The sequence below is a fragment of the Shinella sp. 838 genome (genome assembly GCF_029623935.1).
Taxonomy (GTDB): domain Bacteria; phylum Pseudomonadota; class Alphaproteobacteria; order Rhizobiales; family Rhizobiaceae; genus Shinella.
Genome location: NZ_JARSBQ010000013.1, coordinates 1 through 221,581, shown reverse-complemented (window position 1 = coordinate 221,581; position 221,581 = coordinate 1). Strand labels below are relative to the sequence as shown.

The 221,581-nt window shown below is 63.4% G+C and carries 206 protein-coding genes and 7 pseudogenes; 117 read left to right on the top strand and 96 right to left on the bottom strand.

Annotated elements, in window-relative coordinates:
* Positions 1–92 precede the first annotated feature (92 nt).
* The 4 genes from P9A16_RS28965 to P9A16_RS28950 form a co-directional block, all read right to left on the bottom strand.
* Entirely contained in the window at positions 93–539 is a 447-nt protein-coding gene (locus tag P9A16_RS28965; RefSeq protein WP_278026268.1) for a hypothetical protein, read from the bottom strand.
* Positions 540–730: 191 nt separating this feature from the next.
* Positions 731–1,384 (bottom strand): PIG-L deacetylase family protein, encoded by a 654-nt coding sequence (locus P9A16_RS28960; RefSeq protein ID WP_023516403.1) that lies wholly within the window; start codon positions 1,382–1,384, stop codon positions 731–733.
* A complete protein-coding gene (locus tag P9A16_RS28955) occupies positions 1,381–2,193 on the bottom strand; it encodes a glucose-1-phosphate cytidylyltransferase (RefSeq protein WP_023516402.1) in 813 nt (270 codons plus the stop codon). The genes P9A16_RS28960 and P9A16_RS28955 overlap by 4 nt, the downstream gene beginning before the upstream one ends.
* On the bottom strand, positions 2,190–3,485 hold the full coding sequence (locus P9A16_RS28950) for a class I SAM-dependent methyltransferase (protein ID WP_024271361.1): 1,296 nt from the start codon (positions 3,483–3,485) through the stop codon (positions 2,190–2,192). Before P9A16_RS28950 ends, P9A16_RS28955 begins: the two co-directional genes overlap by 4 nt.
* Positions 3,486–3,771: 286 nt before the next feature.
* Between P9A16_RS28950 and rfbC the strand changes: the two genes are divergently transcribed.
* The gene (gene rfbC / locus P9A16_RS28945) at positions 3,772–4,302 is read left to right on the top strand and encodes a dTDP-4-dehydrorhamnose 3,5-epimerase (protein WP_023513138.1); all 531 of its coding nucleotides are present in this window, start codon (positions 3,772–3,774) and stop codon (positions 4,300–4,302) included.
* Here the strand turns inward: rfbC and P9A16_RS28940 are convergent.
* The 6 genes from P9A16_RS28940 to gmd form a co-directional block, all read right to left on the bottom strand.
* On the bottom strand, positions 4,294–5,625 hold the full coding sequence (locus tag P9A16_RS28940) for a DUF4910 domain-containing protein (protein WP_023513137.1): 1,332 nt from the start codon (positions 5,623–5,625) through the stop codon (positions 4,294–4,296). The genes rfbC and P9A16_RS28940 overlap by 9 nt on opposite strands.
* A 9-nt stretch (positions 5,626–5,634) precedes the next feature.
* The gene (locus tag P9A16_RS28935; RefSeq protein ID WP_023513136.1) at positions 5,635–6,705 is read right to left on the bottom strand and encodes an NAD-dependent epimerase/dehydratase family protein; all 1,071 of its coding nucleotides are present in this window, start codon (positions 6,703–6,705) and stop codon (positions 5,635–5,637) included.
* A gap of 126 nt (positions 6,706–6,831) precedes the next feature.
* Positions 6,832–8,175, bottom strand: coding sequence for a glutamate-1-semialdehyde 2,1-aminomutase (locus P9A16_RS28930; protein ID WP_023513135.1), 1,344 nt, complete (start codon positions 8,173–8,175; stop codon positions 6,832–6,834).
* A gap of 96 nt (positions 8,176–8,271) precedes the next feature.
* Positions 8,272–8,931, bottom strand: coding sequence for a LuxR family transcriptional regulator (locus P9A16_RS28925; RefSeq protein WP_037409046.1), 660 nt, complete (start codon positions 8,929–8,931; stop codon positions 8,272–8,274).
* 369 nt (positions 8,932–9,300) lie between these two features.
* A complete protein-coding gene (locus P9A16_RS28920; RefSeq protein WP_130518917.1) occupies positions 9,301–10,272 on the bottom strand; it encodes a GDP-L-fucose synthase family protein in 972 nt (323 codons plus the stop codon).
* Positions 10,265–11,335: a GDP-mannose 4,6-dehydratase gene (gmd, locus tag P9A16_RS28915; protein ID WP_023514181.1), complete on the bottom strand. Its 1,071-nt coding sequence runs from the start codon at positions 11,333–11,335 to the stop codon at positions 10,265–10,267. Before gmd ends, P9A16_RS28920 begins: the two co-directional genes overlap by 8 nt.
* Before the next feature lie 257 nt (positions 11,336–11,592).
* Between gmd and P9A16_RS28910 the strand changes: the two genes are divergently transcribed.
* Genes P9A16_RS28910 through P9A16_RS28900 form a run of 3 tightly spaced genes read left to right on the top strand, consistent with a single transcriptional unit; the run spans position 11,593 to position 15,271 of the window.
* Positions 11,593–12,855 carry a glycosyltransferase family 4 protein gene (locus P9A16_RS28910; protein ID WP_023514182.1) on the top strand — a complete coding sequence of 421 codons (1,263 nt, stop codon included), beginning with the start codon at positions 11,593–11,595 and terminating at the stop codon, positions 12,853–12,855.
* On the top strand, positions 12,852–14,093 hold the full coding sequence (locus P9A16_RS28905; RefSeq protein ID WP_023514183.1) for a glycosyltransferase family 4 protein: 1,242 nt from the start codon (positions 12,852–12,854) through the stop codon (positions 14,091–14,093). Before P9A16_RS28910 ends, P9A16_RS28905 begins: the two co-directional genes overlap by 4 nt.
* On the top strand, positions 14,090–15,271 hold the full coding sequence (locus P9A16_RS28900; protein WP_023514184.1) for a glycosyltransferase: 1,182 nt from the start codon (positions 14,090–14,092) through the stop codon (positions 15,269–15,271). The genes P9A16_RS28905 and P9A16_RS28900 overlap by 4 nt, the downstream gene beginning before the upstream one ends.
* Here the strand turns inward: P9A16_RS28900 and P9A16_RS28895 are convergent, their stop codons facing one another.
* The 3 genes from P9A16_RS28895 to P9A16_RS28885 all read right to left on the bottom strand — a co-directional run bounded on the left by P9A16_RS28895 (position 15,272) and on the right by P9A16_RS28885 (position 17,966).
* Positions 15,272–15,865 (bottom strand): putative colanic acid biosynthesis acetyltransferase, encoded by a 594-nt coding sequence (locus P9A16_RS28895; RefSeq protein ID WP_023514185.1) that lies wholly within the window; start codon positions 15,863–15,865, stop codon positions 15,272–15,274.
* Positions 15,866–16,002: 137 nt separating this feature from the next.
* Positions 16,003–16,836 carry a glycosyltransferase family 2 protein gene (locus P9A16_RS28890; RefSeq protein WP_023514186.1) on the bottom strand — a complete coding sequence of 278 codons (834 nt, stop codon included), beginning with the start codon at positions 16,834–16,836 and terminating at the stop codon, positions 16,003–16,005.
* A 17-nt stretch (positions 16,837–16,853) separates the two neighbouring features.
* Complete coding sequence (locus P9A16_RS28885; RefSeq protein ID WP_197032958.1) at positions 16,854–17,966, bottom strand: MraY family glycosyltransferase; 1,113 nt, start codon at positions 17,964–17,966, stop codon at positions 16,854–16,856.
* Between the two features lie 309 nt (positions 17,967–18,275).
* On the opposite strand from P9A16_RS28885, the gene P9A16_RS28880 reads away from it, so the two are divergent.
* Both P9A16_RS28880 and P9A16_RS28875 read left to right on the top strand, forming a co-directional pair.
* A complete protein-coding gene (locus tag P9A16_RS28880) occupies positions 18,276–18,989 on the top strand; it encodes a class I SAM-dependent methyltransferase (protein ID WP_023514188.1) in 714 nt (237 codons plus the stop codon).
* 215 nt (positions 18,990–19,204) lie between these two features.
* Positions 19,205–19,633, top strand: coding sequence for a LuxR C-terminal-related transcriptional regulator (locus P9A16_RS28875; protein ID WP_051758783.1), 429 nt, complete (start codon positions 19,205–19,207; stop codon positions 19,631–19,633).
* A 93-nt stretch (positions 19,634–19,726) separates the two neighbouring features.
* Here P9A16_RS28875 and P9A16_RS28870 read toward each other — a convergent pair whose 3' ends face one another.
* Positions 19,727–21,022 carry a hypothetical protein gene (locus P9A16_RS28870; RefSeq protein WP_024271363.1) on the bottom strand — a complete coding sequence of 432 codons (1,296 nt, stop codon included), beginning with the start codon at positions 21,020–21,022 and terminating at the stop codon, positions 19,727–19,729.
* A 376-nt stretch (positions 21,023–21,398) separates the two neighbouring features.
* Here P9A16_RS28870 and P9A16_RS28865 point away from each other — a divergent pair, with 376 nt between their 5' ends.
* From P9A16_RS28865 to P9A16_RS28830, 8 genes are all read left to right on the top strand, one after another.
* On the top strand, positions 21,399–22,727 hold the full coding sequence (locus P9A16_RS28865; RefSeq protein ID WP_023513349.1) for a hypothetical protein: 1,329 nt from the start codon (positions 21,399–21,401) through the stop codon (positions 22,725–22,727).
* Between the two features lie 28 nt (positions 22,728–22,755).
* The gene (locus tag P9A16_RS28860; RefSeq protein ID WP_023513350.1) at positions 22,756–23,238 is read left to right on the top strand and encodes a hypothetical protein; all 483 of its coding nucleotides are present in this window, start codon (positions 22,756–22,758) and stop codon (positions 23,236–23,238) included.
* Positions 23,239–23,298: 60 nt separating this feature from the next.
* Positions 23,299–24,927 (top strand): thiamine pyrophosphate-binding protein, encoded by a 1,629-nt coding sequence (locus P9A16_RS28855; RefSeq protein WP_023513351.1) that lies wholly within the window; start codon positions 23,299–23,301, stop codon positions 24,925–24,927.
* Positions 24,848–26,053 carry an OpgC family protein gene (locus P9A16_RS28850; protein ID WP_439603970.1) on the top strand — a complete coding sequence of 402 codons (1,206 nt, stop codon included), beginning with the start codon at positions 24,848–24,850 and terminating at the stop codon, positions 26,051–26,053. Before P9A16_RS28855 ends, P9A16_RS28850 begins: the two co-directional genes overlap by 80 nt.
* 5 nt (positions 26,054–26,058) lie before the next feature.
* Positions 26,059–27,276, top strand: a complete 1,218-nt coding sequence (locus tag P9A16_RS28845; protein WP_278026267.1) for a CaiB/BaiF CoA transferase family protein — start codon at positions 26,059–26,061, stop codon at positions 27,274–27,276.
* A gap of 2 nt (positions 27,277–27,278) precedes the next feature.
* Positions 27,279–28,085 carry an alpha/beta hydrolase family esterase gene (locus tag P9A16_RS28840; RefSeq protein ID WP_023513354.1) on the top strand — a complete coding sequence of 269 codons (807 nt, stop codon included), beginning with the start codon at positions 27,279–27,281 and terminating at the stop codon, positions 28,083–28,085.
* Positions 28,086–28,205: 120 nt separating this feature from the next.
* The gene (locus P9A16_RS28835; protein WP_023513355.1) at positions 28,206–28,730 is read left to right on the top strand and encodes a hypothetical protein; all 525 of its coding nucleotides are present in this window, start codon (positions 28,206–28,208) and stop codon (positions 28,728–28,730) included.
* A gap of 70 nt (positions 28,731–28,800) precedes the next feature.
* A complete protein-coding gene (locus tag P9A16_RS28830; RefSeq protein ID WP_023513356.1) occupies positions 28,801–29,259 on the top strand; it encodes a YHS domain-containing (seleno)protein in 459 nt (152 codons plus the stop codon).
* Between the two features lie 49 nt (positions 29,260–29,308).
* Here the strand turns inward: P9A16_RS28830 and P9A16_RS28825 are convergent, their stop codons facing one another.
* Positions 29,309–30,211 carry a LysR family transcriptional regulator gene (locus tag P9A16_RS28825; protein ID WP_023513357.1) on the bottom strand — a complete coding sequence of 301 codons (903 nt, stop codon included), beginning with the start codon at positions 30,209–30,211 and terminating at the stop codon, positions 29,309–29,311.
* A 255-nt stretch (positions 30,212–30,466) separates the two neighbouring features.
* On the opposite strand from P9A16_RS28825, the gene P9A16_RS28820 reads away from it, so the two are divergent.
* From P9A16_RS28820 to P9A16_RS28800, 5 genes are all read left to right on the top strand, one after another.
* Complete coding sequence (locus P9A16_RS28820; protein WP_023513358.1) at positions 30,467–31,240, top strand: 5-oxoprolinase subunit PxpA; 774 nt, start codon at positions 30,467–30,469, stop codon at positions 31,238–31,240.
* Between the two features lie 79 nt (positions 31,241–31,319).
* Positions 31,320–31,562, top strand: coding sequence for an acetyl-CoA carboxylase (locus tag P9A16_RS28815; RefSeq protein WP_023513359.1), 243 nt, complete (start codon positions 31,320–31,322; stop codon positions 31,560–31,562).
* Positions 31,559–32,944 (top strand): acetyl-CoA carboxylase biotin carboxylase subunit, encoded by a 1,386-nt coding sequence (locus P9A16_RS28810; protein WP_023513360.1) that lies wholly within the window; start codon positions 31,559–31,561, stop codon positions 32,942–32,944. The genes P9A16_RS28815 and P9A16_RS28810 overlap by 4 nt, the downstream gene beginning before the upstream one ends.
* The gene (locus tag P9A16_RS28805; RefSeq protein WP_278026266.1) at positions 32,944–33,819 is read left to right on the top strand and encodes a 5-oxoprolinase subunit B family protein; all 876 of its coding nucleotides are present in this window, start codon (positions 32,944–32,946) and stop codon (positions 33,817–33,819) included. Before P9A16_RS28810 ends, P9A16_RS28805 begins: the two co-directional genes overlap by 1 nt.
* The gene (locus P9A16_RS28800) at positions 33,809–34,780 is read left to right on the top strand and encodes a biotin-dependent carboxyltransferase family protein (RefSeq protein ID WP_024271364.1); all 972 of its coding nucleotides are present in this window, start codon (positions 33,809–33,811) and stop codon (positions 34,778–34,780) included. The genes P9A16_RS28805 and P9A16_RS28800 overlap by 11 nt, the downstream gene beginning before the upstream one ends.
* Before the next feature lie 296 nt (positions 34,781–35,076).
* Here the strand turns inward: P9A16_RS28800 and P9A16_RS28795 are convergent, their stop codons facing one another.
* On the bottom strand, positions 35,077–36,087 hold the full coding sequence (locus tag P9A16_RS28795) for a GntR family transcriptional regulator (RefSeq protein ID WP_023515846.1): 1,011 nt from the start codon (positions 36,085–36,087) through the stop codon (positions 35,077–35,079).
* A gap of 198 nt (positions 36,088–36,285) precedes the next feature.
* Between P9A16_RS28795 and P9A16_RS28790 the strand changes: the two genes are divergently transcribed.
* The 13 genes from P9A16_RS28790 to P9A16_RS28730 all read left to right on the top strand — a co-directional run bounded on the left by P9A16_RS28790 (position 36,286) and on the right by P9A16_RS28730 (position 48,600).
* Positions 36,286–36,663, top strand: a complete 378-nt coding sequence (locus P9A16_RS28790) for a hypothetical protein (RefSeq protein ID WP_156032088.1) — start codon at positions 36,286–36,288, stop codon at positions 36,661–36,663.
* Positions 36,642–37,715, top strand: a complete 1,074-nt coding sequence (locus tag P9A16_RS28785) for an ABC transporter ATP-binding protein (protein WP_037409049.1) — start codon at positions 36,642–36,644, stop codon at positions 37,713–37,715. Before P9A16_RS28790 ends, P9A16_RS28785 begins: the two co-directional genes overlap by 22 nt.
* Before the next feature lie 27 nt (positions 37,716–37,742).
* Positions 37,743–38,648, top strand: coding sequence for an ABC transporter permease (locus P9A16_RS28780; RefSeq protein WP_023516943.1), 906 nt, complete (start codon positions 37,743–37,745; stop codon positions 38,646–38,648).
* Between the two features lie 3 nt (positions 38,649–38,651).
* Positions 38,652–39,497, top strand: coding sequence for an ABC transporter permease (locus P9A16_RS28775; RefSeq protein WP_023516944.1), 846 nt, complete (start codon positions 38,652–38,654; stop codon positions 39,495–39,497).
* Positions 39,497–40,231, top strand: a complete 735-nt coding sequence (locus P9A16_RS28770) for an SDR family NAD(P)-dependent oxidoreductase (RefSeq protein WP_024271366.1) — start codon at positions 39,497–39,499, stop codon at positions 40,229–40,231. The genes P9A16_RS28775 and P9A16_RS28770 overlap by 1 nt, the downstream gene beginning before the upstream one ends.
* A gap of 14 nt (positions 40,232–40,245) precedes the next feature.
* Positions 40,246–41,013: an SDR family NAD(P)-dependent oxidoreductase gene (locus tag P9A16_RS28765; protein ID WP_023516195.1), complete on the top strand. Its 768-nt coding sequence runs from the start codon at positions 40,246–40,248 to the stop codon at positions 41,011–41,013.
* A gap of 100 nt (positions 41,014–41,113) precedes the next feature.
* A complete protein-coding gene (locus P9A16_RS28760) occupies positions 41,114–42,346 on the top strand; it encodes an ABC transporter substrate-binding protein (protein ID WP_023516196.1) in 1,233 nt (410 codons plus the stop codon).
* 57 nt (positions 42,347–42,403) lie between these two features.
* Entirely contained in the window at positions 42,404–43,498 is a 1,095-nt protein-coding gene (locus tag P9A16_RS28755) for an ABC transporter ATP-binding protein (RefSeq protein ID WP_024271367.1), read from the top strand.
* Between the two features lie 30 nt (positions 43,499–43,528).
* Positions 43,529–44,410: a polysaccharide deacetylase family protein gene (locus P9A16_RS28750; protein WP_023517322.1), complete on the top strand. Its 882-nt coding sequence runs from the start codon at positions 43,529–43,531 to the stop codon at positions 44,408–44,410.
* A gap of 195 nt (positions 44,411–44,605) precedes the next feature.
* The gene (locus tag P9A16_RS28745) at positions 44,606–44,935 is read left to right on the top strand and encodes a hypothetical protein (RefSeq protein WP_023512948.1); all 330 of its coding nucleotides are present in this window, start codon (positions 44,606–44,608) and stop codon (positions 44,933–44,935) included.
* Positions 44,928–46,004 (top strand): CobW family GTP-binding protein, encoded by a 1,077-nt coding sequence (locus P9A16_RS28740; RefSeq protein WP_023512947.1) that lies wholly within the window; start codon positions 44,928–44,930, stop codon positions 46,002–46,004. Before P9A16_RS28745 ends, P9A16_RS28740 begins: the two co-directional genes overlap by 8 nt.
* Positions 46,004–47,236 (top strand): ABC transporter substrate-binding protein, encoded by a 1,233-nt coding sequence (locus P9A16_RS28735; RefSeq protein WP_023512946.1) that lies wholly within the window; start codon positions 46,004–46,006, stop codon positions 47,234–47,236. Before P9A16_RS28740 ends, P9A16_RS28735 begins: the two co-directional genes overlap by 1 nt.
* A 2-nt stretch (positions 47,237–47,238) precedes the next feature.
* Positions 47,239–48,600, top strand: a complete 1,362-nt coding sequence (locus P9A16_RS28730; protein ID WP_023512945.1) for an amidase — start codon at positions 47,239–47,241, stop codon at positions 48,598–48,600.
* Between the two features lie 54 nt (positions 48,601–48,654).
* Here P9A16_RS28730 and P9A16_RS28725 read toward each other — a convergent pair.
* Positions 48,655–48,924: pseudogene (locus P9A16_RS28725) on the bottom strand (DAK2 domain-containing protein); the annotation flags it as partial.
* 74 nt (positions 48,925–48,998) lie between these two features.
* Here P9A16_RS28725 and P9A16_RS28720 point away from each other — a divergent pair.
* Positions 48,999–49,547 (top strand): annotated as a pseudogene (locus P9A16_RS28720) (carbohydrate kinase family protein); the annotation flags it as partial.
* Positions 49,548–49,637: 90 nt separating this feature from the next.
* On the opposite strand, the gene P9A16_RS28715 reads toward P9A16_RS28720, so the two are convergent.
* Positions 49,638–50,435 (bottom strand): class I SAM-dependent methyltransferase, encoded by a 798-nt coding sequence (locus tag P9A16_RS28715; protein ID WP_023512943.1) that lies wholly within the window; start codon positions 50,433–50,435, stop codon positions 49,638–49,640.
* 105 nt (positions 50,436–50,540) lie between these two features.
* Between P9A16_RS28715 and P9A16_RS28710 the strand changes: the two genes are divergently transcribed.
* The 3 genes from P9A16_RS28710 to P9A16_RS28700 are packed head-to-tail and all read left to right on the top strand — an operon-like array spanning position 50,541 to position 53,485.
* Positions 50,541–51,671: an ABC transporter substrate-binding protein gene (locus tag P9A16_RS28710; RefSeq protein ID WP_023512942.1), complete on the top strand. Its 1,131-nt coding sequence runs from the start codon at positions 50,541–50,543 to the stop codon at positions 51,669–51,671.
* Between the two features lie 3 nt (positions 51,672–51,674).
* Entirely contained in the window at positions 51,675–52,739 is a 1,065-nt protein-coding gene (locus P9A16_RS28705; protein ID WP_023512941.1) for a FecCD family ABC transporter permease, read from the top strand.
* Positions 52,733–53,485 (top strand): ABC transporter ATP-binding protein, encoded by a 753-nt coding sequence (locus P9A16_RS28700; protein WP_023512940.1) that lies wholly within the window; start codon positions 52,733–52,735, stop codon positions 53,483–53,485. The genes P9A16_RS28705 and P9A16_RS28700 overlap by 7 nt, the downstream gene beginning before the upstream one ends.
* A 27-nt stretch (positions 53,486–53,512) precedes the next feature.
* Here the strand turns inward: P9A16_RS28700 and P9A16_RS28695 are convergent, their stop codons facing one another.
* Together P9A16_RS28695 and P9A16_RS28690 are read right to left on the bottom strand one after the other, a co-directional pair.
* Positions 53,513–54,403: a LysR substrate-binding domain-containing protein gene (locus P9A16_RS28695; protein ID WP_023512939.1), complete on the bottom strand. Its 891-nt coding sequence runs from the start codon at positions 54,401–54,403 to the stop codon at positions 53,513–53,515.
* A gap of 30 nt (positions 54,404–54,433) precedes the next feature.
* Positions 54,434–55,342: a LysR substrate-binding domain-containing protein gene (locus P9A16_RS28690; protein WP_023512938.1), complete on the bottom strand. Its 909-nt coding sequence runs from the start codon at positions 55,340–55,342 to the stop codon at positions 54,434–54,436.
* 108 nt (positions 55,343–55,450) lie between these two features.
* On the opposite strand from P9A16_RS28690, the gene P9A16_RS28685 reads away from it, so the two are divergent.
* The 6 genes from P9A16_RS28685 (at position 55,451) to P9A16_RS28660 (ending at position 59,600) form a co-directional block, all read left to right on the top strand.
* Positions 55,451–56,125: a cysteine hydrolase family protein gene (locus P9A16_RS28685; RefSeq protein ID WP_023512937.1), complete on the top strand. Its 675-nt coding sequence runs from the start codon at positions 55,451–55,453 to the stop codon at positions 56,123–56,125.
* Positions 56,122–56,433: a GYD domain-containing protein gene (locus tag P9A16_RS28680; protein WP_023512936.1), complete on the top strand. Its 312-nt coding sequence runs from the start codon at positions 56,122–56,124 to the stop codon at positions 56,431–56,433. The genes P9A16_RS28685 and P9A16_RS28680 overlap by 4 nt, the downstream gene beginning before the upstream one ends.
* A gap of 128 nt (positions 56,434–56,561) precedes the next feature.
* Positions 56,562–57,380, top strand: a complete 819-nt coding sequence (locus P9A16_RS28675) for a transporter substrate-binding domain-containing protein (protein ID WP_156031967.1) — start codon at positions 56,562–56,564, stop codon at positions 57,378–57,380.
* An 18-nt stretch (positions 57,381–57,398) separates the two neighbouring features.
* The gene (locus tag P9A16_RS28670) at positions 57,399–58,076 is read left to right on the top strand and encodes an amino acid ABC transporter permease (RefSeq protein WP_023512934.1); all 678 of its coding nucleotides are present in this window, start codon (positions 57,399–57,401) and stop codon (positions 58,074–58,076) included.
* A gap of 25 nt (positions 58,077–58,101) precedes the next feature.
* Positions 58,102–58,866, top strand: a complete 765-nt coding sequence (locus tag P9A16_RS28665; RefSeq protein WP_023512933.1) for an amino acid ABC transporter ATP-binding protein — start codon at positions 58,102–58,104, stop codon at positions 58,864–58,866.
* An 11-nt stretch (positions 58,867–58,877) separates the two neighbouring features.
* Entirely contained in the window at positions 58,878–59,600 is a 723-nt protein-coding gene (locus tag P9A16_RS28660; protein ID WP_023512932.1) for an MBL fold metallo-hydrolase, read from the top strand.
* A 34-nt stretch (positions 59,601–59,634) separates the two neighbouring features.
* Here P9A16_RS28660 and P9A16_RS28655 read toward each other — a convergent pair whose 3' ends face one another.
* Complete coding sequence (locus tag P9A16_RS28655; protein ID WP_023512931.1) at positions 59,635–59,913, bottom strand: GNAT family N-acetyltransferase; 279 nt, start codon at positions 59,911–59,913, stop codon at positions 59,635–59,637.
* Positions 59,914–59,951: 38 nt separating this feature from the next.
* A complete protein-coding gene (locus P9A16_RS28650) occupies positions 59,952–60,089 on the bottom strand; it encodes a hypothetical protein (protein WP_023512930.1) in 138 nt (45 codons plus the stop codon).
* Positions 60,090–60,183: 94 nt separating this feature from the next.
* Here P9A16_RS28650 and P9A16_RS28645 point away from each other — a divergent pair, with 94 nt between their 5' ends.
* From P9A16_RS28645 to P9A16_RS28625, 5 genes are all read left to right on the top strand, one after another.
* The gene (locus tag P9A16_RS28645; protein ID WP_023512929.1) at positions 60,184–61,164 is read left to right on the top strand and encodes a LysR family transcriptional regulator; all 981 of its coding nucleotides are present in this window, start codon (positions 60,184–60,186) and stop codon (positions 61,162–61,164) included.
* 125 nt (positions 61,165–61,289) lie between these two features.
* A complete protein-coding gene (locus P9A16_RS28640; RefSeq protein WP_023512928.1) occupies positions 61,290–62,480 on the top strand; it encodes an HlyD family secretion protein in 1,191 nt (396 codons plus the stop codon).
* Between the two features lie 16 nt (positions 62,481–62,496).
* Positions 62,497–64,065 carry a DHA2 family efflux MFS transporter permease subunit gene (locus P9A16_RS28635; RefSeq protein WP_023512927.1) on the top strand — a complete coding sequence of 523 codons (1,569 nt, stop codon included), beginning with the start codon at positions 62,497–62,499 and terminating at the stop codon, positions 64,063–64,065.
* Positions 64,066–64,120: 55 nt separating this feature from the next.
* Positions 64,121–65,035, top strand: a complete 915-nt coding sequence (locus P9A16_RS28630; RefSeq protein WP_023512926.1) for a LysR family transcriptional regulator — start codon at positions 64,121–64,123, stop codon at positions 65,033–65,035.
* A 315-nt stretch (positions 65,036–65,350) separates the two neighbouring features.
* Positions 65,351–66,004 carry a hydrolase gene (locus tag P9A16_RS28625; RefSeq protein ID WP_023512925.1) on the top strand — a complete coding sequence of 218 codons (654 nt, stop codon included), beginning with the start codon at positions 65,351–65,353 and terminating at the stop codon, positions 66,002–66,004.
* 67 nt (positions 66,005–66,071) lie between these two features.
* Here P9A16_RS28625 and P9A16_RS28620 read toward each other — a convergent pair whose 3' ends face one another.
* Positions 66,072–67,172: a hypothetical protein gene (locus P9A16_RS28620; RefSeq protein ID WP_023512924.1), complete on the bottom strand. Its 1,101-nt coding sequence runs from the start codon at positions 67,170–67,172 to the stop codon at positions 66,072–66,074.
* A gap of 222 nt (positions 67,173–67,394) precedes the next feature.
* On the opposite strand from P9A16_RS28620, the gene P9A16_RS28615 reads away from it, so the two are divergent.
* The gene (locus tag P9A16_RS28615; protein WP_023512923.1) at positions 67,395–68,015 is read left to right on the top strand and encodes a pentapeptide repeat-containing protein; all 621 of its coding nucleotides are present in this window, start codon (positions 67,395–67,397) and stop codon (positions 68,013–68,015) included.
* Positions 68,016–68,048: 33 nt separating this feature from the next.
* Here P9A16_RS28615 and P9A16_RS28610 read toward each other — a convergent pair whose 3' ends face one another.
* Entirely contained in the window at positions 68,049–69,524 is a 1,476-nt protein-coding gene (locus P9A16_RS28610) for a DUF1963 domain-containing protein (RefSeq protein WP_278026265.1), read from the bottom strand.
* A gap of 427 nt (positions 69,525–69,951) precedes the next feature.
* Between P9A16_RS28610 and P9A16_RS28605 the strand changes: the two genes are divergently transcribed.
* From P9A16_RS28605 to P9A16_RS28595, 3 genes are all read left to right on the top strand, one after another.
* Complete coding sequence (locus P9A16_RS28605; protein ID WP_023512921.1) at positions 69,952–71,157, top strand: multidrug effflux MFS transporter; 1,206 nt, start codon at positions 69,952–69,954, stop codon at positions 71,155–71,157.
* A 102-nt stretch (positions 71,158–71,259) separates the two neighbouring features.
* Complete coding sequence (locus tag P9A16_RS28600; RefSeq protein WP_023512920.1) at positions 71,260–71,802, top strand: Chromate resistance protein ChrB; 543 nt, start codon at positions 71,260–71,262, stop codon at positions 71,800–71,802.
* On the top strand, positions 71,802–73,043 hold the full coding sequence (locus P9A16_RS28595) for an MFS transporter (protein WP_023512919.1): 1,242 nt from the start codon (positions 71,802–71,804) through the stop codon (positions 73,041–73,043). The genes P9A16_RS28600 and P9A16_RS28595 overlap by 1 nt, the downstream gene beginning before the upstream one ends.
* A gap of 110 nt (positions 73,044–73,153) precedes the next feature.
* Here the strand turns inward: P9A16_RS28595 and ocd are convergent, their stop codons facing one another.
* Complete coding sequence (gene ocd, locus P9A16_RS28590) at positions 73,154–74,215, bottom strand: ornithine cyclodeaminase (RefSeq protein WP_023512918.1); 1,062 nt, start codon at positions 74,213–74,215, stop codon at positions 73,154–73,156.
* A 25-nt stretch (positions 74,216–74,240) separates the two neighbouring features.
* Positions 74,241–75,161: an arginase gene (rocF, locus tag P9A16_RS28585; RefSeq protein ID WP_024270482.1), complete on the bottom strand. Its 921-nt coding sequence runs from the start codon at positions 75,159–75,161 to the stop codon at positions 74,241–74,243.
* Positions 75,162–75,280: 119 nt separating this feature from the next.
* Here rocF and P9A16_RS28580 point away from each other — a divergent pair, with 119 nt between their 5' ends.
* Positions 75,281–75,718: an Lrp/AsnC family transcriptional regulator gene (locus P9A16_RS28580; protein WP_023517321.1), complete on the top strand. Its 438-nt coding sequence runs from the start codon at positions 75,281–75,283 to the stop codon at positions 75,716–75,718.
* A gap of 39 nt (positions 75,719–75,757) precedes the next feature.
* Here P9A16_RS28580 and P9A16_RS28575 read toward each other — a convergent pair whose 3' ends face one another.
* The 6 genes from P9A16_RS28575 to ehuR all read right to left on the bottom strand — a co-directional run bounded on the left by P9A16_RS28575 (position 75,758) and on the right by ehuR (position 81,845).
* The gene (locus tag P9A16_RS28575) at positions 75,758–76,294 is read right to left on the bottom strand and encodes a GNAT family N-acetyltransferase (protein ID WP_023517320.1); all 537 of its coding nucleotides are present in this window, start codon (positions 76,292–76,294) and stop codon (positions 75,758–75,760) included.
* Positions 76,291–76,938: a glutathione S-transferase family protein gene (locus P9A16_RS28570; protein WP_278026264.1), complete on the bottom strand. Its 648-nt coding sequence runs from the start codon at positions 76,936–76,938 to the stop codon at positions 76,291–76,293. Before P9A16_RS28570 ends, P9A16_RS28575 begins: the two co-directional genes overlap by 4 nt.
* A gap of 239 nt (positions 76,939–77,177) precedes the next feature.
* Positions 77,178–78,374: a M20 metallopeptidase family protein gene (locus P9A16_RS28565; protein ID WP_023516775.1), complete on the bottom strand. Its 1,197-nt coding sequence runs from the start codon at positions 78,372–78,374 to the stop codon at positions 77,178–77,180.
* Entirely contained in the window at positions 78,361–79,539 is a 1,179-nt protein-coding gene (locus tag P9A16_RS28560) for a M24 family metallopeptidase (RefSeq protein WP_023516774.1), read from the bottom strand. Before P9A16_RS28560 ends, P9A16_RS28565 begins: the two co-directional genes overlap by 14 nt.
* Positions 79,540–79,571: 32 nt before the next feature.
* The gene (locus P9A16_RS28555; RefSeq protein WP_023516773.1) at positions 79,572–80,324 is read right to left on the bottom strand and encodes an aspartate/glutamate racemase family protein; all 753 of its coding nucleotides are present in this window, start codon (positions 80,322–80,324) and stop codon (positions 79,572–79,574) included.
* 138 nt (positions 80,325–80,462) lie between these two features.
* Entirely contained in the window at positions 80,463–81,845 is a 1,383-nt protein-coding gene (gene ehuR / locus P9A16_RS28550; RefSeq protein WP_278026263.1) for a MocR-like ectoine utilization transcription factor EhuR, read from the bottom strand.
* Positions 81,846–82,005: 160 nt separating this feature from the next.
* On the opposite strand from ehuR, the gene P9A16_RS28545 reads away from it, so the two are divergent.
* Complete coding sequence (locus tag P9A16_RS28545) at positions 82,006–82,155, top strand: hypothetical protein (RefSeq protein WP_023517406.1); 150 nt, start codon at positions 82,006–82,008, stop codon at positions 82,153–82,155.
* 169 nt (positions 82,156–82,324) lie between these two features.
* On the opposite strand, the gene P9A16_RS28540 is transcribed toward P9A16_RS28545, so the two are convergent.
* Positions 82,325–84,424 carry a methyl-accepting chemotaxis protein gene (locus tag P9A16_RS28540; protein WP_037406889.1) on the bottom strand — a complete coding sequence of 700 codons (2,100 nt, stop codon included), beginning with the start codon at positions 84,422–84,424 and terminating at the stop codon, positions 82,325–82,327.
* 227 nt (positions 84,425–84,651) lie between these two features.
* Positions 84,652–85,281 carry a TetR/AcrR family transcriptional regulator gene (locus P9A16_RS28535; RefSeq protein ID WP_037406887.1) on the bottom strand — a complete coding sequence of 210 codons (630 nt, stop codon included), beginning with the start codon at positions 85,279–85,281 and terminating at the stop codon, positions 84,652–84,654.
* Positions 85,282–85,425: 144 nt separating this feature from the next.
* Here P9A16_RS28535 and P9A16_RS28530 point away from each other — a divergent pair, with 144 nt between their 5' ends.
* The 3 genes from P9A16_RS28530 to P9A16_RS28520 all read left to right on the top strand — a co-directional run bounded on the left by P9A16_RS28530 (position 85,426) and on the right by P9A16_RS28520 (position 89,196).
* Positions 85,426–87,462: an NADH:flavin oxidoreductase gene (locus tag P9A16_RS28530; protein WP_023516624.1), complete on the top strand. Its 2,037-nt coding sequence runs from the start codon at positions 85,426–85,428 to the stop codon at positions 87,460–87,462.
* A 484-nt stretch (positions 87,463–87,946) separates the two neighbouring features.
* Positions 87,947–88,114, top strand: a complete 168-nt coding sequence (locus P9A16_RS28525; protein WP_023516623.1) for a hypothetical protein — start codon at positions 87,947–87,949, stop codon at positions 88,112–88,114.
* Positions 88,115–88,299: 185 nt separating this feature from the next.
* Positions 88,300–89,196, top strand: a complete 897-nt coding sequence (locus tag P9A16_RS28520) for an alpha/beta hydrolase (RefSeq protein ID WP_023516622.1) — start codon at positions 88,300–88,302, stop codon at positions 89,194–89,196.
* Positions 89,197–89,284: 88 nt separating this feature from the next.
* Here the strand turns inward: P9A16_RS28520 and P9A16_RS28515 are convergent, their stop codons facing one another.
* From P9A16_RS28515 to phnD, 4 genes are read right to left on the bottom strand one after another with little or no spacing between them, the layout of a single operon-like run.
* Positions 89,285–90,424 carry an ABC transporter substrate-binding protein gene (locus tag P9A16_RS28515; RefSeq protein WP_023517124.1) on the bottom strand — a complete coding sequence of 380 codons (1,140 nt, stop codon included), beginning with the start codon at positions 90,422–90,424 and terminating at the stop codon, positions 89,285–89,287.
* 34 nt (positions 90,425–90,458) lie between these two features.
* A complete protein-coding gene (locus tag P9A16_RS28510; RefSeq protein ID WP_023517123.1) occupies positions 90,459–91,559 on the bottom strand; it encodes an ABC transporter ATP-binding protein in 1,101 nt (366 codons plus the stop codon).
* A complete protein-coding gene (locus tag P9A16_RS28505; RefSeq protein ID WP_023517122.1) occupies positions 91,559–93,403 on the bottom strand; it encodes an ABC transporter permease in 1,845 nt (614 codons plus the stop codon). The genes P9A16_RS28510 and P9A16_RS28505 overlap by 1 nt, the downstream gene beginning before the upstream one ends.
* Before the next feature lie 42 nt (positions 93,404–93,445).
* Positions 93,446–94,408, bottom strand: coding sequence for a phosphate/phosphite/phosphonate ABC transporter substrate-binding protein (gene phnD, locus P9A16_RS28500; protein WP_023517121.1), 963 nt, complete (start codon positions 94,406–94,408; stop codon positions 93,446–93,448).
* 99 nt (positions 94,409–94,507) lie between these two features.
* On the opposite strand from phnD, the gene P9A16_RS28495 reads away from it, so the two are divergent.
* The 4 genes from P9A16_RS28495 to P9A16_RS28480 all read left to right on the top strand — a co-directional run bounded on the left by P9A16_RS28495 (position 94,508) and on the right by P9A16_RS28480 (position 98,162).
* Complete coding sequence (locus P9A16_RS28495; RefSeq protein ID WP_023517120.1) at positions 94,508–95,188, top strand: response regulator transcription factor; 681 nt, start codon at positions 94,508–94,510, stop codon at positions 95,186–95,188.
* Positions 95,188–96,576, top strand: a complete 1,389-nt coding sequence (locus P9A16_RS28490) for a sensor histidine kinase (protein WP_024270642.1) — start codon at positions 95,188–95,190, stop codon at positions 96,574–96,576. Before P9A16_RS28495 ends, P9A16_RS28490 begins: the two co-directional genes overlap by 1 nt.
* Positions 96,573–97,577 carry an ABC transporter substrate-binding protein gene (locus P9A16_RS28485; protein WP_278026262.1) on the top strand — a complete coding sequence of 335 codons (1,005 nt, stop codon included), beginning with the start codon at positions 96,573–96,575 and terminating at the stop codon, positions 97,575–97,577. The genes P9A16_RS28490 and P9A16_RS28485 overlap by 4 nt, the downstream gene beginning before the upstream one ends.
* Positions 97,578–97,652: 75 nt before the next feature.
* On the top strand, positions 97,653–98,162 hold the full coding sequence (locus P9A16_RS28480; protein WP_037407534.1) for an NUDIX hydrolase: 510 nt from the start codon (positions 97,653–97,655) through the stop codon (positions 98,160–98,162).
* A gap of 24 nt (positions 98,163–98,186) precedes the next feature.
* Here the strand turns inward: P9A16_RS28480 and P9A16_RS28475 are convergent, their stop codons facing one another.
* On the bottom strand, positions 98,187–99,062 hold the full coding sequence (locus tag P9A16_RS28475; RefSeq protein WP_023513912.1) for a LysR substrate-binding domain-containing protein: 876 nt from the start codon (positions 99,060–99,062) through the stop codon (positions 98,187–98,189).
* Between the two features lie 114 nt (positions 99,063–99,176).
* Here P9A16_RS28475 and P9A16_RS28470 point away from each other — a divergent pair, with 114 nt between their 5' ends.
* The 7 genes from P9A16_RS28470 (at position 99,177) to P9A16_RS28440 (ending at position 109,461) form a co-directional block, all read left to right on the top strand.
* Positions 99,177–100,829: a Na/Pi cotransporter family protein gene (locus tag P9A16_RS28470; protein ID WP_023513911.1), complete on the top strand. Its 1,653-nt coding sequence runs from the start codon at positions 99,177–99,179 to the stop codon at positions 100,827–100,829.
* Between the two features lie 103 nt (positions 100,830–100,932).
* Positions 100,933–102,135, top strand: a complete 1,203-nt coding sequence (locus tag P9A16_RS28465; RefSeq protein ID WP_023513910.1) for a 2-aminoethylphosphonate--pyruvate transaminase — start codon at positions 100,933–100,935, stop codon at positions 102,133–102,135.
* Positions 102,136–102,152: 17 nt separating this feature from the next.
* Positions 102,153–103,415 carry a phosphonoacetate hydrolase gene (gene phnA / locus P9A16_RS28460; RefSeq protein ID WP_023513909.1) on the top strand — a complete coding sequence of 421 codons (1,263 nt, stop codon included), beginning with the start codon at positions 102,153–102,155 and terminating at the stop codon, positions 103,413–103,415.
* Between the two features lie 10 nt (positions 103,416–103,425).
* Positions 103,426–104,880 (top strand): phosphonoacetaldehyde dehydrogenase, encoded by a 1,455-nt coding sequence (gene phnY / locus P9A16_RS28455; protein WP_023513908.1) that lies wholly within the window; start codon positions 103,426–103,428, stop codon positions 104,878–104,880.
* A 297-nt stretch (positions 104,881–105,177) separates the two neighbouring features.
* On the top strand, positions 105,178–106,200 hold the full coding sequence (locus P9A16_RS28450; RefSeq protein WP_023513907.1) for a putative 2-aminoethylphosphonate ABC transporter substrate-binding protein: 1,023 nt from the start codon (positions 105,178–105,180) through the stop codon (positions 106,198–106,200).
* 79 nt (positions 106,201–106,279) lie between these two features.
* On the top strand, positions 106,280–107,443 hold the full coding sequence (locus tag P9A16_RS28445; protein WP_024270641.1) for a putative 2-aminoethylphosphonate ABC transporter ATP-binding protein: 1,164 nt from the start codon (positions 106,280–106,282) through the stop codon (positions 107,441–107,443).
* 2 nt (positions 107,444–107,445) lie between these two features.
* Positions 107,446–109,461, top strand: a complete 2,016-nt coding sequence (locus tag P9A16_RS28440) for a putative 2-aminoethylphosphonate ABC transporter permease subunit (RefSeq protein ID WP_023513905.1) — start codon at positions 107,446–107,448, stop codon at positions 109,459–109,461.
* A 72-nt stretch (positions 109,462–109,533) separates the two neighbouring features.
* Here the strand turns inward: P9A16_RS28440 and P9A16_RS28435 are convergent, their stop codons facing one another.
* Positions 109,534–110,571, bottom strand: coding sequence for a GlxA family transcriptional regulator (locus P9A16_RS28435; protein WP_023514200.1), 1,038 nt, complete (start codon positions 110,569–110,571; stop codon positions 109,534–109,536).
* 190 nt (positions 110,572–110,761) lie between these two features.
* Here P9A16_RS28435 and P9A16_RS28430 point away from each other — a divergent pair, with 190 nt between their 5' ends.
* Positions 110,762–111,544 (top strand): DeoR/GlpR family DNA-binding transcription regulator, encoded by a 783-nt coding sequence (locus P9A16_RS28430; RefSeq protein ID WP_037405406.1) that lies wholly within the window; start codon positions 110,762–110,764, stop codon positions 111,542–111,544.
* 88 nt (positions 111,545–111,632) lie between these two features.
* Positions 111,633–114,083 carry a GcvT family protein gene (locus P9A16_RS28425; protein ID WP_023514202.1) on the top strand — a complete coding sequence of 817 codons (2,451 nt, stop codon included), beginning with the start codon at positions 111,633–111,635 and terminating at the stop codon, positions 114,081–114,083.
* A 100-nt stretch (positions 114,084–114,183) separates the two neighbouring features.
* On the opposite strand, the gene P9A16_RS28420 is transcribed toward P9A16_RS28425, so the two are convergent.
* From P9A16_RS28420 to P9A16_RS28410, 3 genes are all read right to left on the bottom strand, one after another.
* A complete protein-coding gene (locus tag P9A16_RS28420; RefSeq protein ID WP_023514203.1) occupies positions 114,184–114,630 on the bottom strand; it encodes a VOC family protein in 447 nt (148 codons plus the stop codon).
* Positions 114,631–114,872: 242 nt separating this feature from the next.
* Positions 114,873–116,252 (bottom strand): sigma-54-dependent transcriptional regulator, encoded by a 1,380-nt coding sequence (locus P9A16_RS28415; protein WP_023514204.1) that lies wholly within the window; start codon positions 116,250–116,252, stop codon positions 114,873–114,875.
* Positions 116,249–118,048: a sensor histidine kinase gene (locus P9A16_RS28410; RefSeq protein WP_278026261.1), complete on the bottom strand. Its 1,800-nt coding sequence runs from the start codon at positions 118,046–118,048 to the stop codon at positions 116,249–116,251. The genes P9A16_RS28415 and P9A16_RS28410 overlap by 4 nt, the downstream gene beginning before the upstream one ends.
* A 224-nt stretch (positions 118,049–118,272) precedes the next feature.
* Between P9A16_RS28410 and P9A16_RS28405 the strand changes: the two genes are divergently transcribed.
* The gene (locus P9A16_RS28405) at positions 118,273–119,604 is read left to right on the top strand and encodes a dicarboxylate/amino acid:cation symporter (protein WP_023514206.1); all 1,332 of its coding nucleotides are present in this window, start codon (positions 118,273–118,275) and stop codon (positions 119,602–119,604) included.
* Between the two features lie 50 nt (positions 119,605–119,654).
* On the opposite strand, the gene P9A16_RS28400 is transcribed toward P9A16_RS28405, so the two are convergent.
* Positions 119,655–120,113 carry an Lrp/AsnC family transcriptional regulator gene (locus tag P9A16_RS28400; protein WP_023514207.1) on the bottom strand — a complete coding sequence of 153 codons (459 nt, stop codon included), beginning with the start codon at positions 120,111–120,113 and terminating at the stop codon, positions 119,655–119,657.
* Positions 120,114–120,238: 125 nt separating this feature from the next.
* On the opposite strand from P9A16_RS28400, the gene P9A16_RS28395 reads away from it, so the two are divergent.
* A complete protein-coding gene (locus P9A16_RS28395; RefSeq protein ID WP_023514208.1) occupies positions 120,239–121,522 on the top strand; it encodes a cystathionine gamma-synthase family protein in 1,284 nt (427 codons plus the stop codon).
* Between the two features lie 5 nt (positions 121,523–121,527).
* On the opposite strand, the gene P9A16_RS28390 is transcribed toward P9A16_RS28395, so the two are convergent.
* From P9A16_RS28390 to proV, 4 genes are all read right to left on the bottom strand, one after another.
* On the bottom strand, positions 121,528–121,800 hold the full coding sequence (locus P9A16_RS28390; protein WP_023514209.1) for a helix-turn-helix domain-containing protein: 273 nt from the start codon (positions 121,798–121,800) through the stop codon (positions 121,528–121,530).
* Between the two features lie 76 nt (positions 121,801–121,876).
* On the bottom strand, positions 121,877–122,752 hold the full coding sequence (locus tag P9A16_RS28385) for a glycine betaine ABC transporter substrate-binding protein (protein ID WP_023514210.1): 876 nt from the start codon (positions 122,750–122,752) through the stop codon (positions 121,877–121,879).
* A 56-nt stretch (positions 122,753–122,808) separates the two neighbouring features.
* The gene (locus tag P9A16_RS28380; RefSeq protein ID WP_023514211.1) at positions 122,809–123,693 is read right to left on the bottom strand and encodes an ABC transporter permease; all 885 of its coding nucleotides are present in this window, start codon (positions 123,691–123,693) and stop codon (positions 122,809–122,811) included.
* 23 nt (positions 123,694–123,716) lie between these two features.
* Complete coding sequence (gene proV, locus P9A16_RS28375; RefSeq protein ID WP_023514212.1) at positions 123,717–124,949, bottom strand: glycine betaine/L-proline ABC transporter ATP-binding protein ProV; 1,233 nt, start codon at positions 124,947–124,949, stop codon at positions 123,717–123,719.
* Positions 124,950–125,490: 541 nt separating this feature from the next.
* On the opposite strand from proV, the gene P9A16_RS28370 reads away from it, so the two are divergent.
* Positions 125,491–126,045, top strand: coding sequence for a sigma-70 family RNA polymerase sigma factor (locus P9A16_RS28370; RefSeq protein WP_037405382.1), 555 nt, complete (start codon positions 125,491–125,493; stop codon positions 126,043–126,045).
* 1 nt (position 126,046) lies between these two features.
* Positions 126,047–126,682 (top strand): NrsF family protein, encoded by a 636-nt coding sequence (locus tag P9A16_RS28365; RefSeq protein ID WP_023515381.1) that lies wholly within the window; start codon positions 126,047–126,049, stop codon positions 126,680–126,682.
* 99 nt (positions 126,683–126,781) lie between these two features.
* Here the strand turns inward: P9A16_RS28365 and P9A16_RS28360 are convergent, their stop codons facing one another.
* Together P9A16_RS28360 and P9A16_RS28355 are read right to left on the bottom strand one after the other, a co-directional pair.
* Positions 126,782–127,570 (bottom strand): SDR family NAD(P)-dependent oxidoreductase, encoded by a 789-nt coding sequence (locus tag P9A16_RS28360; protein ID WP_023515382.1) that lies wholly within the window; start codon positions 127,568–127,570, stop codon positions 126,782–126,784.
* 81 nt (positions 127,571–127,651) lie between these two features.
* On the bottom strand, positions 127,652–128,479 hold the full coding sequence (locus tag P9A16_RS28355) for an alpha/beta fold hydrolase (RefSeq protein ID WP_023515383.1): 828 nt from the start codon (positions 128,477–128,479) through the stop codon (positions 127,652–127,654).
* A gap of 130 nt (positions 128,480–128,609) precedes the next feature.
* On the opposite strand from P9A16_RS28355, the gene P9A16_RS28350 reads away from it, so the two are divergent.
* Both P9A16_RS28350 and ric read left to right on the top strand, forming a co-directional pair.
* Positions 128,610–129,563, top strand: coding sequence for a GlxA family transcriptional regulator (locus P9A16_RS28350; RefSeq protein ID WP_023515384.1), 954 nt, complete (start codon positions 128,610–128,612; stop codon positions 129,561–129,563).
* A gap of 103 nt (positions 129,564–129,666) precedes the next feature.
* The gene (ric, locus tag P9A16_RS28345; RefSeq protein ID WP_023515385.1) at positions 129,667–130,332 is read left to right on the top strand and encodes an iron-sulfur cluster repair di-iron protein; all 666 of its coding nucleotides are present in this window, start codon (positions 129,667–129,669) and stop codon (positions 130,330–130,332) included.
* 122 nt (positions 130,333–130,454) lie between these two features.
* Here the strand turns inward: ric and P9A16_RS28340 are convergent, their stop codons facing one another.
* Complete coding sequence (locus tag P9A16_RS28340) at positions 130,455–131,309, bottom strand: ferritin-like domain-containing protein (protein ID WP_023515386.1); 855 nt, start codon at positions 131,307–131,309, stop codon at positions 130,455–130,457.
* 130 nt (positions 131,310–131,439) lie between these two features.
* Here P9A16_RS28340 and P9A16_RS28335 point away from each other — a divergent pair, with 130 nt between their 5' ends.
* The 7 genes from P9A16_RS28335 to P9A16_RS28305 are packed head-to-tail and all read left to right on the top strand — an operon-like array spanning position 131,440 to position 140,257.
* Positions 131,440–133,731 carry a NosR/NirI family protein gene (locus P9A16_RS28335; protein ID WP_023515387.1) on the top strand — a complete coding sequence of 764 codons (2,292 nt, stop codon included), beginning with the start codon at positions 131,440–131,442 and terminating at the stop codon, positions 133,729–133,731.
* Between the two features lie 22 nt (positions 133,732–133,753).
* Positions 133,754–135,667 (top strand): TAT-dependent nitrous-oxide reductase, encoded by a 1,914-nt coding sequence (nosZ, locus tag P9A16_RS28330; RefSeq protein WP_023515388.1) that lies wholly within the window; start codon positions 133,754–133,756, stop codon positions 135,665–135,667.
* A gap of 19 nt (positions 135,668–135,686) precedes the next feature.
* A complete protein-coding gene (locus tag P9A16_RS28325; protein ID WP_156031828.1) occupies positions 135,687–137,033 on the top strand; it encodes a right-handed parallel beta-helix repeat-containing protein in 1,347 nt (448 codons plus the stop codon).
* Between the two features lie 5 nt (positions 137,034–137,038).
* Entirely contained in the window at positions 137,039–137,941 is a 903-nt protein-coding gene (locus P9A16_RS28320) for an ABC transporter ATP-binding protein (protein ID WP_024270092.1), read from the top strand.
* On the top strand, positions 137,938–138,753 hold the full coding sequence (locus P9A16_RS28315) for an ABC transporter permease (protein ID WP_023516194.1): 816 nt from the start codon (positions 137,938–137,940) through the stop codon (positions 138,751–138,753). The genes P9A16_RS28320 and P9A16_RS28315 overlap by 4 nt, the downstream gene beginning before the upstream one ends.
* Positions 138,750–139,283: a nitrous oxide reductase accessory protein NosL gene (locus P9A16_RS28310; protein WP_023516193.1), complete on the top strand. Its 534-nt coding sequence runs from the start codon at positions 138,750–138,752 to the stop codon at positions 139,281–139,283. The genes P9A16_RS28315 and P9A16_RS28310 overlap by 4 nt, the downstream gene beginning before the upstream one ends.
* Positions 139,280–140,257, top strand: coding sequence for an FAD:protein FMN transferase (locus P9A16_RS28305; RefSeq protein WP_023516192.1), 978 nt, complete (start codon positions 139,280–139,282; stop codon positions 140,255–140,257). Before P9A16_RS28310 ends, P9A16_RS28305 begins: the two co-directional genes overlap by 4 nt.
* Before the next feature lie 45 nt (positions 140,258–140,302).
* Here the strand turns inward: P9A16_RS28305 and P9A16_RS28300 are convergent, their stop codons facing one another.
* A complete protein-coding gene (locus P9A16_RS28300) occupies positions 140,303–141,601 on the bottom strand; it encodes a GGDEF domain-containing protein (protein WP_023516191.1) in 1,299 nt (432 codons plus the stop codon).
* 298 nt (positions 141,602–141,899) lie between these two features.
* On the opposite strand from P9A16_RS28300, the gene P9A16_RS28295 reads away from it, so the two are divergent.
* A complete protein-coding gene (locus tag P9A16_RS28295) occupies positions 141,900–142,544 on the top strand; it encodes a helix-turn-helix transcriptional regulator (protein ID WP_024270091.1) in 645 nt (214 codons plus the stop codon).
* Positions 142,545–142,605: 61 nt separating this feature from the next.
* On the opposite strand, the gene P9A16_RS28290 is transcribed toward P9A16_RS28295, so the two are convergent.
* The 9 genes from P9A16_RS28290 to P9A16_RS28250 form a co-directional block, all read right to left on the bottom strand.
* Positions 142,606–143,571: a threonine ammonia-lyase gene (locus P9A16_RS28290; protein ID WP_024270090.1), complete on the bottom strand. Its 966-nt coding sequence runs from the start codon at positions 143,569–143,571 to the stop codon at positions 142,606–142,608.
* Between the two features lie 14 nt (positions 143,572–143,585).
* Positions 143,586–144,317 (bottom strand): amino acid ABC transporter ATP-binding protein, encoded by a 732-nt coding sequence (locus tag P9A16_RS28285; RefSeq protein WP_023512834.1) that lies wholly within the window; start codon positions 144,315–144,317, stop codon positions 143,586–143,588.
* Entirely contained in the window at positions 144,314–145,051 is a 738-nt protein-coding gene (locus P9A16_RS28280) for an ABC transporter permease (protein ID WP_023512835.1), read from the bottom strand. The genes P9A16_RS28285 and P9A16_RS28280 overlap by 4 nt, the downstream gene beginning before the upstream one ends.
* Before the next feature lie 5 nt (positions 145,052–145,056).
* Positions 145,057–145,722, bottom strand: a complete 666-nt coding sequence (locus tag P9A16_RS28275; RefSeq protein ID WP_023512836.1) for an ABC transporter permease — start codon at positions 145,720–145,722, stop codon at positions 145,057–145,059.
* 57 nt (positions 145,723–145,779) lie between these two features.
* On the bottom strand, positions 145,780–146,562 hold the full coding sequence (locus P9A16_RS28270) for a transporter substrate-binding domain-containing protein (RefSeq protein WP_023512837.1): 783 nt from the start codon (positions 146,560–146,562) through the stop codon (positions 145,780–145,782).
* Positions 146,563–146,610: 48 nt separating this feature from the next.
* A complete protein-coding gene (locus P9A16_RS28265) occupies positions 146,611–147,585 on the bottom strand; it encodes an ornithine cyclodeaminase family protein (RefSeq protein ID WP_023512838.1) in 975 nt (324 codons plus the stop codon).
* 235 nt (positions 147,586–147,820) lie between these two features.
* The gene (locus P9A16_RS28260) at positions 147,821–148,990 is read right to left on the bottom strand and encodes an amidohydrolase (protein WP_023512839.1); all 1,170 of its coding nucleotides are present in this window, start codon (positions 148,988–148,990) and stop codon (positions 147,821–147,823) included.
* A gap of 118 nt (positions 148,991–149,108) precedes the next feature.
* Positions 149,109–149,993: a sugar phosphate isomerase/epimerase family protein gene (locus P9A16_RS28255; protein WP_023512840.1), complete on the bottom strand. Its 885-nt coding sequence runs from the start codon at positions 149,991–149,993 to the stop codon at positions 149,109–149,111.
* The gene (locus P9A16_RS28250) at positions 149,990–151,024 is read right to left on the bottom strand and encodes a Gfo/Idh/MocA family protein (protein ID WP_278026260.1); all 1,035 of its coding nucleotides are present in this window, start codon (positions 151,022–151,024) and stop codon (positions 149,990–149,992) included. The genes P9A16_RS28255 and P9A16_RS28250 overlap by 4 nt, the downstream gene beginning before the upstream one ends.
* 131 nt (positions 151,025–151,155) lie before the next feature.
* Here P9A16_RS28250 and P9A16_RS28245 point away from each other — a divergent pair, with 131 nt between their 5' ends.
* Positions 151,156–151,980, top strand: a complete 825-nt coding sequence (locus P9A16_RS28245; protein WP_023512842.1) for a helix-turn-helix domain-containing protein — start codon at positions 151,156–151,158, stop codon at positions 151,978–151,980.
* Between the two features lie 10 nt (positions 151,981–151,990).
* On the opposite strand, the gene P9A16_RS28240 is transcribed toward P9A16_RS28245, so the two are convergent.
* On the bottom strand, positions 151,991–152,680 hold the full coding sequence (locus tag P9A16_RS28240; protein WP_023512843.1) for a hypothetical protein: 690 nt from the start codon (positions 152,678–152,680) through the stop codon (positions 151,991–151,993).
* A 375-nt stretch (positions 152,681–153,055) separates the two neighbouring features.
* Here P9A16_RS28240 and P9A16_RS28235 point away from each other — a divergent pair, with 375 nt between their 5' ends.
* The 15 genes from P9A16_RS28235 to P9A16_RS28165 all read left to right on the top strand — a co-directional run bounded on the left by P9A16_RS28235 (position 153,056) and on the right by P9A16_RS28165 (position 169,946).
* The gene (locus tag P9A16_RS28235; protein WP_023512844.1) at positions 153,056–154,858 is read left to right on the top strand and encodes a thiamine pyrophosphate-binding protein; all 1,803 of its coding nucleotides are present in this window, start codon (positions 153,056–153,058) and stop codon (positions 154,856–154,858) included.
* A 92-nt stretch (positions 154,859–154,950) separates the two neighbouring features.
* Positions 154,951–156,264: a histidinol dehydrogenase gene (gene hisD / locus P9A16_RS28230; protein WP_024270089.1), complete on the top strand. Its 1,314-nt coding sequence runs from the start codon at positions 154,951–154,953 to the stop codon at positions 156,262–156,264.
* Positions 156,265–156,326: 62 nt separating this feature from the next.
* Entirely contained in the window at positions 156,327–157,574 is a 1,248-nt protein-coding gene (locus P9A16_RS28225; RefSeq protein WP_023514471.1) for an ABC transporter substrate-binding protein, read from the top strand.
* A gap of 67 nt (positions 157,575–157,641) precedes the next feature.
* Positions 157,642–158,535 carry a carbohydrate ABC transporter permease gene (locus P9A16_RS28220; RefSeq protein WP_023514472.1) on the top strand — a complete coding sequence of 298 codons (894 nt, stop codon included), beginning with the start codon at positions 157,642–157,644 and terminating at the stop codon, positions 158,533–158,535.
* Positions 158,528–159,403 (top strand): carbohydrate ABC transporter permease, encoded by an 876-nt coding sequence (locus P9A16_RS28215; RefSeq protein ID WP_023514473.1) that lies wholly within the window; start codon positions 158,528–158,530, stop codon positions 159,401–159,403. The genes P9A16_RS28220 and P9A16_RS28215 overlap by 8 nt, the downstream gene beginning before the upstream one ends.
* Positions 159,404–159,407: 4 nt before the next feature.
* Positions 159,408–160,508 (top strand): ABC transporter ATP-binding protein, encoded by a 1,101-nt coding sequence (locus P9A16_RS28210; RefSeq protein WP_024270088.1) that lies wholly within the window; start codon positions 159,408–159,410, stop codon positions 160,506–160,508.
* Between the two features lie 10 nt (positions 160,509–160,518).
* On the top strand, positions 160,519–162,024 hold the full coding sequence (locus P9A16_RS28205) for an FAD-dependent oxidoreductase (protein ID WP_278026259.1): 1,506 nt from the start codon (positions 160,519–160,521) through the stop codon (positions 162,022–162,024).
* Entirely contained in the window at positions 162,021–163,667 is a 1,647-nt protein-coding gene (locus P9A16_RS28200) for a GMC family oxidoreductase (protein WP_023517301.1), read from the top strand. Before P9A16_RS28205 ends, P9A16_RS28200 begins: the two co-directional genes overlap by 4 nt.
* Positions 163,668–163,721: 54 nt before the next feature.
* Positions 163,722–164,372, top strand: coding sequence for an HAD family hydrolase (locus P9A16_RS28195; RefSeq protein ID WP_024270087.1), 651 nt, complete (start codon positions 163,722–163,724; stop codon positions 164,370–164,372).
* Positions 164,369–165,151, top strand: coding sequence for a DeoR/GlpR family DNA-binding transcription regulator (locus tag P9A16_RS28190; protein WP_023516826.1), 783 nt, complete (start codon positions 164,369–164,371; stop codon positions 165,149–165,151). Before P9A16_RS28195 ends, P9A16_RS28190 begins: the two co-directional genes overlap by 4 nt.
* Before the next feature lie 14 nt (positions 165,152–165,165).
* Positions 165,166–166,170, top strand: a complete 1,005-nt coding sequence (locus P9A16_RS28185; protein ID WP_024270086.1) for a glycoside hydrolase family 3 N-terminal domain-containing protein — start codon at positions 165,166–165,168, stop codon at positions 166,168–166,170.
* Between the two features lie 41 nt (positions 166,171–166,211).
* Positions 166,212–167,420: an MFS transporter gene (locus P9A16_RS28180; protein WP_023513650.1), complete on the top strand. Its 1,209-nt coding sequence runs from the start codon at positions 166,212–166,214 to the stop codon at positions 167,418–167,420.
* 208 nt (positions 167,421–167,628) lie between these two features.
* On the top strand, positions 167,629–168,213 hold the full coding sequence (locus P9A16_RS28175) for a DUF4956 domain-containing protein (protein ID WP_023513651.1): 585 nt from the start codon (positions 167,629–167,631) through the stop codon (positions 168,211–168,213).
* Positions 168,191–169,012, top strand: coding sequence for a polyphosphate polymerase domain-containing protein (locus P9A16_RS28170; protein WP_023513652.1), 822 nt, complete (start codon positions 168,191–168,193; stop codon positions 169,010–169,012). Before P9A16_RS28175 ends, P9A16_RS28170 begins: the two co-directional genes overlap by 23 nt.
* Position 169,013: 1 nt before the next feature.
* Entirely contained in the window at positions 169,014–169,946 is a 933-nt protein-coding gene (locus P9A16_RS28165) for an esterase-like activity of phytase family protein (RefSeq protein ID WP_023513653.1), read from the top strand.
* A 65-nt stretch (positions 169,947–170,011) separates the two neighbouring features.
* On the opposite strand, the gene P9A16_RS28160 is transcribed toward P9A16_RS28165, so the two are convergent.
* Positions 170,012–170,509: an RES family NAD+ phosphorylase gene (locus P9A16_RS28160; protein ID WP_023513654.1), complete on the bottom strand. Its 498-nt coding sequence runs from the start codon at positions 170,507–170,509 to the stop codon at positions 170,012–170,014.
* An 8-nt stretch (positions 170,510–170,517) separates the two neighbouring features.
* Positions 170,518–170,868, bottom strand: a complete 351-nt coding sequence (locus tag P9A16_RS28155; protein WP_023513655.1) for an MbcA/ParS/Xre antitoxin family protein — start codon at positions 170,866–170,868, stop codon at positions 170,518–170,520.
* 327 nt (positions 170,869–171,195) lie between these two features.
* Here P9A16_RS28155 and P9A16_RS28150 point away from each other — a divergent pair, with 327 nt between their 5' ends.
* Together P9A16_RS28150 and P9A16_RS28145 are read left to right on the top strand one after the other, a co-directional pair.
* Complete coding sequence (locus P9A16_RS28150) at positions 171,196–172,209, top strand: zinc-binding alcohol dehydrogenase family protein (RefSeq protein WP_023513656.1); 1,014 nt, start codon at positions 171,196–171,198, stop codon at positions 172,207–172,209.
* 56 nt (positions 172,210–172,265) lie between these two features.
* The gene (locus tag P9A16_RS28145; protein WP_278026258.1) at positions 172,266–172,574 is read left to right on the top strand and encodes a putative quinol monooxygenase; all 309 of its coding nucleotides are present in this window, start codon (positions 172,266–172,268) and stop codon (positions 172,572–172,574) included.
* Positions 172,575–172,577: 3 nt separating this feature from the next.
* On the opposite strand, the gene P9A16_RS28140 is transcribed toward P9A16_RS28145, so the two are convergent.
* From P9A16_RS28140 to P9A16_RS28110, 7 genes are all read right to left on the bottom strand, one after another.
* Positions 172,578–173,474: a LysR family transcriptional regulator gene (locus tag P9A16_RS28140; protein WP_023513658.1), complete on the bottom strand. Its 897-nt coding sequence runs from the start codon at positions 173,472–173,474 to the stop codon at positions 172,578–172,580.
* Positions 173,475–173,647: 173 nt separating this feature from the next.
* On the bottom strand, positions 173,648–174,772 hold the full coding sequence (locus tag P9A16_RS28135; RefSeq protein WP_023513659.1) for a substrate-binding domain-containing protein: 1,125 nt from the start codon (positions 174,770–174,772) through the stop codon (positions 173,648–173,650).
* Positions 174,773–174,833: 61 nt separating this feature from the next.
* On the bottom strand, positions 174,834–175,826 hold the full coding sequence (locus P9A16_RS28130; protein WP_024270085.1) for an ABC transporter permease: 993 nt from the start codon (positions 175,824–175,826) through the stop codon (positions 174,834–174,836).
* A complete protein-coding gene (locus tag P9A16_RS28125; RefSeq protein WP_023517441.1) occupies positions 175,823–176,803 on the bottom strand; it encodes an ABC transporter permease in 981 nt (326 codons plus the stop codon). Before P9A16_RS28125 ends, P9A16_RS28130 begins: the two co-directional genes overlap by 4 nt.
* Positions 176,800–178,314 (bottom strand): sugar ABC transporter ATP-binding protein, encoded by a 1,515-nt coding sequence (locus P9A16_RS28120; RefSeq protein WP_024270084.1) that lies wholly within the window; start codon positions 178,312–178,314, stop codon positions 176,800–176,802. The genes P9A16_RS28125 and P9A16_RS28120 overlap by 4 nt, the downstream gene beginning before the upstream one ends.
* Entirely contained in the window at positions 178,311–179,159 is an 849-nt protein-coding gene (locus tag P9A16_RS28115) for a sugar phosphate isomerase/epimerase family protein (protein ID WP_023512800.1), read from the bottom strand. The genes P9A16_RS28120 and P9A16_RS28115 overlap by 4 nt, the downstream gene beginning before the upstream one ends.
* Positions 179,160–179,166: 7 nt before the next feature.
* The gene (locus P9A16_RS28110; RefSeq protein WP_051758582.1) at positions 179,167–179,973 is read right to left on the bottom strand and encodes a sugar phosphate isomerase/epimerase family protein; all 807 of its coding nucleotides are present in this window, start codon (positions 179,971–179,973) and stop codon (positions 179,167–179,169) included.
* Positions 179,974–180,192: 219 nt separating this feature from the next.
* Between P9A16_RS28110 and P9A16_RS28105 the strand changes: the two genes are divergently transcribed.
* Complete coding sequence (locus tag P9A16_RS28105; protein WP_023512802.1) at positions 180,193–181,236, top strand: AraC family transcriptional regulator; 1,044 nt, start codon at positions 180,193–180,195, stop codon at positions 181,234–181,236.
* Here P9A16_RS28105 and P9A16_RS28100 read toward each other — a convergent pair.
* The 9 genes from P9A16_RS28100 to P9A16_RS28060 form a co-directional block, all read right to left on the bottom strand.
* Positions 181,223–181,990: an SDR family NAD(P)-dependent oxidoreductase gene (locus tag P9A16_RS28100; protein WP_023512803.1), complete on the bottom strand. Its 768-nt coding sequence runs from the start codon at positions 181,988–181,990 to the stop codon at positions 181,223–181,225. The genes P9A16_RS28105 and P9A16_RS28100 overlap by 14 nt on opposite strands.
* Position 181,991: 1 nt before the next feature.
* Positions 181,992–182,885 (bottom strand): hypothetical protein, encoded by an 894-nt coding sequence (locus P9A16_RS28095; protein WP_023512804.1) that lies wholly within the window; start codon positions 182,883–182,885, stop codon positions 181,992–181,994.
* Positions 182,882–183,790 carry a dihydrodipicolinate synthase family protein gene (locus P9A16_RS28090; protein ID WP_023512805.1) on the bottom strand — a complete coding sequence of 303 codons (909 nt, stop codon included), beginning with the start codon at positions 183,788–183,790 and terminating at the stop codon, positions 182,882–182,884. The genes P9A16_RS28095 and P9A16_RS28090 overlap by 4 nt, the downstream gene beginning before the upstream one ends.
* Complete coding sequence (locus P9A16_RS28085) at positions 183,787–185,400, bottom strand: GMC family oxidoreductase (protein ID WP_037405388.1); 1,614 nt, start codon at positions 185,398–185,400, stop codon at positions 183,787–183,789. Before P9A16_RS28085 ends, P9A16_RS28090 begins: the two co-directional genes overlap by 4 nt.
* A gap of 1 nt (position 185,401) precedes the next feature.
* Positions 185,402–186,550: a galactonate dehydratase gene (gene dgoD / locus P9A16_RS28080; RefSeq protein ID WP_023516488.1), complete on the bottom strand. Its 1,149-nt coding sequence runs from the start codon at positions 186,548–186,550 to the stop codon at positions 185,402–185,404.
* Positions 186,547–187,611 carry an ABC transporter ATP-binding protein gene (locus P9A16_RS28075; RefSeq protein ID WP_278026257.1) on the bottom strand — a complete coding sequence of 355 codons (1,065 nt, stop codon included), beginning with the start codon at positions 187,609–187,611 and terminating at the stop codon, positions 186,547–186,549. The genes dgoD and P9A16_RS28075 overlap by 4 nt, the downstream gene beginning before the upstream one ends.
* A gap of 1 nt (position 187,612) precedes the next feature.
* Positions 187,613–188,431: a carbohydrate ABC transporter permease gene (locus P9A16_RS28070; protein ID WP_023516490.1), complete on the bottom strand. Its 819-nt coding sequence runs from the start codon at positions 188,429–188,431 to the stop codon at positions 187,613–187,615.
* Complete coding sequence (locus tag P9A16_RS28065) at positions 188,428–189,333, bottom strand: carbohydrate ABC transporter permease (protein ID WP_023516491.1); 906 nt, start codon at positions 189,331–189,333, stop codon at positions 188,428–188,430. Before P9A16_RS28065 ends, P9A16_RS28070 begins: the two co-directional genes overlap by 4 nt.
* A 61-nt stretch (positions 189,334–189,394) precedes the next feature.
* A complete protein-coding gene (locus tag P9A16_RS28060; protein ID WP_278026256.1) occupies positions 189,395–190,759 on the bottom strand; it encodes an ABC transporter substrate-binding protein in 1,365 nt (454 codons plus the stop codon).
* Positions 190,760–190,969: 210 nt separating this feature from the next.
* Between P9A16_RS28060 and P9A16_RS28055 the strand changes: the two genes are divergently transcribed.
* Positions 190,970–191,698, top strand: a complete 729-nt coding sequence (locus tag P9A16_RS28055; protein ID WP_023516493.1) for a FadR/GntR family transcriptional regulator — start codon at positions 190,970–190,972, stop codon at positions 191,696–191,698.
* 24 nt (positions 191,699–191,722) lie between these two features.
* Here the strand turns inward: P9A16_RS28055 and P9A16_RS28050 are convergent, their stop codons facing one another.
* Positions 191,723–192,217 carry an Lrp/AsnC family transcriptional regulator gene (locus P9A16_RS28050; RefSeq protein ID WP_023516494.1) on the bottom strand — a complete coding sequence of 165 codons (495 nt, stop codon included), beginning with the start codon at positions 192,215–192,217 and terminating at the stop codon, positions 191,723–191,725.
* 132 nt (positions 192,218–192,349) lie between these two features.
* Between P9A16_RS28050 and P9A16_RS28045 the strand changes: the two genes are divergently transcribed.
* Positions 192,350–194,725 (top strand): pyruvate dehydrogenase E1 component AceE, encoded by a 2,376-nt coding sequence (locus P9A16_RS28045; RefSeq protein WP_023516495.1) that lies wholly within the window; start codon positions 192,350–192,352, stop codon positions 194,723–194,725.
* A gap of 126 nt (positions 194,726–194,851) precedes the next feature.
* On the opposite strand, the gene P9A16_RS28040 is transcribed toward P9A16_RS28045, so the two are convergent.
* From P9A16_RS28040 to pcaD, 11 genes are all read right to left on the bottom strand, one after another.
* A complete protein-coding gene (locus tag P9A16_RS28040; RefSeq protein WP_024270082.1) occupies positions 194,852–195,355 on the bottom strand; it encodes a hypothetical protein in 504 nt (167 codons plus the stop codon).
* Positions 195,356–195,499: 144 nt separating this feature from the next.
* Entirely contained in the window at positions 195,500–196,831 is a 1,332-nt protein-coding gene (locus tag P9A16_RS28035) for an MFS transporter (protein ID WP_023513461.1), read from the bottom strand.
* A 33-nt stretch (positions 196,832–196,864) separates the two neighbouring features.
* Positions 196,865–197,653, bottom strand: a complete 789-nt coding sequence (gene benD / locus P9A16_RS28030; RefSeq protein WP_023513462.1) for a benzoate diol dehydrogenase BenD — start codon at positions 197,651–197,653, stop codon at positions 196,865–196,867.
* Entirely contained in the window at positions 197,650–198,678 is a 1,029-nt protein-coding gene (benC, locus tag P9A16_RS28025) for a benzoate 1,2-dioxygenase electron transfer component BenC (RefSeq protein ID WP_023513463.1), read from the bottom strand. The genes benD and benC overlap by 4 nt, the downstream gene beginning before the upstream one ends.
* A gap of 36 nt (positions 198,679–198,714) precedes the next feature.
* Positions 198,715–199,203, bottom strand: a complete 489-nt coding sequence (gene benB, locus P9A16_RS28020) for a benzoate 1,2-dioxygenase small subunit (protein ID WP_023513464.1) — start codon at positions 199,201–199,203, stop codon at positions 198,715–198,717.
* Complete coding sequence (locus P9A16_RS28015) at positions 199,200–200,558, bottom strand: Rieske 2Fe-2S domain-containing protein (protein WP_023513465.1); 1,359 nt, start codon at positions 200,556–200,558, stop codon at positions 199,200–199,202. The genes benB and P9A16_RS28015 overlap by 4 nt, the downstream gene beginning before the upstream one ends.
* A gap of 76 nt (positions 200,559–200,634) precedes the next feature.
* Positions 200,635–201,573: a catechol 1,2-dioxygenase gene (catA, locus tag P9A16_RS28010; protein WP_023513466.1), complete on the bottom strand. Its 939-nt coding sequence runs from the start codon at positions 201,571–201,573 to the stop codon at positions 200,635–200,637.
* A gap of 48 nt (positions 201,574–201,621) precedes the next feature.
* Entirely contained in the window at positions 201,622–201,912 is a 291-nt protein-coding gene (catC, locus tag P9A16_RS28005; RefSeq protein WP_023513467.1) for a muconolactone Delta-isomerase, read from the bottom strand.
* A 12-nt stretch (positions 201,913–201,924) separates the two neighbouring features.
* The gene (locus P9A16_RS28000) at positions 201,925–203,106 is read right to left on the bottom strand and encodes a muconate/chloromuconate family cycloisomerase (RefSeq protein ID WP_278026255.1); all 1,182 of its coding nucleotides are present in this window, start codon (positions 203,104–203,106) and stop codon (positions 201,925–201,927) included.
* 462 nt (positions 203,107–203,568) lie between these two features.
* Positions 203,569–204,261: an alpha/beta hydrolase gene (locus P9A16_RS27995; RefSeq protein ID WP_023513492.1), complete on the bottom strand. Its 693-nt coding sequence runs from the start codon at positions 204,259–204,261 to the stop codon at positions 203,569–203,571.
* A 144-nt stretch (positions 204,262–204,405) separates the two neighbouring features.
* Complete coding sequence (gene pcaD, locus P9A16_RS27990; RefSeq protein WP_023513493.1) at positions 204,406–205,197, bottom strand: 3-oxoadipate enol-lactonase; 792 nt, start codon at positions 205,195–205,197, stop codon at positions 204,406–204,408.
* A 167-nt stretch (positions 205,198–205,364) separates the two neighbouring features.
* Between pcaD and P9A16_RS27985 the strand changes: the two genes are divergently transcribed.
* A complete protein-coding gene (locus P9A16_RS27985) occupies positions 205,365–206,288 on the top strand; it encodes a LysR family transcriptional regulator (RefSeq protein WP_023513494.1) in 924 nt (307 codons plus the stop codon).
* 16 nt (positions 206,289–206,304) lie between these two features.
* On the opposite strand, the gene P9A16_RS27980 is transcribed toward P9A16_RS27985, so the two are convergent.
* On the bottom strand, positions 206,305–206,691 hold the full coding sequence (locus tag P9A16_RS27980) for a DUF983 domain-containing protein (protein WP_023513495.1): 387 nt from the start codon (positions 206,689–206,691) through the stop codon (positions 206,305–206,307).
* 156 nt (positions 206,692–206,847) lie between these two features.
* Positions 206,848–208,251 carry an aminotransferase-like domain-containing protein gene (locus P9A16_RS27975; protein ID WP_023513496.1) on the bottom strand — a complete coding sequence of 468 codons (1,404 nt, stop codon included), beginning with the start codon at positions 208,249–208,251 and terminating at the stop codon, positions 206,848–206,850.
* 786 nt (positions 208,252–209,037) lie between these two features.
* On the opposite strand from P9A16_RS27975, the gene P9A16_RS27970 reads away from it, so the two are divergent.
* From P9A16_RS27970 to P9A16_RS27945, 6 genes and pseudogenes are all read left to right on the top strand, one after another.
* The gene (locus tag P9A16_RS27970) at positions 209,038–210,159 is read left to right on the top strand and encodes a PLP-dependent cysteine synthase family protein (protein WP_023513497.1); all 1,122 of its coding nucleotides are present in this window, start codon (positions 209,038–209,040) and stop codon (positions 210,157–210,159) included.
* A 348-nt stretch (positions 210,160–210,507) separates the two neighbouring features.
* Complete coding sequence (gene repA, locus P9A16_RS27965; protein ID WP_023513498.1) at positions 210,508–211,707, top strand: plasmid partitioning protein RepA; 1,200 nt, start codon at positions 210,508–210,510, stop codon at positions 211,705–211,707.
* 3 nt (positions 211,708–211,710) lie between these two features.
* The gene (gene repB, locus P9A16_RS27960) at positions 211,711–212,727 is read left to right on the top strand and encodes a plasmid partitioning protein RepB (RefSeq protein WP_023513499.1); all 1,017 of its coding nucleotides are present in this window, start codon (positions 211,711–211,713) and stop codon (positions 212,725–212,727) included.
* 150 nt (positions 212,728–212,877) lie between these two features.
* Positions 212,878–214,092 (top strand): plasmid replication protein RepC, encoded by a 1,215-nt coding sequence (gene repC / locus P9A16_RS27955; protein ID WP_023513500.1) that lies wholly within the window; start codon positions 212,878–212,880, stop codon positions 214,090–214,092.
* 332 nt (positions 214,093–214,424) lie between these two features.
* Positions 214,425–215,081 (top strand): annotated as a pseudogene (locus P9A16_RS27950) (DUF1403 family protein); the annotation flags it as partial.
* Positions 215,082–215,114: 33 nt separating this feature from the next.
* Positions 215,115–215,756, top strand: a pseudogene (locus P9A16_RS27945) (IS3 family transposase); the annotation flags it as partial.
* On the opposite strand, the gene P9A16_RS27940 reads toward P9A16_RS27945, so the two are convergent.
* Positions 215,700–215,990: a hypothetical protein gene (locus P9A16_RS27940; RefSeq protein ID WP_278026254.1), complete on the bottom strand. Its 291-nt coding sequence runs from the start codon at positions 215,988–215,990 to the stop codon at positions 215,700–215,702. The pseudogene P9A16_RS27945 and the gene P9A16_RS27940 overlap by 57 nt on opposite strands.
* Positions 215,991–216,370: 380 nt before the next feature.
* Between P9A16_RS27940 and P9A16_RS27935 the strand changes: the two genes are divergently transcribed.
* On the top strand, positions 216,371–217,258 hold the full coding sequence (locus P9A16_RS27935; protein ID WP_278026253.1) for an alpha/beta fold hydrolase: 888 nt from the start codon (positions 216,371–216,373) through the stop codon (positions 217,256–217,258).
* Between the two features lie 89 nt (positions 217,259–217,347).
* On the opposite strand, the gene P9A16_RS27930 is transcribed toward P9A16_RS27935, so the two are convergent.
* Positions 217,348–217,950 carry a helix-turn-helix domain-containing protein gene (locus tag P9A16_RS27930; RefSeq protein WP_278026252.1) on the bottom strand — a complete coding sequence of 201 codons (603 nt, stop codon included), beginning with the start codon at positions 217,948–217,950 and terminating at the stop codon, positions 217,348–217,350.
* A gap of 179 nt (positions 217,951–218,129) precedes the next feature.
* Here P9A16_RS27930 and tnpA point away from each other — a divergent pair, with 179 nt between their 5' ends.
* The 5 genes and pseudogenes from tnpA to istA all read left to right on the top strand — a co-directional run.
* Positions 218,130–218,588, top strand: coding sequence for an IS66-like element accessory protein TnpA (gene tnpA / locus P9A16_RS27925; protein WP_278026251.1), 459 nt, complete (start codon positions 218,130–218,132; stop codon positions 218,586–218,588).
* Positions 218,585–218,941, top strand: coding sequence for an IS66 family insertion sequence element accessory protein TnpB (gene tnpB / locus P9A16_RS27920; RefSeq protein ID WP_160788235.1), 357 nt, complete (start codon positions 218,585–218,587; stop codon positions 218,939–218,941). Before tnpA ends, tnpB begins: the two co-directional genes overlap by 4 nt.
* Before the next feature lie 48 nt (positions 218,942–218,989).
* Positions 218,990–220,565 (top strand): annotated as a pseudogene (gene tnpC, locus P9A16_RS27915) (IS66 family transposase).
* Positions 220,562–220,756 (top strand): annotated as a pseudogene (locus P9A16_RS27910) (UPF0149 family protein); the annotation flags it as partial. The pseudogenes tnpC and P9A16_RS27910, both read left to right, overlap by 4 nt.
* A gap of 115 nt (positions 220,757–220,871) precedes the next feature.
* A pseudogene (gene istA / locus P9A16_RS27905) lies at positions 220,872–221,474 on the top strand (IS21 family transposase); the annotation flags it as partial.
* Positions 221,475–221,581 lie beyond the last annotated feature (107 nt).

Here is a 221,581-nt window from a genome sequence, read left to right as displayed (position 1 = left end):
AGACCGCATGGGCGATGATCTGTTGCGGGAAACGGTGACGCTTGTAGCTGATGGCCGGTTTCTTCATCCCACCGTCTCTACCCACCACTCACTCACAGGAGGTTTACGTGACAACGCCGCCCGCCGGCAATCGCCAGCCCGATCGCCTCGATACACACATCGACATCGACGGAGCTTGGAATGAAGCCATGCACACCGAGATCGATGGCCTGCAGCACATGGTCCAGCGCCTGGCTGTTGGAGAGCACCACGACCGGTACCGGCTCCAGCGTCGTCACGAGCTGGGTGATTTCCTGCCGAATCGAGATGTCGCTGATATCGTTGCTGCCGATGTTGATCACCGCAACCCTGAGGGTGCCGAGCGTCGTCTTGCATTGCTGCCAGCTGGCGATGCCCGAGAAGGTGAAGATGCTGATGCCGATCTGATGGGAAATGAGGCTGTTTGCGAGGCATTCCCGGTCGAGGTTCCGCTTGTCGAAAATCGCCAGGTAGTCGTTTGCCGCGTAGGTCTGCGGCGGATAGTCAACTCGCTCGCTCACGGCCTCTCGCCGCTCGACGCCGAGCGAGTTCCGCGATCGAAAGATGTCGATTGACTGCCTCTCCAAAAATGTTTCGTCTTTCGCCATGGCACCCCTCACTAACTCCTGGTTCGAAATACGAGCCTTGGTCTGGTTCCGCTTATTCCTCGTTCCGCTTTATTAGCGTTAACGTTTCATGTCGGTGAATCCACCTAAACAAGCGCTAATTTTCTCACTGTGAATGCCTCTGCGAAGAGCGAAGGCGAGCGGCATTCCATTCCGCGCACCCGGGCAACGCCTCGAAACACGTCCTCGTGAAACCAATCCTTCGATCTCTGCGTCGAAAAATGCTCCATGAGCAGCTCGATCTTGCGTTCGATCATTCCTGGCAGCAGCGGCACATAGGTATTGCGCTCGACGAAGTCGCCGTCCCATTTCGGGATTTCGTATTCCAGCACGAAGTGGTCGCGGAAGACGTTTGTGGTCAGTTTGTTCAGCTCCTGATGATCCTGGTGCGCGTCGAAACGGCTGTGCGTGAAGATGACATCGGGCTCCACGCGCTCGCGCAATGCCAGCAGGAACTGTTTTATCTCCCGGCTCTGGCTCGGAAAGTAGCTGTCTTCGAAGCCGCAGACCTCCACCGCCGCGCAGGCAGCGCCCTCGAGAAAGGCAGCTGCCGAACGGCGGGTTTCCAGTGCTCGTTCGGGTGTTGCGCTCATCACGCACCAATGGACGTCGAGCCTCACGCCGGCTGCGATGAGGCCGAGGATCGTGCCGCCTGCGCCGATCTCGATGTCATCGGCATGTGCGCCGAGGCAGAGGACCTTCAACGGGAGCCCGGCAGCGGCCATCGACAGCGTTTTCATGAGCGGCCTGCCATTCGAAGGCTGGAGACCCGGCCGGCCGCCACCTGGCGCACCCACGGCATCTCGCCGCGCTCGACCATTTCCTCCAGCATCTGCCAGTCGCGCAGCGTATCCATCGACCGCCAGAAGCCCTCGTGCTTGTAGGCCATCAGCATGTCGTCCTTGATCAGCCGCGCGAAGGGCTCGAGCACCAGCTCCTCGCCCTCGCGCATGTAGTCGAAGATCTCGCGGCGCATCAGGAAATAGCCGCCGTTGATCCAGATTTCCGACGTGTCCGACGAACGGAACTCGACAACCCGGCCCGCCGGATCGATGTCGGCAAGATGATAGGTCAGCGGCGGCCTGACCGCGAGGAAGCAGGCGATCTTGCCGCTGGCCTCGAAGCGGGCGACCATGTCGTCAAGATCAACATCGGTCAGGCCGTCGCTGTAGTTGGCGAGGAACATTCGCTCACTCATGACATGGTTGCGCACGGCCCACAGGCGCTCACCGATATTACGCCAGATGCCTGTGTCTATCAGCGCCACGCGCCATTGCTCCTGGGCCTCGCCAAGAAGTTCGACCCGCCCCTCGCCGGACACCACGCAGTCCGAAAAGGTTTGCGGGCGGCAATTCAGGAAAAATCCCTTGATGACATCCGCCTTGTAGCCAAGGCAGAGGGTGAAATCGTCATGTCCATAGGAAGCGTAGTACTGCATGACATGACGCAGGATCGGCTGGGTGCCGAGCGGGATCATGGGCTTCGGAATGCTCTCGGAATATTCCCGGATGCGCGTACCCCGGCCACCGCAGAAAAGCACGACTTTCATGACCAGGCCTCCGCGGGATCGATGATGCTGACATCGGGGATGGGGATGATGAACTTCGCGCCCCAGTCGCCGACATGGCGCATCTGTGCGACGATCTCGTCCTTCAGGTTCCACGGCAGGATGAGAATGTAGTCCGGCCTGTGCTGGTCGATCGCTTCCACGGGCAGGATGGGAATGTGCATGCCTGGCGTGAACCGGCCGTGCTTGTAAGGATTGCGGTCTACGGTGAAGTCGAGGAAATCCGTGCCGATGCCGCAATAATTGAGCAGCGTGTTGCCCTTGCCGGGCGCGCCATAGCCGCAGATGCGCCCGCCGCGCTCCTTCACGCCGATGAGGAAATAGAGAAGGTTGCGCTTGGCCTTGCGGGCTCTGGCTGCAAACGATGTGTACGCCTCTACCGTATGGAGCCCTGCGCGCCGTTCCTGCCCCAGGAGGTCGGCGACACGGGGACTGATCACGCTATGTGCGCCGGCATGGCCGAGATAGATCCGCAGCGAACCGCCATGGGTCGGCAATTCCTCCACGTCGAAAACCTCAAGCCCGTGCAACCGCGCGGCTATCTGTACCGTGAGCAGGGAGAAGTAGGAAAAATGCTCGTGATAGATCGTGTCGAACTGGTTGTGTGCCAGAAGCGTCGCGACATGGGGAAATTCCAGTGTGATAGCTCCATGCGGCTTGAGGATGCGCCTCATGCCGGCAAGGAAGTCATTGAGGTCCGGCACCTGTGCCAGAACGTTGTTGGCGGCGATCAGATCCGCCTGCTGGCCGGCTGCGACCATGTCGTCAGCGAGCCGCTGTCCGAAGAAGGCGATTCTCGTCGGCACGTTTCTCGCAATGGCGGCCTTTGCCACATTGGCGGCGGGTTCGATGCCGAGCACGGGAATGCCGCGCGTGACGAAATGCTGGAGCAGGTAGCCGTCATTGCTGGCGATCTCCACCACGAAGCTGTCGCCACCAAGGCCGAACCGTTCGATCATCGCTCCGCAATAGCGTTTTGCGTGTTCCACCCAGCTCGTGGAGTAGGACGAGAAATAGGCATACTCCTCAAAGATGCTTTCGCGGCTGACGTACTCCTCCAGTTGGACGAGCATGCATTCTTCGCAAACCCGGACATGGAGCGGGTAGTATTCCTCCATACGGCCAAGTTCATTTTCCTGGCGAAAACTCTCGCAAGGTGGAGACATACCGAGATCAACGACAGTATAGTTCAGTGCCGTTCCGCATAGACGGCAGTTCGGCTTCAAGGAAATCTCAGAAACATACGAAAATGAAGGACTACTCTGAGAGCTCATCTACCGTCTCCACAGAAAGATTCGACAGAATGGGAACGAAAAGCTGAACGAGGGCAGCCTTCCAAATTGAAATCGTCTCTTGGCCCACTGTCAGATTAGGCGAGTGGTACGGCAGTTTCGATACTGCTATGCGAACACGCCCCCTGTCTGAAAGGCGTAGCATTTCGAACGTGTGGTAAGCTTTCCTTAACTATACGCTCACCGGCCGGCCAGAATACGTCGGAAGAAGCACTTGGCAGCACGACGGCGCGCGGCAGGATAGCGGACTCCAGGGAGGAAGGGTGCCATGTTGTTCGCCCAAACTGATCTCGAAGGTGTATGGTTGATCGAGTCGTGCCCCATTGCGGACGAGCGCGGTTCCTTTGCGCGAACCTTCTCCATCGATGAGATGGAGCATCACGGACTCGAACGCCATTTCGTGCAGCACAGCCTTTCCCGCTCGCGAGAAAGGCACACGCTCCGTGGCCTTCATTTCCAGGATGAGCCGCATGGCGAGGTGAAGCTGGTGTCCTGTCTCAAGGGGGCGATCTGGGATGTCGCGGTCGACCTGCGGCCGCAATCTCGCACCTATCTCCGCTGGACGGCAGCAGAGCTTACCGAACAAAACATGCGGCAACTCTATCTTCCCAAGGGGTTTGCGCACGGTTTCCTGTCACTCACCGAGGATGTCGCAGTCGGCTACCTAATATCGGCCCGCTATGAGCCGACGGCAGGCCGTGGCATCCGGTATGATGATCCGGCGCTCGGTATCGACTGGCCTGCGGCACCGTCCGTCGTCTCGGACAAGGACAGAAACTGGCCGCTGCTTTCAGGGTGATCCGCCCGCAACGCCAAGCAGCCCGCAGGCCTTCAGCCGGGCGGCGGCCTCGGCGATGTCGCGGAAGGAGAGGCCGGACCGGCGGGCGATATCCAGAAGCGTATGGGTGCCATCCGCCAGATTGAGGACCCAGAGGTAGCCCATCGTAACATCCGAGGTTACCTTGTGCCCGCCCGTCGTCGAATAGAGCCCGCGCCGCCCGAGCTGCGGCTCGCCTTTCGGAGAGAGGTTCAGTGGCAACCAGTCCCCCTCCAGAGCCTCCACGATATCGAGGATCATCCGGAAGGAGGATGCCAGGTATTGCGGTTGCACCAAGTCCAGGTTGTCGGCCGAGGTATGATATTCCGGGAAGGTACCGAAGGCGCTTCGTTGCAGCAGACCCACCGGAAGATTGAAGCCCGGCGAGCAGAACTGGCGTTCGTCATAGCCGAAGGGACTGAAATCCACCGTTGCCACCCGCTGCCCGTCGCAGCGCACGGCATCGATCACCCGGTCGATAACGGCATTGCCACGGCGGCTGCGCTTGTAGACCGGACCGCCGCCGTCGCCGATGCAGGAGACCACCAGGCCATGGTCGATGCGATGTGCAGCCCCTTCATTTGCCGCCAGCCAGCAGAGTGAGCCTATGGTGCCCGGCGCGAAGAGAAAGCGGTAGCCGAAACGATTGCGCCGCTGCGCCAGCGTTTGCGCCAGACGGGTGAGCACGGCGAGACCCGAGCAATTGTCGTTCGCCAGAGAGGGATGGCAGATATGGGCGGAGAACAGGACCTCGCGATCCGTTTCGCCTGGCAGGAAGACTTCACCATAGGTCAGCGTCCCGTCGGCAAGTTCCGTGTCGATGATGACCTCGTACTCCTCGTCGGGTAGGGCCAGGTAGTCGCGATGGGCCATGCAGAACCCCCAGTCACGGGCGTAGTAGCTGGTGCGGTAGGGAATGAGGTCCGGCTGATCCGGCAGCGTGTGGAGATGCGGCCTCAGCTCCTCCAGCGACAGGCGGCGCGACACCGGCTCGCTGTAGTTCACGAGATGGAGGTTCGAGCTGGCGAAATCCACGATGGTTCGGCCACTGGCGGTGCGCAGAACCGCGCCGCGCACGGTCCATTCCTGCGGCACGATCCAATCAAAGACCTGCGTGCCCGTCCGCACTTCGCGCACCGCGATATCGATATGTTCGGACAGGATGGAGAGGGTTTTGCGCACCCCTTCGCCGGTGATGCTGCGGCAGATCGGAAAGAGCCGGGCGACGAGCGCAAAAAGCGCGCGGCCCGGATCGGCCGTGTCGCCCGGCAAGGCTCCGGGGAGAAATGGTGTGGCCTCACCCATGCCGATGCCTCAAATGTGGATTTCCCGCATGGCGGCCGGGTTGGGTACCGCCGGGCGCCAGCGCAGGTCCGGATCGATTGCGCCGGTTTCGAGGAGCTGGCGGATCTGGCTGATACGCTGGTAGCGCGGACCTTCGAATTCTGTGAGGCTCAGCCCGGCGCTGCTATAGGCCGCATAAAGCTGGCGCGCGCCGGCCACCACGTCCCATTGCGGCTGGAACGCCGGCAGAACACGCGCGATCTTGCCGAAATCGACGCGATAGGAGCGTGCGTCCGGTCCGGCTTCCTGGGCATATTCCAGCCGGCACCCCGGCACGATCCGCGCGACGACGTCGGCGATCTCGCGGATCTGGTAGTTGTGTGCCGTCTGGCCGACGTTGAAAGCCTCGTTGAAAACGCTCTTTGCCGGCGCCTCCAGGGCCGCAAGGAAGGCCCGGGAAATATCCTCGATATGCACGATCGGCCGCCAGGGCGTGCCGTCCGACTTCAAGAGGATGAGGCGCTGCGTCACGGCCCAGGCGACGAGATTGTTGAGCACGATATCGAAGCGCAGCATCGGCGACAGACCGTAGGCCGTCGCAGGCCGCAGGAAGACCGGACAGAACCTGGCGTCCGCAAGTTCGGCGATATCGGCCTCGGCCCGCACCTTGGAGATGCCGTAGGCGGAGACGGGATTGAGCGGTGCGTCCTCATTGACGAGATCAGCGCCGGCAAGGCCGTAGTTGCTGCAGGAAGAAGCAAGGAGGAAGCGGGAAACGCCTGCCTGTTTCGCTGCACGCGCAACCCGCACGCTGCCCCTGTGGTTGATGTCGTAGGTGACCTCGGGATCGAGATTGCTGAGCGGGTCGTTCGAGAGGGCGGCAAGATGGATCACTGCGTCGAAGCCGTCGAGGTCACGGGGCGAGATGTCGCGCACGTCCTTGAGCACGGAGGGAACATCGACCATCGCGCCACCCGGCGCGTAGGTGCAATGCCGGTAGAGCCCGGCATCATAGCCATGCACGTCGTGTCCGGCGCGCAAGAGGAAAGGCACCATCACGGCGCCGATATAGCCCTGGTGTCCAGTCACAAGCACTTTCATGTCGAAAACCCCCATCTGACGTTCGGGGATGGTAGGCGTGGGGGGCGGTGACCACGATTGAGGACAAAGACGGCCTCCCCTGCCGGAACGGTGCAGTCGTCGCGTCACCGTACCCCTTTCGGCGGATCAGGCCTTGTGCGCCGCGCTGTTGTAGCGGCGAAAGACGACCTCGGAGGGCCGACCCACAAGATGGCGCTCCACGCCGTCTTCGAGTGCCATCCGGTAGATGTGGAGCGCGCCGTCGAAGGCATCGATGGTCTGGTCTATATCGTCGTCGCCGTGCGAGTAGCTCACGACGAGCGAGGGGGCGAGCACGCCGCGGCGGATCGTTTCCTGAAGGAGCAGGGTGCGGAACAGTTGTGAGGGTTTTCCCGTCGCATCCCGTGTTCCGTAGGACAGACAGGCCGGGTGCCCGGCGACATTGACGTGGCGTTCCAGGCCGTGCCGGGTGATGATCTGGTCGATCCCTGCCTTCAGCCGCAGCCCCTGGCTGCGTAGATGCTCTATGACGGGCTCCTGCGCATAGACATGCATCGTCGCGATTGCCGCCGCCATGGCATGGGTCTCGGCACCATGGGTCGTCGACAGCAGGAAGACCCGCGGCTTCTCCAGCTGCTCGATGCCGCCGAGGACCATGTATTCCCGCTCGCCGGCGAGAGCGGAGATGGCGAAACCGTTGCCCAGCGCCTTGCCGAAACACGAAAGGTCCGGCCGCACGGCATACTGCGCCTGTGCGCCGCCACGGGCCCAGCGAAGCCCGGTGATCATCTCGTCGAGGATGAACAGTGCGCCGTTGTCATGGCAAAGGTCTTTCAGGTTCTGGAGATAGCCCGGTGCAGGATCCTCGCCGCGCGAGGCCTCCAGGATGAGCGCGGCGATGGCGCCGGGATGGCGGGCGAAAAGTGCACGTGCATCGTCGAGGTCATCGTAGCGAAAGCCCAGTGTCAGGCTGCTGACCGCTTTGGGGATGCCGGCATTCATCTCGGTCGTGCCGATGAACCAGTCGTCCGTCGAGAAGAACGGATGGTCGCTGCACCGCGCGACGAGATCCCGCCCCGTCACCGCGCGGGCAAGCCGCACCGCACCGGAGGTCGCATCCGATCCGTCCTTGCAGAACTTCACCATGTCGGCTGTCGGGATCATGTCGAGGAAGGTCGAGGCACATTCGACCTCGATGTGCGAGGGCCGCGTGAAATTGCAGCCGAATTCGAGCTGTCGCATGACCGCATCGAGCACGTGGCGATAGGCATGGCCGAGGCCGACGGCCCGGTTGCCCATGCCGTATTCGATGTAGCCGTTGCCATCCACGTCCCAGACATGGCAGCCGTAGCCGTTGACGATGAAGCCGGGGGAGAGCACCGGATATTGGTCGTCGCCCTTGGCATAGGTGTGGGCGCCGCCGGGGATCATCGAATGCGCGAGATCGCGTAACCTGTTCGAATTGTCGAAATTCTGGATGAACCCGGCCATTGGTCAGTCCCCCCTCGGTTCCCTAGACCTACCACCGCAGGGGTAGCGCGCCATCCAAACCCTTGGGCGTGATGGACTGGCCGATAGAGGTAGGCCTCAGCTGAACAGCTCGTTGAGCTTGAAGATGACCTCCGTCCGGTTGTGGACCTTCAGCTTCTTCATGATGTTGCGGATATGCACCTTGACCGTGCTCTCCCTGAGCGCGAGTTCGTAGGCGATGATCTTGTTGGCCTTGCCCAGCTTGAGCATGGAGATGACCTCCTCCTCGCGGCTGGTGAACACCTCCGCCCGCTTACGCTCCTGCTGGTCGGCAACGGACATCAGGCGGCGCAGCTCCGGCAGGCTCTCGGTGGAGATGAAGATGCCGCCCGAAAGGGCAAGCGAGATCGCCTTGACGCAGACGGCGATGCCGACTGCCGACGGAATGAACCCCTTGATGCCGAGATCGAGCGCCGTGAGGACCTGGCGAAGGTCGTGATTGTCGGACAGGATGATGACCGGCAGCTCGGGAAATTTCGTAACGAGCATGCGAATGCTCTCTTCGATGCCAGACTCGGTGAAGTCATGGCTTCCAAGGCTGATCAGGAGGCCGCTCGAGTCTCCGGAATATTTCGCCATCCATGCTTCGATGGAGCTGAACAGCACGATCGTCATGTTGAGACCGTGCGATACGAGGCTCTGCGACAGACACTCGCGGTCGAGTGCCCGCTCGTCGATGATGTCGAGAACCGGTGCGCGGTAGAGCGACGGTTTCACGTTTACGGACGATGGAAAAGGGGAGGACGGGATTGTCCCGTTCAAACCTTTTCCGGTGCCGGACCCGATTATTCCCCTAACTTCAGTCACAGCGAAACTCCTGGTACATCACGCTTACGGTTGCGAATGTTTGGTCGCCGGGTCACACTCCTAAAACGGTTGCAACGTCAAAACTGAGTGTGACAAATGCGGTTTCCCCGCCTATCGGCGGCAGTCGTCTTCTCGTATTTTTCCACTTTCTACTATACCTCATTAAAAAGCGACCCGAACAGATTCGGAAAATACGTAATTATCACAATTGCTTATTGTAAATAGTGTTACTTTTAATCATGGGTTGTATCTTCGGCTGGCGTAACAATCAGTTGCACGCTAGGGATAGTCATGCCGTCCATGCACGCTGCGGCTCATCTTCTTCCATCGATCGTACAGTTCTTCGATACCGGCTCTCAGGCCAATGCTTGGTGCCCATCCGAGCGCGCGAAGGCGCGAGCAGTCGAGCAGCTTTCTGGGCGCGCCATCCGGTTTCAGGCTGTCGAAAACGATATGGCCGCGAAAATTGACGATGTCGGCGATGAGGAAGGCAAGTTCACCGATCGTGATTTCCTCGCCGGAGCCGATGTTGATCGGTTTCGGGCTCTCGTACTGCTTCATCAGGAAGACGCAGGCATCGGCAAGGTCGTCGACATGCAGGAATTCGCGCCGGGGCGTGCCGGTGCCCCAGACGACGACGCTGTCGCGATGGGCGATCTTTGCCTCATGCATCTTTCGGATCAGAGCTGGGATGACATGGGAGTGATCTAGGTCGAAATTGTCGTTTCGTCCGTAGAGATTGGTCGGCATGACGGAGATGAAGCGGTGGCCATATTCTTCCGCATAGGCGGCGGCAAGCTTCATGCCGGCGATCTTGGCGATCGCATAGGCCTCGTTGGTGGGCTCAAGGCTTCCCGTCAGAAGGGCCTCCTCGCGGATCGGCTGCTCGGCATGTTTTGGATAGATGCAGCTTGAACCGAGGCACATCAGCTTCTCGACGCCCAGCTCGGAGGCCGCCTTGATGACATTGACGAGGATGAGCAGGTTCTCGACAAGGAATTCAGCAGGATAGCGGGCGTTGGCGCTGATGCCGCCGACCTTCGCGGCGGCGATGAACACTGCCTCCGGCCTCGCCTTGCGCATCCAGTTCGCCGTGTCGGCCTGGGACGTCAGATCGACTTCGCTACGCGGCACGGTCTGCAGATCGCAGGCTTCGCCCTGAAGGCGGCGTACGAGCGCAGAGCCCACCATCCCGCGATGACCGACCACCCAGACGCGTTTTCCGCGCAGATCATAGGGACTTTCATCCATGGAGGTCATTGCGGCCCTTCTCCCTCATCATGATGTTCACATCCGACATCACCATCTCCGAAACGAGATTGCCGAAGGAAACCGTCGGGCTCCAGCCGAGCCGGGCCCAGGCCTTGCCTGGGTCGCCGAGCAGGAAATCCACCTCGGCGGGCCGGAAGTATCTGGGGTCGATCTCGATGAGGCGCTCGCCGGTCTTGCGGTCGTAACCGACCTCATCGACCCCGCGCCCCTCCCACACGATGGTCCGCCCGACGACGTCGAAGGCGCATTCCACGAATTCGCGGACGGTGTGGACCTCCCCGGTGGCCAGCACATAGTCGTCGGGCGTATCCTGCTGCAGGATGCGCCACATGCCCTCCACATAGTCCTTGGCGTGACCCCAGTCGCGCTTGGCTTCGAGATTGCCGAGATAGAGCTTGTCCTGCATGCCCCATTCGATCGCTGCCACGGCGCGCGTGATCTTGCGCGTCACGAAGGTTTCGCCCCGCCGGGGGCTCTCATGGTTGAACAGGATGCCGTTCGAGGCGTGAAACCCGTAGGCCTCGCGATAGTTGACTGTCATCCAGTAGGCGTAGAGCTTCGCCGCGGCATAGGGGCTGCGCGGATGGAAGGGCGTGTCCTCCCTTTGCGCCGTTTCCCCCAGTCCGCCGAAGAGTTCCGAGGTCGAGGCCTGGTAGTAGCGGCAATCTGCGCCGAGCTTGAGGATACGCATTGCCTCGAGGATCCGAAGGGTGCCGAGCGCGTCCGTGTTCGCCGTGTATTCCGGTGTCTCGAAGCTCACCTGGACGTGGCTCTGTGCACCCAGATTGTAGATCTCGTCCGGCTGGACCTCCTGGACGACCCGGCAAAGGTTTGTCGCGTCGGTGAGATCGCCGAAATGCATCTGGAAGCGCACGCCGGGCGTGCGCGGATCGACATAGAGATGATCGACCCGGGCGGTGTTGAACGACGAGGACCGGCGCTTCAGGCCGTGCACATGGTAACCCTTCTCGAGGAGCAGCTCCGTCAGATAGGAGCCGTCCTGGCCGGTTACGCCGATGATAAGGGCTTTCTTGTCGGTCATGGCTCGCGCCCCCTCTCATTCTGCGAGAGTCAGCGAGCGGGCGGGGGATCACAAGGTGACCGTTCGAGCAGTGCGATGCGTTTCTCCTCCTCCGATAAGGTGAAACCTGCTGCCGGCAAGCCGAAGGTCTATACTCCTCCTGCGGAAGGCGTAGGACGGATAGGGCGGCGCGATGCGCCATAGCGCCTTTGGAGAGCTTGCCGGATGCGGTGCGGCTGGCAGGATCGTAGCCTCTGGAATTGAGGCGGAGTGCGGTCGTGCGGGTCATTTTCGTCAATCGATACTTCCATCCCGACCAGTCGGCGACGAGCAGGATGGTCTCCGCCCTCGCCTTCGGGCTGGCGCGATACGGGACGGAGGTTACGGTTATCGCCAGCCGCAGCCGTCATGACGATCCGCAGAGCGTCCTTGCTGCTGATGAAACGGTATCCGGCGTCAATGTCTTCAGGCTCGCAACGAGCCGTTTTGGCCGCCACACGCTGCCGGGGCGGGCTGTGGACTACCTTTCCTTCCATCTCACGGCTTTCCTCTGGCTGCTCCACCATGCCAGACGCGGCGACATGGTCGTCGTCTGTACGGATCCGCCGCTGATCTCGCTCGCCTGCGGGCTGCCGGTGCGTCTGCGCGGTGGCCAGATGATCAACTGGATCATGGACCTCTTCCCCGAAACCGCCGTCGAGCTCGGCCTGTTTCGCAAGGCGCCAATCCTCGGCCGGCTTGCCGCGTATTTGCGTGACCGGTCGATCGTCCGGTCGCGGCTGAGCATATGCCCGACCGAGAGGATGGCGGATTTCCTGCGCCAGCGCGGCGTGCCGGCAGACCGCATCAAGGTATTGCACCACTGGTCGGATGCCACCGAGATCCGCCCGCTGGCAAGGGAGAGAAATGTTCTGCGGGCTGCCTGGAACTATGGCGAAAAATTCGTCGTCGGCTATTCCGGGAATTTCGGCAGGGCGCACGAATTTGCCACCCTGATCGACGCTGCGACCCTTCTGCAGGACAGGGCGGATATTGCCTTCCTGATGGTCGGCGGCGGTTACAAGCTTGGCTCGGTGATGGCTGCCGTGCAGCAGCGCGGCCTTGCGAATGTGGCCTTCAGGCCCCTGCAGCCGGCGGAGCGTATCGCCGAAAGCCTTGGCGTGCCGGACATACATGTCGTCTCTCTGCTCCCCCATCTCGAACATTGCATCATTCCGAGCAAGTTCTACGGCATTCTCGCTGCCGGCCGCCCGACGCTCTTCATCGGCGATCCCAAGGGTAGCGTCGCGGCTGTCATCGACGCGCAAGGCTGCGGCGTCACGGCTGCCATCGGCGATCCTGAACGACTGGCCGGCGTAATAGAGGCGCTTGCCGCCACGCCGGAGCGTGTGGCGGCAATGGGTGTAAAGGCGCGGGCCGTGCTTGAGGCGGACTACGCCTATGACCGTGCCCTCATCACCTGGCGCAAGCTCTTTCACGCGCTGGCCGAGGAGGGCACGCTTCCTGCCCGATCCCGCATCCTGGAGGAGGAGCCGTCGTGAACGAGACGATCGTCGTCAGTCAACTCGGCGCCCGTATGCATTATGCCGTGCCCCGGATCCTGGCGCGGGAAGGTCAGCTCGGCCACTTCTTTACCGATATCTGTGGTACGAAGAGTTGGCCCGCTCTGCTGCGAAAGCTGCCGCCCGGCCTTCTGCCAAGGGCGGTACGGCGCCTGACCGGGCGCGTTCCGAGTGGCGTTCCTGCCGAACTCATCACGGATTTCCCGCTGTTCGGCCTCAGATCCGGCCTCCGCCGTCTGCGCGTGGAAAACGATATCGAGGAAATCTCGCACGCCGTCTGGGCAGGCAGCCATTTTTCAACACTCGTCGCCAGCCGTGGTTTTCACGATGCGGCCGGCCTCTACGCCTACAGCGGCGATGCGCTGGAGCAGATGCAGGCGGCCAAAAGTCTGGGCATGTGGGCCGCCGTCGAGCAGATGGTCGCGCCGCGCACCGTGCTGGAAGCCATCCTTGCGGAGGAGATGCGACATTTTCCGGACTGGGCCGGACCGCCGAAGCAGAATCCGTTCGCCGATACGCTCGCCGAGCGCGAACGAGCCGAATGGCGGATTGCGGACTGCATCGTCTGCCCCTCGGGATTCGTCCGCGACCATGTCGTGGCGGAGGGCGGTCCGGCCGAGCGCTGCGTCGTCGTTCCCTATGGCGTCGATGCCGAGGAGCGGTATGGCCCGGCGGGGCGTACGCCCGGGCCGCTCCGCGTTCTCACCGTCGGTGAAGTCGGGTTGCGCAAGGGCTCGCCCTATGTGCTCCAGGCCGCCGAACGCCTCGGCGCCGCTGCCCGTATCCGCATGGTCGGTCCCGACCGCTTGCCGCCCTACATTCGCCGCAGGATGGGCCGCTCTGTCGAGTTGAGAGGCATCGTGCCACGTCAGCAGATTGCCGCCGAGTACCATTGGGCGGACGTCTTTCTGCTACCCTCGCTCTGCGAAGGCTCGGCGACGGTCGTCTACGAGGCACTGGCCTCGGGTCTCCCTGTCGTCACCACCTACAGCACGGGCAGTGTCGTGCGTGACGGCGTGGAGGGGCTCATCGTGCCCGAGCGCGATCCCCAGGCGATCGCAGACGCCATCCGGCATCTCGCCGACAACGAGGACATCAGGGCAAGCATGTCGCAAAATGCCCGGCGAACCGCCCGGGACAACACGGTCGAAAAATATGGCCGTCGCCTTCTCGACGTGCTTACCCGTCTGCATGTGCGGCATGGCGTCGTGCCATGAAGATCGTGCACGTCATCACCTCGATGGATCCGGACAAGGGCGGTCCGCAGGCGGTGGTGATGCGGCTTGCGGCCGCGCAGGCCGACCTCGGCCACGACGTCCAGGTCGTCAGCCAGGCGGATCGGGAGGTCGTCACCCGTATGGTGGCGCTCGGCCGGCTCATCCCCGGCTTCGACCGGATCAGCTGGCATCTGCTTCCTCTGCCGGGGCGTGTCGAGGAGATCCTCTGCCGCAGGGCACGGGGTGTGCTTGCCCGCGTGCTCACGGATGCAGACCAGCTGCATCTGCATGGTGTCTGGGAGCCCATTCTCGTCGCCGCCGCAGCCATGGCGCGCCGGCTTGGCATTCCCTACTGTGTCTGTCCCGCCGGCATGCTCGATACTTGGAGCCTTTCCCAGAAACGCTGGAAGAAACGGCTGGCGCTGGCGCTTGGCTGCCGCCGAATGCTCGACAACGCCGCGTTCATCCATGCGCTAAACCGGGACGAGGTCGACCTGATGCAGCCGGTGGGCCTGCGTGCACCGGCCGAGATCATTCCCAATGGCGTCTTTGTCGAGGAATTCGAACAGCTCCCGTCGCCGGAGCCGTTCCTCGACTTGATCTCCCGTCCGAACGGCCGACGCTACGTGCTCTTCCTCTCGCGGCTGCATTACAAGAAGGGGTTGGACCTGCTGGCCCACGCTTTCCGCCAGGTTGCGCAGGAATGTCCCGACGTCGATCTGGTCGTCGCAGGGCCGGATGGCGGGGCGGAAGATGATTTTCGCACGCTTGTGCGACGCTTCGGGCTGGAGAGGCGTGTCCTGATGGTTGGGCCGCTCTACGGCGAGACGAAGCTCCAGGCGCTTGTCGCCGCTGCGTGCTTCTGCCTGCCGAGCCGGCAGGAGGGGTTCAGCATTGCGATTACCGAAGCGCTTGCCTGCGGCACGCCCGTCGTCATCACTCACGCCTGCCATTTTCCGGAGGTGGCGATTGCCGGTGCCGGCGTGGTCACGACGCTGGAGCCGGCGGAAATTGCCCATGGCATGATCGAGATCCTTGAGAATTCCGGTGCAGCGGAAAGGATGGGAAGACGAGGGCGCCATCTGGTCTTCGAGAACTATACCTGGCCGCGCATCGCGCGCCTGACGACCGGCCTCTACGAAGCCTATGCGCCGCCCCATCCGCACGCCGCGGCGTGACTATTGCGCATCGTCTTCATGCCGGCGGCCGGCAACGGCGCGGGCCGGGTTTCCAATATAGACGGTCCAGGGCACAAGCGGCTTTACCGCCACGCCTCGTGCGCCGAGCACGGCTCCTTCGCCCACCACCGTTCCCGGGCCGACGAAGGCTTCGGCCGCGATCCAGCACCTGCGCCGCAGTACGATCGGCCGCGACACCAGAGGAAAGGCCGCCCGGTGAATGTCGTGCGTGCCGGTACACAGATGCGCGCGCTGGGAGACGATGGCCAGCGCCTCCAGTGTCACCGGGGCGATGTTGTAGCAGATCACACCCGGCCCCATCGAGGCGTTCGGTCCCATGGTGAGGTTGCCAGGCCACCAGATGAAGGTCGTGCCGTGCACGATGGCCGTCGGGTCCAGCTTCGCGCCGAAGAGACGCAGCAGCCGATTGCGCCAGCGGTGGAGCGGCGGGGGTGTCCAGGCTGCAAGGCAGCGCCAGGTGATGAGCCAGGCGAGCCGCAGCAGCCGGAAACGAAGTGCGAAGGTCGGCCCGCCGAGGAGCGGCGAAGCGGAGGCTACGTCGTCGAAACGAGGATCATCGTAGCGGGACTTCATGGGCGAACGGTCTCCTCGATGTGAAACGACTGCACCAGCTCATCGTGTCCAAAAGGTGCGACCGTCAGGAGCCGGAGCCTCGTCCTTCCTACTCCTGACGGCGGCCTTGGGAGACGGGAGGCCTCCCCTGACCCTGATCAGACCGGCAGGCCACTTTCGCGTCGTCGCAGTTCCTCGGTCTTGATGACGATCATGTATTCGTAGGCCGCAAGCAGACGGCAGTAGTGGTAGCCTTCCCGCCCATCGAGGAAGCCGCCGCGCAGGACATACATGTAAAGGAAGCGTGCGGCGGGGCGGAAGGGCAGCCGCATGGCGAGTTCCTTCAGGGCGCGCCTGCGCGTTTCCGGAACACGGCTCAGCACGTCGCGCCAGGGAACATGCTTTTCGCGCAGGCTGACGACCGTCTCGCGTGCCTCGGAGGAGGAGTAGCGATTGTGTTTCTCGTACCAGGCCGTCATGCCCTTGTTGAAGCTGTAGTGGATGAAATGTGCGTTGAGACGCCCTTCCGGACCGTCTGAAAAGCAGCGCGAATGCGCTTCCCGCTCGTAGCGTACGCAGTCCGGCCGAACGAGGCGGGTGATCCAGGTCGGATAGAGGCTGCTGTGTTTGATCCAGCGCCCCATGAACATGTTCTTGTAGCGGATGCGGTAGGAGGTCTCCGGCCGCGTCGGATCGCGGGCGATCGCCAGCATCTCGTCGCGCAGGTCCGGCGGTGTGATCTCGTCGGCATCAGGCGTGTAGACCCAGGGGTATTTGTACGCGATCTCCTTCAAGCCATAGGTGCGCTGTCCGGATTCCGTGTCGTGTACCCGCTGGTAGACGCGCGCGCCCGCGGCACGTGCGATATCCACCGTCCGGTCGGTGCTGTAGGAATCGAGCACCACGATGTCGTCACACCAATTCAGCGAGGCAAGGCAAGCGGGCAGGTTCCGCTCCTCGTTCAGCGTCATGATCAGCACGGAAATCGACATGGGCGCTTTCCCGCCTTTCACGGATGCAGATTGATCGAGGGCCGCACGATGCGGTGGAGGCGATGGCGAACCGAGGCTTCGACGGCCAGTACGAAGGCCGTGTGGGCGAAAGCGACGAAAAAGAGACCGATCGTCATCACCGACGCCGGCACGCCGGCGACCAGACCGAGATAGCCGACGCCGCCGCACAGGAACGACACCACGATGATGGTGTAGCTTGCCGCGGCCGGCGAAAGGCCGGTATCAATCAACAGGTGGTGCAGATGCCGGCGGTCGGCTGACATCGGGCTGCGATGGTCCAGCATGCGGCGCACCATCAGGCTGAGCGTGTCGGTGACGGGGATGATGACCAGCCACAGAAGAACCGGAAAAGGCAGGTCGTCCGTCCCGCCGGAAAGGCGCAGGACGAGATAGGCGATGATCGCTCCCAGGGTGGTGCTGCCGGCATCGCCGAGATAGACGGCGGCCTTCGGCCGCCACGGGCTCCGTGCATTGAAGATCAGGAAGCCGATTATCGCCGCGATGAGCGCCATGACCGGGAAGACGAGTCCCTCTTCGTCGAGATGCACCACAAGGAGAAGGATCCAGACCAAAGCGGCGACGGCACTGCCGCCTGCAAGACCGTCGATGCCGTCCATCATGTTCCAGGCGTTGACCAGCCCGACGATGAATGTGGCGGAGAGGATGAAAAGGCCTGCCGCGCCCCCGATCGCTTCCGGCGGCAGGAGATCGCCGAGGGAAAGCCGGCCAAGACCTTCCGTGGTGATCAGGGCCAGCGCGATCAGCACCTGTGCCAGGAAGCGGGTGCGGGCAGGCAAGGTAAACCGGTCGTCGGCGACGCCGAGGATCGTGATCAGGCCCATTGCAACCCAGAAGCCGAGCCCGAGGCTCAAGGGGCCTGACAGAAGGGTAATCCCTGCAAAAGACAGGAAGATCGCGATACCGCCGCAAAGCGGAATGGCGCCCTCATGGATCTTGCGATGATCCGGCAGATCGATCAGGTGCAGCGGAATTGCGAGCCGGCGCAGGAAAACGATCAGAAAGGCACTCAAGGCAAGGGAAGCTGAACTTTCAAGCAGCAGGAAAACCATCGGATCCCCCTTGTTGCGGCGCTCACCCTTCGTCATCACGGTGTTTGGCCGACGATGAAGCATAGCGAGAGACCCCAGGGGCTGAAAATTCCAGCAAAGGGGGAAGGTGCAATTGGTAAAGTACCGGAAGATGTTTGCACGCTCTGGTTTTCTACCTCGTTTCCGCCAGACACTCCGCCTTTTGGCCGAAGGGAGGGCATATGCGGCCACCACCTCCGACGCTCCAGCCTTGCATTCCATCGGTTTTGCCGCCGGTTTGGCTGAGGATCCGCCTTACCACCAATGGCGCAAGGCGCTGCGCCGAAAGGACAGATGGCGCGCCTTCGGCGGCACCCGCATGCTCGCCCCATGGACACGATCGAGAGCCAGCGCACGTTCTGGAATGCATGGAACGCCGAAAACCGCGAGGCGCGCGTCGGCGAGATATCACGCCGTCAAGCTGAGATCGTTCTGGACTGGCTGGGCACGCTTGGTCGCGACGATCTGGATATCATCGAAGTCGGTTGCGGCACGGGATGGCTTTGTCCGCATCTCGCGCGCTTCGGCCGGGTCACCGGCACGGATCTGTCGGATGACGTGCTGCGGCGCGCGCAGCTCAGGTGGCCCCATATTAAGTTCATCGCGGGCGATTTTGCTGCGCTGCCTCTTTCCGAGGAAGCCTATGACGTCGTGGTGAGCCTTGAAGTTCTCTCGCATATTGCTGACCAGCCGGCGTTCATTGCCGGGATCATGCGGTTGCTGAGACCGGGCGGCATCCTGTTGCTCGCCACACAGAACAGGACCGTTCTCACCCAGCGTTGCCATATCCCGCCGCCCCAACCGGGGCAGTTGCGCAACTGGGTGGACCGAAACGAGCTTCAAAAGCTGCTGGAAGCCTGCTTCGACGTCGAGCGGCTCGTTTCCGCCACTCCCGTCGCCCACAAGGGCCTGCGCCGCATCCTGGCAAGCCAGAGGCTGAACAATGTCCTGAAGACGATGGTCGGTGATCGTTGGCGCGACCTTCTGGAACGGCGTGACTGGGGCTGGACGCTGATGGCGATGGCGCGCAAGGCCGAACGATAAAATACCGAGTGATCGAAGTTGGGTCCGGTATTTTGCAGTCTTCCAAAGATCGGTTTGCCTTTGGTTGTAAAACCATCCTCCGGCTATCGTATTTCTGCAAATGGGCCGCTGAACCGCAAACAGGATGTTTTGCTCTCTTTGGTGAATAAATAAGCCTCCGTTCACGTTATTGAGTATGCCTTATCCTGTCGATGACGATCACACGGGAGTCATAGATGAAATCGCGACAAATTGCTCTGACCCTGGAGCCAGAAAAAGCCATCTCTACTGTCGGTGTCGCGAAGAAAATCTCTGAAATTCTCAGGGCGATTGCTCAAGAATTGGACAATAATGGGATAAATGAAGTAGATGTTCCATATCAGGTCGGGCCATTCTTCGAAATAAATGGGAAAAGACTATGCTTATATATAATTGACCATTCGCGGGTGGCTGCTGCGCGAGTGAGCAACAATCTCCTGTCCACTTTGTCTCGGCGCCAGCATGAGATTCTCATGGAACTGGTGGAGGGGCGCTCGGCAAAGACCATCGCTGAGCGTCTTGGCATTCATCCAAGAACCGTCGAAGCGCACATACACCGAATTTACCAGAAAACCGGAACCCACGGGATTGCGCAGCTTATGGAAGTTTTCTTCGCGCAGCTTTAGCCGATGCCGGCTTCCTTCGAGATACGGTTATCCCCCCATATCTCTTGAGAAAGCTACCGAGAGCTTGGTAGTATTTCGAGTTTTCCTGTAACTTTATCCCTGCAAATGAAGGCTGTGGCGCTTTTCCACAACAGGTGAAGGACAATCGCGCGTTGCGCGTGTAGCCGGGATCCGGGCGATCAGAAGCACCGGTATCATGAAGAGCGCGGTGTGTACCCAAGCGATGGCGATCTCGTTCGTGAAATGCGTCACGACAAGCATGCCCGGTATGGCGGACAACATGTAAAGCAGCTGCATGGCCGTGTTGCCCTGCATGGCGCACGAGTAGATGCCTGCCAGCAGCAAGGCGACCAGCGCGAATTTCAAGCATCCGAAGTAGGAAAACGAGGCGAAGGCATCCATCATGCCCGTTGGCGTCGTTCCTGGTGCCGGTTCGTAACCGACCGCGTAGCGCACAGGGTTTCGAAAATAGAGTGCTTCCTTGCGTGCCGAACCGATGAGCTGGGCCGGCACATAAGAATGAACCAGCGTGTTCCAGTGGGTCGAGCCGTAGTCATAGGCGTTGTTTTCGGAGACGTAGGAAAGCGAGAAGGCCAGATTGCGGAATTCCGGTCCGCCTTCCTTGATCAGCTTGTTCCAGTTTTCCGCAAGGTTGATGTCGAGGACTGCACGCCAGTTCGGCGCCCCGCTATAGTAGGTCGCCGCACGGTATTCGCCGGCGGCGAGCAGGCCGACAACGGCGAAGACCAGGCTCGATGCCACGACATACCGAGGTACGGCATATCCCCGGTGAAACCAGAGCGCGAGCGCTATCATCAAAGCGAGTTCCGCGGTCTCGCCACGCCGCCCGGCGATCACGATGCGATCAAAATAGAACACGAGGTCGAACAGAATGATCCACAGCGCCATCGACGAACGTCGGCGTGCGAAACACAGCAGCGCGATTGCAAGTCCGTAGGTCAGGAGCTTGGCGAAGAAGAGGTATGCGACGGCGGTTCCGGTGAGAAAACCACGGAGGCGCTGCTCATCGTCGAGCTGGCCGAACTTGTGAAAGAAGTAGGCGCCGATCAGTGACAGCGCGGCGGAGCAGGCAAGCAGCCGCTTTTCGCTGAAGTTGGCGTCCCAGCCCAATTTCGAATGCCGCCCCACCTCCCAGCCGATGGCGCACATCACAAGACACAACCAGGAAAAGAAGATCGCGCGCGTCAGGGCGCCGTCCTGCGGCATGAAGCGGTCGTTGATGAGGCCAGGGATCTGCGGCAGGACGAATGTCAGGAACATGGCGGCGGCGAGAAACGGAAAGCCGTAGAAGCCGCCACGTTTCCAAAGCCCCCAGCCCAGAAAGGCAAGGGAGGTCAGCAGGAGAAGCACTGTGCCGATCCATGCCATGGCGAACCTCCGGCCTTTCGTATCGCCATGATTGCGACGGAACGCCGGTAGCGCAACACAGCCATTCGACGTAGCGGACCACCGGCACCTCCGTGTCGCGCCGGCGTGTTCCGCTTTAAGGCGAGGCACAAAGGGCACTCAATCTGTCTTGCACTGGTCTGAACGCCACTGTCGAAGGTGGCTGGCATGTCTGCGACGGGGAAATGACTGGCGATCGTACAATCGGAGATGGTTTTCAGTATCGAGTGGCGCATCACTTTCAAAAAAATACAAAAGCGCTGTAACAGCGCTCTTGTTGCCCACGTAGGTGCATTTGTCGGTCGCCGTTCTTGAGGATCAGGAGGGCACGGCCGCCTCTTCTCTACGGAGTGACTTGATGAGCATTGATTCATACGGTCTCGTGACCACGACAGACAGTCACGAAGCGCAAAGAGCTTTCGAAAATGCTGTGTTCGGGCTTGCGGCGCATCGCCCGAATACAGCTGCTGAACTGCAGAAAGTACTCCTGGCGGATCCCGATCATGTGCCGTCCCACGCATTGAAGGGGTTTGCCAATCTCATCCTGGCCCGTTCGGAGCTGCTTCCGACAACAAAAGCGGCGCTTGCCGATGCGCGCAGGGCACTGGCGAAGAAGAAGGGCGGCTCGACGGATGAGCGGACCCTCGTGGAGGCCCTGGAGGCGGCGACACGGGGCTGGTTCCGCCACGCCGCGGACATGCTCGAGGATGGTTTCGAGACGCGCCCGGCCACGTTCCTGCCGTTCAAGCTTTCCCACGCCCTCCGTTTCATGGCGGGCGATCAGGCCGGTATGCTTGCTGCCAGCAGCCGTGCGGCCCTGCGCCTCGATCCGGCAAGCAAGGCGGCCGGGTTCATTCTCGGTTGCCATGCCTTTTCGCTGGAGGAACACGGGCGCTATGACGAAGCGTTGCGGGTCGGCCGGCGGGCAGTGGCGCTGCAACCCGATGACGCATGGGGGCTGCATGCCGTGTCCCATGTGTTCGAAATGCGGGGAGACACGCGGCCGGGCATCGACTGGCTCGAAAACAGCCGCAGCACTTGGTCGCGCTGCAACAATTTTTCATTCCACATGGCCTGGCATCTCGGCCTTCTGCATCTAGAGGGTGGTGATCACGAGCGTGTGCTGCAAATCTACGACGACGAGGTTCGGCCGCAGCCGACCGACGACTTCCGCGATATGGCGAATGCGGTGTCCCTCCTGTGGCGTCTCGAGCAGTCCGGTGTTCATGTCGGGGAGCGTTGGGAGCAGTTGGCCGAGGTCGCCCATGGGCGCCGCCGGGATACGACCCTGGTCTTCGCGGCGCTCCACAATCTGGCGGCCATGGTTGCGGCCGGCGATCATCGCGGCGTGCGGGAGCTGGTTTCGGAAATCGACTTCAAGGCGTGGGGAAAGGGGGACCAGGCGCGGGTCGCCGCGGAAATCGGCGTGCCGATGGCGCGCATCCTCGCCGGGCTCGATGCGCCGGCCGATCGCCAGAGCATCGACCGCATGGTCGCCAACCTGCCGAAGATCGGCGGCAGCAATGCCCAGCGTGATTTCTTCGTCCTCGCCCTGGCAAAGGCCGTCGGCAAGGGCGGCGACGGGGCTACCGTCTCCAGGATCGGCCGGATCCGCCAGAGGCTGAAGGCGGACGATCAGCTCTTCCAGTCGATCGAGCGTTCGGTCGGCATGCGCCTTTCGGCCTGAAACACATCGCCCAACACGGAGAACAGTCATGTCGATGATGGAAATGAACAAGGCAGCCATCTTTCCGGAAATCCGGCCGGGTCTTGTGCGAACAGTCCTTTTTGCAGGACTTGCTGCCGACATCACCTGGGAAATCTGGGCGCGCCTGATCACGCCGCTGTGGGTCGGTGGTCCTCTGCAGCCGGCGGCCCTTGTTCAGTCGGTGTTCGGCTTCAACAACCTGCTGCTTGCGGAGGTCATCCACGCCATCGTCGGCATCGTCTTCTATCCGATCGGCTATCTGTTCGTTGCCCGGCCGCTACAGCGCCTGATCCTGCCGAAACTGCCGCTCCTCCTCACGGGCATCGGCTTTGGCATCGGGCTTTGGGTCTTCGCGCTCTATGTCATGGCGTATCTCGTTGCCGGTTTCCCGCCGTTCCTCGGCTTCATCACGCTGACCTGGGCTTCGCTGGTCGGCCATGTCCTGTTCGGCATCGTCGTTGCCTTCATCGTGCGCGCCGTCGAGCGATAGGAACCTTGCCGAAGGTGTTCCGGCAACAGTCCATCGGCCTGCAACCGTAGAGAATCCAAAATGCCCGACAAGAACTCGACGCTCCGGGTCGCGGACGTCGTTGCCGCGACACTTCATGCCCATGGCGTTCGCCACGCATTCGGCATGCCGGGCGGGGAGGTCGTCACGCTCCTGGATGGCCTTGGCCTGGCCGGTATTGCGTTCCACCTCGCCCGACACGAGACGGCGGCCGCGATCATGGCTGCCGGCGCGAGCGCCATGACGGACAATCCGGAACTGCTGGTCACGACGGTGGGCCCGGGGCTTGCCAACGCGGTCAACGGCATCGCCGATGCCGCCCAGGAGCGTATTCCGTTGATTGTCCTCTCCGGGATTGTCGACCGGCCGACCAGGGCGCGCTACACGCATCAGGTCATCGACCATGGTGCGCTTCTGCGTCCCCTGGTCAAAGCCTCCTTCGAGATCGAGCCTGAAAGCGCCTCCTCGACGGTGGCGCGCGCCATCGCGATCGCCACGGCGGAGCCGAAGGGGCCGGTGCATCTCGATCTGTCGCCGTCGGTTGCTGCCGCAGCTGCGCCGCGGACGGCGATCGTCCTTTCCCCTGTCCTTCTGGCACCGGCCGTGGCGAGCAAAGATGTGTCCGTGGGCTTGCTGGCGGAGAAGATCCGGAAGGCGGAGCGGCCGCTGATCATCGCTGGGTTCGAGGCGGCGCGTGGGGCGGCGGGAGACGGGCTTCAACGACTTGCGGAAAGCATCGGTGCGCCCGTCATAACGACCTACAAGGCAAAGGGCGTGATCCCGGAAGACCATCCGCTTTGTCTCGGTGGCGCGGGCCTGTCTCCGCTGGCGGACCGCATTCTTCTGGATCTTGCCGGCAAGGCCGATCTTGTCCTCCTGATAGGCTATGATCCGATCGAGATGCGTCTCGGCTGGCTGGATTTCGTCAGCGATCAGTCGATCCTGGTCGATATCGGCATGGCGGCTCCAAGCCATGGCATGCATCATGCCGGCACGCGGATTGCTGCTGCACCCGCCGCGTTTCTTGAGGGGCTCAACCTGTGCCTTGAAAGCCGCGGCTCCTGGCCGGGCGGGGAGCCCGCCAGCTTCAGGGCCTATCTGCTGCGGCTTTTCTCCACGCGGAAATCCTGGGGACCGCATGCCATCGTCAACCAGTTGAATGCGGCTGCAGGCCCTGATTCCGTTGTCGCTGTCGATAGCGGTGCGCATCGCATCCTGCTGTCGCAGAAATGGGTGGCGAAGCGGCCGCTGACGCTGCTGCAATCGGCTGGTTTCTGCACGATGAATGCGGCGTTGCCGCTCGCAATCGGGGCAAGGACTGCCGATCCGGCACGCCGGGTCTTTGCGGTCATGGGCGATGGCGGCCTGGAAATGGGGATCGGTGAGCTTGCCACCGTGCGCGATCTTGGCCTGCCGCTGACGATCGTCGTCTTCCAGGATCGCAGTCTCGCTTTGATCGAACTGAAACAGGCCGGCGCCGGCCTGCGAACCGCCGGGGTCAAGCTCGGCGAAACCGACTTTGCCACCATCGCCCGCGGTTTCGGAGGGCATGGCGTTTCCGTGGAGAATCCCGATGAGCTACGTGACGAGCTTGAGGCTGCCGGCATACGGCAAAACTTCACCCTCATCGCCTGCAAGTTCGACGTCACCGACTACGACGGAGCGTTCTGAGACGAAGGGGGCGTTCTCCACCGGACGCGCCCTCAAGCGAGAGCGCGACCCGCGGCTCGATTTCTTTCGTGGCGTGGGCATGCTGATCATCCTTCTGGCACACATTCCCAACGACCGATGGGCGCTGTGGATACCTGCACGTTTCGGCTTTTCCGATGCCACCGAGATGTTCGTCTTTCTTTCGGGCATGGCCTCGGCGATCGCCTTCGGCACGACGTTCGACCGCAACGGTGCCTCGGCGTTGATTGCCCGCACCGCACAACGCATCTGGCAGATCTATTGGGCACATGTGATCGTCTTCATCGTGGTGGTGGCCCTGATGACGGCCGTGGGCACAGCGCCCAGCGGAAACTCCTATCTCGGCCAGCTCAATCTGATCCCGTTCATCAAGGATCCCGGTCAGCTTCTCGCCGGCCTTCTGACCCTGCGCTACGTGCCGAACTATTTCGATATCCTGCCGATGTATATCGTCATCCTGGCTCTGCTGCCGGTGATGCTTTTCGCCGAGCGGGTACATCGTGCCTTGCCATTCGTCGCCATGGTCGGCCTGTGGCTTCTGGCGCAATTCGGCTATGCCCGCTTTTCGGCCGAGCCCTGGTCCGATCGGCAGTGGTTTCTCAATCCGTTCGGATGGCAGCTTCTCTTCTTCACCGGCTTCTTCATCATGCGCGGCAGCATTCAACCGCCGAGGAGAAGCCGGCGCCTGCTGGCGCTCGCCGTTCTGTGCGTGGTCGCCACCGTGCCTTTCGCCTGGTACATCCTTCTGGATGCCGAACCCTTTCTGCGCCGGATTGCCGTCGACCTTGCGCCGCTGACGGACAAGACGCAGTTCGGCCTCCTGCGCTTTGTCCATTTTTCCGCTCTTGCCTACATCGCCGTCCATGTGGTCGGGGAAAGGGGGCGGCGCCTCAAGGGGCCGATCGTCCGTGCGGTCAGCGTCGTCGGGCAGCAATCGCTTGCCGTCTTCGTGACGGGCATGGTGCTGGCACAGGGGATCGGCATCGTTCTTGATGCCGCGGGGCGTGGCCCGCTGGCGGAGGCCGCAGGCAACATCGCCGGTTTTACCATCCTGATCGCGACGGCCTACCTCGTTGGCTGGTTCAAGACCCTGCCGTGGAGAGCGTGAACATCATGTCCAGCAGCCAGACGGCCGGCAGCCTTGCGGGGCTTCGTGTTCTCGATCTCTCCCGCATCCTTGCCGGGCCGACCTGCACCCAGCTCCTCGCGGATCTCGGTGCGGATGTCATCAAGGTCGAGCGTCCCGGGGCAGGCGACGACACGCGAAGCTGGGGGCCTCCCTTCGTGCCCGGTGCCGATGGGGAAGACAGCGATCTCAGTGCCTATTTTCTTGCTGCCAACCGCAACAAGCGGTCCATCGCCATAGACCTTGCAACGACGGAGGGCGTAGCCCTCGTCAAGCGGCTTGCGGCCATTTCCGACGTGGTCATCGAGAACTACAAGCCGGGCGACCTCGACAGGCGTGGCCTCGGCTACGAGATTATCCGGGGGATCAAACCCGACATCGTCTGGTGTTCGATTTCGGGTTTCGGCCAGACAGGTCCCTATTCCGATCGCACCGGTTACGACTTCCTCATCCAGGCGATGGGCGGCATCATGAGCATCACCGGAGAGAGCGATACGGCTGGCGGGCGGCCGGTGAAGGTCGGCCTCGGTATCGCCGACGTGATGTGCGGCATGTACGCGGCGGTCGGCATCCTTGCCGCGCTTCGCCACCGCGACGCGACCGGCGAAGGCCAATATATCGACCTGGCGCTCTATGACGCGCAGGTCGCCTGGCTGATCAACGCGGCCACCAACCATCTCGTGTCGGGCAAGGTGCCCGGTCGTATCGGCAACCGGCACCCGAACATCGCGCCCTACCAGACCTTCGGGACTGCCGACGGGGAGATTGCGATTGCGGTCGGCAACGACCAGCAGTTTGCCCGCTTCTGCGTCGAGCTGGGCCTTCCCGACCTCGCCCTAGACGAACGGTTCCGCCGCAACCGGGATCGTGTCGTCCATATGGACGCGCTTGACGGCATCCTTTCGGATGCGCTGAAGGCGGACGGGGCCGAGGCCTGGGAACGCCGGCTTGTCGCGGCGGGCATACCCGCGGGACGCGTTGCGACGATCGATCAGGTTCTGTCCGACCCGCACACGGTCGCGCGCGACATGGTGGTCGAGATGCCGGCTGGTGACGGTGGAATCCTGCGTCTGCTCGGAAACCCCTTGAAGATGTCGGCAACGCCGGTTCGGTTCGATCGCCCGCCACCGCATGTCGGGGAGCATGGAGACGAAATCATGGCCGAGCTTGCTCTGGCCGAGGCTGCTGCCGAAAGACAACCGTGATCATGTTGCACCGCTCCCTCCTTGTCCTTGCTCTCGTCATGGCGGCTTCTGTCAGTGTCGCAGACGCGCTTGGTGCCGAGCCGGTTGTGCGGATGGTTCCCTCCGGCAACTACAGGATCGCCATGCCCGAGGACGGGGATGTTCGTGGCGCCTATGTGTATTTCCATGGCTTCAAGGGGTCCGCAGAGCTGCAGATGCAGCAGGCCTCCCTTATGGCCACCACGCTCGCTCACCATCTGGCCTATGTCGCCGTCGATGGAACGAAGGGCGGCTGGTCCTTTCCCAATGGAGCGTGGACGGGCCGGGATGAGCAAGCCTTCATTGCCGAGGTTCTCGATGACCTTTCGGCGCGCGACGGCTTCACGGCGAACAAGATCGTGATCGGCGGGTTCTCCATCGGTGCATCCATGGCGTGGTACACGGCCTGCCAGCAGGGGGAGAAGGCGGCGGCGATGGTGACGTTTTCAGGCGTCTTCTGGAACCCCTTGCCGCGGCCGGAAGATTGCGTGGCGGAGATCCCGCCGATGATCCATTTCCATGGCACCGCTGACCGGACCTTTCCGCTTTCCGGTCGAGCCATCGGCGCGACGCGTCATCAGGGCGACGCCTACAAGAGTGTGGCCATCCTGCGCCGACGGGCGCTGTGCGAGGATGAAGCAAGAACAAGGATCACCCTTGACGGCATCGATTGTGAGGTCGCGCCCGGCTGCCTCAGGGGCAGCAGCACCATGTGCATCCATGGCGGCGGACACCAGGCGCGCGCCGACATGCTGGATGCCGGCCTGACGGCTGTCGGGTTTCCGAAATAGCGCCGATCGTCTGCCGGAAATGCCCACCGGCCTGTAACAAATTCCTGTCCGGGACCGTAGCTGTTGCAGTGAGCCGGGGCGGCAGGCAGCCGTTCCGGCATCGAGACAAAGGAGCGTCTTGTGCTGCAATCGAAGTCGCAATTCCATTCGGGTCGCGGTGTCGTCCGGCTTTTTGGGGAAGGGACAAGTCCGTGGGGGCAGACGCTGAACCCGAGCCTTGCCCACTTCATTCAATTGCAAAGGTCGCTCTCGATCGCGTGCCCCGACGCTCCCCTTCAGGCAACGACCGGTCTTGGCACGCTGCCGCATGTGATGGCCCCCTCGACGATCCGCCTGCATGTCGATGCGGAGGTATCGCTGGCCGTGCGGCGTGCGCCGGGCCGATCCGTAGGCGCGATCTTGCGCTGTAGCGTCGGCGATGGATGCGACCTGACGATCTGGGGAGGCCTGGAGCTCGAGATGCCGGGAAAGCGGCGGGAACCCGCCTTGGCGAGCGCCATGACACCCGCGTTGTTTTCGCTGGCATTCTGGTGTGTTTCCCGTTCGCCCGACGACGCTCTCTCGCTGTTCGTCGCCCCAACGGACAAGGAAGCCCGCATTCGCGAACTCGAAGCGCTCGCCGCCCTGTCGAGGTGCGCACAATAGGCACCACAAAGCGCCTTATCCTCCAGCTGCCGGAACCGGCAACAATCGGAAATCAACGAAAGGACCACCCATGTTGAAGGCCAGCGTTCTCATTCCTACCGTCGTCTGCCTTGCATCCGTGCTGTCGCCCGCATTGGCGAAGGCAGGAGAGGTGTTTTCGAAGGAAGGCGTTGCGATCAATGGATATGATGCGGTCGCCTACTTCACCGAAGGCGGCCCCGTGAAGGGGTCGAGCGCATTCTCCGCTCCCTACAAGGGGGCGATTTTCCATTTCTCCACCGCGGCGAACCGGGAGGCGTTCCTGCGCGATCCCGTGCGTTATGTCCCGCAATATGGCGGCTACTGCGCCTATGGCACCGCGAAAGGTTACAAGGCGCCCACCGAACCGCAGGCCTTCAGTATCGTCGATGGAAAGCTCTACCTGAACTACAACGACGATATCAAAGCGCTCTGGAGCAAGGATACCAAAGGCTACATCCAAAAGGCGGATGAAAACTGGGGCGAGGTGAAGGTGCAGGCGGAGCCTTAGGCAGCCGCTTGGCGGTCACTCAATTCCGGTGTCGAGGTTTGCCGCAATACTACCGTTCCGGCAGGTGAAACACCTGCTGGAAATAGGAGCGGAAGGCGAGCATGGGTGGGGTGAGCTCCATGTTGCGGCGCCAGGCGAGGCCGACATCCATGGCGGGCACGGGGTCGGCGATGTTGACGGTTTCGATGCGGCGGCCTTCCAGCGACCAGGGGCGGTGCACCATGTCGGAGAGGATGGCGACGCCCTGGCCATTGGCGACGAGAGAGCGCACGGCTTCCACGGACGACGTGCGCAGGATGACGCGCGGCTGGTAGGGGGTGGCGCTCCAGTATTTCAGGGCGGAATGGGCGGCCTCGTCCACCGTCAGCATGATGTAGGGTTCCTCGGCAATCTCCTTGAAGCCGACGGTTTCCATCTGCAGCAGCGGGTGCTGGGCGGGGAGCCAGAGGCGGCGGGTGGAGCTCAAAACCTTTTCCGTCACCAGGGCCGGGTTGAGAATGTTCGAGGTGAGCAGCACCGACATATCGTAGCGATTGCTCAGCAGCCCCTCCTCGATGGATTCGCGGTTCAACTCGAAAAGCTGGATCTCGAGCCTCGGGAAGAGGCGGCGCAGGCGCTCGATATGGAGGGGAAGGAAATAGCCGATGACGGTATAGGTCGCGGCGACCGTCAGCGTACCTTCGATCTCGCTGCTGACGACGTTGAGATGCATCGCCTCGTCGACCTTCTTCAGGATCTCATAGGCATGCGAGAGGAACTGGCGGCCGGCGGGCGTCAGGTCCATGCCGTGCGGGGCGCGCAGGAACAGGCTGGCGCCGAGCGTGCGTTCCAGCTCCTTGATCGCCGTCGTCACCGCCGATTGCGAAATGGAGAGGTCCACCGCGGCCTGCGAGATCTGGCCGAGCTCGGCGGTCGCGACAAAGTAGCGGATCTGGCGGAGGCTGATCGTCACGGCTGCAATTCCTCTTCTGGTTTATCGTGGCATGGTATCGAAAAATCAGAATGCACGCTGCAGAATTGGGCGTGATGTCGAAAAGTTTTGGGCATTCCTGCGTTATCTCACTGTTTTTTTTGGATTCTGCGTTGCAACAAAAGCAGGCTTATTGTTCTGATTTTCAGAATTCGTATCTGCAAAAATAGAATTTTTCAAAAGCCCTGAAACCGCCTAGCGTTTCTTTCGAGGAAAACAGCAGGCGAGGGTAGAGCAGTGCGCGAGGTCGTCGATATCAATTGCGACATGGGCGAGGCCTTTGGCCGCTGGCGCGTCGGCGATACAGACGACGCAGCGCTGATGCCGCTGATCAGCTCTGCCAATATTGCGGCGGGCTTCCATGCCGGCGATCCCAACCTGATGGACGAGACGGTGCGGCTTGCCGCCGAACACGGCGTCGGCATCGGGGCGCATCCCGGCTACAACGACCTGCAAGGTTTTGGCCGGCGCAAGATCGCCGGCACGGCGCGCGAACTCGTCAACGACATCGTCTACCAGGTCGGGGCCATCAGGGAATTCGCCCATCGCCACGGCGTGCGCCTGCAACATGTCAAGCCGCACGGTGCGCTCTACATGGAGATGGCGGTCAATCCGGAACTGTCGCAGATTTTCGTCCAGTATATGCGCACCGTTGAGCCGAACGCCTTCATCTTTTGCATGGGCGGCTCGGCGACGTTTCGTGCGGCGCAGGAGGCGGGTCAGCCGGTCGTGCGGGAGTTCTATGCCGACCGGGATTACGACGACAGCGGCTCCATCGTCTTCACCCGCGATGCCGGCCGGCCGGATCCCGCCACCATCGCGAAGAAGGTGCTGCGCGCCTGCCAGGAGGGCCGGGTGCGCACGGTGCAGGGCAACGACATCGCCATCGACTTCGAATCCATCTGCTTCCATTCCGATACGCTCGGCGCCTTCGAGATTGTTAGCCGCATGCGGGAGGCGCTGGTGGGGGCCGGCATTCGCATCGCGCCGGTCTCGGCGGCCGGGCGCTGACGCAGTTCCGGCAAACGTTCGAAAGCGGTTTGCGCCGGCAAGTGCGTGACAACAAAGAGTTCAAGTGGAGAGAGACAATATGAGCAAGATCGAGATCAGATCGCCCCTGCCGGGCACTTTCTACCGTTCGCCCTCGCCGGACGTGCCGCCGTTCAAGACGGATGGCGACAGCGTTTCGAGCGGTGATGCGATCGGGCTCATCGAGGTGATGAAGACGTTCCAGGAAGTGCCGGCGGGCGTCGAAGGCAGGAACATTACCTTCCTCGTCGACAACGAGGAGCCGGTCATGGCGGGGCAGGTGATTGCCGAGGTAGAGGCATGACGATCCGCTCGATCCTCGTCGCCAACCGCGGGGAGATCGCGGTGCGCATCATCAAGGCGGCCAAGGCGCTCGGCATTCGCACCGTGCAGGTGCACAGCGCCGCCGATGCGGACATGCTGGCGGTGAAACTGGCGGACCAGGCGGTCGATATCGGTTCGCCGGCGCCGAAGAAATCCTATCTCAACATCGAGGCGGTGGTGAACGCTGCCAAGGCGGCCAGCGTCGATGCGGTGCACCCGGGCTACGGTTTCCTCTCGGAAAATGCCGATTTCGCCGATGCGGTGGAGGCCGCGGGGCTGATCTTCATCGGCCCGAAAGGCGATGCCATCCGCCTGCTCGGCGACAAGGTGGCCGCGCGCGAAGTGGCGGCAAGAGCCGGCGTGCCGACGGTGCCCGGCAGCGCCGGGCGGCTTGCGACCCTTGAGGAAGCGCGGGCCGTGGCTGAGAAAACCGGCTTTCCGATCATGATCAAGGCGGCAGCGGGCGGGGGCGGTCGCGGCATCCGCATTGCCGCCGATCTCGCCGATCTTGAACGACATTTTCCGCAGGCGTCGGCTGAGGCGCTCGCCTCCTTCGGCGATGGCGGGCTCTATCTCGAAAAGGTCATCACCAAGGCCCGCCATGTCGAGGTGCAGATCCTCGGCGACGGCGAAAACTTCGTCCACTGCTTCGAGCGGGAGTGCTCGCTGCAACGCCGCCGCCAGAAGGTCTGGGAGGAGGCGCCGTCCTTCCTGCTTCCCGCCGAGGTGCGCAAGCGGCTGTGCGACAGTGCGGTGGCGCTGGCGCGGGAGGTCAGCTATCGCGGCGCGGGCACGGTGGAGTATCTCTATGACGAGACGACGCGTGACTTCTATTTCATCGAGGTGAACACGCGCATCCAGGTCGAGCATCCCGTGACGGAGATGATCACCGGTATCGACCTTGTGGAAGAGATGATCCGCATTGCCGGCGGTGCGCCGCTGTCGATCGGTCAGAAGGATGTTGTGGCCGAGGGCCACGCCATCGAATGCCGCATCAATGCCGAGGACCCGGCGAGGGGTTTTCTGCCGGCGCCGGGCACGATCACCAGGCTCGTCGTGCCGGATGGCGAGGGTATCCGCTTCGATACCATGCTCTACGAGGGTTACACGATCCCGCCCTTCTACGATTCGCTCGTCGGCAAGCTGATCGTCTGGGGCGAGACGCGCGAGGCCTGCCTTGCGCGGCTGAAAGGCGCGCTGGAAGGTCTCGTTATCGAGGGCATTTCGACGACCATACCGTTGCATCTGGCGCTTGCCACCGATGCCAGCGTTACGCGGGGCGCCTTCGACACCCGCTTCCTAGAACATTGGCTTGAAACCGATTTCGCCGCAAAGGCCGGCGCGACTGCGGAGGTTGCCTGATGAGCATCCGATACACATTTGGCGGCGACGAGCACCTGTTCGTCGAATGCAGCGAGGAGATGTCGCTGGAAGCCTTCTTCAAGAGCCTGTCCATGGCGAAGGGGGTTCGCGAGAGCGGCATCAAGGGCGTGACGGAGATCTGCCCGGCCAATGCCTCCTTCCAGGTGAAGTTCAATCCGGACATCATCCACCCCGACGACATCCTGCGCGAGGTGAAAGCCATCGAGGGCGCGGCGGAGAAGGCCGAGCCGGTCCTGACCACCCGCATCGTCGAAATCCCCGTCTTCTACAACGACCCCTTTACGCATGAGACGCTGATGCGCTTTCGTGAGCGCCATCAGGACCCCTCGGGCACCGATCTCGACTATGCCGCGCGCATCAACGGTTACGGCTCGGTGGAGGATTTTGTCGGCGCGCATTCCGGTTCGCCCTGGTTCGTCTCTATGGTCGGCTTCGTTGCGGGCCTGCCCTTTATGTACCAGATGGTGGAGCGCCGGCGGCAGATCCAGGTGCCGAAATATCTGAGGCCGCGCACCGACACGCCGCGCCTCACGGTCGGCCATGGCGGCTGCTTCGGCTGCATCTATTCGGTGCGCGGGGCGGGCGGCTACCAGATGTTTGGCATCACGCCCATGCCGATCTTCGATCCGACGCAGACGACCAGTTACCTCAGGGATTTCATGGTGTTCTTCCGCCCCGGCGACATCGTGAAGTTCAAGCCGATCGACCGTGACGCCTATGACCAGGCGGTGGAGGATGTCGACAAGGGCCGTTTTGCCCCGCCTATCCGCGAGGTGCGTTTCGACCTCAGGGACTTCCAGAAGGATATCGACGGCACCAATGTCAAGCTGGAGGGCATGCTCCATGGCCATTAAGGTACTACATCACGGTCTCGCGACCACCGTCCAGGATCTCGGCCGGCCCGGCTATTTTCATCTCGGCATTCCCGTCGGCGGGGCGATGGATCGTTTCGCGATGCGCGCGGCGAACCTGCTGGTCGGCAACGAGGAGGGCGCGGCGGGGCTGGAGGCCGTGTTCATCGGCCCCAAGCTGGAATTCACCGAAGACGCGCTCGTCGCCGTGACGGGCGCGGACATGCCGGTCAAGGTGGACGGCGTTGCCCAGCCCGGCTGGACGGCCTTCAGGGTGAAGGCGGGCCAGACGCTGACCTTCGATTTTTTGAAATCCGGTGCGCGCATCTGCATCGCGGTTTCCGGCGGCATCGACGTGCCGGAAGCGCTCGGCAGCCGCTCGACCTATCCGATCGGCGCGCTCGGCGGCTTCAAGGGCCGGCCGCTTGCGGCGGGCGACGAACTGCCGGTCGGCGCGGGAAGCCTTGCAAGCGAGGGCAAGACCGTGCCCGAGGCGCTGCGCCGCAAGCCGGGCCTGCCGGTGGAACTGCGCGTGCTGCCCGGCCTTTACTGGCACCGCGTCACCGAGCAGTCGCAGGAAAACTTTTTTGCCGACGAATGGAAGGTGGCGAACGAGGCGGATCGCATGGGCTATCGCTTCAAGGGCGGGCGCAAGCTCGATTTCGTCGAGCGGGACCAGCCGTTCGGGGCGGGTTCGGACCCGTCGAACATCGTCGATAGCTGCTATCCCTACGGCTCGATCCAGGTGCCCGGCGGCACGGAGCCGATCATCCTGCACCGCGACGCCGTCTCCGGCGGCGGCTATTTCATGGTCGGCACGGTCATTTCCGCCGACATGGACCTGATCGGCCAACTCCAGCCGCATACGCCGACGCGCTTCGTCAGGGTGACGATGGAGGAGGCGCTGACGGCGCGGAAAGTCCGGCAGGCGGGGCTTGTGCAGCTGCGCCAAGCGCTGGCGTAGGAGGCGGGGCTATGCGGTCGGCCGTCGCGCTCAGGACGAGACGTGGACCGCCTGACGGGGCGGGGTCTTTGACTGCGGTGCGGCGGATGCTTTGGGTGCACCCACCTCTGATCTGCCGGCCATCCCCCTCGCGAGAGAGGAGATCGGATGGGGCACCGTTTCGTCCATTCCCGGCGCTGCAATTTGCGCGAGGTTCATGCCTCCTGCCAATTTCTCCCTTTGAGGAGGGAATGGCCGACGGGCCAGAGGGCAATATGCCCCACAGCCCAGCGAGTGATGCACGATACCGTCAGCGCTCAATCGAGAACGGGCGTCAGATAGGCGGCCGTCACCCCCGGCCCCGGAATGATCGCGACGATCTTCATCTGGGCGATGGTGCGGTTCAGCGAAGCCTGCAGGTGAGTCTCCATCATGGAGACCGCCGCTTCCGTCGCCCCGCGCAGCAGAAGTTCTGCGACGAGGCGCAGTTCCGTTATGATCGCGGGATCGCCGGGCAGGCCAAGACGGCGCAGCAGGCGGTCGGTGGCGGTGACGGGCAGGAGATTGTTGCGCACCAGGTCCTTCAACCGCTCGTTCGGCGCGGCGAGTACGCAGCATTCGATGAACTCGGTCTGGATCGCCTCGACCTCGCGCAGCGCCCCGGCGGTGCTCGCCTCTTCGGCGCCGCGCAGGCGCCTCAAAAGGGTTTCCAGCCGTGCCTGGCTGACGGCGCGGGCACCGAGGCGGATCGCCGGCGGTTCCAGCATGGTGCGCAGCACGAAATGGTCCTTCACCGTCTGGGCGGTCAGCGGCCCGGCGATCCAGTGCGAGCTCTGGTTCTTGCGCACGAGGCCCCGCTCGCGCAGCCGCGTCAGCACGTCGCGCACCACGGTACGGCTGACGTTGAAATGGTTGGCGAGCTCCATCTCTATGATCCGGTAGCGGCCGAACACCACGCAGCCCGCCACATCCGCTTCCACCTGGTTGTAGATGCGCTCCCAGGAGGAACGGCTTTGCAGGGCTTCGTCGGCATGGCGCGGCACGATGAGGCCGAGGGCCTTGATATCCGTGCGGTTCGGCTCGACATCCGCGCCCGGCGGGCCGACGAGAAAGCCGCGGCCGGAAAAGCGGTGCACCAATCCTTCCGCTTCCAGCGTCTGCAAGGCGCGCTGCACCGGCGCGCGCGAGGTTTGCAGGATGTCGGCGATCGGGCCTTCCAGGAGCACCAGGCCGGGTGGCAGCGTGCCCGTTTCGATATTGCTGCGCAGCACGTCCTCGGCGATCGCGTAGCGCCGCTGGGTGCCGGTGGCTGCCTGCTCGTCCGTCATGGAATCCCGTATCCGTCGGCCTCGTGGAGGGATGCACTCTGACGCATTCTCCGGCGCAAGGAAAGGACAGTATAAATGATTATTGAATACAAAGATTGAATATGGCTTTCGCTTGTCGTTGACGATGGAAAGTGGCGGCGCATTCATGATGGCTGTGCCGTCTTTGTGGAGTGATCGCCGATTTTATCGGCGAATGCGATGAATTTTGCGCACAATGCGCGAAAAATCGACAGAGAGTTGAAAGAGGCTGCGCGAGAAAGTCAGGTCGTCGCGGCTGGATTTCTATGGCCTGAAGGCGAAAATGGTTGCGCGATAGAAATTTCTAAAAAGTCTATTGAATACAAAAATCATTCATGCCATGCTTTTGATACCAAGACGTCCGCAAGAGGCGTCGACAGTGGAACAAAACGAAATGCTCAGGATCGACGCTGCGCCGCGCATCTGACCGATGCGGGACTGCAAGCTCTTTGTCTTCTCCGGACGCGGCTTCCCGTCCGGTGGACGGCGGAGCCTTGCCTGCAGGAAGGTCCTGGCGGGAACTGGTGGGAACAGAGTTGTCAGCCGTCCTCCAACTGAAAAATGTACACAAGGCGTTTGCCGGCGTGCCGGCGCTTGCAGGCGTCGATGCGATGCTGGCCGAGGATAGTTACGTCTCGCTGCTTGGACCGTCGGGTTCCGGCAAGACGACGCTTCTGCGGGTCATCGCCGGTTTCGAGCAGCCGGATGGCGGTGAAATCCTCTTTGCCGGCCGGCGCATCGACGGTGTGCCGCCACATGAGCGCGGCATCGGCTTCGTCTTCCAGAACTTTGCGCTCTTTCCCCATCTCAGCGTTGCCGAAAATATCGCCTTCGGCCTTGAAAACCGTGCAGTCGATCCGGTGACGGATGCGAAGGTCGTTGCCGTGCGGGTACGCGACATGATCGGCCTCGTCGGGCTTTCAGGCCTGGAAGACCGTGCCGTTACGCAGATTTCCGGCGGACAGAAGCAGCGTGTCGCGCTCGCCCGCACGCTGGTGACGGAGCCGAGCATGGTGTTGCTCGACGAGCCGCTCGGCGCGCTCGATGCCAATCTGCGCACACGCATGCGCAGCGAACTGCGTACGATCCGCGAGCGCTGCGGCGTGACCTTCCTGCATGTCACGGGGTCCGAGACCGAGGCGCTCGCCATGGGCGACACCGTGCTGGTGCTCGATCGCGGCCGCATTGCGCAATCGAGCGATGCCGGCACGCTCTACAGCCGCCCGGCCTCGGCCGACGTCGCGCGTTTCCTCAACTGCTACAACATCTTTTCCGGCGCGGTGTCGGGGGATGTCTTCGAGAGCGCGGTCGGCCGCCTGGCACTTGGCGGCAGCAGGCAGAAATCCGGCAAGCAGGCCTACGCCATCCGTTACGACCGGGTTGCGATCCGCCCGAGAGATGCGGCGGCCGCTGGCGACGAGGTGCGCATCGAGGCGAGCTTCGTCGCCAGCGAGTATTCCGGTGCGGCGATCAACTCCTTCTTCACGCTCGACGATGGTCGCGTCTTCGAGGTGGAGACCCATCTCAGTCACGCCGCGCCCGAGGTTTTCGAGGAAAAGGCTCGCTACGCCCTCATCTGGAAACGGGAGGACGCGCTTGTCTTCGTTTGAAGCCCCCATCCACCCGGAGAATGAGAGATGACGATGGCCGCCACCAGCCATGACACGCCGGTCGAGACGGCGGCATCCGCCGCCCGCAAGAAGCCGGACCGCACCATTTGGCTGCTCGCCCCCGGCGTCCTGTGGATGCTGCTCTTCCTCGTCGCGCCTATCCTGATGATGGTATACGTCTCGTTCTGGACGCAGACCACCTTCAAGATCGAGCCGACGCTGACCCTGAAGAGCTGGGTCACCTTCTTCTCGTCGGACACCTATCTCGGCGCGCTCTGGACGACGATCCGCATCTGGCTGATCGTACTCGTCTCGACGCTCCTCGTCGGATATCCCGCGGCGCTCTTCGTCGGACTGTTCGTGAAGAACAAGACGCTCTCGACGGCGCTGTTGGTGCTCTGCGTCATTCCGTTCTGGACCTCCTTCCTCATCCGCGTGCTCGCCTGGCGGCCGATGCTCGGCAAGGAGGGCGCGATCAACATGATCCTGATGAAGCTCGGCATCGTCACCCAGCCGATCGAGGTGCTGCTCTTCTCCGAACTTTCGGTCATCATCGGCATGACGCAGATCTATTGCGTCTTCATGGTTGGGCCTATCGCCTTCATGCTCGGTCGCATCGATCCCTCCGTCATCGAGGCGGCGCAGGATCTCGGCGCGAGCTTCTGGCGGATTTTTCGAACCATCATCCTGCCGCTCTCCATGCCGGGCGTGGTGGTGGGCTCGATCTTCGTCTCCGTCATGGTGCTCGGCGAATTCGCGACGTCGGCCGCCCTTTCCGGGCGCAAGGTCAACCTCCTCGGCAACATCATCGTCACCCAGGTCGGCTCGCTGAAATGGGCCTTCGCCGCCGTCGCCGGCGTGGTGCTGACCATCCTGATGGGGGCGGTCGTTGCCGCCATGCTTCGGGTCGTCGATCTCAGGAAGGAGCTCTGAGCCATGAACGCAGCTGGCATCAAGCTTGGCCTCGGCCTCTATACGACGTTGTTTATCGTCTTCCTCTACGGCCCGCTTGCGGTGCTCGCCATCCTTTCCTTCCAGACCGGGCCGGAGGGCGGGCCGCAGTTCCCGATCATCGAATGGTCGACCTACTGGTACAAGCACCTCTTCGGCCTTACGCCGCCGTCGCGCATCGCGCCGCTGCCGATCGACCAGGCGCTGGTGCGCTCGCTGGCGCTCGCGGTCATGACGATGATCGTCTCCACCGTGCTCGGCGTTACCGCCGCACAGGCATTCCGCAAGAAGTTCCGCGGCTCGGGCGTCGTCTTCTATCTCATCGTGCTCGGCATGATGGTGCCCGGCGTGCTCGTCGGCCTCGGCATGGCGCTGGTCGCCAACGCGCTCGGCATCGACCGCCACTGGTGGGGCACGGCCTTCGTGCTGCATGTCGTCTACACCTTCCCTTTCGCCTTCCTCGTCATGCTGGCGATCTTCAACCGCTTCGATCCGAGCGTCGAGGAGGCCGCTTGGTCGCTCGGGGTCACTCCGGCACGCACCTTCCGCAAGATCACCTTCCCGCTGATCTTCCCCGGCGTGCTTTCGGCCATGCTCTTTGCCTTCACGCTCTCCTATGACGAGTTTTCGCGCACGCTCTTTGCCTCCGGCCGGGACCTGACGTTGCCGCTCGCCATCTACGGCACCTTCTCGGTGGAAGTGCATCCGAACGTCTTCGCCTTCGGCGTGTTGACGACGCTGTTCTCCTTCGCGCTGCTCGGCACCTATGCCGTTCTGATGGGCTTTTCTGTGCGCCGTGCCAAGCGCATGGCGATCCAGGAGGAAGCGTGATGGCGGGCGCTGCTCTCGTCACCGGCGCAGGCTCCGGCATCGGCCGCGCCATCGCGATAAAACTTGCGGCGAATGGGTATGCCGTCACCGTCAACGATCTCTCGCTCGAACATGCCGAGGCTGTCGTGGGCGAGATCCGCGCGGCGGGCGGCCGGGCCGTCGCCGTTGTGGGCGACGTCTCCGGCGAGGCGGATGTCGCGCTCATCCATCTTGCCGCCGTTGCGGCGCATGGCGATGTCACGCTGCTCGTCAACAATGCCGGCATCGTCCATCAGGCCCTGTTCGAAAATCTCGATGTCGGCGATTTCGACCGTATGTTCGCCGTGCATGTGCGCGGCACCTTCCTGATGACCAAGGCCGTGCTGCCGGCAATGCTTGCCGCCGGAACAGGCGTCATCGTCAATGTCGCCTCGCAGCTCGGCCAGATCGGCGGCGTGGAGCTGGTGCACTATTCCGGCGCGAAAGCCGCGATCATCGGCATGACCAAGGCGCTCGCCCGCGAGATTTCCGCCCGCGGCGTGCGGGTGAACGCCGTCGCGCCGGGGCCGATCAACACGCCACTGGTCATGGGCCTTTCCGAAGACTGGCGCGCCGCCAAACGCGCCGGCCTTCCCCTCGGTCGCTTCGGCGAGCCGGAGGAGGTCGCCGAGACGGTCGCCTTCCTCGCCTCGCCTGCCGCCAGCCTCTTCGTCGGGCAGACGCTCGGGCCGAATTCCGGCGACGTCATGCTGTGAACCCGGAGACAACAATGTCCAACCAAAAGAAACGCATCGTCATCATCACCGGGGCCGGCATCGGCATCGGCGCAGCCACCGCGAAGGCGTTTGGCGCGCTCGGCGACCATGTGGTCGTCACCGATATTCTGGAGGCGGAAGGCCGCGCGGTCGTCGAGGCGATTTCTGCGGCCGGCGGCTCGGCGGAATTCCATCGCTACGACGTGCGCTCAACGGCGGCGACCGATGCGCTCGTTGCTGATGTCGAGGCGCGGCACGGGCGGATCGACGTCGTTGTCGCCAATGCCGGCATCGCGCACCGTACGAAGCTTGCCGATCTCACCGACGAGAAGTGGGACCTCACCTTCGACATCGACCTCAAGGGCATCTTCCGCCTCGTGCGCGCCGCCGCGCCCGGTATGCGTGCCCGTCGATCCGGGGCGGTCGTCGCGCTCTCCTCCATCATGGGTGTCGCCTATGGCTGGGACGAGCATGTGCACTATTCGGCGGCCAAATCCGGCGTCGTCGGCCTCGTGCGGGGGCTCGCGGTCGAGATGGCGCGCGACGGTGTGCGGGTGAACGGCATTGCGCCCGGCTACATCCGCACGGCCCAGCTTCTGTCCGAGGAAAATTCGCTCGGGCCGGCGGCAGCGGAAAAGGCGGCGGAGTTCATTCCGATGGGGCGGCTTGGAACCGGGGAGGACATCGCCGATGTCGCCGCGTTCCTTGCCTCCGACAGCGCGAGATACATGACCGGCCAGGTGCTGGTCGTGGATGGCGGCCTTCTGGTGGGCCGGTACTGAGCAATTCCAGCAAACGTGTGCAGCGGTTTTGCGTCCGGAATTGCGAACAAAAAGAGAGCCGCAGGGCGGCTCGGGGAACGATAACAACTGGAGAAGAGACATGTTCAAGTCGGAAATCAATCGCCGCTCGCTTCTCAAGCGCTCGGCAGGCGTGATGGCGCTGGCGATGGGTGGCGGCACGCCGTTCCTGTCCTCCCGCATGGCCTTCGCGCAGGCCGCTGACCTCGCCGGCCAGCAGCTCCGCACCATCGGCCTTTCCGTAACGGTGCAGGAACGCATCCTCGAAGAGTTCAAGAAGGCGTCGGGCGTTGGCGGTACGTCCGGTACCGCCGCCACCTTCCCGGATGCGCAGACGAAAATCCTCTCGGGCTCGAAGGACTACGATTGCTGGGAGATCATCGCCGAGCGCCTGCCCTCCATCGTCATGACCGACAATGTGGAGACGATCCCGGCGGCTTCGCTGAAGAACTGGGCGAACATCCGCGATACCTTCACCACGGCGAGCGACAAGTGGGACCGCGCCGCGCAGATCGTCGGCCAGATCTGGGCGGACGAGGGCCAGACCGTGCTCAACATGGTGCCCGCCGTCTACAACTACGATTCCATCGGCTACAACCCGGATGTGCTCTCCGATGAGGAGGCCAATACCTGGACGGCGATCTTCGATGCGAAGTGGAAGGGCAAGTCGGGTCTCAACACCGACCCGCTCATCGCCTTCGGCCAGGCCATCATGGCGATGAACACGCTCGGCCTTTCGGATGTGAAGAACCCCGGCAACCCGACCGCCGCCGAGATCGACGAGGCCGCCGCCTTCCTCGTCTCCAAGAAGAAGGAAGGCCAGTTCCGTGCGCTCTGGGGCGATTTCGGCGAGCTGGTCAACCTGATGGCCTCGGGCGAGATGGTCGTCTGTGACGCCTGGCAACCCGCCGTCATGGCTGTCAAGGCGCAGGGTAAGGCCTGCAAATACGCCGTGCCGAAGGAAGGCTATCGCGGCTGGGCGATCGGCCCGTCGATGATCGCGGGCACCACCAACCGGGAGGCGGTCATCGCCTATGCCGATTACTGGCTCTCGGGTGAACCCGGCATCACCGTCTCCGAACAGGGCTACTATTCGCCCTCGACCAACATAAAGGACGTCATGGCCCCGGAAAAATACGCCTTCTGGTACGAGGGCAAGCCCTGGGTCGGTGCGGAAGAGCGCGGCATCAAGGAGGGGGACCTGCGCGATGGTGGTTCGCTGGAAGAGCGCGCCAAGAACGTCGCCTACTGGCACCAGTGGCCGGAAGAATACGATCACCTCATCCAGAAGTGGGACGAATTCCTCAACGCCTGATCCCAAGACGAAGGACCGGGGCGCGCGTGGCCCCGGTCCGCGACCGGAGATTTTCTGATGCTATTCGACCTCGAACTCAACACTGTCGGCAAGGTCTATGACAACGGAACGCCCGCCGTCATCGATTTCAATCTTTCCGTCCAGAAGGGCGAGTTCATTGCCTTCCTCGGCCCCTCGGGCTGCGGCAAGACGACGACGCTGCGCATGATCGCCGGTTTCGAGGGCATTTCCTCCGGCGAGATGCGAATCCGCGGCGAGCGCATGAACGAGGTGCCGCCGCAGCGCCGCCCGACCTCGATGATTTTTCAGAACTACGCGCTCTTTCCGCATATGAGTGTGCGCCGCAATGTCGGTTACGGCCTGGAGGTGAAGGGTATTGCCAAGAGCGAACGCGAGGCCAAGGTCGACCGCATCCTCGCAACGCTCGGCCTCGAGGACATCGCCGAGCGCAAGCCGGAAAAACTCTCGGGCGGCCAGCGCCAGCGCATCGCGCTCGCCCGCGGCCTCGTCGTCGAGCCGGACATCCTGCTGCTTGACGAGCCGCTCGGTGCTCTCGATGCGAACCTCCGCAAGGCCATCCAGAACGAGTTGAAGCTCCTGCAAAAGAGCCTCGGCGTCACCTTCATCTTCGTCACGCATGCCCAGTCCGAGGCTTTGGCGCTCTCCGACCGCATCGTTGTGATGAACCAGGGCCGCGTCGAGCAGGTGAGCCCGCCGCACCAGCTCTATACCCGGCCGAACACGCCCTTCGTCGCGCAGTTCATCGGCCGCAACACCGTGCTTTCGGGCGAGGTTGCAGGCAGCGAGGGTGAGGACGTGGTGGTGACGACGGGCATCGGCACGCTTTGCGGCCGTGCCAACGGGGCGCTCGCCGAGAAGGGCCGCGTCAATCTCGTCGTGCCGGCCGAGGCGATCGAGCTGCATACGGCGGGCGAGGCCGCGCTTTCCGGCGCGAAGAACCGCGTCGATGCCCGCATCGAGCGCTCCGAGGTCGTCGGTCATATCGCCCACCTGACGGCGCGGCTTCAGGACGGCCGGGCTATCGCGCTGGAAGCCCACGTCGACAAGTACCGACCGGGCGCGTTCCCGGCCGGAACCCCCGTTCTTTTGAGCTGGAACCCCGCCGAGGCGACGGTCATCCCGGCCCAGTGATCCTTCTTTCAGGGAACCAAGGAGATAAAAATGGCAAAAGAGATTTTGTGCAGTTTCGGCGTAGACGTCGATGCGGTGGCCGGCTGGATCGGCTCCTATGGCGGTGAGGATTCGCCCGACGACATCTCGCGCGGCATCTTTGCCGGCGAGGTGGGCAGCTTGCGGCTCCTGAAACTCTTCGAGCGGTTCGGTATCAGGACGACCTGGTTCATCCCCGGCCATTCGATCGAGACGTTCCCGGAGCAGATGCAGGCCGTTGCCGAGGCCGGCCACGAGATCGGCATTCACGGCTATACCCATGAAAACCCCATCGCCATGACGCGGGAGCAGGAGACGGAGGTGCTCGACAAGAGCATCGAGCTGGTCACCAAACTTTCGGGCAAGCGGCCGACCGGCTATGTCGCACCGTGGTGGGAGTTCTCCAATGTCACCAACGAGTTGCTGCTGGAGCGCGGCATCAAGTACGACCACTCGTTGATGCACAATGACTTCACGCCCTACTACGTGCGCGTCGGCGACAGCTGGACGAAGATCGACTATTCCAGGAAGCCGTCGGACTGGATGGTGCCGCTGAAGCGCGGCCATGAGACCGACCTCATCGAAATCCCGGCCTCCTGGTATCTCGACGACCTGCCGCCGATGATGTTCATCAAGAAATCCCCGAACAGCCACGGCTTCGTCAATCCGCGGCAGATCGAGGAGATGTGGCGCGACCAGTTCGACTGGGTCTATCGCGAGATGGATTATGCGGTGTTCCCGCTGACCATCCATCCGGACGTCGCCGGCCGGCCACAGGTGCTGATGATGCTGGAGCGGCTTTATGCCCACATGATCAAGCATCCGGGTGTGAAGTTCGTGACGATGGACGAGATCGCGGATGATTTCGCCAAGCGGTTTCCACGCAAGAAATGACTGCGGGGATCGCGCGGAGCGTTTGCCCCTCACCCTAACCCCCTCCCCGCAAGCGGGGAGGGGAGGTGCCCAACGGAACGGTGATGCCTGAGGCAACCGGCATATCCTGCCTCCTTCACGCCGCTTGTGGGGAGAAGGAGGTTGGCAGGCCGGATGAGGGGCTGTGCGTCTCGGCGATAGAAAGGACGAAACCCCATGTGCTCCCTATGCGGCATCATCGGCGGAGACCAGCATTGGACGGATGCCGCGGCGCGCCCCGGCGTCTTTACCCGCAATCTTGAGCGCCTCGATCGGCGTCGCGAGCGCGCCCGGCGGGTAACGGCTGCCAATCGCGTGCTCGCCGCTTTCGGGATGAGCCTTTCCGACTGGCAGGGTGCGTCCTTTATCCTCGCCACCCGCACCGGCAAGAGCGAGATGATCGACGACCTCGGCCATCTCTGGCCGGCCGCCGAGCGCCTTGCCGGTCGTCCCTGTGATCCGCTCGATCCTTCGCTGATCACCCGCATGGAGCGGAGCGATGGCTGACATTCCTGCCTTCACCCCCGTCCATCTCCTCACCGGCTTCCTCGGCTCGGGCAAGACGACGCTGCTGAAGCGCCTGCTCACCGATCCCGCGCTCGCCGATACCGCGGTGCTGATTAACGAATTCGGTGAAGTCGGCCTCGACCACTACCTCGTCGAGCGCATCGATGAAACGATGGTGCTGCTGCAATCGGGCTGCGTGTGCTGTACCGTGCGCGGCGAGCTTGCCGAGGCGTTGCGTGACCTCCATTCGAAGCGCGAACGCGGCCTTGCGCCACCCTTCACCCGCGTTGTCATCGAGAGCACCGGCCTTGCCGACCCCTTCCCGGTGCTTTCGACGCTGAAATCCGACCCTGTTCTGCGCCACCATTTTCGCGCTGGCAGCGTTGTGACGACGGTCGATGCCGTCAATGGCCCTGCCCAGCTGGAGACCTATGTCGAATCGAACCGGCAGGCGGCCATCGCAGACCACATCGTCGTCACCAAGGCGGATCTTTGCGATGGTAATGGTGGTCTGGCGCGTCTGCTTTCACGCCTTGCCGAGCTCAACCCGGATGCGGTCCGCCACAGTGCAACGGTCGATGGACCGGATGCCGATGCGCTCTTCGGAGACGACACGGCGCATCGTGCGGCAAAGCTGCAATCGGCGAGTGGCTTCTACTGCGATACCCCAACCGGGCTGGTGGCGGCGGACGGCGCGGTACACCAGGCGGCCATTTCCTCCTTCGTGATCGCCGTCGATACTCCGATCGACTGGACGGGCTTCGGTGTCTGGCTCACCATGCTGCTCAACCGCCATGGAGAACGTGTACTGAGGGTGAAGGGCATGCTCGATATTCAGGGCGAGGATCGCCCGGTGGCGGTGCATGGCGTGCAGCATCTCGTCCATCCGCCCGTGCATATGGAAACATGGCCGGTGGGGGAGCGCGCCTCGCGCATCGTCTTTATTGTTGACGGTCTCGATCCGAACCTGTTGAAACGGTCCTTCAATGCCTTCGCGCTTGCCGGGAGGGTCGCAGACAGTCCGCAGCCAGAGGCAGCCGCACCGGTTCGCAACGCCCAGAGCCCTTGATGAACAAGCATTCCCCGAAACCGGAACCCGCAGCGCCGGCACTCCACCTGGCCGGCAAGCCGAAGCTGCGTGTGCTCGGCACCGCCATCTCGCTTCTGGAGGAGTTGCGGGTGAAGGCCGAAGCGGATCTCGACATCGAGGTCAGTTTCGACAACAACGATTTCATCGTCACCCAGCACAAGGCCGCGCAGGAGCCTGACAGCTACGACATCTACGACCAGTGCTTCCACAATCTCGATATCGTCTGGTACTGGCGTGCCATCCAGCCGATCGAGATTGCCCGCGTTCCGCTCTGGGGCGAGATCAACGACCTCACGAAAACCGGCCAGATCGGTCCGAGCGCCCGTCTCGGCCAGGGCGATGTGCCGGCGCGCAAACTCTATGTCCAGCCGAGCCTTGCCCTCGGCGACACGCCGACCGGTCGCATCTCCATGCTGCCGACGACACACAATTTCGACAGCTTCGCCTATCGCAGCGACATCCTCGATCCCCTTCAGCCGATGAACAGCTGGGCCGCGCTGCTCGACGAACGCTGGAGCGGCCGTGCCGCCCTCGTGGATGAACCGGCGATCGGTATTTTCGATGCCGCGCTCGCTGCGCAGGCCGCCGGCCTTATGACCTTCGGCAATATCGGCAACATGACTGTCGCAGAGATCGACGCGTTGATGGATATTCTGGAGACAAGGCGCAAGGCGGGCTTCTTCCGCAGCTTCTGGCGCACGGCGGAAGACGCTGCGGGATTGATGGTGGCGGATGAAACCGATATCCAGAGCATGTGGTCGACGGGCATCGGCATCCTGAACGGCCGCGGTTTTCCCGTCGAACAAGCGGCGCCTGCGGAAGGCTACCGTGCCTGGCATGGGGGTCTCTGCCTGTCGAGGCACCTTTCCGGCCGCATGCTGGATGTCGCCTACGACTATCTCAACTGGTGGATTTCCGGCTGGCCGGGCGCCGTCGTCGCCCGGCAGGGCTATTACATCTCCACCCCGGAGCGCTCGCGCCGCTACATGAGCGCCGCCGAGTGGGATTACTGGTATGAGGGGCTAGCCGCGCGGGAAGACCTACCTGGTCCGGATGGTACGATCCGCGTAAAACGCGGCTCGGTGCGCAGCGGTGGTTCCTACTGGCAGCGTGCCAACGGTATCGCCGTCTGGAACACGACCATGGATGAACACAACTATCTCGTCCGCCGCTGGATGCAGCTCGTCGGGCGTGCAGAGAAGGACATTTGACGATGACGACAGAGCCGCGCTCGATCGCCCAGCTTTCCGTGCTTCTGCAATCGGGCGCGCTTGATCCCGTTGCGCTTGTGGAAGAGACGCTTGCAGCCATCCGGTCGCATCCGGATGCCGCGGTCTTCACCTTTCTCCTGGAGGAGCGGGCGAGAGCGGAAGCTGCGGCCGCACGGCAGCGCCTGCGGGAAGGGCGCTCGCGCGGCGTCCTCGACGGTGTACCGATCGCCTGGAAGGACCTCTTCGATATCGCGGGCCTGCCGACCACCGCCGGTTCCCGCGTGCTGAGGGACGCGGAGCCCGCAAGCCGCGATGCGGCCGTGGTGCAGGCTCTTGCGGGCGCCGGCATGGTCAGCGTCGGGCGGGTGAACATGAGCGAGTTCGCCTTTTCCGGCCTCGGTATCAATCCGCATTACGGCACGCCGCGCAACCCGGCCTCGCCCGCTGGCGAGCACCGCATTCCGGGCGGCTCCTCGTCCGGTTCCGGGGTCGCGGTTGCGGCCGGGCTTGTGCCCGTCTCCATCGGCACGGATACCGGCGGCTCGGTGCGCATCCCCGCCGCCTTCAATGGTATCGTCGGCTACAAGGCGACCCGCGGGCGCTACGCCATGGAGGGTGTGTTCCCTCTGGCCAAAAGCCTCGATTCCCTTGGTCCGCTCTGCCGCACCGTGCAGGACGCGATCCTCATCGATGCTGCCATGCGGGGCCTGCCCGCTGCCGGCCCCGTCCCGCACCAGAATGTTGCCGACCTCTCCTTCGTCATTCCCGAGACCGTGTTCTTCGACGGTGCGGAACCGGAGGTCGTCGCGGCTTTCGAGGCGGGCGTCACGCAGCTTTCGCGCGCCGGCGCGCGCATCCGGCGCGAGGCCTTCCCGGAGTTTTCCGCAATTTTCGAACTGATGGCGAAACACGGCGCGCTGGTGACGGCGGAAGCTTTCGTCCTTCATCGTGCGCGCATCAAGGGTGCGGCGGCGGCGGAGATGGATCCCCGTGTCGTCAAGCGCACGCTGCTCGGTGAGAAGATCACCATCGCCGATTATCTCGAGACGCTGGAGGCCCGAGAAAAACTGACAGCGGCCTTCGAAGCCAGGCTCGGTCCGCAGGACCTGCTGCTCAGCCCGACGCTTCCTCATGTCGCCCCGGAAATCCAGCCGTTGCTCGATGATGAGGACCTGTTCTTCCAGACCAACGGCAAGACGCTGCGCAATACGCTGGTCGGCAATTTTCTCGATTGGTGCGGGGTGTCGCTGCCGTGTGGCACGGGTGCCGGGGGGCTACCCGTCGGGCTCCTGGTTTCGGCTCCGCGGTGTGGTGACGACCGGTTGCTGGTCGCCGCTATGGCGGTGGAAGGCGTGCTCGGCTGAGGTTCCTGGCCGCTTCTCTGCGACTTTCCGCAGATCCTGGCGCGCAGGTTCGCGTCAGGACTGCAGGCGGGCCATAGCCTTGACGAGTGGGACCGCGGACACCGCGCCGGGATCGGAATGGCCGAGGGAACGCTCCCGAAGGCGCGCTGCGCAGCCCTTTGTTGCGACCATGGTGGCCGTGGCGCCGGTTTCGGCAGCGGTCTCGACGGCGTTCCATAAGTCCGGTTTCGAGCGGTTGCCGGCAACGGCGGAGGATGCAGCCTCGGCGGCAGGGAGCCAGACATCGAGTATGGTCTTGTCGCCACGCTGCGCCTTGCCGCGGTCGACAGGACGTCGGACGGGCTCGCAGCGTCAAGATCGGACCTGGAGAGAGCAGTGTTCACCGCCTTGAAGTTGCCGCCGCGGCCGGCGGTGCCAGGCTCGGTGCGTTGAACGGCCTTCTGGTCCACAAGCTTAGCGCGCCTTCGCTCATCGTCACGATTGGTACGCACACCATTTTCGATCTTCTCGGCGCGAATGACGGGACGCTCGGTCTCATCGAGCCGCTGTTCCCGTATATCGATTACTTCACGCCCCGGATCGAAGAGGCCAGACAGATCTCGGCCGCGCCCGATGTCGAGGGCGCAGGGCGGTTCTTCCTGGAGCGTGGCGTAAAACATTGTTTTTTTACCCTCGGCGGCGACGATGTCTGCTTCATGGATGCCGCAAGTACTGTCGTCCGGGAGCGGGTGTTCGAAATCGAGGTGGTCGAATACGATGGGTTGCGGCGACGCCTTCGATGCCGGTTACATCACGGCCCTGCATCACAAGATGGACCTGGTCACCGCGCTAACCTCGCGCAGGCAAGCGCCGCGCTCGTGGCGACCGGTCTCGGTTCGGATGCCGGTATCCGCTCTTTCGATGAAACACTTGCATTCATGAACAGCGCGCCGCGCAAGGCGGCTTGAGGCGATCTATTAGGGGCCGCCCCAAGGCCCTTGGCAAAATTCGCATCCGACGACGGGGTTGCCGAAGAAACCGCGTTTGGTTTCGGTATGTCATTTTTGCGCTACGATCGCATAACGGTGTTGAAGGCCCCGCGCGATGGCCTTGAAGAAACCGAAATGCGCTGCCTGCGTCTTGTGGATTTGCCGCAGATCCCTGTCCGCCGTCACGCTTGAAAAACCCGCTTCCGCAAGCAGGCGTGAAACGACGTCGACCCGCGCACCGCCGGAAAAATGGACGCGGGAGAGGATGTCTGCATGCGTGCCGGTCATGGCCGCGGGCGCCTGCACTCCTGTCGTGCCTGCTCGCTCCAGAAAGGCGGCGAGCCGTTTTACAAGCCGCTCGGCGAGGCCCGTATTGACGAAATCACCGTCGATGACCAGCAGCTTGCCGCCCGGTTTGAGGACACGCAGCCACTCTGCAAAACAAGCGGCCGGATCGACAAGGGTCCAGACAAGATGGCGCGTGACGATCACGTCGTAGCTGTCATCGGCCTCAAGCGTGTTCTCCGCATCGCCGAGATGAAAACGGATGGAACGGCCGCGGGCTGCGGCCTTGGCGCGGGCGCGTTCCAGCATGGGTTCGGCCCAGTCGATGCCGGTCACCCGATAGCCGAGGTCATCCATCAGGTGGGAGATCACGCCGGTTCCGCTCGCAAGGTCGAGAGCCTCGCGGCCATCGCCACGGCCGAGATGCCGTTCGATGAGCGCATGCCAGGCGGCGCGTTCCTCCTCGGAGAAGATCTCGTGGCCGGGCGACTGGTCGAATGTTGCAGCGCGCGCGGACCAATAGGCCTTGATTTCATCCCGCAAGGTGAAATTGGTGCCCTCCGTCGTGCGGTTGCTCTGCATGCTTCATTCCCCGATTTCAGCTTCGAACGCTTCTAAAAGATAATACTTGACTATAAAAGTCATAAAATAATATGTGCCGGGCAGTTTCCACCGGAGATGAATCCCATGCGCTTTTCTGCCAAGTCGGCGATGTTTGCCCTCGGCCTCCTCGTGTCCACCGTGCTGCCGGCAATGGCCGATCCCGTCGTCCTCAAGGACGTTACCGGGCGAGACGTCGAAGTGAATGTGCCGGTCAAGCATGTCATCCTCGGCGAAGGCCGGCAGATCTATTTCCTCGCCGCGCTTGACAAGGAAAATCCGTTCCAGCACGTTGTCGGCTGGCGCGACGACCTGCCGAAGGCTGATCCGGAATCCTACGCCGCTTACCTCGCGAAATACCCCAACATCGCCAAGCTGCCGACCTTCGGTGGCATGAAGGACGGTACGTTCGATATCGAGCAGGCCGTGGCCCTGAAGCCGGACGTCATCCTGATGAATGTCGATGCCAAGACCGCGACGGAAGAAGCCGGCTACATCGAGAAGCTTGCCAAGGTCGGCATCCCGCTCGTCTATGTCGATTTCCGCGAGAAGCCGATGGAGAACACCGAGCCGAGCATGCGCATCATGGGCACGCTGATGGGCAAGGAGAAGGTTGCGGAGGATTTCATCACCTTCCGGGCCGATGCGATCAGGAAGGTCACGGACGTCCTTGAAAAGAATGGTCCGGCAAAGCCTGTCGTCTTCGTCGAGCGGGCAGGGGGCTACTCCGACGATTGCTGCATGTCCTTCGGCAACGAGAGCTTCGGCAAGATGGTCGAACTCGCCGGCGGCACGAACATGGCCAAGGAGATCATTCCCGGCACGTTCGGCACGGTGAATCCGGAGCAGATCATCGCCTCCAATCCCGACCAGGTGATCATCACCGGCGGCATGTGGGAAGGGTATGTGCCGGGTGGCAACTGGGTCGGCGTCGGGTATGGCGCCGATACGGCGGAAGCCCGCCGCAAGCTGGAAAACCTGACCAAGCGTCCGGCCTTTACGGGCGTCAAGGCGGTAAAGGACGGCAATGTGCACGCCATCTGGCACCAGTTCTACAACAACCCCTACCAGTTCGTCGCCATCCAGCAGATCGCCAAGTGGCTGCACCCCGATCTCTTCAAGGACCTGGATCCGGAGGCGACCTTCAAGGAGCTGCACGCCCGCTTCCTGCCGCTTGAATACAAGCCGGGATACTTCGTCTCGCTGAAGGGCGAGTAGTCGATGGCCGCCACGGCGACCGAAGCCAAGGCGACGGGGCGCGATCAATATCGCGCCCTTGCCTTTCGGCGTATCCTCATCCTTGCCGGCCTCGGTCTTGCGCTTGCCGCCAGCATTGCCATCGACATGGCGCTTGGGCCGGCGAACTACAGCGTTTCCGAGGTTCTTTCCGCGCTCTTCTCGCCGGAGACGGCAGGTGACCAGCTGCGTGTCGTCATCTGGGATATCCGCATGCCGATCGCGTTGATGGCGGTGACGGTCGGCGCGTCGCTCTCGGTTGCGGGTGCGCAGATGCAGACGATCCTGTCGAACCCGCTCGCCAGCCCCTTCACCCTCGGCATTTCAGCCGCTGCCAGCTTCGGTGCGGCGCTGGGGCTTGTTGCCGGCGTCGCCATCTTTCCGGGGGCGACCCAATACATGGTGCCGGTCAATGCCTTCATCATGGCGATGGTGGCCGCGCTCTTCATCCATTTCGCCTCGACGTTGCGGGGCGTGACGGTGGAGACCATCGTTCTGCTCGGCATCGCGCTCGTCTTCACCTTCAATGCCGCGCTGTCGCTTCTCGAATACCTTGCCTCCGAACAGGCGCTCGCGGCCGTCGTGTTCTGGACCATGGGCAGCCTCACGAAGGCGACCTGGGACAAGGTGTTCGTCACCGCGGCCATACTGGTCGTGACGCTGCCACTCTTCATCCGCAATGCCTGGGCACTGACGGCGCTGCGGCTCGGCGACGACAAGGCGGCCAGCATGGGCGTCAATGTCCGGCGCCTGCGTCTCCACACCATGCTCGTCGTCAGTCTGCTCGCCGCCATTCCTGTCTCCTTCGTCGGCACGATCGGCTTTGTCGGCCTTGTCGGCCCGCATATCGCGCGCATGGTGGTGGGCGAGGATCAGCGGTTCTTTCTGCCCGGGTCCGTGATCTGCGGTGCGCTTCTTCTGTCGGCGACATCAGTCGTCAGCAAGGTGCTCATCCCCGGTGCCATCCTGCCGATCGGGGTCATCACCGCGCTTGTCGGCGTTCCCTTCTTCTTCGTCCTGATTTTCTCGAACCGGAGGCGCGCATGGTAAGCCTGGTGCTGAAGGACCTTGGCGCCAGCTATGGCCGCACGACGGTTTTGTCCAATGTAGCGATCGAACTGCTGGCATCCGGCACCACCACCGCGGTCATCGGCCCGAATGCGGCGGGAAAATCGACCCTCTTCAAGCGCATCGCAGGCCTTGTTTCCGGTCCCGGTGTCGTGCAGCTCTCCGATGCGGCCCGCGGGGACCGCTCGATCTGCTACATGCCGCAGGATACTGGTTCGAATGCCGTGCTGACGGTGTACGAGTCGTTGCTGCTTGCCGCAAAACAGGGTGGCGGTTGGCGTGTGAAGGACGACGAGCTGTTCGAGATCGATGCGATCTTGAAGGCGTTGCGCATTGAAGAGCTTGCGTTTCGCGGCCTCGATGCGCTGTCCGGCGGCCAGCGTCAGCTTGTCTCGCTCGGCCAGGCGCTGGTGCGCAAACCCGAGGTCCTGCTGATGGACGAGCCGACCTCGGCGCTCGATCTCCATCGGCAGATCGATGTCTTGGAATTCGTCGCCGATCTTGCCCGCCGCACCGGCATGGTTGTGCTCATCGCGTTGCATGATCTCAATCATGCCCTGCGCTACTGCACGAACACGATCGTCATCGCCCATGGTGAAATGGCCTCGAGCGGCGCGACCGCCGATGTGATAACACCGGCAATGTTGCGCGATATCTATCGCGTCGATGCCCGCATCGAAGCTTGTTCTCGAGGTCGGCCGATGGTCATCGTCGATGGTGCGCTTTGAGCCGCGACCCGAGCCCGGTGGTCGCCTTCAGGGAATGGTCGCCTCTTCGATCAGCCAGTTGATGAAGTAGCCGACCTCGGCGGTTTCCCGCTTCGCTTCCGGGCAGATGCAATAGTAGTTGTGAAGGGCCGGCACGCTGAGCTGCAGCGGCTGGACGAGGCGGCCTTCGTCGAGATCGCGGGCGGAAACGACTTCGTCGCTGAGCGCGACGCCGAAACCGTCGCGCGCAGCCTGAAGCACGATGCCGAAGTCGTCGAAATAGACGTCCGCCTCCCCGGCATAGGCAATGCCGGCCTCCGCCTGCCAGCGCCGCCACTGCGAACCGTCGTCTTCATGGAGCAGCCGGTGATAGGCAAGGTCGGAGGGCTGGCGGATGGCGTTCGGCCCGCGCAGGAGCTGCGGGCTGCACACCGGCGTCATGCGGATGCCGTGCAGCAACCGCCACCAGAAACCCGGCCACGGCGGTGCTCCATAGACGATCGCGACGTCGGTCTTGCGCCAGTCGACGCCGGGAAAATGGCTGGATGTGACGACCTTCAACTGGAAATTCGGACTGTCGGCCATGAAGGTGAAAAGCCGGGTCGCAAGCCAGGCGACGCCATGCACCTGGGGGATGGAGATGGTCAGGGTTCGCCTGCTGGCCTCGCCGTATCTTTGCGCCGAGAGCTGGCGCACGCCGGTCTGGATCGCGTCCATCGCGCTTGCCACCGAGCGCTGGAGCTGGCTTCCGCTCGGGGTCAGGGCCAGTTGGCGTCCGCGTTTTTGAAACAGGTCGACACCGAGTGCTACCTGGAGGGCGCGGATCTGCTGGCTGACCGCGCCTGGCGTGACATGCAGCTCGGCTGCCGCCGCGCCGACATTGCCGAGCCGTGCGACGCTTTCGAAGACGCGAAAGGCATGAAGGGGGGGCAGCGTCATCGATTTCGGTCCTCAAACGGGGCTTGACGATCAGGCATTCTGGTCGCGTCCGGGGCGCAACTGCTCGATCACGCGATCGGCAAGCGCGCGCAGGACCGGGTCGTTCGCCCGGTCCACAGGGCAGACGATGTAATATTCCCGCGCCGCGTTGATCGTGGTCGAAAACGGTTGGATGAGACGGCCTTCGCTCAGATAGTTCCGCGTCAGGACATCGGAGACCAGCGCCACGCCGCGGCCTTGAACGGCAGAGGCGATTGCCTGCGCCACCGAATTCACACGCACACGGGTGTTGCCTTCGAGGCCTATCCGCGCGGCGACGGACCATTTTGCCCATTCGCCACCGTCGTCTTCATGAAGCAGGGCGACCGAACTCAGCTTCCTGTCGCGATTGCGCAGGTCCAGCCGTGGGAACAGCGTCGGCGCGCAGACGGCACAGAGCCTGACTTCGCTGAGGGATCGCCAGTATTTTCCGGCAAAGGGCGGGTTGTCATAGACGAAGGCGAGATCGTTCTTGTCCCAATCCACGTCAGCGGCGGTGATCGCCTCGTTGATCGTCAAGCTGGCGATGCCGTTCGACTGAGCGAAATCGACGATCGCCGCGGTCAGCCAAGCGATGCCGAGCGCCGTCGGTACGGAAACCGACAGCGCGGCGGGCTGGTCGCCGGCGGTGATTTTCCGCGAGGCCCGCGTCGCCGTGTCGAGTTGGCCGAGCGATATGGCGACGGCTTGCGAGAAATCCTTGCCCGCCTGGGTCAGCGCGACATTCCGGCCCGCTTTCTGAAACAGCACGATCCCCGTCGCCTCGCCCAGCTTCTTCAGTTGCAGGGAGATCGCGCTGGGGCTGAGGTTCAGTTCTTCGGCCGCATGCCGCACCCCGCCAAGGCGCGCGGTCGCCTCGAAGGCCGGCAAATATTGCAGGTACGGCGGCAGGCGGCTCATGGTGTGGTCCGGCTAATGATTTAGAAAATTAGAACAATATTGGTGATTATAAATTGATTTTTTCAAACTGTTAAGAGTGCTATCCCAACGACAAAGAGGAGAACGTTCATGATCTCGGCCAAACCATTCGACTTTCCCTATGACGGCAATCTGCAGGCGCAGAAGACCGCGCTCATTGTCATCGACCTGCAGGAAGATTTCCTGTCGACGACGGGCTACTTCGCCCGCCAGGGCTATGACCCGGCGCCGCTCCGGGCGATCCTTCCCGCTGTCAACCGGCTCATCGCCGCCTGCCGGGAGGCCGGCGTGCAGATCATTCACACGCGGCAGGGTTATCGCGGAGACCTCGCGGACATGACGCCTTATGAGAAATGGCGTCGGAAGCGCTCCGGTCTTGAGGGCACGACCGCGCTGCTGCGCTCCAGCCCGGGCTTCCAGATCGTTCCCGAACTCGATGTGCGTCCGGAAGACATCATCGTCGACAAGACCTGCAACGGCGCCTTCACCTACACGGATTTCGAACATGTCCTGCGCGCGCAGGGCATCACGCATCTCCTATTTTCCGGATGCACCACGGATGTGTGTGTGCACACCACGCTGCGCGAGGCTTGTGATCGCAACTTCCAGTGCCTGACGATCTCCGATGCCTGCGCCAGCGGCGATCAATATGCCCACGAGGCGGCCCTTCATATGGTGACGGTCGAGAACGGCATTTTCGGTGCGCTCACCGATACGGCTGCGGTTCTCGAAGGGCTCAAGAAGCTTGGAACTTCCGCGAAATGAGCGAGGTGCATGCGAACCAGAAATACGTTTCCCTGATGCGTCTGACGCAGAAGGGGCTCACTGAGCTGACCGACAGCGCCAAGCGCCGGAAGGTCAGCGAGGATCGCGTGGCCGCGCTCGGTGGCCGCTCGATCGCCTTCTATGCCCTGCTGGGCCCCTATGATTTCGTGCAGGTTTTCGAAATGCCGAGCAACGAAGCCATGATGCAATACGTCCTCACCGCGCGCCGCGACGGGCATGTCGAACCCCTGATCCTTCCGGCTTTCGACACCGACACGTACGGGCAGATCCTCACCGAAATAGTTTAGTTTTTCTGCGTTTATTTCGCGAAAACATTTAGCTTGTCTGTATGGGATGTTCGTATACGACTTCACAAAACATCAATCCAAGAAGCCAAAAACAAGGGAACACAATGATGAAAACTGCACGACTGGGAATGAAACCGTCTCTTCTCGCCGGCACGATGCTGGCCGCCCTTCTCGGCGCAGGCAATGGTCTTGCCGCAGAGCAGAAACCCGATTTCGTATCGGGTGGCGTCCTGAAGATCTGCACCAGCGGCGAATTCCCGCCGATGGAATATTATGAAAACCCCGGCGACAAGGACCTCGTCGGCTTCGAGATCGACGTCATGGACGCGATCGCCAAGCAGTGGGGTGCCAAGGCCGAATATGTCGTCGGCGATTTCAAGGGGCTGCTCCCCTCGCTCGATTCGAAGCGCTGCGATCTCGTCGCGAGCGGCATCCTGATCACGCCGGCCCGCCTCGAGAAATACGACGGCATCCCCTATTTCAGCTCGCATATCGTGATGGTCACCGCGGCGAACGACACGGAGACGAAGGTTCCGGCCGATGTCAGCGGCAAGGTGATGGCGATCGAAGCCGGCACCTCCTACGAAAAGATGGTCGCCGATCTCAATGCGGAGCTTGAGGCCGGCGGCAAGGCACCGATCCAGGCACAGACCTATCCCTCGGCATCCGGTGTCATCGAGCAGATCCTCGTCGGGCGTGCGACGGCCACCATCACGCAGGATACGACGGCGGCCTATCGCATGCTGCAGGTTCCGGGCCGCCTGAGCATTCCCTACACCTACGAGCAGAGCGAAAACTACGGCATCTATCTCCGCAAGAGCGATGGTGACCGCCAGATGCTGAAGGAAGCGATCGAGGCCCTGCAGGCGAGCGGCGAGATGAAGGCACTGCTTCAGAAATGGAACCTGCCGGAAACCGCGACCGACGTTTCCCACGACGTCAACTGACGACAGGACGGTTTCGCGTTGTTCCAGCTCGACCTCTTCCTGCAGGCGATATTCAGCGCGCCCCTTTTCAAGGGGGCGCTCCTGACGATCGGCCTTTCCCTCTGCGTCATGGCCGTGTCTCTCGTGCTCGGCATGGGGCTCGGTTCCATGGCGGGCTCACCGCGGCCGGCGGTCCGATGGCTGGTGACGCTCTATGTCTGGCTCTTCCGCGGCGCGCCGGCCCTGCTGGTGTTGCTCTTCGTCTGGAACGGCCTGCCGCAGATTTCGGAGATTTTCCGCGCCGGCTGGTTCACGCCTTTCGTCGCGGCGTTCCTGGCGCTCTCGCTCATCCAGATCGCCTATCTGGCGGAAATCCTGCGCAGCGCCTTTGCCGCCGTCGGCCACGGCCAGCGGGAAGGCGCCGCAGCGCTCGGCATGCATCGCTGGCAGATCTTTCTGGTCATCACCATGCCGCAGGCGCTCCGGATCGCGGTTCCCGCGCTGATGAACGAGTTCATCTCGCTCCTGAAGACCACGTCGCTGGCGACCGTGATCTCGCTCAAGGAGCTGATGACCGTCTCGCAGTTCGCCATCGCGACGAGCTTCCGCTTCCTCGAATGGTACGGCGCGGCGCTCGTCTATTATCTCGTCATCGTCTCGGTGCTGACGCTTGCGCAGAACCGTATCGAATATGTGCTTTCGCGCGGCTATCGCTGATCCCGCTTCAACCCGAGAGTTGGACATGAACACGCAAACGACGACCGATCTTCCGCACCGGGCCGCGATCGAAGTGGCTGGCGTCAACAAATGGTACGGCGCTTTCCAGGTCCTGAAGGGCATCGACCTGACGGTGAACAAGGGTGAACGCATCGTGATCTGCGGCCCTTCCGGCTCCGGCAAATCGACGCTGATCCGCTGCATGAACCGTCTCGAGATTCATCAGGAAGGCTCGATCATCGTCAACGGCATCGAGCTTACCAACCAGCTCAAGCGCATCGACCGCGTTCGAAGCGATGTCGGCATGGTCTTCCAGCACTTCAACCTGTTCCCGCATCTGACGGTTCTCGAAAACTGCACGGTCGCCCAGCGCTGGGTGCGTAAGCTGCCTAAGAAGCAGGCGATCGAAATCGCGATGACCTATCTGGAGCGCGTCCACATTCCGGAAAAGGCCGACAAATATCCCGGCCAGCTATCCGGCGGCCAGCAGCAACGTGTCGCCATCGCGCGCGCACTCTGCATGAACCCAAGCATCATGCTGTTCGACGAGCCCACCTCGGCGCTCGATCCCGAAATGGTCAAGGAGGTGCTGGACACGATGATTTCGCTTGCCGCCGACGGAATGACGATGGTCTGCGTCACGCACGAGATGAATTTTGCGCGCGAGGTGGCGAGCGAAGTGGTTTTCATGGCTGGCGGCCAGATCATCGAGCGCAACACGCCCGACCGCCTGTTCTCCGCGCCCACGCATGAGCGCACGAAGCGCTTTCTCGGCAAGCTGCTGCATTGAGGGAGGAGAGGGTGCGCAATAAGGACTGGTTTTCGAAGGAGACAATCTCCGAGAAGCTGACGCGGCTTTACGAGCCGCATGTGCACAGCTTTTTCCGGGCCAACATGTTTCACGTTGTCGGTCGGGATGCTGATCTCGTCGTCGATTTCGGCATGGGGCTCGCCAGTCTCGCGGGCGCGCTGGACATTCCGGCCGGCAAGCCTGTGCTGGCGGTCGCGACCCACGTCCATGTCGATCATGTCGGTTCGTTCCACGAATTCGAGAACCGGCTGGGGCACGAAGCCGAGGCCGCTGCCTTTGCGCAGATGCTCGACACCGATACGCTCGCCCCCTATTTTCGCACGCAACCGGACGCCCTCGCAGCGGTCGCGCCCACGGGCGTCATGCCGGAGGCCTATGCGATCCCGCCCGCTGCGCTTGCCACGATCCTCAAGGAAAACGATGTCATCGACACCGGCGACGCCCGCTACATGGTCCTGCATCTACCGGGCCATTCACCCGGCTCGCTCGGCCTTCTCGACGAGAAGACGGGGACGTTTTTCAGCGGAGACGCGATCTACGAGGGCAACCTCGTGGATGACCTGCCGGGATGCGACGTCGCGGCCTACCGGGTGACCATGGAGCGCCTGTCGCGGCTCGACGTCCATACTGTTCACGGCGGCCATGGATCGAAGTTCGGAAAGGCCCGGATGCAGCAGATCGCCCGGGCTTATCTGACGGAAAAGGGGGGCTGAGCGGGGCCAGTCGACTACGGCGTCGATTGCCACATTATCCGTCGAGCAGGCTGGCATAGTCCGGGTGTTTGACGGCGAAGGCGGCCATGAAGGGGCATTTTGCGATGATGCGCGTCTTTCGGGCGCGCAACGTCTCGAAGACACCCCGTGCAAGACGCGTGCCTATGCCTTGGCCTGATAGCGCCTGGGGAACCTCGGTGTGGATGAGCACGATCCGGCCATTCTCCTCGCGGTAGTAGGCGACCGCCATCTCGTCTCCGACGGCCAGCTCGAAGCGCGACTCGGCCGGGTTGTCGCGAACGTCGTCATCCATCAGGCATCCTCCGCTTTCCAGTCTCGCCGGTGATCCGGCTAAAGGCCGCTGAATTGCCACAGGAGCCCGATCAGCCCCAGATAGAGGAGCGATCCGGCGATGAACCGCTCCTGCAGGCTGGCAACCGATTGTAGGGGCAGACGGCCGGGAACGGCAAATGCTGTCTTTGCGTCCATGTCGTGTTTCTTCCTTGAACGGGGCGAGGGATCGCGCTTGTCGAAGGTGGTGCCGGAAGCTACATTAATCAAATGAGGCTGGGGCATTGGAAGCATGCGCGAAATTCATAGCGCCGATCTTAACCTTGTTCGCGTCTTCGTCGCAGTCATGGAGGAGCGGGGCGTCACGCGGGCGGCCGAGCGCCTGCACCTTACCCAGTCGGCCATTAGCCATGCACTCGCCCGGCTGCGCGAGACGCTTGGCGACGAGCTCTTCATCCGCGGGCCGAACGGCATGTATCCGACCTCCCGTGCCCTGGAGCTTGCGCAGGCGTTCAAGCCGGCCCTGCGGCAGATCGAGGGCGCCCTCGCGGGCAATACCTTCAATCCCGAGACCTCGGACATCACCTTCGCGATCTCGACCTCGGATTTTCTCACGGCGACGGTCATTCCCGAGCTGATGGCGCGCATCCGCTGCCATGCGCCGAAGGCCGGCTGCTGGCTGCGCCCGTTGAGTGAGCTCAACATCACGGAGGAACTCGATCGCGGCGCCCTTCATGTGGCCATCGGCGTTTTCGGCAAGACACCGTCCCGTTTCGTCAGCGAGCCGCTGTTTTCCGATCAGAGCGTGTGGCTGATGCGCCGGGATCATCCCGCCGCCGCTGGTCCCTTCGGTCTCCAGGCGCTTGCGGCCTTTCCGCATGTCGATATCCTGATTTCCGACCAGCTTCAGCCGGCCGGGGATGCGACGATCGACCAGGGTGGGCTGGAGCGGGCCTACATCACCAGCAATCCGCGTTATATCGAGGGTCTGCTCGGCGCCGAGGGCCTGACGCGCACGGTTGGCGCGACCGTCTCGCACATCCTTGCCGTTCCGGCCCTTTTGGCGGCAACCGACATGATCGCCTACGTGCCGCTGCAATTTGCACTGCGCGCCGTACGCGCGCTCGATCTTGCGTGGCGCGATCCACCTTACCACGCGCCACCCTTCGAGATCTCGATGCTGTCGCACCGGACGATGGGCGCACATCCCGCCGTGGCCTGGTTGCGGCAGGCGCTGGTGGAAAGCGCGGAACGTTACCATCGTAAGGATTGATCCAGGCAAGAGAATGAATCTTGTTCATGAATCAAATGCTAAAGCATCATTTCATTCATCGAGTATCCGCGCCCATATTTGCCGATATCTAAATCCGGTCCAAAGGACCCAGGAGAGTTACGGCAATGAACGCAATCGTCACAGGCCTCGTCGTCCCGGACAACAGGCCGCAATCCGTACCGGCCCCGGATGTACGTGCGCCGACCGCTCACCATCCGCAGCCGAAGGGCGCGACGCAGAAGCGGCCGCGCCGGCGCAGCTATCTTGCCCTTGCCCGTTCGGCCGTCATCGTCGTCGGCATCGGGCTTGCCACCGTCATTCCGCTCGGCTGGGGGCAATGGGTCGCGGGCTTCACGAACCAGTCTACGGACAATGCCTATCTCCGGGCGGACACGACGCGGATCAGCACGCAGATTTCCGGCCGTGTGCGCAGGGTCGCGGTGAGCGACTTCCAGGCGGTCCGGGCCGGCCAGCTGCTCGGCGAGATCGAGGCTTCGGAATATTATGCGAAGGTCAGCCGCGCGACGGCCTCGGTTGCCGCTGCGGATGTCGCCATCCGCAATGTCGACAGTCGGATCGCGCTGCAACACCGCACCATCACCCAGGCCGATGCCGCTATCCTTGCAATCAGCGCCGATCGCGACCGGGCTGCGGGTGAGTACGGCCGACAGACCGCCGCCGTCGAGGACGGCTGGTCCACCAGCCAGCGCCTGGAGGACGCGCTTGCCGCAAATCGCCGCTTCGAGGCCCAGCTTGCGGAAAAACAGGCCGAAGCGGACGCGCAGCGCCAGCAGCTCAACGTGTTGGGCACGCAGCGGGAGCAGGCGCTGGCGGAGCTGGAGATCCGCAAGGCCGATCTCGCGCTCGCCCGTATCGAGCTCGGCCGTACCAGGATCGTAGCGCCCATCGATGGCGTCGTCAATGTCAGCAGCGTGCGCGCTGGCCAGTATGTTTCCGTCGGTACTCGCTTCATTTCCATTGTTCCGCTGCCCAAGGTTCATGTCGTGGCGAACTACAAGGAAACACAGCTCGGCAAGGTGCATGTCGGCCAGGCCGCGACGATCAAGGTCGATATGTTTCCGGGGCGGGAGCTGAAAGGTCGTGTGGAACAGATTGCGCCCGCGACTGGTGCGGAATTCGCCCTGCTGCCGGCGGACAATGCAACCGGTAATTTCACCAAGGTCGCCCAGCGTATCGCCGTGCGGATTGCACTCGTCGATGTTCCGCAGGACCTGCGGAAGGCGCTGCGGCCGGGCATGTCGGTCCTGTCGACAATCCATACGGACACGGCGATCGACGATCCCGCGATCAAGTAGGTGGGAAGGACAGATCATGACAGCGGCAACGGTTCCGGCCCTCCGGAAAGAATGGCCCGGCCTCAGGACGCTCGTCGGCATCGGCGCCGTCCTCCTCGGCACCTTCACATCGATCCTCAACGCGCGGCTGACCGACATCGGCCTTGCGGATATCCGCGGTGCCCTCGGCCTCAGCCTCGATGAGGCCTCGTGGATCACCACAGCCTATGTCGTCGCCGAGGTGGCGGCGATCCCAGCGGCAGTGTGGCTGCGCGGGATCCTGTCGCCGACGCGCGGCGTCATCCTCGGCGCGGCATTGTTTTCCGTGTTTTCCCTCGCGGCACCGTTCAGCCCCGACCTTTCGATCCTGCTCAGCCTTCAGGCGCTGCGCGGGTTGAGTGCCGGTGTGCTGATCCCCATGGCTTACGCTGTGATCATGCGCCACTTGCCGCAGCACCAGCGGCTCTACGGCCTGTCGTTCTATGCGCTGGTTTCCGCCACCACGCCCAGCCTCTCGGTTTCGCTCGAAGCCTTCATTCTCGAACACCTCTCCTGGGAGTTCCTGTTCTGGCTCAACATCGTCCCGGGCGCGCTGACGGTTTTTGCGGCCAGTTATGGCCTTGCCCACGACCCGGTCAAATACATGCGCTTTCGCAAGTTCGACGGCTTCGGGCTGCTTGCCCTGTCGCTCGGGCTGGCTGCGCTGGTGGCCGCGCTCGACCAGGGTAACCGGCTCGACTGGCTGCAATCCGGTCTCATCGTCGGCTTCCTGCTTGCCGGAGCGTTTCTCATCGGCGCGTTCTTCTTGCATGCCTTGCTACATCCGAACCCGGTCGTCAGTCCGCGGCTCCTGTGGCGGCGCAATATCGGCCTTGGCCTGATGATGATGTTTGCAAGCCGTATTGCCGTCATGTCCTCGGCCTTCATCGTTCCGCAGTATCTCATCCGCATCCAGGGCTATCGCGCGCTGGAAAGCAGTGACCTGTTCCTTGCTACGGCAATCCCGCAATTGCTCCTCGCACCCGTGGTGGTCTGGCTCTGCTATCGGGTCGATCCGCGCAATCTGCTGGCGCTCGGCGGCATGCTGATGGGTGGGGGTTTGCTCCTGTCCGCGAACATTACCGGCCTGTGGGTCAGCGAGGAATTCCTCCTGCCGCTTCTGCTCCAGTCGGTCGGCGGGCCGCTCGTCGCGATCCCCACCATGGTGCTGATCACCGAAGACATCACGTTGCAGGAGATCCCCTGGATCGCTTCGCTGGTGCATATCGTGCGCACGGTCGGCAGCGCCATCGGCTTGGCGCTCGTGACGACCACGGTGCGGGTGCAGGAACAGGTCTATTCCAACCTGATCGGCCAGCATGTCGAAAGCGGCGATGCGGACGTGGCGGCGCGGATCGAGACGCTGGCGCAAACAGTGTTGCCGCGGGCCGCCAATCCACAGGAAGCGGTCGGGCAGGCTACTGCCCTGCTTGCTCGTACCGTCCAGCGCGAGGCCTATGTGTTGAGCTACGCAGACGCTTTTCTGCTGATCGGAGCGATCATGCTGCTTGCGACGGCCCTGTCGCTGGCCCTGCGCAAGACCCTCCTGCCCGGCCGGTTTCTCTGATAGACCGGCAGGACGGCAGGCTGGATGGCCGCGGCGCGACAGAAGGGGTCCATCGATGCTCGATCGCCTGACCGGCATGCAGGTCTTTGTACGCACGGCGCAACAGGGCAGCCTGTCGGCCGCGGCACGCCAGATGAAGATGTCGCCGGCCATGGCGACGAAACACGTCGATGCGCTGGAGGAACGGCTCGGAATCAAGCTCTTCCATCGCACCACGCGCAAGCTTTCGCTCAACGAGTCGGGACGGCAATATCTCGAATTCTGCCTGCGTATCCTGCCTGATATCGAGGAGACCGAGGCGGCCGTCTCCTCCCAGCGCATCGACGTCGTCGGTACGCTGCGCCTCAGCGCGCCGATCTCCTTCGGTGTGCGCTATATCGCCCCGCTCGTCCCTGAATTCAGCGCGATGTATCCCGGTGTCACCGTCGATCTCGGCCTGAACGACCGCTATGTCGATTTGATCGACGAAGGTTGGGACATGACAGTGCGTATCGGCCGGCTGGCCGACAGCCGGCTGATCGCCCGCCGGCTTGCGCCGACGAAGATGGTCGTTGCCGCGACGCCTGCCTATCTCGATGCGCATGGGCGGCCACGGCGCGTCGGCGACCTGCTCGACTACAATTGCCTCAGCTATTCGCTTTCCGATGCGACAGGTGCCCGGGAATGGATCTTCGGCACCCGCAACCAGCTGCGCGTACCGATCCGGGGCAACTTCATCGCCAACAATGGCGATGCCCTTGTGGCGGCGGCGCTGAACGGGCAGGGCATCCTCTACGGTCCCGATTTCCTCATCGCCGACCACGTTGCGGCCGGGAGGCTGGAGCTCCTGCCGCTCGACCAGCCAGCCTATGACATGGCCGGCATCTTCGCCGTCTACCCGCCGGACCGGCGCCCGCCGGCGAAGGTCCGGGCGATGGTGGACTTTCTCGCCGATGCCTTTGCCGGTGTTCCTGCCTGGCAGGTCGATTGAGTACGTTTCGCACTCCTGGTGTTAAGTGATCCAACGGAACTGGGAATTATCGTTTCCAGAAGAAAGGCATAGGTTTCACTCATCGGAGGCGAGCAACGAAAACCTCAGGGTTTTCAAGCCTCAGCGGGATGGAACCTGCCGGTACGGGATGCCGGCACCGCCCGTTCTCCTTCGAAGACGTTCTCTCGCTGCAAACGGCAAGCCAGCCGCGTGCGGGGCCATCATTGTCCCGCAGCCGACAGGTATTGCCCGATTGCGGGGGAACTTGGAACCCACCGCCTGCACAGGCAGGCAGCCAAACCAGGAGTGAAGACCATGACCAGTGAAGTCATCCGCAACCCGGCCGAAGACCACCTTCTGACCCCGCAGAACTCCGCCCTTGTCGTCATCGACTACCAGCCCGTCCAGGTGAACTCGATCGCGTCGATGGATCGCCCGCTGATGGTGCGCAACATCGTTGCGACCGCCAAGGCCGGTGTCGCCTACAAGCTGCCGATCGTGCACACCACGGTCAATGTGAAGACCGGTCTCAACAAGCCGCCGATCTCGCAGCTGCAGGCGGTCCTTGCCGATTTCCCGACCTATGATCGCACGACGATCAACTCCTGGGAGGATATCGAGTTCCGCCAGGCCGTCGAGGCGACCGGCCGCAAGAAGCTGATCATGACAGCCCTGTGGACGGAAGCCTGCCTGGCTTTCCCGGCGCTCGATGCGCTGAAGGAAGGTTATGAGGTCTACGTGGTCGTCGATGCCGTTGGCGGCACCTCCGTCACGGCTCATGACGCGGCCCTGCGCCGTATCGAGCAGGCCGGCGGCAAGCTGATCTCCGTCGTCCAGCTGCTGTGTGAATTGCAGCGCGACTGGAAGCGGACCGAGACGGTTCCGGCCTTCCTCGACATCATGAAGGGCCTCGGCGGTACCGCTGGCCTGCAATTCGAGTGGGATGCCGCAGAACGCGCACACGGCTAAGGCTCGATAATGGGGAGACGCCCTTGCGGCGTCTCCCTCTATGTTTGCGGTGCGGTGCGCCGCTTTCTCATTTCCAGCTTTGATAGTCCGCAGCCGTGCATCCAAAGGGTGCAGGGCCATCGGCGAAGCGTTTTTGCAGCTGGTCGCAGCCCCACCGGTTGAGGGCTTCCGGCAGCATGTTGTTGATGTCCATCCCCGGAGAATTGAACTGCGAGGGCGCGCTGGTCACGTACCAGAGCCAGTAACCGAAAATACCGACGATGATGAGCAGGATGACGAGGAGGAACAGGCCCAGCCTTCGCAGCAGCGACGGCCCCGTCTTCGCCGGAGCAAGGGATGGTGCTGCCTGCCGCCCGGCCTGTGTCGCCGCGGCATAGAGCGGCGCAAGGGCCTCCGCCCGTTCCTGCTGTGTCATCTCGATGCGCTCGAGCTTGTCGTCGAGCAGGACCGGCAGGAAGGTGTCGCCGTGCCAGACAGCCAGTGCGACTGCATTGCTGCCTGCGTCGCCGATGATGATCGGCTCCTGTCCGGCCTCGAAACGGGTGTAGGCCACGCGTTTGGTCTTCCGTTCGCTCACCTTGTCCGCATAGGTGATCGCGAGGCGGTTGTTCTTCTTGTCCATGCCGGTGATCTCGACCGGAATCGGGGTGAGGGGCGCTGGATGCTGCAACTGGCCGCGAACGCGCAGGATCCGGAAGAGAAGGTAGATCATCGCCAAGGCGCCGCCGCCGAGCAGAAGGGCAAAGACGGAAAGTGTGATGATCCTGTTCCACAGCATGTCGAGCCCGAGGGTGATCGTGGCGAGGTCCGGCCGATCCGCAGAAATCACAAGGCCCGTCTCATAGTCGCCGCTGTGCATGTCGACGAACATCACCTCGACGTCCTTGTCATAGCGCTGACCGTCATGCTCGTAGGAAAGATCGACCTCGCAGGTGGTGAAGATGGCCTTGCGGGTCGTGCAACTGCCCTTGATGTCGCCGTTTTCGAGGATGAGCGGATTCTGGCTGATCGTGTAGTCGCGCAGAATGCCCGGAGCCTCCGTCACCATCATGAAGACGGCGATTGCCAGGAGGATCGGCGTGGAGAAGTAGTAGGCGAGCGGCGTTGAAATCACCCCGCGCTTCAAGGCGAGGGGGCGGGCGGGAAGCTTGATTGTGGGAAATGTCATGATCTGCCTGAAGGGATTGCATTTTGGGAGGGCGAAGGGGAAACGGCGCAGGGCCGCCATAAATTCGCAGGGTAAATGGCGCAGTCCCCGTTCCGGGCATCAGGACCGTGGACAGACGGCGTTGCGCGCCTCGTCTTTCCCGTCGCCATCCGGCATGATCCGAGCAAGCGCTTGCTTCGAGCGCAGGACAGGTACCCTCGATCAGATCGCAGATGGACGACCATGGCTGAACGGCGATACGGCGAAGCAGCGCCGAAGACGGAGATCACCATTGCCGGGGCTGACTGGTATGGCCGGCAGATCGAACGCGAGCGTCACGCGAACACGCTGTTTGCCGATCTCGACCTCACCGAGGCGCAAAGTGAAGGCGCTGTCTTCGACGCCTGCATCTTTCGGCGGGCCCGTTTCAATGCGTCCTCGCACCAGGCGAGCGCCTTCGTGAACTGCACTTTCCTGTCCTGCAAGTTCTTCGACAGTCGATTCACGCAGTGCAAGTTCGTCGGCAGCATGTTCGATGGCTGCGAGTTTGATCAGATGCAGGTTTCGGGAGGTGACTGGTCCTTCGTCGGCCTGCCAGGCGCTGTGCTCGATCGGGCCTTCTTCACGGACGTTCGCCTGCGGGAGGCGGATCTCACGGGTGCCTCCTGCAAGGCCGGCTCGCTGCGGGACGTCGATCTCTCCGGCGCGTGGCTGCATGGCGTGGATTTTTCCGCCTGCGATCTCAGGGGAAGCGACCTCAGTGCGATCGAACCGGAAAACGTTCGCCTCAAGGAGGCGATCATCACGATCGACCAGACGATCGTCATCGCCGAGGCCCTGGGTCTCGATGTCCGGCGGAAGTGAGCGCGATCCGATTTCGGTTTTGCAGCGATGATCCTAGTTCGTGATCTGCACCTTTACCCGGCCGAAATCACCCCGATCGAGATCGGCTTTGTCGATGGTGAGTACGAGATCGTAGGTATCGCCCCAGATCCAGTTCATCAGACGGCTGGTGGGCAGTTGCAGCAGCGTTACGTCCTGTCCCATTGCGAATTCGTGGACATAGCCGTCTGGCACGTCGCGCATTGATCCCATTTCGCGCTGCGCATCGTGGGCCACCTGTTTCTCGACCCTTGTCCGCCACGCCGACGGAAGCGCAGCAGGATCGGCGGCGTAGAGGAAGGTTGCATGATGCTGCGCGAGCGTCGCCCAGCTTGTCAGCCAGCAGGTGGCGGCTTCCGGCGGGCACTGGGTGGGGAAGGCGCTCGTCGGCCGTGCGTCATTTCCGTCCGGAATCGTGATCTCCGCGAGTGTTGTGATCAGTTCGTCGATCAATGCTTCCAGGCGAGATCCGGACGCGATCTCGCGTTCTGCCGCCGCCCGAAGCGCTCCGGCGTGCGAAAGGCAGGCGTCCCACGCCGCCATGCTTCGCGCGGATCGGGCTTTCTCGTCCTCCGCCCACTTTCGTGCTGTGTTGGGATTGTCGAAGCGCTCGGGCTGGGTGGCAAGCTGATCCAGCGTCTTTGCCGCCTTGTCGAGGTTCCTTCGCCGGCGCCCGGCCATCTCGCGGGCGTGGGCCGTGGCTGTATCGAGCATGAGAAGCGTGCTTGCGGCGTCGAATGGCTTCCAGCCGGGTTCGTTCAGGTCAAAACCCGTGTGGTATCGAAGGAAGCGTGGATCGCTCTCGTCGTCGGAACCGGGTTTCGTCCGCACCCGCGGGTCTTGCACCGCCGAGGGAACCCGGACCACGGCAACCGGCCATTTCGGAACGTCCTTTCGCACCAGCGATGTCCAGTCCGTGCCGGGAGCCTCATGCAGCGACAACCACTCGAACTCGATCGGGAAAGGCGGCTCCGCCGGTGCGCCGTAGGATCGGGTGTGGAGAATCCTCGCGGCAAGATAGCCGTTCTCGTAGCCGAGGAAGAAGGAAAGCCAGCCGTTGCGTGGCCCCGCGCCGCCCCAGAGGTCGGCGGGAAGGGCGGCGCAGTCGATCTGCGCCAGGAACGCCGCCGGTTTTCCGCCGAGGATCGGCCAGGAAGTGCCTTCGGGCAGCGACGGGTTGCCGCCGAACCAGCTGTGCGGCGGCCCATCCGGAGGGATCGGCACCAGAGGCACGAGCCGCACGAAGGGGCTTGGCCGTTCATTGGCCTTGAGCATCTCGTGTTCCCGCGCGACTTGCCCGACGACTCCCTCGAGAATATTGGCCAGCAGCTGCCTGTCCTGCGGACGCAGGTCGGATTTGGGTGCTCGATCGACCATGCGCCGCATGCGCGCCGGTTTGATGTTGACCGGTTCCGGGTGAACGGCTCGGCCGGCCTGTACGGCGCGCAAGCAGACGGCGGCCGGCAGCAGGAGTGTCAGGAAGGCCAGCAAGGCCAGGGTGTTGGTGTGGCCGAGCCAGGATACGAGGCCGGTCCGGATGACCGTATCGATGCCGGTGACAGCGCGGGGAACCTTTTCGGTGAAACTCGCAAGGAAGCCGGTGGCGACATGGAGCGTAAGCAAGGCCATGAAGGCGAAAAGGACAAAAGCACGCGCCACCGATTTCATCGCCGCCCCCGCTGGATGGATGCCGCGGCAATCCTAGGGAAGAGGTCTTCACAAGCCGTCAATTTTTGCGCGTATGGGTGTTGCTCGTTGCCTGACGCTTCTGCCGCTAGGGCAGCGAAAGAACCGCCCGGCATTGCGCCCGCCGCTAGCGGATTTTGCAGGCCGGTAATTTCACCGAGAGTCGCACGTTCCGCAAGCGAAACATGCTATTGGGCAGGGTGATCGTTTCCATTTTCCGCAAGGCCTGTTCTTGATCAGCTTTCGCGAACGCATCCTCCTCTATGCTCTCCTGACCTCGTTGACCTCCCTCAGCATTGACGCGCTGTTGCCCGGGTTGCGGGAGATCGGGGCGGATGTCGGGCAGGCGCCCCCGCTTTCCACCCAGCACATCGTCTCGCTGTTCATTTTCGGCATGGCCTTCGGCGAGCTGCTGCTCGGGCCGGTCTCCGATGCGATCGGGCGGAAGAAGGCGCTGCTACTGGGCCTCTGCGTCTACGGGGCCGGGACCGTTGTCGCCATGCAGGCGGGCTCGCTGGACATGGTGATCCTGGGTCGGTTCCTGCAGGGCATCGGTGTCGCCGGTCCGAAGATCGCCACGCGCGCGATGATCCGTGACCAGTTCGCGGGGGAGGCTATGGCGCGCGTCATGTCCTTCATGTTCACCCTCTTCATTCTCGTGCCGATGCTCGCACCCGCTCTGGCGCAGGGCCTGATCGCTCTCGGCGGCTGGCGCAGCGTTTTTGGCGCCTATCTGGTGATCGCCGGTCTGCTCGGCCTCTGGCTGGCCGTTCGGCAACCGGAAACCCTGCCGGTGGCACGGCGCATCCCGTTTCGGCCGGGCTTGCTGGTCTTGAACAGCCGTCGCATCCTGTCCAGCCGACGGGTGGTGCTGCTGATCATCGCGACCGGGATCGTCTTCGGGGCGCAGCTCCTCTATCTCAGCACGGCGGCCGACCTGTTCTTCGATGCCTATGGGATCGGGCAGGCCTTCCCGCTCTATTTCGCCGGGCTGGCCGCCGGGGTGGGGCTCGCGTCCTTCGTCAATGCCAGGCTCCTGCACCGCTATGGCATGGATAGAATGGCGCGCGCCGGTTTTGCGGGGCTTTCTGCGGCCGGTTTCCTGATGGCGATCGCATGCATATTCTGGGGCGGTCGCCCGCCGCTTTCCATGCTGATGGTGCTCGGGTTTGGAGCTTTCTTCGCCATCGGGGTGCTCTTCGGCAACCTGAATGCTATGGCCATGCGTCCCCTCGGGCAGGTGGCGGGCCTTGGTGCGTCGCTGATCGCATCGGGATCAAGTCTTGTTGCCACGCTCTTCGCCGTCGGCATGGGCCGATTTTATGACGGCACAGCCCTCTCCCTGTCCGTGGGGTTCTGCATCGCCGGTCTCGGTGCGCTTCTTCTGGCGGAACTGGCCGCCCGCGGCGAGGCCGCGCCGATCGAGCCGTTTCGCTAGGCCGGGACCGCGTCGGTTTCCTGTTTTGGGGAGGTGGATGATGAAGCCATACCCCCTGTCGCAGCAGTTGATTTGTTACGATGGTTACATTACAGAGAAGCCATGGTTGTTCTCCACTGGCTTCTCCTGACCTACAAGGTCCCGCCCGATCCGGCCGCAAAGCGGGTGGCGCTGTGGCGGAAGCTGAAGGGGATGGGAGCGGTCTATCTCCAGAACGGCGTCTGCCTCCTGCCGAAGACCGACGAACACGTGCGCCGCTTGAAGATGATGGAAAACGACATCGCCACGATGGGCGGCGACGCGGTGATCCTGGAAACCGTAGCACTCGACCGGATGCAGGAGGACAAGGTCATCGTCCGCTTCCAGGCCGATCGCGACGAGCAGTATAGTGAATTCCTCGGTCGTTGCGCCGAGTTCGAGGTGGAGATCGCCAAGGAAATCGCCATCGAAAAATTTACCTATGCCGAGCTTGAGGAAGAGGATGCCGACCTGAAGAAGCTTCAGAGCTGGTTCGAGAAGATTCGCAAGCTCGACTTTTATGGCGCTCCGCTGGCCGCGGAGGCCGAAGCACGCCTTCGTGGCTGCGAGACGCTGCTCGACGGCTATGCGCAGCGTGTCTTCGATGCCCAGCAGGAGAACCGGTGATGGGCACGGCCAAGGCGGGTTCGCCGGTGGACGCGGCAGCGACGAGCCGTAAAGGAGCCGGTTGGCGCGGCATTCCGTCGGGCATATGGGCGCTCGGCTTCGTGTCGATGCTGATGGACGTCTCGTCGGAGATGATCCACGCGCTTCTGCCGCTCTACATGGTGACGGTTCTCGGCGCCTCGACGCTGGCTGTCGGCATTGTCGAGGGCATCGCCGAGGCGACGGCTTCGATCACCAAGATCTTTTCCGGTGCGCTGAGCGACTGGCTCGGCAAGCGCAAGCTTCTCGCGGTACTCGGCTATGGCCTTGCCGCGCTCACCAAGCCGATCTTTCCCTTGGCATCGACGCTGGACTGGATGGTCGCCGCCCGCTTCATCGATCGTATCGGCAAGGGTATCCGCGGTGCGCCGCGCGACGCGCTGGTGGCGGACATCGCGCCGCCCGAACTGCGCGGCGCCAGCTTCGGCCTGCGCCAGTCGCTTGATACGATCGGGGCTTTCCTGGGGCCGCTCCTTGCCATCGCGCTGATGTGGTTGACGGCTGACCACTTTCCGACAGTCTTCTGGGTGGCCGTCGTGCCGGCGCTCCTCTCCGTCGTCGTGCTGCTGGTCTTTGTCCGGGAGCCGGAGCGGAAGGACGGTGCGCGTCCTGTGCGCATGCCCCTTCGGCGAAGCGAACTGGCGCGGCTTGACGCCAGCTATTGGTGGATCGTCGGCATCGCGGCTGTGTTCACGCTGTCGCGCTTCAGCGAGGCTTTCCTGATCCTGCGGGCGCAGTCGCTCGACTTGCCGCTTGCGATGGTTCCGGCAGTCCTGGTGCTCATGGCCCTTGCCTACTCGCTGTCGGCCTATCCTGTCGGGGTGCTTTCCGATCGTATGAACCGTGTCGGCATCCTCATCGCCGGCCTGCTTCTTCTTGTTTTCGCCGATGTCGTGCTGGCGTTTTCAACCGGCATGGCGTCGCTCGCCGTCGGCGTCGTACTCTGGGGCTTGCACATGGGCTTCACGCAGGGCCTGCTCGCAACCCTTGTCGCGGATGTCGCACCGGCGGATTTGCGCGGTACGGCCTTCGGAATGTTCAATCTCGTGACCGGCCTCGCCCTGCTGGCAGCAAGCGTGCTGGCGGGTGCGCTGTGGGACGCTTTTGGGCCGGAAGCCACCTTCCTTGCCGGCGCGGCCTTTGCATCCGTGACCATCGTCGGGCTTTTGGCGGCGCGGGGGCGTATCGGTGCCAAGGCCTGATCGCTTCCAGAGGTGCTGCCCCGCCCGGGCCGGAACAAATCGTGGATATTGCGTCCAGGAGAGGTGCTGTCACCCGGCTCGGCAATCCACAAGCCGGGTGACAGCGCATATCAGGCTGCGTTGAGCTTCTTCTCGCAGCGCAGCAGCATGCCGTAGAGGTCGCGCGGCTCGTCGGGGTCGGCGAGCAGGTCGAGTTCCACGAACATGCCGTGCTCGGCGATCTTCTCCCGCACGTAGCGCAGCGCGGAGAAATCCTCGATGGCGAAGCCGACGCTGTCGAACAGCGTAATCTGGTCGGCGCTTTTGCGGCCCTCGGTCTCGCCGGTCATGACCTGCCAGAGTTCGATAACGGGGTGCTCGGCCGGCAGCTGCTGGATCTCGCCTTCGATGCGTGTCTGCGGCGGATATTCGACAAAGATGTCGGAGCGCAGCAGAATGTCCTTGCTGAGCTCGGTCTTGCCGGGGCAGTCGCCGCCGACGGCATTGATGTGCGCGCCGGGGCCGACATGGTTGTCCGAAAGGATCGTCGCATACTGCTTGTCGGCGGTGACGGTGGTGATGATGTCGGCGCCCTCCACGGCCTCTTCGACCGATCGGCATTCCTCAATGGTGAAGCCGAGGCCTGCAAGGTTCTGGGCACATTTGCGCGTTGCCGAGGCGTCGATATCGAAAAGGCGCAGCCTGTCGATTCCGAGAAGCGACTTGAATGCGCGCGCCTGGAATTCGCTCTGCGCGCCATTGCCGATGATGGCCATGGTGCGAGAATTCGGCCGTGCCAGGTATTTTGCCGCCACCGCCGAGGTCGCGGCGGTACGCAGCGCGGTCAGGATCGTCATCTCGGTGAGCAGCATCGGATAGCCGTTGCCGACATCCGACAGCACGCCGAAGGCCGTCACGGTCTGCCGGCCGTCGCGCGTGTTCTTCGGATGGCCGTTGACATATTTGAAGCCATAGAGCGTCCCATCGCTGGTCGGCATCAGTTCGATGACGCCCTCCTCGGAATGGGAGGCGACGCGCGGGGTCTTGTCGAAGACCGGCCAACGCCGGAAGTCTTCCTCGATCGTCGCCGCCAGCTCCGTCAGGAACCGGTCGATGCCGACCTTCAATACCAGCTTCATCATGTGGTCCACGCTGACGAACGGAACCACGTTCAATTTCGGATCAGTGTTCATTTTCCCTCCAGAAGAACAGCCGGGCTCAGCCTGCAAGCGTCGGGCGATCCATCACCCGCTTGCCCATCAGGCTGGCAACAAGATCGACGAGCAGCTTCGCAGTCTTGCCGCGTTCGTCGAGGAACGGATTGAGTTCGACGATGTCGAGGCTCGTCACCAGGTCGCTGTCGTGCAGCATTTCCATGATCAGGTGCGCCTCGCGGAACGTCGCCCCGCCCGGCACCGTGGTGCCGACGGCCGGTGCGATGTCGGGCTCCAGGAAGTCGACGTCGAAGCTCACATGCAGGAGGCCGTTTGCAGCCCGGACCCGCTCGATGAAGGTGCGCACGAGGACGGCGACGCCGTGTTCGTCGATGACACGCATGTCGTGGACCGTGATGCCGGTCCTGCGGATCGCGACCTGTTCAGCGGGATCGACGCTGCGAATGCCGATCATGCAGACATTTTCCGGGGGTATGGCATGGGCGAGCGGCGGGAAATAACCTTCAAAGCCTGCCTGGCCGGTATAGTAGGCAACGGGCGTGCCGTGCAGGTTGCCGCTGGCGGTGGTCTCAAGGCTGTGGAAATCAGTGTGGGCGTCCAGCCAGAGCACGAAGAGCGGCCGGCCCTGTTCGGCGGCGCGGCGCGCCAGACCCGGAACGGTGCCGGCGGAGATCGCATGGTCGCCACCGAGGAAGATCGGCATGCCGGCCTTGCTGTGCTCGTAGGCGGCGGCAGACAGCGCCTCCACCCAGGCGACCGTCTCGCCGAGATGGTGCACGGCAGCGTTCGGGTGCGGCATCTCGTCGAAGGCGCGGGGCGTAAGGTTGCCGGTGTCCTTCACCGTATGGCCAAGCTCCTCCAGCGCGGTGCGAAGGCCGGCGATGCGAAGGGCGCTCGGCCCCATCTCGCAGCCAAGCTGTCCTGCACCGATTTGCAAGGGGGCGCCGATCAGCGTGCACTCCATGACGTACTCCTTATTGGTTTTCCAAATTCTAGAAGCCTTGAACGGCAGATTGAATATTGAATTTTGGCATCTCGGAATGCCATATTGACCATAATGGAAAGCCGAGGAGCCAGATTGGCATGGATGAGCTCGACCAGAAGATCGTGACGCTGCTGCGCGGCAACGGGCGCCGGAGCGTTTCGGATCTCGCTTTGGAAACCGGGGCGTCGCGGGCAACCGTGCGCGCACGCATCGAGCGGATGGAGCAGGACGGCACGATTCTCGGTTATACGGTGATGCTGCGCGCCGATGCCCTCGAAGATGTCGTTCGCGGCGTGATGACGATCGAGATCGAAGGCCATGTAACCGACCGCGTGATCCGTACGCTCGGTGGCTTCGCGGAGATTTCGCAGATCCACACGACGAACGGCCGCTGGGACCTGCTGGTGGAACTGAGCGCCTCGAGCCTTGCCGAGTTCGACGCCGTCCTGCGCAAGATCCGCCTCGTGCCGGGCATCACGGGCAGTGAAACGAGCATCCTTCTCTCCACGCCGCGTTCGACGAGGGCGAAACTGTAGAAGCCGGCCCACGCGTCGTCGCCTGTGTGGGCCTTCTTCTTAACCGCCTGCGTGCGGCGCGGTGGCCCTGGAGAGTTCGGTTCTCAACAGGCTCATGATGGCGGTGTCCCAGCGCTCGCCCTCGACGCGGGCGGATGCTCTGCGGACCCCTTCCAGAGTGAAGCCCAGCGCTTCATAGGTGCGGATGGCCGGCGTGTTCCAGGTGAACACGTTCAGTTCCAGCCGTTCAATCGCCTGGAAGCCGAAGGCCTTGTCGATCGCCAGCGCGATCATCCGGCCGGCAAGACGCCGGCCGCGCATTTCCGGCGCGATGGCCACGCGACCGAGCACGACGTTGCCGTTGCGCCAGTCGAAGGCAAGCTGGACATGGCCCGCCAGCTCACCGTCGAACACTGCCGTCCAGCAGAGCCGGGCCGGCGGATCGGATCTGCCTTCCGCCAGCATCCGTTCGAGCTGACCGTGCGACAGGGGAAATTCCAGAAGGGGACCACCCCATTGCACGAGATCGGCATAGCTTGGAAACCAGCCGAGAAGAGGAGTGAAATGAGTGGGTGCGAACGGAACCAGCGCCATCATGCGGAGGCTGCGGTGAACACCGCCCGTTGCGCGTCGAAGGCCCGCGTGTAGGCGGGGCGGTCCTTGCCGCGGGTGATGTAGGCGGAGAGGCGCGGATAGTCCTCAAGGACGCCCGATCCCTCCAGCCGGCGCAGAACGGTCACCATGAGAAGGTCGCCGGCGCTGAAGGCGCCGTCGAGCCAGTCCGCATCGCCGAGCCGGCGGGAGAGCGCGTCCAGCCGTGTGCGGATACGGCTTTCCAGGATTGGCAGACGTTCCGCATACCAGGGTTTGTCGCGCTCGGTGTAGGTCGGCATTTCCCGGTCGAGGATCGGCGGCTCGATGGTGTTCAGTGCGGCGAACATCCAGCTGATCGCGCGTGCCCGGGCGTCGGCGTCCTCCGGCAGCAGGCCAGCATGGCGCTCCGCGATATGGAATATGATGCCTCCCGTTTCGAACAGGGCGAGATCGCCGTCCTCATAGGTCGGGATTTGTCCGAAGGGTTGAAGCGCGAGATGCGCCGGCTCCTTCATGTCCTTGAACGTGAGGAGACGGACCGCGTAGGGCTGGCCCACCTCCTCGAGCGCCCAGCGAACGCGCATGTCGCGCGCAAGGCCCCGACCGCGATCAGGCGATTGGGCAAAGGCCGTTATGGTGATCGTCATGTTGTCCTCCATAGCATGTCTGCATGAAGACGAACGGCAGGCCGGAATTCCGACACCCTGCCGTGGTGCTTTTGTGGCGCCGATCATGTGTCTGCGGCTTGACGGTATGCTGTTTGCTGCAGATCGGAAAGCCGGCATGCCGTCAGATGAGCGGTGCCGAAGGCATTCCGCCGGAGCGTGCAAACGGCACGCCGCCCTTGGCGCGGCAAGGCTGACCGGACGACAGGCCTGCGTCTTCCTCATTCCATCGTCTTGAGGAAGGTTTCGGCTGTGGCGCAGAGCACCGCCGCACCCTGCGGCAGGGCGGCCTCGTCGATGCGGAACTGCGGGTGGTGAAGGGGGTATATGGCACCGGCCTGCTCGTTGCGAATGCCGAGGCGGAAATAGACCGACGGGCATTTCTCGCTGTAGAAGGCGAAGTCGTCGGCGGCGGTCCATCCGGGCGCCGACAGCACGTTGTCCGCTCCGACGATCGCCCTGCCGGCCTGGCGGACGATCTCGACCATTTCCGGCGCGTTGACGACTGGCGGCTCACCCCGTTGCAGATCGACCGTGACGGTTGCGCCATGCGCCGCCGCCACCCCTTCAAGGATCTGCCGCAGCCGGCGCCAGGCCTTCTGCCGGGTTTCCTCGTGGCCGCTGCGGATGGTGCCCTTCAGTCGCGCGTCGGCAGCGATCACGTTGTAGGCGCCGCCGCCCTCGATGCCGGTGACGGAAATCACCAGGGGATCGTAGGGATCGATTTCCCGTGCGACGATCTTCTGCAGCTCCGTCACCATCGTGCAGGCGACGGCGATGGCATCGATGCCGTCGGAGGGCCTTGCGGCATGTGCGGAGTTTCCGGTCACGACGATGTCGAAAATATCGCAGGCGAGCGTATAGGGGCCGGCGCCGACCGCGATCCTGCCGGTCGGCGTATAGGGATCGACATGGATGCCGATCGCTGCGTCGACATCGTCGAGAAGACCCTCCGCGACGACCCGCCGTCCACCGAGCGGTTCCGCCTCCTCGGCGGGCTGGAAGATCAGCCGCACGGTGCCGCTGAAGGATTGTCTGCGCCTGTCCAGCAGGACGGCGGCGGCATAGCCCATGGCTGCGTGCGCGTCATGGCCACAGGCATGCATCACGCCCGGCTTTTCGGAGGTGAACGGCTCGCCCGACATTTCCTTGATCGGCAGCGCATCGATATCGGCGCGGATGACGACCTTGCGGTTCGAGGGGCCAGCGGTGCCCACGATATCGACGGCCAGTCCGAAGCCGGCGACCGGCCGGACCGGGCCGAGGCCCATCTCTTCCAGCGCGTGCTTCAAATAGGCCTGCGTCTCGCGCTCCGCATTGGAAAGCTCGGGATTGCGGTGGAGATGGCGCCGGATTTCGATCATCCGGCGCGCGAGGGCCGCGTCCACTGCCGCCGTGTCGGGCTCAGGCCTTGACATGAATGTCCCGGGGGAAGTTGGTCAGCGTCTCGCAGCCGGTTTCGGTGACGAGGATCGTCTCGCTGACCTCGATGCCCCAGCCGTCCATCCACATGCCGAGGATGGAGTGCAGCACGTTGCCCGGCTTCAGGATGGTCGTGTCACCCGGGCGCAGGCTGATCGTGTGCTCGCCCCAATCCGGCGGATAGGCGACGCCGATCGAGTATCCGATGCGCGATTCCTTCTTGAGGCCGTGGCGCTCGATCACCTTGCGCCAGCTCGCTTCCACCGCCTCGGCCGTCACGCCTGGTCCGATGCTGGCAAGAACGGCTTCCATGCCCTCGAGAACCGCCTTGCTCGTGTCGTTCACCTTGACCGGCATTTTGCCGAGCTGGAGGGTTCGTGCAAGGCCGGCCGTGTAGCGGCGCACGACACCGGCAAGTTCCAGCGCGACGGTCTCGTTCTCTCCGAAAAGCCGGTCGCTCCACATGACATGGGGCGCGGAGGCGTTTTCGCCGGCGAGAATGGTCGGGGGCAGGGCGGTGATGTCGCCGGCAAAGTCCGGCGCGCCCGCAACCTGCGCCGCCTGAATTTTGGCGATGGCATCGCATTCGCGCACGCCAGGCGCGATGGTGTCATAGGCAGCACGCACCGCGGCCTCGGCAAGGCGCGAGGCCTTGCGCAGATAATCGACCTCGGCCGGTGACTTGACGCTGCGGATCCAGTTCACCAGCAGGTCGGCATCGTGGAAGGTGGCATTCGGCAGGCCTGCTGTGAGGCGGGCATGGGCCTTCGGCGAATAGTAATAGGCTTCCAGCTCGATGCCGATATTGCCGCGGCCCCAACCCTTCCGGTTGATCCAGGCAGCGATCCAGTCCATCGGGTGACGGTCGGCCCGCTGGACGTGGTCCTCGGGGAAGCCGACGATGTTTTCCGGTTTCATCCAGGCCGTCAGCAGGCCGCCGGCGGCATCCATGGCGCGGCCGATCCAGACGGGTTCCTCGTCGGCAAGCGGTACCAGCACGACCTGGGGCGTATAGAAGGACCAGCCGTCATAACCGGTGATGTAGTGCTGGTTGGCGACATCGTTGACGACGAGGAGATCGAGATTGCGTTGCGCCATCTCCGCGCGGATGGCCTGGAGCCGGGCTCTGTATTCGGAAAGGGCGAAGGGAAGTTCGATCATGAGGAGGCATCCTGATTGGCGGAACTGGGGTGTCAGGCGGTCGCGAGCAGGCGGCTTGCGGCCTTGGGGTTGGGCGCGACACCGCATTGTCGCAGGCTGGCCCAGGCGGCCGCCAGATTGCTGGTAACGACCGGCAGGCCGGTTTGCCGTTCGATCTCGGGGGCGCATTGTGCCGCCCGCAGTGCCGTGCAGGCGATGAAAAGAGCGTCGGTATCGGCCGCGGCGATGTGTGCCGCCAGCCGGATGATCTCGGCCTGCGGCAGGCGGGCCATGTCGCGGTCGTCCTCCATGCCGAGGCAGGCGAGGCGATCGACGCCAAAGCCGTTCGCCTCGAAATAGGCCTGCATTGGTTCGGCCGTCTGGCGGATGTAAGGTGTCAGGATGCTGATGCGCCGTGCTTTCAGGGCGCGCAGCGCCAGGACGGCGGCGCCGGCCGGGGTGATGACCGTGGCGCCCGGCTTGCCCTCGCGGATGGCGGCTGTGACAGCCTCCTCGCCGATGATGACCGAGGCCGAGGTGCAGCCGTAGACGATGGCGTCGAGCTCTTCGTCCGGCAAAAGCAGGGTGGCGGCAGCAGCAAGGTGGGGATGCATCGCGCGGAGGTTTTCCAGCGTCGTGGGGTTCGCATAGCCGACGCGCGTTACATGAACGGCGATGCCGTCGCTGGCGACGAGGCGCCGGAAATCCGCTTCCACCGTATGGTCCGTGGCGAGTGCGATCAGGCCGATGCGCCGGGCCGTGGCACGGGCCTCCAAGGTTGATTGATGCTGGATCTCCTCGATCATGCACGCTCCGCCATAGTCTTGTGCAGGGCATTCAGCCGTGGGAGGAAATGCATGTCAATCTGAGAAAAAGACACATGTCAATTTCCTGTGTGTGTCGTGCAAAACCGCCTGGCTGTTTTGCGACCGTATTGCGGGGCTTCAAAGTGCCAGAACGCTCCGGTCGGGTGCGGCGCGCAGCAACGAGGCGAGGATGTCGAGGCCGGCGCGCAACTCGTCCGCTTCGGTTGCGCCGACCGATACCCGGACAGCGCCTGCCGGGTTGCCGGACAGGGAGAACGGCGTGCTCGGTGCGACGGCCACGCCTCGGGTGCGCGCCTGGGAAACGAAGGCGAGCTCGTCGTGCTCCGGCGGAAGCGGCAGCCAGAAATGGAGCCCTTCCGGATGCGCACGGTAGGCGGCGCCTTCCAGCGCCGTGGAGACGATGCGGTGCCGTTGGCCGAGGGCTTCGCGCTGCCAGTCCACCAGTGCTTGCATCGTACCATCGCCCAGCCACAGTGTGGCGATCTCGGCCATGACGGGCGTCGCCATCCAGTTTGCCATCAGATGCCGGTTGGCGATCGTGGCGGCGAGATGATCCGGCGCGGCGACATAGCCGATGCGCAGGCCGGGGAGGGCGACCTTTGTGAAGCCCGTGATGTAAACCGTCCGTTCGGGCGCTATCGCCGCGATCGGGCGCGGGCGACGGGAGAGGAGCGGGCCGAACACATCGTTTTCGATGATCGCGACGTCGTGTCTGCGGGCCGTTTCGACGATGGCGCGGCGCCGGCCTTCCGGCATCAGCGAAGCCGTCGGGTTGGCGAGATTGGGCTGGAGGGTGACCGCGCGCACCTCGTCCCGCAGGCAGGCCTCTTCCAGCGCTTCGGGCACCATGCCGTCCGCGTCCGCGGCGATCGGGCGAACCCGGATGCCGAGATAGTCCGCGAGCGGCCGGATCACGTGATAGCAGATCTCTTCCGCGGCAAGGATCGCGCCAGGCCCTGCGGCCGAAAGGAGGGCGGCGGCGAAAGCCGAAGAGGCTCCGTTCGTCACGAGCAGGTTGCGCGGCGTGGTTTCGACGCCGAGCGTGGAGAGCCACCGGGCGGCCGCCTCGTTGTGCCGCGGGAAGATGGTGTTGGGCCGGAAGGACAAAGCCGCCGCAGGCGAGAGACTGTCGCCGATCAGGTGCAGGACGTCTTTCATCTGCTTGAGGTGAAAGGGGGTGCAGACGGGTGTGACGATCGAAAGGTCGATCTCGTTTGCCAGCCGCTCCGCAATGTAGGGCGAGGGGGGTGCGGCGCCGCCTGCCTTGACATAGGTGCCGCGACCGACCTCGCCCGAAACCAGCCCGCGCCGGGCAAGCACGTCATAGGCCTTGCTCACCGTCTGGATCGAAATCTTCAGGTCGTAGGCGAGATCCCGGTGCGCCGGCAGCTTGTCGTCCTTGACAAGCTTGCCGCTTTTGATTGCCGCCGTAAACTGGTCCGCGAGGGAGATATAGACGGGCCGTCGCAGCTGGCCGGGATCGGGGTGCCATTTTGTCATGCATTCTTGTCGTCCAAAAGCATGGCAATTTCAATCGGGATCGACATCTACCCGCCCAAGCGAGGGGGGCACGAATGCTCCTTCTGCTGCGGTGCTAAATTGTCACGTCGCGCGCCGTTTTAAAGTGGTATATAGTTTGCCACATTAAAAGGAGAGGTGCATGAACAAGGAAGAAACCCGCAAGCCCCTGGTGTTTTCCGGCGAGCATGTCAGCGGACGGGACGCCGATGGCAACAGCCTGATGCCGATGCTTGTCGTGGGGCTGGTCCTGATCGCGATCGGCTATGCAGGCGTGATGGTTTTCGTTTAGCCGGGACAAGGGCATGCGGTCTGCCGCCGCCACGCACGCGCACCGCTGCGGGGATTGCTTTGTCGCGGACGCGGTTACCCACGCTTCGTCGGATGGGTCTTGACCGAACAAGAAAGACCCCCTGCAGCGGCTGCAGGGGGCTAGGATCGTGGATCAGTATGACGCCCCGTCAGGCGGCGTAGGCCTGCCGGCTTGCCTGCGGCGCGTTCCGTGCCCTGTCGAGACGGAACTGGGCGAGCAGCGCGGAGAGTGCGGCTGCCTCGCCGGCAAGGCCGTGGCTGGCGGCGGTCTGTTCCTCCACCATGGCGGCATTCTGCTGCGTGCCCTGGTCCATCGTGTTGACCGCAGTGTTGATCTCCTGCAGGCCCGTCGACTGTTCGCGCGCGGCAAGCACGATGGCGTTCACATGGCCGTTGATCTCCTGCACCTCGCGCACGATGGCTTCCAGCGCGGCGCCCGTCTCGTCGACAAGGGAAACGCCGGAGCGGACCTGCTCGCCGGAGGCGGTGATCAGCGCCTTGATCTCCTTGGCCGCGTTGGCCGAGCGCTGGGCGAGCTCGCGCACCTCCTGTGCGACGACGGCAAAGCCCTTGCCCGCCTCGCCTGCCCGGGCCGCTTCCACGCCGGCATTGAGCGCGAGAAGGTTGGTCTGGAAGGCGATGTCGTCGATGACGCCGATGATGTTGGAAATCTCGTGCGAGGATTTTTCGATGCCCTGCATGGCCGAGACGGCGCGGCGGACGACGTCGCCCGACTTTTCCGCGCCCTGGCGGGTGCGCGAGACGAGCGAGCCGACCTCCTCGGCGCGGCGGGTGGAATCCTTCACCGTCGTGGTGATCTCTTCCAGCGCGGCGGCGGTTTCCTCCACGGAGGCGGCCTGCTGTTCGGTCCGCCGGGCAAGCGCGTCGGCGGAGCCGCGGATCTCGTTGGCACCGCCGTCAATCGCCAGAGCCTTCTCGCCGACCGTCGACATGGCCTGGTGCAGACGGGTGACGGAGTTGTTGAAGTCGATCCGCAGCCGGTCGAGGTCGCCGGCGAAGGGCGTGTCGATGCGGGAAACGAGGTCACCGTCGGCAAGACGGCCCAGCGCGTCGGCGACCGTCTGGACGGCCTGGGCGACGGTCTCTGCTTCCTGTGCCTTGATCGCGTCGCGCTCGCGGCGTTCCTGTTCGCTCAGCGCCTGGTTCTCTTCCGCCGCACGCGCAAGGCGCCCGCGTTCGATGATGTTTTCGCGGAAGACGGTGACGGCGGCCGCCATCTGGCCGATTTCGTCGGTGCGTCCGGCGTCCGGGATGGTTTCGGAAACGTCGCCGCGCGCCAGCTTGCTCATCATGCCGGTCATGCGCACCACCGGCCGCACGACGAGGCTCGACAGAAGAAGGGCAAGGACGCCGATCATGGCGAGAACGCCGACGGCGGTGGCGATGGTGGCGGCGATGCGGAATTCGGAAATGCCGGCATAGGCCATGTCGCGGTCGACGATCAGGCAGAGATACCAGCTGTCGAGCACCGGCAGGCCGGTGACCTGCACGAAGCGTACGAGGACGCGCTTGCCGTCGAGTTCGGTTTCCGTCAGCCCGGCCGCCTCGATGGACGGGGTCTCCTGCGGGAACACCTCGGTCAGCGGCTTGGCGACGAGATCGCCGTTGGGATGCACGAGGACCGTGCCGGACTTGTTGACGAGGAAGGCGGAACCCATGCCGCCGAGATCAACCTCGCCGATCATGCCGAGCAGTCCCTGCAGGGGAAAGTCGGTGCCGGCGATGCCGAGCAGCTTGCCGTCGCGCTTGACCGGAGCGGTGGCGCTGATCACGAGCTTCTGCGAGGCGGAATCGACATAGGGATCGGTCAGCACCGGGGCGTCGAGCCTGACGGTATCCTTGTACCAGCCACGCTTGCGCGGGTCATACCCCTTCGGCATCGTCGCGGCGGGAATGCGCGTCATGGTGCCGTCCTCGCCGCCGAAATAGACGAGGGCGAATTCGCGGCTGAGCAGCGCGTTGTCAAAACCCTTGAGAATGTCCTCGGTATTCTCCGCCCGGGTGACGCCGGCGCCGGCGAGCTCGGTCAGCATGACGCGGGCATTCAGCCAGTTGGCGATACCGGTAGCCGCCAGCTCGCCGGCGGATTCGATTTCGGCCGCTGCTTCCCTGGAGAGGGTGTTTCGCTGAAGGCTGTCGATATAGACCGAAAAGCCGCAGAAGGCCGCAATGACGGCGAGCGAGGCGGCCAAAAGAATTTTGGTCATGAGATTGAAACGTGTGCTCAAGGAAACCCCCCAGTATTCCATTGCCGAACGGCACGCGTCTTGCGCGCATGGGCTCGGCACAGCAAATGTCAGGAAAAAACGCGCCTTCATGGCAGCCGGCGCGAGAACCGCGCTCGTGATCGGTAAAATTGAACGGAGTTCGTTAACACTCACCTAAGGCGGCGGCATTTGCCCGGATTGAAAGTGAAATAGGCCGGGTCCGTCATGCTCGCGGAATTTTCCTGCCCTCAGTCCGGCTTGTAGCCATGCCGGGCGAAGAAGCGGTCGAGTTCCCGTTTCTGCGGGGTTTCTCCGGTGTAGATCGCGATGTAGTCGGGAATGCGCTTCATCCGCAGCGCGGTGTCCTCGGTAGACTGCATCGAGATGTATCCGATCTGGACGAGATAGGTCGTCCGCGCGCGAACATCCGCCGGGCCCTCGTCATAGCCGAACCGCACGAACATACGGCCGAGCGCCTCTATCCTTGTCTGGTCTGCTGCCTGCACCTCAGCCAGGATGTCAGGCGATTGCAGCGCCCAGCTGCGCACCGCGAACTCGAACTGGGAATCGAACAGGTCCTTGTTCAGCCAGCAGTCGAAGACATTGAGCATCGCTTCGGCGAGTGTTTCCGCATAGGCCTCGGACTGCTTGACGAGATTTCCCGTGTTCTTCTCCCGCCAGCGCGCGATCAATGCGCTCAGCAGCTCCTCCCGATCCTTGAAGAACCAGTAGAAGCTGGTGCGGGACAGATTGAGCCGCTTGGCGAGCGGCAGGATCTTGACCGATTCCACGCCGGATTCGAGCAGGCAGTCATAGGCGGCTTCCAGCCACCCTTCAGTGGAGCCACGCCAGCCGTTGTCGCTCGTCGCCTGTTCCATGCCGACCATCTAGCGAATCCCATATGTCACGACAAGCAGAATGTGCATTCATGTTCTCTACGTTGACTATAGTGTCACTGATATTGACACTAGTGTACATTTTCCCTTAGCGTTCGCAAAAGATCCCAGTCCGGAGCCCGTGGCATGTCGAACGACCCTCTGCTTCAGCCCTATCAGTTGAAGCATCTGACCCTGCGCAACCGCATCATCGTCACGTCGCACGAGCCGGCCTATCCGGAGGACGGCATGCCCAAGGGCCGTTATCGGGCCTATACGGTGGAGCGGGCGCGCGGTGGCGTGGCGCTGACCATGACGGCCGGCTCGGCTGCCGTCTCGAAGGACAGTCCGCCGGTCTTCAACAACCTGCTCGCCTACAAGGACGAGATCGTGCCGTGGATCCGGGAAATGACCGATGCCGTGCACGAGGCCGGCGCTGCGATCATGATCCAGCTCACCCATCTCGGTCGCCGCACACGCTGGGACAAGGGCGACTGGCTGCCCGTTCTCGCCCCCTCCCACCAGCGCGAGGCGGCGCACCGTGCCTTCCCGAAAAAGCTGGAAGACTGGGATATCGCGCGCATCATCAAGGACTTCGCCGATGCAGCCGAGCGCATGAAGGCGGGCGGCATGGACGGCGTCGAGCTGGAAGCCTATGGCCATCTCATCGACCAGTTCACATCGCCACTGACCAATGAGCTCGACGGCCCCTATGGTGGTTCGCTCGACAACCGCCTGCGTTTCTGTTTCGACGTGTTCAAGGCGATGCGTGAAAGAGTCGGCGAGGATTTCATTCTCGGCGTGCGCTACACGGCCGACGAATGTCTTCCCGGCGGGACCGGAAAGGCCGAGGGCCTTGAAATCTCCCGCCGTCTCAAGGAAAGCGGTCTCATCGACTACCTGAACGTCATCCGTGGCCATATCGATACGGATCCGGGCCTGACCGACGTCATCCCGATCCAGGGCATGGCAAGCGCGCCGCATCTGGATTTCGCCGGTGATATCCGCGCCGCAACCAGGTTTCCGACCTTCCATGCGGCAAAAATCCAGGATGTTGCGACGGCGCGGCATGCGATCGCCGCCGGCAAGGTCGATATGATCGGCATGACCCGCGCGCACATGACCGACCCGTATATCGTGCGCAAGATCATCGAAAAGCGCGAGGACGACATCCGCCCCTGCGTCGGCGCGAACTACTGTCTCGATCGCATCTACCAGGGCGGCCTTGCCTTCTGTATCCACAACGCGGCAACCGGCCGCGAGGAGACGATGCCGCATGTGATCCCGAAGGCGGATGTGCGCAGGAAGGTTGTGATCGTCGGAGCCGGCCCGGCCGGCCTCGAAGCGGCAAGGGTCTGCGCCGAACGCGGCCACGAGGTGGTGGTGTTCGAGGCGGCGAGCGATCCGGGCGGCCAGATCCGCCTGACGGCACAGAGCGAACGCCGGCGCGAAATGATGAGCATCATCGACTGGCGCATGAGCCAGTGCGAAAAACATGGCGTCACCTTCCGTTTCAACAGCTGGGCCGAGGCGGACACGATCCTTGCCGAAAAACCCGATGTCGTGATCGTCGCGACGGGCGGCCTTCCGCATACGGATGTCCTTTCGAAGGGCAACGAGCTGGTGGTCTCCTCCTGGGACATCATTTCGGGCGATGTGAAACCGGGCACCAACGTCCTTGTCTACGACGATGCCGGCGACCATGCCGGGCTGCAGGCGGCCGAACTCATCGCCAAGGCGGGTGGCAAGGTGGAGATCATGACCCCGGATCGCGCTTTCGCGCCGGAGGTCATGGCGATGAACCTCGTCCCCTATATGCGCGCATTGCAAAAGCTCGACACGACCTTCACCGTCACCTACCGGCTGGAAGCGGCGGAAAGGAGCGGCAACCAGCTCATCGCCCATGTCGGCAGCGATTATGGCGGCGTCGCCCGGGAGCGCGTGGTCGATCAGATCGTGGTCAACCACGGCACCATTCCGCTGGACGAACTCTATTTCGAGCTGAAGCCCGGCTCGCGGAACCTCGGCGAGGTCTCCTATGACGCGCTGCTTACCGGCACGCCGCAGACCATCGCGCGCAATGCGGACGGCGCCTATCAACTCTTCCGGATCGGCGATGCGGTCGCCGCCCGCAACACGCATGCGGCGATCTATGATGCACTGCGTCTTGCCAAGGATATCTGAGACCACCCTTGTGCCTGCCGGCGCCTTGCGACCGCGTCCGGCGCGCCGCTCCGGCGGAAGATCGCTTTGCGTTCCGGCCCGGCAGGGCAAACCGGTTGACATCGCGCTTTGCCGGTGTCTTCTTCCTGTCCGTGATGCCGAAGCAGTGGAGCTGCGGGCAGCGCCATCGTCTGCATTTCCTGGAAGAGCAGACGAAGCAGAAGAGTTTGGAACCGTTGAATGCCGGCAGTCATCGTCGTCAATCGTATGATGGAATTCTTTTCCAGCCTGGCCCTCGGCTAGCGGCGAGCGCTGTTCTGTATCCCTTGGCGGGATGAATACATCAAAAGTCGGAATCTGTTCGTTGGGAAAGCGCCGGTGTCGTCGCCTGTCGCATTGGCACGCCGCCAGTTCCGACTTTTCGCTCCGTGTCCTCGTCTGGTGCTCTGTCGCCGCTGCGAGGCGACTTGAACACTTGATCTGAAATCACCGAAAAGGAGGGGACATGAAACGCATCGATCTCCTGGCGCGTCTCAAGGCTGTCGAAGGTAATGATCTTTACAGAGGCAAGCGGATCGGCTCCCTCAGCGCTTACATGAGCGATGAGCAGCTTGATAAGCACATCCGCGATATCGAGGACCGGATGCATGCGAACCGGCCGCGGCCGGAGTGACCGCCCGTCGTGCAGCCTCGATAAACACAGGGTGATCGGGTGGCGATGTCGCCCGATTGCCGCGCTCGCGAGACGCCTTGCGGCATGTCTGCCGGGTGACGAATCATATAACAGGGGAATCTCAGTCAACTTTTATGCGGCAACGGCAGCATTTCGCATCGCCCTTTCGGCTGCCCGGAGAGATCATGTCCCATTCATCGTCCGACGTTACAGGATCGCCCGTCACGCTTGCCGGTGCGACATTCACGGATATGAAACTCGGCTCGGGCGACCAGCCGCACCGGATCTTCCTCTACCGCCCGCCAAGACCGGCTCCGCCTGAAGGCTGGCCGGTGCTCTACATGACGGACGGCAATGCCTGCTTTGCGACGGCCGTCGATGCGCAGAAGGTGCAGATGTCCTATCCGAGCGGCACGAACGTTTGCGACGGTGTGATCGTGGCGATCGGCTATCCCACCGACGATGCTTACGACCCATTCCGCCGTTCCTGGGATCTCAGCCCGCCGCCCGGCCGGACCTATCCGCCGTTCTTTCCCGATACGCCTGACGTCAAGACCGGTGGCGGCGACGGCTTTCTCTCCGCGATCGAGGACGAGGTGAAGCCCTGGGTCGAGCGGCAGGTGCCGATCGACCGGTCTCGCCAGGCGCTTTTCGGTCATTCCTTCGGGGGGCTGTTCGTGCTCCATGCGCTCTTTACCAAGCCGCATGCGTATCGGCGCTGGATCGCAGCAAGCCCGGCGATCTACTGGGAGGATGCGGCCATTCTGGCGACGGAGCAGGCGTTTCTGGAGCGTTCCCACGTGCCCCCGGGCATCGAACTGCATCTTTCCGCCGGGCAATATGAAAGCGAGACGCGCATCGCCCCCTTCCACAAGGGTCGGCCCGACGAGGCACAGAGACAGGCCCGTGCGCTCGAAACCAGAACGGTGGAATTGGCCCGGACGATGGCGGAACGTTGGCAGGCGTCCCCGGGTCTCACCGGTGTTGCCCGTTTCGAGGAGTATGCCGGCGAGAACCATATGTCCGTTCTGCCTGTTGCCCTGAACCGTGCCGTCCAGATCGCCTTCCGGCAGGAGACGTAGCTCCGGCTTGGAGAGCGCTCGTTGGATGTGATGCGCGGTCGGCAGCCGGGCGGAAGAACCCCGCGCGCCGAAGCGCGCGGGGCAAAGATCAACGGGAGTGCTGCAGCCAGAAGTCCTGCCAGTCCTGCAGCTTGGCAAAATCGTCCTGGCTCGTTTCGGAGTGGTTGACGTAAAGCTTGTCGACATGGCTCGCGATGCCGGAGACTTCGCTCTCGGGCATCTTGGCGTCCGTATTCGTCGAGATCTTGCCGTCGCCGAGCTGCGGGGCCATGCCTTCTTCGGTCATCATGAAGCGGGCGAAGAGCTTTGCGGTGTTCGGGCTCTTCGTGCCGGCGGCGATGACGGCGACGCGCGGCGTCAGCTGGCCGATCCACGGCTTCATCTCCTTGCAGATGCCCATGCCGTAGCCGTCCTTCTTGGCGTCGCGGAAGATCGCGACGGAAAGGAAGCCGATCGGCGGCTTTTCCTCCTTGGCGCCGACGATCGGGCCGACATCGGTGTCGCTGCGCGTGACCTTCGGCTGGTTCCTGGCGAGACGCTTGACCCATTCGGCCGTTGCGCTGGCCTCGTCGGTTGTCAGCTCCTCGCCGAACTGAGCCTTGTAGGCCTCGCGCATCGCGGCGTCTTCGTGTGTCGCGAGCTGGTTGAACCAGAACATCGTCTCGTTGCGCAGCAGCGGATCGGGAATGGCGACGCGGCCCTTCCACTCCTCCGTCGTCAGCGCCCAGAGATTGTCGACCGGGCAGGTCTCGCCGTTGACGTCGGTGTTGTAGGCGAAGACCCAGGGATTGTTGCTGGTGATCGCCGGGCTCTGGTAGGCGGCCGGGATCTTGTCCTTGAGATCAGGCGCGAGCCAGGAGATGCCGAAGCCTTGCGGCAGGATCTGGCTGGTCACCGACGGCAGGTTGCTCATGTTGAAGACGTCGGTGCGTACGTTGCCGGCGGCCGCTTCCCGGGCGATGATCTGTTCCTGATCCTGGCCGCTCATCTTCACGCCCGTCGCCTTCAGGCCGTATTTCGCCGAGAAATTCTCGGCCATGCTGACGATCTTGCCGGTCGCGTCGACGACCGTGATCGGCTCTTCCTTCTTGGCGGCCTCGATCAGCGCCTCCAGCGAATAGTCGCTGTCGGGAATGCCGATCTGCTTGGCCTCCTGGGCCATGGCGCCCGTCAGGCCCATGGCCAGGACGGATGCGCTCGTGAACAGGCTGATCAATATCTTAGGCATCATTTCCTCCGTTGCCTTGATGGCGCATGCCCTGTCAGAGGGCGATGCGATTCCTGTTCCGGTCGAAAAGGTGCAGATGCTGCCTTTCGACCCAGAAATGGGTGGTCTCGCCCGCGGCCTTGCGCGGGTTTTCGGTCGCGATGGCGAAGAAGCGGCTGCCATCGACATCGAGCTCGACAATCCAGCTGCCGCCAGTGGGCACGATGTCGACGATGGTTCCCAGGCCGGCGGCGCAGCGCGCGGCCTCCGCCGTGTCGAGGTCGCCAAGGCGCACCGCCTCCGGCCGGATGCCGGCCGAGGCGACCTGGATGCCATCGACTGAGAAATGCGCGAGAAGCCGATCGACCCAGCCATGCAGCGGGCCGGATTGCGCCTCGCCGCGCTCGACGATGTTGATCGGCAGGCTGCCGACGAATTCCGCGACGAAGCGGTTTGCGGGGCGCTCGTAGATGTCGTCGGGCGTGCCGACCTGCTGCAGTTCGCCCTCGCTCATCACGGCGATGGTCGTCGCCAGGGTCATCGCTTCCCACTGGTCATGGGTGACGAAGACGATGGTGGAGCCGGCCTCCGCGTGGATGCGTTTCAGTTCCGCGCGCATTTCCAGCCGCAGCTTGGCGTCGAGGTTGGAAAGCGGTTCGTCGAGCAGGATGACGGACGGGTTCAGCGCCAGCATGCGGGCAAGCGCGACGCGCTGCTGCTGGCCGCCGGAAAGCTCCGCTGGGTAGCGGGAGGCATAGCGGGCGATGCCAAGTTTGGTCATCACCCGGTCGATGGTGGCGTCGCGCTCGGCGGCAGGCGTCTTGCGCAGCTTCAGGCCGAAGGCGACGTTCTCGCGGATCGTCATGTGCGGCCAGAGGGCGTAGTTCTGGAAGACGAGGCCCATGTTGCGCTTTTCCGGCACGGTGAAGACGCCGTCGGCAACGGAGACGATCGGTTCGCCGTCGACGAGGATGCGCCCGCCCGTCGGGTGTTCGAGGCCGGCGATCATGCGCAGCGTCGTCGTCTTGCCGCAGCCGGAAGGGCCGAGCAGGCAGAGGAATTCCGACTTGCCGATTTCCATGCTCAGATCGCCGATGGCGGCGGGGCCGCCGCTGCCATAGGTCTTGCGGATATTTTCCAAGGTTATGCTGGACATTACTTGCTTCCCATGCCGTCTGAGAGGTTGGCCCGGCCGATCTTCTGGACGAGCATCGTGCCGGTGAAGGCGACGACGCAGAGCATCAGGACGACCGCATTGGCAGCCTGGCTGTAGCCGTAGTCGACGAGGCGGATTGCGTAGGTGGTGAGCAGGTCCGTGCCGGGAACGGCAAGGACGACGACGAGGCTGAGCCCCTTGATGCCGGAAATGAAGGGCAGGAGGATCGCCGAGACGAGGGCGCCGCGCTGGATCGGCAGCACGATGGAGCGCATGCGGCGCAGCCAGCCGGCGCCGACGATCTGGCCGGCCTCTTCCGGCTCGCGGCCGAGCTGCATCATCGAGGCGATGCCGGCGCGTGAGGCGAAGGGCATCTGGTCCGCGAGGATCGCCAGCACGAGGATGATCGGCGTGCCGTAGAGCGCCGGCAGCGGCGGGCGGGCGACGGCGAACATCGAGAGATAGGCGGCGGCAAAGGCGATGCCCGGCACAAGATAGGGCAGGAAGGTGATTTGCCGCAGCGCGACGGAGACGAAGCGGACGGGCGAGCGCACGACGGCATAGCCGACGAGGAGGCCGAGCACGCCGGCGCCGAGAGCGGCAAGGCCCACCATCCACACCGTGTTCCACAACGCCAGCCAGAATTCGCCCGTCAGGAGAATGCCCTGGCGCAGCGCGGTCGTACCGAGATCGGTGCCGATCCAGTAGTCGAGCGTGAAATTGTCGAGGCTGAAAGCGCCCGGCACCCGCATGACCGTCGTCAGCGCCAGCGCGAGAAGCGGAATGCCGGCGCTGAAGGCGAAGACGGCAAGCGCCCAGAGGAAGGCCGGCGTCCGCCACTTGCCGAGCGGCGTGGCGCGCACCATCGCGCCCTTGGAGCCGATGGTGACGAAGCGCTTTGCTTCCTTCAGCAGGCGCATATCGATGAGGATGGAGAAGATGCCGAGCAGCACGATGACGCCGGCAAGCACGGCGGAAGCACCGGCCTGGCTGGTCGAAATCGCCCGGAACAGGGAGGTCGCGAGCACGTCGAAGCCTACCGGCACGCCGAGCACATAGGCGACGCCAAAATCGCCGAGGCATTTGGCGAAGATCAGCGTGGCGGCCGAAATGAGCGAGGGCAGCATCAGCGGCAGGATGATCTTGCGCGCCACGTCGAGCGGGCTGGCACCGAGACTGCGGGCGGAATCCTCCAGCTGCGTGTCGAACTGCTTCAGCGCATTGCCGAAGAGGAGGATGACGAAGGGCGCATAGTGCAGGGCGAGGATGACTGCGATCGGCAGGGCGCCGTAAGCCAGCCAATCCGGCGGGGTGACGCCGAAGGTCTCCATCCAGCCGGGAAGCCCGCCCGTCGTGCGATTCTTGAAAAGGGTCAGCCAGGCGAGCGCGAAGGTCCAGGACGGCAGCATGTAGGGGACAAGCAGGGCCGTCGAGAGCCACTTCTTGCCGATGAGGTCGGTGCGAGCGAGCAGCCAGCCGATTGGCCCGCCGACGAGGAAAGCGATGGCGATGGCACCGGCGGAGATGATCGCCGTATTGGCGAGCGGCCACCAGAAGAGATCCTGCGCGATGGGCGAGAGGAGGACGCGGTTGAGGTAGTAGAGCGTGAACGTCCCGAGCTGCTGCCCGGTGCGCGCGGTATCGGCGAAATGCACCGTTACGGCGTCCGCGAGCAGAAGCAGGACGGGCGCGAGGATGAGATAGGCGAAGACAGCGACCAGGGCGAGGCCGAGCAGCAGCGTCGGATCCGCGCTGTTGACGCGGATGAGGTAGGAGAAGCGTCTCCAGGGCGAGGCCGGCTCAGGACGTAAACGGTCCTCCGGCAAAGGGATTTGCAGGGTCATAGGCTCAACTTTGCGTTCGGAACGAAAAGGGTTGGGGGCGTGTCAGTCCGGGAGGGCGCCGACCGCGGCGATGACATCGCGGACCGCCTGCCAGGCCGTGTCGTAGCGGAGCGGCAGGAACCGTTCGTCGCCGTTGAAGGCTGCCGTCATTTCCGGCGGGAAGCGGAAGGCGAAGAAACAGGCCGTCAGCTTCTTCGCCAGCGCTGGATCGAGGTCATGAGCGTGGGCGAAGGACGATGTCGGGAACAGCGGGCTCTGATAGAGGACCCGCAGGGCATGGCGATCCACCGCGCCGCGCTCCTCCAGCCGTTCGAGCACGTCGGAGGCGACGGCCGCCATGTCGTAGTCGCCGGAAAGCACACCCATCACCGACTTGTCGTGCGCGCCGGAGAGGATCGGCTTATAGTCGGTATCGGGTACCAGCCCTTCGACGGGAAAGAGCGCGCGGGGCGCGAGATTGCCGGAGTTCGACGCCGCGGAAACATGGGCGACGCGTTTGCCCTTGAGATCCGCGAGCGTCTGGTAGGGCGAATCCGCTCGCACGATGGCGACCAGATGATAGCCGCGCAACGCCCCGTTCTCGCCTTTGCCGGCGAAGGGAACCGCCCCCGCCTTGTTGACGGCTTCCACCGTCGGGCCGGTGGAGAAGCCCGCGAAATGCAGGCGACCGGCGCGCATCGCGCTGATTTCGGCCGCGCTCGACTGCACGGGGTAATAGACGATCTGGCGATCGAGACAGTGCGACAGGTGCTGTGTGAAAGGCCGGAACAGTTGCGCATAGACCGCCGGATCCTCGATGGGGGCGAAGGCCCAGACGAGCGTATCGGGATTGCGCCACTTGGCCGGATCCGCCGGCAGGTCTGCCACGAGATCGCCATCGGCATCGCAATAGGCCTCGTCCAGACCGGAACTCTGCTGGCACGGTTCGGCGCGGGCCGCCATGCCGCCGCCCGACAGCAGGCCGACCAGCATCATGCAGGCCGCTATGGCGCTGTAGCGTTTCATTTTATCCTCCCGAAGGTTTTTACCGTCTCGCGTTCGGCAAAGCCCTTGCTATAGGATGAGGGAATAATCCAAAGTTCCTGTCAGAGTCCTGTCAGCATCATGCGCATCCTGGTCATCGAAGATTCCATCGACATCGCCGAGGCGATCGACGCGAAACTGTCGCGGGCTGGCCACCATGTCACGCTGGCCGAAGACGGTATCTCCGGCGAGGAGCTTGCCATCCACGGCGAATTCGATGTGGTGGTGCTCGACATCAACCTGCCGAGGCGCAGCGGTTTCGACGTGATGGCGCATATGCGCGGCCGCAACTCCCCGACGCCCGTGCTCGTCATCACCGCCCGCAACCAGCTGGACGACAAGATCAGCCTGCTCGATCTCGGCGCCGACGACTATATCGTCAAGCCGTTCGATCTCGGCGAGCTGGAGGCGCGGCTGCGCGCCGTCACGCGGCGGCACCAGGGCCTTGCCAAGTCGCTTGTCCGGATTGGTACGCTTGAAGTGGACATGTCCGCCCGGGCGGCGCGGGTCGCCGGGCGGCTGCTCGAACTGGGGCGCCGCGAGTTCGAGGTGCTGGAGGTGCTTGCGGCCCACGCCGGCAGTACGGTGAGCAAGGACCGGCTCTACATGAAACTCTTCGGCCATGACGACGTGGGCACGCCCAATGCCGTGGAACTGTTGGTCTCGCGCGTTCGAAAGAAGCTGGAATCGAGCGACGTGGAGATCGTCACGCATCGCGGCGCCGGTTACGTGCTGCGCAGCAAGGCCGGCACGGTGACCTGATGGCACGACTGTCGATCGAGCGCCGGCTGCTGATCACGACTGCCTGCCTCTTCCTGGTCATCGGCAGCGTCCTGGCGCTGACGGTGCGTGCCTATGCGCGGCGGGCCGCCGACGAGGCGTTCGACCGGGTGCTGACGGCCTCGGCCCTCTCGATTGCCGACACGGTCGCCATAGAGGAGGGTGCCGTCGCCGTCGACATTCCCTATTCGGCCTTCGCTATCCTCGGCACGTCCCGTCTCAACCGGATCTTCTACCGGATCACCGCACCGGATGGCAGCCTGGTGACCGGCTCGCCGACGCTCGGCCTCGACATACCCGCGAACCCGAACGAGACGCTGCACCTGCACGACGCTATCTATCGCGGTGAGCCGGTGCGCATCGCCGCCGTGCAGCGCTACCGCGCCGACACGGTCACCGGAACGGGCGGCTGGATCGGCATCCAGGTGGCCGAGACGCGGGAGGCCCGCCGGGAGCTGGCAGGGCAGCTGACGCTGAACGGCATGCTGCCGGCGGTGGCGATCGCGCTGCTTGCCTGCGGCCTCATCCTCGCCTCGGTGCGCTCGGCCTTCTCGCCGCTGCGCCTCATCGAAAGCAATCTCAGGGCCCGTCGTCCGTCCGATCTCAGCCGCATTGAGACCGAAGTTCCGGCCGAGGTCTCGGCGCTCGTTTCCGCACTCAACGACTTCATGGACCGGCTGGGTTCGGTGCTTGACGGCGTCAAGCGCGTGACGGCGGACGCGGCCCACCAGCTGAGGACCCCGCTTGCAGCCATCCAGGCGCAGGCCGAGGTGGCGCTGGAAGAGGCGGCCGGCGAGCGGGTGAAGCGGCGCCTGACGCGCATCCACCACAATGCGCGCGAGGCGGGCCTCCTGGCCAACCAGCTGCTCTCCGACGCGACGACGCTGCACCGCCTTGAAACGCAGGAGCGGGAGGCTGTCGATGTCGGGCAGTCGGTGCAGGACGCGCTGCAGATGCTTCGGGCGGAGAGTGCCTATGCCGGGCTGATGCAGTCGCTTGCCCTTCACATGGAGGGCAGTGCCCTGCGCGTTATGGCCGAACCCGTGGTGCTGCGGGAAATGGTACGCAATATTGTCGAGAATGCCTTCATCCACGCGCCGGGCCCGACGCTCGTGCGGCTCTTCGAGCGGCAGGGGCAGGCCGTGCTGCAGGTGATGGACCGGGGGCCGGGCATACCGGATAGTGCCAAGGGCCGGGTGTTCCAGCGCTTCGTGCGCGCCGATCACCGGTCCGCCGGCTCAGGCCTTGGCCTGGCGATTGCGAAGGACGTGGCGGTTGCCTTCGGCGGCGCGATCGCGGTGGCCGACCGAGAGGGCGGCGGGCTTGTCGTCGAGGTCGTTCTGCCGGTCATTCGGGAAAGGACGGAATGATGCGGCTTTTTCCTGAGGGCCTTCGGTTGCGGAACGTCGGCGCCCTTCTCCTTCTCATGGCCTTGGTGATGCCGGGTTTCGCGGCGGCGCAGGAGCGCACGCTGCGGCTGGCCGGTGTCGTTTCCGAGGTGCGCATGGCGCCGTTGATCGTCTCGCTCTCGGTGAACCTGCCCGGCACGCGGCTCGTCTACAGCCGGCTCTCCTCCGCGCAGATCGCTGCAGCCGCCCGCCGCCCGCAGGATGCGCCGTTCGACATCGCCTCCCTGTCCTCGCCCGACGTCGCCGTTTCCATCGCCAACGAGGGTTATGCCGTGCCCGACGAGGCGGCCGGCGCGATGGCCGGTGTGCAGTGGCGCAACGAGGTCTTTGGCTTCTGGTCCGATCCTGCCGTGATCGTCGTGCGCAAGGCGGCATTCGAGAACCGCATGCCGCGCACCCGTATCGAACTGGTGCGCTCGCTCGAGCAGAACAGCGGTCGATTTGCCCGCCGCGTCGGCGTCGTCAATGTCGGCATTGACGATATCGGCTATCTGCTCGCCTCGCAGGATTCGATCCGCACCTCGCTCTATTGGCGGCTGATCCGGGCGCTCGGCGGGGCGAAGGCGAGGATCTATGACACGACGGACGATCTCCTGGAGGCGTTGCAGGCCGGTGATCTCGACGTTGCCTATAATGTGCCGCTCTCGGCCCTGCGATCCGGCGGCGACCTGCCCGAGGGCATGGAAGTTCTCGTCCCGCAGGATTACGTGCTCGCCGTTCCGTGGACGGTGCTGATGCCAAAGGGGGCTGCGAACCTGCGCGAGGCCCGCATCCTGCTGCACATGCTGCTGGCACCGGAGGGTCAGACGGCACTTTCCTCCGCAGGCTTTTCGCTCCCGCAGCAGCCTGCGGGTTTCGAGGGGCTGCAGAAGATCGAGCTTGGGCCGGAGCTTCTGGTCTTCCGTGACATGATCAAGCGCAGCCGGTTTCTTGATGCCTGGTTCCAGATGGTCGTCGGCTGAGGGCGCGCCTTTGACATGGTGGGCAACTCGTCATAGGTTTCGCCCCCATTTTCCGATGCTTTGGCGGCAAGAACCCTGAAAACGACCAAGAAGACCAAGGCGCAGAAGAGCCGCAGGCCCAAGACCCTTCTGCAGAAGCTGGCGGCTACCCCCGAAAAGCTGTTTTCGGGGGCGTTTCGCCAGCAATATGCTGCCCTGTGTTTCCGCATTGCGCCTGAAGGCCCCGGGATCGAAGTCCTCGTGGTAACCTCGCGCGATACCGGCCGCTGGATCATTCCCAAGGGCTGGCCGATGAAGGACAGGAAACCCTATGAGGCGGCCGCGATCGAAGCCTTCCAGGAGGCAGGCATTCGGGGAAAAGTCCACAAGAAACCGGTCGGCAGTTATACCTATCTGAAACTGCTCGACGACGGCGACGTGGCGCCCTGCATCGTCGATGTGTTCCAGATCGAAGCCACCGAGCTTGCCACGAAATTTAAGGAAAAGGGCGAGCGGCGGCTTGCCTGGGTCAGCCCGGACGAGGCGGCGCGTCGCGTGCGCGAAATCGAACTCAAGTCGCTGCTGGTGGAGTTCAAGCCCCGCTGAGGCCACCCTTTCGCGGGACTAGTGTCATCCCGCGGCCGGCGCAAGCTTTCTTGCAATGTCGAAGAAGGCGTTGACCAGTTTGCCGTTGGCACGCTCGCGCAGACAGATAAGGGCCTCGTCCATCAGCATTTCAGGCGCGTCGATGGGTATCGGGACGAGGCGGTTATCCTGCCCGAACTCGGCGGAGGAGACGAAGCCGACCCCGCCGCCCGCCGCCACGATCTCACGGACCGCCTCCCGGCCTTCCGCCTCGATGAGCGGCGTCAGCGACACGCCGCAGACGGCGGCCATCGCCTCCAGCTTCTGGCGGGTCTTGGAGCCGCGCTCGCGCATGACGAGAGGATGCGTCGCCAGTTCCGGGAATGTCACGGTCCTCTGGCCGGCGAGGGGATAGTCGCGGCTGGCAAAGGCGATGATCGGCGTCGAATTGAGCTTCAGGATCTCGAAGTCGCTGGATTGCGGCACCTCGCCGAGCACGCCGATATCCGCCTCATAGGCGTGCAGGCTGGTGATGACCGTCTCGGTGTTGCCGGCGTCGATCGAGACCTGCACGGTCGGATAGGCTCGACGGAAGGCCGCGAGGATGTGCAGGAGATGGTGGGCGGCATCGGCGACGATGCGCAGCTTGCCCGCCCGGAGCGCGCGGGATTCCGACAGCAGGTCGAGCGCCTGCTGCTCCACGTCGAACATGCGCCGCGTGACTTCCAGAAGCTGCTGGCCGGCCTGGGTCAGCGTTACCTGCTTCTTGTTCCGGTTGAAGAGCAGGACGTCGTATTCCTCCTCCAGCTTGCGTACCTGATCGGAAACGGCCGGCTGGGTCAGGAACAGTGCTTCCGCTGCACGCGAAAAGCCGCCGTGGATGGCAACGTTATGAAAGGCACGAAGCTGGACATAGCGCATGCGGCGACCCCCATTGATAGATTGAATCTATGCTTTCATTAATACGAACGATTTGATTTATGTAAAGCCGCGACGGATAGTTTTCGGATTTCCATTCTCTTGCGGAGCACGCCCATGAGTCTGTCGGCCGTCGCCCTCGAACTTGCCGCCGCCACCGTTCTTCTGCTCTACGCCGTCAGACTGGTGAAGACCGGCGTCGAGGCGGCCTCGGGTGATCTCGTGGCACGCAGTGTCGGTGGAGGCGGCAGCCGGCTGCGGGCGGCGCTTTATGGGTGTCTCGTCGCCATCGGCCTGCAGAGCTCCACGGCGGTCGCCATGCTCGCGGCCGGCTTTGCCATCAGCGGTGCGCTGGCGCTCGATGTTGGGCTCGCGGTGCTGCTCGGGGCGGATCTCGGCTCGGCGCTGGTGGTCAAGATCCTGTCCTTCGACCTTCATTGGCTTGCGCCGCTGCTCATTGCCGCCGGCGGGCTGCTGCATCTGAAGGCGCGAAAGCGCAAGACTGTCGAAGCCGGTCGCGCCGTGCTGGGTATCGGCCTCCTGCTCCTGTCGCTGCAGATGATCGGCCATGCAACGGCGCCACTGGCGCAAAGCCCGCTGCTGCCCTCCGCCATCGCCTTCATCGGCAAGGACGGACTGACAGTGATGATCCTTGCCGCGCTCTTCACCTGGGTGCTGCATTCCAGCGTCGCTGCCATTCTTCTCATTCTCACCTTCGCGGCCAGGGGCATCGTGCCGATCGATGTCGGCATACCGCTTGTCCTCGGTGTCAATCTCGGCGGCGGGCTCATTGCGCTCTGGCTGACGCGCGGCCTGCCGGTCGAGGGACGGCGCCTGCCGCTCGGCAATCTGTTCTTCCGCGCGCTGTTCAGCGCGGTGATCTTCACGCTGTTTTCACTGGATGTACCCTTTGCATGGCTGCCGGGCGAGACGGTCGCCGGCAAACTGGTCAACCTGCATGTGCTGTTCAATGCCGCGCTGGTTGCCGTCGGGCTCGTCACCTGTGGCTCGATGGCGCGCCTGGTTCGACTGCTGACGCCAGAGGTGGCGCGGGAGGGCGACTTTACCGCCCATGCCAGCGCGCTGGACCGTGCGCTGATCGACAAGCCGGCGCAGGCTCTGGCGGCTGCGGCGCGCGAGGTGTTGTACATGGGCAACCTCATTACCCGTATGCTGGAACCGGTGATGACGGTGATCGAGGCACCGACGCCCGAAGCCGTAAAGGCGCTCCGCCGCATCGATGGCGATATCCACCGGGCTCACAGCGAGATCAAGCTCTATATCGCTACGGTCAACCGCGGTGTGCTGACGGAAGAACAGTCTGCTCGCGGCATCGAGCTTACCGAAGCGGCAATCCATCTTGAATATGCCGGTGATGTGGTGGCGAAGAGCCTGTTGCAGATGGCGGAGGAACGGCTTGCCGGAGCGGGTGCCTTCTCGCAGGAGGGCTGGCGCGAGCTGACGCTGCTGCATGCTGCGGTGTTTTCGAATGTCCGGCTTGCGGCCAATCTGCTTGTCTCGCCGGACCCGGTCATTGCCCGTGAGATGGTGCGGCAGAAGGAGCACGTGCGCCGTCTCGTCGAGGAGAGCAGCAAGAGCCATCTGGAGCGGCTGCGCCAGGGCATAGGCGCGAGCATCCAGTCCAGCGACATGCATCTGGAGATCGTGCGTGCGCTGAAGGAGGTCAATTCTCTGGTCACGACCATGGCCTATCCGCGCCTGCGCGAGACGGGAGACCTCCTGGAAAGCCGTCTGATCCCTGCTGCCTGAAAGGCATAAATTTAATCGATGGATTGATACAAAAGAACGATTTTACAGATATGTGTTTCCACCGCATTGTCACATCCGGAAAAGCCAAATGCGAGGACGGACCATGCCCAACACCGCTTCTGACAGAACCATCGCACCGCTGGAGACGCCACGGCTCGGCGAGCCCTATCTCCTGACACCCGGCCCGCTGACGACGGCTTACGAAGTCAAGGAAGCCATGCTGCGGGACTGGGGCTCCTGGGATGGCGACTTCCGCGCCATGACGGCGGACCTGCGCCGCCAGCTGCTCGAGATCGCCGGCGATACGGCCGGTGAATTCGACTGTGTGCCGATGCAGGGCAGCGGCTCGTTCTCGGTGGAGGCGATGCTCGCCAGCTTCGTGCCGAAGGACGGCAAGGTGCTGGTGCTGAGCAACGGCGCCTATGGCAAGCGTATCGCCCAGACGCTGTCCTATCTCGGCCGCGACCATGCCGTCATCGACAAGGGTGACTACATGCCGCCGCGCGGTGTCGAAGTCGCCGCGGCGCTGGATGCCGACCCCGCCATCAGCCATGTCGTCGTCGTTCATTGCGAAACCAGTTCGGGCATCCTCAACCCGCTGAAGGAAATCTCCGACACCGTCTACGCCCGTGGTCGCAAGCTTCTCGTGGATTCCATGAGCGCCTTCGGTGCGGTGCCGGCCAGCCTTTCCGATTTCCGCTACGAGGCGATCGTCTCCTCGGCCAACAAATGCATCGAGGGCGTACCGGGCTTCGGCTTCGTCATCGCCCGCAAGAGCGAACTTGAGGCCGCCAAGGGCCGCAGCCATTCGCTGAGCCTCGATATGCATGCCCAGTGGGACTACATGAACAAGACCGGGCAGTGGCGCTTCACGCCGCCGACCCATGTCGTCGCCGCGTTCCTGGAGGCGTTGCGCATCCACCGCGAAGAAGGCGGGGTTGCCGCCCGCGGCGCGCGCTATGCCCGCAACCGTGACGTCATGGTAGCAGGCATGCGCGAGGCCGGCTTCGAGACGCTGCTCGCCGACCAATGGCTCTCGCCTATTATCGTCACCTTCTTCAGCCCGGCCCACACGGCCTTCGCTTTTGACCGCTTCTATGAACTGATGAAGGAGAAGGGTTTCATCATCTATCCCGGCAAGCTGACGGTGGTCGACAGTTTCCGTGTCGGCTGCATCGGCCGCATGGACGAGCATGTCATGCGCCGTGTGGTGGACGCCGCCCGCACGTCCCTTGCCGAAATGGGCGTCGACAGCGCCGCCCCGCCGGCCATCGCCCTTGAAGAACGCAGCCGCCTGGCGGCCTAACGAGAATGGAATCCCCGATGAACCAGATGTCCAAGATCACCGTCACCGCCAACCGCCGCACCTATCCCTGGCCGAATGTCCCGGCCATCGCCATCTGCCTCGACGGCTGCGAGCCGGCCTATCTCGACGAGGCCATCAAGGCCGGGCTGATGCCGACGCTCAAGCGCATCCGCAAGACAGGTACGGAGCGCACCGCGCTCAGCGTCATCCCGAGCTTCACCAACCCGAACAATCTCTCCATCGCCACCGGCCGCCCGCCGGCGATCCACGGTATCTGCGGCAACTATCTCTATGAGCCCGCGACCGGCAAAGAGGTGATGATGAACGACCCGCGGTTCCTGCGCGCGCCGACCGTCTTCAAGGCTTTTTATGATGCCGGCGCCAAGGTCGCCGTGGTGACGGCGAAGGACAAGCTGCGCGCACTGCTCGGCCATGGCCTGAAGTTCGACGAGGGCCGCGCCGTCTGCTTCTCTTCGGAAAAGTCCGACACGTCTACCAAGGCGGAACACGGCATCGACAACGCCTCGGCCTGGCTTGGCCTGCCGGTGCCGGAGGTCTATTCCGCCGACCTCTCGGAATTCGTCTTCGCCGCGGGCGTGAAGCTCCTCAAGGAGTTCCGCCCCGACGTCATGTACCTGACCACGACCGACTACGTGCAGCACAAATATGCGCCGGGCGTGCCGGAGGCCAATTCCTTCTACGAGATGTTCGACAAGTACCTGACCGAACTCGACGCGCTCGGCGCGGCGATCGTCGTCACGGCCGACCATGGCATGAAGCCGAAGCACAAGACGGACGGCACACCCGACGTCGTCTATGTGCAGGACCTGCTCGACGAATGGCTCGGCAAGGATGCCGCCCGCGTCATCCTGCCGATCACCGACCCCTATGTCGTGCACCACGGCGCGCTCGGCTCCTTCGCCACCGCCTATCTGCCTGAAATGGCCGACAAGGAGGAGATCATCGAGCGGCTGAAGGCGATCGAGGGCATCGACGTGGTGCTGTCGCGGCCGGAAGCCTGCGTGCGCTTCGAGCTGCCGGACGACCGCATCGGCGACATCGTGCTCGTTTCCTCGGAGAACAAGACGCTGGGCACCAGCGAGCACCGGCACGATCTTGCCGCGCTCAACGAACCGCTGCGCTCGCATGGCGGCCTCACGGAACAGGAAGTACCCTTCATCGCCAACCGCACCCTGCCGGAACTCTCTTCCGCCGGCACGCTGCGCAATTTCGACGCCTTCTACTACGCGCTCGTCGCCGCCGCGCAGCCGGCGCATTGAGGAGGGGGCGATGACCAAAGTGGAAACGACATTCGCGATCCGTCATGAGCCCATGCGGATCGCCGGCAAGAAGGTCGATACCGAAGGGCGGGTCGAGGTGCATTACCCCTGGAACGATGCCGTCATCGGCACCGTTCCGGCCGGCAATGCCGAGCATGCCAGAAAGGCCTTCGAGATCGCGGCCGCCTACCAGCCGAAGCTGACGCGCTACGAACGCCAGCGCATTCTCCTGAAGGCGGCCGAGCTGCTCGTCGCCCGCAAGGAGGAAATTTCCGATCTCATCACGCGGGAACTCGGCATTTCCAAGCAGGATTCGCTCTACGAAGTGGGCCGCGCCTTCGATGTGCTGACGCTGTCCGGCCAGATGTGTATCCATGACGATGGCGAGATTTTTTCCTGCGATCTCACCCCGCACGGCAAGGCGCGAAAGATTTTCACAACGCGCGAGCCGCTGACCGCCATCTCGGCGATCACACCCTTCAACCATCCGCTCAACATGGTGGCGCACAAGGTTGCCCCGGCCGTCGCGACCAACAACTGCGTCGTGCTGAAGCCGACGGAGCTGACGCCGATGACGGCGCTCATCTTCGCCGACATTCTCTATGAGGCTGGTTTGCCGCCGGAAATGCTGTCCGTCGTCACCGGCTGGCCCGGCGATATCGGTATGGAGATGATCACCAATCCGAATTTCGACTTGATCACTTTCACCGGCAGCGTGCCCGTCGGCAAGCTGATCGCTGCGCACGCCCATTACAAGCGCCAGATCCTCGAACTCGGCGGCAACGACCCGCTGATCATCCTCAACGACCTCTCCGACGACGATCTCGCAAGGGCGGCCGACCTCGCCGTCGCCGGCGCGACAAAAAATTCCGGCCAGCGCTGCACGGCCGTCAAGCGCATCCTCTGCCAGGAGCGTGTCGCCGACCGTTTCGTGCCGCTGGTGCTGGAGCGGGCGAAGAAGCTGAAATTCGGCGATCCCATGGACCGTGCGACGGAGCTCGGCACCGTGGTGCACGCCAGGGCCGCCGAAGTCTTCGAGCGCCGGGTGCATCAGGCGGCGGAAGAGGGAGCGGAAATCCTCTACAATCCCGGCCGCAAAGGCGCGCTGCTGCCGCCGATCGTCGTCGACCGCGTCTCCCATGCGAGCGAGCTCGTCATGGAGGAGACCTTTGCGCCGATCATCCCGATCGTCCGTGCACCCGACGATGACGACGCGCTGATCGCGCTCTCCAACTCCACTGCCTTCGGCCTTTCCTCCGGCGTCTGCACCAACGATTTCCGTCGCATGCAGAAATACATCGCGGGGCTGAAGGTCGGTACGGTCAACATCTGGGAAGTGCCGGGTTACCGCATCGAGATGAGCCCGTTCGGCGGCATCAAGGACAGCGGCAACGGCTACAAGGAAGGCGTCATCGAGGCGATGAAGAGCTTTACCAACGTCAAGACCTTCTCCTTGCCGTGGTGATCTGAAGCAATCCCCTGCGGGATCACCCCTTCTGGGAGCCGTTTCGTGCGGCTCCCTTTTTTTGTTGCCTGCTTTTCTTGCGGAGCGTGCCGATTCCGGCAGCAAGGGGCTTTGAGACGCCTGTTCAAGTGGCAGGTTTATTATAGTTTTTATCTTCCAAACGATAAGAATAATAAATTTTACTTACCAAAAACCCCTGCCAGAATGCCTCCTGAAGCCGACCACATGAAGGGTGACATCTAGATCGCCCGCCGCGCTTCCCGGATTTTTCCAGGCCTTCAGAGGAGATTTTCAATCATGAACAAACGCACGCTTTTTATGCTTGCCGGTGCCGTTTCCGCCGTGCTTCCGACCCTTGCCGCCGCTGAAACCCAGCTTACGGTCTACACCGCCGTCGAGGCCGTCGACCTTGACCGCTACAAGGCGACCTTCGAAAAGGCCCATCCCGATATCAAGATCAACTGGGTGCGCGATTCCACCGGCGTGATGACCGCCAAGCTTTTGGCCGAAAAGGACAATCCGCAGGCCGACGTCGTCTGGGGTCTTGCCGCGACCTCGCTGCTCCTCCTCAAGACCGAGGGCATGCTGGAAGGCTATGCGCCGAAGGGCGTCGAAGCGCTCGACAAGAAGTTCGTCGACAAGGACAACCCGCCGAGCTGGGTCGGCATGGACGCTTATGTCGCCGCGCTCTGCTACAACACGGTGGAGGGCGAAAAGCTTGGCCTGAAGGCACCGACGAGCTGGGAGGACCTGACAAAGCCCGAATACAAGGGCCATGTCGTGATGCCGAACCCGGCGTCATCGGGCACCGGCTTTCTCGACGTCTCCGGCTGGATGCAGATGTGGGGCGAGGAGAAGGCCTGGTCCTTCATGGACAAGCTGCACGAAAATATCTCGGCCTATACCCATTCCGGCTCGAAGCCCTGCAAGATGGCGGGTGCCGGCGAAGCCGTCATCGGCGTCTCCTTCGAGTTCCCGGGCGCCAAGGCCAAGAGCGCCGGTGCGCCGATCGACATCATCTTCCCCTCGGAGGGCTCCGGCTGGGAGGCCGAGGCGACGGCGATCATCGCGGGTACCGCCAATATCGAGGCGGCCAAGACGCTGGTCGACTGGTCGGTGACCAAGGAGGCCAACGAAATGTACAATGTCGGCTATGCCGTCGTTGCCTATCCCGGGGTCGCAAAGAAGGTCGAGCACCTGCCTGACGACATCGCCTCCAGAATGATCGACAACGACTTCGAATGGGCCGCCAACAACCGGGCCACCGTCCTGAAGGAATGGCAGAAGCGTTACGACGCCAAGTCGGAGCCGAAGAGCTGAGCCGATCGGCCGGGCGGAGCGCTTCTGTGCTCCGCCCTTCGCATTGTCCCGAAATTCCTGAAGCCAGCGGAGCTTGCAGATGAGACATGCCCTGTCGATCGAACCGACGCCCACCAACCTTCCCCGCACCGCAGATGCCGCGGCCCCCTATCTGGAAGTCGCCGATCTCTGGAAGGCGTATGGTGATTTCGTCGCGTTGCGCGACATTTCGCTCAGCATTGCCAGGGGCGAGTTCATCTGTTTCCTCGGCCCTTCCGGCTGCGGAAAGACGACCCTTCTGAGAGCGATCGCCGGCCTCGACCTGCAATCGCGCGGCACCATCCTGCAGGGCGGCCGCGATATCTCCACCTTGCCGGCTTCCAGCCGCGACTACGGCATCGTCTTCCAGTCCTACGCGCTCTTCCCGAACCTCACCATCGAGCAGAACATTGCCTTCGGCCTGGAAAACACCGGCCGCTCCAAGGCAGCGGTGGCTTCGCGCGTGTCCGAACTCCTGGAAACGGTCGGTCTGTCGGCGCATGGCAAGAAGTATCCAGCCCAGCTTTCGGGTGGCCAGCAGCAGCGCATCGCGCTCGCCCGCGCCATCGCCATTTCGCCCGGCCTGCTGTTGCTCGATGAGCCACTCTCTGCGCTCGATGCCAAGGTTCGCGTCCATTTGCGTCACGAGATCAAGGCCTTGCAGCGCAAGCTCGGTGTCACAACGATCATGGTCACACATGATCAGGAGGAGGCGCTCGCCATGGCCGACCGTATCGTCGTGATGAACCACGGCGTCATCGAGCAGGTCGGCTCGCCCACCGAGATCTACCGCCATCCGAGCACATTGTTCGTCGCCGATTTCATCGGCGAAACCAACCAGTTCCCGGCGCGGGTGCTGAAGGACGGCGAAGTGGAGATCGGCCATTCGGCCTTCTGCTGTTCGACCGAGGGTCTTTCGGCGGGCCACACCGCCACCGCCGTTGTACGTCCCGTCGACATCATCCCGCACGGTGCGCATGCGCATGCCGTCAATGCGGTCGATCGTCCGGCGACGCCGCAGAACCTCATCGACGCCGAAGTGCAGGAGATGGAGTTTCTCGGCATGTTCTGGCGCACGCGGCTGACCGCACCCCGGCTCGGCGATCGTACGCTGGTCGCCGATTTCTCCGTCAATGCCGTGCGCCGCCTCGGCATCGAAACGGGAGGCGCCATCCAGGTGGAGATCCCGCGCGAGCGTCTGCTGCTCTATCCGAGGAGTGTTTGAGGATGACGATCGCCCTCGAAGCGACCCACCTGCCGCTTGCCGGCAAAAGCCTTCGCCAGCAGACCTCCCGCGACGACCGGATCAAGCTCGGCTTCATGGCCGTCATCGGCCTCTACCTCATCATCGCGCTTGGTGCACCACTCTTCGTCATGCTGTCGAAGTCGCTGTCGACCTATAATTTCGACCTTGCCGCCTTCGAATTCCAGGTGAGCGATGAGAGCGCCGCGAACTGGGGGCCGGCCGTTACCGCAGCGGACATCAACCGGCAGCTTGGCGCGGTGTCGGAGGCCGAGCTTTCCACCAGCTCGGACGGCCGGCTTGCGGCGACGAAATTCTTCCCGGAGTTCAAGTTCCGCAGCCCCTTGCATTATCGCATCCGCGGCATCACGGATGATGCGGCCTTCCTGGCCGGCTCCACGCTGGAAAAAGGCACGGCGTGGCGTGAATATGATTCCGGCACCTTCCGGCGCGTCGTGCTGCGCCCTGCGCGCAGCCTCGGCCTGGAGAATTTCGCGACCTACTTCTCGACGCCGGCGCTTGCCCAGTCGGTCACCAATTCCGTGCTGATGGCCGCCATCAGCACGGTCGTCACCATTTCCATCGCGTTTGCGCTCGCCTACGGGTTGACGCGAAGCTGCATGCCGCTGAAGGGCCTTTTCCGCGGCATCCTCACCATCCCGATCCTCGTTCCGTCGCTTTTGCCCGGCATCGCGCTCGTCTATCTCTTCGGCAATCAGGGTGTCTTCAAGGACTGGCTGTTCGGTTACTCGATCTATGGCCCGATCGGTATCGTCATCGGCTCCGTCTTCTTCACGCTGCCGCACGCTTTCCTCATCATCCTCACGGCGCTTTCGGTCGCCGATGCACGACATTACGAGGCGGCCGCCTCGCTGAAGGCGAGCAAATGGCGCACCTTCAAGACCGTCACGGTGCCGGGCGCGCGCTACGGCATCGTCTCGGCCGCCTTCGTCGTCTTCACGCTCGTCATCACGGACTTCGGACTGCCCAAGGTGATCGGCGGGCAATATGGCATGCTCGCCGTCGATATCTACAAGCAGGTCATCGGCCAGCAGAATTTCGAAATGGGGGCGGTTGTCTCCGTCATCCTGCTAGTGCCGGCCGTGCTCGCCTTCGCTGTTGACCGGCGCATGCAGAGGCGGCAGGTGGCGCTGCTATCCGCCCGCGCCGTGCCCTATGCGCCAAAGCCGAATGCCCGGATGGATGCGCTGTGTTTCTCCTTCGCGTGTCTCGTCAGCCTCTTCATCATTGGCATGATCGCCATGTGCCAGATCGCCGCCGTGGTGAAGTTCTGGCCCTATGACCTGACGCTGACGACGAAGAACTTCGCCTTCGATCTGATGGATGGCGGTGGCTGGGCGGCGTATGGCAACTCGATCCGGCTCGCCCTGCTGACGGCGCTTTTCGGCTCGCTCGTCGTTTTCGCCGGCGCCTATATGGTGGAGAAGGCGGACGGCTTCCGGTTCGGCCGCGGTGTCTTCCACTTCCTGGCGATGATGCCGATGGCGGTTCCGGGCATGGTTCTCGGCCTTGCCTACATCTTCTTCTTCAACAATCCCGCCAATCCGCTCAACCCGATCTACGGCACGATGGCGATCCTTGTCGTCTCGACGGTGACGCATTTCTACACGGTGGCGCACCTGACCGCGCTCACCGCGCTGAAGCAGATGGACCCGGAGTTCGAATCCGTTGCCGCGTCGCTGAAGCAGCCCTTCCACCGGCTGTTCTTCCGCGTCACGGTGCCCGTCTGCCTGCCGGCGATCCTCAACATCGCGATCTATCTTTTCGTCAACGCGATGACGACGGTCTCGGCAGTGGTCTTCCTCTATTCCACCGACACCAAGCTCGCTTCGGTTGCCGTGCTCAATATGGATGATGCCGGGGATATCGCTCCTGCGGCGGCGATGGGCATGATGATCTTCTACACCAATGTCGCGGCCAAGCTGATTCACGCGCTGATCGCCCGTGGTCTCCTCGCCCGCACGCAGGCCTGGCGATAGCGCAAACGAAACGCGCCCTTCCTCCAGGCGGAGTAAGGGCGCGCGCCGGCTGGAAACCAGCAAGTGACCGCGTCAGGCGACGCGGTACTCCTGCATTACCTTCTGTTCACGACCCGGCTGACGTTGACGCTCCTGTTCCGCCATGCGCGAGCGCTGCGGCGTGCAGCCGTAGCGCTCGCGGTAGGTGCGTGAAAAATGCGAGGCGGTGGAGAAGCCGCAGGCCATGGCGATCTCGATGACGGGCAACGAGGAGGTGAGCAGCAGGAGATGGGCGCGCTCCAGCCGCAGGTCGAGATAGTACCGCGCCGGCGTACGCCCCATCTCCCGCTGGAACAGGCGCTCCATCTGGCGCCGGGAGAGGCCGCTTGCCGGCGACAGGTCGGTCAGCCGCAAGGGCTCGGCAAGGTTGGCCTCCATCTGTGAAATGACCTTGATCAGGAAGGCATTGTCGATCCCGAGCCGGGCCTGCAATGGCAGGCGCTGGCGCTCACCGGTCTGGCGTAACCGCTCGCACAGGGCGATCTCGCAGATGCGGTTGGCGGCATCCGCGCCGAGGTCTGCCATGACGGCGCACAGGAGCATGTCGAAGGGGGCGTTGCCACCGGCGCAGGTATAGAGCCCGCCGTCGATCTCGAAGGCGGTCTGGCAGGCCTTGGCACCGAAAAACCGTTCCGAGAAGTCCGGAAAGTGTTCCCAGTGCACGGCGCAGCGCCGTCCTTCGGCAAGGCCGGCGCGTGCCAGTGGGTAGAGCCCGCCGGCAAAACCTCCGACGACTATCCGGTTGCGGCCACACAGGCGAAGCCAGGCCTCCAGCGCCCGGTCGGGCAATGGCACCCGTCGCCCACCGCAAACGACGACACATCGTGTCTGCCCCGCCCGCAGCATCCCCTCCCGTTCGTCGGCGAGCGATCCGTCCGCCGCAACGCGCATGCCGCAGGATGACAGCGCCGGCCGACCATCCGCTGTGACCGTGCGCCAGCCATAGACCGGCCTGCCTTCCACGTCATTGGCAAGGCGCAGCACCGTGGCCGCCGCGGAAAACGCCTGCAGCGAGAAACCGTCGAGCAGGTAGAAGGTGAAGGAACGGCCGCATGTGCCTGCGTGTTGCATGGTCTCCTCCTGAGCGGGCTTGGGTTGAGAAAATGCAGAATGAAAGAAAATATTACATTATGCAACATATATGGACATCGTATATGTGGATTTTTCTCGACCGCGATGGAGACGGTGGCGGAACGGACGGATTTAGCCGCATTTTTTCGTCCAGCTTGTCAAAGCGACAAAAATGATCGCAGATAACATCATGTCCGACAGTCAAAGCGCCCGTGCCCTAGCCCCCCGCCGCCACACTGAGATCCTGCGCCGCCTCGCGGCAGATGGAACGGTCGGTATCACCGAACTCGCCGAATTCTTCGATGTGTCGCGGCAGACGATCCGGCGGGACCTGAAGCTGCTTGCCGATCGCGGGCAGCTCGACCTCGTCCATGGCGGTGCGACCCTGTTCGAGCCGACCGAGGCGGCCTTTACGGAGCGTCGGGAGGAAAATGCCGATGCCAAGGCGGCAATCGGTCGGGCGGCGGCCGGTCTCGTGCGGGACGGAATGGTGGTCTTCCTCGATTCCGGTACCACGACCCTGGCGGTGGCGCAGGCGCTGGCGGAGCGGAAAAACCTAACAGTTTGTACCACATCGCTGTCGATTGCACTTTTGATGTGCCGCCAGCCGCTGGTGCGTGTGCACATGCTGGGCGGCGAGATCGATCCGGACGAGGAGGCTGCCGTCGGCGTCGATGCGCTGGAAGCGATCCGCCATTTTCGCGTCGACGTCGCCTTTCTCGGCGGTGGCGGCCTGTCGCCCGATGGCGAGGTGACCGACTTCACCCGCAATGGCGCCGAGCAGCGTTCGCGCATGGTGGCGACGGCGGGCAAGGCCTATTTCGTGCTCGACAGCTCCAAGTTCGGCCGGCTGACGCCCTTGCGCATTCCGCGTTTCGAACTTGCCGCCGGTATCATTACCGATCGCCTGCCGCCGGAAGCCATCTGCGAGGCGCTGGAGCGAAAGGGGCCGGTCCTGATCGTTCCGACTTGATGAAATGTAATATTTTGTAACTTTTTGTCTTGCTCTTTGGCGGTGTTTTGTTACCGTGCGGCCTTCCATGGCATCGGGAGGTCGTTTCATGGCACAGGAATTTCCAACGCAGGCACAGGTCGTCATCATCGGCGGCGGGATCATCGGCTGCTCGGTCGCATATCATCTGACGAAACTCGGCTGGCGGGACGTCGTGCTCCTGGAGCAGGGGCAGCTGAGCGGCGGCACCACCTGGCACGCGGCAGGCCTCGTCGGCCAGTTGCGCAGCCATGCCAACATGACGAGCCTCATCAAATACTCGACGCAGCTCTATACCGAGCTGGAGGCCGAGACCGGGCTTGCCACGGGCTGGAAGAACTGCGGCTCGCTTTCGGTCGCGCGCACCGTCGATCGCATGACCGTGCTGAAGCGCACGGCCGCCTCCGCCCGGGCGCAGGGCGTCGCCATCGAGGTGATCTCGCCGAAGGAGGCGCAGGACCTCTGGCCTGTCATGGCGATCGACGACCTCGTCGGCGCCGTCTGGTTGCCGGGCGACGGCAAAGCCAATCCGACGGATCTCACGCAGTCGCTTGCCAAGGGCGCGCGCAGCCGCGGTGCCCGTATTTTCGAGCGTGTCCGGGTCACCGGCGTCTCCGTGGCGAATGGTGCCGTCACGGGCGTGGAGACGGATCGCGGGGCGATCTCGGCCGAGATCGTCGTCAACTGTGCCGGCCAATGGGCGCGCAAGGTCGGGAAAATGTGCGGTGTCTCGGTGCCGCTCCATTCGGCCGAGCATATGTATATCGTCACGGGTCGTATCGAGGGCGTGCATCCGGACCTGCCGGTCATGCGGGATCCTGACGGCTACATCTACTTCAAGGAGGAGGTCGGAGGCCTCGTCATGGGCGGCTTCGAGCCGGAGGCGAAGCCCTGGGGCATGGCCGGCATTCCCGACGATTTCGAGTTCGCCCTGCTGCCGGACGACTGGGACCAGTTCGAGATTCTCATGCAGAGCGCACTGCAACGCGTGCCGCAGCTCGCCACGTCCGAGGTCAAGAAATTCTACAACGGCCCTGAGAGCTTCACGCCGGACAACAATTTCATCCTCGGGGAGGCGCCGGAGCTGAAGAATTTCTATGTCGGCGCCGGTTTCAATTCGATGGGCATCGCGAGTGCCGGCGGCGCCGGACGGGCGCTGGCGGAATGGATCGTCAACCGCGCACCGACCATGGACCTCTGGCCCGTCGACATCCGCCGCTTCGCCACTTTCAACAACAATCCCCGCTGGCTGCACGACCGCGTCAAGGAAACGCTCGGCCTGCACTATGCCATGCCCTGGCCGAACCGGGAGCTGGACACAGCCAGGCCCTTCCGCCGTTCGCCGCTCTATGACCGGCTTGCCGCCAAGGGCGCCTGCTTCGGTTCGAAAATGGGCTGGGAGCGCGCCAACTGGTTTGCCGCCCCGGGCGAGGCGGCTGTAACCGCCTATGCCTTCGGCCGGCAGAACTGGCACGAGGCGGTGAAACGGGAGATGAAGGCGGTGCGCGAGGCGGCCGGCCTTTTCGACCAGACGTCCTTTGCCAAGCTTCTCGTCCAGGGACGGGATGCGGTGTCGGTGCTCAACCGGATCTGCGCGGCCGAGATTGATGTGGAGATTGGCCGGTCCGTCTATACCGGGCTTCTCAACGAGCGGGGTGGCTATGAGAGCGACCTGACGGTCCTGCGCCTTGCGGCCGACCGTTTCCTTCTCATCACCGGCTCGGCGCAGGCCGTTCATGATGCGGACTGGATCGGCAGGAACATACCGGCCGGTGCCCATGCGACGCTCACCGATGTGACCTCGGCCTATGCGGTCCTGGCGCTGATGGGGCCGAAGTCGCGGGACATCCTGGTTCGCCTCACCAGCGCGGACATTTCCAACGAAGGCTTCCCCTTCGCCACGAACCGGGAGATCGACATCGGCTATGCTACCGCCTATGCGAACCGTATGACCTATGTCGGCGAGCTCGGCTGGGAGCTGATCGTACCGACGGAATTCGCCGTCGGCGTCTATGAGGCGCTGCAGGAGGCGGGACGCGATGCCGGGTTGGTGGATTGCGGCTATTATGCACTGGAGGCGCTGCGGCTTGAAAAAGGCTATCGTGCGTGGAGCCGCGAGCTGACACCGGACGTCACCCCCTATGAGGCGGGTCTTTCCTTCGCGGTATCTCTTGACAAGGCGGGTGGTTTCATCGGCCGGGAAGCGCTGGTTGCGGCAAAGGCGAGCGGCACGCCGTCGAAGCGTATCGTGCAGTTCACGGTCGATGATCCCCTGCCGATGCTCTGGGGCGGCGAGCTCATTCTTCGCGACGGCAAGCCGGTGGGCGAGGCCCGCTCGGCGGCCTATGGCCACACGCTCGGCCGTGCCGTCGCCTTGGGGCTCGTCGAGAATGCCGCCGGCGTGGACAAGGCCTTCCTGGAGAACGGGCGCTTTGAAGTCGACCTTGCGGGTGAACGGTTCGCGCTGACGGTGCATCTTGCGCCGGCCTATGATCCGAAGGCTGCGCGCGTCAAGGCCTAGGACTGCCCTCGTGAATGCACAAGGCCACCGCCGATGTCGCGGCGGTGGCCTTTCATGTGCGTCCACCGACAGGGCTGCCGAGGTCACGGGGTGTTCGCGGTCAGCCCTGTGTCGGCTTCCAGTCCGCCGACGGAATGCTGTTGATCATCCACGGGATGCCGAACTTGTCGACGAGGGAGCCGAAGCCGGGCGACCAGAACGTTTCGCTGAACGGCATGCCGATCTTGCCGCCTTCCGCGAGCTGGTCGAACCAGCGCTTGGCCTCGGCCTTGTCCGTGGTGTGCAGCGTCACGTCGAACCCGTTCTTGGGCTTGTCGATATTGGGCGCCCAGCCGGCATCCATGTCGGCGCCCATCAGCGCCTGGTCGCCCACTTCCAGCCAGCAATGCATCAACCAGTCCTTGTATTTCGGATCGGTGATCGGCATGTCCGGCGGGGCCTCGCCATAGGGAAAGGCAGCGGTGATCTTGCCGCCCAGCACCTTGGCGTAGAATTCGAATGCCGCCCGACATTCTCCCTGAAAACTCAGGCTCGTCACGATCTTCATGCTTCACTCCTCCTCGTTGTTGGGATCTTCCCGCCGGAGCGGCGGCCGCAGATGTTGAAACCGATATGACAGGCAGGGCGAGAACCGACTGGCACGCTCACCTTGCGTCGTTCGCGGAACAATGGTGTCGATCCCGTTGTCATTGATGTTGATATCAACGTAAATGCTGCGACAAGTCAACCCGTGGCAGGTTTGATCGCTCGGCCTTCTTTTCCAACGGGAAAAATGCGGCGTGGCGATCATCAGGGGCCCGGCTTCGAAGAGCTCGGTTTTTCGCCCGCGGCGGAAAACTCCCGCCTGACGATGCCGTGGCGCTGGAGCTTGTCATAAAAGGTCTTGCGCGGAATGCCGAGGGCGGCGATCGTTTCCTGCACATTGCCGTCATGGGCGCTGAGCGTGTCGCGGATGATCTCGGCCTCGAGCCGCTCCAGCCGTTCCGGCAGGGAGCCGCCGCCGCCGGTTTCAGCGGCTGGGCTTTGCGGCGCGAGCGCCGTCGCCGTCATGCCCAGCACCGTCCGCTCGGCGAAGTGGGAGAGCTCACGTACATTGCCGGGCCAGTCGTGTTCGCGCAGGTGGCGCAGGATTTCGGCCGAAAGGCTGGGCGTCGTCCGCTGGAAACGCCGCGCCGCACGCTCGGCGAAATAGCTGAACAGCAGCGGAATGTCCTCACGGCGCTCGCGCAGGGGCGGAATGGTCAGGGAGACGACGTTCAGGCGATAATAGAGGTCCTCGCGAAAGGCCCTGCGCTGGGCGGGGTCGGCAAGATCGACCTTGGCGGCCGCGACGATGCGGATATCCACCGGGCGCACCTCGTTCGTGCCGAGCGGTGTCACCTCGCGTAGTTCGAGCACGCGCAGCATCTGGATCTGTGTGGACAGCGGCATGCTTTCCAGTTCGTCGAGGAAGAGCGTGCCCCCGCTCGAATGTTCGATGCGGCCAATGCGCTTCTTTTGGGCGCCGGTGAAGGCGCCGGGCTCATGGCCGAAGAGCTCGCTTTCGATCACCTGCTCGGGCAAGGCGCCGCAGTTGAGCGCCACGAAATTGCCCTTTGCCCGACGGCTCCAGCCATGCAGCAGGCGTGCCACGACCTCCTTGCCGCTGCCTGTCTCGCCCGTGACGAGCACGTCGACATCCGTATCGGCGATCTGTCGCAGCGTCTGGCGCAGGCGGTCCATCGCGGGTGTCTGGCCGATCAGGGGGAAATCATCCTCTGCCTGGCGGGCGTTTTCCCGAAGCCGGCGGTTTTCCAGGACCAGGCTGCGTTTTTCCGCCGCGCGCTGGACGCATTGGATCAGTCGCTCGGCGGGAAAGGGTTTGGCGATGAAGTCGTAGACGCCCTCCTGGATGGCCTTGACCGCTGTTGCGATATCGCCGTGGCCGGTGACGAGAATGACTGGAATCTCGGCATCCAGTGCGCGAATGCGCGCGAAAAGCTGGATTCCATCCATGCCGGGCATGCGGATGTCCGACACGACGATACCGGCAAAATCCTTGTCGAGTCTCTCCAGCGCCTCGGCGGCCGAGCCGAGTGGCGATACGGTAAATCCCGCGAGGTCCAGTGTCTGGGCGGTGGCGCGCAGGAGTTGCCTGTCGTCGTCGATGAGGAGAACCGGCACGCTCATTCTTCAGCCTTTCGCAGATGGACGCGGAACGCAGCGCCTTGTGGGCCTGTCTCGACCTCCAGCCGGCCGCCATAATCGGAAACGATGTCCTTGGCGATAACGAGGCCAAGGCCGAGACCCTTTTCCTTCGACGTGTTGAACGGTTCGAAGAGTGACGCGAGGATGTCGGCCGGCAGGCCGGGGCCGTTGTCGGTGACGGAAATGACGACACCACCGTTCTCCGTGGTGGTCGTGATGTCGACGCGCCCGTCCATGCGCTCCTCCACGGCTTCGAGTGCGTTCTGGAAAAGGTTGATGAAGACCTGCTCCAGCCGTAGCCGGTTGCCGGCGACGCGCAGCCCCTCCGGCAGGGGGGCGACGGCGAGACGGTCGAGCCGCCCGGTAAAACGGCTGCGCAGCAAAAGGATCGCACCATCGATCACCTCGCGGAGAACGACTGGCTCCTCGGCAGTGCGCCCCTTGCGGGCGAGTGCCTTCAGGTCTTCCGTGATGCCGGCGATCCGGTCGGTTAGGCCGGCGATGAGACCCAGATTTTCCTGAACCGGCTCCGGCTGGCTGCGTGCCAGGAAGACCCTGGCATTGTCGGCATAGGCGCGAATAGTGGCGAGCGGTTGGTTAATTTCATGTGCCACACCGGCGGCGACCTGGCCGAGGATGGCGAGCCGGTTGGCCTGTACCAGATCTTGCTGCACGGCCTGCAGGTGGTCGCGGGCAAGGTTGAGGTCGCGCGTGCGCTCGTCCACGCGGCGTTCGAGTTCTTCCCGCGCCGCCTGATCGCGGACGGCATTGGCGAGCGCCACCTGACGTCGGCGCAGCCAGAGAGCTGCGACAAGCGTGATCGCACCGACGGCAAGGAGGGCCAGTACGCGTGTTTCGCGCATGCTGGCGGCTACGACGCTGCCGGTCGGCATGAGATATTCGAAATGCCATGGCGTCGTGGTGACGGCTGTCCTTATGCGCAGATAGGTCTCCGCGCCGCCGCCTGGCTGGACGGCGCGCAACAACGGGCCATTTCCGATGGGTTCGAAGGGAAGCGGGGCAAGCGGAGCTTCTCCGAACTGCAGGCTTTCGCGAATGGCCGCGAGGCTTTCGGCCGGCAGCGGCTCCGTCGTCATAAAGCGCCAGGAAGGAATGCTGGTGATCAGCACCACGTGGTTGGCATCGACCACATAGGAGGGGCGCTGCGTTTCGTGCCAGTCGCGCTCCAGCTGGTCGAATTCCATCTTGACGACGACGACGCCGAGGGGTGCGGCGGCCGGTCCGATACGGTGGGAGATGTAGAGGCCGGGTCTTTTGCTGACCGAGCCGAGCGCGAAATGTTCCGCCGTGCCCTCTGCCATCGCACGGGAAAAATAGGCGCGGAACGAATAGTCGTTTCCGACGAAGCTCGTCGGCTCGCGCCAGTTGCTGGCCGCGACCGCCACGCCTGTTCCGTCGATGAGATAGATGACCGCCGCATTGGTGCCGGCAACCAGATCCTCCAGCTTGCGGTCGAGCCGGGATCGCTTGGCCGCGTCGACACCGGCCAGGGCTTCGGTGACGTCACGATCGCGGGAGAGCAGGAAGGGAAGGGCCCGCGGGCGCTCCAGAACGGCCTGAAGCAGTGCGACCTTGAGGTTCGCCTCAGTCCGGCCCTGCTCCTCCAGCGCCGAAAGGGCCGTGGCTCGGCCATAGAGGCCGGCGGTATAAAGTGCGGCGAAGGCAAGAGCGAAGACTGCGGCGGTAAACACCGCCCACTGCCGCCGCGTCGCGCGGTGGAGGGCGATCTGGTTGCGCGTCAGCGGGGCCGAGGTCATCGGTGATTTTGAGCATAAAACCGCACGATACTCAATGCTGCTTGTGCGGAGTGTCGCACTTTGGCTGGTTGGCGCGGGTGGCGCCACCACATGAAATCTTTTTAAAACAATCGGTTATCTTTGGATTCACGAACTGGCACGCCCTTTGCGAGGCCTTCTGCGATTGCAGCAAAGCCACCCCGGGAAGAGCCAGCGTGCTGGTTGGGGTGCCAAAGGAGGAAGCCATGCACATTTCGTCTGCCGCCACGCCGGACCGTGGCCCGTTGCCGTTCTACCGTCATCTCTATGTCCAGGTGATCGTGGCCATCGTTGCCGGCATGCTCGTCGGTCACTACTATCCCGATTTCGGTGCCGGCCTGAAACCGCTCGGCGATGCCTTCATCCGGCTCGTCAAGATGATCATCGCCCCGGTCATCTTTCTGACGGTCGCGACCGGCATTGCAGGCATGTCCGATCTGAAGAAGGTGGGGCGCGTCGCCGGCAAGGCGATGATCTACTTCCTCACCTTCTCGACGCTCGCGCTTGCGGTGGGCATGGTCGTCGCCAATGTCGTGCAGCCGGGCGCGGGCATGCATATCGATCCGACCTCGCTCGACGCCAATGCCGTGGCGACCTATGCCAGCAAGGCGCATGAATCGACCATCACCGGCTTCCTGATGAACATCATCCCGCAGACCATCGTCGGCGCATTCGCTGAGGGTGATATCCTGCAGGTTCTGTTCTTCTCGGTACTGTTCGGCATCGCGCTCGGCATGGTTGGCGAGCAGGGCAAACCGGTCGTCGATTTCCTGCAGGCCCTGACGACTCCGATCTTCCGGCTGGTCGCCATCCTCATGAAGGCCGCGCCGATCGGCGCCTTCGGTGCCATGGCCTTCACCATCGGCAAATACGGCATCGGCTCGGTCGCCAACCTTGCCTTCCTGATCGCCACCTTCTACCTGACCGCTTTTCTCTTCGTCTTCGTCGTTTTGGGTGCCGTCGCAAAGTACAACGGCTTCTCGATCATCGCGCTGATCCGCTACATCAAGGAAGAGTTGCTGCTTGTCCTCGGCACGTCTTCGTCCGAGGCGGCGCTGCCGGGCTTGATGCAGAAGATGGAACGGGCAGGTTGCAAGCGCTCGGTCGTCGGCCTCGTCATTCCGACGGGCTATTCGTTCAATCTCGACGGCACGAACATCTACATGACACTTGCCGCCCTCTTCATCGCGCAGGCAGTCGACATCCCGCTGTCGATGGGTGACCAGATCCTGCTGCTGCTCGTAGCGATGCTGAGCTCCAAGGGGGCAGCCGGCATCACCGGTGCAGGTTTTATCACGCTTGCCGCGACGCTTTCCGTCGTGCCCTCCGTGCCGGTCGCCGGCATGGCGCTTATCCTCGGTATCGACCGTTTCATGTCGGAATGCCGGGCGCTGACCAACTTCATCGGCAACGCCGTTGCGACGATCGTCGTCGCTCGCTGGGAAAACGAGCTGGACGTCGCCAAGCTGAACGCCGCGCTGAGCGGCGATCTCGAGGAGATACCGGTCCCGGCGCCGGCGCTGCAGCCGGCGGAGTGACCGCGGCTCTCCCCTGAGCCCCGAACTTGCAGCCTCCTCAAGGCGCGGCGCTAGGATCGCCGCGCCTTGATCGTGTTCATCACGAAGCTGGTTTCGATCGTGTCGACGCATTTCAGCTTGGCGATCTTGTCCTTGATGAAGCGCTCATAGTGGTCGAGGCCGGCGCTCATGACGGTCAGCACATAGTCCCTTGCGCCCGTCACCAGCTGGCATTCGATGACCTCGTCCCAGTCCTTGACGGCCTCTTCGAACATGCGGATTTCGTCGTCGTGCTGGCGGCTGAGGCGGATCGATGCGATGGCGGTCATCGTCCAGCCCTCCACGATCGGGTCGATGATCGCGGCATAGCCGCGGATAATTCCCGTTTCCTCCAGGCGCCGCAGCCGGCGCAGGCATGCGGACGCGGACAGGCCGACCCGCTCGGCCAGTTCGTTGTTGGTGATACGGGCATCCGCGGCGAGTTCACGTAGGATACGCCGGTCGATCTCATCTGCAATTTTCTGCGACAATTTTCAGATATCCTCGCAAGAAGTTTCTTCTGAAAACAATAAGCCGCATCAAATAGCAAGGAAACGCCACAGGGTTTGATATAATTTGCGTCTGGAGCTGGCTACACGAACGAGGGAGACGTTTCATGACCGCGCCGCATCCGTCGAGAACCCATATCGGCAACCATGCCCTGCATCCCGAAACGCAGATGCTGAACTATGGCTATGATCCCGAACTCTCCGAAGGCGCCGTCAAGCCGCCGGTTTTCCTGACATCGACCTTCGTCTTCAAGTCCGCCGAAGACGGGCGGGACTTCTTCGACTATGTGTCCGGACGCAAGGAACCGCCGGAGGGCCGGGGGGCCGGTCTTGTCTATTCGCGCTTCAACCATCCCAACAGCGAGATCGTCGAGGATCGCCTCGCCGTCTACGAGCGGACGGAAAGCTGTGTGCTGTTTTCGTCCGGCATGTCGGCGATTGCCACCACGTTGCTCGCCCTCGTGCGGCCAGGCGATGCCGTGCTGCATTCGCAGCCCCTCTATGGCGGTACTGAGACCCTGCTCGCAAAGACCTTCCTCAATCTCGGCGTCTCGGCCGTGGGTTTTGCCGACGGCGTCAGCGAGGCATCGGTGCAGGCAGCGGCGGAGGCGGCAATGCAGAAGGGCCGGGTTTCCGTCATCCTCGTCGAAACGCCGGCAAACCCCACCAACAGCCTTGTCGATATCGCGATGATCCGCCGGGTCGCCGACGCGATCGGTGCGCGGCAAGGCCACATGCCGATCGTCGCCTGCGACAATACGCTGCTCGGCCCCGTCTTCCAGCGGCCGATCGAGCACGGAGCGGATCTCTCGCTCTATTCGCTGACCAAGTATGTCGGCGGTCACTCGGACCTGATCGCGGGGGCCGCGCTCGGTCGCAAGGCCGTGATGAAGCAGGTCAAGGCGCTGCGCGGCGCGATCGGCACGCAGCTCGACCCGCATTCCTGCTGGATGCTCGGGCGCTCGCTGGAGACACTGCAGATCCGCATGGAACGGGCCAACAGCAATGCCGCGGCGGTCGCCGCATTCCTGCGGGAGCACCCCAAGGTGGAGGCGATCCACTATCTGCCCTTCTACGACCCCGCTTCGCCGGCCGGCCGGACCTTCGCCACCCAGTGCAGCGGCGCCGGTTCGACCTTTTCCTTCGATATCAAGGGCGGGCAGCCGGCCTCGTTCCGGTTTCTGAACGGGCTGAAGATCTTCAAGCTCGCCGTCAGTCTCGGCGGTACGGAATCGCTCGCTTCGCACCCCGCGACGATGACCCATTCGGGTATCCCCGTGGAGGTGCGCCAGCGCATCGGCGTGCTTGAATCGACCATCCGCCTCTCCATCGGCATCGAACATCCCGATGATCTGGTGGCCGATCTGGTGCAGGCGCTCGACGCAAGCTAGGAAGCTTAGCCGTTCTCCATCGGCCCCTTGCCCTGACCGTCGAGCAGCCAGGCGATGCTCACCTGCAGGATACGGGCGAGCATGTCGAGGCGATTGGCGCGGGGCTCTGCGCGGTCGTTCTCCCAGTTGCTCCAGGTCTCGACCGTCACGCCGGCAATGGCGGAGATTTCTTCGACGGTGAGGCCGACGGCATCGCGCGCGAGCGAAATGCGCCCGCCGATCGTGTCGTAGGCCGTATCGACGGCGGTTCGCGGGGCGAGTGTGGCGTCGGTGTGCATGTCGGTGTCCTTAGTTCGTGAAAGAGATGCCCCGCGCGGTCCGCGCGCGAGGCAGGTCATCGATGGAGGGCCGGCGTCAGCCGTCTTCCTTGGCGAGCCAGGCCTTGATCTGATCGGGATGGTCGGCGATGTACTTGTCGACGGCCTTCTCGTAGGAGGTCTCCTGCGCGTTGAACATCGCGGCCTCGAGATCGGCGATCGGCAGCTTCATGCGCGACAGGAAGGCCGCGACATCGGGGTTGTCCTTGTCGAAATCCTTGCGGGCGATCACGTCGACATGCTCGGCCTTGCCGAGCGCGCCCTTCGGGTCGTCGATGTAGCGCAGCTTGTATTTGCCGAACATCCAGTGCGGGCTCCAGGAGGTGGCGACGAACCATTCCTCCTTGCGGATCGCCCGGTCGACCGTCGTCAGCATGCCGGCTTCGCTGGAGATCTGCAGCTTGTAGCCGTCAAGGCCATAGTCCTTGACCGCCTGTTCCGACAGACGGGTGAGGCCCGCGCCCGGATCGATGCCCTCGACGCGGCCCTTCAGCTTCTCCTTCACATCGTCCTTCTTCAGGTCCTCGATGGAGGCGATGGCGTCTTCCGGCACATAGGCAGGCACCACCCAGCCGAGCCTTGCCCCGTCATAGACGGTGCCGAGCGTCGTTACCTTGTCCTTCACCTTGGCGAAATAGTCGGCGTGGGTCTCAGGCAGCCAGGCCATCATCATCAGGTCGAGGTCGCCGCGGCCGACGCCCTGGTAGAGCGGAGCGACATCGGTCTGAACCAGCTCGACCTCACGGCCGAGTTCGTCCTTGATGAGCTTGGCGGCAAGTTTCGTCACGAATTCGGCGTCGGACCAGGCCGACCAGCCGATCTTCACCGGTGCCTTGCCTTCGGCCAGCGTCGCGCCGGCCGCGCCGACCAGCATTCCAGCCGCAAGGCCGAGTGTAGCGAGTGTCTTGAACATCTTTGCTCCTTTGGGAGGGGTCGCATTCGGCGGCGTGTGCCGCCGGCTTTCGGGTATCAGGCCGTGGCGGTGGAAGCCGCCGGCGCCTGTACCCGGGGTCGGAAGACGGTGCGCCAGAGGCTGGCGCGCGCCTTTCCGAGGCTCTGGGTGATCCGGTCGAGGATCACCGCGAGAATGACGACGGCGATACCGCCCTCGAATCCGGTGCCGACGTCGAGACGCTGGATCCCGGTCAGCACGGTGTTGCCGATGCCGCCCGCGCCGATCATCGAGGCAATCACCACCATCGAGAGCGACAGCATGATCGTCTGGTTGATACCGGCCATGATGGAGGGCATGGCGTTGGGAAGCTGCACCTTGAAGAGCAGCTGCGGAGCCGTGCAGCCGAAGGCATTGCCAGCCTCGATATATTCGACATGCACCTGACGAATGCCGAGATTGGTGAGGCGCACGACCGGCGGCATCGAGAAGATGACGGTCGCGATGGTGCCGGGTACGGCGCCGAGGCCGAAGAACATCGCTGCCGGGATCAGGTAGACGAAGGCGGGCATGGTCTGCATGAGATCCAGTACGGGGCGCACGACCGCCGCGACCCGGTTGCTGCGCGCCATGGCGATGCCGAGCGGCAGGCCGATCAGCATGGCGACCAGCGTCGAGGCAAGAACCAGCGACAGTGTCTCCATCATCGCGGACCACAGGCCCATATGCTCGACGAGCCACAGCGAGGCGGCAGTGAAAGCGGCAAAGCCGAAGCCGACGCGCCAGAGCGAGAGCAGGACAAAAACGGCAAGGCCGAGGGGCATGGGTATCGCCAGCAGCACGGCCTGGATACCGTTCGTCACCGTGCCGATCGCGGCGGCGATGAAATCGAGCAGCGGGGCGAAGTTGTCGAGGATGTAATTGACGGCACTGTCGACGCCGTCACCGATATCGAATGTCATGGATTTTCTCCGGGTCGGCGGGATCAGGCGGTGCGGTCAAGCGCCTCGAGAAGCGCGGACTTGCTGATGGAGCCGAGGTAGCGGTTGGCCTCGTCGACGACCGGAACCGGAAAGGCACTGGCGGCGACCTTGCCGAGGACATTGGCGAGGTTTTCCGATGCGGGGATTGGCTCTACCCCCGGCAGGAAGGCGCGATGGTAGGGATCGCTCGCGCCGTCCCGGGTGGTCGAGACCAGCGAGGTGCGGCTGACCATGCCGTGGAAGGTCTTGTCGCGGCCGAGGATGATGGCGACGTCCCTGTCGAAATGCTCCATGCGCTCCAACGCAGCGGCGGCGGAGACGCCCTGGCGCTCGATGATCGTCACCTGCGTCTTGCGGGCGACATCCCCGGCGCGGAAGACCTGCGAGAGGTCGACATTGCGGAAGAAGGAGCGGACGTAATCGTTGGCGGGCTTCAGCACGATCTCGTCGGGTGTGCCGACCTGTACGACCGCGCCGTTCTGCATGATGCAGATGCGGTCGCCGATGCGCATGGCCTCGTCGAGGTCGTGGCTGACGAAGACGATGGTCCGGCTGTGCTCGGCCTGAAGGCGCACCAGCTCGTCCTGCATTTCCGTGCGGATAAGGGGGTCAAGCGCGGAAAAGGCTTCGTCCATCAGGAGAACGCTTGGCTCGCCGGCAAGCGCCCGGGCGAGGCCGACACGCTGCTTCATGCCGCCGGAGAGCTGATCTGTGCGGCTGTCGTCATAGCCTTCCAGCCCGACAGCCCGCAGCGCCGCGCCGGCGCGCTGCCTGCGCTCGGTCTCGCCAATGCCCGCAACTTCCAGACCGAAGGCAGCATTGTCGATGACGTTGCGGTTCGGCAGCAGCGCGAAGGATTGGAAGACCATGCTGATGTCGCGGCGCCGGAGTGCGATGAGCTCGCTGCGCGGCATGCGCGCCACGTCGCGGCCCTCGATCTCGATCGCCCCCGATGTCGGCTCGATCAGCCGGTTGATGAGGCGCAGCATGGTGGATTTTCCGGAGCCCGAAAGTCCCATGATGACGAAGATTTCGCCGGTGCGGATATCGAAGCTGGCGTTGTTGACGCCGATGGTGCAGCCTGTGGCCGCGTGGATATCCGCCTTCGTCTTGCCGGCCTTCAGAAGGGCAAGAGCCTTGTCTGGCCGCTCGCCGAAAACCTTGAAGACATTCTTGATACTGATCTTGATCTCCGGGTCGTTTGCCGAAGAACCGCTCTCAGTTGCAAAAGCCATATTGTCCTGGGCCCGGCTCCGGAAGCGGGGCACTCTCCTTTGTTGATTGTCAGCTGATGACGCACTCAGCGGTATGGAATACGCGCAGGCCAAGAGGCTTCGCAAAAACGATAGCGCGTCGCAATATGGACATTGTTTGGCACATTGATGCCGTAATGTCCACAGTGTAAGAAAAAAATACTATTTCCTAGTCGATTATAGCGCGATATCGAAAAGGATTTGTCGTGAACTTCTATCGGGCTAGGCGTTTGGGTTGTCCGTGGCGTATGCCTCTTGCGCCGTCGTTGGTAGGCCACAAAAAGCGGTGTGGCATGAGCAGTCGCGTGCATGCCGAACATCGGCCGGCTCCAGGGGGTACGCGGGCTCGTACGGAAAACATGCCTTGTCGGGACAGCACAGGGGTTCTTTTTACGGCGAAGGTCTTGCCGAAGAGGCGAGGGTATAAGAAAAAGACTGGCGTATCAGGCGGTTGGTTGCGTTGCGGATTTCTTTCCCTTCGCGCGGTAACAAAGTCGTGTTCCCGAACGTAGAGAAGGAAACGGTGAAACAAGCGGCGCGTGAAGAGGAATGGGCAGCATGGTTGCGGCTCGCCATCGAGGGCGATGCGCAGGCCTACAACCGTTTTCTCACGGCTGTAACGCCGCATCTGCGTGCCATGGCGCGACGGCGTTGCGATCAATATGGCGCGCCGCCGAGCGAGGCGGAGGATGTGGTGCAGGAAGTGCTGCTTGCCATTCACCTGAAGCGCGGCACCTGGGATCCCGCCCGGCCGCTCGGCCCCTGGCTGACGACGATCGTGCGCAACAAGCTGGTTGACAGTCTGCGCCGTCGCGGCAGGCATGGCAGCGTGCCGATCGACGACGTTTCCGATTTCCTGGAGGCGGCGGACGAGACGCACGAGGCCGCCGACCGCCTCGACACGGAGACGGTGCTGGCGCGGTTGAAGGATCCGCAGCGCGATATCGTCCGCTCGATCTCGATCGAAGGGGAGGGTATCCGCGAGACGGCGGCGCGGTTGAAGATGACGGAGGGCGCGGTGCGCGTCGCCCTCCACCGGGCGCTGAAATCGCTGGCCGCCTTCTATCGGAGCGACTGACATGAAGACCGATGAGCTGATCACCCTGATGACGCAAGACGCGCCCGTTCGCCTGCGCTATGGCCGGGCGATCGGCACCGCGCTTGCGGTGGGTGTCGTGTTCTCCGCCGTGCTGCTCATTGCCACCGTCGGCCTGCGACACAACATGGCGACGGTCTTCGAGACGGCGCGGGTCTGTTTCAAGATAGGGGTGACGCTGGTGCTTGCCGTGCTTGCGGCGCGGCTGGCCATGCGCATCGGGCGACCGGGTGTGGCGATCCGCCTGCCGGCCCTGCTGCTTGCCTTGCCGGTGATGATGGTCGTAGCCGCCGTCGTGATGGAGCTTTCCGTATTGCCTCAAGGTACATGGGCGGCCAGCATGGTCGGCGAGAATGCGCTTTTCTGCCTGCTTTTCGTGCCCATTCTGTCGCTTGCCCCACTGGCCGGCCTGTTTTGGGCGCTTCGGCGGGGAGCGCCGGAGAACCCGGCAATGGCGGGCGCGGCGGCCGGATTTGCTGCCGGCGCCATTGCCGCGGCAATCTATGCCTGGCACTGCCCGGACGACAGCCCACTTTTCCTTGCCACCTGGTACACGATCGGTATCGCTATCGTTACTGGCGCCGGGGCACTGCTCGGCCGCCGCTGGCTGCGGTGGTAGGGATCGTTTGCCGAAGGCGCCGCGGCGCAGAGGGGGCTTGCGCCTCCGGAGCTGCCCCGGACGCGCGGGCTTTTGGACAGATGTTCCGCTCTTTCTGTTTCATGCGTTGCCAAGCCCATAGCGGGCTGCGGCGCGGGCAAGCGAGAGGTTCGGCCGCAGGGCGTCACGGGCTGCAAGGTAGGCGTCCAGATCGGCCGTGTCCGGAAGGGAGGGAACGGTCAGCGCCTCGCCGAGATCAAGGCCGGCCAGTGCGGCATCGACCATCTCCTCGACGTCCATGACCATGGCTGCCGGCAGGGTTTCAAGCTTTTCTTCCTCCCAGATCGCGGTGCGTGTGATGCCCGGCAAAACGCCCTGCACCCGGACGCCGGCCGGGGAAAGCTGCGCTTGCAGCGCCTCGGTGAAAGCGAGGACGTAGGCCTTCGTGGCCGGATAGACGGCGGTGAAGGCGGCCGGCATGAGTGCGGTGACCGAGGTTATGTTGATGATCGTACCCCTGCCTGTGGCGGCAAGCCGCGGAGCGATCGCTGCGGCAAGGCGGGTGACGGCGAGGATGTTGAGGTTGATCATGCCGGTGACGTTCACGGGGTCCAGTTCGGTGATCATGCCTTCCCCGGCGATGCCGGCATTGTTGACGAGGCCGGTGATGGCGGCATCCTCGCGCAGGCGGGCTTCGACCGCGGCCAGCCCTTCGGGCCGCGCAAGGTCGGCAGCGAGAGTTTCGACGGCAACGCCGTGGGCCGCCCGCAGCCGCGCGGCAAGCGCCGCCAGTCTTTCGGCACGGCGTGCGACGAGCAGCAGGTTGTGGCCGCGGCGGGCAAGCCGGTCCGCATAGACCGCACCGATGCCGTCGGATGCGCCGGTGACGAGGAAAGTGTCTTTGCTCATGGTCTGTCTCCTTGATAGCGCGTTGGATGAAACGGCGCCGGGCCGGCGCGCTCTGGCGCCGAGGCCCGTGCCGGAAGGCGGTCAGGCATTGATGAAGGCGAGAAGGTCGCCGTTGAACCGGTCCTGGTGGGTCTGCGTCAGGCCGTGATCGGCGCCCTCGTAGACCTTCAGCACGGCATGTTCGACGATCCGGACGGTCGACAGGGCGGAGGCGCCGATCGGCACGATCTGGTCGTCGTCGCCGTGCAGCACCAGCGTCGGCTTGTCGAAGGCCTTGAGATCCTGGTGGAAATCGCTTTCGGAGAAAGCGCGGATGCTGTCGAGCTGGCCCTTGAGGCCGCCCATCATGCCCTGCCGCCAGAACTCCTCGCGAATACCTTCGGAAAGGACCGCACCATCTCTGTTGTAGCCGTAGAAAGGAATGGTCACGTCCTTGAAGAACTGGCTGCGATTGTCATAGGTGCCCTTGCGGATGCCGTCGAAGACATCGATAGGCAGGCCACCGGGATTGGCTTCCGTCTTCAGCATCAGCGGCGGAACGGCGCCGATCAGTGCGACCTTGGCGACGCGGTCCGTGCCGTGGCGGCCGATATAGCGGGTGACTTCGCCGCCGCCCGTGGAATGGCCGACAAGGATGACGGCGCGGAGGTCCAGCTGCTCGATCAACTCTGCCAGGTCATCGGCATATTGGTCCATGGTGTTGTTGTGCCAGACCTGGTCGGACCGGCCGTGGCTGCGGCGGTCGTGGGCGATGGTGCGAAAACCCTGATTGGCGAAGAACACCATCTGTGCGTCCCAGGTATCGGCGCTGAGCGGCCAGCCGTGAGAGAACAGGATGGGCTGGCCGTCGCGCGGACCCCAGTCCTTGTAGAAGATATGCGTGCCGTCCCGGGTTGTGATCGTGCTCATTGGTCTGTCTCCTTTTGTCGAGGGCTTGATTGCCTCCCGTGTGAATAGAGATACTCTGGCGTGTGTCCGGGCTGGATGGGCGCTTCTGACAGAAGGCGAGCCGAAACTGACAAAAGGCGGGAGATGCGCAATGGAAGTCGGATTGATGCTCTACCGGGATTGCCAGGCTGCGATGGTGCACGGCATCACGGACCTCTTCGCCATCGCGTCGATCTTCTCGCGTGATCGCGGCGGACCCGCCGTGCGGGTCAGCCATTGGCGCATGGATGCGGAAGGGCGCTTTTCCCGCAGCCATGACACCGATCCCGGTGCTCCCGGAACGCCGGATATCCTCGTCGTGCCGGGTCGGCTGACAGGGCCGGCCGAAGCGGAGGAGGCGGCGCCTTACGCCCGCTGGCTGCTGGACCGCCACGGCCAGGGGGCAACGCTTGCCTCCACCTGTGGCGGGACGTTCATCCTGGCGGCGACGGGCCTGCTTACCGGCCGCCCCGCCACCACGCACTGGCTGTTTGCCGAGCGGTTTCGCGAACGATTTCCCGATGTGCGACTGGAGGCGGACAAGATCGTCATCGAGGATGGCGACATCATCACCGCCGGCGGGCTGATGGCCTGGACCGATCTCGGCTTGCGCATCGTCGATCGCCTGCTCGGCCCCTCCGTGACAATCGAGACGGGCAAGTTCCTGTTGGTCGATCCGTCCGGACGCGAACAGCGGCATTACAGCAATTTCGCGCCCCGCCTCACCCATGGCGATGAGGCGGTGCTGAAAGTGCAACACTGGCTGCAAGAACGAGGCGGCCGGCCCACCAGCATCGCCGACATGGCCGGCCATGCGCGGCTGGAGGAGCGCACCTTCCTGCGCCGCTTCAAGACGGCGACCGGCATGAAGCCGATCGAATATGTGCAGCACCTGCGGATCGGCAAGGCGCGGGAGCTGCTGGAGTTCACGCGACGCACCGTCGATCAGATCGCCTTTGCGGTGGGCTACGAGGACGCGGCCGCGTTCCGCCGTGTGTTCCACCGCATCCTCGGTCTCTCTCCGGGCGAATATCGCAGCCGGTTCTCGGTGGCTGTGGCGGCGTGAGCCCGGGGGGCGCCTCTTCTTTGCCCCGGCGCAAAGACCGGCTGCTCTTCTCCTGCAAGGGTTGGCGAAAACTGGAAACGCCAACCCTTGCAAAGGAGCCAGGATGCAAACGCTTTCTCTTGACCGGACCGTGACGTCGATTGCCGCGGAACTGCCGGGCGCTGCCGATCTGTTCCGTCGATCGGCCATCAACTTCTGCTGTGCGGGCGATATCCCGCTTCGTGCCGCGGCCGAGCGGGCGGGGCTTTCGCCGGAAGACCTGCTAGCCACGCTGGAAGCACTCGAACGGTCGGCCGGCCGGGATGCGCCGGAGGAGACGGAGCCGCTCATCGAGCATCTCCTCAGCCGCTATCACGAGACCCATCGGCAGGAACTGGCTTTCCTTATCCCGCTTGCCGAGAAGGTCGAGCGGGTCCACGGGGACCATCCGGCCGCGCCCTCGGGGCTTGCCGCGGCGCTGACCGCGCTGCGCGACGAACTGGAAGGTCACATGATGAACGAGGAACAGGTGGTTTTCCCGATGATGCGTCGGGGCGGGGCCGCCCGGATCAACCAACCGGTCGCACAGATGCGCCGCGAACACGACGATGCCGTGCGACTTCTCCACGATATCGAGCATGCCGCCCACGGCATGGCCCTGCCATCGGGCGCCTGCGGTTCGTGGACGGCGCTTTATACCGGGCTGAGAAAGCTCACCGACGATCTCGTGATGCACATGCATCTGGAAAACACGGTGCTCTTTCCGCGCTTCGAGGCGCCTGCCGCCTGAGGGCGAAAGCCCGGCGCTGCTGCTGCTGCTCGGTGAGTGGTGGCGTCGACGGCTGTCCGGGCCGAGGTTGGCGAACCATCGACCTCTGCCCGCCGGCTGCGTCCTTCGGCCTGTCAGCTCTTTCAGCGGCCCGTTCGAAGGGCAGATATGCAATCGAGGATCCGGGCGGCATAAGTTTGCGCCCGGGCGCGGCCCGCTTCGTCCGGAAGGCGTTCGGCAAGATCGAGGTAGGCGTCGAGCAAGACTTCGCTCAAAGCCCGCGGGGCTTCCAGCACGGCCGGGTCCAGTGAAACGAGTGCCGGCGACAGCGGGTGGTGGGTAAGGGCCTTTGCGCGGGCACTGGCCTGAGCCGACAGGCCCGCGAGCGTGGCCCCGGCTGATCCCGGCACGTCTTCGACGGCCCTAGCGGCAAGCAGCGTCGATAGGCGCTCCTCAAGGGTGGTGAGCGTCCACTGCTGCGCCTTTCCGGATATTGCTTCGCGCTGGAGATGGAAGGCACGCCGCCGTTCCTGCCGCAAGGTCGCGATATGCGACAGTTCCTCGCGCGCCATCTGTTCGGCCGCCTCGCGCAGCGGGGCGGAGGGGCTGCGGGAGGCGAGATAGGTCCAGAAGGTGAAAGCACGTTCCTCGTTGCGCACGGCGATCGAGAAGACGCGGTAGGCGCTGATGAGTTCCGGTGCGACAAGGGAAGCGCCTTCGTCGTCGAAGGTCGGGTCGAGGCTCCAGCGCACCGCGGACGGGTCCGGTTCCTTGCCGGTCGTGCGCTGCGACCAGTAGCCGACATTGCCGAGATGGCCGCTCTCCTCCTCCACCAGCTTTTCGAAGACCGCGGCAAGGTCGGGCCGGTCTTCTCTCCTCATGCGATCGGCGAGTGAGGCATAGCCCGCGATGGCCTCCTGCTCCATCGCCGCGGCGATCGCAAAAAGCTCTTCCATGGTTTCAACGGTGCCCGAAGGCTCGTTCCCGAGTAGCGGCATCGGCAGCATCTCCCTTGCATGCGCCACTCTCCCATCGTGGATCGCTGCGGTGTTTGTGCTGCAACAAATTGCGCGCAGGTATCTTGCCTAGAATGCCGGCATCGATACTCGATTGCCGGAATACGCCACCTTGACGGACTGCCCGCAGACCCTATCCCGCAAAACGACGCGTCCCGCCGTCTGGTTGAGATGGGTCCTGCTGGTGCTGTTCACCCTGCTGGCGGCGATGCCGGTCGTGTCGATGGCAGAGGCCGCCTCCCGGCTAGCGGAGTACCTGCCGAAAGCACAACCATCGGATCTCTTTCCCGGTGCTGACCGCTTCGGCGAACCGGCAGGCGAACCACCGATCGCCCCGGTCTGGCGAGGCGAAGTTCTCGCCGGCTACGCTTACCTCAATTCCGATTTCACCAGCGCGACCGGCTATTCGGGCAAGCCGATCCACATCCTCGCCGGCATCGACCCGCAGGGTGTGCTGCGCGGCTTCAAGCTGGTCCATCACCAGGAACCGATCGTCCTCATCGGCATTCCCGAGGAGAAGGTGGTTGCCGCGCTCGACACACTGATCGGCCGCGATATCGGCCGTGTCGCCGCAGGCGCGGAACGCCCGCCCCAGGTCGACATCGTCAGCGGTGCGACGGTGACGGTGCTCGTCATGGGCGACAGCGTCGTGCGCTCGGCCGTGCGGCTCATCCGCAGCGGGCGACTGGGGGGCGATGTTGCGGTAGGTGCAGCGCCACCGGCCGAAATCCGCAAGCTCAAGACGGAAGCCGGCGCGGCCCGTTCCTGGGAGGAACTCGTCGGCGACGGCTCCATCCGCGGCCTAGGCCTGTCTGTCGGCGAGGTGAGCGAGGCTTTCGTACGCGCCGGCGAGGACAAGGCCGCGCAGCATCCCGAAACGCGCAGCCCCGAAGATCGCTTCATCTCGCTCTACGTCGCGCCCGCCAGCGTGCCGGAAATCGGCCTCAGCCTGCTCGGCAAGGAAGGCTATGAGCGGTTTCGCGCAAAGCTGCGGCCGGGCCAGCAGGCCATTCTCGTTGCCGGTGACGGGGCCTATTCGTTCAAGGGCTCGGGTTATGTGCGCGGCGGCATCTTCGATCGCATCGAGCTGATGCAGGACGGGCAGGGCGTTCGGTTCCGCGACCGCGGGCACACGCGACTTGCCGATATCGCCGCCGAAGGCGCGCCGCATTTCCGGGAAATTGCGCTCTTCACCGTGCCGGAGGATTTCGTCTTCGACGTGACGGCGCCCTGGGAGCTGCAATTGCTGGTGCAGCGCTCCTGGAGCGTGCGCGACAAGGCCGTCCTGCCCTTCGACCTCGGCTACAGCCTGCCGGATCGCTACGTCACTGTCGAAAAGGCGAAGCCGGTGCCGGTCGCCATGGCCGAAGCCGAACCGCAGGCTGCGGCACCGTTCGCAGACGAGAGTGAGCCGCTCTGGATGCAGATGTGGCGCATGAACACGGTTGAGATCGGTATCACGACCTTCGCGCTGCTGCTGCTCACCGTCATCTTCTTCTTTCAGGACTGGCTCGTTCGCCGTCCCGTGCTGCATGTCTGGGTGCGGCGCTCCTATCTCGCCTTCGTTCTCGTCTGGCTCGGCTGGTATGCCAATGCGCAGCTTTCCGTCGTCAACGTCCTGACCTTCACCAATGCGCTGATCACCGGCTTCAACTGGGAGTTCTTCCTCTCCGCGCCGCTGATCTTCATCCTCTGGGCGACAGTAGCCGCGGGGCTCCTCTTCTGGGGGCGGGGGCCGTTCTGCGGCTGGCTCTGCCCGTTCGGCGCCCTGCAGGAACTCACCAACAATTTCGCGCAATGGCTGAAGGTGCCGCAGATCAAGGTGCCGTTCTGGCTGCACGAGCGGCTGTGGCCGGTGAAGTACATCCTCTTCCTCGGCCTGTTCGGCCTGTCGTTCTACTCGGTCGCGCTCGCTGAGGTCTTTGCCGAGGTCGAGCCGTTCAAGACGGCGATCATCCTGAAGTTTGCCCGTGACTGGCCCTTCGTGATCTTTGCGCTGACGCTGCTCTCGCTCGGCCTCTTTATCGAGCGCTTCTATTGCCGCTACCTCTGCCCGCTCGGCGCCGCGCTCGCCATTCCCGGCCGCATCCGCATGTTCGAATGGTTGAAGCGGTGGCCCGAATGCGGCTCTCCCTGCCAGCGCTGCGCCAAGGAATGCCCCGTGCAGGCCATCCATCCCGAGGGGCAGATCAACGTCAACGAATGCATCTACTGCATGCACTGCCAGGAACTCTACCACGACGACCATCGCTGTCCGCACATGATCCAGGTGCGGCTGAAGCGGGAGAAGTTCGAGCGGCTGTCCTCGCCCGCAACACGCGGGCCGGGGCCGGCTCCGCCGGTCATCACCCACAGGGGCGTCGCCATCGAGAAACCCGATCCGGCTGCCGGATCGCCGAACTGACACCAGAACAAGGAGAGGTGCCATGTCACAGGATGAAACGAAAGCAGGTCTGAGCCGCCGCCAATTGCTCGGTTCCACGGCCGTCGCGGCGGGGGCGGTGGGAACCGGTGCGCTCGCCCTCGGCAGCATCACCGCGGCGCCCGCGCTCGCACAGGCCGCTGCCAGCGGCAATTACGAGGTCAAGCCGGGCGAACTCGACGAGTATTACGTCTTCTTCTCCTCCGGCCAGACGGGCGAGGTGCGCATCCTCGGCCTTCCCTCAATGCGTGAGCTGATGCGCATCCCGGTCTTCAACCGGTGCAGCGCCACCGGCTGGGGGCAGACCAACGAGAGCCTGAAGATCCTGACAGAGGGCATGCTGCCGGAATATCGCGAACTGATGAACAAGCGCGGCGCCGCCGCCTATCTCAACGGTGACCTGCATCACCCGCACCCCTCCTTCACCGAGGGGACCTATGACGGCCGCTATCTCTTTGCCAACGACAAGGCGAATACCCGCGTCTGCCGCATCCGCCTCGACGTGATGAAGTGCGACAAGATCGTGCAGCTGCCCAACCAGCACACGGTCCATGGCCTGCGCGTCCAGAAATATCCGAAGACCGGCTACGTCTTCTGCAACGGCGAGGATCGCGTGCCGATCCCGAACGACGGCAAGGTGCTCGACGACAAGTCGCATTACCGCTCGATCTTCTCGGCCGTGGACGGCGAGACGATGAAGGTCGCCTGGCAGATCATGGTGGATGGCAACCTCGACAATGTCGATGCCGACTACCAGGGCAAATATGCCTTCTCCACCTGCTATAATTCGGAGGAGGGCGTGAACCTTGCCGAGATGATGGAGGCCGAGCAGGACTGGGTCGTCGTGTTCAACCTGAAGCGCATCGAGGAGGCGGTTGCCCGCGGCGACTTCACCGAGATGGGCGGGGTGCCGGTTCTCGATGGGCGCAAGGGCTCGCCGTTCACCCGCTACATCCCGATCTCCAACGGCCCGCACGGCATGAACACCGCGCCTGACGGCATCCATATCGTCGCCAACGGCAAGCTCTCGCCGACTGTGACCGTCATGGATGTGCGCACCTTCGACGATCTGTTCGAAGACAAGATCCAGCCGAAGGAGACGATCGTCGCCGCGCCGGAGCTCGGTCTCGGCCCGTTGCACACGGCCTATGACGGCAGGGGCAATGCCTATACGACGCTCTTCATCGACAGCCAGATCTGCAAGTGGAACATCGAGGATGCCAAGCGCGCCTACAAGGGCGAAAAGGTCGATCCGATCCGCCAGAAGCTCGACGTGCACTACCAGCCCGGCCATAACCACACCTCCATGGGCCAGACCAAGGATGCGGACGGCAAGTGGCTGATCTCGCTCAACAAGTTCTCCAAGGACCGGTATCTCAACGTCGGCCCGCTGAAGCCGGAGAATGACCAGCTCATCGATATCTCCGGCGACGAGATGGTGTTGGTGCACGACAATCCGACCTTCGCCGAACCGCATGACGCCACCATCGTCCACCGCTCGAAGATCGATCCGGTGCATGTGTGGAAGCGCGACGACCCGTTCTTCGCCGATGCGGTGAAGCAGGCCGCGGCCGACGGCATCGACCTGATGGCCGACAGCGAAGTGATCCGCGACGGCAACAAGGTGCGCGTCTACATGACCTCCGCCGCGCCGGCCTTCGGGCTGGAGACCTTCTCCGTCAAGCAGGGCGACGAGGTGACGGTCTACGTCACCAATATCGACGAAGTCGAAGACCTCAGCCACGGCTTCTCCATCATCAACTACGGCCTCAACATGGAGGTGGCTCCGCAGGCGACGGCTTCGGTAACCTTTATCGCCGACAAGCCCGGCGTCTACTGGTACTACTGCTCGTGGTTCTGCCATGCCATGCACATGGAGATGAAGGGTCGCATGTTCGTCGAGCCGCAGGCGGCCTGACGTGACAGCCTGTTCCGTCATGACGAGGATTGTGGTGGCGGCCCTTGCGGCCGCCCTCGCACCCGTTTTCGCGTGGGCGGAGACCGTCTCCGTTCCCTCCGGCGCGGAGAACCTGCAGGCGGTTCTGGATGCCGCCCGACCGGGGGATGTGATCCGGCTGGAGGCGGGTGCGCATCGCGGTCCTCTGCTGATCGCCACGGCATTGACGCTGGAAGGCGAGGGTGGTGCGGTGCTCTCGGGTACGGGCATGGGCAGCGTCGTCACTGTCACCGCGCCCGGCGCAGTAGTGCGCGGGCTTGAAATCCAGGGTTCCGGCACGGATATCGGCGCGCTCGATTCCGGCGTCTTCCTTGACAAGACCGCGACCGGAGCGATTGTCGAGAACAATCGGATCACCGGCAATCTCTACGGCGTCTATATAAGGGGCGCCAAGGACGCGCTGGTGCGCGACAACCGGATCGAGGGCATGCGCGAGGGGCGCTCGGCGGAGGCCGGCAACGGCGTGCACCTGTGGAATGCGCCGGGGGCGAAGGTGATCGGCAACGACATCCGCTTCGGCCGAGACGGCATCTTCACCAATGCCAGCCGTCGCAACGTCTTTTCCGGCAACCGCATGCGCGACCTGCGTTTTGCCATCCACTACATGTATACGAATGAAAGCGAGATCAGCGACAATATCTCGACCGGCAATTCCGTCGGTTACGCCATCATGTATTCCGACCGACTGACCATCACCGGCAATGTCTCCGATGGCGATCGCGATCACGGGCTGCTGCTCAACACCGCGAAGGGCTCGACGGTCTCCGGCAACCGGGTGAAGGGACGGATGCAGCCGGTTTCCCGCTGGATCAATGCCGGCCGCCAGAGCGACACACATGGTGTGACCATGGAGAGCGATACCGGTCACGACGTCGCGGACCAGCGCCTCGGCCCGGAGAAATGCGTCTTCATCTACAATGCCAACCGCAACCGCTTTTCCGGCAACCGCTTCGAGAATTGCGCGATCGGCATCCATTTCACGGCGGGTTCCGAGGGTAACCGCATGAGTGGCAATGCCTTCATCCGCAATCGCAATCAGGTCAAATATGTCGGCACGCGCTACCTCGACTGGTCGGCGGAAGGGCGCGGCAACTACTGGAGCGACAACCCCGCCTTCGATCTCGACGGCGACGGTATCGCCGATACGCCTTACCGGCCGAACGATCTCGTCGACCGGGTTCTGTGGACCGCGCCGCAGGCGAAAATCCTCACCAACAGTCCGGCCGTGCAGGTCATCCGGTGGGCGCAGAACCAGTTTCCGGCGCTCCTGCCCGGCGGCGTGGTCGACAGCCGTCCGCTGATGGCCCCGCCGGGCGAAGGAATGTGAATGCCATGACCCACCGCATCGACATCCAGGCTGTTTCCAAGGCCTTCGGCGCCTTCACGGCCGTACGCGACGTTTCCTTCTCGCTCGCCGAAGGCGAGATTGTTGCGCTGGTCGGCCACAACGGCGCGGGCAAGACGACGCTGATCAAGCTGATGCTCGGCCTTCTCCGCCCGACCGCCGGCACTGTTCGTGTGCTCGGGGGCGATCCGGCGGCTGATCCTGCCGTGCGGGCGCATCTCGGCTACCTGCCGGAAAGCGTGTCCTTCAATCCGGCCCTGACCGGCCGCGAGACGCTGGCCTTCTATGCTGCGCTGAAGCGCGCGCCGCACCGCCAAATCATCGAGTTGCTCGAACGGGTCGGTCTGGCACAGGCCGCCGACCGGCGCGTGCGCACCTATTCCAAGGGCATGCGGCAGCGGCTCGGGCTGGCGCAGGCGCTGCTCGGCGCGCCGCAGGTCCTCCTGCTCGACGAGCCGACGACCGGCCTCGACCCTGCACTCCGCCGCGATTTCTATGGTTTCCTCGACGAACTGCGGGCAGGCGGCGCGACGATCCTGCTTTCCTCCCATGCGCTCAGCGAGCTGGAGGGGCGGGCCGACCACATCGTCATCATGGGGCAGGGCGTCAAGATCGCGGATGGTTCGCTGGATGCGCTGCGCAGCATCGCGCGGCTGCCGACGCGCATCCGCGTGCGCCTTGCCGGGGGCGAAGAAAGACGGCTTGAAGGGGAAGCGGACTGGCGGCCGGTCAACGGCCACATGCTGGAGATAGAGGCTGCGCCGGAGGACAAGGTGGCGCTGCTGCGCGCCGCCGTCGGTGCCCGCATCGCCGATCTCGACGTGACGCCGCCGACGCTCGACGAACTCTACGCCCATTTCCAGGACAGGCAGCGGGAGACCGGCCAATGAGGACCATCCTCGTCATCGCGCGCAAGGAAATCCAGGAGGGCCTGCGCAATCGTTGGGTCCTCGCGACCACGCTGCTTCTGGCAACGCTTGCGCTCACCCTCACCTTCCTCGGCAGCGTACCCACCGGCAATGTCGGGGCAAGCGCGCTCGACGTGATCGTCGTCAGTCTGTCGAGCCTGTCGGTGTTCCTCGTGCCGCTTATCGCGCTCCTCATCTCGCACGACGCCATCGTCGGGGAGGCGGAACGGGGCACGCTCCTCCTGCTGCTCAGCTATCCGCTGGCGCGTTTCCAGGTGATCGCCGGCAAGTTCATCGGGCATCTGGCAATCCTCGCTTTCGCAACGTTCATCGGCTACGGCGCGGCGGCGCTGGCGCTCGGCCTTGGCGGTAGCGCCGGGCTCGTCGCCGGCTGGCCGGCCTTCGTGCTCCTGATCGGTTCCTCGGTGCTGCTCGGCGCGGTCTTCATCGCCATCGGCTATCTCGTCAGCACGCTCGCCGGCGAGCGCGGTACTGCGGGCGGCATTGCCGTCGGTGTCTGGCTCGTCTTCGTGCTGGTCTACGACATGGCGCTGCTCGGCCTTCTGGTCGCCGACCAGGGGCGCACGGTCACAGGCGGGCTGCTCAATGCCCTCCTTCTGCTCAACCCGACCGATGCCTATCGCCTGCTCAATCTCGGCGGTGAGGCGGGGGCGATCTCGGGCATGGCCGGCGCGGCCTCGCTCAGTGCGCCAGCGCTTGCCGCTGCGCTCGTGCTGTGGGTAGCGCTGCCGCTTGCTGCCGCCATGCTGGTCTTTTCAAGGAGAGAGGCATGAAGCGCATCCTCGCCACCTTCGTTCTCGTCCTCGTCGCGGGCTGTTCGGAACGGCAGGTCGAGACGCCGCAGCCTTTCGCCCTGACGCAGGAGGCGATCGGTCGCTATTGCGGCATGAACGTGCTCGAGCACGAAGGCCCCAAGGGCCAGATCATCCTGTCGCAGATCCCCGAGCCGATCTGGTTCTCCTCGGCGCGCGACGCGGTCGCCTTCACGCTCCTGCCGGACGAGCCGAAAGCCATCGCCGCCATCTATGTGTCCGATATGGGCGCTGCAGCGAGCTGGGCGCAGCCCGGTGCGGAAAACTGGATCGACGCCCGCACCGCCTTTTATGTGATCGGCAGCACGCAGCGTGGTGGCATGGGTGTCGCCGAGACCATTCCCTTTTCCAGGGAAAGGGACGCGCGCGACTTTGCCGGAAAACATGGCGGCGAGGTGGTCGGCTTCCCGGATATTCCATCTGGCTATGTGCTGGGTGACGGTCAGGCGAACGACGGCGCCGACCAGCAGCGTGAGGAGGCGGAACAATGATCAAGGGTGCAAGGCCGACCCGTCGCCGTTTCATAAGCCTTTCAGCCGCGGCCGCCGGCACGGCGCTCTGCCCGCTCGGCGCACGCGCCGGGTCTGCGGCTGTCCGCTGGCGCGGCCGTGCCCTTGGCGCCCCGGCGGAAATGATCTTGCATCATCCCGACCGGGCACAAGCCGAACGGCTGATCCGGCGTGTCGTCGTCGAGATCGATCGCCTCGAGCGCATTTTCAGCCTGTACCGGCCGGATTCCGCGCTTGCGACGCTGAATGCCCGGGGTGCGCTCGCTGATCCGCCGGTAGAACTGATAGAACTGCTGGAACAGAGCCATACCGTCTGGGCGCTGAGCGGCGGCATGTTCGATCCCACCGTCCAGCCCTTGTGGCTGCTGCATGTCCGGCACTTCTCGACTCCCGACGCCGACCCGGCCGGCCCCCCGCGCGAGAGCATCGAGGCGGTGTTGGCGCGCACAGGCTTCGAGCATGTCGCCTTCGACCGCAACCGTATCGCCTTTCGCAGGCCGCGCATGGGGCTGACGCTGAACGGTGTCGCGCAGGGCTATATCACCGATCGGGCGGTGGACATCCTGCGCGCCGGCGGTGTGTTACATACGCTCGCCGATCTCGGTGAGGTACGCGCCCTCGGGCCGCGTGAGAACGGCACACCCTGGCACGCTGGTATCGCCGGGACAGACATACGCGTCGATCTCGTAAACCGCGCGATCGCGACCTCCGGAACGAACGGTTTCCGCTTTGCCGGGCCGGGCTCTCCGAGCCATCTGCTCGATCCCAGAACCGGTGTTTCGGCTGGCCGTCATGACAGCGTCAGCGTCGTCGCGCCGACCGCCGCAGCCGCCGACGCTCTTTCCACGGCCTTCAGCTTCATGGATGGCGACGGGATCGTGACAGCGCTGCGGGCACTTCCGGCAACGCAGGTGCATTTGCATGAGCCGGACGGCAGCTATCGGCATATCGTGTGATGATCCCGGACAGTTGCGGACGGCCGGCAGCGCCGTAGCCGCCCATCAGGCGCCGAGCATCACGACACGGTTGCGGCCCGTCCGTTTGGCTTCATAGAGTGCATTGTCTGCCCTGAGGATCGCCGAGCCGAAGGGTTCGTCCGATGGGTCCGCAAGCGTGGCGCCGATGCTGACGCTGACTGGGATCACGGCGCCTTCGATATCGAAGGGCGAAGCATGGATCGCCATGCGGATGCGCTCAGCCAGTGTCACGGCCGCTCCCGGCTCCTCGGCTGCCAGCAAGACCGCGAATTCCTCGCCGCCAAGCCGTGCAAAACGGTCGCCCGATCGCACGACCTCCTGGCAGCGACGGGCGAACTCCATGAGGACAAGGTCGCCTGCGCGGTGGCCATGCGTGTCGTTGATCGATTTGAAATGATCGATATCCAGCATGAGCACGCCCATGGACGCCGCGCCGCTCGATCTGGAGAATATCTCTTCCGCTTCCTCGAAGAAGCGTCGGCGGTTGAGGATGCCGGTCAGCGGGTCGGCATTGGCAAGCACCTTGAGCTGCTCGGCATAGGCGCGCTCCTTCGTCACGTCGATGTAGAGATTGACGTTGAAGTTGCCGACCGTCCTTTGCCGGAACTGGATGCGCTTCGTCGCGCCGCTGGCCGTCCTGACGTCGAGATCGAAGGGCGTCATCTCGCGGTTCTCGCGCCGGGCGTCTGCGATCGAGGAATGCCATTGTGTGCGGGCATATTCGCGGTATTGCGGATCGGGATAGACGAGGCGCCACCAGTCCTCGATGCTTTCGATCTCGTCCTGAGTATAGCCGAAAAGCGCCTTGAACGTCGAATTGGCGAACTGGATCTGGTCGTCGCTGCTGGCGATTTCGAAGCCGAAGGGCAGCCAGTCCAGAAGCGAGATCATCTGTTCCTGCCAGCCGGCAAGGGAGACGGAACCCTGCGGCGGCGCATCCGTGAAGGTGAACAGGCGCACGAGTTCGCCCTCGATCGCGATCTTGGTGACCTGCACCATCAGCACGCGTTCCTGCGCCTGCACCATGGCCCGGATCAGGAAAGGCTCGCCCGGCACACCGATCGGCGCGACGCTCCATATCTGCGAGAGGAGAATGCTCGCCTCGCGACCGACGAGATCTTCGATGGGCAGGTTCTCGAAGGCTTCCAACCCCAGTCCGAACAGGACCGCGGCATTGGAATTGGCCCGGCGCACATGCAGCGTGCCCTTCTCGACAAGGACCATCGGTGCACCAACGCAGCCCATCCAGAAATCGACGTCCTCACGGGACCTGCCGTAGGGAACATCGTCTGTCTTGGTTCGCTGCGACGCTGTACTGCTCATGCGATCCGATACCCATCGTCCTCTGTGCAAGGCCACAGAGACCTTCCGTGCCCGAAGATAGTCACCTAACGTAAGAAAAGGCTTAAGCGCCCCGCAGATTCCATCTGGCCAAGCCTTCTGCGTTTTCCGACGCTTGCAGCAACGCAGTGCCCTCTCATGCGCAAAACGGTGGCGTCTGGGTCATGCCGGCATTTTTAGGGGTGGGGCGCATTGCGAAATGCGATAGTCCGTGAGCAAAAGGATTTCGGGAAGATCCCGGTCCCCCCGACGGACGGCCGCCAGCCAAGCGAGAACTCAAATGCCGCAACGAGACAAAGACGCAGACGTCGCCATGCCCTCCGATGCGCTGAGGACATATCATCCGGTCTGCGATGCGATTGCGCTCATCCTGCAGCCCTATGCGGAGGTGGTTCTCCACGATCTCTCCAGCGAGACGGTGAGCTACATCGCCAACAACTTCTCGAAGCGGGATCTCGGGGAACCGTCGCTGCTGCACGAAATCGACTTCAAGCCGAACGACCGGACGATCGGGCCTTATGAGAAGGTGAATTTCGATGGAAGGCGGCTGAAATCGGTGAGTGCGGTGTTGCGCGCGCCCGATGACCGGGCGATCGCCATCCTGTGTATCAACATCGACGTTTCGCACATCCAGTCTGCGATCCAGGTGCTGAGCGCCATGTCCACTGTCTCCATCGACCAAGGCAAGCCCGCTGCCCTGTTCAAGGAAGACTGGCATGAGCGGGTCAACGAATATGTGCACGGCTGGACGACGAAGCGGGGCCTTATGATCGCTGACCTCACCCGGGCGCAGAAACAGCAGCTTGTGCGCGAGCTGGCCGAAGACGGCGCCTTCAGCGGAAAGCATGCGGCTGCCTATATCTCGAAGATCCTGCAGATGGGCCGGGCGACGGTTTACAACTACCTTCGCGACACCAAAGCCTGAGCCCCGAACGGCAGAAGGGGCGCCCGCGGGGCGCCCTCTGTGGTGGCGGTCGAGCGGGCGATCAGCGGCCGTAGATCGCCTGTGTGATGACATCGCGGTCAAAATTCGCGCCGCAAAGCAAGATCACGCTCGTCTGGCCGGAAAGGCTGGCTGCAACCTTTTCGAAGCCGGCAAGCGCAAGGGCGGCCGAACCCTCGACGATCATGTTCTCCTCGAGAGCGAGTGTTTTCAGCGCGGCGCGGATGTCGTCCTCGCCGCATTCGACGACCTCGTCCATGGTCGCCATCGAAAGAGGCAGCGTGATCGTGTCGAGATCGATGCCGCCGGCGACGGCATCGGCGAGCGTCTCGTGATGCTCGGTCTCGACCACCCGGCCGGCCGCCATCGATGCCGCCAGCGCCTTCGAATGGCTCGCGGCGACGCCGTAGAGCTTCGTGCGCGGGCTGAAGGCCTTAAGCACCGCACCGATGCCGCTGATCAGGCCGCCGCCGCCCATCGCGACGAAGACATTGTCGACGCCGGCACACTGTTCGAGGATTTCGAGCGCGATCGTGCCCTGGCCGGCGACGATATCGGGATCGTTGTACGGTGAGACATAGGCGTGCCCTTCGGAGGCAGCGCGTTCCTGGGCGTGCTGTTCGGCAAGGCCGGTCTCCTCGCCGTGCAGGATGACCTCGACGCCGTAGGAGCGGATCTTCTCAAGCTTGGCGGGCACGACGGTTTGCGGCAGCACGACGGTGAGGCTGCGGGAAAGCGCCTTGGAGGCATGCGCCGCGCCGATGCCGTGGTTGCCGGACGAGGCGGTGATCAGCCGCCCGCCCGCGGGCTGGGCGGACATTTTCGACATTGCGCCCCTGATCTTGAAGGATCCGGTGAGCTGGAAGTTCTCCGCCTTGAAGAGCACCGTCGTGCCTTCGGCCTTTCCGGCCTTGCGGGCGGGCAGGAGCGGTGTCTGGTAGATATGGTCACGAATGCGGGCCCTTGCCCGGACGGCGGCGGCCGCGGTTTCGAAGACGATGGTCTGCATGGTTTCCTCGCTGGTCAGTGTTGCGGCCCGATTTGTCGAAGGAATTCCTTCGTACGGGCATGGGATGGATGACGGAAGAACGTTTCGGGATCCGCCTCTTCGAGGATCGTTCCGCGGTCCATGAAGACGATGCGGTCCGCCACGCTTCGCGCGAAGCCCATTTCGTGGGTCACGACGATCATCGTGAGGCCCTGGCGGGAAAGGTCCGTCATGACGTCAAGTACCTCCTTGACCATTTCCGGGTCGAGGGCGGAGGTGGGCTCGTCGAACAGCATGACCTTCGGCTTCATGCACAGGGCGCGCGCGATCGCCACGCGCTGCTGTTGTCCACCGCTGAGCTGACGCGGATAGTTGTCCGCCTTTTCCGTCAGCTGCATGCGCGCCAGCATGGCCAGCGCCTCTTCTTCAGCTACCAGGCGTGGTGTCCGGCGTACCCGCCGCATGGCGAGTGTCAGGTTGTCCAGAACCGTCAGATGTGGAAAGAGGTTGAACTGCTGGAAGACCATACCGACGTCGCCGGCAAGCGCCAGCACGTTGGCACAGTCGGCCGAAAGGCTGTGGCCGGCGATTTCCACGGTGCCACCCTGCCGTTCCTCCAGTCCGTTCAAGCAGCGTACCAAGGTCGATTTGCCAGAACCGGAAGGCCCGCACAGGACGATGCGCTCGCCGGCTGTAACCTTCAAGCTAACCCCGTGCAGGACTTGCGCCGCGCCATAGGATTTGACCAGGTTTTCCGCGATGATCATGACGAGGCTCCAAGGGTAGGTGAGCGCGGATGCACCGTACGGCCGCTCCTGCCGATGGCGGCGGCTCCCGGAATGCGACGTTCGAGAAAGCGGAAGGCGACGCCGAACAGGAAACCGATCGCGAGATAGAGAATGCCGGCGACGATGAAGACCTCGAAGGGTGCGTAGGTTTTCGCCGTGAAGGCGCGTGCCGCTCCCGACATTTCCATGACCGTGACGGCGCTCGCCAGCGAGCTAGCCTTCAGCACAAGGATCAGTTCGTTGCCGATCGAAGGCAGGATCGCCCGGTAGACCTGCGGCAGGAGCACATCGCGCATGCGGCTGAAGCCTGAGAGACCGAGCGAGATGGAGGCCTCCGCCTGGCCGGGTGGAAGCCGCCTCAGGCCGCCGGCGACGATCACGGCGACATAGGCTGCGGAATTGAGGCCGATGGCGATGATTGCGCAGTTCACGGGCTCGCGGATGATCGGCCAGATCACGCTGGCGCGCACCGCATCGAACTGGGCGAGGCCGTAGTAGAGGCTGAAGAGCTGAACGAGGAGGGGGCTGCCGCGCACGAGGAACGTGTAGATCGTTGCCGGCCAGCGCAGCAGCGGGGACCTCGCTGTTAGCCCCAGCCCGAGCGGCAGGGCGAGGATCTGGCCGAGTAGGAAACTGGCCAGGGTAACGATCAGCGTCAGCTTCAGGCCGGCATAGACGATGGGGATGGACTGCAGGAGGATCTCGGAGGACATGGTGCTCACCGTCCGACCGTCAGGCGTCGATTGCCATAGGCGAAGATCGCCATAGAGACGCTGGTGATGGCCACATAGAGGCCGGCGACGATGAGGTAGAAGGTCATGGGCGATTGCGTCGCGCCTGCCGCCACGACGCCCTTGCGCATCAGCTCCTCAAGCCCGACGATCGAAACCAGCGCGCTTTCCTTGAGAATGATGAGCCATTGGTTGCCGAGACCGGGCAGGGCATAGGCGAACATCTGCGGCAGGATGACATGCCGAAATGTTGCGCCGGCGCCAAGGCCGAGGCTCTTGGCCGCTTCCGCCTGGCCGGGCGGGATCGTGTGGAGCGCGCCGCGCAGAATCTCTGTGAGATAGGCGCCGGAAACGAAGGAGAGTGCACAGATACCGGCGCTCAGCGCATCCACCTCGACATAGGCGCCGAATATCCTGCTGAGGAGAACCGTGCCGCCGTAGAAGACGAGGAAGATGACGAGCAGTTCCGGAAGGCCGCGGATGACGGTGACATAGGTGGAGACGCACCAGCGCACCGGCGCATTGCCGAACTCGGCACCGAACACCGCCGCAACGGCAATCACGAGGCCGATGGCAAAACTTCCGAAAGCCACTTCGAGCGTGACGAGCAACCCTTCCAGCAAATGTGGAAGATAAGCGAGGATAAGAGACATGGGTCGACCCTGGGGGCCATGCGCCGCATCTGGCGCGAGGCATGGCCCTGTCCGCTGTTAGCCCTTGAAGGAAAGATCGTAGCCGAAGAATTTGGTCGAGATCTTCCCGATCGTTCCATCGGAGATCATGTCGACGATGGCCTTGTCGACGCGGGCTTTCAGCTCCTCCCGGCCCTGCTTCAGGGCGATGCCCTGCCCGTTGCCGAATTCGGAATAGTCGGCGCTGGTCAGCATCGGGCCGGCAAGCTCAAGCTTGCCCTCGCGAGCCTTCATCAGTTCCTCCCAAACCGACTGCTCGAGAAGGCCGGCATCGATGCGGCCAGCGGCCAGGTCGTCGGCGATCTGCTCGTTGCGCTCATAGAGACGAACGTCGGCATTCTTGAAGTATTTGTTGGCCACGGCCTCATGGGTCGAACCGGTCTGCACGCCGATCGCCTTGCCTTCCAGCGCGGCCTCGAGTTCCGCCTTCGTCTTGGCGACAGCGAGCGCGCCGCCCTTGACGGTTGCGATGTGATAGGGCGCGTCGGCATAGGCCTTTGAGAAATCCACCTGCTTTGCCCGCTCGGCGGTGATCGAGAGGCCGGAAATCACGAGGTCGAACTTGCCGACCTGAAGGCTTGCCAAGAGGCCATCGAAGGACTGGTTCGTCCAGGCGCAGTCTGCGCCGATGCGCTTGCAGATCTCGTCACCGACCTCGCGGTCGAAGCCGACGATATCGCCTGCCGTATTCGTATAGCCCCATGGCGGGAAGTCGGCGCTGGTGCCGATGCGCAGCGGCTCTGCACCGGCGCTCCCGGCGACGATGGCGGCAAGGACGGATGCGATTGCTAGGATTTTCATGTCATTCCCCTTTTCAGTGATGGTTTCTCTAGGTCGGCCCGGCGAAGATCAGGTCGCGGCCCGGATGTCCAATCCGGCGACCCGCTCCAGCACGGTTCTGGCCATGGCGATATCCTGGGTGGCGACCCCGGTGAGATCGGCGATCGTGATCTGCGAAATGGCTTGGCGTCCGCGTGCACGCCCGGAAAGGATGAGGCCGAGCTCGATGCAGTCCTCTGCCTTGATCAGCCCCGCGGCGAAGGCACCGGCGAACTCGCCGTGTTCCAGGCATTGACGGGCGAGATCGACCGCCAGCACATTGGCGCGAGCGACGAGCTCAACCGCCAACTCCTGTTTGCCCGGCGCGTCGGCACCCATGGCGGTGATATGCGTGCCTTCCCGGATCCAGCCGGCTTCGATGAGCGGATGGGCCGAGGGCGTCGTGGTGACGATGACATCGGAGGTGCGGCACATGGCTTCGAGATCGTCTGCCAGCTGGACCGGCAACCCGATCGCCGCGAGGTCCGCCTGGAGGGCTTCGGCCTTGGCACGCGAGCGACCCCAGACATTGATCGTGATCGGCCGGCCGGCGAGGGCGGCCATGGCCCTCGCCTGAAAGCGGGCCTGCGTGCCGGTGCCGACGATGGAGAAGGTTTCGGCATCGTCGCGGCAGAGGGCGAAGGTAGCAACGGCGCCGCCGATGCCGGTTCTCAGATCGGTCAGCCAGCCCTCGTCGTTCAGTGTGGCGATCACCCGGCCGGTCTCGGCCGAGACGGCGACGATAATGCCGTTGCTCGATGGCAATCCCCTGGACGGGTTGTCGTAGAAGCCTGCGGCGATCTTCACGACGAAGACCGGATCGCCTGCGATGTAGCCGTACTTGATGTGGCAGTCGCCGTTTTTGCCGGGAAAGCCGAGATAGCCGACCGGCGGCACGTCCGCGCGCCCGTCCGATATCGCGATGTAGGCATCCCGTATCGCCGCGACCGTTCCGGGGTCGATGCCGATGAGGTTCTGGATGTCGGAACGTGAGAGCTGGATCATGGGCTTCCCGCCTTTTCAGGCAATCAAGGTTTGCAGCCTGCCCCGTTCGGGCACGACATGTCGTGCCCGGCGGAAACCTGGCTGGCCGCAGGTGGCGTGGATTTGTTTACGGGCAACCGGAAGGTCTGGCCGCGGCTGCCGGAGGTGGGGCACTGCAGCGTTTCCGCGACTGGCCTTCATTCCTGCCGGGTACTATAAGGGATAAAACCAAATTGTCTAGTATGGATTTTTCTGTCTAATTGCTGATGTCGGCAAGCGCGGCGATCGCCGTTCCAGCAAGAAGGGTTGCTCCCGGGGCGATGATCGCGTCGTTGAAGTCGTAGGCCGGCTGATGCAGCCGGCCGTCGAAGACCGCCGGACCGTTGCCGATCCAGGCATAGGCGCCAGGGCGGTGAAGCAGGAAGAAACCGAAATCGTCGCCGGCCATCGTGGGGCGCGGGTCTCCCCGATAGGCGGCAAGGCCTGCCTCATGCACGACCGCGCGCATGAGATCCCGTTCCGCCGGCGTGTTTGCCACCGGCGGGCACATGGGATCGTCGAAGGTAAGATCGACGGCACAGGATGCGGTGGCTGCCGCGGAGGCGGCGATGGCGCGCGTACGCTCCCGAAGCAGGGTGAGGGTCTCCATCCGGAAAGCCCGCAAGGTGCCCTTCAGGTCCGCGGACTGTGGAATGATGTTCTGGGTATGCCCGCCGTGGAACGAGCCGACGGTCGCCACGGCCGCCTCGTAGGGATCGACCGCCCGGGCGACGGCCTGCTGGAGGCCGGTGAGAAAATGCCCGCCGGCGAGCAGCGGATCGCCGGAAAGATGGGGCATCGCGGCATGCGCACCCTCGGCGCGGAAGGTGATGTCGAATTCCGATGTGCCGGCCATGACCGGCCCGTCATGCAGCAGGACTTCGCCGGCCGGCATGTCGGGCCAGTTGTGGAGGCCGAAGATCCGTTCGAAAGGAAAGCGCTCAAGCAGCCCGTCCTCGATCATCAGCCGTGCGCCGCCGAAGCGTTCCTCCGCCGGCTGGAAGACGAGGTAGACGGTACCGGCAAAGTCCCGCGCCCGGGCGAGGAGGGTCGCTGTACCGATCAGGATCGCGACATGTCCGTCATGACCGCAGGCATGCATTTTGCCGGGGTTCTTCGAGGTGTAGGAGAGGCCCGTCGTCTCGCTGATCGCAAGGGCGTCCATGTCGGCGCGCAGTGCCACCGCCGGGCCGGGCGCGGCCCCTTCGATGACGCCGACGAGCCCGTTGCCGCCGATCTTCTCGTGAACCGCGATGCCGAGTGCTTCCAGCCGGTCCCGGATGAACCCTGCGGTCCAGACTTCCTCAAGCGAAAGCTCCGGATGGGCGTGCAGGGTGTGGCGGTAGGAAATCAGCGTGTTGATGTCGGCTTTGGAGAGAGTGTTCATCGGTGCCCGCGAATATACGTTTCTGTCTCATCTGAACATCTTCGTATATCTCTGCGCTGATCGACTTTGCAACCGGCCTCCGTCTTTCCAGCGGGCTGCCGCCACGCTGAAAAGGGCGTCACCGCAGGATCAGGCGCTCCATGAGGGCCTTGAGGTCTCTCGCCACGGCGAAGCTGTCGTCCTGGTGCTGGCGCCTGCAGAAGAGTTCGCAGCTCCACCAGCCGGTATAGCCGGTCGCCTTGACGGCATCGACCCAGCTTTGGAGGTCGAGCACGCCCTTTCCGGTCGGCACGTCGCGGAGGATGGGCTCGTTCGGTATGCCACCGGTATAGTGCAGGGAATCGCAGAGGTGCACACCATAGATCTGCGCCTTGTCGAGCCGGGCGATCCGTTCCGGCGTGTCACCGCTGGTATAGGCGTGCCAGAAGTCAATGACGAGACGCACATTGTCCCGGTCGCAGCGTTCGAGCACCTGCATCTGGGCATCCATCGTGTTGAGCGGGGTCCAGGATAGCGCTTCGAGATAGACGAGTAGACCATGCGATGCGGCGATATCTGCGACGGCCCGGAGATTGGCGGCGGTGAGATCCAGCTGGGAATCTGTCGGCAGGTCGATGAGGCCACGGTAGAGGGCGGGATAGCGCTCTGCAGCGCCCGTCTCGAAAACCCGGATGTCCAGCGGGCCGGTAATGGCCTCTATCCCTTTCGCCCCGGCTGCCGATGCAAGGGCACAGAGATCTTCGGCCTCTCGCAACATCTGACGCCGGGCGTCACGCTGCCGCTCGAGGTCGATCAGGAAGCCGATGCCGGGGAGGGTGAGGCCGCCGAGTCGCGCCGTCAGTTCGGATGTGGAGAAACCGGCATCGAGGAAGGCGGCGATCTTCGGGCCGGAGGTTTCGAGGCCGTCGAAGCCCAGCTCGCGCGCGATTGCGATGTCGATCGCCAGCGTGTTCGGCCGGGAGGCCATGGAATGATAGATGAGCTGGTTTTCTGTCCGGATCATGGATGCGAGCCTCCTGTGCTCGTCTTTGTGTCTGCGGATCCGACGGAAACGGGCCGCTTGTTTCGGGCTGCGCGGATGGCTTCCGCGGCGCGCAGTGCGATGACGTTGTCCTCGCCGAGCGCCATCCATGTTGCCGGCGTGTGCGGCAGGGCCAGGAAGGTTTCGATCGTCGCGACATGCGGGTCGCGCTCGCGTACCGGGATGAGTTCGTTCCGCCCGTTCAGCCGCCGGATCAGGGTGCCCGCTCCTTTTCCGCTCAGCGTGCCATGGGCGATCAGCGTGCCGCGATCGCCGGCAAGCATGACGATGCTTTCGAATTCCGCGGTGGTGAAACTCTCGTAGGATTGAAGCACGGCCCCGCCGGACAGGCCGGCCGCATAGGACTGCTGGTCGGTATCGCCCTGCGCCGGCGAGGCTGAAAGGGCCGAGACGGCGACAGGCTCCTGGCCGGTGAGGAAACGCGCAAGGTCGATGCTGTCGATCGACGCCCCGAAAAGCGCATTGGCACGGTCCACCGTCTCGTCCACATGGCGGTTGGGTGGCGGTTGAAAGGGGGCGCCGCGCGCGATGAGGAGCGACTGTAGCGTTCCGATCTCTCCTTCCAGCAGCAGCCGGCGCATGGTCTGGTGGGGCGAAAGGGTGCGGAAGGGCTGGTGGACGGCCAGCGTTATGCCCGCCGTCCGGCATGTCTCGACAAGGCTTGCGGCAAGACGGCTGCTGCCGGCGATCGGACCGTCGCACAGAACGTGTTTGCGCTGCGCCGCCGCAGCCAGGATGTAGTGCCTGCGCCGGTCGCGAACGGCGCTGACATAGGCGAAGCCGACTCGCGGATCCCGCAGTGCCCGCCGCGCATCAAGGGAGATGCCGGGGATCTGCATGTCCTGCGAGAAATGTGCCGCATATTCCCGGTTCCGGCTGACGACCCACAGTGGCTCCTGCCCGGCCGACCGGATCGCCGCAACCATGTGCTCCGTTGTTATGGTTCCGGTCCCCATGACGGACCACCCGACCGCTCCGCTGGACTGCACCACGGATCCTCCCCTTTATGCTCCACAGATTGACCGTCCGGCTCTGGCGCGGCAATTGCGCAGGCAATTGATGTCTTTAGCGATATGAAGTAGAACTAGCGTCACAATGCGTCGGATAAGGCGCGGGGGTGACAATGGATCAGCTGGGAAGAGACGGGGCCGCATTGGCAGCGAACCTCAGGACGCTGTGCGAGCAGCACGGCTCGGTTGCGGCTGTCTGCCGCAAGATCAATGTCAACCGGCAGCAGTTCAACAAGTACCTGTCGGGCGCCCATGTGCCGTCGCCCGCCAATCTCAGGATCATCGCGAACTATTTCGGCCTCAGCGTTCCCATGCTCTTTGCCGACCCGGAGGAATTCCGCACGCTGGTGGAGGGGAATTTCTTCCATGCAATGGCGACGGCCCGCCAGCTGCCGGAATTCTCGCGCTTCGTGTCGGGTATGATCGTCGAGAACAATGCCGATCACAACGACATCGTCGGGATCTACGACCGCTACCAGTTTTCCTCGATCTACAAGGGTTTCGTGCTGCGGTCGGCTTTCTGCATCTACCGCAACAGGGAATTCCTCCAGCACTACTATGTCGAGCGCTTCCCGAGCTTCGATGACCCAAAGAAGACGGAATATGTCTTCAAATATTACGGTTTCTGCTTCCCCGTCGCCGACCGCCTCTTCACGGCGGATTTCGAGGGTATCCAGTCGAATGAGATGACCTTCGGCGTCTATGCGCAGGTCAAGCGCAACGCCAAGCGCTTCATGTTCGGCATTTCCAGCGGCATCGCAGCGACCGTCTTCCGCCAGCCCTATTCCACGAAGGTCGCGCTGCATTACCGAGGGCCAGGCCTCCTGCGCCGCGAGCATCTCAAGGAGCTGACGGTGCTGGACCGCAACGACCCGAGCATTCCGCGCGAGGCGTTGCAGTATCTTGGCGATGGCTCCGACATGATCCAGATGAGCTGAGGCGGCCCCGCTAGGGGTGCAGTTCGACGGCGAGCCAGACGCTGTCGCTGTCCGCATAGTAGCGGTGCCAGGGATAGGTCCACTGCTTTTCGCCGGTCACACGGCAGAAGGGATCGTGCGAATAGCCGATCGGCATCACCACGTCCTCGTAGAGCGTTGCCGCGTCGCGCGCCTTGAATTTCTGCATGCGGCCCGATCCATGGATCTGCGTGTGTGTTTCGAGGAACGGGTGTTCGTTGTGGATGAAGCAGTCCGTATCGCACGGCGACCACCAGAGATTGAGCTTCAGTGTGAAGGTCTGCGACGCTTCGGCTGCCGCGCGTTCATTGGTGAAGACGCGCGGGTCGAGCGTGACGGTGCCGATCTCGTCCTGTGCCGAAATATAGAGCGGCGTGTCGCGCGGAAAGCTGCGGATGCGGTTGCCCAGCCAGTCCCAGCCGCGGAACATGCAGCCGCCGAGATTGGTCGGGTTGACGACCTTGATGATCGCCGCCCGCTCCGCCTTGCGGATGCGGCCGCCCTTCAGCCAGGTCGATTTCCACGCCGGCACGATGGCGGGGTGCTCGTCGCCCGTCACCATCGGGGAGGGGCTGATATTGACCACGACGGCGTCCGCCACGTCATAGTCGATCACGCTCTCAACCAGCTTTGCCGAAATGAAGTTGTCTGCGAAAGCCAGATCTCTGCTCAGGTTCTGCACGGCGATGCCTCTTTTGTCTGTCCGTGTCCTGAGAAAGCCATAGCGCGTATCGTGAAAAAAGTGCGCGCCGGAATTAATTTATTCGCGTGATGATGCGACACCTGCTTCACTTCGCGAAGGATGATTTTCTCCAGGCCTATCCACCTTTCCCAATCGAGGCGTGCGCGAGCTGCCCCAAATTGGCCGGACCTGCGGCGGCGCGGTGGGCGGGAGCGAAAACTATGACGCAGACCTGCTTTTAAACTGCGTCATCTCGCGTCAGTGTTTCGATGGCTGCGAACTTGCAGTGATGCACTGCTCCGCTGAAGAATAAGCCTATCGCTGGAAGGCAATGCTTCCTGCCCCAAGATAACGAGATTTCAGAGGGTCGATCACATGAAACTGACAGGTGGCCAAGTCGTCGCGAAAGCGTTGAAGGAATACGGCGTCGAATATGTGGCGGGCGTGCCGGGCCATGGCATCTGGTCGCTGTTCGACGCGTTCCTGCAGGAAGGTTCGGAAATCCCGTTCATCCAGGTGATGCACGAGCAGAGCGCCGTTCACATGGCCGATGGCTACTATCGCGCCTCCGGCAAGCCGATGGCCTGCTCCACCTCGGTCGGTCCGGGCGCGGCCAACACGATCATCGGCCTTGCCACCGCCTATTGCGACTCCACCTCGCTCTTCTACGTTTCCGGCTCGCCCCAGACCTACATGCACGGCCATGGCACCATGCAGGAACTGGAACGCCAGCAGGACAATGCCTTCCCGCGGATCACCGAGCAGGTGACCAAGCGCGCCTGGCAGGCCAATTCGGTGCAGGTCCTCCCAAGCATTATGCACCGTGCCTTCAGCGAACTTCTGACAGGCCGCCCGGGTCCGGTTCATGTCGAGGTCCCGATGGACGTTCAGGTCGAGGCGGCGAATGTCACCATCCATCCGCTCGGCAAGCGTCTGCCGGTCGGCGTCGCCTATCCGGACCCCAAGGCCATCGAAGCGGCGCTGAAGGTTCTTCTTGCCGCCGAGCGCCCGGTCATCGTCGCCGGCGGCGGCGCGATCACCGCGAACGCTTCGGCCGAACTGACGCGCCTTGCCGAAAAGCTCGGCGCGGCCGTCTCCATCACTTGGAACGGCAAGGGCGCGATTTCGGAAGACCACGAATTGTTCATCGGCGCGGTCGGCCAGACGGGCACCACCTGCGGCAACCAGATTACCGCCTCCGCCGACGTCGTCGTCTCGGTCGGCTGCCGCTTCACCGACTGGTCGGCCTCGTCCTATGCCAAGGGCGTCTCCTTCTCGATCCCCTCGGCCAAGCTGATCCATATCGACCTCGATCCGCGCGAGATCGGCAAGAACTACGAGACAGAAGTGGGCATCGTCGCCGATGCCAAGGTGACGCTGGAGGCGATCCTGTCGCTCATCTCGGATGCGCAGTCGCAGAAGATGCTGGCGCGCCGCGAAAACTTCCTCACCGATGTGCAGAAGGCCAAGGCCGACTGGCGCGCCCAGGTCGAGCCGCGCGAAAACAGCCGCGAGACACCCTTCACCTCGCAGCGCCCGCTGATGGCGCTCCGCAAGGTCCTGGATCGTAGCGGCATCGTGGTGGTTGGCTCCGGCAACACCCAAGGCTCGGTCAAGCAGAGCTTCCCGGTCTATGAACCGCGCACGCACCTGACCTCCGGTTCCTATTCGCCGATGGGCTGGGCGGTGCCGGCGGCGATGGGCGCCAAGCTCGCCTGCCCGGACCGGCAGGTCGTCGCCATCGTCGGCGACGGCGATTTCATGATGTCGCTGCCGGAAATGGGCACGGCCGTCATGAACGGCATCAACGTCGTGTTCCTCGTTCTCAACAACCAGGGCTACATGTCGATCCGCGGCGGACAGCGCAAATTCATGGGCCGCCACATCGCCTCCGAGTTCAACCATCACGCCGGCAACGGCGCCCCCTATTCGGCCGATATCGCGGCTTCCGCCCGGGCGTTCGGCCTTCAGGCCTGGAAGGTCGAGAAGAACGAGGATCTCGAAAGCAGCCTGAAGGCGGCGCTCGACTGCGGCGGCCCGGCCCTCGTCGAAGTGATCGTCTCGCGGGACGCCGCCGGTCCGTTCGCCACCGGCTGGTGGGATTTCCCGTCGCCGGCCTACTACGAAAAGGAACAGGCGGCCTACGCGGACATGCGCGCCCGCGAACAGCACCTCTGACCTGACGACAGGGGAGGCCCCGCCTCCCCATCTCCTCCCAAGCCCATTGATGACGCGGCGCGCGCAGCGACCGTGAACGAAGAGACTTTGTCATGATCCGGCACATCAAAACAGCCACGACCACCATCGAAGAGGGTGGCGCCGACAGTGCGGTCACCAGGGCGGTCGAGACGCTTCTCGAAAAGGTCAGGACCGGCGGCGACAAGGCGGTCCGCGAACTCTCCGTTCAGTTCGACAGGTTCGATCGCGACACCTATCGCCTGTCGAAGCAGGAAATCGCGGATTGCATCGATGCGCTGACGGCGCAGGAGCGTGCCGACCTCGACTTCGCGCAGGAGCAGATCCGCCGTTTCGCCGAGGCGCAGAAGGCGGCGCTGCGGGATATCGAGGTCGAGACCCTGCCGGGCGTGATCCTCGGCCACAAGAACGTGCCGATCCAGAATGTCGGCTGCTATGTGCCGGGCGGCAAATACCCGCTGCTCGCCTCTGCCCATATGACGGTGCTGACGGCGCGCGTCGCCGGCTGCCAGCGCGTCATCACCTGCGCGCCGCCGTTCCAGGGCAGGATCGCCGAGAAGATCGTCGCGGCGCAGGCGCTCGCCGGCGCGGACGAGATCTATTGCCTCGGCGGCGTGCAGGCGATCGCCGCCATGGCCTACGGCACCGAGACGATCGAGCCCGTCGACATGCTCGCCGGCCCCGGCAATGCCTATGTCGCGGAAGCCAAGCGCCTGCTCTTCGGCCGCGTCGGCATCGATCTCTTCGCCGGCCCGACGGAGACGCTCGTCATTGCCGACGACAGCGTCGACGGCGAACTGGTGGCGACGGACCTGCTCGGCCAGGCGGAGCACGGCGTCAATTCGCCGGCCGTCCTCATCACGAACTCGGAAAAGCTGGCGCGCGACACGCTCGCCGAGATCGATCGCCTCCTGAAAATCCTGCCGACAGCGGCTGTTGCCGGCAAGGCCTGGGCGGACTACGGCGAGATCATCCTGTGCGACACGCTCGAGGAGATGCTGGCGGAAGGCGACCGTGTGGCTTCCGAGCACGTCCAGGTCATGACGCGCGACCCGGACTACTTCCTCGACAACATGACGAATTACGGTGCGCTGTTCCTTGGCGCCCGCACCAACGTCGCTTTCGGCGACAAGGTGATCGGCACGAACCACACGCTGCCGACCAACAGGGCGGCCCGCTACACCGGCGGCCTCTGGGTCGGAAAGTTCCTGAAAACCTGCACCTACCAGAAGGTTCTGACCGACGAGGCCTCGGCGATGATAGGCGCCTACGGCTCGCGGCTCTGCCTGATGGAAGGTTTTTCCGGCCACGCCGAGCAGGCCAACATCCGCGTCCGCCGCTACGGCGGCAGGAATGTCGGTTACGCCATGCCGGTCGAGCCCAACTGACAACCGCGCACAAGAGCCCGCCAGGGGCCGCGATCAAAAACCCAACCAGAGAGGATGAAACCATGTCCAAATTCATCGCCACAGCGCTTGCGGCGACCATGCTGATGCCCATAGCCGCCCGGGCGGAAGGCCAGATCGAAGTTCTGCACCATTGGGTTTCGCAGAGCGAAGTCGACGCGCTCAACGTCATCCGCAAGGAACTTGAGGCCAAGGGCTTCCAGTGGAAGGATTCGGCGGTCGGCGGCATGAGCGGCGCGAACGCGCAGCAGGCGCTCCGCGCCCGTCTTACCGCCGGCGATCCGCCGGGCGCCATGCAGTTCCTCGGCTGGGAAGGCGTGCAATGGGCCGAACAGGGTGTGGTGCGCGATCTGAACGATCTCGCCAAGACCGGCGGCTGGCGTGAGGCGCTCGCCCCGCAGCTTCTGCCCTTCGTGACCTCGGGAGAGGCCTTCATCGCCGCGCCGATCAACATGCACCGCCAGAACTGGGTCTGGGCCAACAAGAAGATCTTCGACGACGCCGGCGTTTCGGTGCCGAAGAGCTGGGCCGAACTGATCGAGACCGGCAAGAAGCTGAAGGAAAAGGGTATCGTTCCCGTCGCGATGGGCGACGAGCCCTGGCAGATCGGCATCATCTTCGATGCGCTGCTGTCCGACATCAACGGGCCGGACTTCTACCAGAAGACCGCGATCGACCTCGATCCGGAAGCGCTCGGCAGTGCTGAAATGGTCAAGGTGTTCGACGCGCTGCGCGACGTGCGCGGCCTCGTCGACGACAATTTCGTCGGCCGCGACTGGGCCGTGGCGACAGGCATGGTCATCGACGGCAAGGCCGCCATGCAGTTCATGGGCGACTGGGCGAAGGGCGAATTCCTCGCCAAGGGCCTGAAGCCCAACCAGGACTTCTACTGCTTTGCGACGCCGGGTCAGGTGACGTCCTTCCAGTACCTTATCGACAGCTTCGGCATGTTCACCGTGAAGGACGAGAACGTGCAGAACGCGCAGGTCGCCCTTGCTGAGACCATCATGGACCCGAAGGTCCAGAAGGGCTTCAACCTCATCAAGGGCTCCATCCCGGCGCGCAACGACGTCTCGGTCGACGACTTCGACGACTGCGCCAAGCTCGGCTACCAGGAGCGCGCGGCAGCGATCGAGAAGGGCAGCATGCAGGGTGCGATGACGCACGGTTTTGCCGCCAAACCCGAATTCGCCTCGGTCTTCAGCGACGTCGCCGCTCAGTTCTTCGTCGGCAACATGAGCTCCGAAGATGCGGTGAAGATGCTGGTCTCCGGCATCGACAACGCTCGGTAATCCAATCGCCACAAGGAGGAGCCGCACCCGTCGGCTCCTCCGCAAGACCCGCTATCGGAGCTGACCCATGAGCGCCTCTACGCGCATGTCCTCGCGATTGGCAGGCTGGCTACCGCGCCTCGTCGTCGCTCCCAGCCTGCTCGTCGTCATCGTCACGGTCTACCTGTTCATTCTCTGGACCGGCGTGATTTCCGTGACCTCGTCGAAATTCGTGCCGACCTACGATTTCGTCGGTCTCGAACAATATGTGCGCCTCTGGGCGACGCCGCGCTGGCACACCGCCGTCGCCAATCTTTTCATCTTTTCCGCCCTGTTCCTGGCGCTCTCGACGGGCCTCGGGCTGCTGATGGCGATTTTTCTCGACCAGAACATCCGGGCCGAAGGGGCGCTCCGCGCGATCTATCTCTATCCGATGGCGCTCTCCTTCATCGTGACGGGGACCGCCTGGAAATGGATCATGAATCCGGGTCTCGGCATCCAGAAGGTCGTCAACGATCTCGGCTGGACCGACTTCCGCTTCGACTGGATCTCCAATCCTGACATGGCGATCTACACCGTCGTCGTCGCCGGTGTCTGGCAGTCCTCGGGGTTCGCCATGGCGATCTTCCTCGCCGGCCTGCGCGGCATCGACAATTCCGTCATCAAGGCGGCGCAGATCGAAGGGGCCTCGCTGCCGCTGATCTACCGCCAGATCATCATCCCCATGCTGCGCCCGGCCATGCTGAGCGTCATCGTCCTCCTCAGCTACATCGCCATCAAGAGCTTCGACCTGGTGCTTGCGCTGACGAACGGCGGGCCCGGCACGGCGACCGAATTGCCGTCGACCTTCATGTTCTCGGCCACCTTCCGCCGCAACCAGATGGGCGTCGGTGCGGCGAGTGCCGTGATGATGCTGATGACCGTCGCCGCGATCATCGTCCCCTACCTCTATTCGGAACTGCGGGGTGAGAACAATGGCTGAAGCCCTTTCCCAATCCGGCAAGGCGCGGCTCGGCCGCCTCGTCGTCTATGGCTGCCTTATCGTCGTCGCGCTCGTCTACCTCATGCCCCTCTGGGTCATGGTCGTGACGTCCCTGAAGCCGCTCGACGAGATTTACAGCGGCTCGTTCATCGGCATGCCGAAGGCGATCACGCTCGACGCTTGGCGCGCGGCGTGGTCCGAGGCTTGCATCGGCACCGAGTGCACGGGCCTAAAACCCTATTTCGTCAACTCGCTGCTGATGGTGATCCCGGCGGTGGCGCTCTCGACCGGTATCGGCGCGATCAATGGCTACATCCTCACGAAATGGAAGTTTCCCGGCGCGAACTTCGTCTTCGGCCTCCTGCTGTTCGGCTGCTTCCTGCCCTACCAGGCGATCCTCATCCCCATGGCCCGCACGCTCGGCCTGCTGGGTCTCGCCGGCTCCATTCCCGGCCTCGTCGCCGTACATGCCTCCTATGGCATCTGCTTCACGACGCTGTTCTTCCGCAACTACTTCGTGTCGCTGCCGGATGAGCTGACCAAGGCGGCAATGGTCGACGGGGCGGGTTTCTTCCGCATCTTCTGGAGCGTCATCCTGCCGACCTCGATCCCGATCATCGTCGTCTCGTGCATCTGGCAGTTCACGCAGATCTGGAACGATTTCCTCTTCGGCGTCTCCTTCACGTCGGGTTCCAGCAGTCCCGTCACGGTCGCGCTCAACAACATCGTCAACGTGACCACCGGCCGCAAGCAGTACAATGTCGACATGGCCGCCGCCATGATCGCCGCCATCCCAACCCTGGTCGTCTACATCGTCGCGGGCCGCTATTTCGTCCGCGGGCTGACGGCCGGCGCCGTGAAAGGCTGAAGCCATGTCCACTCTCGAAATCGATCGCGTCCGCAAGGCCTATGGCCATCTCGAAGTTCTGAAGGAGGTGTCGATCTCCATCGGAACCGGCGACTTCCTCGTGTTGCTCGGCCCCTCCGGCTGCGGCAAGTCCACGCTGCTCAACATGATCGCCGGGTTGGAAACGATTACCGGCGGCGAGATCCGCATCGCCGGAAAGACCGTCAACGATCTCTCGCCGAAGGACCGCGACATCGCCATGGTGTTCCAGTCCTACGCGCTCTATCCGACGATGACCGTACGGCAGAACATCGAGTTCGGCATGAAAATCCGCCGGGTCGCTGAAACGGATCGCGACAAGGCCGTGAAGACGGCGTCGGATCTTCTCCAGATCACCCATCTCCTCGACCGGAAACCTTCGCAGCTCTCCGGCGGCCAGCGCCAGCGAGTCGCCATGGGACGGGCCATCGTGCGGGAACCGAAGCTTTTCCTGTTCGACGAACCGCTGTCGAACCTCGACGCGAAACTGCGCGTCGACATGCGCACCGAGATCAAGCGCCTCCACGCCCGCCTCGGCACGACCATCGTCTATGTCACGCATGACCAGATCGAGGCGATGACGCTTGCGACGCGCGTTGCCGTCATGAAGGACGGCGTGGTGCAGCAGCTCGACGAGCCGCAGGCCGTCTACGACCGGCCGGCGAACGTCTATGTCGCGCGTTTCGTCGGTTCGCCGGCGATGAACATCGTGCCCGCCACGCTTGAGGTCGACGGCGGCACCGCGACGGCGGTGATCGACGTCGCGCGGCGCCCGGCGGCGCGTGTCGGCGGCGTTGCCCTGTCCGCGGAGGCGCTTCGCCGCCACGCGGGCAAAAAGGTGCTGGCGGGCATTCGCCCGGAGAACTTCTTCATCGCCGCAAATGGCGTCGCGCCGTCGTTGACGGTCGATTTCGACGTTGTCGAGCCGACGGGGCCGGACACGCTCGCCGTCTTCCAGCTCGGTGGTGTCGAGGTCACGGCCCGTCTTCCGCCGCGGCAGGCCCATGCGGGTCGCGAGGCGGCACTCGCCATCGACACGTCGAAGATCGTGCTCTTCGACGCGGAAACCGAAACGCGCATCGACTGAAAGACCTTTCATGACCGAGACGGCAGACATCGTCATCATCGGCTCCGGCATCGGCGGCGCCTCCCTGGCATACAGCCTTGCGCCTTCGGGTCTCAGGATCGTCATCCTCGAACGGGGAGCGCACCTGAAGGACACGCCCGAGGCGCGCGACGACGTCGCCATCTTCCAGAAAGGCTTTTATCGCTCTTCCGAGGAATGGCTGGGCACGGACGGCGAGAGTTTCCTGCCCGGCAACTACTATTATGTCGGCGGCAATTCGAAATTCTTCGGTGCGGTCATGTATCGCTATCGCCGCGACGATTTTTCGCCGCGCCGCCATATGGACGGCGCATCGCCCGGTTGGCCGCTTTCTTATGACGCGCTTTCTCCCTGGTATGACGCCGCCGAGCAGGTTTTTCGCGTGCGCGGTTCCACCGTCGGCGATCCGACGGAACCGTCGCACGAAAAGCCTTATGGATACCCGCCGGTTCCCGACGAGCCGGCGATGGCCGCCGTTCGCCGCCGGCTGGAGAAGGCGGGTGTGCATCCGGCGTCTTTGCCGTTGTCGATCGATATCGACGCCTGGCTGAAGCGGGCGAAGACGGGCTGGGACGCCTTCCCCAACACGGGAACGGGCAAGATCGATGCGGAGGTCGGCCCGCTCGCCAGCGCGCTCGCCCATCCCAATGTCCGTCTCGTCACCGGGGCCAGCGTCACGCGTCTTGAAACGGATGACGCGGGGCGCAGGGTCGTTGCCGTCGTCTATCAGAAAGATGGCGCAGAACACCGGATTTCGGCCGATCGCTTCGCCGTGGCGGCGGGCGCGGTTCAGTCCGCGGCGCTGCTTCTTCGCTCGGCCAGCAAGGCACATCCGACCGGTCTCGGCAACAGTTCGGACCAGCTCGGCCGCAATTTCATGAATCACAACACGACGGCGATGCTGACATTCGATCCTTTCGCCGCCAATAGCTGCGTCTACCAGAAGACCATCGCCTTCAACGATTTCTACAACGCGGACAACGAGACGGGTTTCCCGCTGGGCAACGTGCAGCTCCTCGGCCACATCACCGGAAATATCCTGAAGGCCAATCTGCCGTTTCCGGCGCCCGGCTGGTTCGCGGGGCTCATGGCGCGCTACGCCTATGGCTGGTTCCTGACGAGCGAAGACCTTCCCAATCCGGAAAGCCGGGTGATGGTGCGCGGCAACCGCATCGTCATGCACTGGATACGGTCGAACATGCGGGCGCATGAGGCGCTGATCGGGAAAACCCGCGCCGTCATGCGCAAGGCGGGTTTCCCGATCGTCCTCACGCACACCTTCGGTCGCAAGACGACATCGCACCAATGCGGCACCGCGCGCCTCGGCGACGACCCGAAAACCTCGGTCGTCGACCTCAACTGCCGCAGCCATGACGTCGAAAACCTCTACATCACGGACGCCTCCGTGCTGCCGACATCGGCGGCCGTCAACCCGGCGCTCACCATCGCCGCGCTTGCCATCAAGGCCGGCGCCGCCATTTCGGGAGGGAAGGCATGAGCATTCGCGATAGCGGTTCGGCGCGTTACGGCATTTCCCCACGGCATCCGGCGGAGGTCGATACGTTCGACTATATCGTCGTCGGTGGCGGCTCGACCGGCTGCGTCGTCGCCGCGCGCCTTTCGGAGGACCCCGCCATCCGCGTTCTCCTCATCGAGGAGGGGCCGCGCGATCTCAACCCGTATATCCACATCCCCGGCGCCTACTACAAGACCGCGCAGGGCGACCTCCTGAAGCGCATTCCCTGGGAGCCGATGGCAGAACAGGAGCGCACGGAAACGCCGACCATGGTGCAGGCCCGGGTGCTCGGAGGCGGCAGTTCGGTCAACGCGATGATCTACATCCGCGGCGTGCCCGGCGACTATGACCATTGGGCAGACCTTGGCGCGGAGGGCTGGGGATACGCCGATGTCCTGCCGTTCTTCAGGCGCGCGGAGGACAACAACCGTTTCTGCAACGAGGCGCACGGCGTTGGCGGACCCCTCGGCGTGTCTGACATCGACTACATTCATCCGCTGACCCGCGCCTGGCTGCAAGCCTGCCAGCAGGCGGGGTTGCCCTATAACCCGGATTTCAATTCCGGCGATCCCACAGGTTGTGGGCTCTACCAGATCACCGCGCGGGACGGTCGGCGCAGCTCGGCCGCCGTTGCCTATCTCAACCCGGCCCGCAAGCGCGCCAATCTGCGCATCGAGACGGGGACCATGGTCACCCGCATCCTCATCGAGAAGGGCAGGGCGGTCGGCGTGGAATGCACCAGGGGCAAGCGCAAGGTCGTCTATCGTGCGGATCAGGAAGTGGTTGTTTCTGCCGGGGCGATCGCGACGCCGAAGCTGCTGATGCTGTCAGGTATCGGCCCGGCGAATGAGATCGTGCGGCACGGCATTGAGGTCCATGCCGACCTGCCGGGCGTCGGCCAGGATCTGCAGGACCATATCGAGATTTCGCTGGTCTATCAGCTGAATGGCCCGCACAGCTACGACAAGTACAAGAAGCTGCACTGGAAGGCCCTTGCCGGACTGAACTATGCGCTCTTCCGCAACGGTCCCGCCGCGTCCAACCTCATCGAGGGCGGGGCGTTCTGGTGGGGAGACAGGAACGAGGCGACGCCGGATATCCAGTATTTCATGGTGGTCGGTGCCGGTATCGAGGAGGGCGTCGATGCGGTGCCCGGCGGCAATGGCTGCACGGTCAATCTGGGGCAGATCCGGCCGCGGTCGCGCGGGGAGGTCACGCTTGTGAGCGCGGATCCGGCGGCAAATCCGCGCGTGGCGCCGCGCTATTTCTCCGATCCCTATGATCTTGAGGCTATTGCCGACGGTACGATGGCGGCCCTCGACATCATGGCGCAGCCGGCCATTTCGAAATTCGTAGCAGCGCGGCATACGCCGGTGCCGTCCCTGAAAACCCGCGAGGAGATCCGCACCTTCTGTGTGAAGGACGCGCATGCCGCCCTGCACCCTGCCGGAACATGCCGAATGGGCGTGGACGACCGGGCCGTGGTCGACCCGAAGCTGCGCGTGCACGGTATCGAGCGGCTGCGCGTTGCCGATGCCTCGGTCATGCCGACGCTGATTTCCGGCAATCCGAATTCCGTCTGCATCATGATTGGCGAACGCGCGGTCGATTTTCTGCGTCAATAGGCAGTGCTTTTTATTGCATAAATGTGCGTGTTCATGCATTATTGGAATCAATAAATGCACAAAAAGGCAAACAGAATGAATCCTAGTGTTGTGGTCTTCGATATCGGCGGCGTGTTGATCGACTGGAATCCAGCTTATCTTTATCGCCAGCTCCTGCCGGACGACGCGGCTGTTTCCACCTTCCTGACGGATGTCTGCACTCCGGCATGGAACGAGGCGTTCGATGCGGGTCGGCCGTTTGCCGAGGGCGTAGCCGAGCTCGTGCAGCGTCACCCCGAGCAGGCCGACCTGATCGAGGCCTACTGGCTGCGCTGGCACGAGATGCTGGGTGGCGAGGTGCCGGGCACCGCCGGCATTCTGGGGCGGCTGAAAGCGGATGGCGTTCCCGTGCACGCGATTTCGAACTGGTCGGCGGAGACCTTTCCGCGGGCGCAGGCGATCTTTCCCTTCCTGGGGCTTTTCGACGTGCTCATCGTTTCCGGGCGGGAAAAGTTGATAAAGCCGCATGCGCCCATCTTCGAGCGCTATCTGGAGCGGGCGGGTGTTCGCGCCGAGCAATGCATCTTCATCGACGATAATCCGGCGAACATTGCCGCGGCGGCGGCACTCGGCTTTCATACCGAACATTTCAGCACGGCCGAGGCGCTGGAAGCCCGCCTGGCGGCGCTCGGCCTGCTCGCGCCCAGCGCGGAGACAGCGGGATGACCGCGGACAGGAAGGAACTCGCGGCACTGTCTCCGGAGGAACGGCAAGCCGTCATTCTCGAAAAGGTCAATGCGGCAGGCCGGGTCCTTGCAGCCGGGCTTGCACAGGAGTTCGGCGTGTCGGAAGATTCGATCCGCCGCGACCTGCGCGACCTTTCGGACGCAGGGCTCGTGCAGCGCTTCCATGGTGGTGCGGCGCGGCTGGTGACGCCGGCGCTCGATTTCCATCGGCGTGAAACGCTGCATGCGGAGGAAAAGCAGTCGATCGGCCGTGCCGCGGCTGCGACGATCCCCGAGGGTGCGACTCTGCTGGTGGATTCGAGCACGACCGTCGTCCGTTTCGTGCGTTCGCTCTCCCCTGCGCTCTCCCTGCGCATCATCACGACGGCGGTCGACGTCGCCGCCGCTGCGCTCGATCACCCGCTTGCCGAGGTGGTCATGCTCGGCGGTCGCCTGAGCCGGCTGACGCGCAGCGCCACCGGCGCCGGTGCGATCGATGCGATCCGGGCGATGCGGGTCGATTACTGTATTCTCGGTACCTGCGGCGTCGATCACGGCCTGACGCTCCGCGCTGACGATTTCGAGGACGCCCATCTGAAATCTGCGATGATCCGGGCCGCGAACAAGACCCTGCTTCTCGCGACGGCGGACAAGCTCGGCCAGGCAGCGACCTACGAAGTGGCGCCGATCTCGGCCGTATCGGCGCTTTTCACCAGCAGCAGAGACACCGCCATCCTCAAGGCCATCGGCGAGGCCGGCGTTGATGTCGAGACAGTCTGACAACGGAGACCATGATGCGCTTTTCACCGGATGAGGACGCCCGGGCGATCCTTCTGCCCGCCTTCGATACGCTCGACGTCATGGATGTCATGCTGCCCTTCCTGGAAAAGGGCGGCTGTTCCGTTCTCCTCGGCGAGACCCGGGCGGAATATGTCGCACGGCGCATGTCGGCAGAGCGGCTGGCGAGCGAAACGCCGGAGGCCTTCCGCGCCGCCGTCGGGCGGCTGAGGGCCGTAACCTCCCACTTGATTGTCGCCGTCGATCAGGAACTGGGCGGCATCCAGCGGCTCCAGGGGTTGGTGCCGCTGCTTCCCTCGCTTGACGAGGCGCATGCGCTTGGCGACGCGGCACTCGTCGAACGCTGCAGGGCAACGGCCGCCGCTGCCCGCGCGCTCGGGGTCTCGCTGTTCCTGGCGCCGATCGCCGATGTCATCGACGGGCAGAATGCCTGGTTGCAGGGCCGCACGATGGGCAGCTATCCGCAGGCCGTGGCCCGGCTGGTGTCGGCTTTCGTGACGGGTGTCCAGAGCGCCGGAATTGGCGCAGTAACGAAACATTTCCCCGGCTTCAACGACCTGGAAGGTGACCCGGCCCTCGTAGATGTCCTACTCCAGACATCGCGCGACCGCCTTCTTCACAACGCCCTGCCGTTCACGGCTGCCATCGATGCCGGAACACGGGCGATCATGACGGGGCCTGCGCCCGTTGCCACGCTCGATAGACACAACGCCGCCAGCACCTCGCCGGCGGTCATAGCGATGCTGCGGAACGATTTCGGCTTCAATGGGCTGATCGTCAGCGACGATCTCGATGCCCCGGCCACAATGCGCGGCCGGTCCCTGCTCGAAACCGCGGTTGCCTCCGTCAGCGCCGGCGCGGATCTGCTGCTCGTGGGGGGCGGGCCGCATCTTGATGCGCTGTGTGATGGTATCGCCCATGCCGCCCGTACCGGGCGGCTGGCACCGGAGCGCCTCGCGGAGGCCGCAGTCCGCGTGCGGCAGAACGCGGCGGGCGGTTGAGCACTTCGACGCAGCGGTGACGCACAGGTGGTTTTGTTGAAATGCCGGACGATCCAATTGCAGTGAAACCGTCGTCTGGGGCGAGCCGGCTGCATTGCAGCCTGTTCTTCCTTTCGGCCGGGATCGGCATCGGCGCATGGGCATCCAGCCTTCCGCTGCTTGCAGCCGGTGTGGGGCTCGACAAGGGGCAGCTCGGGCTGGTCCTTCTGTGCTTCGCTTTCGGCGCCATCGTGCTGATGATCAACATCGGCCGCTATATCGACCGGGTGATCGGCAGCCGGATGCTGAGCCTGTGCGGCAGCCTGTTGTTCGGTGCTTCCTTTCTCGTCATACCGTTGATCGACAGCCCGGTCGTTCTCGGCGCCGTCGTTTTTTTCGCCGGGGCGGCGTTCGGTACGCTCGACGTGGCGATGAACACGGAAGCGTCCCAGGCGGAGCGGGAAACCGGGCGGCACATGATGTCGTCGTTCCATGCCCTATTCAGCATCGGCAATCTTGCGGGCGCGTTTCTGGTCGGGCAGTTGATCAGCCATGGCGGCAACCTGCAAATCTGCCTCGGGGCCTCCGGCGTGCTCGTCATGCTCCTCGCCCTGTCCGCCCGGATGGTGGCGGCGAAACCCGGCCATGAAGCCCGAGGCCTCCGTTCCGAAACCTTCCCGGCCGGGGCTGCCGTGCTCGACGTTCGACAGCGAACCCTCGTCCTGCTGCTCGGCAGCATCGCTTTCCTGGCGCTCCTGGCGGAAGGTGGCATGATGGATTGGACCGCGATCTACATGATCGACATCCTTGGCGCATCGGACAGCCACGGGGCCTATGCCTTTGCCCTCTTCGCCGCGGCCATGGCGGGTGGGCGGCTTGTCGGGGATGCGGTGAGCCGGCGCGTGGGCCATGTGGCCGTGATCAGGGCCGGCGGCCTTCTCTGCGCCCTGTCGGTCGCCGTTCTGCTGCTTGCGGACAACCTGGTTCTCTGCCTTGCCGCCCTTTCCCTCTGCGGTCTCGGGGTCGCGAACATGGTGCCCGCCGTGTTCGCCCGTGCGGGGAGTGTGGGGGGCGACGCGGCCGGTAAGGCGATCTCCATCGTTACCACCATGGGTTATAGCGGCCTGCTGCTCGGTCCGGCCCTGCTCGGCTTTCTTGCCCAGGCGACGAGCCTTGTCGCCAGCTTCGGCCTGATCATGCTGGCCTTCCTCGTCATCGCGGCGGTCTCGATCCGGCTGGGTATCCGTCTGAAGCAGCATGTGACACATTGACGGAAGGCCGTTCCTTTTTACCCGGCTCAGAATTTTTCATCGACGCTGGAATAGAGTTCGACCGCCTCCGTTCTTCCTGAGGTCACCGCCATCGCGGCGGAAAATTCAGGAGGTGGAACATGTTGATCCCTATTCAACCGGCATGCCCTTGGGGCTTGCCGTCAGGACCGTTTGCGCCCGCTCGCGGCGTCAGCCAGGGGAGGTCGAGATGACTCCCCAGATGCTGCAGACCTTCTTCGTGATGGAATTCATGCGTTTCGGCATCGATCTTGCCGGCATGTCGATCCTGATGTTCGGCATGTACTACCGGCGCTACCGCGACAAGGAACTTGTCACGGCGGCGGCGCTCTTCAACATCTTCGTCTTCGCGGTCCTCACCGTGCTTTCCGTCGTCGATTTCGGCGTTGCGGCCGGCTTCGGATTGTTTGCGATCCTGGCGCTTTTCACGCTGCGCTCCGAACCGCTCAGCAAGACCGAGATGACCTATTTCTTCGGTAGCGTCGCCATCGCGGTCATTTCGTCCGTGCAGGGAACGACGATCCCCTTTGCGGCCGTCACCGTGCTGTTCGTGCTGGTCGGCGCCTATGTCATCGACCATCCGAAGATGCTCCAGTCGGTCAGCGGCACGAAGATCTCGCTCGACAAGATCCACCATGCGCTTCTGGCGGACCCGGCGGCCATGCGGGCGGAGCTCTCCCGGCGGCTTGGCGTCGACGTGCTGTCCTATCAGGTCCTTCAACTCGACTACATAACCGAAATGGCGAAGCTCAATGTCTATTATCGCAAACACTGACACCTGGCTGGAGCACGGCTTCCAGCCGATCAGCCTGGCTGCACTGAATGGCAAGGCGGCGATGCTTGAGCGGCTGGACAACAAATATGTCGTCGACGCCACCGTGCTGAAACACGCCGCCGGCACCCTGGCGGACGCCTTCGATATGCTGGAAATCGACGGTCTGCGGGCCTTTACCTATGAGACCTGCTATTTCGACGATGCCGGTCGGCGCAGCTATTTCGACCATCACCAGGGCCGGCGCCAGCGTGCCAAGGTGCGGCTGCGCCGCTACGCCGAGGCCGGCCTCTGCTTCCTCGAGGTGAAGCTGAAGGACAAGCGCGGCATCACCGTGAAGAAGCGGCTCAACCGGGATCCGGAAACCTTCGGCATGCTCGACGACACCGCGCTCGCCTATATTGACGACGTGTACCGGGCCCAGTACGGCCAGCCCTTTCCCCACACGCTGACCCGTGTGATCGACATGCGCTACCGGCGCATGACGCTGGTCGCCAAGCAGGGCGGGGAGCGCATGACCATCGATTGCGGCCTGCAGTTCTACACGCCGGATGCACGGCATGCGGTCGATGAGAGCCTGTTCATCCTCGAGACGAAATCGGCCAATGGCAACGGCGTTGCCGATGGCATTCTCAGGGCGCTGCACCAGCACCCGACCAAACGATGCTCGAAATACTGCGTCGGCACGGCGCTGCTCAATCCCGGTACGCGGCACAACAAGTTCCTGCCGGCATTGCGCAAGCTTGGCCGCCTTCCCGGGTCCGATGTCCTGCACCGGCTAAACAATGATAGGAGTGAGTGAGATGATCCAGAAAATCCTGAATGCGCTGCTTCTTTGCGGCTCCGTCCTCATGCCGGCGTCCATCGCCTTCGCGCAACCGGCATCGTTTGCCCTGACCGTGCTCGACGGCCGGGGGGTGGCCGCTACGGGTCCGGATGGTCGTACGATCAGCGAATTGTCCGGGCTTGCCTGGGATGCTGACGACAAATTGCTTTATGCGGTTTCGGACGATGGTGTGTTGCATCACTTCCGATTGCAGATCGAAGGTGACAAGATCACAGGCATGGAACCGGTGTTCTCCGTGCGGCTCGCCACCGGGACGACGCCTGCCCTCGTCAATGCCGAGGGGCTGGCCGTCATCAATGGCGACAACGGCACGCCCTCCGATGGCGAGCTCCTCATCGCCTTCGAGGACGGCCCCGCCATCCATCGCTTCAAGCCGGACGGTACGGCAATCGCCGCCGTGCCGCTGCCGGAAGCGCTGTCGGATGCCGCACAGTACAATGAACCGAACAGCCGGCTGGAAGCGGTGGCTGTCCTGCAGGACGGCGGCATCGTGACCGCCCCGGAGGAGGCGATGCAGGGCCAGCCGGGTGACAGCCATACGATCTATGGTCTTGACGGCGGGCGCTGGACGTTCGCGACCTTCCAGCCGAAGCGCAGCAACCTGAAGGCCATCGAGACCATGCCGGGCGGCGAGCTTCTGGTGCTCGAACGCACCCGCGAGACCAAGGGCGGGCCGAGTGTCGGGCGCCTGCGTGTCGTCGATCCCAAGGGGTGTGCCGATGAGGCCTGCACGGCAATCGATCTTAGCGCGGGGTCAAGCACGCTGCTCAACGACAATTTCGAAGGTCTGGCCCGCCTCTCAGACACGCTCTACCTGGCCGTAACCGACAAGACGAAGAAGGAGACGCCAGCGACGCAGGTCGTTCTCTTCTCGCTTACACGGCCGTAGTCCGTTCCGACACGGTGTGCGTCCCGTCGGCAGGCAACGTCGTTGCCTGCCGATCGCTTTGCGGGTTATCGCGACAGGCGGTTCTCGTCATCGATCAGGGCGAGGCGGCTGGGCAGGACATCGCCCCACGTCCACAGGACGAGATTGAGGTCGTCATCCACGGCGGCCGGCGCAAAACTCTTCACGAGCAGCCCGTGATAGCCCGCGGCCGAAAGCCGACGGGCGAAGTCCTGTGTCCGGGAGATTCCGGAAGTGCGCATCTGGTCGCGCCAGGTCGGATCGGCGAGGGCCCTTGCGTCCATGCCCTCCGCACGCATGGCTTCCGGATCGCGGCAGTCGAAAATCCGGGCGATATCGGCATCATAGGAAACGAGGGTGGTCGGCTGCAGATTGCCGACCTGGTTCGCCTCCCGCAATGCGGTGAGGATCGACAGCGATGTGTAGAGCGCGGGCGTGCCCTTTGGATTGAACCGGCCGCCATAGAGCTCGGCGCCACGCCCGGACAACGGCTCGCGGGCATAGACCGGGTTCAGTGCCCGGTATAGTTTTCCCTGGTAGTGCATCTGCTGGACTATGCGTGGATGCCGGCATCGACGGCGTCGATGTAGTCGAGCACGTCGTCCGCGCGCCCGCTTCGAACCAGCTGCATGGCCGTCTGGCCGGAAAAGCCGGGAAGCGGCTCGGAGCGATACCAGGCATAGGCCATCAGCGCCGAGCCGAAACGAGGCTCGACCTTGTTGACGATCTCGATCATCTCGCGCAGGCGCCGCTGCGTCTTGTCGGAGCGGACACGGTCCTTGCGCTGGACGGCATCCTTTCCAAGCCCGGCCGTGCGCGCGATCTCTTCGCTCGTCGTGCGCAGGGCATCGGCGATCTTGCGCGGCACGAAGAGCCCGCCGTCAGCATATTGGGCAAGGCCCATGGCGATTTCCTTTCGAAGTTGCCGTTTATAATGACGCAATATAGCGTCATATATTGCGGCTTTCAATGGCGGAAACCGAAAAGGCGAGGCGACCACGCTCACCGCAGGATGGGCCTGTCTGCGGAGACCATTCGATCAAATGCCGTTTTGGATGAATGCAGCAGGGCAGACTACGGAAAATCCGAATTATCAATTTTATAACCGGACAATTATCGGCCAAGGGTGCACGACATATCTTCCCCCTGTTCATACCGGCGGCAAGACGATCTCGCCGGTTATCTGCCCGGCAAGCCCTGCTTTCCGCCCCGCATATTCAGGAGTTTCAAGATGCGAGCCATCGGCTACGAAAATCCGCAATCCATCGACGCCCCAACGGCCCTTGTCGACATTGACCTGCCGCGCCCGGCGCCTACGGGACGCGACATCCTCGTCGAGGTGAAGGCAGTGTCCGTCAATCCGGTCGACACCAAGATTCGCGCTTCGGCGAAGGCCGACCCCGGTCAGTGGAAAGTGCTGGGCTGGGATGCGGCCGGTATCGTCACCGCCGTCGGTCCACAGGCAAGCCTGTTCAAAGCCGGTGACGCGGTCTTCTATGCCGGGGCCATCAACCGTTCCGGTACCAATGCCGAATATCATCTGGTCGACGAACGCATCGTCGGCAGGAAGCCGGTCTCGCTAGACTTTCCGGCCGCTGCCGCTCTGCCTCTCACGGCGATCACCGCCTGGGAAATGCTGTTCGACAGGCTGGACGTGACCCGGCCCGTTGCCGGTGCGGCAAACGCCATCCTCATCATCGGCGGTGCCGGCGGTGTCGGTTCCATTGCCATCCAGATCGCCCGGGCATTGACGGATCTTACGGTCATCGCCACCGCCTCTCGGCTGGAAACGCAGGATTGGGTAAAGGCGCTCGGCGCCCACCATGTCATCGATCATCGCAAGCCGCTTGCTGCGCAGGTGGAAAGCCTCGGTATCGGCCAGCCGGCCTTCGTCTTCTCCACGACCAACACCGATGATCATATCGCTGACATTGTGGAGCTGATTGCGCCGCAAGGCCGCTTCGGTTTGATCGACGACCCGAAGATGCTGAACGCCCTGCCGCTGAAGCGCAAGTCGATCTCGCTGCACTGGGAGCTGATGTTCACCCGCTCGCTGTTTTCCACCGCCGATATCGAAAAGCAGCACGCGCTGCTGAACCGGGTCGGCGACCTGGTGGATGCCGGCAATATCAAGACGACCCTCAACGAGAACTTCGGCACCATCAACGCGGAAAACCTCAAGCGTGCCCATGCGCTCATCGAATCCGGCAAGGCCAAGGGCAAGATTGTGCTTGCCGGTTTCTGAGACGACAAGCGCGGGTCACCGGTGGCGATCCGCGCCTCGAAGGGAAAGAGGATCCGATGATGACACAACCCGAAAAACTGATTTCCATCGCCGTCCTGAAGGCGAAAGCCGGTAAACGCGAGGCGCTGCGACAGGGGCTGCTCACTCTTATCGAGCCGACCCGTGCCGAGCCCGGCAATCTCGATTATGTGCTCTTCGAGCTGCGCGACGAACCGGGCACCTTCTACATGCGCGAGGCCTTCGTTAGTCAGGCCGCGCTCACTGCGCATCTCGAAACAGCCTACTTCCAGGCTTTCGCTCAGACGATCGATGATCTCCTGGAGGAACCCCTGCGTCTGATCTTCCTCGACCAGGTCTCCTCCTGAAACTCAGGCGCCGCGGCCCTTGGAAAGGGTCGCGGCGATGCGGTCGATGAGCATGCGCACGCGCCGTGGCTGTACGGCGCTCGGCGGATAGACGATCTGCAATGCCGTGCCGCCAGCGGAAAAATCTTCAAGCAGTTCCACCAGGGCGCCGGTGGCGAGGTCGTCGGCAACGTCCCGGATCGATTTCAGGGCGATGCCCCTTCCCTCCCGGCACCATTGCCGTACCAGTCCGCCATCGTTCACGACACGCCGCCCGTGTACAGTGACCTTGCGTATCACGCCGTCGATGAGGAATGGCCAGTCCCGGTCGATATTCTGTCCGAAACGCATGACGATGCAGTCGTGCGCAGCAAGCTCGTCCGGATGGACGGGCGTGCCATGGGCGGCCAGGTAGGCCGGCGCCGCACAGACGACACGGCGGTTCTCTCCGAGCGACTTCGCCCTAAGGCTGCTGTCAGCCAGCATGCCGTGCCGGATGGCGAAATCCATGCCCTGCCCGACGATATCGACATTGCCGTCCGTCAGGTTGAGATCGACGGTGACGGCGGGGTGTTCGGCCAGGAAGGCGTCGATGACCGGCACGAGCAGATGACGGCCGAGATCTTCCGGCGCACTGAGCCGGACCGGCCCGGAGATGACATTTGCGCCGCGTCGCACGCGGCTTTCCAACTCTTCCGCCTCCGCAAGCAGTCGCCGCGCGCCTTCGACAAGGGCCCTGCCCTCCTCCGTCAGGCTGATCGCCCGTGTCGTGCGGGTCAGAAGCGCCGCGCCATAGTAGGCCTCCAGCGATGCCAGGCGCTCCGAGACGGTGGCAGGTGACAGGCCGACCTCGCGGCCCGCGACCGCAAGGCCGCCCTTCTCGACGATGCGCAGAAAGAGGGAAAGGTTTTCTAACAGCATTGCTCGCTTTTCCCGAATGATGGTGCCGGGAGCGAAGCAATTATCAGGCCTGTCCGCAAGGGATGCCCTGCTGTTTCCGCCTCACAAAGACGCGCCGGGTACGATACCCGACGCGTTTCCGCCGTGGTGTTCGGCGGGCGGGTCCGCATGCGTTCGCGGCCCCGCCCTTTCTCTTACTGGCCGCCCCAGGCAGCCGGATAGTCGGGCAGTTTCTCGCAGCCGCACATGGCATGATGCAGCGGCGGCATCTTGTCGTTGACATACTGGTCGAGGGTCTCGGCCGTGATTGCCGGCTGCGGCATCACCCATTCCGGGCCCGGCACCGCCTCACCCTTGAGGATCTTCACTGCAGCGATAATCGGCGTGCGCCACTGATAGGTGGGATAGGTCGGGGCGATCGCCTTGAAGCCTTCCTGCTTCCACTTCACCAGAAAGTCCTGCTGATCCTCGCCGGTGATGAGCGGCAGTGGCAGGCCGGAATCCTCGAAGGCCTCCAGCGCCGCGACGGCCGTCGCACCGGCATCCATCCAGATAGCATCGATCGCTCCACGCTGCAGGTAGTCCTCGACGATCGACTTGGTCTTGGCATTGTCGCCTTCGGTGAATTCCTCGCCGATGACCGTCAGCCCTTTCTCCTTGAAGACGCGTTTTGCCGCCGAGGCCCGGGTCTCGAGCACGTCGACACCGGGCACGATGCGCAGCATCAGCACGTTGGCGCCGGCCGCGGCATTGGCCGCCAAGAATTCGCCAGCCTGGATGCCGAAGCCATAGCCGCCGACCGGATGGATGAAGGTTACCGGGCAGCGGGTGTTGACACCGCGGTCGAAGACGATGACCGGCAGCGTGGCACAGGCCTTCTCGACGGCCGGGGTCAGGGCCGCGGTGGTGTTCGGCGAAACGATCAGCACCGAGCACTTGCCGCCGTTGATCAGGTCGTCGATGTCGGAGATCTGCTTGTCGTCGGAGCCCTCGGCGTCGACATGGATGAGCTCCTTGATCTCGGGATGCAGCTTCACCTCGGCCTGCATGTTGGTCCAGCCCGTCACGCGCCAGGCATTGTTCACGCCGGCATTGGAGAAGCAGATCGTGTAGGGGCCCTCCTTCTTGTACTGCGCGGTGTCGACCATCTGGTCACTGTAATATTGCGCCCACGGCTCTCCCTCGGGGCCATTGGCCTTGGCCGTCAGCAGGGCGCGCTGTTTGTCGAACTCGGCGGGGTCGTCGAAGTTCAACTGTTGGGCCTGTGCCGTGCTGGCGATAAGGGTCGCCGAAAGGGCGGCTGTCAGCAGTCTTTTCATGTCTCACTCCCATTTGATCATGATGTTCAGGTTCCTCCCGGCGGCCTTGCGGCCGGCGAAATCAGGTCCCGCCGGCGCGGTTGCGCCGGTAGGTGGCAAGCACGACGGCGACGATCAGGATCACGCCCTGCACCACGTCGCGCATCGGCTTCGGCAAGCCGATGAAATTGAGCAGCGTGAAGATGGCCGTCAGTGTCAGCGCGCCGGCAATCGAGGCCGGCACCGAGCCGCGCCCGCCAAGAAGCTGCGCCCCGCCGATGACGCAGGCGGTGATCGCCTGCAATTCGTAGCCGACGCCGACATCGGTCGAGACACCGGCGAAACCGCCCAGCAGGATGCCGGCCGTCACCGCGCTCAGCGACGAGACGACGAAGGCGATGATCCGGACCCGTTCCAATGGAACACCCGACATCTGCGCTGCCCGCGGGTTGTCGCCGATCGCGTGCAGCATGCGGCCGAGGCTGGTGCGGTGCATGAGCCAGAACAGGCAGAGCCCGAAGGCCAGCAACACAAGCAGCGCGATGGGCAGGAACTGGATGAGCGGAATGCCCTGGATGTTGGTGCGCCCGAAGAAGCGGAACGTTTCCGGCAGATAGCCGCGCGGTGAACCGCTCGACCACATGAAGGCCGCCCCGTTCAGCGTGATCATCATGCCGAGCGTCGCGATCAGCGAGGGCACCCGCAGAAAGCTGACGACGAGGCCGTTCACCACGCCGACGGCAAGTCCGATGGCGTACATGACCGGGATGACCCACCAGGTCGCATCGGCATTGTTGTTGAGCAGCATGGACGAACCGACCACGGTCAGCGTGATCAGCGAACCGACGGAGAGGTCGAAGCCGCCGGAAACAATGACGTAGATCTGCCCTGCGGCGAGGATGGCGAGCGGGGCCGCGCGCTTCAGGAAGTTCATGTAGCCTGTAGGCTCGACGAAATTCGGGTTCGACAGCGTGATGGCGACGATGAGCGCCGCGAGCACGAAGAAGACGGGATTGATCTTCGGCAGGCGCGCGCCGCCACCTGTCCTTGCCGGGCCGGCGGTATCCTGGATCATGCCACTATCCTCTTGGAGCGCACGGCGTAGAAGGCGACGGCCGCAACGATGATGATGCCGCGCATGACCTGCTTGGCGAAGGCGTCGACCCCGGCGAGATTGAAGATGGAGTCGATCAGCGAGAAGACGATGACGCCGGCAACGGTGCCCCAGATCCCGCCCTTGCCGCCGGAGAGGATTGTTCCGCCGATGACGACGACCGCAATCGACTCGAGGTCGTAGGCGCCCTCCGTGCCGATCCAGGGCGAACCAGACTTGAGGCGGCTGGCGAGATAGAGGCCGGCCAGGGAAGCGCAGAGACTGCAGATGATGTGGCTGGCCATCACCACCCGGGTCGTCTTGATTCCGGCGGCGCGTGCCGTATCCCGGTTGCCGCCGACCGAATAGATGTTGGAACCGAAGCGGGTGAACCGCAGCATCGCCCAAGCCGCAACGACGAGAAGCGCCAGCACGAGCAGGCCGACCGGCAGGCCGAGCACCGTGCCATAGGCGAAAATCTGGAATGCATTCGGTACGGAGCCGCCGAAGCGCCCATGGAAGGAGGCAAGGCAGCCCTGGATGATGAGCGCCATGCCAAGCGTGGCGATCAGCGGGTTGACCTCCAGCCGGGTGATCAGCAGCCCGTTCAGCGTGCCGACCAGCACGCCCATTGCGAGAACGGCGAGGACGGCCGGCAGCATCATGGCCGGATCGCCGTTCATGATGGCCGAGGCGACGACGGCCGAGGCGGAGATCAGGTGCGCCACTGACAGGTCGATCGAGCCGACGAGGATGGCGAAGGTCTGGCCAACGGCGGTGATGCCCAGTGCGATGGATCGATTGAGGATCGCAATGCCGGCCTCGGGCGTCAGGAAACGCGTCAGGCCGAGGCCGAGCGCGATCGCGACATAGACGAGAAGCGCCACGCCCAGCAGCAGCGCCGGGGCGTACCGTTCCATGCGCCAGGCCGGGCGCTTTGTGACGCTTGCCGTGCTCATGCCGCCACCGCCTCTTCGCCTGTTGCGGCGAGCATGACATCGGCTTCCGTCACCCCGCGGGCAAAGCCGGCAACGAGTTCGCCGGCGCGCATGACGAGAATGCGGTCGGCAACGCCCAACACTTCCGGCAGGTCGGACGAGACCATCATGATCGCCGCCCCCTTGCGGGCGAGGTTTCGCATGACATGGTAGATGCCGGCCTTTGCGTTGACGTCGATGCCGCGTGTCGGCTCGATGAAGATCAACAGTCGGGGCGCGAGTGCCAGCCAGCGTGCCACGATGGCCTTCTGCTGGTTGCCGCCGGAGAGCGCCTTGATGTCCTGGGAAAGGCTGCCGGCACGCACGTCGAGATCACGCATCAGTGTTTCCATCGCCCCGGTGGAGACGAACGGCGTCGCATCGGCATTGCCGGCGAGGCCGGAAAGCGCGCGTGCCGTCAGCATGCCGTTGTCGGTAACCGACTGCATCAGGAGGAGCGCTTCGGCCTTGCGGTCGCCGGGCAGAAGGCCGATGCCGGCGCGGATCGCATCGCGCGGATTTGTGAAGCGGGCCGGCTTTCCGGCAAACACGACTTCGCCCTCGGCAAAGGGGGCAAGGCCGAAGATCGCCTGGGCGAGTGCCACCCGCCCTGCCCCCTGCAGACCGGCAAAGCCGACGATCTCGCCGGCGCGTAGCGCGAAGGAGATGTTCTTCAGCCGATCATTCCCGGCATTGCGTACGGAGAGCACGATGTCGCCGATTTCCTCCGGCCTTGCCGGTTCTGCATAGAAGTCGCCGATATCGCGGCCGACCATGGTGCGTACGATCGTGTCGGGTTCCGGTACATGGTCGAAGCTCGCCGCCGTCTCGCCGTCCTTGAGCACGGTCACGCGATCGGCAAGCCGGGTGATTTCGCGCATGCGATGGGTGATGTAGATGATTGCGACGCCACGGTCCTTCAGCGTATCGACGAGATCGAACAGCACCTCGCATTCTGCCTCGTTGAGCGCTGCGGTCGGCTCGTCCATCACGATGACCCGCGCTTCGAGCGACACAGCCTTGGCGATCTCGACGAGTTGCTGGCTCGCAACATCGAGATCGGCCACGATCGTGTCGGGCTCGATGCGGTGTGCCGAGCCGAACAGCGCCAGCACGCGCCGCGCCTCCCCGTTCATCGCCCCGATGTCGATGAAGCCGCGACGGGTCGGCTCCCGGCCGAGGAAGATGTTCTGCGCGACGGTGCGTTCCGGAAGCAGGGAGAATTCCTGATAGATGACGGCGATGCCCGCGCGGATGGCTTCCAGCGGATGGAGGAAATGCCGTTCCTCGCCCGCCACGACGACAGCGCCGTCATCCGGCCGGTAGAGGCCGGAGAGGATCTTCATCAATGTCGACTTGCCGGCACCGTTTTCGCCGGCAAGGGCATGGACCTCGCGGGAACGGGCGAGGAAACTGACGCCTTTCAGCGCCTTCACGCCGGGAAAGCTCTTGGTGATGCCGCGCATCTCGATGGCAGGGACGTTCTGGTTCATGCTGCTGCCCATGTCTTGCGGATGAACGTTGCGCTTTCGCTGAAAAGCGTCTCGAAGTCGGGAAACAGCGGCCGCCAGACGCGGGTTGCCGTCGCGATGGCTGGCAGACCCGCGCCGAATGCCTCCAGGGTCAGCCAGCCGTCATACCCGATCTCCTTCAACACCCTGAACATAGCGGGAAAGTCTATGTGCCCGCGCCCGGGGATGCCACGGTCGTTCTCCGATACATGGAAGACGCCGATGTCGCGACCGATCAGACGGATCGCCGCCTCCGGTCGGCTTTCCTCCACATTGGCGTGAAAGGTGTCGTACATGATCCTGAAGGCGGGATGCCCGACCCGATCGACGTAGGCGTGCGCCTGCTCCATCGTGTTGAGATAGTAGGTTTCGAAGCGGTTCAGCGGCTCGAGGCTGAGATGCATGCCGTGGGCTGCTGCCCGCTCGGCCAGCGCGCGGTGTGCGTCCGCCCCGTATTTCAACTCGTCCTCGCTGGGGCCGTTCCCGGTGAAGACGCCGATCGGCGCGTGGAACGGGCCGCCCATGCTTTCGGCGCCGAGCGCGATGGCGCAATCCAGCGCCCAGTCGAGATGGGTGAGGCCGCGCGCCCGTATTTCGGCATCGGGGCTGACGGGGTTGGCCTCCGGCGTCGGCACGATCGATGTGGTCGACCGGCCAAGGCCCAGGGCGTCCAGTTCCCGGCCGAGACGTTCGTAATGTGCGACGTCGCCCTTGAGGACAGGGATTTCGACGCCGTCATAACCGAGATCCTGCAAGCGTCTGATGCTTGCTAGGTGCCTGTCCTCGACGAAATCGGTCAGGCAAAGGAGATTGATGCCAAGTTTCATGAGATGCTCAATGCAATGTGATGCCGAGGTCGCGGCAGGTTACGCGAATCCAGGACAGTGATTTTTCGATCATCGGCCCCGCCGCCCCCTCGCATTCGAGACTGAGAACGCCGGCATATCCATGATCCCGCAACTGGGCGAGGCAGGCCCTGATATTGTCGGCATTGACCCCGTCGCCGAGCGCGCAATGGCTGACCGCGATGCCCGTCTGCCCTCCGCGCGCGGCTGCCGCCAACGATTGCGACACATCCTTCACATGAACGTGGCTGACTTTGTCGATGAAGAGCGGCAGGAACTCCGCCGGCTCCTGGCCGGCGATGAAGGTGTTGCCGGTATCCATGTTCATGCGCAGCCATGGGGAATCCACGAAGGAAAGCATGCGTGCCATGAATTCGGGACGTGTCGTGAAATGGCCGTGCGGTTCGATGTTGACGACGATCTCGTGCGCTTCGGCGACCTCGATGATCGCCTCGTAGCTGCGCTTCATGAGCGCCATCGCTTCCTCTTCGGTAAGCCCGGGCGGCATATGCAGGCCATCGGTCGTGTCGACGCAGGGACTGCCGGCTTGCGCGGCCCAGGCGATCGATTTCAGTACATAGGGCACGCCCCGGAGCGGGCCGTCCGCGCCGGAGAGCGGATAGGCGGCATCGACCTGGGAGAAGCGCACATCATATTGTTCCATCTTCCGGCGCAGCAGAACCGGGTCCTCATAGAGGGCGACATGGGGCTGGTAGCCGAGGCCGTGGATCCAGCTCACGCCATCGATCAGGCCACACTCGATGAAGTGCACATCATTGTCGCTCGCCCACTGCAAGCATTTTTCGAACGACCAATAGGCCGAGTTGAATGCGTCCGTGTGGAACCCTATCCGCACTGGCCTGTCCTCCCGATTCTTCCTCCATACCATTGAGTTTCAATGGCAAATCACCAGCGCCTCGGTTTAACGCTTGATGATGGCACAGCATTGCGCAATAAATCGCTTCCGGCGTTCGAAATGGACGACTGGTAAATTTTAAACATACCGAGGGAAGCCATGAGCAAGGCCAGCAACGAACGGGCCGTCAATCGGCCGGCAGTTTTCCGCGAGCCGGGCGCCCTGCTCTATGCCGGAAATTGCCAGGACCTGATGAAGGCCTCGCTTGCCGGGCAGGTCGCACTCAATGCCTGGACGCGCCGCGGTTACCCCGGAACCGATCTTGGCGAGGCGCTGCCGCAGGTCTGTTCGGTCGGTGGCTGGGACGCGACGACGCCGCAGGACTGGGGGCTGCGCGAGCATTGCAACGAGGGCGTCAAGATCGCCTATCTCGCGCGCGGCTCGCTTGCGATAACGATGGATGGCCGCAAGACGGTGATCAACGAGGGGCAGATGTTCGTGGTGCGGCCGTGGCAGCTCCATGCGCTCGGCGACCCGACCATTGGTGCCAGCCACATCATCTGGGTGCTGATGGATATGGGTGTGCGTCGGCCGCACGAGACCTGGCTCTGGCCTGACTGGATCGGCTGGCCGGAGCGGGACCGCAAGCGGCTGAGCGAGCTCCTGTCGAAAAACGAGCAGATCTCCTACCTTGCGTCACGCGAGGTTGCCCGCACCTTCCTGGATATCCATGACGTGGTCGCCGGGGGTGATATCGAGGGCGGCGAGGCGCGACTGCGCCTGCTGATCTCGATGATGTTGCTGCAGTTCCGCCAGATGCTGGAGAACGAGGCGCCCGTGCTCGATCTTGCGCTTGCAAGCTCCAAGCGTACGGTGGAGATTTTCCTGAAGCGGCTTCGGCATGCGCTGGAGGAGGACTGGACGCTGGAGAACATGGCAGCGGAGTGCAACCTTTCGCGCACCCAGTTCACCCAGCACTGCCAGGTGCTGACCAACATGACGCCGGTGCGCTACCTGCAGATGCTGCGGCTCAATGCTGCCCGGCAGCTCCTGGAGAGCGGCCAGCAATCCGTCACCAATGTTGCCTATGACTGCGGCTTTTCCTCCAGCCAGTATTTCGCCACCTGCTACAAGAAGCGCTTCGGCTTCTCCCCGATGGAGACGCCGCGCCAGCAGGGTGCAATGGCAACTAGCCGGTGGTGACGACACCGCCGTCGATGACGAGGGCCTGACCGGTCATCATGCGGCTCGCCGACGAAGAGAGGAACAGGCAGCCGCCAACAATATCCTCCGGCGCCAGCATGTCCTTGAGGCACTGACGGTCGAGATGGGCCGAAAGCGCCTCGGGGGTGACCCATTTCTCCTTCTGCTTGTCGGTCAGCACCCAGCCCGGCGCCAGCGCGTTGACGCGGATCCGGTTCGGGCCGAACTCCCGGGCGAGTGCCCGCGTCATGCCGTTGATGCCGGAATTTGCAGTCACATAGACGGGATAGCCGGCGTTGCCCATCATGTAGCTTATCGAGGTGAAATTCACGATGGCGCCGCCGTTCATCGCCTTCATGCCTGGAAGCACGGCCCGGCAGGCGAAGAAATAGGCCTTCAGGTTGATGGCCATCGCCTGTTCCCAGAAAATCTCGTCGACCGCGAGCGTATCGTGCCGCTGATCGTTGGCGGCATTGTTGACGAGGGCGGTGATCGGGCCGTGAACCTGTGCGGCGGCAGCCAGCGCCTGTTCCAGGGAGGCGAGATCGCTGATGTCGGCCGGCAGGAACAGAGGGCGCCGACCGGTCTTCTGCTCCATCGCGGCGCAGAAGGCGGTGGCGTCGGAGCGCTGGCAGAAGGCGACCCGCGCGCCCTGCCGGAGGAAGCCCTCGGTGAGGGCGGCGCCGATGCCCGAGCCGCCGCCGGTGATGAAGACGGACGCACCTTCGAGGTCCGGATAGATCGTCTCTGACATGTCAGTGCTCCCTTGCCGCTGCGATGCTGATGGATAGGCTCCATTCCCGCGTTTCGCCCGGCTGGAGCCAAACGGCCTTGCCGCCGGCGACCGCATCGGCAAGGCTCTCCATCGGTGCCGTGGTGGGGGCGAGGGAAATCTGGCTGACGGGCGCCTCGGCAGGCCAGCCGCCATAATCCAGCCAGAGGCCGAGATGCCCGGCAGCCTCCGCATTCCAGCGCAGAGTGAAGGTTCCGCGATCTCCGACGACACGCGCCTCGGCCTGCCCTTCCAGGGAGGCAAAGAATTTTGCGGCGAAACGGGTTTTCAGGGGATGGATCCGGTCAAGGGCTGGTAGGCCATCCCGGCCCGGGTCCGGGAAGCTGACGGGGCCCTTTGCAAGAAGGTGCCCGTTGTGGCTGAGGAAGGCCGCGTCCAGGGCTTCGATACCCGGCAGGTGGAGCCGGTCGCCCTCTTCCGGTGCGATGAGAAGATGCTGGGACCACAGATAGGGCATCGCAAGCGAACCTTCGTTCGAGGTGCGATAGACGAGGGAGAGGTGGTCGCCATCGAGCGTGAGGGTACGCTGGAAACTGAGCGGGCCGGCCCGGCCGGTTGTCGTGATGCTTTCGTCCGTCGCTTCCATGTCGACCTGGCGGCCCCAGAATTCGCCGTGGTCGCGAAGCGTCATCGGCCAGGCGCTCACCTCGCATGCCGCGGCGGAGGGAAAACATTCGTCCCAGCCGCGTGCCTGTTCGACGCCAAAGGTCGCATCCTGGGCGGGCGAGCCGACTGCAGGCCCCGGAACCAGCCAGTTGCGGCCGGTCGTAAGATCGGTGAGTTCGCTTACCCGTCCGCCGAAATCAGGCTCGAGGCGCAGGCGAAGGGTTCCATTGTCGAGGACGATGCCGCTCATGGCCGCTCCTGTTGCAGACGGGAAAGGGTTTCTGACCATTGCCGGGCGATCGACAGCCCGACGGGCTGGACGGGCAGACACGGGGCTCGGTCGTGGATCGCGATACCGGCATTTTCGCCGAGGATGCGCTTGCCGTAGGTGATGAGATGTTCGAGCGACTGCATGACGAAGGTGGCGGCGGGAAGCGCTGCGGCATAGAGCGCCTCGGCCTCCACGTGGCGGTCCGCTTGCCACAGGTCGAGGATACGGGCCGCGACCGGTGCGATGTCGGGCGCGAGCACGAAACCGCGGCAACCGATGCGAAGGGCATCGGTCATTTCCAGCCCGCCCCGCCCGCCGACGACCGCAAGGCTGTCGCCCGCCACGTCGATGATGCGGGCCAGGCCGAGCGCCGCGTCCTCGGCTTTCACGGCGGCAAGGTTGGAAGCCCGTTGCTTCAGGCGGACGAGGTCTTCGCCGGAAAGGGCGCGGCCGAGATATTGCGGTGCGTTCTGCACGGCGACGGGCAGCGCGGTCGATGTCGCGACACGGGCGAAAAAGTCGAGATAGACATCCGCGCCATAGCTGCCGACCATCGGGGGCTGGAGGATGAGCCAGTCCGCGCCTGCGGCTGCTGCGCAGGCTGCAAGCTCCACCTGCTCGCCCACCGAATTGCCGGCGATAGTCACCGAAAACGGCAACCGGCCCGCATTGGCGCGTGCTGTCGTTTCGACCAGTGCGCAGCGTTCGGCGAAGGTGAGCTTGAGCACCTCGGTCGCCAGTCCCAGCACGGTGATGCCGTGGCAACCGGTCTCGACGCAGTACTCGACCTGCGCCTTCATCGCACCGTGATCGAGCGCCTCTTGCGCGTCGAACAGGGCAAAGAGCACGGCGTAGACGCCGTCGTGAATGTTGGTTCTTGTCATGCTGCACCCATCATGATGTCAACGCCGCGATCTGCGACCGCCATGGCGGGCGCGTTGGTGTTTCCGCTGGTAATGCGGGGCATCATGGAAACGTCGAAGACGCGCAGGCCCTCGATGCCCTTGACGCGCAGGTCCGGCGTCAGCACGGCGAGCGGATCGTCCTCGGCTCCCATGCGGGCGGTGCCGCAGGGGTGGTAATTGGTCTTGACCGTGCGCTTGCAATGGGCAAGCAGCTCGGCATCGGAGCGGAAGGCCTCACCGGGGAAAATCTCACCCTTGATCACCTTCGCCATCGGCCCGGTTTTCAGCACCTCGCGGGCAAAGCGCAGGCCGGCGATCTCGTGGCGGATATCGTCCTCATGGCCGAGATAATTGGAGTTGATCATCGGCAGGGCTGCCGGATCGGCCGAGCGAAGGCGCACCGTGCCGCGCGCCTTCGGCTGCAGCAGGCAGGAGTTGAGCGTGACGCCGTCCGTGGGCGCGACACCCATGACGTCGCGGTCGAGATAGACGGTCGGGACGCAGTAGAACTGGATCATCGGCTCGCCCGCGGGGTCGAGAGGATTGATGAAGGCGCAGGTCTCGCAGCCGTTCGTCGAAACGGGGCCGGAGCCGAACAGCATGTATTGAAGGCCATTGCGGAGCATGCGCAGGCCGCGGTCCTCGCCGTAATAGCCGAGCTTTTCATGGGTGGCAGCGACCAGCGGAACCTCGTGGTGGTCCATCAGGTTCTCGCCGACGCCGGCAAGGTCCGCCTCGACGGCGATGCCGTGTCGGCGCAGGTCGCGTGCCGGGCCGATGCCCGAGAGCATCAGGATTTTCGGCGTGCCGAAGGCTCCGGCTGTGAGGATGACGTCGTTTGCCGCATGGAGCTTGCGGATCTGGCCGCCTTCGGCGATTTCGACGCCCACTGCCCTGCCGCCTTCTATGAGGAGACGCAGGACGCGCACGCCGGTCATGACGGTCAGTTTCGGATTGGTGGCCACGGGCTCGATGAAGGCCTCGACCGCCCCGCAGCGGCGGGCGCCGCCGATCGTCGTCTGCATGTAGCCGACGCCGGCCTGCGTGCCGTCGTTGAAATCGTTGCGCAGCGGCAGGCCCATCTCCTGTAGCGTCTTGACGAAGACATGGGAGATTTCGGCGATATGGCGCGGGTTGGAGACCGTCAGCGGCCCGTCCGTCCCATGCGCAGGGCCGGCGAGCGACTGGTTGCCTTCCTGCCGGCGGTAGTGTGGCAGGATATCGTCCCAATCCCAGCCGATGCCGTTGGGGCCGGCCTCCGTCATGCGGTTCCATTCGTCGTAGTCGGACCGCCGGCCACGCATGTAGACCATGGCGTTGACGGTCGAGCCGCCGCCGAGCACGCGGCCCTGCGGCAGGTCGTGCGACCGGCCGTCGAGCTGCGGTTGCGGTTCCGTCTTGTGGAAGGTCAGGTATTTGCTGCCCTTCAGCATCTTCACGAAGCCGGCCGGCATGCGCAGCAGCGGATGGCGGTTCGACGGCCCTTCCTCGATGAGTGCGACGCGGGCGCCATGTTCGCCAACCAGTTTTGCCGCGGTCACGCAGCCGGAGGAGCCGCCGCCGACGATGATGTAGTCGAAGTCCGTCATCTCACCATTCCGCAATCGAGCCGTCCGCATGGCGCCAGACCGGCGCCCGCCAGGCGTGACCTTCCACGGCGCGGGCGCGCACCATGTCCTCGTCCACGTCGATGCCGAGACCGGGACCCATCGGGATCGGCAGGAAGCCGGCTTCGATCTTGAAGCGGCTTTCCGGCTTCAGGTAGTCGTTGAGGTCGCCGCCCTTGTTGTAGTGGATGCCGAGGGACTGCTCCTGGATGACAGCGTTGTAGCAGATCGCATCGACCTGGAGGCTGGCGGCCAGCGCGATCGGCCCGAGCGGGCAATGGGGTGCCATGGCGATGTCGTAGCTTTCCGCCATATGGCCGATACGAACCATTTCGGAGATGCCGCCGACATGGGCCGTATCCGGATTGATGATGCCGGCCGCGCGCTTTTCGAAGACGGCGCGGAAATCATAGCGGCTGTGCAGGCGCTCACCGATGACGAGGGGAATGGACGTGGTGCGCGCAAGGTCCGCCATGTGGTCGACCTGAGCCGAGACCACCGCATCCTCGATGAACATCGGCCGGAGCGGCTCGATTTCCTTCAGCAGGATTTTTGCCATAGGCGCATGCAGGCGGCCGTGGAAGTCGAAGGCGAGATCCATGCGGGTGCCGACCGCATCGCGCAGTTCGCCGAGCTTGGCGACGATCCGGTCGATCTTGGCGTAGCTGTCGAGGAACTGCACCTCCTCGGTCGCATTCAGCTTGCACGCGTCATAACCGGCCTCGATAAGCGCTGTCGCATCGGCGACGAGATTGTCGGGCCGGTCGCCGCCGATCCAGCGATAGGTGCGCACCCTGTCGCGCACCTTGCCGCCCATTAGCGCATGCACCGGCTGGCCGAAGGCCTTGCCCTTGATGTCCCACAGCGCCATGTCGACGCCCGACATGGCGCTCATCAGGACGGGGCCGCCGCGGTAGCAGCCGTTGCGGTAGATCATCTGCCAGGTGTCTTCGATCAGCAGTGGATCGCGGCCAATGAGAATGGTTTCCAACTCGCGTATCTTCGCCGCCAGCGTTTCCGCATGACCCTCGAGCACCGGCTCGCCCCAACCGGAAATGCCCTCGTCCGTGGAAACCTTGAGGAACAGCCAGCGCGGGGCGACGACGAAGGTTTCGAGTTTGGTGATTTTCATTGGGAAGTCCTCAGCCGGGCGCCGGATGCGCTGTCGAAGTAACGGATGCCATTGGAGGAGAGCCGGAGGTGGACGGTGGCGCCGATCTCCGGACGGAAGTGCTTGTCGGCCTTGAGCACCAGCCGGCCCTTGCCGTGGTCGGCGACGACAAGCGTCGCATCGCCCGTCGGCTTCACGGAATAGACGGTGACCGTGAGGTCACCCGCCTCGCCCTCGGCGGCGACCGTGATGTCCTCGGCGCGAATGCCGAGCTGGGCTTCTTTCGCGTCGGCTATGCCCGCCGCCGCGATGCTGGCCTTGCCGGAGCGGAAGGCACCGCCCTGGATGTCGCCGGGAATGAAGTTCATCGGCGGCGAGCCGAGGAAGCCGGCGACGAACAGGTTGTCGGGATCGTCGTAGATCTGGTCCGGCGTGCCGATCTGGCGGATTTCGCCGGCCTCCATGATGATCACGCGGTCGGCCAGCGTCATAGCCTCGATCTGGTCGTGGGTGACGTAGATGGTCGTGATGCCGGTCTCGCGCTGGATGTGCTTGATCTCGGCCCGCATCGCGCCGCGCAGCTTGGCGTCGAGGTTCGACAGCGGCTCGTCCATCAGGAAGACATCCGGCGAGCGCACGAGCGCACGGGCGAGTGCTACGCGTTGGCGCTGGCCGCCCGAGAGGTTCTTCGGCAGCCGGTTCGCATAGGGTGCAAGGCCCACTTTCTCCAGTGCGGCAAGGGCGGTCTTTTCCCGCTCGGCCTTAGCCATGCCGCGGGCGCGCAGCGGATAGGCGACATTGTCCAGCACTTTCATATGCGGATAGAGCGCGTAGTTCTGGAACACCATCGCCATGTTGCGTTCGCGCGGCAGGCGGTTGGTGATGTCGGCGCCGTCCTTCAGCACAGTGCCGGTGGAGGCGGTCTCCAGCCCGGCGATGATGCGCATGGTCGTTGTCTTGCCGCAGCCTGAGGGGCCGAGCAGGACGAGGAACTCGCCGTGGGGGATATGGAGATCGATGGGCTTCAGTGCGGTCAGCGCACCCCAGCTCTTGGTGATGGATTGAAGCGTGATTTCGGTCATGTCAGCGATAGGCCCCCATGGTCAGGCCACGGATGAGGTGGCGCTGGAAGACAAGGATGAAGAGGATGATGGGGATGATGAGCAGGCTGGCGGAAGCCGAAAGCTCTGCCCAGGCGATCGTCTGGTAGCCGATGAAGCCATAGAGGCCGACCGGCACGGTGCGCACCGCCGAATCCCCCAGCACCAGTGCGAAGAGGAACTCGTTCCACGAGAGGAGGAAGATCAGGATGCCGACCGAGATGAGCCCGGGCATGGCGAGCGGCAGGGTGATACGGGTGAAAACCTGGAAATGGTTGTCGCCGTCGAGGCTTGCCGCCTCCTCGATCTCGCGGGGCAGTTCGGAGAAGAAGCCGCGCAGCAGCCAGACCACGATCGACAGGTTGAGCGTGACATGGGCGAGGATCAGACCCAGATGCGTATCGAGCAGACCGAGTTGGTAGTAGAGCACGAAGAACGGGATCAGCATGGCGACGGGCGGCGTCATGCGCGAGGAGAGCAGCCAGAAGCCGAAATCGCCGCGCCCGCGGAAGGAGTATCGCGCGAGGATGTAGGCGGCCGGTGCGCCAAGCGCGAGCGTCAGCAGGCTGGAGCCGGCCGCCACGATCGTCGAAGAGGCGAAATAGGCCCAGATGTCCGGGTTGCCGATGACCTTGGCGAAATTGGCGAAGGTCGGCTCGAACAGGAAGAGCGGTGGTCGAGCCATAGCCTGGATCGGCGTCTTCAGCGCGGTCATGAAGATCCAGTAGAGCGGAAATATGCACCAGATCGCGAAGACGTAGAGGATCAGCCGGCGCAGCCAGACGGAGGTGAACAGCTTCATGGCGCGTAATCCTTCAGGTCGAACAGGCCGAGCCGGCGAAGGAAAACCTGGCCTGCCACAAGGGTGAAGACGAGCATGACGATGGCCAGTGCCGAGGCGTAGCCCATCGACAGGAACTCGATGCCGTATTTGTAGGCGAGCAGGTTCAGCGTGCGCGTGGCGACGCCCGGCCCGCCGCCGGTCAGGACGAAGATGATGTCGAAGGTCTTGAAGGCATCGATCAGCCGGAACAGCAGGGCGAGGGCGAGATAGGGCTTCAGCCGCGGCAGGGTGATGAGGAAGAAGGTGCGGAACGGGCCGGCGCCGTCCATCTGGCTCGCCTCTTCCGGCTCCGGCGGCAGCGCTGCCATGCCGCCCATCACGATGAGCAGGATGAAGGGCGTCCATTGCCAGACGTCGACGAGGATGAGCGACAGGAGCGCAGTCTCGGGCGCGGCCGTCCAGGCGCTGGGAGAAACGCCCATCAGGCCGAGCATGTAGTTCAACACACCCTGCGTGGGGTTGAACATCAGCCGGAAGGTGAAGGTGGCGGCAATCGGGGTGATCGCCATCGGCAGGAGATAGATGACGCGCAGCCACGACGCCTGCCGGACCTCGTGATGCAAAAGGGCAGCGATGCCGACGCCCAGCACCGTCTCGATGCCGACCGCGACGATGGTGAAGATCGCCGTTATGCGTGCGGCATCCCAGAAGTCGGCGGAAGAGAGCAGGTCGGAATAGTTCTTGAGGCCGACCCAGTTGATCGTGTCCGGCGCGGTCAGCGAATAGTCGGTGAAGGAGAGATAGACGCTGACGAGGAAGGGGACGAGCGTCAGCGACAGCATGAGGATCGTCGCCGGCGCAAGCATCCACAGGATGAAGCTGCGCTCGGCGCGTTGGATTGTGGTCTGGCGGAGGGGCACGGGCCTGCCTTTCTGATCGGGAGCCCCCCGACCGAAACGCTCGGGGGGCTTGAAATCCGTGTCAGCCCTTGAGGGCAGCATTGATCTTTGTCGTGGCCGCGGTAAGCGCAGCCCTGGCGTCGGCCTGGCCGGTGACGACCTGGTTGATCGCCACGGCGAAGGGATCGAGGATCTCGCTGGACTTCTTGTGGAACCAGGCCGCCTTGAAGATTTTGGCGTCACCGGAGTTGAGGTTGAGGAGGGCGGCTGCCGATGCCTCGGCACCGAAGCGCTTCTGGAACGCCTCGCTCTTCCAGGCGGAATTGCGCACGGTGGCGAGCCCGCCGGCAGCACTTATCAGGCAACCCGGTTTGGAGTTGAGGAAGCTGAGGAGCAGGAACGCCGCCTTCTTCTTCTTCGAATAGGCGTTGATGCCGGCCTGCCAGGCCCAGATGTTCGGCTTGATGGGGTGTTCGCCGGCACGCGGCAAAGCAGCATAGACCGCATCGCCCGCCACCAGGCTCTTTTCCGGATTGGAAATGTCGGTGGCGAAGTTCGAGCTGCCGCAGCCGAGCGCCGCGGCGCCGCTGGAAAAGTCGTTCAGGGCTTCGTACCAGTGATAATTGCCGACGCCGATCGGTCCCGCCTCGCGCAGCAGGCGGCCATACATCTCGACGCCGGCAATTGCCGCATCGCTGTCGAGCACGCAGCGCCCTTCCCCGTCGATGATCTCGCCGCCATAGGAGAAGACGAAGCCGCCGCAGGTCCAGGGACCGGCGGAGCTGTCGGACTTCGCGCGCATCGCGATACCCGCTACGGTGTCGGTCTTCAGCTTCAGTGCCGTAGCGAGAAGGTCGTCCATCGTCGCGGGAACGGCAAGGCCGGCCTCGCCGAGCATCGCCTTGTTGGCAAACAGCGTCTGCGCCTCGGCGGTGATCGACATCGAATAGTTCTGCCCGTCTGTCTGGGCGGGGAAGTCGCGTGCCATGGCGAAGATGTCGTCCTGATCGTACCAGGCGGCATCGAACAGTGCCTTGTCGGCATAATAGGCGTCGAGCGGCTCAGCCCAGCCGGCGGAGACGAACTGGCCGAGCGCGTGGATCATCATCACATCGGGCTCGGCCGACTTGGCGCCGAGCTTGATTGGCATCTGTGAGGTGTATTCCGTCTCGGACTGGGTGTTCAGCTTGACGGAAATGCCGGTCAGCTCGGTGAAGAGTGGCAGCAGGGGCTCGATCGCCGCGCTCCATGGATGCGTCATCGCCTCGATCGTCAGGCTTTCGCCCTTGAAGGCCATCCAGTCGACATCGGCGCCGGCAAAACCTGCGCGCGCTTCTTCTGCCGTCTGCGCGAAGCTCAGCCGCGGCGCGACGGTCAGCCCGAAGGCCGCCGCCGCGGCGCCAGTCATCAGTTGGCGCCGGCTCAGGCGTGTCTCTCTGTTCATCATGCTCTCCTCCTCTTCAGATCCGGTGTGGCCGCGACGTTTGGATCCCATAGGGCTGGGATCGGGCTCCTCCGGCCTCGCTCACGATGGCGCGAACATATCGATACTATTGTTTGTGTCAAGTGTAGTACTATTGGATTTTGTGTGCGACTGTTTGCGCGTCGGGATCATTTCCGCTATTCCAGCAGGAACAAGAGACGGCGGGGGCAAGGTTTGACGCAGCAGCACGAGATAGAGACGCCGGACGCAGCATCGGCCAGCGTCCACGAGACGATCGTCACCACCATGGGAAAACGTATCGTTTCCGGGCACTACAAGCCGGGTGCGGTGATCGGCAGCGAGACCGATATCGGCCAGACCTTCAGCGCCTCGCGTACCGCGACGCGTGAAGCCCTGAAAATCCTGAGCTCAAAGGGCCTGATCGAAGGCAAACCCAAGATCGGCGTCGTCGTACGGTCCACCGAACGGTGGAACATGATGGATTCTCTGGTGCTCGACTGGGCGCTGCAGGATGCAAACCAGGCGGAAAAGGCGATCTCGGACCTCTATGCTCTGCGCATGGCGATCGAGCCGAAGGCGGCGCGTATGGCGGCGCGCAACCACGATCAGGCCAATGAAGCGACGGTCCGGCGCGCGCTGCGCGGCATGGCGACCTATCTCGACGAGAACGACCGGGTCGAGCAGGATGTCGCCTTCCACATCGCCATCCTGCGCGCGTCGGGAAATCGCCTCTTCTTCTCGCTCGGCGAGCTGATTTCGGTCGGCCTGCGCCACCTCTTCCACGCAGGCCTACGGGCCACGAGCGAGGAGGATGACCGCTGGATCCGGCGCCACAAGCGGGTTGCGGACGCGGTCTTCGCGCGCGATGAGGCCTCGGCGGAGGCGGAGATGGTCGCGCTGCTGACGGAGGCGCAGCAGACCCACGAGATCATCCCGTCCTGAGCCGGACGGAGGAGTCCTCGCCGCTCAGGGCCGCCCTTTGAGGTGGCCAGTCGGAAGCGCCGTCGTATACTTGATCTGACTGAGCGCGAAACTCGAGCGAATATTGGCGACACCAGGGATGAGCGTGAGGAAGTCGACGACGAGGGCCTGGAATTTCATCAGGTCCTCGACCACCACGCGAAGCATGTAGTCCGCTTCCCCGGTCATCAGGTAGCACTCGACGATTTCCGGCTTGGTGCGGATGGCGGCGTTGAAGACGTCGAGCGATTCCCGGTCCTGCTGTTTCAGCGAAACCTGCACGAAGACATTGACCGCCAGCCCCAGCGCCTGTGCATCGACCAGCGCGACCGAACCCTTGATGACGCCGTTTTCCTTGAGGTCGTTGACCCGCCGCCAGCAGGGCGAGGCCGACAGGCCCGTTGCCTCCGCCAGTTCCGAAATGCTCATTTCGGCATTCTGCTGCAGGAGATCGAGGATGCGGATGGAGGCCGCATCGAGGCCTGGTTTGGAAATCGGCATGACTGACCGCAGAAAGAGGAGTTATCGGAATTCTGTTTCGCAATTTCGTGGTTGCCGGTCAACTGCGGTCAGTTTTCCCGTTTGTGCCGGTGTAGCATTCCTGGTCATTTGAGGACGGGGAGTGAGACGAGCATGAACGAGGCGGCCTTGACGCCAGCGCAGCTGGAATGCCTGAAGGACCTGGAGCGGCAGGTGCTGTGGCATGCCTGCTGGATGATCCACAATGCCAACCACCTGCGCGAAAAGGGCGAGGTGAAGGTCGGCGGCCACCAGGCTTCCTCGGCCTCGCTCGCCTCGATCATGACGGCACTCTACTTCCATGTGCTGCGGCCGGAGGACCGTGTTGCCGTCAAGCCGCATGCCTCGCCGGTCTTCCATGCCATCCAGTATCTGATGGGCAACCAGACACGCGAAAAACTCGAGAATTTCCGTGGGTTCGGCGGCGCGCAATCCTATCCCAGCCGCACCAAGGACATCGACGACGTCGATTTTTCCACCGGTTCCGTCGGGCTTGGCGTGGCGATCACCGCCTTTGCCTCGATCGTGCAGGACTACATTGCCGCCAAGCCTTGGGCGAGGACGCAGCCCGGCGGGCGCATGATCGCGCTGGTTGGCGATGCGGAGCTCGACGAGGGCAACATCTATGAATGCCTGCAGGAAGGCTGGAAACACGATCTGCGCAACACCTGGTGGGTGATCGACTACAACAGGCAGAGCCTGGACGGTGTGGTGCATGAAGGCCTGTGGCAGCGCATTGAAGGCATTTTCACCGCTTTCGGCTGGGATGTGAAGGTGCTGAAATACGGCGCGCTCCAGCAGGCCGCCTTCCGGGAACCGGGCGGCGAGGCGTTGCGCGACTGGATCGACCGTTGTCCAAACCAGCTCTATTCCGCGCTGACTTTTCAGGGCGGGGCTGCATGGCGCAAGCGTCTCACCGACGAGATCGGCATGCAGCCGGGTGTCGCCGACCTCTTGGCGGCGCGCAGCGACACCGTGCTTTCCGATCTCATGGGCAACCTTGGCGGCCATTGCCTCGAAACGCTGATCGATACGTTCGAGAGTATCGATCACGACCGGCCGACCGTCTTTCTCGCCTATACGATCAAGGGCTGGGGCACGCCGCTTGCCGGCCACAAGGACAATCATGCCGGCCTGATGACCAAGGCGCAGATGGAGACGTTCCAGGAGCGCGTCGGTGTCGTGCCGGGTACGGAGTGGGAGACGTTCGGGGCAATCCCCTCGCCTGCCCACGTACGCACGTTCCTGAAGACGGTGCCGTTCTTCGCCAAGGGTGCGCGACGCTTCACCTCCCCTGCCGTGCCTTCCTCCGGCCCGGTTTTCCTCGATGACCGCGAATTGTCGACGCAGGCCGGTTTCGGCAGGATCCTCGATGCGATCGCCAAGCGTGACGATGCCCTTTCGGCACGTATCGTCACCACGGCGCCGGATGTGACGGTTTCCACGAATCTCGGGCCCTGGGTCAACCGCCGCGGCCTTTTCGCCCGTGAGCGGATGGCTGACACCTTCCGGGACGAGCGCGTGCCCTCGGCGCAGAAATGGGAGTTCGGTCCGGCAGGGCAGCATATCGAGCTCGGCATTGCCGAGATGAACCTGTTCCTGCTGCTCGGTGCGGCCGGCCTGTCGCATTCGCTGTTCGGCGAGCGGCTGCTGCCCATCGGCACGGTCTACGATCCCTTCGTTGCACGTGGCCTCGACGCGTTGAACTATGCCTGCTACCAGGATGCCCGCTTCATGATCATCGGTACGCCGTCCGGCGTGACGCTGGCGCCGGAAGGCGGAGCGCACCAGTCGATCGGCTCTCAGCTCATCGGCATGAGCCAGGACGGGTTGGCAAGCTTCGAGCCGGCTTTCCTCGACGAGCTGTCCGTCATCATGGACTGGTCCTTCGACTACATGCAGCGCGACGGCGACGGCACGCACGACAGGCGCACCTGGCTTCGCGACGAGACCGGCGGATCTGTCTATCTGCGCCTGACGACGCGGCCGCTGGAGCAGATCGCGCTTCGTCGCGAGGATCCGGCCTTCCGGCAAGGCGTGATCGACGGCGCCTACTGGCTGCGTCCGCCTTCGGCACGCACCTGCATCGTGCTTGCCTATCAGGGGTGCATCGCGCCGGAAGTCTTGATGGCGGCCGGGCGTCTCGCCGAGACGCATGGCGATGTTTCGGTGCTGGCGGTGACATCCGCCGACAGGCTCAATGCCGGCTGGACGGCGGCGCAGCGCGCCCGCCGCCAGGGGGATGCCAGCGCCCGCAGCCATATCGAGACGCTGCTTTCCACCGTTCCGCGCGATGCGGGCCTCATCACCGCCACCGATGGCCATCCGGCGACGCTCGCCTGGCTTGGCGCGGTGGAAGGGAACCGTACGGTTTCGCTCGGTGTCGAGCATTTCGGCCAGACGGGCACGATTGCCGATCTCTATGCGCATTTCGGCATCGATACACATGCCATCGTGGATGCGGCGCGTTCCTTCCGGACCGCGGGCTGAAACGGAGTACGGCAGCCCCTGCGGGCTGCCGGCAGCCTTTGCAGGGTTTGTGCGGCGCCGAAGATCCTTCTGCGCGGTGCCGCCCTCAACACATCGAGGGGATCCGTCGTGTGAGGCGGGCCCTTGTCAGGTCCATTCGTGTGCCCGCTCCGTTCGGTAAGGCCGCTCGGCAACAAAGAGCGACGGGGCGTGGCCGGCGACATAGTGCATGGCATCCGCATCGTCGTTGAAGCCGACAAAGACCATGAGCATGGCGCGGGCAGCCGGATGACCCTTCCGGCGGTAGGAAAAACGGATGGCGCAATGCGGATACTGCGTATCCAGTGTGCCTTTGCCTTCGTTGCTGTCGCCGGTGAGCGCAACGAACTGGCCGAGAGCAAAGAACCGATCGATGGCGGCAAAGGCCGAGGCTTGCAACATCTGCTGGTTTGTGCCGGCACCGGCGGGGCGGCCGTAATAGAGGCTATCGGTCTGGCCCTTGCGACGCGCCGTTTCATAGACGACGAGGCCGCCTGCCACCGCCAGCTCCAGATGAGCGCTGAAAGTCTGGAAGCGTTCGGGATGGCGATCCAGCTCCGTAAACAGACCTCTCAGGTCGGTGACATAGTCTGCGTACAGCGCAGCGTTCATGGAAGGCTCACCTTTAAAATTCCGGTCGAAGTGCTGCGCTCCCTAACACAGGCACGGCGGCGTGAAAACGCCGCCGTGCCTGTGTGGTTGACCCGGAGAGGATCCTCCGACCAACCGTCTTTATCCTCGTGAGCCCATCTGCGCTTAGGCCGTGACGAGCGTGGCCGCCTCCGCGCGGCGTGCATGGCTGAAGGCGAAGGCCAGCATGGCAAGTGTCGAGATCGCTGCCGGTACGGCAAAGATCAGGAAGTTCTGCTGCAAGGGCAGTTCCTTTGCCAGCAGCATGCCGCCAAGCGTCGGCCCGACAATGGCACCGATGCGGCCGACGCCGGATGCCCAACCAAGGCCGGTGGAGCGGACCGAGAGGTTGTAGAGCTGGGCGACGCTGGCATAGAGCAGGATCTGCGTGCCGATCGTGGTGGCACCGGCGATGAAGACCACAAGGAACAGCAGTGTTACCGGCAGGCCGAAACCGACGAGCGCGATCGACAGCGTGGCCGCGGCGAAGTATCCGATTACCACCTTCGGCAGGCCGAACCGGTCACCGAGCCAGCCGCCGGCAATCGCCCCGGCCATGCCGCCGAAGTTGAGCGAGAAGAGGGTCATCAGGCTGGCCTTTTCCGCATAGCCGGCTTCCTGCATGACCTTCGGCAGCCAGGAGGAAAGCAGATAGACGAGCAGAAGGCAGCAGAAGAAGGCGGCCCAGAGCAGAACTGTCCGCGTTGCCCGCTGGTGGCGGAAGAGTTCCGCGACCGATGCGGCGGCGCCTTTTGTCTCCGTGAAGACGAGCGTGTCGTCGCTCGTCAGGCGGTCTCCCGTTTCGATGCGGGCATAGATGCGCCGGGCCTCGTCCTGCCGGCCCTGGCGCAGCAGGAAGCCGAGCGATTCCGGCAGTTTCCACAGGATGAGAGGCAGGATCAGCAAGGGAACGGCGGCGACGAAGAACATCGGCTGCCAGCCATATTGCGGGATCATCCAGATGCCGAGGCTTGCGGCGACCATGCCGCCGACCGAGTAGCCGGAAAACATCAACGCCACCATCGTGCTGCGCAGCCGTTTCGGCGCATATTCGTTCATGAGGGCGACGACATTCGGCATGAGGCCGCCACAGCCGAGGCCTGCGAAGAAACGATAGACCGTGAATTCGCCCGGCGAGGCGGCAAAGCCCGTCAGCAGCGTCGAGACCGTGAACAGCACGAAGCTGATCGCAATGCCCTTCTTGCGCCCGATCTTGTCGGCGAGCGGTCCGAAGATCAGCGCGCCGAACATCATGCCGAACAGTGCCCAGGCCTGCAGCGCACCGGCCTGAGGTTTGCTCAGCCCCCATTCCTTGATCAGCGTCGGCAACACCGTGCCGGCGATGAAGACGTCATAGCCGTCGGCGATCAGCAGCAGCGCGCAGAGCACCACCACCGTCCATTGAAAACTGCCGAAGCGAGCCTTGTCGATCGCCTCGTTCACATCGATCTTGCGCATGGTCACCCCTCCCAGAGTGCGGTTGAAATGTTGTCAGCCGAGATCGCCGCCGGCGACCGGCAGGATGTTCCCGGTGATGTAGGCGGCCTCGTCGGAGGCCAGGAACAGGATCGGCGCGACCTGTTCGTCGATGCTGCCGTAGCGCTTCAGGAAGCTCGAACCCTTCACCTGTTCGACGACCTCGGCCATCCAGGCCTTTTCGCGCGCAGTGTCGCCTTCCGCGTTTCGCGGGATGCGACGTGACGGCGCTTCGGTGCCGCCGGGAGCGGTAGCGACGACACGGATGCCGAGACCGGCCACTTCCATCGCCAGCGATTGCGTGAGGGCATTCACCCCACCCTTGGCCGCCGAATAGGGCACGCGGTGAATGCCGCGCGTGGCGTTCGACGAGACGTTGACGATGGTGCCGCCGCCCCGCGCCGACAGGATCGGCAGCACGGCGTGGCAGCAGTAGAGCGTCGGCATCAGCGAGCGACGGATTTCCGCATCGATCTGCGCCGGCTCGAATTCGGCATAGGGCCGCATGCGGATCGCGCCGCCGACATTGTTGATGAGGATGTCGATGCCGCCGAATTTTTCGGTGGCGGCCTGCATTGCGGCTGCCGCGCCTTCATAGGTTTCAAGGTCGGCGGTGAACGCTGCCGCCTCTCCGCCACTCGCTTCGCTGGCAACATCTGCGACGAAGTCGGCGCGATCGACGAACAGCACCTTGCCGCCTTCTGCCGCGGCGCGCAGCGCCACCGCCCGCCCGATGCCCTGGGCCGCGCCGGTCACCACCAGCACCTTGCCGGCAAAGCGGCCCGGGAGACAGGACGCGCTCATGCGCTTGCTCCCGCCGCCGCATTGGGCGTGAACTTTTCGTAGTGGAAGCTGTTCGGCTTCACGCCGGTTTCGTCGAAATGCCGGCGCACGGCATCGACCATCGGCGGCGGGCCGCAGAGATAGACGTCGACATCGCCGCCGTTCAGAAGTTCCGCCGGCATGTGCTGCGTCACCCAGCCTTTGCGCGGATGGCTGGAGGCCTCCTCGGCCACGACCGTGCTGTAGCTGAAGTTCGGCAGGCGCCTGGTATAGGCATCGATCTCCTCGACGAGCACGAGATCAAGGTCGCGCGTCACGCCGTAGATGAGATGGATGCGCTCTTCGGATCTATCCTTCACCAATCCCTCCAGCATGGAGAGGAACGGTGCGAGGCCGGTGCCGCCGGCAAGCAGCAGCAGCGGGCGCTTGACCTCGCGGAGGTAGAAACTGCCGAGGGGGCCGGTGATGTCGAGCCGTTCACCGATAGCGGCCTGTTCGAGCCAGGTGCTCATGACGCCGCCGGGGATCTTCTTGATCAGGAAGCCGACACGCCCGGCGCCCGGTACCGTGCTGAAGGAGTAGGAGCGGCTCTGGCCACTGCCCGGAACGGCGATGTTGACATATTGTCCGGAGAGGAACACAGGCGCGGCCCCTCCCCCGTCCATGTCGAGTTCCAGCACGATCGCGGCGTCGTTGTACGGGGCGATCTTCGCTACCGTCGCGGCGAAACTCTGCTGGCCCGTCTTGCAGGCGAGCGAGGTCGTCGGCACCGACAGCACGCAATCCGACGTCGGCTTCATCTGGCAGGTCAACACCAGGCCGCCTTCTGCCTCTTCGGCCGTCAACGCGTCCTCGATATAGTCGTCACCGAGGTCGTAGCTGCCACTTTCGGCGCGGCACTTGCAGGTGCCGCACACGCCGTCGGAACAGTCCATCGGCAGGTTGATCTTGGCGCGATAGGCGGCGTCGAGGACCTTCTCGCCGCTGTTGCAGCCGATGAAACGGGTAACGCCGTCCTCGAAATTCAAAGCGATCTTGTAGCACATGGCTCCTCCTCCTCAGGGTGCCGGACTGCCCGGTCGTCAGATGTGGTAGACGTCGATGACCTGGCGGATGTAATCGTCCTTCAACACGATCTTCTTGTTGGCGATCACGAGGTCGCCGCCGCTCTCGCGCAGCGTGACGAACACGGTGCCGAAGAAGTGATCGGTGACCTTGTAGCGATGGTTGAGGGTGTGGAAGTTGTAGCGTACGTCGACCTCCCCGCCGCGCGCGGTCACCACCTCGACATTGGCGATCATGTGGCAGGTGCGCGGCTCGGGCGTGGAAGCGCCCGAACGCTCGGTCTTGATGCGGAAGACACGGTCTTCAAGGCCATCGCGGCTTGGGTAGTAGATCAGCGAGATCTGCGCGTGCGGATCCTCAGTGATCTGGTCGTCGTCGTCCCAGGCGGGCATCCAGTAGGTGACGTCGGGGGCATAACAGGTCAGCCACTCGTCCCACTGGCGATCGTCGAGAAGGCGTGCCTCCTTGTAGAGGAAGGCGCAGATGGTGTCGTAAGAGATGCTCATGCCGCCGCTCCTTCCGCTTCCGCGGCGAGCGCCTTGCGCATCACCCTGGCCCAATATTCATGCTGGCGGACGAACAGGCCCTCGTCCTCGCTACGCTCTCCCGAGAGCAGCGGGGTGATGCCCATGCGTCTTGCATTGTCGTCAGGTCCATCGATCCAGAGCGGGGCACCGCGCGACATGTCGTTCCAGAGGGCCGTGATCCCGGCATAGCCGGCCTGACAGGCGCGGAATTCCTCGAGATCATCGGCCGTGCCCATGCCGGAGACATTGAAGAAATCCTCGTACTGGCGGATGCGCAGCGCGCGGTTTTCGGCGCTCTCGCCCTTCGGGGCGAAGCAGAAGATGCTGATCTCCGTCTTGTCGACGCTGATCGGGCGCGTCACGCGGATCTGCGTGGAAAACTGGTCCATCAGGAAGACATTCGGATAGAGGCAGAGATTGCGCGTCTGGTTGACGATGACATCCGCCCTGTCAGCACCGACGCGGGTCTTGATCTCCTCGCGGTTGCTGTAGACCGGCCGCACCTCCGGGTTCATCGTGGTCGTCCAGAGCAGGATATGCCCATGGTCGAAGCCGTAGACTCCGGCGACCGACTTGCTCCAGCTGTTGGCATCGACCGCCTTGGTGCCTTCCTCAGCCCGGCGGCCCATGGTGGCGGCATAGTTCCAGTGCACGCTGCTGACATGGTAGCCGTCGCAGCCGTTCTCCATCTGCAGCTTCCAGTTCCCGTCATAGATGTAGGAGGAATTGCCGCGCAGAACCTCCAGCCCGTCGGGTGCCTGGTCGACAATCTGGTCGATGATCACTTTGGTCTCGGCGAGATAGTCGGCAAGTGGCAGTACGTCCGCATTGAGGCTGCCGAAGAGGAAGCCGCGGTAGTTCTCGAAGCGCGGCACGCGCTTCAGATCATGCGAACCATCCGTGTCGAACTGCGGGGGATATTGCGTGGTCTTGCCGTCCTTGACCTTCAGCAGCCTGCCGCCGTTGGAAAAGGTCCAGCCGTGGAAGGGACAGGTAAAGCTGCCCTTGTTGCCATGTTTGCGTCGGCAGAGCATCGCGCCACGGTGGGCGCAGGCATTGATCATCGCGTGCAGGACGCCGGCCTTGTCGCGGGTGATGACCACCGGCTGGCGGCCGATAGTGGTGGTGTAATAGTCGTTGTTGTCGGGGATCTGGCTTTCGTGGGCGAGATAGACCCAGTTGCTTTCGAAGATGTACTTCATCTCCAGTTCGAACAGGTCGGCGTTGGTGAAGATGTCGCGGCGGCAGCGGAACACGCCGGCTTCGTGGTCATCCTGCACCGCGTTGGCGAGCAGTTCGTCGAGTTCCTGCGCCTTGTCCAGGATCGTAGGCATGGCTCCTCCTCTCATGGCAGCCGCCGCTCGGCGGCGCCATTGCAACGATGTCGGTTGAAGAAAGGCTGGGGCGGCTTTACGCGGCCGCCCGCTTGCGCTGCAGGTTGATCTGGTTGTCGACCCCGTTCACCAGCGCAGTGAGGCCGATATCGAACACGATCTCGGCAAACGGTCCCTCCAGGCCGTTGGCCCTGATGCTCGTGTCGTCGGTCCGCTCGGTGACAGCCGGGACGAGGCCGTCGCGAGTGGCGTAGGCGAAGTCGTCGTTGACCAGCGGATCACCCGCGATGTTGATCTGAGTGGTCAGCTTGCGGTGGCCATCGGCACTGATGAAGAAATGGATGTGTGCCGGGCGCTGGCCATGGCGGCCGAGGGCGGAAAGAAGCTGTTCGGTCGGGCTGCCGGGGGGAACGCCGTAGCCCTTGGGCACGATGCTCCGGAACCTGTAACAGCCCTTGTCGTCGGTGACGATTGTGCGGCGCATGTTGAACGGCGCCTGCTTGCCGGTCGGGTCGAAGTGGGAATAGAAGCCGCGCGTGTCGCAGTGCCAGACTTCCACTGTCGCGCCGGGAAGCGGTGTGCCGTCGGCGTCGCGAACGGTGCCGTGCATGATCAGGGTGTGGCCGTTGGTATCCGCGCCGTCGTCGAGCCGCGCGAAACCATGCGCGACGGGTGCGCCGGCGACATAGAGCGGACCTTCGATGGTGCGCGGTGTTCCGTTCTTGATGCCAAGGTCCTCGTCGATGGCGTCGAGGCGCTCGTCAAGGAAATGGTCGAGGCCGAGGCCGGGCGAGATGAGGCCGGCCTGGCCGGTGGCGCCGATCTCGTTGAGCCAGGCGATGCCGGCCCAGTATTCGTCAGGGGTGATGTCGAGATCGTCGATGGCCCTGAACAGATCCGACAGCAGGCGGTGGGTGATCTCCTTCATGCGCGGGCTGCCACCCGGCTTGTCGAGTCCGCTGACGACCTTCAGAAAATCCTGTATTTCCGGCCTGTCGAAAATCCTCACAGTCATGATAGCCCTCCTCCGGGTCTAGGTTGCGTCAAACGGTTTCGCGTCCGCTCAGGTGTCGTCCTCGCGGATTGACGAGGGGTGGCGCAGCAGCGGCGTCACCTTGATGGTCATGAATTTGAACAGGGGCAGCGCCGTCAGGACCGCGTGCAGTTCGGCATTGTCCTTGACGTCGAAAATACTGACATTCGCGTATTCCCCGGCGATGCGCCAAATGTGGCGCCACGTGCCGCTGTCCTGCAGCGCCTGTGCGTAGGCTTTTTCCCGTGCAAGGATGTCCACCGTTTCCTCTTGCGGCAGATCGTGGGGAATGTGGACGTCCATTCGCACCTGGAAAAGCATGGGCTTGTCCTCCTACTCGGCGAGACTGATGGTCTTGCGCGGGGCGTTGCGGGCGAAGAACGCGATGCGATCTTCATCCAGCTCGATGCCGAGGCCCGGGCCACCGGGCACGGTCAGCTCGAAATCGCTGTAGTCGAGCGGCGTTGCGAGAATGTCCTCGGTCAGGAGCAGCGGGCCGAACAGCTCTGTGCCTCGCTGCAGATTGGCGAAGGTCGAAAAGACCTGGGCGGAGGCGATGGTGCCGACCGGGCCTTCCAGCATGGTGCCACCATAGAGCTCGATACCGGCCGCATCGGCGATCGCGGCCACGCGCTGGGCATTGAAGAGGCCGCCGCTTTGCTCGATCTTGACGGCGAAGACATCGGCGCCGCCGACCTTTGCCAGTTCGAAAGCCGATTCCGGTCCGGTCAGGGCCTCATCCGCCATCAGCGCGATGGGGAAACGGCGCATCAGCCGGGTGAGCGCCACCGTGGAAGCGACCGGTTGCTCGACCAGTTCGCAGCCGGCATCGGCAAGGGCGGCCATGCCATAGGCGGCCTCGGTTTCACTCCACGCCATGTTGACATCGACGCGCACGGCGGCCCGCTCGCCCAGAGCGTGCTTGATCGCGGCAACATGGGCGATGTCCTCTCGGACGGTCTTCGCGCCGATCTTCAGCTTGAAGATGCGGTGGCGGCGGAGATCCAGCATGTGCTCGGCCTCGGCGATGTCACGGGCCGTATCGCCCGAGGCCAGCGTCCAGGCGACCGGCAGGCGATCGCGGCGGCGGCCGCCGAGAAGCTCGCTCACCGGCAGGCCGAGGCGTTTGCCTTGCGCATCGAGCAGGGCCGTTTCCACGGCGCTTCTCGCGAAGCGGTTTTCCTTGATCCGTTTGGCAAGGCGCGCCATCAGCACCGGCACGCGGGATGCGTCCTCCCCCAGCATTGCCGGGGCAAAATAGGTGTCGATGGCGACCTTCATACCCTCGGGGCTTTCCCCACCATAGGCGAGGCCGCCGATCGTGGTGCCCTCGCCGATGCCGATGGTGCCGTCGCTGCAATATACCTTCACCAGCATCACGCTCTGGCCGTTCATCGTCGCGACCGACAGCTTGTGCGGGCGAATGGTCGGCAGATCGACCAGCAAGGTCTCGACCCGTTCGACGATGGGAGGGGATATGGTAGCCGGAAAATGTGGTGCAGGGGTCGTGTTCATGGGAGAACTATGCGCCATGCCTCCCTTGCCCGTCCAAGACCGATTGCATCTCCAATGATACCTGAGAGGTATAATGCTGTGAAATCCACCGTGATTGGGCCGCTGGTCGGGCCAGAACAATTGCACCCAACTTCGGATGATATCATAGAGCGTTGGCGAGCAAGGACGTGGGGTTAGCGAAACATTCGACGCTTCACTGATCTGGACAGGGTTTGGCAGCCGCGGGTTACGGGGCTTGAACGGTTGAAAAGATAGGCGGCGCGATAGGCCGCCATCTGTGCCACGGTCCCGTTGGCGATGGGTCGCGTCGAGTTTCGCTTGCAGATCGATTGGGAAGTTTACGGCCGGGAAGACGGGAAAGCCGGAACGGTGAGTGTTCTGGCAAGCCTGGCGCCGTGGGAGGCTAAGTCAGGCAACAGAAGAGCGGGCGCCGGCAAGATGCTGCGCCCGCCCGATTGTCGTTCAGGCTGCCGATTGTGCCGCGTCTGCAATCAGGTCGGCGATGTCCTGGGGCCGGGAGGCCAGGGAGGCGTGGCTTGCATCGAGTTCGATGATTTTCCTGGCGCCCATGCGCTCGGCCATGCGCTTCTGGTTCTCGGGCGCGATCATCCGGTCGTGCGTGGAGATCTGATACCAGGACGGCTTGGTCTTCCAGGCCGGCGCGGTGACCGTATCGCCGAATGTGCTACCCAGCGGGGCCTTCTGCGTGACGGCCATCACCAGGGCCTCGTCGGCGTCGAGGTCCTGGCAGAAGCTTTCCCGGAATTTCTCCGGTTTGATCCAGAGATAGCCATCGCTGTCGGGGGCGATGTTGGGAAAGGCGGCGGGTGGATGCGCCTGACTGATGGCACCGGCGCTTTCACCGGCATCGGGTGCGAAGGCGGCGACATAGACCAGTGCCTTCACATTCGGCAGATCCCCCATCTCGGTGATCACCTTGCCGCCGTAGGAATGGCCGACGAGCACCACCGGACCGTCGATCTGCTTCACCATCTTGCGGGTCCGCTCGGCATCGTCGGCGAGCGAGGTCAACGGGTTTTCCACGGCGTGGATGTCGCTGTAGCCCATGCGCGAAAGCGCCAGGATGGCATGCCTCCAATGGGCAGCCCCACCCCAGAAACCATGGACAAGGACGATTGCCGGCTTGCTGCTCATAACTTCCTCCTCAGTTTTCGGATGGCTGTTGTCGTCAAGCGGCTTTTCCCGCCGAATAAAATCTAGGTCTCGCCACCAAAATGCATAGGCCCGAGGGTTGGCTTTTGATGTCCTCTCCCAAGGGTATGGTGTGTGCACGGACGGCTATTGTGCCGGCATGTCCGAAAAGCCGCGTACCAGTGCCGCGACGTCTGTGGGACGTTCGATGCATGGCAGGTGGCCGGCGCCTTCTATGATGTGGAACACAGCCCCTGGAATTCGGTGCGCTGTTTCTTCGACAAGCGAGGGCGGTGTCGAAAGGTCGCTTTCTCCGGCAATCACCAGCGTCGGTGCCGATATGCCGGTAATGGCGTCGGTGAGGTCGGCATCGCGCAGGGCCTTGCAGGTTTCGGCATAGCCGATGGCCGGCGTGCGCTCCAGCATCCGGCGCCAGCCGGAAAAGGCTTCCGGCTGCTCTACGCGATAGACCGGAGAAAACCACCGTGCCATAATCGCCTCGCCGATCGATGCGACGCCGTTCTCGAGCACGGCATCGATGCGGGCGTTCCAGGCATCCGGCGTGCCGATCTTCGCTGCCGTGTCCATCAGAACAAGGCGCGTGATCCGGGCCGGTGCCCGCACTGCGAGGTCCATGGCAATCAACCCGCCGACGGAGAGGCCGCAGAGCATCGTATCCTGCCAGCCGACATGGTCGAGAAGGCCAGTGAGGTCGTCGGCGTGGTCGCGGATACCGCGGGGTGTAGGGGCCGCTTCGCTCAGTCCGTGGCCACGCTTGTCATAGAACAGGAGGTCAAAATCGGCGGCGAGTGCATTGGCGACCTCGTCCCATATCGCCACATCCGTTCCAAGAGAGTTGGCGAAGGCGATCCGCGGTGCGCCGCGCCGGCCGGCGCGGCGATAGAAGAGCACGATGTCGTTGGATCGGATGAAAGGCATTGTGGATACTCGCTCTGGCGCCGTCGATCCATGCGCCTCGACCCGGCCGGGCAGGTGTCTGGCCTATGCAGGAACTCCCGCGAAATTCTTGCTGCAAGGCTAGCTTTGGCGCCGCAAAGCGTCCAAGACTATCGCGGTCGCTTTCAATACCGGGAAGGTATAGTGCCATGGAGCTGCGCCAACTTCGCTACTTCGTCGCCGTTGCCCGCGAGCGTAATTTTTCCAGGGCTGCGGAACTGCTGCACATTGCCCAGCCGCCGCTGAGCCGGCAGATCCAGCAGCTGGAAGAGACGCTCGGAGTTACCCTGATCGACCGCTCCATCCGCCCGCTGGTCCTGACCGATGCGGGGCGTTTCTTCTATGACCAGGCGAAGCAGATCCTTGCCCGTATCGATCATGTGCGCGAACAGACCCGGCGCATCGCAGCCTCGCGCCGGGAGATCTTCATTATCGGGTGTGTCGGCTCGACGCTCTACAGCGGCATTCCGGATCTGGTGCGTCGCATGCGGGCCCGCTGGCCAGCGCTCGGCATCGAGATCCGCGAGATGATGTCGGTGGAACAGATCGCGGCGCTGAAGGACGGGCGTATCGATCTCGGTTTCGGCCGCGTACGGCTCAGCGACCCTGATATCGAGCGGATCACGCTACGAGAGGAGCGGCTGGTCGTTGCCTTTCCCAAGGGTCATCCGAAGTCACTGGCGACGGAACCCGTTGCGCTGAGCGAGATCGCCGGCGAGACGCTGGTGATCTATCCCTCCAAGCCGCGGCCAAGCTTTGCCGACGAGGTGCTTGCCCTCTGTGCGGATCTCAATGTCGAGCCGGGCACGGTCGAGGAGGTTCGGGAGATCCAGACCGCGCTCGGCCTTGTCGCGGCCGCCATCGGCGTGTGCATCCTGCCTGCGGCAGCCCAGCGCCAGCGCATGGACGATGTCTGCTACCGCGTGCTTTCCGACGAGCGGGCGACCTCGCCGGTCATCATGAGCTACCGGCGGAACGACGGCTCGGGGCGGATCGACGAGATCAAGGCGCTGATCCGTGAAATGTATGCGGAAAACCCGCCCTGGCTACGCCTGTCGAACATCACCTGGTAGCCCCTCCCCTCTTGTGTCAGGTGCTGGCCTGCCGGCGGACGACCTTGCCCTCTTCGGCCTTGTAGAAATACTGGCTTGCGACCAGCCATCCTTTGAGCGGCCGAAGCGGGGGAATGCAGGTCAACAGCATGAAGGGCCCTGTGACCAGAACCTGCGTCAACAGCGAGGCGCTGAAGGCGACCTCCAGCCACACGGCGAGCAGCACGCTCGGTACGCAGGCGAAGCAGATGACGAAGAAGGCCGGGCCATCGGCGGGGTCGGCGAAGGAATAGTCGAGACCGCAGGCTTCGCATTTCGGCGCCAGTGTAAGGAATCCCTTGAAGAGATGCCCTTGGCCGCAGCGCGGGCAACGACCGCGAATACCGGTTTGCATGGGCGGCAGCTGGGGATAGGTCTCATTCATGGCAAGTACCTCTCTTGTTCCGTTCAATCCAATCATTGTATGCGTTCATATAGATGCAATCATGCTGTCAATTTGTCGAGCAGACATACTGACGCAGGCAGACGAACGTCTGCTGCCAGTGAGGCTGCATCCGTTCGATCGGGAAGATTTACGGAATCAGAAGAAGGACCCGGCCATTTCCGGGGGGCCTTCAAGTGCGTGCGCCATGAATTCGAGGGCGGTCTGGAGTTGCGGCCGCGTCACCGGGCCGCCGAGGCTGACCCGCACGGCTTCCGGCGGCGCGCCATCGACGGCAAAGGCGTCGCTGGCCATCACGCCGAGGCCGCAGGCCCGCATGTGGGTGCCGAAGGTGGATCGCGTCCAGCCCTGCGGTAGCGGCAGCCAGATGTTGAAGCTCATGGGGTCGGCGCGGTAGCCGGCAGGCAGGAGGCTGGCGGCAAGGGCCTGGCGGGCCGGAGCCTCCGAGCGCAGGAAATCGAGAATCGCGTCGGCCGTGCCATCCTCTATCCACCGCGTGGCGAGGGCCGCGGTCAGGGGCGAAGCCATAACATTGCCTGCCCGCATGGCCCCTGCAAAGGACCAGAGAGCCCGGCTGTCATCGGGCGCGACCACAAAGGCCAGGCGCAAGCCCGCACCGATGCATTTCGACAGTCCGCCGATATACCAGGTGAGCTGGGGTGCGAAGGCGGCGAGGGGGGATGGGGTGCTTGCTGGAATGAAGCCATAAGCGTCGTCCTCGACGATCGGCACGCGGTATGTGTTTGCCGTTGCGGCGATTTCCGCCCGACGCGCGGCTGACATGGTCAGCGTCAACGGGTTCTGCAGCGTCGGATTGAGGTAGATCGCCTTTGGCTTTTCGCGCATGCAGGCCTCCGCGAAGGCCTCCGGCAGGATGCCCTGATCATCCATCGGCAGGCCGACGAGCTTGAGGCGCAGCTGCGCGGCGACCGAACGCATGCCCGGATAGGTGATGGTTTCGGCAAGCACGGTGTCACCGGGTTTGGTGAGCATTCCGAAGATTGCCAGCAGTGCTGGATGAGCGCCGGGCGCCACGAAGATGCGCTCCTGCGGCGGCGTGAGACCCTTGCGCCCGAGCCAAAGGGCGGCGGCTTCCTTGTCCATGGCCGCGCCACCGAAACTCTGGTAGCGCAGCAGCGGAATGAGATCGCTGGCGACCGCCGACAGTCCGTCACGCATGCGGGCGAGCAAATCAGGGTCATCCGGCTCCGGGGGCATGTTCATGGAGGGATCGACCATGGCCGCGCGGCGGCTATCCGGCGATATGCCAACGGGAAGAGGGACGCGTGCTGCATCCGCGCTGCCCGTCACGAAGGTGCCGCGGCCGACATGCGACTGCACGAGCCCGCGCTTCTGTGCTTCGAGGTAGCCGCGGGCGACGGTGGTGACGTCGATGGCGAGCCGCCGGGCAAGGTCCCGGTGCGTCGGAAGCTTGTCGCCGGCCAAGAGCTGCCCGCTGCGCAGATCCATCTCGATCAGATCGGCGATCGCCATGTAGAGAGGGCTGCTGCTGCGGCCGAGATCGGGATGCCAGTTCTTCATGACCGAGGGTTCCAAGCCAATGTAGATTGACGGTATATTGCCTGTATTCCGGCCTGTCATCCACCACCGGTGGACAAAGCGTCGCAAGGCCACCGATGGAGTTGAACGGGCGAGGTCGGGATAGAGGAGCGTCAGCCGGCGGGACGCGATCCTCCCGTGTGATGGCGACGTCCATGGTGCGGGCCAGTGCGTGGGCCGCAAGCACAGTGGCCCGTCGGCGCAGTGGTTGCCGAGGAGTGAGACTGGAAGCGTAGCAGCGGGTCGCCCGTGTGTATTGTGCGGTTGCTGCTGCCAAACCGCCCTCCGTTCGTACGGCCACTGCGGGACCGGCCCGTACGACGGCGCATACATCCTGCAGGCCGGACAAGCGCGTCCCTCCCCTTGCCGGCCACCTGCGATACCGCTCCGCGTGGTGTAGTCGCGCCCTTATCGATTGGCATCGTATCCCGCCCTGGCCAGGACGTGGTACATTTGGTGGGCTGTCTGCCGATGGCGAAGGTTTTCATGCCGTCGTGTGGCGGGCTCTCGTACGATGAACGCGAACTCTGCTTTCTGCAGCAAGGCGCAAATGATCCTTCTGCCAAGTGTTTTGCATGCCGGTGAACTTTTGCTATCAAAGGGGGCGGGGACCTGAACGACGTCCGCCATTTCTCCGGACCGGGGGATGCACCGGCCATCGGCCTCGTTTCCGCCCTCTACTCGTCTGTGGTTCCTGTGCGACCCAGCTTCACAAAGCAATGTGCAGGCCCGAGAGTGCGCAGACAACGCCGTTTGAAGGGTTGCGACATGACTATGAATTCGACCCGGTTTCAGGCCGAAACCGCTCCCTTCCTCGACTGCGCCGACCGGGCTTGGGCACGCAATGCCATCGGCATCCTCGAGGGCGACGCCCGCCGCTCGGCGGACACCCATCTGGTCAACCCAGTTTTCAAGGGGCTGAAGGGCATTTCCATCTACCTCAAGGACGAGAGCACGCACCCGACAGGAAGCCTGAAGCACCGATTGGCCCGCTCCCTCTTCCTCTACGGCATCTGTAACGGGCGGATCAGCAAGGGCACGACACTGGTCGAAGCCTCGTCGGGATCGACCGCGGTGTCGGAGGCCTATTTTGCCAATCTGCTCGAACTGCCGTTCATTGCGGTCATGCCACGCAGCACCAGTCGTACGAAGATCGACGTCATCGAACGTTTCGGCGGTCGCTGTGCCTTCGTCGACAGCCCGTCAGAAGTTTATGAAACTGCAGCGCGCATCGCATCGGAGACCGGAGGCCACTACCTCGATCAGTTCACCAATGCCGAACGGGCCACTGATTGGCGAGGCAACAACAATATCGCCGAGAGCATCTTCGGCCAGATGGAGCGGGAAGCCCATCCGGTCCCGAGCTGGGTGATCATGGGGGCGGGAACCGGCGGCACGTCGGCAACGATCGGGCGCTACATCCGCTACCGTAACCTCTCGACGCGGCTATGCGTGACGGATGTCGAGCATTCGGTGTTCTACGACGCCTGGAAGGCGAGCGACATGCAGACGACCTGCACCGCGCCGTCGCGCATCGAGGGTGTTGGGCGGCCGCGTGTCGAGCCGTCCTTCATCCCGACGGTTATCGACCATATGATCAAGGTGCCGGACGCAGCCTCCATCGCGGCGGCGCATGTGCTTTCGGACCGTCTGTTCCGGCGAGTGGGTGCCTCAACCGGTACGAATTTCTTCGGCCTGCTCTGCATCGCCGATAGCCTGATCAAAGAAGGGCGCGAGGGCTCGCTCGTCACGCTCATCTGCGACAGCGGCGATCGTTATTCCAGTACCTATTTCAATCCCGACTGGTTGTCGAAGAACAACATCGACATCGCACCCTGGTGCGATGTGATCGAGACGTTCCTCGATACCGGAGCCTTCAAGGCACCCTGACTGTGTAAAAGGCAAGAGCCGAAATGGTGGGAATGACACCTCCGCCAGGCTCATGTTGATACTGGGTTCGGACGCGTTGTACATGTACAACCAAGAGACACCGGCATAGGCACCCGAGTCGGAAGCGCCTGTGCCCTGACCCTGCGACAATGCATACGGAGCCCGGCGGACAGGGCAGGGCAGACGTGCGCCTGAAATGCAGTTGTACATGTACAACATGAATCCCGTTGGTCTTGCCCGAAGCTCTGCCAAAAAGGGTTTGTCCGACTCAGGGAATCGGGCTAGCTTCATCAGCGCTTATTCATCAGTTTTCGAGGAAAAAGCGCAGAAGTTAATCCTGAGGCCACGATGTTGAAACAAGCCGCGACCGATCAGAGCGGAAACCTGCGCTCGCTAATTGCCTCTGATGCAGAGGAGCTGATGCGCCAGCTCCAGGCGCATCAGCAGCGAACCTTTCCGCCGACGGCCCGGAAGAGCATCCGGCAGTTCTCGTCGGCCGAGGCTGCGGAATTCATCGGCATCCACCAGGGGTATCTCCGCCAGATCGTGGCGGAAGGGCATGGGCCGGAGCCATCCTCCAACGGGCGCCGTACCTATTCCGTCGACGACATCGAGGCTTTGCGCAAGCTGCTCGACGAGGGCGGGAAGGGGCCGCGCAAATATATCCGGCATCGGCGTGACGGCGAGAAGCTGCAGGTCATCTCCGTGATGAACTTCAAGGGGGGCAGCGGCAAGACCACGACCTCCGCCCATCTCGCGCAGTTCCTCGCCCTTCGCGGCTATCGCACGTTGGCGATCGATCTCGATCCGCAGGCTTCCCTGTCGGCGCTGTTTGGTCACCAGCCGGAGTTGGATGTCGGCGACAACGAAACGCTTTATGGCGCCATCCGCTATGATGACACCCGCCGGGACGTGACCGAGATCGTCCGGGCGACCTACACGCCCAACCTCCACATCATTCCCGGCAATCTCGAGCTCATGGAATTCGAACATGAGACGCCAAAGGCACTGATGGCGCGCACCGATACGAACTCCATGTTCTTCGCGCGCATCGGGGAATGCCTTGCGGATATCGAAAGCGCCTATGACGTCGTGGTGATCGACTGCCCGCCGCAGCTCGGTTTTCTCACCTTGTCCGCCCTTTGCGCCGCGACGGCCGTTCTGATCACCGTGCATCCGCAGATGCTCGACGTCATGTCGATGAGCCAGTTCCTGCAGATGACCGGTGACCTGTTGCAGGTTGTGGAAAACGCGGGCGGTACGATGAACTACGATTGGATGCGGTATCTCGTCACCCGCTTCGAGCCGAACGATGGGCCGCAGGCTCAGATGGCCGGCTTCATGCGTTCGATTTTCGGCAACCGTGTTCTTTCCAACGCGATGCTGAAGTCGACCGCGATTTCCGACGCGGGCCTTACCAAGCAGACCCTCTACGAGATCGATCGAGCGCAGTTCACGCGCGGAACCTATGACCGCGCTCTCGAATCCCTGACGGCAGTGAACACCGAGATCGAGGAACTCGTCAAACAGACCTGGGGACGGAAGTAAACAATGGCCAGAAAGAACATCTTCGGTGCAGATACGGATGGAGCGGCCGGCAGCAGTGCCGAAACCGGCTCGCTTGCCGATATCCGACCACTGGCCAATCTCGATCGCCCCTTGCGACGCTCCGGCCCTGTCGGTGCCTTTTCCCAGTCCCTGGGCAGCATTTCGGAAAAGGCACAACGTGCGGCCGACCTCGAGAGACAGCTTTCACATGGCCAGACCATCGTAGAGCTGGATCCCGCGCTCATCGACAGCTCCTTCGTGCCGGACAGGCTTGAGATCGACACCGAAGGGCTGAACAGCCTGATCGAACAGATCCGTGAACACGGCCAGCAGGTTCCGATTTTGGTTCGCCCTCACCCGGATACCGAGGGGCGCTATCAGGTCGCCTACGGCCACCGGCGGCTCGCCGCCATTCGGGCGATCGGTGGAACGATCAAGGCAGTCATCCGGCCACTCACGGATGAGCAGCTGGTCGTGAGCCAAGGTCAGGAAAACAATGCTCGCACTGATCTTTCCTATATCGAGCGGACGTTCTTTGCCCTTCGCCTCGAACGCCGCGGCTTTTCGCGCGATATCATCATGTCGTCGCTCGGCGTGGACAAGGCCGCTCTGTCGCGGATGATCGCGCTGGCGAGCCGGCTTCCCGATGTGTTGATCGAGGCGATCGGCCCGGCGCCGAGCTTTGGCCGTACGCGATGGGCCGAAGTGGCGGATCTGCTCGACAACGCCCTGAAGAAAGCCAGGGCGTTGAAACTCATTCATGCCGATGAATTCAGGGCGCTGTCTTCTGACAGCCGCTTCGAGCACCTCTTCGAGCAGCTGCGGGCGGCAAAACCGAAGCCCAGAAGCGGGGAGTGGCGTGCGGACGGCTCGAAGGCGGTGAAGGTCACGGAGACCGACGGCCAGCTTACCCTGAATTTCAACAAGGCTGCCGTGCCGAAGTTCGGTGCTTTCGTCGAGAAGCAGCTGGACCGGCTTTACGAGGAATTCCTGAAGGAAAACGAGGAGCTTGAACCGTAAAAGAAAAAGGCCCCCAAACGACCAAAGCCGTGGAAGCCTTCTCCTGATTTCTAGCAAGATCAAGAATCGCATTTCCACGAATCCTAGTCAAGAGTCTTTGGCACCGTTTTGGTGAGCGGATTTCTTTTGCCTGAAGAGAGGTGAAGGAAAATGCGGAATGGAAATGTGACGACGCCTTTTGGGCGGCGGCCGATGACGCTTGCTTTGGTGAAAGGTCAGCTGGAGACGGCCGACCACAATCCGAACAAGACAGTCGACAAGTGGAAAGTCTTTCGGGACGTCTGCGAAGCCAAGGACGTTTTCGGTGTTCAGGACCGGTCGCTGGCGGTGCTTCATGCACTGCTGAGCTTTTATCCCGAAGGGGACCTTTCCGACGAACGTGGCCTGGTGGTTTTTCCCTCGAATGCTCAGCTTGCGATTCGCGCGCATGGCATTGCCGGAACGACGTTGCGCCGGCATCTGGCGGCTTTGGTCGATGCCGGATTGATTCAGCGCCGCGACAGCCCGAACGGCAAACGATATGCCCATCGCAACAGGGGAGGGGAGATCGAGGAAGCTTTTGGCTTCAGCCTCGCGCCGCTCGTTGCCCGAGCAACGGAGTTCGCGGGTCTCGCCCAGAAAGTGGCTGAGGAAAAGCTGCGCTTCAAACGTGCCAAGGAGGCCCTGACGCTGTGCCGGCGCGATGTTCGCAAGCTGATTTCGGCAGCAATGGAGGAGGGGGCCGATGGCGACTGGTCCGCGATCGAAGACCTCTATCTCGCGCTGATCGCGCGTCTTCCACGCCTGCCACGACGGGATCAAGTCGATATCGTGCTGGAAGAAATGGAACTGCTGCGCGAAGAGATCGTCAATCTGTTGGAAACACAACTGAAAACAGAAAAATCAAGCGGCAATGCTATCCAAAATGGCCAGCACATACAGAATTCAAAACCCGAATCCATCCATGAACTTGAACCTAGCTCCGAAAAAGAGCAGGGCAATATGTCGAGACAGAAAACACGCAAGGCTGTCGAACCGACCAGAGCTTTCCCTTTGGCAATGGTGCTGAAGGCCTGCCCCGAGATCGGCAATTATGCGCCCGGCGGTTGCATCACGCACTGGCGCGACCTGTTGACGGCCGCCGTCACCGCGCGCTCGATGTTGGGGGTCAGCCCTTCTGCCTACCAAGAAGCTTGTGAAACTATGGGGCCGGAGAATGCAGCGGTTGCGGTAGCCTGTATCCTCGAGCGGGCCGGTCATATCAACTCGCCTGGGGGCTACTTGCGCGACCTCACACGAAAAGCCGCTCGCGGCGAATTTGGCCTCGGGCCGATGTTGATGGCGGCTTTGCGGGCAAATGGCGGGGAGGGAAGGCGTACCGGCTGAATGAGGGATTTCCTCCGTTCTATGGACGTTTGAAACTCCACCGTTTTTGAAGCGCGCTCAGAGGGTGAGCCGGGCGCCTGGAGCACCCCGTTAGAGACCGCTGCCGTGTGCCAAGCGAGGAAGGCAACGAGATGTTGGCTGAAGCAGGAGAGGATTTGCAGAGCGGAGCGAAGGTAGCTGAGGGCATTTTCCCTTCTCCGCGTTGCCGATTTTCGCAGTTTTCTCTCTAATGAGAGGAATGACCGATAAGGCAATCTTATGCCTTATTATATTTTTCAGACAGGACGTGCGGTTATCACGTACAATGTTGGCATAATCCGCACGTATGGTCTATGTTGCGGTCATGGATTCGCCCGTTGACTCGCCCGTTTCCGTCCCGGCCTTCACCGCCGCCCTGCCTGGCTGGGCGCGGCCGCGAGCCGGACGGGCTTGCGGCGGCCTTTTCTGCCGGCATCGCGTTGAAATCGCTCGACGATCTTGTTCGCTCCGCGCCCGCCTGGGCCGGCTGCTGGCGCTCCCGCCAGGCCCTCAAATGCGCTGCCGTCGCGGTGCGGCTGATGGGGCGCGGCGAGGACGAGGCGGCGTTGCGGGACGCGCTTTTGCTCACGGCTGCCGGCGATGATCCCGGTCCGGCCGGACGGGTGCTTTTGGCCACCAAAAGACTTTCCACCCGAAAACCCGCCTTTTCCTCGAAGGCGGTGGCGGAGCTTGCCGACCTGTTGGGGCTGGCTTGGGTCGAGCGGCTCATCGCGGCGGTCGATTACGCCGACGACGCGCTGCAATCCGGCCGTCCGCCGCCGCTTGCCGCGGCGGACCTGGTCACGGCCGTGCATGCGATACGACCGGATGCCGAACCGCTTGCCTGGATGCTGGCCGATCTGCTGATCGCCGCGCAGCTGAAATGGGATTATGCCGTGCCGCTGCTGATGGCCGAGCGCTATGGGCCGGCCTTCAAGACGCTTGGGGGCAGGGGCCGGGTCCGGCCGGGCGAGCCGGCCTTTGCCCGCGCCGTGTGCCTTGCCCTCTCCGAAAAGGTGGTACGCCGCTTGATGAGGGAGGAGCAGCTTGTCGTGACCGCGGCTAAGCGGCGTCGATACACATCCTACCAAGGCGAATTAGATCCCGCGCCGGAAAATTTGGTCAATCGTGATTTCCACGCTGCGAAACCAAACGAGAAATGGTTGACCGACATCACCGAGTTCCAACTGCCAGCAGGGAAAGTGTATCTCTCGCCCATAATCGATTGTTTCGATGGCTTAGTGGTCAGCTGGTCTGTCAGCACGCGGCCAGACGCAGAGCTGGTGAACACGATGCTTGATGCCGCAATCGAAACAATCACCGGCAGTGCCGACCGCCCTGTTGTGCATTCGGATCGGGGTGCCCATTATCGTTGGCCCGGCTGGCTGTCGCGCATGCAAAATGCCCGACTGGCCCGATCCATGTCACGCAAAGGGTGCTCGCCGGACAATTCGGCCTGCGAAGGATTTTTTGGGCGGCTGAAAAACGAGATGTACTATAATCGCACCTGGATCAATACGACCCTGCTCGACTTCATGCAGCAGCTGGATTCTTACATCCAGTGGTACAACCAGCATCGCATAAAGCTCTCACTGGGCGGGATTAGCCCAGCCGAATACCGCCGGAACCTTGGAATTGCAGCATAGGCAGTCCAAGAATTTGTCCGCACCTCCTTCTGGGGAAAATTCACGCGGCATTGACACCACTAGTTCTTCGATCCAGCGCATGCCGAAACCGCTCAGTGCCGAGACCTGTGTCGTTGAATGGCCCCTGGCCAGAAGCCGGATCACTTCGTAATGCCGCGCCGTCGTCCCATCCTTGCCAGATCGGTATTCATGATCCAGTTCATCAAGGCTCAGGTGATCTGCAAGCGCAACCATCATCTCCTCCCACGATGTGTCCCACCGTAGAATAGCAGATCATCAAATGCGCCGGAATCCATCGCGTCAATCAGACGGAAACCGTATGAGACACCGTCCTCGGTTATACGCGGGGCACCAAACGATTTATCGATGACGACATTGCGGCCCTCCGGAAGAACCGATTTCAGGCACGCGGTCTTCTGGTTGCCGACGCAGAAATTGCCTGCGCGTCATTTGCTCTCCGACTGAAGTCGCCCCGCAAGCGCTCCGCGCAAAAACAGCAATTTTTGCATCCCGTAACCGCAAGCTGTGAAAAGGTAATTTGCTCTGTGCAGTGCTAGAATGGGAAAAGATGGCACCTGGGAGGCGCCGTTGGTCAATGAATTGAGGAGGTAGTCATGCAAAACGTTAAAACGGCCGACGTCTCACATCTGGGTGGTTCGCTGATCGGCTATCGCTTTGGTGCGGAGTATAATCCGGCACTGCCGACGCTGGTGATGGTGAACTCATTCACCACATCGTCCGAACTCTGTCGGGCTCAATATGCCGACGAGGCCCTCATGGGCAAAGTCAACCTGCTCGCCATAGAACCGTATGGCCACGGAGTGACCCGGACCCAAAGTGAACAGTTCACATACTGGGATTCGGCCATAGCCAATCTCCAAGTTTTGGACAGACTGGGCATCTCCTCCGCATTTGTCCTCGGCACCTCGCAAGGCGGCTGGATCGCGGTTCGCATGGCAATTCTGGCCCCAAAAAAGATCAAGGGCATCATTCCGCTCGGAACGTCCCTGGACTACGAAAGTGCGGCCAGTAGGGACCTGGGTTGCTGGACCGCGGACGATTTCTGCAATCCTCTGATCCTTGATCTCGCTCAACCCGTTGGACCTGATTGGGTGCCATCGGATGAATATTGCAGCGGGCTGGCCGAGTCCGGTCTCGGCGAAAACGTATCTGATGACAATCGCGCCTTCTGGGCAAAGAAGCTGAGGGAAAACTACAAGGGTGACGAAGGTCGTCGTCGTATCCGGATGTGCGCGATCAATCTGCGCGACCGCGATGGGCTTCACGGTCGGCTCGATTATGTGGAGTGCCCGGTTCTCTGGCTGCACGGGTCGGAAGACCAAGTTTACAGCGTCGCAAATGCCCAGAAAGAAATCGCTGGTTTCACCAGGTCGAAATCAGCCGAGCTGAAAGTCGTCGAGGGCGGAAACCATTTTCTGAGCGCGACAAATCCAGTCGAGGTCAATGCCTACACCCTCGCATTCATCTCGAAGTGGAACTGAACCGACAGGAGGCAAGCCATACGGCTTGCCTCCTTGTTCGGCCTTCGATGCAAATTTCGTGGGACGTTTCGGATCGCCTCAAAAAATTCCTACGCGGACTGCGTTCTATACTGGGAGGGAGAGAGGCCGACCGAATTTTTGAACGAACGCGCAAAGTTTGCACCCGACGAAAACCCCGTGGCAAATGCTATGTCCTCTATCGTTTTCCTGGGATCAACGAGCAGTGCTTTACATTTGGAAATCCTCAGGTTGGAGATGTATTGCACCGGCGCACGTCCGGTTGCTTGCTTGAAAGCCCGCGAAAAATGGTAGACGCTGAGGCAGGCGACGTCAGCCAGATCCTGCAATGAAATATCCTTGTCGAAGTTCTCGGTCGCAAACTCCAAAACCCGTGCAAGCCGGACTTTGTCCAGGCCCTTGTTTTCCTCGGCATCGCGATATGAACTTGTAAAATAGGAATCCGATTTCCGGCTGTACCGCTGCAACATCCAGGCAGCGAGCGCCATACCGAGCGAGTCTATCAGCAGTCGCCCAGCAGGACCTTCGGCTTGCAAACCGTCGGATATCGACATGGCAATCTGCTTTATGAGAGGATCTTGGAAGCCGCCACAGTATATCAACGCTGAACTCGGCGCATTCTCAGTTGTCTTCAGATTTCCATAAAGATCCATCGGAAGATAAAGATGGAGCATATCCAACTGCCCCTGAGCGATATGGAGATAGTTGACTTCCACGCCACGTGGGCAAACGCAGGCGATCCCCGGACGCAATACGAAATTCTGCTCAGGACGTGAGCGCGACGAACACCCCACCTTTCCTTTTGCGATCGCGGCCGCGAGAACAGCTCCTTCACCGATAGGAGCGGAACGGGATGGTCGAAGATCGCGCTGATGCCATGCTTGAAGCCATGGATGAAGGCATGCATGATGGAAAGTATCGTCGGATCGAGGTGATCACGGGTCGACGCCAGCGGCGGAATTGGACCGACGAGGAGAAGGCGCGGATCCTTGCCGAAAGTGCAGAACCTGACGTGAACATCTCGGCGATCGCCCGGCGCTGGGGCGTCAATCGCGGTCTGCTGAACGTCTGGCGGCGCGAAGCCGGGCTGACCTCTCGACGATCCGCGCAAGCCGGCGCACAGCAGGCCATGTTCGTGCCGGTGACGGTGGTTGGCGATAGAACGTCTTGCGAGAACTCGCCGTCGGATGTCGCCCATGACGCCGCGGGGCGTATTGAGATCGAGATTGCTGGCGCGCGTATGACCGTGATCGGCTCGGTGGCGCCCGAATTGGCGCAGGCGATCGTGGCAACGTTGCGAGCACGCCGGTGATTGGACTTTCGCCTGGTGGAGTGAAGATCATGGTGGCGACGCAGCCGGTCGACTTCCGGCGCGGCATGAATGGGCTTGTTGCGCTGGTGGCGTCAGCGCTTGCAGCTGATCCCTACTGTGGTGACGTGTTCGTGTTCCGCGCCAAGCGTCTCGATCGCCTGCGCTGCATTTATTGGGACGGATCAGGCATGATCCTGGCGACGAAATGGCTGGAGGCTGGCACGTTCGTTTGGCCACCGATCCGTGATGGCGCGATGCAGATGAGTAGCCAGGAGTTCTCCCTTTTGCTGGCCGGTATCGACTGGACGCGGGTCAGGCGAAACACCGTAAAGCGGCCAACGAAAGCAGGCTGATCCTATTGGATTTGCTTGAAGATTCAGGGTCATGTGCTAGGGTCTGCCATGCCGCTTCGACCCGACCCTTTACCTCAGGATGCCGCGCAATTGAGCCGAATCATTCTCTCGCTCGATGCAGAGAATGCCGACCTCAAGGCGCGCGTTGCCTTCCTGGAGCGGCAGCTCTTTGGGCCGAAATCGGAGAAGATGACGGCGATCGACCCGAAGCAGGCGACGCTTGAGCTTGGCGATCTCAGCGACATTCCCGCGGCGGCCAATGACGATGTTGCACCCGTGGCTGACGGCCGAAAGCAGGAGCGGCGATCGCCGGCGCGCAACATCGGCCGGTTACCCAGGCATCTCCCACGGTATGAAGAGCTCATCGAGCCGGAGAGCAAGATTTGCCCGTGCTGCTCGTTCGAGCTGCATTGCATCGGCACGGACGTCAGTGAGGCGCTCGACATCGTGCCGGCGGTTGTCCGGGTGAAGCGGACGATCCGGCCGCGCTACGCATGCCGGGCCTGCGAGAGTGCCATTGTGCAAGCGCCAGCGCCGGCGCGTGTGATGGACGGCGGCATGGTGACCACGGCGTTTGCCGCCCATGTCGCCGTTTCGAAGTTCGCCTGGCATTTGCCGCTTCATCGCCAGGCGCAGATGCTTGCCTCCTGCGGCGTGATCATCGATCGCGGCACGCTCGGGGCCTGGGTGACGCGGGTCGCCTGGTGGCTTGAGCTTCTCTATGACGCGCTGCTTGCCTTCATCCGCTCCCAGCCAAGGGTGTTCTGTGATGAGACGCCGCTCCCGCGGCTTGATCCGGGGCGTAAGCGAACCAAGGTCTGCCAACTTTGGGCGCAGGCGGTCGACGATCGGCCATGGAATGGTCCGGCGCCGCCGGCGGTGGCCTATACTTTTGCCGAAAGCCGCAGCGCGCGCGAGGTCGAGGGGCAATTGTCGTCGTTTGCCGGCGTGCTCCAGGTCGATGGGTACCAAGCCTATAAAACCTTGGCCAAGCGCCAGGGGGAGGAGCAATGTCGCTCCCATGCGGCTGGCCTTCTGCCTTGCCCATGCCCGACGCAAGTTCGTCGAAATCGTCAAGATGACCGGGTCTGCTGAGGCCCTGTCGATCCTTGCCAGGATTGCCGAGCTCTATCGGATCGAAGCGAAACTGCGCGGCGAAAATGCCGATACCCGGCTCACGGTGCGGCGTCGCGAGGCAGCGCCCATCATGAGCGAACTGAAGGCCCAGCTCACCGAACTGAGCGACGAGGTGTCGTCGAAATCGGCGCTTGGCAAGGCCGTCACCTACACGCTCAACCACTGGAACGGACTGGCAGCCTTCCTGGAGGATGGCCGGATCGAAGTGGACTCCAATGTGGTCGAGCGTTCGATGAAATCGGTGGCTCTGACGAGGAAGAACTCGTTGTTCGTGGGCAGCGAACGCGGTGGCAAGACGTTCGCGGTCCTCGCATCGCTCGTCAACACGGCAAAGCTCAATAGTGTAGACCCCGAAGCTTGGCTTGCCGACGTGCTCGAGCGCATCATCTCCGGCAAGGTGACCGCGAACCAGATGGATACGCTCTTTCCATGGACCTGGAAGGCCAACCGCGAGAGCATTGCAGATCAGGAGCGACGGGCGGCATGACACAGAACAGCCAAGGGGCTACGGCACGACCGAAGCTCGATGACGAGGCGTTCGAGGCGTTTATCAGGGCACGCCGTCCAGTCTCGCCGATCTGGTCGATGAGCGGCCTCGACGGCTATCTCACGGCTCTCATCATCGGCCCGAGGTTTATCGACCCGCGTCAGTGGATCCCGGAGCTGACTGGCCCGGATTGTGATTAGGCATGGAATAAGGACCCCGCAAATGGGGTGATCGGCGTCCAAACGGGACCCCCATCTGCGATGGGGTTACAACAGCCTCCGGTTTCATCGGAGGCTTTTTATTTGGATGCTTGTTGTGGAGACAATTCTAAAGATACGACGGCTTTCCCGTGTGCAGGGCAAGTCGATCAAGGCGATCTGCCGGGAGCTTGGCATATCGCGCAAGGTGGTGCGGAAGGTTTTGCGCAGCGATGAGACGGAGTTCAAATACGAGCGCACCCGTCAACCTCAGCCGAAGCTCGGCCCCTGGCGCGACCAGCTCGATGGAATGCTGCTTGCCAATGAAGCGAAGGCTTCCCGCGAGCGGCTGACACTGATCCGGATATTCGAGGACTTGCGCGACCTCGGCTACGAGGGCGGTTACGATACAGTCCGGCGCTACGCCCGAACCTGGGCGAAGGAGCGCGGCTCCGTAACGGCGGAAGCCTATGTCCCACTCTATTATGCGCCGGGCGAGGCTTACCAGTTTGACTGGAGCCACGAGATCGTTGTGCTGAACGGCGTGACGACGACGGTGAAGGTGGCGCATGTCCGGCTCTGCCACAGCCGGATGATGTATGTGAGAGCCTATCCGCGCGAGACGCAGGAGATGGTCTTCGATGCCCATGACCGGGCGTTCGCGTTCTTAGGCGGGGCCTGCACGCGCGGCATCTACGATAATCTATGGACGCCTCCCGGGCGAGATGAACATTTGGCGGCACTCGGCATTGGATGCGTGAATCTATCCGGCCTATCGCTGGAGCGATCACGCTCCTGGCCTTGATGGGAGTCCGCTGC

What these genes read in the sequence shown, in the direction of transcription:
- P9A16_RS28960 (WP_023516403.1), bottom strand. Translation starts at nt 1,384, where the DNA reads ATGAAAACGCTGTCGATGGCCGCTGCCGGGCTCCCGTTGAAGGTCCTC.
- P9A16_RS28955 (WP_023516402.1), bottom strand. Translation starts at nt 2,193, where the DNA reads ATGAAAGTCGTGCTTTTCTGCGGTGGCCGGGGTACGCGCATCCGGGAA.
- P9A16_RS28950 (WP_024271361.1), bottom strand. Translation starts at nt 3,485, where the DNA reads ATGAGCTCTCAGAGTAGTCCTTCATTTTCGTATGTTTCTGAGATTTCC.
- rfbC (WP_023513138.1), top strand. Translation starts at nt 3,772, where the DNA reads ATGTTGTTCGCCCAAACTGATCTCGAAGGTGTATGGTTGATCGAGTCG.
- P9A16_RS28940 (WP_023513137.1), bottom strand. Translation starts at nt 5,625, where the DNA reads ATGGGTGAGGCCACACCATTTCTCCCCGGAGCCTTGCCGGGCGACACG.
- P9A16_RS28935 (WP_023513136.1), bottom strand. Translation starts at nt 6,705, where the DNA reads ATGAAAGTGCTTGTGACTGGACACCAGGGCTATATCGGCGCCGTGATG.
- P9A16_RS28930 (WP_023513135.1), bottom strand. Translation starts at nt 8,175, where the DNA reads ATGGCCGGGTTCATCCAGAATTTCGACAATTCGAACAGGTTACGCGAT.
- P9A16_RS28920 (WP_130518917.1), bottom strand. Translation starts at nt 10,272, where the DNA reads ATGGATGAAAGTCCCTATGATCTGCGCGGAAAACGCGTCTGGGTGGTC.
- gmd (WP_023514181.1), bottom strand. Translation starts at nt 11,335, where the DNA reads ATGACCGACAAGAAAGCCCTTATCATCGGCGTAACCGGCCAGGACGGC.
- P9A16_RS28900 (WP_023514184.1), top strand. Translation starts at nt 14,090, where the DNA reads ATGAAGATCGTGCACGTCATCACCTCGATGGATCCGGACAAGGGCGGT.
- P9A16_RS28895 (WP_023514185.1), bottom strand. Translation starts at nt 15,865, where the DNA reads ATGAAGTCCCGCTACGATGATCCTCGTTTCGACGACGTAGCCTCCGCT.
- P9A16_RS28890 (WP_023514186.1), bottom strand. Translation starts at nt 16,836, where the DNA reads ATGTCGATTTCCGTGCTGATCATGACGCTGAACGAGGAGCGGAACCTG.
- P9A16_RS28880 (WP_023514188.1), top strand. Translation starts at nt 18,276, where the DNA reads ATGGACACGATCGAGAGCCAGCGCACGTTCTGGAATGCATGGAACGCC.
- P9A16_RS28875 (WP_051758783.1), top strand. Translation starts at nt 19,205, where the DNA reads ATGAAATCGCGACAAATTGCTCTGACCCTGGAGCCAGAAAAAGCCATC.
- P9A16_RS28870 (WP_024271363.1), bottom strand. Translation starts at nt 21,022, where the DNA reads ATGGCATGGATCGGCACAGTGCTTCTCCTGCTGACCTCCCTTGCCTTT.
- P9A16_RS28865 (WP_023513349.1), top strand. Translation starts at nt 21,399, where the DNA reads ATGAGCATTGATTCATACGGTCTCGTGACCACGACAGACAGTCACGAA.
- P9A16_RS28860 (WP_023513350.1), top strand. Translation starts at nt 22,756, where the DNA reads ATGTCGATGATGGAAATGAACAAGGCAGCCATCTTTCCGGAAATCCGG.
- P9A16_RS28855 (WP_023513351.1), top strand. Translation starts at nt 23,299, where the DNA reads ATGCCCGACAAGAACTCGACGCTCCGGGTCGCGGACGTCGTTGCCGCG.
- P9A16_RS28845 (WP_278026267.1), top strand. Translation starts at nt 26,059, where the DNA reads ATGTCCAGCAGCCAGACGGCCGGCAGCCTTGCGGGGCTTCGTGTTCTC.
- P9A16_RS28840 (WP_023513354.1), top strand. Translation starts at nt 27,279, where the DNA reads ATGTTGCACCGCTCCCTCCTTGTCCTTGCTCTCGTCATGGCGGCTTCT.
- P9A16_RS28830 (WP_023513356.1), top strand. Translation starts at nt 28,801, where the DNA reads ATGTTGAAGGCCAGCGTTCTCATTCCTACCGTCGTCTGCCTTGCATCC.
- P9A16_RS28815 (WP_023513359.1), top strand. Translation starts at nt 31,320, where the DNA reads ATGAGCAAGATCGAGATCAGATCGCCCCTGCCGGGCACTTTCTACCGT.
- P9A16_RS28810 (WP_023513360.1), top strand. Translation starts at nt 31,559, where the DNA reads ATGACGATCCGCTCGATCCTCGTCGCCAACCGCGGGGAGATCGCGGTG.
- P9A16_RS28805 (WP_278026266.1), top strand. Translation starts at nt 32,944, where the DNA reads ATGAGCATCCGATACACATTTGGCGGCGACGAGCACCTGTTCGTCGAA.
- P9A16_RS28800 (WP_024271364.1), top strand. Translation starts at nt 33,809, where the DNA reads ATGGCCATTAAGGTACTACATCACGGTCTCGCGACCACCGTCCAGGAT.
- P9A16_RS28795 (WP_023515846.1), bottom strand. Translation starts at nt 36,087, where the DNA reads ATGACGGACGAGCAGGCAGCCACCGGCACCCAGCGGCGCTACGCGATC.
- P9A16_RS28790 (WP_156032088.1), top strand. Translation starts at nt 36,286, where the DNA reads ATGAATTTTGCGCACAATGCGCGAAAAATCGACAGAGAGTTGAAAGAG.
- P9A16_RS28780 (WP_023516943.1), top strand. Translation starts at nt 37,743, where the DNA reads ATGACGATGGCCGCCACCAGCCATGACACGCCGGTCGAGACGGCGGCA.
- P9A16_RS28775 (WP_023516944.1), top strand. Translation starts at nt 38,652, where the DNA reads ATGAACGCAGCTGGCATCAAGCTTGGCCTCGGCCTCTATACGACGTTG.
- P9A16_RS28770 (WP_024271366.1), top strand. Translation starts at nt 39,497, where the DNA reads ATGGCGGGCGCTGCTCTCGTCACCGGCGCAGGCTCCGGCATCGGCCGC.
- P9A16_RS28765 (WP_023516195.1), top strand. Translation starts at nt 40,246, where the DNA reads ATGTCCAACCAAAAGAAACGCATCGTCATCATCACCGGGGCCGGCATC.
- P9A16_RS28760 (WP_023516196.1), top strand. Translation starts at nt 41,114, where the DNA reads ATGTTCAAGTCGGAAATCAATCGCCGCTCGCTTCTCAAGCGCTCGGCA.
- P9A16_RS28755 (WP_024271367.1), top strand. Translation starts at nt 42,404, where the DNA reads ATGCTATTCGACCTCGAACTCAACACTGTCGGCAAGGTCTATGACAAC.
- P9A16_RS28750 (WP_023517322.1), top strand. Translation starts at nt 43,529, where the DNA reads ATGGCAAAAGAGATTTTGTGCAGTTTCGGCGTAGACGTCGATGCGGTG.
- P9A16_RS28745 (WP_023512948.1), top strand. Translation starts at nt 44,606, where the DNA reads ATGTGCTCCCTATGCGGCATCATCGGCGGAGACCAGCATTGGACGGAT.
- P9A16_RS28740 (WP_023512947.1), top strand. Translation starts at nt 44,928, where the DNA reads ATGGCTGACATTCCTGCCTTCACCCCCGTCCATCTCCTCACCGGCTTC.
- P9A16_RS28735 (WP_023512946.1), top strand. Translation starts at nt 46,004, where the DNA reads ATGAACAAGCATTCCCCGAAACCGGAACCCGCAGCGCCGGCACTCCAC.
- P9A16_RS28730 (WP_023512945.1), top strand. Translation starts at nt 47,239, where the DNA reads ATGACGACAGAGCCGCGCTCGATCGCCCAGCTTTCCGTGCTTCTGCAA.
- P9A16_RS28715 (WP_023512943.1), bottom strand. Translation starts at nt 50,435, where the DNA reads ATGCAGAGCAACCGCACGACGGAGGGCACCAATTTCACCTTGCGGGAT.
- P9A16_RS28710 (WP_023512942.1), top strand. Translation starts at nt 50,541, where the DNA reads ATGCGCTTTTCTGCCAAGTCGGCGATGTTTGCCCTCGGCCTCCTCGTG.
- P9A16_RS28705 (WP_023512941.1), top strand. Translation starts at nt 51,675, where the DNA reads ATGGCCGCCACGGCGACCGAAGCCAAGGCGACGGGGCGCGATCAATAT.
- P9A16_RS28700 (WP_023512940.1), top strand. Translation starts at nt 52,733, where the DNA reads ATGGTAAGCCTGGTGCTGAAGGACCTTGGCGCCAGCTATGGCCGCACG.
- P9A16_RS28695 (WP_023512939.1), bottom strand. Translation starts at nt 54,403, where the DNA reads ATGACGCTGCCCCCCCTTCATGCCTTTCGCGTCTTCGAAAGCGTCGCA.
- P9A16_RS28690 (WP_023512938.1), bottom strand. Translation starts at nt 55,342, where the DNA reads ATGAGCCGCCTGCCGCCGTACCTGCAATATTTGCCGGCCTTCGAGGCG.
- P9A16_RS28685 (WP_023512937.1), top strand. Translation starts at nt 55,451, where the DNA reads ATGATCTCGGCCAAACCATTCGACTTTCCCTATGACGGCAATCTGCAG.
- P9A16_RS28680 (WP_023512936.1), top strand. Translation starts at nt 56,122, where the DNA reads ATGAGCGAGGTGCATGCGAACCAGAAATACGTTTCCCTGATGCGTCTG.
- P9A16_RS28675 (WP_156031967.1), top strand. Translation starts at nt 56,562, where the DNA reads ATGAAACCGTCTCTTCTCGCCGGCACGATGCTGGCCGCCCTTCTCGGC.
- P9A16_RS28665 (WP_023512933.1), top strand. Translation starts at nt 58,102, where the DNA reads ATGAACACGCAAACGACGACCGATCTTCCGCACCGGGCCGCGATCGAA.
- P9A16_RS28655 (WP_023512931.1), bottom strand. Translation starts at nt 59,913, where the DNA reads ATGGATGACGACGTTCGCGACAACCCGGCCGAGTCGCGCTTCGAGCTG.
- P9A16_RS28650 (WP_023512930.1), bottom strand. Translation starts at nt 60,089, where the DNA reads ATGGACGCAAAGACAGCATTTGCCGTTCCCGGCCGTCTGCCCCTACAA.
- P9A16_RS28645 (WP_023512929.1), top strand. Translation starts at nt 60,184, where the DNA reads ATGCGCGAAATTCATAGCGCCGATCTTAACCTTGTTCGCGTCTTCGTC.
- P9A16_RS28640 (WP_023512928.1), top strand. Translation starts at nt 61,290, where the DNA reads ATGAACGCAATCGTCACAGGCCTCGTCGTCCCGGACAACAGGCCGCAA.
- P9A16_RS28635 (WP_023512927.1), top strand. Translation starts at nt 62,497, where the DNA reads ATGACAGCGGCAACGGTTCCGGCCCTCCGGAAAGAATGGCCCGGCCTC.
- P9A16_RS28630 (WP_023512926.1), top strand. Translation starts at nt 64,121, where the DNA reads ATGCTCGATCGCCTGACCGGCATGCAGGTCTTTGTACGCACGGCGCAA.
- P9A16_RS28625 (WP_023512925.1), top strand. Translation starts at nt 65,351, where the DNA reads ATGACCAGTGAAGTCATCCGCAACCCGGCCGAAGACCACCTTCTGACC.
- P9A16_RS28620 (WP_023512924.1), bottom strand. Translation starts at nt 67,172, where the DNA reads ATGACATTTCCCACAATCAAGCTTCCCGCCCGCCCCCTCGCCTTGAAG.
- P9A16_RS28615 (WP_023512923.1), top strand. Translation starts at nt 67,395, where the DNA reads ATGGCTGAACGGCGATACGGCGAAGCAGCGCCGAAGACGGAGATCACC.
- P9A16_RS28600 (WP_023512920.1), top strand. Translation starts at nt 71,260, where the DNA reads ATGGTTGTTCTCCACTGGCTTCTCCTGACCTACAAGGTCCCGCCCGAT.
- P9A16_RS28595 (WP_023512919.1), top strand. Translation starts at nt 71,802, where the DNA reads ATGGGCACGGCCAAGGCGGGTTCGCCGGTGGACGCGGCAGCGACGAGC.
- ocd (WP_023512918.1), bottom strand. Translation starts at nt 74,215, where the DNA reads ATGAACACTGATCCGAAATTGAACGTGGTTCCGTTCGTCAGCGTGGAC.
- rocF (WP_024270482.1), bottom strand. Translation starts at nt 75,161, where the DNA reads ATGGAGTGCACGCTGATCGGCGCCCCCTTGCAAATCGGTGCAGGACAG.
- P9A16_RS28580 (WP_023517321.1), top strand. Translation starts at nt 75,281, where the DNA reads ATGGATGAGCTCGACCAGAAGATCGTGACGCTGCTGCGCGGCAACGGG.
- P9A16_RS28575 (WP_023517320.1), bottom strand. Translation starts at nt 76,294, where the DNA reads ATGATGGCGCTGGTTCCGTTCGCACCCACTCATTTCACTCCTCTTCTC.
- P9A16_RS28570 (WP_278026264.1), bottom strand. Translation starts at nt 76,938, where the DNA reads ATGACGATCACCATAACGGCCTTTGCCCAATCGCCTGATCGCGGTCGG.
- P9A16_RS28565 (WP_023516775.1), bottom strand. Translation starts at nt 78,374, where the DNA reads ATGTCAAGGCCTGAGCCCGACACGGCGGCAGTGGACGCGGCCCTCGCG.
- P9A16_RS28560 (WP_023516774.1), bottom strand. Translation starts at nt 79,539, where the DNA reads ATGATCGAACTTCCCTTCGCCCTTTCCGAATACAGAGCCCGGCTCCAG.
- P9A16_RS28555 (WP_023516773.1), bottom strand. Translation starts at nt 80,324, where the DNA reads ATGATCGAGGAGATCCAGCATCAATCAACCTTGGAGGCCCGTGCCACG.
- ehuR (WP_278026263.1), bottom strand. Translation starts at nt 81,845, where the DNA reads ATGACAAAATGGCACCCCGATCCCGGCCAGCTGCGACGGCCCGTCTAT.
- P9A16_RS28545 (WP_023517406.1), top strand. Translation starts at nt 82,006, where the DNA reads ATGAACAAGGAAGAAACCCGCAAGCCCCTGGTGTTTTCCGGCGAGCAT.
- P9A16_RS28535 (WP_037406887.1), bottom strand. Translation starts at nt 85,281, where the DNA reads ATGGAACAGGCGACGAGCGACAACGGCTGGCGTGGCTCCACTGAAGGG.
- P9A16_RS28530 (WP_023516624.1), top strand. Translation starts at nt 85,426, where the DNA reads ATGTCGAACGACCCTCTGCTTCAGCCCTATCAGTTGAAGCATCTGACC.
- P9A16_RS28525 (WP_023516623.1), top strand. Translation starts at nt 87,947, where the DNA reads ATGAAACGCATCGATCTCCTGGCGCGTCTCAAGGCTGTCGAAGGTAAT.
- P9A16_RS28520 (WP_023516622.1), top strand. Translation starts at nt 88,300, where the DNA reads ATGTCCCATTCATCGTCCGACGTTACAGGATCGCCCGTCACGCTTGCC.
- P9A16_RS28515 (WP_023517124.1), bottom strand. Translation starts at nt 90,424, where the DNA reads ATGCCTAAGATATTGATCAGCCTGTTCACGAGCGCATCCGTCCTGGCC.
- P9A16_RS28510 (WP_023517123.1), bottom strand. Translation starts at nt 91,559, where the DNA reads ATGTCCAGCATAACCTTGGAAAATATCCGCAAGACCTATGGCAGCGGC.
- P9A16_RS28505 (WP_023517122.1), bottom strand. Translation starts at nt 93,403, where the DNA reads ATGACCCTGCAAATCCCTTTGCCGGAGGACCGTTTACGTCCTGAGCCG.
- phnD (WP_023517121.1), bottom strand. Translation starts at nt 94,408, where the DNA reads ATGAAACGCTACAGCGCCATAGCGGCCTGCATGATGCTGGTCGGCCTG.
- P9A16_RS28495 (WP_023517120.1), top strand. Translation starts at nt 94,508, where the DNA reads ATGCGCATCCTGGTCATCGAAGATTCCATCGACATCGCCGAGGCGATC.
- P9A16_RS28490 (WP_024270642.1), top strand. Translation starts at nt 95,188, where the DNA reads ATGGCACGACTGTCGATCGAGCGCCGGCTGCTGATCACGACTGCCTGC.
- P9A16_RS28485 (WP_278026262.1), top strand. Translation starts at nt 96,573, where the DNA reads ATGATGCGGCTTTTTCCTGAGGGCCTTCGGTTGCGGAACGTCGGCGCC.
- P9A16_RS28475 (WP_023513912.1), bottom strand. Translation starts at nt 99,062, where the DNA reads ATGCGCTATGTCCAGCTTCGTGCCTTTCATAACGTTGCCATCCACGGC.
- P9A16_RS28470 (WP_023513911.1), top strand. Translation starts at nt 99,177, where the DNA reads ATGAGTCTGTCGGCCGTCGCCCTCGAACTTGCCGCCGCCACCGTTCTT.
- P9A16_RS28465 (WP_023513910.1), top strand. Translation starts at nt 100,933, where the DNA reads ATGCCCAACACCGCTTCTGACAGAACCATCGCACCGCTGGAGACGCCA.
- phnA (WP_023513909.1), top strand. Translation starts at nt 102,153, where the DNA reads ATGAACCAGATGTCCAAGATCACCGTCACCGCCAACCGCCGCACCTAT.
- phnY (WP_023513908.1), top strand. Translation starts at nt 103,426, where the DNA reads ATGACCAAAGTGGAAACGACATTCGCGATCCGTCATGAGCCCATGCGG.
- P9A16_RS28450 (WP_023513907.1), top strand. Translation starts at nt 105,178, where the DNA reads ATGAACAAACGCACGCTTTTTATGCTTGCCGGTGCCGTTTCCGCCGTG.
- P9A16_RS28445 (WP_024270641.1), top strand. Translation starts at nt 106,280, where the DNA reads ATGAGACATGCCCTGTCGATCGAACCGACGCCCACCAACCTTCCCCGC.
- P9A16_RS28440 (WP_023513905.1), top strand. Translation starts at nt 107,446, where the DNA reads ATGACGATCGCCCTCGAAGCGACCCACCTGCCGCTTGCCGGCAAAAGC.
- P9A16_RS28435 (WP_023514200.1), bottom strand. Translation starts at nt 110,571, where the DNA reads ATGCAACACGCAGGCACATGCGGCCGTTCCTTCACCTTCTACCTGCTC.
- P9A16_RS28430 (WP_037405406.1), top strand. Translation starts at nt 110,762, where the DNA reads ATGTCCGACAGTCAAAGCGCCCGTGCCCTAGCCCCCCGCCGCCACACT.
- P9A16_RS28425 (WP_023514202.1), top strand. Translation starts at nt 111,633, where the DNA reads ATGGCACAGGAATTTCCAACGCAGGCACAGGTCGTCATCATCGGCGGC.
- P9A16_RS28420 (WP_023514203.1), bottom strand. Translation starts at nt 114,630, where the DNA reads ATGAAGATCGTGACGAGCCTGAGTTTTCAGGGAGAATGTCGGGCGGCA.
- P9A16_RS28415 (WP_023514204.1), bottom strand. Translation starts at nt 116,252, where the DNA reads ATGAGCGTGCCGGTTCTCCTCATCGACGACGACAGGCAACTCCTGCGC.
- P9A16_RS28410 (WP_278026261.1), bottom strand. Translation starts at nt 118,048, where the DNA reads ATGACCTCGGCCCCGCTGACGCGCAACCAGATCGCCCTCCACCGCGCG.
- P9A16_RS28405 (WP_023514206.1), top strand. Translation starts at nt 118,273, where the DNA reads ATGCACATTTCGTCTGCCGCCACGCCGGACCGTGGCCCGTTGCCGTTC.
- P9A16_RS28395 (WP_023514208.1), top strand. Translation starts at nt 120,239, where the DNA reads ATGACCGCGCCGCATCCGTCGAGAACCCATATCGGCAACCATGCCCTG.
- P9A16_RS28390 (WP_023514209.1), bottom strand. Translation starts at nt 121,800, where the DNA reads ATGCACACCGACGCCACACTCGCCCCGCGAACCGCCGTCGATACGGCC.
- P9A16_RS28385 (WP_023514210.1), bottom strand. Translation starts at nt 122,752, where the DNA reads ATGTTCAAGACACTCGCTACACTCGGCCTTGCGGCTGGAATGCTGGTC.
- P9A16_RS28380 (WP_023514211.1), bottom strand. Translation starts at nt 123,693, where the DNA reads ATGACATTCGATATCGGTGACGGCGTCGACAGTGCCGTCAATTACATC.
- proV (WP_023514212.1), bottom strand. Translation starts at nt 124,949, where the DNA reads ATGGCTTTTGCAACTGAGAGCGGTTCTTCGGCAAACGACCCGGAGATC.
- P9A16_RS28365 (WP_023515381.1), top strand. Translation starts at nt 126,047, where the DNA reads ATGAAGACCGATGAGCTGATCACCCTGATGACGCAAGACGCGCCCGTT.
- P9A16_RS28360 (WP_023515382.1), bottom strand. Translation starts at nt 127,570, where the DNA reads ATGAGCAAAGACACTTTCCTCGTCACCGGCGCATCCGACGGCATCGGT.
- P9A16_RS28355 (WP_023515383.1), bottom strand. Translation starts at nt 128,479, where the DNA reads ATGAGCACGATCACAACCCGGGACGGCACGCATATCTTCTACAAGGAC.
- P9A16_RS28350 (WP_023515384.1), top strand. Translation starts at nt 128,610, where the DNA reads ATGGAAGTCGGATTGATGCTCTACCGGGATTGCCAGGCTGCGATGGTG.
- ric (WP_023515385.1), top strand. Translation starts at nt 129,667, where the DNA reads ATGCAAACGCTTTCTCTTGACCGGACCGTGACGTCGATTGCCGCGGAA.
- P9A16_RS28340 (WP_023515386.1), bottom strand. Translation starts at nt 131,309, where the DNA reads ATGCCGCTACTCGGGAACGAGCCTTCGGGCACCGTTGAAACCATGGAA.
- nosZ (WP_023515388.1), top strand. Translation starts at nt 133,754, where the DNA reads ATGTCACAGGATGAAACGAAAGCAGGTCTGAGCCGCCGCCAATTGCTC.
- P9A16_RS28325 (WP_156031828.1), top strand. Translation starts at nt 135,687, where the DNA reads ATGACGAGGATTGTGGTGGCGGCCCTTGCGGCCGCCCTCGCACCCGTT.
- P9A16_RS28320 (WP_024270092.1), top strand. Translation starts at nt 137,039, where the DNA reads ATGACCCACCGCATCGACATCCAGGCTGTTTCCAAGGCCTTCGGCGCC.
- P9A16_RS28315 (WP_023516194.1), top strand. Translation starts at nt 137,938, where the DNA reads ATGAGGACCATCCTCGTCATCGCGCGCAAGGAAATCCAGGAGGGCCTG.
- P9A16_RS28310 (WP_023516193.1), top strand. Translation starts at nt 138,750, where the DNA reads ATGAAGCGCATCCTCGCCACCTTCGTTCTCGTCCTCGTCGCGGGCTGT.
- P9A16_RS28305 (WP_023516192.1), top strand. Translation starts at nt 139,280, where the DNA reads ATGATCAAGGGTGCAAGGCCGACCCGTCGCCGTTTCATAAGCCTTTCA.
- P9A16_RS28300 (WP_023516191.1), bottom strand. Translation starts at nt 141,601, where the DNA reads ATGAGCAGTACAGCGTCGCAGCGAACCAAGACAGACGATGTTCCCTAC.
- P9A16_RS28295 (WP_024270091.1), top strand. Translation starts at nt 141,900, where the DNA reads ATGCCGCAACGAGACAAAGACGCAGACGTCGCCATGCCCTCCGATGCG.
- P9A16_RS28290 (WP_024270090.1), bottom strand. Translation starts at nt 143,571, where the DNA reads ATGCAGACCATCGTCTTCGAAACCGCGGCCGCCGCCGTCCGGGCAAGG.
- P9A16_RS28285 (WP_023512834.1), bottom strand. Translation starts at nt 144,317, where the DNA reads ATGATCATCGCGGAAAACCTGGTCAAATCCTATGGCGCGGCGCAAGTC.
- P9A16_RS28280 (WP_023512835.1), bottom strand. Translation starts at nt 145,051, where the DNA reads ATGTCCTCCGAGATCCTCCTGCAGTCCATCCCCATCGTCTATGCCGGC.
- P9A16_RS28275 (WP_023512836.1), bottom strand. Translation starts at nt 145,722, where the DNA reads ATGTCTCTTATCCTCGCTTATCTTCCACATTTGCTGGAAGGGTTGCTC.
- P9A16_RS28270 (WP_023512837.1), bottom strand. Translation starts at nt 146,562, where the DNA reads ATGAAAATCCTAGCAATCGCATCCGTCCTTGCCGCCATCGTCGCCGGG.
- P9A16_RS28265 (WP_023512838.1), bottom strand. Translation starts at nt 147,585, where the DNA reads ATGATCCAGCTCTCACGTTCCGACATCCAGAACCTCATCGGCATCGAC.
- P9A16_RS28260 (WP_023512839.1), bottom strand. Translation starts at nt 148,990, where the DNA reads ATGAACACTCTCTCCAAAGCCGACATCAACACGCTGATTTCCTACCGC.
- P9A16_RS28255 (WP_023512840.1), bottom strand. Translation starts at nt 149,993, where the DNA reads ATGATCCGGACAGAAAACCAGCTCATCTATCATTCCATGGCCTCCCGG.
- P9A16_RS28245 (WP_023512842.1), top strand. Translation starts at nt 151,156, where the DNA reads ATGGATCAGCTGGGAAGAGACGGGGCCGCATTGGCAGCGAACCTCAGG.
- P9A16_RS28235 (WP_023512844.1), top strand. Translation starts at nt 153,056, where the DNA reads ATGAAACTGACAGGTGGCCAAGTCGTCGCGAAAGCGTTGAAGGAATAC.
- hisD (WP_024270089.1), top strand. Translation starts at nt 154,951, where the DNA reads ATGATCCGGCACATCAAAACAGCCACGACCACCATCGAAGAGGGTGGC.
- P9A16_RS28225 (WP_023514471.1), top strand. Translation starts at nt 156,327, where the DNA reads ATGTCCAAATTCATCGCCACAGCGCTTGCGGCGACCATGCTGATGCCC.
- P9A16_RS28220 (WP_023514472.1), top strand. Translation starts at nt 157,642, where the DNA reads ATGAGCGCCTCTACGCGCATGTCCTCGCGATTGGCAGGCTGGCTACCG.
- P9A16_RS28215 (WP_023514473.1), top strand. Translation starts at nt 158,528, where the DNA reads ATGGCTGAAGCCCTTTCCCAATCCGGCAAGGCGCGGCTCGGCCGCCTC.
- P9A16_RS28210 (WP_024270088.1), top strand. Translation starts at nt 159,408, where the DNA reads ATGTCCACTCTCGAAATCGATCGCGTCCGCAAGGCCTATGGCCATCTC.
- P9A16_RS28205 (WP_278026259.1), top strand. Translation starts at nt 160,519, where the DNA reads ATGACCGAGACGGCAGACATCGTCATCATCGGCTCCGGCATCGGCGGC.
- P9A16_RS28200 (WP_023517301.1), top strand. Translation starts at nt 162,021, where the DNA reads ATGAGCATTCGCGATAGCGGTTCGGCGCGTTACGGCATTTCCCCACGG.
- P9A16_RS28195 (WP_024270087.1), top strand. Translation starts at nt 163,722, where the DNA reads ATGCACAAAAAGGCAAACAGAATGAATCCTAGTGTTGTGGTCTTCGAT.
- P9A16_RS28190 (WP_023516826.1), top strand. Translation starts at nt 164,369, where the DNA reads ATGACCGCGGACAGGAAGGAACTCGCGGCACTGTCTCCGGAGGAACGG.
- P9A16_RS28185 (WP_024270086.1), top strand. Translation starts at nt 165,166, where the DNA reads ATGCGCTTTTCACCGGATGAGGACGCCCGGGCGATCCTTCTGCCCGCC.
- P9A16_RS28180 (WP_023513650.1), top strand. Translation starts at nt 166,212, where the DNA reads ATGCCGGACGATCCAATTGCAGTGAAACCGTCGTCTGGGGCGAGCCGG.
- P9A16_RS28175 (WP_023513651.1), top strand. Translation starts at nt 167,629, where the DNA reads ATGACTCCCCAGATGCTGCAGACCTTCTTCGTGATGGAATTCATGCGT.
- P9A16_RS28170 (WP_023513652.1), top strand. Translation starts at nt 168,191, where the DNA reads ATGTCTATTATCGCAAACACTGACACCTGGCTGGAGCACGGCTTCCAG.
- P9A16_RS28165 (WP_023513653.1), top strand. Translation starts at nt 169,014, where the DNA reads ATGATCCAGAAAATCCTGAATGCGCTGCTTCTTTGCGGCTCCGTCCTC.
- P9A16_RS28160 (WP_023513654.1), bottom strand. Translation starts at nt 170,509, where the DNA reads ATGCACTACCAGGGAAAACTATACCGGGCACTGAACCCGGTCTATGCC.
- P9A16_RS28155 (WP_023513655.1), bottom strand. Translation starts at nt 170,868, where the DNA reads ATGGGCCTTGCCCAATATGCTGACGGCGGGCTCTTCGTGCCGCGCAAG.
- P9A16_RS28150 (WP_023513656.1), top strand. Translation starts at nt 171,196, where the DNA reads ATGCGAGCCATCGGCTACGAAAATCCGCAATCCATCGACGCCCCAACG.
- P9A16_RS28145 (WP_278026258.1), top strand. Translation starts at nt 172,266, where the DNA reads ATGATGACACAACCCGAAAAACTGATTTCCATCGCCGTCCTGAAGGCG.
- P9A16_RS28140 (WP_023513658.1), bottom strand. Translation starts at nt 173,474, where the DNA reads ATGCTGTTAGAAAACCTTTCCCTCTTTCTGCGCATCGTCGAGAAGGGC.
- P9A16_RS28135 (WP_023513659.1), bottom strand. Translation starts at nt 174,772, where the DNA reads ATGAAAAGACTGCTGACAGCCGCCCTTTCGGCGACCCTTATCGCCAGC.
- P9A16_RS28130 (WP_024270085.1), bottom strand. Translation starts at nt 175,826, where the DNA reads ATGATCCAGGATACCGCCGGCCCGGCAAGGACAGGTGGCGGCGCGCGC.
- P9A16_RS28125 (WP_023517441.1), bottom strand. Translation starts at nt 176,803, where the DNA reads ATGAGCACGGCAAGCGTCACAAAGCGCCCGGCCTGGCGCATGGAACGG.
- P9A16_RS28120 (WP_024270084.1), bottom strand. Translation starts at nt 178,314, where the DNA reads ATGAACCAGAACGTCCCTGCCATCGAGATGCGCGGCATCACCAAGAGC.
- P9A16_RS28115 (WP_023512800.1), bottom strand. Translation starts at nt 179,159, where the DNA reads ATGAAACTTGGCATCAATCTCCTTTGCCTGACCGATTTCGTCGAGGAC.
- P9A16_RS28105 (WP_023512802.1), top strand. Translation starts at nt 180,193, where the DNA reads ATGAGCAAGGCCAGCAACGAACGGGCCGTCAATCGGCCGGCAGTTTTC.
- P9A16_RS28100 (WP_023512803.1), bottom strand. Translation starts at nt 181,990, where the DNA reads ATGTCAGAGACGATCTATCCGGACCTCGAAGGTGCGTCCGTCTTCATC.
- P9A16_RS28095 (WP_023512804.1), bottom strand. Translation starts at nt 182,885, where the DNA reads ATGAGCGGCATCGTCCTCGACAATGGAACCCTTCGCCTGCGCCTCGAG.
- P9A16_RS28090 (WP_023512805.1), bottom strand. Translation starts at nt 183,790, where the DNA reads ATGACAAGAACCAACATTCACGACGGCGTCTACGCCGTGCTCTTTGCC.
- P9A16_RS28085 (WP_037405388.1), bottom strand. Translation starts at nt 185,400, where the DNA reads ATGACGGACTTCGACTACATCATCGTCGGCGGCGGCTCCTCCGGCTGC.
- dgoD (WP_023516488.1), bottom strand. Translation starts at nt 186,550, where the DNA reads ATGAAAATCACCAAACTCGAAACCTTCGTCGTCGCCCCGCGCTGGCTG.
- P9A16_RS28075 (WP_278026257.1), bottom strand. Translation starts at nt 187,611, where the DNA reads ATGACCGAAATCACGCTTCAATCCATCACCAAGAGCTGGGGTGCGCTG.
- P9A16_RS28070 (WP_023516490.1), bottom strand. Translation starts at nt 188,431, where the DNA reads ATGAAGCTGTTCACCTCCGTCTGGCTGCGCCGGCTGATCCTCTACGTC.
- P9A16_RS28060 (WP_278026256.1), bottom strand. Translation starts at nt 190,759, where the DNA reads ATGATGAACAGAGAGACACGCCTGAGCCGGCGCCAACTGATGACTGGC.
- P9A16_RS28050 (WP_023516494.1), bottom strand. Translation starts at nt 192,217, where the DNA reads ATGCCGATTTCCAAACCAGGCCTCGATGCGGCCTCCATCCGCATCCTC.
- P9A16_RS28045 (WP_023516495.1), top strand. Translation starts at nt 192,350, where the DNA reads ATGAACGAGGCGGCCTTGACGCCAGCGCAGCTGGAATGCCTGAAGGAC.
- P9A16_RS28040 (WP_024270082.1), bottom strand. Translation starts at nt 195,355, where the DNA reads ATGAACGCTGCGCTGTACGCAGACTATGTCACCGACCTGAGAGGTCTG.
- P9A16_RS28035 (WP_023513461.1), bottom strand. Translation starts at nt 196,831, where the DNA reads ATGCGCAAGATCGATGTGAACGAGGCGATCGACAAGGCTCGCTTCGGC.
- benD (WP_023513462.1), bottom strand. Translation starts at nt 197,653, where the DNA reads ATGAGCGCGTCCTGTCTCCCGGGCCGCTTTGCCGGCAAGGTGCTGGTG.
- benC (WP_023513463.1), bottom strand. Translation starts at nt 198,678, where the DNA reads ATGTGCTACAAGATCGCTTTGAATTTCGAGGACGGCGTTACCCGTTTC.
- benB (WP_023513464.1), bottom strand. Translation starts at nt 199,203, where the DNA reads ATGAGCATCTCTTACGACACCATCTGCGCCTTCCTCTACAAGGAGGCA.
- P9A16_RS28015 (WP_023513465.1), bottom strand. Translation starts at nt 200,558, where the DNA reads ATGCCTACGATCCTGGACAAGGCGCAGGAACTCGACGAACTGCTCGCC.
- catA (WP_023513466.1), bottom strand. Translation starts at nt 201,573, where the DNA reads ATGACTGTGAGGATTTTCGACAGGCCGGAAATACAGGATTTTCTGAAG.
- catC (WP_023513467.1), bottom strand. Translation starts at nt 201,912, where the DNA reads ATGCTTTTCCAGGTGCGAATGGACGTCCACATTCCCCACGATCTGCCG.
- P9A16_RS28000 (WP_278026255.1), bottom strand. Translation starts at nt 203,106, where the DNA reads ATGAACACGACCCCTGCACCACATTTTCCGGCTACCATATCCCCTCCC.
- P9A16_RS27995 (WP_023513492.1), bottom strand. Translation starts at nt 204,261, where the DNA reads ATGAGCAGCAAGCCGGCAATCGTCCTTGTCCATGGTTTCTGGGGTGGG.
- pcaD (WP_023513493.1), bottom strand. Translation starts at nt 205,197, where the DNA reads ATGCCTTTCATCCGATCCAACGACATCGTGCTCTTCTATCGCCGCGCC.
- P9A16_RS27985 (WP_023513494.1), top strand. Translation starts at nt 205,365, where the DNA reads ATGGAGCTGCGCCAACTTCGCTACTTCGTCGCCGTTGCCCGCGAGCGT.
- P9A16_RS27980 (WP_023513495.1), bottom strand. Translation starts at nt 206,691, where the DNA reads ATGAATGAGACCTATCCCCAGCTGCCGCCCATGCAAACCGGTATTCGC.
- P9A16_RS27975 (WP_023513496.1), bottom strand. Translation starts at nt 208,251, where the DNA reads ATGAAGAACTGGCATCCCGATCTCGGCCGCAGCAGCAGCCCTCTCTAC.
- P9A16_RS27970 (WP_023513497.1), top strand. Translation starts at nt 209,038, where the DNA reads ATGACTATGAATTCGACCCGGTTTCAGGCCGAAACCGCTCCCTTCCTC.
- repA (WP_023513498.1), top strand. Translation starts at nt 210,508, where the DNA reads ATGTTGAAACAAGCCGCGACCGATCAGAGCGGAAACCTGCGCTCGCTA.
- repB (WP_023513499.1), top strand. Translation starts at nt 211,711, where the DNA reads ATGGCCAGAAAGAACATCTTCGGTGCAGATACGGATGGAGCGGCCGGC.
- repC (WP_023513500.1), top strand. Translation starts at nt 212,878, where the DNA reads ATGCGGAATGGAAATGTGACGACGCCTTTTGGGCGGCGGCCGATGACG.
- P9A16_RS27940 (WP_278026254.1), bottom strand. Translation starts at nt 215,990, where the DNA reads ATGGTTGCGCTTGCAGATCACCTGAGCCTTGATGAACTGGATCATGAA.
- P9A16_RS27935 (WP_278026253.1), top strand. Translation starts at nt 216,371, where the DNA reads ATGCAAAACGTTAAAACGGCCGACGTCTCACATCTGGGTGGTTCGCTG.
- P9A16_RS27930 (WP_278026252.1), bottom strand. Translation starts at nt 217,950, where the DNA reads ATGCTCCATCTTTATCTTCCGATGGATCTTTATGGAAATCTGAAGACA.
- tnpA (WP_278026251.1), top strand. Translation starts at nt 218,130, where the DNA reads ATGGTCGAAGATCGCGCTGATGCCATGCTTGAAGCCATGGATGAAGGC.